We start from the raw sequence: 228,588 nt of genomic DNA, 5'->3' as shown, positions 1-228,588 counted from the left end.
GCTGCCAGCCCTCATAGGGGCTGAGCGCGAACTGGAAGATGGTGACGGGAAGGTTGGCCATCGGCGCGTTCAGGTCGGTCGACCAGAACTGGTTGTTGAGTGCGGTGAACAGCAGGGGGGCCGTCTCCCCGCTGATGCGGGCAAAGGCCAGCAGCGCGCCGGTGATCAGGCCCGACCGCGCAGCGCGGTAGCCAACCAGGGTGATGATCTTCCAGCGCGGCGCGCCCAGGGCGGCGGCGGCTTCCCGTAGACTGTCGGGCACCAGGCGCAGCATATCCTCCGTCGTGCGCACCACGACGGGAACCACGATGACGGCCAGCGCGCAGGCCCCTGCCCAGGCGGAGAAATGCCCCATGCGCAGCACCAGCAATTCATAGATGAACAGGCCGATGATGATGCTGGGCGCGCTCAACAGCACGTCGTTGATGAAGCGGACCAGTTCGGCCAGGGGCCGCTGCCGGCCATATTCGGCCAGCCAGGTGCCCGCCAGCAGCCCCGTGGGCAGGCCGATGACCATGGCCAGCAGGCTGACGGCCAGGCTGCCGGCGATGGGGTTCAGCAAGCCGCCGCCATCGGTGCCGGGCGGTGGCGTCATGCTGGTGAACAGGGTCGGGGTCAGGGCAGCCGCCCCCTTCACCACCAGCATGCCCAGGATCAGCAGCAGCCAGAGCAGGCCGATGCCCGTGGCCAGCCAGGCCAGGGTCAGCATGAAGACGTTCAGCGCCTTGCGGCGGCGATAGATGCTTCTGTCCATGATGCTACCGGCCCCGATGCTGTTCCAGGCGCCGCAGCATGAGCTTGGCCAAGCTGAGCACGCTGAAAGTGATGATGAACAGGACCAGACCCAGCGCCACCAGCGAGGATGTGTAGAGATCGCCCGTCGCTTCGGTGAATTCATTGGCGATGGCGGCGGAAATCGTGGTGCCGGGGGCCAGCAGCGAGGGGGAGATGCGGTGGGCATTGCCAATGACGAAGGTCACGGCCATGGTTTCCCCCAGGGCGCGGCCCAGGCCCAGCATGACGCCACCCATCACGCCCGTCCGCGTATAGGGCAGCACCACGTTCCACACCACTTCCCAGGTGGTGCAGCCCAGCCCATAGGCGCTTTCCCGCAGCATGGCGGGCACCGTCTCGAACACGTCGCGGGTGACGGCCGTGATGAAGGGCAGGACCATGATGCCCAGGATCAGGCCCGCCGTCAGTACACCGATGCCATAGGGCGGCCCCTGGAACAGCGACCCGATCCCCGGCAGGGGCCCCAGCGTGTCGATCAGCGCCGGCTGCACATGTTTTTGCAGGAACGGCGCCAGCACGAACAGGCCCCAGATGCCATAGATGATGCTGGGGATGCCGGCCAGAAGCTCGATGGCGATGCCCAGCGGCCGTTTCAGGACGGCGGGACACAGTTCGGTCAGGAACAGGGCGATGCCCAGCCCCAGCGGCACCCCCACCAGCATGGCAAGGGCGGAAGTGACCAGCGTGCCGTAAATGGGGGCCAGCGCCCCGAACCGGTCGGTTACGGGGTTCCAGACTTCTGTTGTCAGGAAGCCGGGGCCGAAAGCGGCCAGGGCCGGCCAGGCGCCGCGGACGATGGACAGGATGATGCCGCCCAGCAGCAGCAGGACCAGCAGCGCAAAGGCCAGGGTCAAACCCTGGAAGGCCCGATCCCGCCAGCGGTAACGCGCGGACAGCCGATGTTCCGTTCCCGCGCCGGCAATCGCCGCGTCGGCCATGATGGATTTCCGTTCAAGGGGGGCAGGGACGAACAAGGCGAAGGCGCGGGTGGCGTCATCGGCCACCCGCGTCCGCATTTCCATGCGCTTACTTGGCGGTGTAGACGGTCTTGCCGTCGGCACCCTTGATACGGTCCGCCCAGGTCTTGCGGACCATGGCGGCCACGCTGTCCGGCATGGGCACATAATCCAGGGCTTCGGCTTCCTTCGCACCGGACTTGTAGGCCCAGTCGAAGAATTTCAGCGCTTCGGCAGCCGCCGCCGCATCCTGCGGCTGTTCGGGCATCAGGATGAAGCTGGCGCCCGTGATGGGCCAGCTATCGGTGCCCGGCTGGTTGGTCAGGATGACGGCATAGCCCGGCGTATGGGCCCAGTCGGCATTGGCGGCGGCGGCCTGGAAGCTTTTGCCTTCGGGCTGCACCTTCTTGCCGGCGGCGTTCAGCAGCGCCGCGTAGTTCATCTTGTTCTGCTTCACATAGGCATATTCGACATAGCCGATGGCGCCGGCCGTCTGCTTGACCATGCTGGCGACGCCTTCATTGCCCTTGGCGCCGATGCCGACGGGCCATTGCACGGATGCCGCCGACCCCACCTTGCCCTCGAAATCCTTGCTGACCTTGGACAGGTAGTTCGTGAACAGGAAATTCGTGCCCGACCCGTCGGAGCGGTAGACGACGGCGATGGCGGTGGAAGGCAGCTTCACCCCGGCATTCAGCTTGGCGATGGCCGGATCGTTCCAGGTCTTGATCTCACCCAGATAGATGCGGGCCAGCGTCGGGCCATCCAGGGTGATCTGGCCGGGCTGCACACCATCGACATTGATGGCCGGCACGGCCCCGCCCATGATCATCGGCCATTGCACCAGGCCGGCTTCCTTCAGTTCCTCTTCCTTTAGCGGGGCGTCGGAAGCACCGAAGGTGACCGTCTTGGCCTTGATCTGCTTGATCCCGCCGCCGGAGCCGATCGACTGGTAATTCAGGCCCGTGCCCGTGGCCTGCTTATAGCTGTCGGCCCATTTGGCATAGACGGGGTAGGGGAAGGTGGCGCCGGCGCCGCTGATATCCGCGGCCATGGCGCCGCCCACCATGCCGATGCCGACCATTGCCGCCAGCACAGGTGCGGCGACGAACCGAGACAGGAAACCCATCGGGTCTCTCCCTTTGCAATATGGAAATTCCGGGTAGCGGCACCCTAGTCCCCGGACATTGCACTTTTGTGCTGATTTCCTAAATTCGATTTAATGACAAGTTTAATGTTCAAGTCGCGACAGAAAATCCCGACAGAATGAAATAGGATTTCTGGCAATCTATTTCCTATGGTCTGGGTTGGGTGAGTTGATTTTTGTCAAGATGCGCCAGTTCTACTTTATGCGTTCTGGCCTATCCGGTTCGGCATAGGCTGGGTGCTTGGCCTGTTCAGCGCCAGGCGCCCACCAGTTCCACCTCTTCCCCGCCCATGCCGCGTTTGAAGCTGGTGAAGCCGGGGCCGGCATCGGGCAGCAGGCCGCCCAGGTCGAACCAGTGCCGGCCCTGGTCCTTCAGTTCCGCCACGGCCCGCCAGAGCAGCAGATTATGGGCCCCGGCCTTGCGCCCGGCAGGACCCGACCAGCCGATCTGATAGGTCGCTGCCTTGCCATGGCCCAGGACCAGGATGCCGGCCACAGGCTTCCCATCCTTCACGGCGCGCAGCACCAGGATGTCGCCATCCTTGTGCATGCCCGTGCGCATGCGGATGACCAGCTTGGCCGACGGGCCGCGATAGCCGCGTGCGGCCTTGTCCTTCTGGTACTCCTCCAGCAGCCAGGGCAGCAGGGTTTTGCCGTCGCGGTCGATTTCCACCATCAGGCCGGCTCGTTCGGACTGGTTCAGGTGGTTGCGCCATTTGCGGTCCAGGCCGGCGCGTAAGGTCGTCAGGTCGCGGCACAGATCCAGCCAGATGGTCTGGTATCCCGGCGCCTTGTCCCGCCGGAACCCGGCCCAGCGCATCATGGCGTTGCCTTCGTCGCCCGCTGGCCATTCGGGCACGACGGCGGTCCAGCGCAGGGGGCCGCTGGGATATTCCTTGCGGATCTGCTTCATCACCATGGCGAAAACGGCGGGCTTGCGCGCCTCCGGCCGCAGCAGGGGGCCGCGATGCAGGCGGGCGACGCGGATCAGCCTGAACAGCTGCCGCTCGCTCATCACCACCAGCCCGATGGGCTTGTCCGCCAGTTCGATGATGCCCAGCCGGGGGCGCCAGCCCTCCACCGTCAGCATGGCCTGATTGTAGCCGAAGCCCTGGGTCAGGCTGCTTTGCCCGCAATCGGCCAGCAGTTGAGCCCATTCGGACAGGCGGCCCACATCCCAGACGATGCGCAGCGGGGGCGGGTTGTCGAGATCGGTCATCGTCGGCGGTTGCAAGTCGGAACGGGGAAGGCGAGAGTGCCCCCGTTCCCCTTGGCCTGTCGAGTAATCATGCGCACCGCCCCCCTGTCCCCCGTCTGGTGGCACCCCGACCATTTCCAGAAGAAGCGCGCCCATCTGGCTGTGCGCCAGACGGTGATGCGCACATTGCGCCGCTGGTTCGAGGATCAGGGGTTTGATGAGGTGGAGACGCCGGCCCTGCAGGTCTCCCCGGGGTTGGAAGTGCATCTGATGGCGTTCGCCACCGATCTGGTGGGGCCACACCCCGATGATCGTCGCCGGCTTTACCTGCACACCAGCCCCGAATTCACCATGAAGAAGCTGCTGGCGGCGGGCGTGCCGAAGCTGTTCCAGCTGTCCCATGTCTATCGCAATGGGGAGCGGTCGGGCACGCATCATCCGGAATTCGCCATGCTGGAATGGTATCGCGCTGGGGCGGGATATCGCGATCTGATGGAGGATTGCGTGGCGCTGGTGCGGGCGGCCTGCGGGGCGGCAGGCCGGGACAAGCTGCGCTTTCGCGGCATCGAATGCGATCCGTTTGCCGACTGGCGGGTGCTGAGCGTGCAGGATGCCTTTCTGCACTATGCCGGCATCGATCTGCTGGCCACGGCGCCCGACCCGCTGCGTCCCGACCGCGATCTTCTGGCGGCGGAGGTTGCGCGCATCGGCATCCGGGTGGCCGACAGCGACACCTGGGAGGATCTGTTCTTCCGCGTCAGCCTGGACCGGATCGAACCGCATCTGGGCATGGATGTGCCCACCTTCCTGGCCGATTATCCCGTGTCCATGGCGGCCCTGGCCCGACCCAAGCCCGATGATCCGCGCGTGGCGGAACGGTTCGAGCTGTATGGCTGCGGCGTGGAACTGGCCAATGCCTTTGGCGAACTGACCGACCCCGTGCTGCAACGAAGCCGGTTCGAGGCCGACATGGCGGAGAAGGAACGGCTTTATGGCGAGCGCTACCCCATTGACGAGGAGTTCCTGGCAGCCTTGCCGCTGATGCCGGACAGTGCCGGCATCGCCCTGGGCTTTGACCGGCTGGCCATGATCGTGGCCGGGGCGGATAAGATCGATGATGTGCTGTGGGCGCCGGTGGCGACGGCTTAGAGTCTGTCCGGTTTACGTTGAAGCATTCCCAACCGTCATTCCCGCGAAGGCTGGAATCCAGCATGAGGCGCGGTCAGCGCCGATATGAGTCTTATCGCGGCAGACGTCGCTCTTTCTGGATCCCCGCATGCGCGAGGGTGACGGCGGAGTAAGCGCCACTGATTCTATTTAAACCAGACAAACTCTAGCGCGGTTTTACGGCGCAGCCCCACAAGCCGGTGGCCAGGCCGGGTTCGGGTTCGGCATCAGGTCAGACAGGAAAATCTCCCCGGAATTGGCGCCGTCGGCCTGGGCAAACAGCAATCGGCTACCGTCGGGAGACAGGGCGGGGCCGACCTGGAAAACATCGTCGCGCGCGGCGATCCGGCCGGCGGCCTGCCATTGGCCGTCCTTCAGGAGATAGCGATAAAGGTGGGAACGCCCCTCCCGCGCCGCCACGACGACCAGGGTGCGGCCGTCGCGCGATATATCCGCCTCATATTCCATCTGATCGCTGTTCACCGGGGCCGGCAGGCGCGTCACCTGCCACAGGCCCGGACGGTTCGTGATCGGCACGGCGGTGTAGATGTCGCCGCCGCCAGCACTGCGGGTGCGCGACGATCCGAAATAGAGCGTGCCCTTGTCGTCGGAACGGGGCAGCAATTCGGATGCCGGAGAATTGATGGGGGCCGGCAGGCGTTGTGGTGTTCCCCAGTCGCCGTTCCCGATACGCTCGACGAACCAGATGTCGAAATCCTCTCCACCTGGCGCGTGCCGGGTGGAGATGAAATAGAGCCGGCGCCCGTCCGGCGTGACAAACGGATCGGCATCCATGGCAGGTGGGGTGGCGGCGAAGGGAACCGGTACCGGAGAAGACCAGGAACCGTCGACGCAATGTGACTGCAAAATGGCATAGCGGCCGAAGCCCGGATCGGCACGCATGAAGTAAAGCGTCTTGCCATCGGGGCTGAAACTGGGTGTGCTTTCATAGTCTGGTGACTGCAACGCCGGTGGTGTCCAGCGCCGGGGCGTGTCCTGCCCGACCGCGGCAGTTGCGGTCAATGACAGTAATATCGCTGCTATACGTTGTCTGCGGCGCATTGCCTTATCCCAGCGACAGATAGCGTGCCGAATGCAGGTCCAGCGGATTGTCTGCCCAGCCTTTCAGCTTGGTGGAGATCAGCCGGCGGCTGGATTGGCGCATGACGGGGATCATGGGCATGTCGGCCATGGCGATTTTCTCCGCCGCGGCCAGTCGGGTGCGGAATTCATCCAGGGTCAGCGACTGGTCGACCGCGTCCATGGCCTGATCCAGGGCCGGGTTGATATAGCCGGGGCCGACAGTATTGGCGCGTGAGCGCAGCAGGTTCAGATATTCGGTCACCAGACCCACGGCCCAGGTGATGCGCACGATGTCCGGATAGGTGTGTTCCTTCATCCGGCTGACCACGATCTTGAATTCCTGGTTCGACAGCGTGGTCCGCACCCCCAGCACCTGTTGCCACATGGCGGCGACGGCCACGGCGACCTGCCGGTTCAACTCGTTCGTGTTGTAGAGCAGTTCGATCGACAGGCCGTTATTGGGGCCGTAGCCGGCCTTGGCAAACAACGCCCTGGCCTTGGCGATGCGGTCGGCATCGGTCCAGTCGGCCCAATCCGGTTTGGGCGGGGTGTACCCGGCCAGCCCTTCCGGCGTCATGGCAAAGGCCGTACGTTCGCCGCCCTTGGTGATCTTCTCCACAATGGTCTTGCGGTCGATGGCCATGGACAGGGCCACGCACAGGTCGGGATTGTCCTTCCAGGGGGCCTTGGTCAGGTTGGGGATCAGGAAGAAGGTGCTGGCGCGGTAGGCCAGATGCAGGCTGTCGGCCAGATTGGTGCGCGCCCAGTCCAACTGCGTGGGCGGCACCTCCTTGGTCACATGCAGTTCGCCGGCCCGGAACCGCTTCATCTCCGTCTGCAGATCTTCGGTGATGTGGTAATTCACGCCCGCAATGCCGATACCGGCAGCGCCGTGAAAATGCGGATTGACCGCCAGGGCGTAATGGCTTTGCGGCACGGCCGATGTCAGCACGAAGGGGCCGTTGCTGATCAGCTTGCCCGGCGCCACGAAGGCATCGCCATGCTGGGCCACCGACCCGCGATGCAGCGGCGACAGCACCCAATAGGCGGTATAGACGGTCAGGTCCGGCTTGGGATGTTCCAGCGTCACCAGCAGGGTGCGCGGGTCCAGCGCCTTTACGCCCAAACTTTCCGCCGGCTTGCCGTCCTGCAGGATGGGCAGGGCGTTCTTGATCGGCGCCACCCATTCCGGCAGGCCCAGGCGCGTGGCCGGCGTCACGGCGCGGCGCCAGGCGAAGACGAAATCATCGGCGACCACCGGGCTGCCGTCGGACCATTTGGCATCGGCGCGCAGGTGGAAGGTCCAGGTCAGGCCATCGGCACTCGTCTCCCACCTCTCCGCCACGCCGGGAATAATGGCGCCGTCGGCCCCGAAACTGGTCAGCCCCTCCCACAATTCGATGAACAGGGCGCCCGCGACGATGGTGGTGGACCGGTGCGGGTCCAGCGTATCCACCTCCGGCCCCATGCCGATATTCAGGACCGGTTTGGTCTGGGCAAGGACGCCCGCGGAGCCAAGCAGGGGCAGGACGGCACCGGCAGCCAGCACGGTCCGCCGGGTCAGGGGTACACGTTCATTGGCGCACATGATCAAGGACTTGCACCTTTTCTGTTCTGACGGGCACAGACTGAGCCCTTGCCGCATCGCTGTCGAGGGGCTATCGAAACGGCCCGTCCGAAACATGCCCCGGCGGTGCCGTGGCGCCGCCACAAAGCAGGACAAGGATCAGGCTGTCGCCGGGATCATTCGGGCGACGACAGGCAAGGAGCGGTGCCCCGGAACGAAACGGGCACCGATATGGGGAATGAAGCGCTGGTTGGCGGCCATGGCCGCGTTGGTGACGATGGGCACGGCCGCGGCCGCCCAGGCCGGTTCGGTCACCCTGTTCTCTGAACCGGGTTTCCGGGGCGACCGGATCACCATCCACGACGATATCGACAATCTGGCCAAGCTTCCGCCCTGGAACGAGCGCGCCCGGTCGCTGATCGTCAATTCCGGCACCTGGGAAGTCTGCAAGAACAAGCGGTACGAGTTCTGCCGCACACTGGCGCGCGGCGCACGGGTTGCCGAAACGCTGGAAGTAAAGAATCTGCGCGGTGGCATCAGTTCGCTGCGCCAGATCGATGACCGCAACGATCACAGGGACCGCGACCGCTGGGACAATGACCGCTGGGGCCGGGACCCGTGGGATCGCTGGGACCCGCCGCCCCCGCCGCCGCCCCGTTATCGCGATGATGACATCATCTGGAACGGTGGTGGCGGCGGCGGGGGTGGCCGGCAGGTGACGGGTCAGCCGCAGAACAGCTGCCAGTCGCAGGTTGAAAGCGCCTTCATCCAGCGCCATGGCTATCGCGGTCGGAGCGAATTCACCGGGGATGCCTTTGAAGGCACGATCTGGTGGGATGGGGAACCCTGGCGGTACCGCTGCAGCGGCGGCCAGATCAATATCTGGAAATGAAAAAGGGGGCGGTCCCGCGGGCCGCCCCCTTCTGCTTTGAGGCGTCGGATTACGGCTTGTACAGCGTTCCATCGGGCGTGATGCCGGTCGGCTGGCCCACCAGGATGGTGGTCAGCCTGGCCGGGTCCAGCAGGCGGGCGGCCACGCGTTTCACATCCGCCAGGGTGACGGCGTTCAACAGGTCGTTGCGCTTGTTCAGGTAATCGATGCCCAGATTGTCCCGCTGCACCTGCAACAGCAGGCCGGCAATGGCGCCATTGTTGGTGAATTGCAGGGGGAAGGAACCGGTCAGATAGGTCTGGGCGTCGCGCAGCTCCGCCTCCGTGATGCCGTTCTTCGCCACGTCGCCCCAGATCTGCTTGGAGACGCTGATGGCTTCGGCCGCCTTGTCATTGACGGTGGAGCCGCTGATGTTGATCAGGTTGGTATGTTCGTAGGAGACGAGGCTGGAGCCGATGCCATAGGTCAGGCCGCGCTTTTCCCGCACCTCGTCCATCAAGCGGGAGGAGAAGCCGCCGCCGCCCACGACATAGTTCAGGATGGTGGCCGCGTACCAGTCCGGATCGGACCGGTCCAGACCCGGCTGGGCCATCATGATGACCGTCTGCGGAATGGGACGGGGGACCAGCACCGTCTTGCCCGGGGCCGCCGGCACGATATTAGCGACGGGGCCCAGGTCGGCCTTGGCCGGCAGCGCGCCGAACAGGCTGTCCAGCAGCGGGGCCAGTTCGGCGCCCGTGATATCGCCCGACACGGCCACCTTCAGCCCTTCGCGGGCCAGCCGCGTGCGGGCGAAATTCACCAGATCATCGCGGGTGATGGCGGCCAGGGTCTGGGCCGTGCCGCGCTGCGGCCTGCCATAGGGATGGCCGGGGAACAAGGTCTCCCCGAACGCCATCTGTGCCCAGTAATTGGGGTCGGCCTGCGACCGCTTCAGGCTGGTCTGCAACTGCCCGCGGATACGCTCCACGGCGTCGGCGTCGAATCGCGGCTTGGTCAGGGCCAGACGCAGCAGGTCGAAGGCCGTGTCCTTGGTCTCACGCAGCGTCGTCACCTGACCGACGAAGGTGTCGCGGCCGGCGCTGAAGGACAGGGTGATGGAATTTTCGTCCAGCTTGCCCTGGAAGGCCTGGCTGTCCAGATCGCCCGCCCCTTCATCCAGGGTGCTGGCCGTCATGATGGCCAGGCCCAGCTTGCCGTCAGGGTCCCGCTCCACCCCGCCTTCAAAGGCGAATTGCAGGGCGATGATGGGGTTCTTGGCATCGCGCACCAGCCAGGCCTCCACCCCGCCGGGGCTGACCACCTTTTCGATATCGACGGCGGCGGCGGGCAGGGTGGTCAGCAGCAGGGCGGCGGCCGTAGCCACCAGGGTGCCGACAGTGCGGATCATCTTCATGGCGTTCATCACTTGGTCCCCCCGGCGGTCGGGGCAGGGGCGGCGGCGACAGCGGCCGGCAACAGGATGCCCGTGGCGTGGTTGCCCTGGCCCAGCACCAGCCGGGCGGCTTCATTCACCTGTTGGGTAGTCACGGCATTGATGCGGTCGGGCCATTCCTCCACATCCTGCACCGTCTGGCCCGTGGTCAGCGCCAAGCCGAAGGCGTAGGCCGGGCCCTGCAAACTGTCGCGGGCGAAGATGGCGTCGCGGCGCAGGCGGGTTTTGGCCGACGCCACCTCCGCGTCGGTCACGCCGCCGGACAGCAGCCGGGCGATCTCCGCGTCCACGGCCTTTTCCACGGCGGCCACGTCCTGACCGGGGGCAGGGGTGGCGGAGATGGACAGGGTGCCCAGATCCAGGGCCGCGGGGTTGTAGGACAGGTTGACCCCGGCCGCGATCTTCTGTTCCACGACCAGCGACTTGTACAGCCGGCTGGTGGCGCCGTCGGACAGGATATTCTCCAGCACTTCCAGCGCGTTGGCGTACTGCTTCTCCCCGGCATTATAGCTGGGGGCCTTCCACAGCCGGGTCCAGTTCGGCTGGCGCACCTGATCATCGGTCAGGGTGATGCGGCGTGCGCCTTCGGTCGGCGGCTCCGTCACGCGCACGCGCGGCGGGATGGTGGCGACGGGCTTCAGCTTGCCGAAGGTCTTTTCGGCCAAGGGCTTCAGTTCGGCGGCTGTGATGTCGCCGGCCACGACCAGGATGGCATTGTTGGGCGCGTAATGACGCTTGTAGAAATCCAGCGCGTCCTGGGTCGTCAGCTTTTCAATCTCATGCATCCAGCCGATGATCGGCGTGCCATAGGGATGATGGACGAACAGCAGGCTGTAGAGCTGTTCATAGAGGCGTGATGCCGGCTCATTCTCCGTCCGCTGGCGCCGTTCCTCCTGGATCACCTTGCGCTCCGGCAGGACGATATCGTCCGTCAGGCGCAGATTGACCATGCGGTCGGCCTCCATCCCCATGACCAGTTCCAGCCGGTCGCGGGCGATATTCTCGAAATAGGCCGTGTAGTCATAGGCGGTGAAGGCATTGTCGCGACCGCCATTGCGGGCAACGGTCCTGGAAAATTCCGACGGCTTCATCTTGGCCGTGCCCTTGAACATCAGATGTTCAAGATAATGGGCCAGACCGGATTTGCCCGGCTCCTCATCGGCGGAGCCCACCTTGTACCAGACCATCTGGCTGATGACGGGGGCGCGGGGATTGTTCACCACCACCACCTGCATGCCGTTCTTCAGCGTGAAGGTTTCCGGATCATAGACACGGGCGGCGGCCGGCTGGACCGCGGCGAAGGCCAAGGCCACGCCGGCGGCAAGATGCCGCCAGCGGCGCGCGGCGGCGGGGCGTGCAGAATGGGTCACGGGGATTTTTCCCTCCCGATTTGGCAACAGGCCCCCAATGTGGGACGGGGCGCATGGATTGCCAATGGAAATCGGGTGAAGGGAATTTAATGTAATCGCCTATGGCGCGTGTTCCCCCTCCGGCCGGAAGGCGCCGACACGGGCCGGATAGCGCGGACCCTGCGAACTGGCGGGCAGGGGGGCCAATTGTCCGAAGGGGGCAGCGTCGGGGGCGTCCAGGAAGGATGAGGCCAGCCCGGCCACATCATCGGGGAACAGGTCCAGGAAGCCATGGCCCCAGCCCGGCAGTTCCAGCCGACGGGCATTGAGGGTCAGCCCGTCGGCACGGCGGGTCTGCACATCCAGATCATCGCCCGTGGTCCAGATCAGCACAGGCTGGCGGACCTGCGGCAAACGCCCGGCCAGATCATGGGCAAAGGCCGCCTGATGGCCCCAGGCCGATTTCCGCCCGCCCAGCAGCGCGTCGGGGAACCGTTCCGATATCTCCTCCACATCCGCTTCGGGCCGGGCATGATGGTAATAGAAGCCCTGCCAGCGGGACAGGATGTGGCTGCCGTCGGGCAGGGCAGGCTTTTCCCGGTAGAAATCGCGAAACTGCTGACGTTCATCATCGGTAATGATGGGGGCCGCGATCATGATCAGCCGGCGGACGCGGTCGGGCGCGCGCAGCGCCATCTCCACCGCGATCATGGAGCCCGTGTGATAGCCCAGCAGGTCCACCGGCCCGTCGATCCCCGCGGACGTCAGCCCGGCCAGCAGGGCGTCGGCATAGTCACCGATCGATGGCACGGCCGACGGCGGGTCGGACAGGCCGAATCCCGGCGTGTCGAAGGCGATGGCCGTCCGGTCCTGTCCGGCATGGGCCAGGAAGGTTTCGAACACACGGCCGCTCATCGGGCTCATATGAATGCAGACCAGCGGGGGGCGGGTGTCCGACACCGGCCGGGCGATCCGCAGATGCATCTGGCCATGGGGCCCGTCGACATAGGCCCGTCGTACCGTCATCGTCATGGGTTATCCGATGTTATAAAGGTATATCATTAGATCTTATAACCAGGATCGGGCCAGAACGGCTCCCTGTCAATGGGGTCCCGACCCCGACTCGCCTTGCCGCGGTGCGGCGAAGTCCCGGCCGGCCCCGGGGCGGGCCCGGTCCTTCACTGTCCGGAGGGCAGGTGCCGTCAGGGATTCAGGGGCGTTCGGGCCTGCTCCATCATCTAAAATCACCGATATCCGCCCGGCGGCATTGAAGGGGGACGTGAAAACGGGTAACGATTCCGCCGCTGCGATGGTGGCGGGGCGGCGCTATGCTGTGGGCGGCCCCGGTGGCATTGTCGCCACGGAATTATTTAAGTCAGGGCGCAGGAGACGATCGGCATGACGCGGACCTTCATCTCGATGGCGAAGACGGGTGGGCAGGGCAAGACCCTGACGGCCCAGATGCTGGTGCTTCAGCACGAGCAGAAGGGCGTGCCGGTCAAGCTGGCGGCCGCGGACAGCGACAGCCTGAACCAGCGGTCCAAGTTCGGCCGCCTGTTCCATAATGTGAAGGAACTGGGCATCGGCGAGGACCTGACCAAGGTCAAGAGCTCCACCGACCCCAATCTGGCCATCAAGTACTGGGACGAATTCGGCCGTACCGTGCTGGAAGGCGGCTATATCATTGATGTCGGCGCCAATGTCGCGGCCGAACTGTTCGCCTGGGCTGAGGCGCGGAATGCCGGCTCCCTGCTGCGCCGCCGCAACTCCCCGCCCATCGATCTGGTGGTGACCACCAAGGCCGAAAGCCAGGCGATCGAGGATGCGCGCGGCCTGATCCAGTACAGCTTCGACAAGAATGAGTGGCTGCCCATCGGCCGTCGCTATGTCGTGCTGAACGAGGTGTCGGGCGGCTTCGGCGCCTATGAGAACGACCCGAACTTCAAGCGCCTCAAGGCCTATCAGAGCATGGGCGTGCATGTCGTCACCATGAAGCGCTGCGAAAGCGACATCTGGACCCTGCTGGAACGCGAACTGATCTCCGTCCGCGATGCGCTGAAGATGACCGAAGTCGATCTGGAGAAGCGCTTCGGCATCGATGTCTGGACGGGCCATGGCGGCCTGACTGACCTGAAGGCCTGGGCCGACGAGACGTTGACGGCGTTCGAAAAGGTGGGTCTGGTGCCGGTGCGCGACGGCGCCATGGGCGGCCTGGAAGGCGTGGGCGCCGGCTGTTCCTGAAAGGATCTGGTTCCGGAACCTGTGGAGGAAGAGGCACCCACACCTCCCCCACGCAAGGGCCGGAAGAAGAAGTAATGTCCGCCCCGGCAATGCCGGGGCGGATTTTCACTTTCAAGGGAGGATCAAAGCTTGGTCCGCTTCGAAAATGTCGGGTTGCGCTACGGCAACGGGCCGGAGGTTCTGCGCGATCTCAGCTTCGAACTGGCGCCCGGCTCCTTCCATTTTTTGACGGGGCCGACGGGTGCCGGCAAGTCCAGCCTGCTGAAGCTGCTGTACCTGTCCGAACGCCCGTCGCGCGGGCTGATCACCCTGTTTGGCGAGCCCTTGTCCAAGGTGTCGCGTGAGCGCTTGCCCGACCTGCGCCGGCGCATCGGCGTGGTCTTCCAGGATTTCCGCCTGCTGGACCATATGAGCGTTTTCGACAATGTGGCCCTGCCGCTGCGCATCGCGGGTCAGGGGGAAAAGCACATCAAGGAAGCAGTCACCGAACTGCTGGAATGGGTGGGGCTGGCCGACAAGATGGCGGCCCTGCCGGCCACGCTGTCGGGCGGCCAGAAGCAGCTTGTCGCCATTGCACGCGCCGTCATCACCAGCCCGCAATTGATTGTTGCGGACGAGCCCACGGGCAATATCGACCGCGACATGTCGATGAAAATCATGCGGCTGTTCATCGAACTGAACAAGCAGGGCACGACCTGCGTCGTCGCCACCCATGACTGGCCGCTGATCGACAAGATCAAGCGGCCCATGCTGGAACTGTTCGAAGGCAAGCTGGCCGAGGCGTCATGGTGGCTGAAACCCGGCGAGGAGCTGGAAGAGCCGCCGGGGGTGTGAGGCCAAGGGCCATTATGGATGGCCCTTGACTATACATGTGTTCCCTCAAACACCGGGCGCCGCCATCCGGCGGCCTGGCTCACGCGCACAGGGGTGCGCGGGCCGGCAGTCGGCAGCCTCCCAAGGGGCATGGAGATGACCCTTGGTGTGAATCCCTGGCGAGGTGCCTGTCACGCCGCATCCAGGGCCGCCAGGACCTGCACGCGCAGCTGGTCGCGCTGCACCTTGTTCATGGCGTTGCGCGGCAGGGATGGCAGCAGGACCAGCCGTTCCGGCCGCTTGAACACGGCCACATCGGCGCGTTTCAGCCAGTCCACCACATCCTGCAGGGTCGGTTCCGCCCCGTCGCGCGGCACCAGCGCCACGGCGATGCGCTCGCCCAGATCGGCATCGGGAATGCCGACCGTTGCCGCCTCCCGCGCCTGGGGCAGGCCGGTCAGCAGGTCATCCAGTTCGGCCGGCGAGATGTTGACGCCGCCGCGCACGATGATCTCCTTGCACCGTCCCACGAACCGGTAGAAGCGCGACAAGGGGCCGGGGCCAGCGATTTCGAACAGGTCGCCCGTGCGGAACCAGCCATCTTCGTCGAAGGCCGCCGCAGTCAGGTCCGGCGACTGCCAATAGCCGCTGAAGGTGGCGGCCCCCGTGATGCGCAGCTCACCGGGCCGCCCCGGCTCCGTGATCTCCACCCCGCTGTCGGGATCGACCAGACGGGTACGGACGACTCGGTGGATGATGCCGGTGAAATCCTGCCCGGCTGCGCCGAAGCGCGGGAAATAGCGGGCGCGTTCCGTGGGATCGGGCACGTCGGCCGCGCTGGAGAACAGGGAGGCGCCTTCGTTGGAGCCGAAGATGTTGCAGATCTGGATATTGTGCTGGTCCAGCCAGCCCTGGATCAGCCAGGGCGACAGGGGTGCCGACCCCGACCCGATGGCGCGCAGCGAGGACAGGTCGGTGTGGCGCACCAGTTCCGGCTGTTTCAGCAGGGCCGTCAGGATGGCGGGCGGGGCGATGGTGTAGGTCACCCGTTCTTCCGCGATCTGGGTCAGGAACAGGGCCAGGTCGAACGGATGGTGCAGCACCATGCGACCGCGCAGCAGCAGCCAGGGCATGACCTGCCCGCCGATGGACCCGATATTGACCAGCGGGAACGGGTTCAGCAGCACATCGCCATCGCGCATGCCGCCGGCCTCTGCCACGATGCGGGCATTCAGGACCCAGTGATTATGGTCGCGCGGCACGCCCTTGGGCCGGCTTTCGGTGCCCGAGGTCCAGCAGATGGTCAGCACCTCTCCCCCCGCCGTGGGGTGGGCGGCGATGTGGGGGGCGACGATGGACGGGTCGGCTGCGGCGGCGGCCGCGCGCAGGTCGGTGGCCTGTGGCGCCGGGCCCATGGTCAGCAGCCGCAGGCCCGGCCGTGTGGCTGCCAGCCCGGCGCCCATGGCGGCATGGTCGTGGCGGTGGAATGTTGGTATCGTAATGAAAGCAACAGCACCCGTGCGGTCCAGGATGTGCGACAGCTCATGTTCACGATATTGCATGACCACGGGACTGACGATCAGGCCAAGCCGGGCCGCCGCCAGGAACAGGATCACCGCGTCGGCCGTGTTGGGCAGCTGCACACAGACGATATCGTCCTTGCGCAGGCCCTGGACCAGCAGGGTCGCGGCCAGCCGTTCCACCCGGTCACGGATATCGGCCCAGCTCAGCCGTTCCGGCGCCTGCCCGTCCAGGTGCGCCCGGTTGGATGGATCGATCAGGGCCAGGTCGTGCGGGGCCTGTGCGGCCGTGCGCTGGAACAGGTCATCGACGCTGATGCCCTCCCACCATCCGCGTGCCTCGTAATCTTCTATGCGCGCCGCATCGGTCCGGAACATGTCTCGCCTCCCCTGGATTGGCCTTGTCATCGGCCGCATTATGTGACTTTCATAACAATACCAACGGCAGCGATCAAGCCGGTAGCCAACCAAAATGTTCGCGCCGAGAAATTCATCGAAGTGGGGTGTGTTCCATGGTCCGTGTCAATGCGGCGGCAAGCGCCGATGAAGGGGCTGCGGCATGAAGGCCTTTATCCATGATGCGGTGCGGACCCCGCGCGGCCGGGCGCATGCCACCGAAGGCGGGCTGGCGCGGTTCAGTCCCGGTGACTTGCTGGGATTGTTGACCGGGGCGCTGTCGGACCGGGGGCATGATGCGCGGGACCGGGCAGACCTGATGATCGTTGGTTGCGTGGGGCAGGTCGGCGCGCAGGGTGGGCACATCGCCATGGTGGCGAAGATGCGGGGCGCCGTGCGCGACGACATGCCGGTCCATAGCATCAATAATTTCTGCGCGTCGGGCCTGTCGGCCATCGGGCTGGCGGCGGCGCAGGTGGCTTCCGGGCAGGCGCGGTCGGTGTTGGCCGGCGGGGTGGAGATGCTGTCGCATGTGGCTTTCATGGCCGACAATGCCGATTATTACACGGCCAGCGACCTGCCCCCCGTCCGCCGCTATATCCCCGTGGCGCTGGCGGCCGACCTTCTGGCCATGAAGCTGGGCGTGACGCGGGCGGAAATGGATGAAGTCGCCCTGATGTCGCAGGAACGGTCGGCGGCGGCCGAAATGCGGCCGGCCTTGTGCGCGTCGCGCATCACCATCGGGGATCTGTCGCGGGAGGAATTGCCGCGCCCGACGACCGCCGACAGCCTGTCCGGTCTGCGCCCCGTCTTCTCCCGGCTGGCGGGGCAATATCGCGCGGCGCTGGACGGGGTGGAGATTGACCATCGCCATACGGTCGCCCATGCCCCGCCCATGGCGGACGGTGCCGCGCTGGCCGTGATCGGCGGGCCCGAGGGCGATCGGCCGCCGCGCGCCCGCATCCTGGCCTGGGCAGAGGCTGGCGGCGACCCGCGCGACAGCCTGACCGCCGGCTTCACGGCCATGGACAGGGCCCTGGACCGCGCCGGACTGAAACTGGCCGATATGGACCGGGTGGAGTTCATGGAGGCCTTCGCCGTCACCATCGCCGCCTTCCTACGCGACCGCGATATCGACCGGTCCCGTGTCAATGTCGCGGGTGGCCATCTGGCCAAGGGGCACCCGATGGGGGCCACGGGTGCCATCCTGCTGTCCACACTGCTGGACGCGCTGGACGAGGGCGGCGGCACGCTGGGGCTGGTGGTGGCAACGGGCGCGCAGGGCGTGGGTGTGGCCATGGTGGTGGAGCGGCTGTCATGACCATGTCTCGCCGGACCTTGCCGGGCCTGTCCCTGCCCGTGATGGTGGCGCCCATGTTCCTGGTGTCGGGCGTCGATCTGGTGGTGGCTGCCTGCCGTGCCGGCATGGTGGGTGCCCTGCCGGCCCATAATTGCCGCACGACGGCGGAGCTGGACCAGTGGCTGGGCACCATTGCCGGCAGCCTGCGGCCGGGCGTGGATGGACCCTGGGCCGTCAATCTGGTCACCCATGCCAGCAACAGCCGGCTGGCGGACGATCTGGCGGTGCTGCACCGGCACCGGCCGCCCATCGTCATCACGGCGCTGGGCAGTCCTAAGCCGGTGATGGAGGCGGTGCATGCCTATGGCGGGCTGGTCCTGGCCGATGTCATCAGCATGGGGCTGGCGGCCAAGGCGGTGGCGGCGGGCGTGGATGGCCTGGTCTGTGTGTCGGCCGGGGCCGGCGGGCATACGGGCTTCCTGTCGCCCTTTGCCTTCATCGCGGCGGCCCGGGCCCTGACCGATGGCATCCTGTGCGTGGGCGGCGGCATTGGCGACGGGGCGGGGGTGGCAGGGGCCATTGCCGCCGGGGCCGACCTGGCGCTGCTGGGCACGCGCTTCATCGCAGCGACCGAAAGCCTGGCCGTACCTGACTATAAGCGCATGGTGGTGGAGGCCGGGATCGATGATCTGGTGGTCAGTGCCGCCATCACGGGCACGCCGGCCTCCTGGCTGAAACCATCCCTGCTGGCCAATGGCTACGACCTTGCCGATCTGGATAAGCCGGCCAAGCGCGACTATGGCGGCGACGCGGTCAGACGCTGGAAGGATCTGTGGGCGGCGGGGCAGGGGGTGGGCGGCATCCGCGCCGTGGAACCCGTGGCCGCCATTGCCGGAGACTTGCGCCGCGACTATGCGGCGGCTGTGGGCCGGCTGGGGGCAGGTGCTTAGGGGGTTCCCACGGCGGGGCTTTGGCGCTAAGGCTTTGGCCCTTCGCCGACCGGTCCAATCCAGGGAATTCCGCCATGCGCCTTGTCCGCCTGATCGCCAATCTGGGCTATGGCAGCCAGCGCGACGTGAAGATGCTGCTGAAGGAAGGGCGGGTGACGCGGGCCGATGGCACCGTGCTGTCCGATGGCGACAAGGCCGACCATGCCGATATCCGCATCGATGGGGAGGCGTTGGACCCGCCGCAGGGCAGCGTGCTGATGCTGCACAAGCCGGCGGGCTATACCTGTTCCACCAGCGACCCCGGCCGTATCGTCTATGAATTGCTGCCGGAGCGGTTTGAATATCGCAACCCGATCATCGCGCCTGTCGGCCGGCTGGACCGGGACACGACGGGCCTGCTGCTGCTGACCGATGATGGCCAGCTGCTTCACCGCATCATCTCGCCCAAGGCCCATGTACCCAAGGTGTATGAGGCGGAACTGGCCCGGCCGTTGACGGGGGAGGAAGGAGCGGTATTCGCCACCGGCACCCTGATGCTGAAGGGGGAGAAGACGCCGCTGCTGCCAGCAAAGCTGGAGGTGCTGGGCGAGACGCGTGCGCGCCTGACCATCCATGAAGGCCGCTATCACCAGATCCGCCGCATGTTCGCGGCCGTGGGCAACCATGTGGAAACGCTGTACCGCGTGTCCATAGGCGCCCTGACGCTGGGCGATCTGGCAGAAGGCGAATGGCGCCTGCTGGATGCAGGCGAGGTGATGAAGGTCTTCGCCCCGCCTGCCTGAGTTGGATGACCGGTGCGCTTACTTCTTGGCGCCGTCGGCGCTCTTCTCGATGGCCTTGCCGGCGCTCTTGATATCCTTGCCCACGCCTTCCACCGTGTTGCAGGCCGACAGGGACAGGGATGCTATGGCCAGGGATGCGATGATCAGGGCGTGTTTCATTGGCGTGTCCATTGTTTAGTGACTATCAATTCCGAATAATCCCTTATCGCAAAATCAGGCGCCGATGTCCAAGCCACCGAAAGTGAAGGAAGCGAAGGTACGGGTCGATCAGGCCCTGGTCGACCGTGGCCTAGCCGAGAGCCGGTCAAAGGCCCAGGCCCTGATCCTGGCAGGCCTGGTCTATGCCGACACCCGCCGCATCGATAAAGCCGGCGACATGGTGCCGGAAAGCCAGCAGCTGAACGTCAAGGGGCAGGACCATCCCTGGGTCAGCCGTGGCGGGCTGAAACTGGTCAAGGGACTGGATCAGTTCGGTATTGACCCCACCGGCTTCATCGGCATCGATGTTGGCGCATCCACTGGTGGTTTCACCGACGTGCTGCTGACGCGCGGGGCGGCCAAGGTCTATGCCGTGGATGTCGGCCATGGGCAATTGGCCTGGAAGCTGCGGGAAGACCCGCGCGTCGTGGTTCTGGAAAAGACCAATGCCCGGCATCTGACCACGGAGATCATCCCCGATCCCGCCGATATCGTCGTCTGCGATGCCAGCTTCATCGGCCTGGAAACCGTGCTGCCGGCCGCCATGGCATTGACCAAGCCGGGCGCCTATCTGGTTGCCCTGATCAAGCCGCAGTTCGAGGTGGGCAAGGGCCGCGTCGGCAAGGGCGGCGTCGTGCGCGAACCGGAACTGCATCAGGAAGTGTGCGACCGTATCCAGGCCTGGCTGGCGGGGCAGGCGGGCTGGACCGTGCTGGGCATCGCCGAAAGCCCGATCACGGGGCCGGAAGGCAACAAGGAATTCCTGATCGGTGGGCGGCGGGATCATTGATCCCACCAATGGTCCGACGCGATCACCACCGGGACAGGCACCATCCGGCATGTGCAGCGCGGAGGTGCGCCGCCGCGCCATCGTCACGAATGATGACCGATGGGCCGGGTCCTGCAATTTTATGGGCAAAACCCGATTTGTTTTTCTGGAAATAGACAGAATAAAGTTACGGAGAATTAAGTTTACTTTTATATAATCTTCGGGTGATTCTTGGTTTAATTGTTGATGTTCGATAAATTTATTTTGGAACCACTCAAATAATACAATCGTATTTAAATATTAAATACAATGAATCTTAACGAAATATTTGATAAAAATCCCTGGGGTGACGCCCGGCGGATACCAATCCGATATCATGGATTGAGGGGGCGGCGGTGACAGCTGGCCGCTGCCCTGGAAGGGGACGTGAAATGGCGGTTCTGACGGGCACCTCCGGCGTTGATCAGATTTTGGGGACCGCAGACGCGGACACGATCAAAGGCCTTGGCGGCGCCGATTGGCTGGATGGCAGCGGTGGCGGAGATTCCATCGATGGCGGTGACGGGCCCGATTATAATTTGGGCGGTGCCGGGAACGACACCCTGATTGGCGGTGCTGACAATGATACGCTGAGTGGTGGCGCCGGCGATGATGACCTGTCCGGCGGCGCGGGCGATGACCGGCTTGAGGATAATTCAGGGCTCAACCGCTTTGACGGTGGTTCCGGCGACGACCGGATTGTCGTAGCAGCCACGGGCGGCACCATTCTGGGCGGCAGCGGTCGGGACACCATCGCCTTGTCCAGCCTGTCCGGTGGCGGTGTCGTGCTGGTTGAGGATTTCACACCGGGGACCGGCGGCGACAATATCGATCTGACACTCCCGGGCCTGTTCGATAGCGTCTATACCGGCGGCAACCTGTTCGGCACCTATCTGCGATTGACCCAGGTCGGCAACGATACGCTGGTGGAGGTCAATCGTTCCGGCTCGACGACTGCGTCCTTTGCACCGGTGCTGCGCCTGACCGGTGTCCGCAGCAGCACGCTGACGGCCGATAATTTCAGCCGGATGGACCCATCCGGCGCGGCTATGGCCGGAGAGACGGTCCGGGGCAGTTCCGCGGCCGACACGCTGTCGGGTGGGGCTGGCAATGACAGCCTGGCCGGCCTTGGGGGCACCGACATGATCGACGGTGCCGCGGGCCGCGATTCGATTGATGGGGGCGACGGCAATGACAACCTCATCGGCGGCCTTGGCGAGGATACGCTGCTGGGCGGCACCGGCGATGACACCCTGGCGGGCGGGGAGCAGGCCGACCGGTTGGAGGGGGGCGCCGGCAACGACTGGCTTTATGATACCAGTGCCGGGAATATCCTGGATGGCGGCTCCGGCGACGACCTGTTCAGCCTTTACTCCCGGTCAAGTACGATCACGGGGGGAACGGGCGTCGACACCATCCAGATTTTGATCCGGTCGCCGCTTGCCGTCAGCTTGGTCACCGACTTTGTCGCCGGTGCCGGCGGCGATATCATCGACATGACCGAACCGACGCTGTTCTATGGCTATCTGGGGGGGAACCCTTTCGGATCCTATCTGCGCCTGACGCAGAGTGGGGCGGATACGCTGGTGGAACTGGATGGTGACGGCCCCGGTGCCGCCATCGGGTTCATTCCCGCCCTTCGATTGGCCAGCGTGCAGGCCGATACATTGACGGCCTACAATTTCAAGGGCTTCGACCCCAAGGGCACGGCCGCCGCTGATCAATCCCTGACCGGCGGTGCTGGCAATGACACGCTGTCGGGCAATGTGGGTAACGACACGATCCGGGGCCTGGCCGGCAATGACAGCCTGCATGGACAGGCCGGCAATGACAGCGTGGAGGGGGGAGACGGTGACGATTATGTCTATGGCGATGCCGGGTCCGACACGCTGTGGGGCGGAGCGGGCAACGACTTCGTGGCCGGATATGCCGATGATGACAGTCTTTATGGTGGCGATGGCAATGACGACCTTTACGATGAAAGCGGTCACAATTATCTGGATGCTGGCGCTGGCAACGACCTGATAGAGTTATATGGTAACGGCAATACAATAGTTGGAGGCAGCGGTCGCGATCTTTACCAGTTCTTCGATTTTGACGGTTCGGTTGATATTATCAAGGATTTCACCCCTGGCGACAATGGGGATAATTTCGACTTTTCTGTAAGCTGGCTGTTCAGCAATTACACGGGCGGGAACCTGTTCAACGGCTTCGTGCGTCTGGTGCAGAATGGCGCCGACGCGATCCTGCAAGTGGACGATGATGGGCCGACCAGTCCAGGCCGCTTCTTTTCCGTCGTCCGTCTGAGCGGGGTTGAGGTTTCGACCCTGACGGCTGCCAATTTCAGCGGGATGGATCCCGCTGCCGCCGCGACGCAACCGCAATATATCAGCGGCACCACGGGCAATGACGCCCTGGTCGGACAGAGCGGTAACGATACGCTGATCGGGTTCGGGGGTGATGACACACTGCGCGGTGGTGCCGGCAACGATAGTCTGGAGGGCGATGGCGGCGACGATCGGCTTTATGGTGGTGCCGGCAACGACACATTGTGGGGCGGTTCCGGCAAGGACATCTTTTTCCTGGAGCGCACGGGTGCCACCAGCAACAGCGAGATCATCGACTTCGAGACCTGGAACGACAAGCTGGACGTTTCCAGCCTGGGGGTGGTCAGTCTTGGCACATTGATGCGGCTATCGGGCGAAGTCCCCCTGATCATCGGGTCGGGGACGCTGATCAGCAGCAGCTATGACGGGGTCACCATCAAGCTGCTGTTGCCGATCAGTTCTACGCAGTTGAGCGCCGACAATGTCATCTTCTCCACCGACAGCCAGTCCCGCGCCTTGTCCGGCACCGCCAACGACGATGATGTCATTGGCGGCGTGGCGGCGGACCTGTTGTCTGGTGGTGTGGGGAACGACCGGCTGTTTGGCGATGCGGGGAACGATACGCTGACCGGCGGGATCGGCAATGATACGCTGTATGGCGATGCCGGCCGCGACCTCTTCGTGCTGGACCGGCTTGGCACTGATTTCATCGGCGACTTGGTTCCGGGTGAGGACAGGATCGACGTCTCGGCCTTCGGCATCGGCAGCTTCGCGGTGCTGAAGAGCGTGCTGGGCCTGGTTGATAATGTAGGCTTCGCCGACTATCGGCGAACCCTGACGGTCATGTCGGCCGGCGAGACGCTGCAAGCGGTGATTAAAAGCAACACATCCACGCTGAATGAGTCCGATTTCATCTATGCGGTCGCCAAGGGGCCGATCACCCAAGGCGGCAGCGGTCTGGCCGATGACATGTTTGGTAGCCAGTTCAATGATTCCCTGGCCGGGGACGGCGGCAATGACCGCGTGTTCGGCGATGCCGGCGACGACACCCTGTCGGGCGGGGCGGGGCTGGACACCCTGATCGGCGGCGGCGGCAACGACCTGTTCGTTCTGCGCCCGACCAGTCAATATGGCAGCGATTACGAGATCATCCGCGATTTCGAACCGGGCCGCGACAAGGTCGACCTGTCCAATCTGGGCATTGCCAGCTTCGAAAGCTTCAAGGCGACGGCATTGTCGGGGATGCGGCCGGGGCTGGAACTGACGCGGACGGATATACATGTCCGCGTTGCCGGCGGGCAGTCGCTCACTCTCCAGATCGAATTGCCGCTGGCCAATCTGGGGGCGGGCGATTTCGTCTATGCCGTTAAGACGTCGCCCCTGAACCTGACGGGCACGACGGGCTCGGAACATCTGTTTGGTGGGCAGGCCAATGACACCCTGGCCGGGGGGTATGGGGAGGATATTGTCCTGGGTGACGCGGGGGATGATAGGTTGTCCGGTGGGCCCGGTGGCGATGTGCTGTGGGGTGGGGCCGGCAATGACATCTTCGTCGTCGCCGACCGGCTCAACCGGAACAGCGGCCAGGACTGGAATTATGAGTCTGACAATATTGTCGACTTCTCCCAGGGGCAGGATCGGATTGACGTTGCCGGTCTGGGCATCAGCAGCCTGGATACGCTGTTGGCCCTGACATTGAGCCTGTCATCCAAGGGAAGCCCTTATTCCATGCTCAGTACCCGTCTGGATGGCCTGTACAGCACAGTGCAGATCGGGATCGACAAGAATGCTCTGCGCTCATCCGACTTTATCTTCGCCACCAATGGCAAGGCCCAGTCGATCAGCGGCAGAACTGCCCACGACGATCTTTTCGGCAGCCTTGGCAACGATACGCTGACCGGGGGCGAGGGCAATGATCGGCTTTTCGGCGACGGGGGGGATGATCGGCTGAGCGGTGGCTATGGCGATGACACGCTGTATGGCGGGGCCGGCGCCGATATCTTTGTCATCGAGCATCAACTCGTCAGCTTTTCGCCCGTGGGCGACAGGATCGCCGACTTCGCGCCGGGGCAGGATCGTGTCGACCTGTCCGGCCTGGGGATCGCCAGCTTCGAGACCTTCTTGGCTCTGGCCCAGGACGGATCGGAGGCGGATAGCCCCCTGGTCACCATGACCCTGTATCGCAGTGGCATCGGCGCGGAACTTCGCTTCGGCGGCACGCTGTCGCAACTGACCGCCCGCGACTTCATCTTTGCGCAAAGCGATTTTTCCGTGAACATGGTGACCGGATCGGGCAATGACGATCTCACCGGCAACCGCCTTGGCGATTATCTCAATGGCGGCGCCGGCAATGACCGGCTGTTCGGTGAGGCGGGGAACGACACCCTGACGGGCGGGGCTGGCAATGATCTGCTGTTCGGCGGCGCCGGAAAGGACATGGCCACATATTCCGGCCGCTATGCCGACTATACGATGACCTGCGACGCGATGGGGCGGACGATCATCACCAGCCGGTCGGGCGCGGAAGGCACCGACATTCTCAGCGGTGTCGAACTGGTGAAGTTTGCGGATATGACGTTGTCCGCGGCGATCCATCCCGCCTTTTCCTTGTCATCCTATCGTGCGATGAATCCCGATCTGCTCGCGGTGTTCGGCAATGATGATGCGGCCTATGTCCGCCATTATGTGACCAACGGCAAGGCCGAGGGACGGGTCGGTGCCGGGTTTGACCCGGAAGCCTATGCCGCGCTGAACCCCGACCTGTTTGCGGCTTTCGGGCTGAGCACCGATGCCCTTGCCCGTCACTACCAGAGCAATGGGCGCGCCGAAGGGCGGGCGGCGATTGGCTTCAACGCTGAGGCCTATGCGGCGCTGAACCCGGATCTGTTTGCCGCCTTCGGCCTCGATCATACGCTGCTGATCAATCACTATATCCAGAATGGCCGAGCAGAGGGACGGCTGGCGGACGGGTTTGATGCCGAAGCCTATGCGGCGCTGAACCCGGATCTGTTTGCCGCCTTCGGCGTCGATCATACCCAGCTGATCAACCACTATATCAGGGACGGTCAGGCGGAAGGCCGGACGACCGTCGGTTTCGATGTGGCGGCCTATGCGGCCTTCAATCCCGACCTGTTGTCAGCCTTTGGATTGGATCATGCTGCCCTTATCAACCACTATATCCAGAATGGCAAGGCAGAGGGGCGGCTGGCCTTCACGGACGCACCGGCAAATGGCTTGTCGGTCCTGGGCATGGTCGCGACCCCCGAGATGGATATTTAGCGCGGCTTAGTCCGGAAGCCGTTGGCCGCCGGACAAATCCGCGCCGCCCTGAAGCGGCGCGGTCAGGCAACGCCGTTCCCCTTACTGGAACGCCGCTTCGGCAAAGCTGCGCAGTTTGCGGCTGTGCAGCCGTTCCAGGCCGTAATCGCGCATGATCTCCATGGCCCGCATGCCGATGGCCAGATGCTGATCCACGCGTGCGCGGTAGAAATGGTTGGCCATGCCGGGCAGCTTGATCTCCCCGTGCAGCGGCTTGTCCGATACGCATAGCAAGGTGCCGTAAGGCACACGGAAGCGGAAGCCATTGGCGGCCACCGTTGCCGATTCCATGTCCAGCGCGATGGCGCGGGACTGGCTGAAGCGCTGGACCGGCTCGCTATGGTCGCGCAGTTCCCAGTTGCGGTTGTCGATGGTGGCGACGGTGCCCGTGCGCATGATCGACTTCAGTTCCCAGCCGGACAGACCGGTCACTTTCTCCACCGCGTCCTCCAGCGCCACCTGCACCTCGGCCAGGGCCGGGATGGGCACCCAGGTCGGCAGGTCGGCGTCCAGAACCTTGTCCTCGCGCACATACCCATGCGCCAGCGCGTAATCACCCAGGCGCTGCGTGTCGCGCAGGCCGGCGCAATGGCCCAGCATCAGCCAGACATGCGGGCGCAGGACCGCGATATGGTCGCTGATCGTCTTGGCATTGGACGGGCCGACGCCGATATTGACGATGCTGATGCCATTGCCGTCGGCGCGCTTCAGGTGATAGGCGGGCATTTGCGGCAGGCGGGCCACCTTCTGCCCCTCCGGCGCCCGGCCGGGATGCACTTCCTGGTTCCAGGTGACGTGATCGCCCGGTTCGATGAAGGCCTCATACTGCCGGCGATAGGCCTGGGTGGCCGGATCGTCCGACGGTTCCATCATCTCCAGCCCGCGGCGCACGAACTCGTCAATGTAAAACTGATAGTTCGTGAACAGGACATAGTTCTGGAAATGGTCGGGCTTGGTCGCCGTGTAATGCTTCAGCCGATGCAGGCTGTAATCCACACGCGGGGCCGTGAACAGGGCCAGCGGCCGCGGCGCCCCCGGCGGGGTGATGTGCGTGCCGTTGACGATGCTGTCATCCATATAGACCAGATCGGGCAGGTCGAAATAATCGCGAAGCTGGTCAAGCCGCTCCGGCGTCAGGTCGCCTTCGACATGCATGCCCTCCGGGTACGCGAACTGGATGGGGATGGGCGTGTCGCTGACGCCCACTTCCAGCGGCACGCCATGGTTCTTCACCAGCAAGGTCAACTGGTGGTGAAGATAATGGTCGAAAAGGTCGGGGCGGGTGACGGTGGTGCGGAACGTGCCCATGCCATGGACGAAACCATAGGCCAGGCGACTGTCGACGCGCGGTTCGCTGGTCATGCGGACCTGGATGAAGGGGTAGCAGGCGCGAACACGCCCCCCCAGATCATCACCACGGGCAAAGGCGGAAAACCGGTCACGCAGATATTCAACGGCCTGATCATACAGCGCCCGGACACGGGCATAAGCGCCATCAGCGTCGGCAAAAGTCTGCACCGACGGGTCAGTAACCGAATTTTTGGAGGAAATCACTGTGCAAGCTCCTTCGAGTTTGCACTTCCTTATGCGCCAACCTGGGGGGGCTTGGGAAGAGGAGATTTTGTGACGGTCAGGGCAATCGGGTGAAGGGCTATAGTCATGCAAAGGGTTCTCCGTCATCCCGGCGAAGGCCGGGATCCAGATAGAGCCGCGTCAGCGGCGACATGACTCAAACAGCGCGCCGACGCGCGCGCTGGATCCCGGCCTTCGCCGGGATGACGGTGCTCCAATTTCGGGATGGTTCTCCTGTTCATCCGATTGCCCTGTTGTGACGGTGTCCCGGTCAGACCCGTGCCGTCAGCATCCAGCAATTGGCGCGCAGCGCATCCTTGCGCCGATGCAGATAGCGGCGGTTCAGGCTGTCGGGGCTGTACAGTTCGACCTGACGGAAGCCCAGGGCCAGGACACGGGTGCGCAGATCATCGGGATCGAAGGCGGACAGGAAGGGCTCCCCTTCCGCAGCGACCCGCTGGGCCACCAGCTTGCCGACGGCGCGTTCAATTGGATTCTGCAAATCCGGTGACAGGCGGAAATCGAAGGTAATGCTGGTCCCGGCGGGACGGCCCGCCACAAAGCGCAAATTGTCCATGATGGCGTCGTCGGTCAGGTACATGGTGACGCCCAGCCAGGAGAAACAGGCGGGCTGCGTGTCGTTGAATCCGGCCGCCGCCAACCCCTGCGCCAGACCGGTCTGTTCGAAATCCACCGGGGCGAAGGTCAGGGTTTGCGGAACCGGAATACCGGCATCGGCCAGCATCTGCCGCTTCCAGGCCTGGGTGCCGGGATGGTCCATCTCGAACACGCGCAGGCTCGCATACGGGTTGCGGTAGGCGAAAGTGTCCAGGCCGGCCCCCAGCACGACATATTGGCGGACGCCATCGGCCACGGCGTCGGCCAGCACGTCCTCGGCCAGACGGCTGCGCACCACAAGCCCGGCGCGCAAACCCCGGGGCAGCGGGTCATTGTGCGGGAACGGGTCGTCGCGCAAGGCCGCCTCGGCTGCCGGGCCCAGGATGGGTAGGGCGACGGGGTCATCCAGTACGATCGGCTCGTCCAGCAGGGAATGGACGGCGCGCAGGGTGGCAACCCGGAGCGCGGTGCGGCTGGGCTGTCCCGCCCGGACAATGCTGTCAGCCGCCATATCGCCGTTTCCCTGTCTGTGGTGGGTTACTCCAGCCCGACCAGGGCCCTGGTAAAGCCCCGAGCCTCGAACGGGCGCAGGTCATAGACGCCTTCGCCGACGCCGATGGCGTGGACCGGCAGCTTGAACCGTTCGGCCAGCGCCACCAGCACGCCGCCGCGCGCCGACCCGTCCAGTTTGGTCAGGATCAGGCCGTTGATGGCGACCATGTCCTTGAACACCTCGATCTGGCTATGCGCGTTCTGGCCCGTAGTGGCGTCCAGCGTCAGCAGGGTCGTATGCGGCGCCTCGGGGGTCAGCTTTTTGATGACGCGCACGATCTTGCGCAGTTCTTCCATCAGCCCGGCCTTGTTCTGCAACCGGCCGGCCGTGTCGATCAGCAGCACGTCGGCCCCGGCGGCCGTCGCCTGCTGGACCGCGTCATAGGCCAGACCGGCGGCATCGGCCCCGGTTTCGCGCGACACGACGGGGCATTCCGTCCGCTCGCCCCAAATCTTCAACTGCGCCACGGCGGCGGCGCGGAACGTGTCGCCCGCGGCCAGCCACACCGTTTTGCCCTCGTCTCGGAACTGGCGGGCCAGCTTGCCGATGGTGGTGGTCTTGCCGGTGCCGTTGACGCCGACCAGCAGGATGATGTGCGGCTTTTTCGACGGGTCGATGACCAGCGGCTGGGCCACCGGCTCCACGATCTTCTGCAATTCGGTGGCGAGGTAATCCTTCACCTCTTCGGCCGACACTTCCTTGCCAAAGCGCGTCTTGGCCAGACCGGCGGTCAGGCGGGCCGCCGTCACGGGACCCAGATCGGCCCGGATCAACAATTCCTCCAGCTCCTCCAGCGCCTCATCATCCAACTTCTTCTTGGTGAAGATGCCGGTGATGCCTTCGGTCAGGCGGCTGGTGGATTTGGACAGGCCGTCCTTCAGCCGGGCGAACCAGCTTTTCTTTTCCGGGCGGTCCTCCAGCTCCGGCAGGGCGGTGGACACAGGCTCCGTCACGGTCGGCGGCGCGACCTCGGGCACCGGGGCGGCCACCGCCTGCACCGTTTCGACCTCTGCCGTCACCGGCGCCGGCGTGACCACGCTTTCCACCACGGGGGCGGGTACCGGGGCCGCTGGCGGGACGCTGGGTTGCGGGGCCGGCTTCTTCTTGAACCAGTTCAGCATCAGTCGAGGACTCGCGCGGTCAGTTGTGTGCCGGCCACGCCGGTGATGGTGCAGCGGATAATCGTTCCGGGTTGATAATGATCGGGCACGATGACTTCGGCAAAGCCTTCATTGCGGCCCAGGCCCGGCCGTTCAATCAATGCGTTGGCGGAACGACCCACCTGTTCCGCCAGATAGCGGGCCACCTGCGCCTCCCCCGCAGCGCGCAGGCGGGCGGCGCGTTCCTTGCGGATGGGGCCGGGCACCTGGGGCATCTTGGCGGCGGGGGTGCCGGGGCGGGGGCTGTAGGGGAAGACATGCAGCCAGGTCAGGCCGCATTGTGCCACGATGTCCAGGCTGTTCTGGAACATCTCTTCCGTCTCTGTCGGGAATCCCGCGATGATATCGGCGCCGAACACCATGTCGGGGCGCAGGGCGCGGGCCTTTTCGGCAAAGGCGATGGCGTCGGCGCGCAGATGGCGGCGCTTCATCCGCTTCAGGATCATGTCATCGCCGGCCTGCAGCGACAAGTGCAGATGCGGCATCAGGCGCGGTTCTTCGGCCACCAGACGCCACAGATCCTCGTCCATCTCCACGGCGTCGAGCGAGGACAGGCGCAGGCGGGGCAGGTCGGGGACCAGCGCCAGCAGCCGGCGCACCATCTGGCCCAGGCTGGGCTTGCCCGGCAGGTCGGCGCCATAGGAGGTGACGTCCACCCCGGTCAGCACCACCTCGTTATAGCCGGCGGTCACCAGGGCGCGGACCTGTTCCACGATCTCCCCCATCGGGACCGACCGGGAATTGCCGCGACCATAGGGGATGATGCAGAAGGTGCAGCGATGGTCGCAGCCATTCTGCACCTGCACGAAGGCGCGGGCGCGCCCCTCCATCCCCTGGATCAGATGGCCGGCGGTTTCCTTCACGCTCATGATGTCGTTGATGACCACACGCTCGGCCGTGCCGCCGCCGAAATCCACCCAGGGGGCGGGGGTCAGCTTGGCATCATTGCCCAGCACATGGTCGACCTCACCCATGGCGGCGAATTTTTCCGGGCTGACCTGGGCGGCACAGCCGGTGACGATGATCTTGGCGTCCGGCCGTTCGCGGCGCAGGCGGCGGATGGTCTGCCGCGCCTGCCGTTCTGCCTCCGCCGTCACGGCGCAGGTATTGATGATGACGACATCATCCAGCCCGGCATCACGCGCGTGGTTGCGCATCACCTCGGACTCATAGGCATTCAGGCGGCAGCCGAAGGTGACCAGCGTCGGTTCCCCGGCGCCGCCCGTCACTTCCGGTGGGCCGCCTTCGCCGCTCTCATGCACATGCTCGGCCTCGGCCAGGCTGGTATCGACGCTCACAGCGCCTCTCCGCCCAGCAGATCGGCGCCCAGCGTGCCGGCGAAGGAGATGGCGACGGGGCCGGTCATCAGCACATGGCCGTCGTCACGCCATTCGATGGTCAGGGTGCCGCCATCCAGGGCGACGGTGACGCGGCGACCCTGCACCAGCCCGCGGCGGATGGCGGCCACGCCCACGGCACAGGCGCCCGACCCGCAGGCCTGGGTGATGCCGGCCCCGCGTTCCCAGACGCGCATGCGCACCGAGGACGGCCCGGTGACGCTCGCCACCTCGATATTGGCGCGGTCGGGGAAGAAGGGGTGGCGTTCCAACTGCGGCCCCCACTGGGGCAGGTCGACGGCTTCCGCATCCGGCACGAAATGCACGGCATGTGGGTTGCCCATATTGACGCCCACCCCGTCAGCCAGCGGTCCGGCGGACGCGGGCAGATGCAGCGTGTCGCATGCCTGCGCCACCGGGATCTGCTGCCAGTCCAGCCGCGCCGGCCCCATATCCACGGTGACCGTGCCATCTTCATGCAGCCAGCAGTGCAGCAGGCCGGAAATGGTCTGGATCACCAGTTGGTCACGCCCCAGCCCCTTGCCCACCAGGGAGGCGACGCAGCGCGTGGCATTGCCACAGGCGCCGGCCTGGCTGCCATCGGGGTTCAGGATGCGCATGAAGATGTCGGCGCCCGCATCCTGCGGCGGTTCGATCAGGATCAACTGGTCAAACCCCACCCCCCGCCGCCGGTCACCGATGGCGCGCGTCTGCGTCTCCGTCAGGGGGACGGGGCGGGTGCGGGCGTCGATGACCACGAAGTCATTGCCAAGCCCGTGCATCTTCAAAAACGGTATCGTCATGCGGCCTTATATAAGCCCCGGACGGCAAGGCGTAAACGGCGGTGCGGACGGGGCGGGGATGCAAGGGCGACGGGGGCAGCGGGGGGCCATTGGGATGGCTGATGGCGGCAACCTGCCGTTCGCCCTGGCGCCGACCGTCGATAATCCGGGAAAGTTAGCGACAACCCCGTCCACAGGGTGGCTAGTCGTCTGGTTTGCCAAACATCCTCGCTAGCGGTTCCGGTGGTTCGCCGTAATGTTCCAAAATCTGCTCACGGGTTATCAGCCGGTCGGGGCGCTGTTGGATTGGGTAGGACGCATCAACGAAATCAATGGCTGCACCGTTGGCGCGGCTGACGCCTTTGGCGGCCAGGGCGGCCAGAAACGGCGCGTCGTCCATTGGGTGGATGGCGAAATAAATCTGCCGATTATTCAGCGCCGCACGGGTTGCTGGGGCCAGTTCGCATCGGTTCAGCGCTGACAGCATCTCATTATCCCTTCCCCGGGATGTGATCATCAGATACCGGTCCTCCCCCCTTGGCTCAGCCACAGTGCGCCGGGCGAGCGCAGTACAAAAGTCCTCCGGGTCTTCAGGGTCATAGGTCACATTCGGCACGGATGCGAACCGGTAGGCGTCTGTGACCCGCCAGGCCAATTCAAGGCCGTAGAGCTGCCAGCGGTCATTTGGTTGCCTCGTCAGGTCGGTATTGACCCGCACTATTTCACCGGCGATCTCACCGGCGCGCACGATCGCGGCATCGCTGACCTTGCGAGTTACGTCGGCCCAGGTTTCTGGGTCTGGCATCAGGATTGCTCCATCCGCCAGTCTGGCATAGATGCGCACGGTTCCATGGTCCCAGTCCCGCAAGTCGGGCGACGGAAAGTTGGGATTCAGCGAAAGGCCCCCGGGGATCAACAGGTCGATGCGGACTCTACCTTCGTCTGGCTCCAGCGACAGTCCGCTTTGCCAATCCCGCGATTCCCATTGCGTCGGCAGCACCTCGCGATACCAGAGGGGAAGGAAGTCCGACAGGCGGTGCCCGCGGGCACCCCCCTGATCGTCATAGATGACAAGCGCCCTATCGCCGTTGCCGGAGATGTACCAGTCATCGGCCGTCACCAGATGTCGGCCGTCATTGGTGACCAGCACGTTACGCGGTGCCAGATTGTTGCGTAGGCGTACGGCCCAGGCGACCTGCCAGCGCCCCGTTTTGTCCATGCGCTCCACCACCGCTGTTGCGGTCGTCGCATTGGCGTGCCCATCGGTCAGGAATTTAGCGTAGGCCGCGGGCATTTTCACGTCCTGCGGCCAGACATGCACACGGGTCTGTCCATTCGCCGATAGATGGACCGAGTGTACTGGCGGCGGGATGTAGTCGCCGCGGGCGACAGGTGCCATCAGCAGGCAACAGAGCAACAACAACCCGGATATGAAGCGGACCGCGATCATCACGGCTTGCCAACGGGTTGGCTTTCCGGACAAGGGTTGCAGTCTCATCCACACGCCGTTTCTCCAACGACTACATTGGGTCAGAGCTTATCGCTGCCATCAACGGAAGGCAACGCGCCGACCCTGCGCCAGCTAGACGGCCTGACCGGCGCTACTGCGGATGGCATCGATGAACGCCCGCAGGGCCGGCGCCATCTGGCGCTGGCGCGGATAGCAGAGGAAATGGCCTGGGAAAGGGGCCGACCATTCCGTCAGCAGCGGCACCAGCGTGCCGTCGCGAAGGGGGGCTGCCACCCGATCCTCCACCACGAAATCGATGCCGACCCCAGCGATGGCCACCCGCACGCCTGCCGCCTTGTCATTCACGATCAGCGGGCCGTTGACGGCAACGGAGAACCAATGGCCGTTCTCGCAGAATTCCCAGGCATAGGGCTGGGCCTGGCCTGGCCAGCGCCACCGGATGCAGCGGTGCCGTAACAGGTCGCGCGGATGCTCCGGCTGGCCGAACCGCGCCAAGTAGGCGGGTGACGCCACGGCGATCTGGCGCAATTCGGGTCCGAGCCGGACGGCAACCATATCCTGCTCAATCACCTCGCCAATGCGGATCGCGGCGTCGAAGCCGTTGGCGACAAAATCAATGACGGCGTCATCGACGGCAATATCCAGCACCACATGGGGAAAGCGGTCGACGAAGTCAGCCAGGATCGGATCAATGTACCGTTGGGCAGCGGCGCGGAAGGCATGGATGCGCACCGTACCGGACGGTCGTTCCTGATAGCGGCGGACCTGCCCCATGGCGTCGGCCAATTCGGCAACCGCCGGCTGCACCCGCAGCAGCAGGTTCTTTCCCGCTTCCGTCAGGGTGACGGACCGCGTGGTGCGGTTGAGCAGCCGCACGCCGACCCGTTCCTCTAACCCGCGGATCAACTGGCTCAACGCGGAGCCGGAGACCCCCATGTTTGCCGCCGCACGGCTGAAGCTCAGGCTTTCGGCGACGGCGATGAAGGCACGGAGATGGTTATAGTCGCTGCCGGAGGGGGGAAGGTCCATGGGATCGACCATTATTAAGACAGGCTAATCAACCATATCATAAGGGACTACATTCTGAACCGAACCTTTGGACGCTATCTCTGTTGCTCGAAAGGAGACCGGTCATGAAGACATGGTTCATCACAGGTGTTTCGCGCGGCCTTGGCCGTTCATTGGCCCAGGCGGCGCTGACGCGCGGCGACCGGGTCGTCGGCACAGTCCGACAGGGTGTGCCCGAGCTGCCGGCGGCATCCGGTCAGTTGCTGGTCCTGCCCCTGGACGTTGCCGAGGCGGGTGCTATTGAGCCGGCCCTGCAGGCGGCTTTTGATTGGGCCGGGCGGATCGACGTCCTGGTCAACAATGCCGGCTACGGCCTGCTGGGTGCGGTGGAACATGCCACCGACGCCGAGGTAGAAAGGCTTTTCGCCGTCGACGTTTTCGGGCCCTTGCGGCTGATCCGGGCCGCCTTGCCGCGTCTGCGTGCGCAGAACGGGGGGCATATCATCAATGTCACCTCTATCGCTGGTCGCGCTCCCGGCCAGGGCTCTGCCCTCTATGCGGCCGCCAAATATGCGATGGAAGGGCTGTCTGCGGCGCTGGCGCGAGAGGTGGAGCCAATGGGTCTGAAGGTGACGGCGGTCGCCCCCGGTGCCTTTCGCACCGATTTCCTGACTGACCATTCCATCCGGATCACCCGGCAGGCCGATGACGCCTATGCCGCCAGCGTGGGGACCGGGCTGTCCCGGCTGAAGGCGATGGCGGGCCGGCAGATCGGCGATCCCGACCGCGCAGCTCTGGCCATGCTGGCGCTGGCTGATGCAGACACGCCGCCCGTGCATCTGCTCCTGGGCAGTGACGCCTGGCAGCGCGCGCATGCCAAACTGGCCGGGATGCAAGCGGAAATGCAGGAATGGGAGCGCGTAACGCTGGGAACTGACTTTCCGGACTAGATGGCTGCCGCCGCATGCCATCAGGCAACGGGAGATTACCGCAGCGTCGCAGGGGGCGCGAAGGTCAGCGCCGTGTGATGGGCGGTATTGCGCAGTGGCCGGTGATTTCCGGCCGCTGCCGCCGGGCGGTAAGGGTATTACCGCTTCCCCTCAATCACCTTGAACCCATCCGCCTCCGCCACCGTGCGGCGGGATTTGAAATGCTGGTCGAAAACGGCCTCATAGGGCAGGTGTTTGTTGGCGACCAGCAGCAGGGTGCCGCCTGACGCCAGCCCTTCGGCGGCCCGCGCGATGAACTGACTGCCCAAGGTCACGTCGGTGGCCTTGCCGGCATGGAAGGGTGGGTTGGTGACGATCACGTCGAAGCGGCCGCGCGGCAGGCCCGCCGTCACATCAGCCCAATGGTATTTCAGCACCGTCGCCCCGCCCGACAAGGGGGCCAGATTGGCCTCTGCCGCGGCCAGGGAACCGGCGTCCGCTTCAAACAGGTCCAGGCCCGCCACCTTGGCGCCGGAGCGCAACAGGGCGGCGGACAGATAGCCCCAGCCGGCGCCCAGATCGGCGACACGGCCGCGGATGGAGCCGGGGAACTGTGCCGCCAGCAGGCGGGAGCCGACATCGACCTTGTTCCAGCCATGCATGCCGGGTCCGGCGATGAAGCCGGTGGCTTCCACCAGCCGCGCCTGACCATCGGCCTGCCAGCGGGCCAGCACGTCGGGGACCGGCCCGTCCCCCTTGGTCAGCCAGAAGACGCGGGCATGATACTTGGACAGGCTTTCGATCTCGCCCAGATGATCCTTCACCGCCTTCATCAGGCTGGCCACGCCCGTGTCATTGTCGCCGCAGCAGACCAGCCGCCCGCCCACGGGCAGGGCGGTCCAGGCCTGGGCAATGGCGGCCAGGCTTTGCGCCTTGTGCTTGGTCAGCAGACAGAGGCCGGTCTGGTAATCGCCGGGGGGCAGGGCCTTTTCCACGCGGAAGCCGGCGGCGGACAGGGCGTCATGGGCAGGCTTGAACCCCGTCACGGCGACCAGCCCGCGCAAGGCCGGCGGCAGGGCGCTGTCGGCCTCCGCATTCAGGATGAAACCGGCGCCTTGCGGCGGCAAAGGCAGCGCGCCGGTGGCGAAAGGGTGGTGGATGGCTTTGGCGATCGACATGGGGCAACGCCTATCCTATCAGGGCCGCGCTGTCGAGGGCGTGACCCGCGCGCGGAAAGGGTGTAGGCATGCGGCACCCCGCCACAGACGACATTCACGCCATGAGCAACCAGGTCCCGCGTCAGTTCATGACCTTCGCCCTGATCGGGGTTGGGGGCCTTCTGGTCGACATGGCGTCGCTGTTCATCGCCCAGCATCTGCTGATGCTGGATCTCTATAGCGGGCGTGTCTTCTCCTATTTGATGGCGGCGACCTTCACCTGGTACATGAACCGCCGCTTCACCTTCGTGGGTGTCAGCCGGCGGGCGGCGCTGAAGCAATGGGCGCGGTTCATCGCCGCCAATGCCATTGGCGCGGTGGTGAATTACAGCGTCTATGTGCTGGTCCTGCGCATCGGGCCGTCCGTCATCGACATGATCGGCCTGTGGCCGCAGGCGCTGGGTGCGCTGCTGCCCTATGCCGGGGTGGCGGCGGGCAGCGTCTCGGGCCTGGTTTTCAACTTTGTCTTGTCGAAGAAACTGGTGTTCCGCCAAGCCTGATGTAGTACCGCCTGTCCGTTCGACAGAGGGGGTAGCAGCCCCATGGCGAAGGCTTGGGGCGCATGCTATGGATGCCTTAATTACAAGAGGTTGGGGGAGCGCAACACGGCATGCCGTCGGCACGGTTCTATCGCTGGATGGCCTGGGGCATGACCCTGGGACTGGCGGCCGTCGCCGGTGCCGCCGTGTGGCAGGAGGCGCAGACCTCCCGCTTCCAGGCGGAGGTGCTGGCGCGCTATGGTCGCGACCTGACCTGGGTTGTTGAGCCCGGCCCTAACCCCGATATCCGCTTTCCCGGTCCCGGCCCCTATGACCAGCGGCTGGGCTATGCCAGCCTGCCCAGCTATGTCGAGCGGCTGACCGCCGCCGATTACCGCGTGGACCTGCAGGCGCGGCCCAGTGCGGCGCTGCGCGATTACATCGAATTCGGCGGCTTCGCGCCCTATCCGGAGAAGACATCGGGCGGCATTTCCATCCGCGACCAGATGGGCAACCCGCTTTATGACAGCCGTTACCCGGAACGCACCTATGCCGGCTTCAACGAGGTGCCGAAGCTGGTCGCCAATACCCTGCTGTTCATCGAGAACCGGGAACTGCTGGACCAGACCTTTCCGTTCCGCAACCCGGCCGTGGAATGGGACCGTTTCGCGCTGGCCGTCATCAATATCCCGCTGAAGCTGATCGATCCCGACAATCCGCGCGCTGGTGGATCGACGCTGGCCACCCAGATCGAGAAGTACCGCCATTCACCCGAAGGGCGCACGGCCAGCGGCATCGAGAAGCTGCGCCAGATGATGTCGGCCTCTGTCCGAGCCTATAAGGCCGGGCCGGACACGACGCGCGTGCGCCACCAGATCCTGGTCGATTACCTGAACTCCACGCCCTTGTCGGCCCGGCCGGGGGTGGGGGAGGTGAACGGGTTGGGTGATGGGCTATGGGCCTGGTACGGCACGGATTTCGAGCTGGCGAACCGCATCCTGCGCGGCCAGCCCCGCACGGAGGAACAGCTTCAGGCCCAGGCCATCGTCTATAAGCAGGTGTTGAGCCTGCTGCTGGCGCAGCGCCGCCCGTCCGCCTATCTGGGCCCCAATGGCCGCGCCGCCCTGAACGATCTGGCCAATACGCATCTGAGCGTGCTGGAAAAGGCCGGAATCATCGGGGCCCCGCTGGCCGATGCCGCCCGCTTCTTCCCCCTGCGCTTCCGGGAAGAACCGCCTTCCATCCCGGAGCCCAGCTTTGTCGAGCAGAAAGCGACAAATGCCATCCGCGCCCGGTTGCTGGGCATGCTGGGCGTGCCCAGCCTTTACGCGCTGGACCGGCTGGACCTGGCGGTGGAAACCACGCTGGACCAGCCGACCCAGGCGCGGGTGACGGAGACGCTGAAGAAGCTGGCCGACCCGGTACAGGCTGCAGCACTGGGCCTGGTCGGCGACCGGCTGTTGAACGATGCCGACCCGGCCCGCATCGTCTATTCCGTCACCCTGTTCGAACGCACGGCAGAGGCCAATCTGGTGCGGGTACAGGTCGACACGCTGCCCCAGCCGCTGGACCTGAACGAAGGGGCCAAGCTGGACCTGGGGTCCACCGCCAAGCTGCGCACTCTGGCGACATATCTGGAAATCGTGGCCAAGCTGCATGAGCGCTATATCACCCGCGAACCGCATGAACTGGAGGCGGCGGCGATGGAGGCGCCGGACCGGCTCAGCCAGTGGGTGTTGCGCACCATGGCGGCCCAGCCCGGCATCGGCATCGCCGACATCCTGGACCAAGCCATGCTGCGCGACTATTCGGCCAGCCCGGCGGAACGGTTCTTCACCGGCGGCGGCCTGCACAGCTTCGGCAATTTCGATGACCATGATGATGGCAAGGTGATGCCGCTGGCCGAGGCGTTCCGCCATTCGGTCAATCTGGTCTTCATCCGGCTGATGCGCGACATCGTCAACCATTACATCGCCGAGGGGCCGGACCGCCGCGACGACCTGATGGATGATCCGCGCCATCCCGCCCGCCGCACCTATCTGGCGCAGTTCGCGGATATCGAGGGCAGCGCCTACCTGAACAAATTCTGGGCCGATTACCAGGGGCTGGCGCCCGACGCGGCGCTGGACAAGCTGGCCAAGCGGGTGCGCCCCACGCCCGACCGGTTGACGGTGATTTTCCGCTCGGCCCTGCCCAATGCCCCGATCGAGGAACTGGCCAAGTTCCTGGACCGGCACATGCCGGCCGGCGGCCCGCCTGCGGCGCAGTTGAAGGCGCTGTATGACCGCTACGCTGCCGATGACTGGTCGCTGAACGATCGCGGCTATATGGCGGGCGTGCATCCGTTGGAACTGTGGCTGGTGGCCTATTTGCAGGACAGTCCCAAGCCGCAGCGCCGCGACATGCTGAAGGAAAGCAGCGCCCCCCGGCAGGAAAGCTATAAATGGCTGTTCTCTTCCCGGTCCAAACAGGCGCAGGACAGCCGCATCGGCATCGTGCTGGAGGAGGAGGCGTTCAACCGCATCCATGAGGAATGGACGCGGCTGGGCTATCCGTTCGGCAGCCTGATCCCCAGCTATGCCACCAGCATCGGCAGCTCCGCCGACCGGCCGGGGGCGCTGGCCGAGTTGATGGGCGTCATCCTGAATGACGGGGTGCGCCTGCCCACCCTGCGCATCAGCCGCCTGCATTTCGCGTCAGGTACGCCGTATGAGACCAGCTTCGTGCCGTCCAAGCTGCTGAACGGGGCGGAGCAGGTGATGGCGCCGGAAGTGGCGCGTGTGCTGCGCCGGCATCTGCGCGACATTGTCGACAATGGCACGGCGCGGCGCGTCCATGGCGCCTTCATCGGCGCCGACGGGCAGGAAATCCCCGTGGGCGGCAAGACCGGCACGGGCGACCACCGCTTCGAACGCTATGGCCCCGGCGGCATCGTGCTGGAAAGCCGCGTTGTCAACCGCACGGCCACCTTCGTCTTCTATGTCGGTGACCGTTTCTTCGGCGTCATCACCGCCCATGTGCATGGGCCGGAAGCGGCGGAATACCGCTTTACCTCTGCGCTGGCCTCCCAGTTGCTGAAAATCCTGGCGCCGGCCCTGCACCCGTTGCTGACTGCCAATATGCAGACGGCGGAGCGGGGGCGTTAGGCGGCTACCCCCCCCGATATATTCACCATCAGCGTGCAGTATCGGCGGGCATTATCAGAAAACCAGGCGTGATATCGCAACCAGAGGGCGTTCTTCCGGTGGCGACAGGCGTCTTGCGGCAGTGCACCGGCAGCCAGCCTTTAGCACCCGGCGGCTTGGCTCACGCGCACATGGGCGCGCGGGCGCTCGTACCGCAACCTGGTATTACGTATAGGTCAGGCCGATCGCTTTGTTTCTAAATCACCGGTCAAGACAACGCGCATAATTTTCCGTCGCCATTTCCTTATTTTGTTGCGCAGTCCAAGAGTATAGGTGGTGAGAATTGACGGATATTGACGCGGAAAACTGCGGTACATCAGTCCCGATGGGTCTTCTCCTCCAGAAGACTCAGACACAAAAGACGGCCCTGCGATGGGGGATGTCAGGTGGACGGCAAATTGAGGGGAAACGCGATGAAATCCACAAGAATGGTGCTGGTCCTGTCTTCATTGGCGGCCTTGTCCGCGGCACCGGCCCTGGCCGACGGCCCGGCGCCGCACTGGGCCTATGCGGGCCATGGCGGACCTTCGGAATGGGGGCACCTGTCGCCGGACTTCGCCGCCTGCGAGGTCGGCAAGGCCCAATCGCCCATCGACATCACGGACGCCATTCCGGCCAAGCTGGGTCCTGTGGCTGTCACCTACAAGGCGCTGGGCGTCAGTGTCATCAATAACGGTCATACGATTCAGGCCAATGCCCAGGCTGGCAATTACATCGAACTGGAAGGCAAGCGGTTCGACCTTCTGCAGTTCCATTTCCATCATCCCAGCGAACATTCCATCAATGGCAAGGCGGCCCCGATGGAGGTGCATCTGGTCCACAAGAATGCCCAGACGGGCGAACTGGCGGTGTTGGGGGTGATGATGATGCCGGGGGCCGCGAATGCCGCCGTCACCGCCGTGTGGAACGTCATGCCCTCGACCGAAGGAGAGGCGAAGCCGGCGCAACCGGTCGTCCTGGATACGACAGCCCTTCTGCCGTCGTCGCGTGACTATTATCGATACGAGGGATCGCTGACCACGCCGCCCTGCGCCGAAGTGGTGCATTGGGTGGAACTGAAGCAGCCGATCACCGTCACCCAGGCGGATATCGACAAGTTCGCCGCCCTGTTTGCCAACAACGCCCGGCCTTTGCAGCCGGCCAATCGTCGGTTCGTGCTGGATTCGGCCGGCAAGTAGGTCGCGGCCCGGCGGGGAGGGAGGGCTTCTTTTCCCGCCGGGTTTCACGGGGATGGTCGCGGGGTTCAGTGGTGCGCGTCCTCTGCAACCGGGGGGATACGCCCTTTCGACCACCCCCGTTATCCACAATCCATCCACAGGCGTTGGGGCTTCCCCCCGCCGTCCATTGTGCTAGGCTACGGCATCCACCCCCTATATCTAGTGTTGGTGACATGTCCCTGCTGACGCCGAACCCGGTTTACAAGCCTTTCCGCTATCCCTGGGCCTACGAGGCCTGGCTGACCCAGCAGCGAATCCACTGGCTGCCGGAGGAAGTGCCGCTGGCCGATGACGTCAAGGACTGGCGCAACAACCTGACGGATGGCGAGCGGAACCTGCTGACGCAGATTTTCCGCTTCTTCACGCAGGCCGACGTGGAAGTGAACAATTGCTACATGCGGCATTACAGCCGCGTGTTCCAGCCAACCGAGGTCTGCATGATGCTGGCCGCCTTCTCCGCCATGGAGACGGTGCATATCGCGGCCTACAGCCATCTGCTGGACACGATCGGCATGCCGGAGGTGGAGTATTCCGCGTTCCTTCATTACAAGGCGATGAAGGACAAGTACGACTACATGCATGAATTCAATGTCGACAGCAAAAAGGACATTGCCAAGACGCTGGCCGTGTTCGGCGCCTTTACCGAGGGGCTGCAGCTGTTCGCCAGCTTCGCCATCCTGATGAACTTCCCCCGCTTCGGGAAGATGAAGGGCATGGGCCAGATCGTCACCTGGTCTGTGCGCGATGAAAGCCTGCACACGCAGTCGATCATCCAGCTGTTCAAGACCTTCATCTCCGAAAACCCCGAAGTCTGGGATGAGGAGTTCCAGCGCGAGCTGTATGTGGCATGCGAGACCATCGTGCATCACGAGGATGCCTTCATCGACCTGGCCTTTGAAATGGGTGCGGTGAAGGGTCTGGATGGCGAGGATGTGAAGAAATACATCCGCTATATCGCCGACCGCCGTCTGGCCCAGCTGGGCTTACAGCCGATCTACAAGACCGACAAGAACCCGCTGCCCTGGATGGATGCCATCCTGAACGGCGTGGAGCACACCAACTTCTTCGAAAACCGCGCCACGGAATATTCCAAGGCGGCGACGAAGGGATCGTGGGAAGACGCGTTCGCGGATTGATCACGCGAACACCCGTAAAAAGGCAAAGGCCGCGCGTCCCATCGGGTGCGCGGCCTTTGCCTTTTCGGGCCCGTCACTTCTTCGGCAGTTTCGCCGTCAGCTTGATCTCCGTGATGCCCGTGTCGGGGACCAGACGGGTGATGCCGATGGCGGTCCAGGCGGGGTAGGGTGCCTTGATATAGTTCTTCTTCACGGCCACGAAAGCATCCAGCTGCCCCGGCACGTCGGTGTGGAAGGTGGTCATGTCCACCACATCGTCCCAGGTCAGGCCGGCGCGGGTCAGGATGGTGGTCAGCCTTTCCATGGCGCGGGTATAGGCGACCTTCAAGTCCGTCTCCCCCGGCCGCAGCCCGGCCACCACGCCCGACAGATAGGCTGTGTCGCCGGTGATGACAGCGTCGGCAAAGCCCCATTCGTTGAAAACGGCCAATGCGCGCGGATCTTCAGGCATCAGCACTGTCGCTTCCTGCCGCGCCCCGGCCAGGGCAGGGGCAGACAGGGCGAGCAGGGATGCTGCGAACAGAGCGGAGCGGAACATGAAAAATCCTTCGGCATGGTTAACGCCGAAGGATTAGCAGAAGCATCATTGCCTGACTGTTTCAGCCTGTAACGGGCCGGTTTCATACCAATCTCCCTTGCTCGTGACCGACCAAGGGAGATTTCGTGTTCCCTCAGGTGCCGGGCGCCGCCATCCGGCGGCTTGGCTTGCGGCGCACGGGCGCCGGCCTCCAAGGATCATGGACAATGACCCTTGGTTTAGCCGACCTTGCCGCCCCATTCCGTCAGGAAGGCGCGGATCTTGGCCACGTCATGGCCCTTGCCCTTGTCGGCGGGCAGCTCCAGCGCGCCGGTATCCTGGCTGTGCAGCAGCTTGCCATCCGCATCCAGCACGAACAGATGCGGATAGCCTGCCACGGCCGGGTATTGCGACAGGAACGCCTTGTTCTGGTTCACCTTCGTGTCGTAATGCACCTTCAGCGTCACGAAGGCGGCATCGCGCTGCGCGGCCAGATCGGCATTGCTGGCGAAGGTGCCGTCCAGCAGCTTGCACCAGATGCACCAATCGCCGCCGACATCGATCAGCACGCGCTTGCCCGACGCCTTGGCCTCAGCCAGTGCGTCCTTCAGGTCGGCGGCCGGATCGCGGGCCGGGTCGAATTTTTCGGACCAGACGGCGCCCGTGGCGGCGACAGCCTGCATGACGGGGGCGGACAGAAGGCCGGCGGCGACGGGCAGGGCCAGCAGGGTGCGGCGCAGAAGGCGGATGCGCATCGGGCGCTCCATGGTTCGGGGCGTTGGGGGTCAGGACAGGCCGACGGTCAGATCACAGGCGGTGGACCCGATGCCGCGGTTGAAGAAGCGGATGACCATGCCGCCGGCATCCCGCACGACCAGCACCTGCGTCTGGCCGGGGCCCAGCGACATCTGCCGGCCTGTGGCGGCCAGCGTGCTTTCCGTGATGGAATATTCCAGCACGCAGCGCTTGTTGCCCTTGTTCTCAAAGGTTACATCGCCGGGGCCGGGGATCTTGAACTCAAAGCTCTTGCCCACGGTGAAATCGACACGGCCCTGGCAGGGATTGTCCTTCTGCACCTCGCAGCCATACTCGCCCTGCGGCGGGCGGGGGCCGGCCTGCTGGGCCGTCGCGGCGGCGACGCCGGCAAGGCCGGACAGCAGGAGAAGGGCGGACAGGGTCAGGCTGCGGGACATGGGTGGGGCAACTCCTGCATCGGGTCTGGGAATCAATAGACCCGCCGGCACTGGCGCGGCAAGGCCCATCCCTTCACGGCTGTTACCCCACGCGGCTGGCGCCGCCCCTCAAACGCCGGCGCCAACATCCGTTGGCTTGGCTCACGCGGCACGGGCCGCGCGGCGGCGGTCGCCGCCGATCCACCGGCCATCCGGGATGACCGGTGGTATCACCCCACGCAACTGGCGCGGAACAGGGTGGAGGGGCGCACCAGCTCCTCCTGCGCGGCGATGATCTGCAATTCGCGCTGGCCGCTGTCGCGCGTGGCGCGGAACACGGCATAGATGGCCGACGCCGCATGCGACAGGGCCGACGCCCCGTCACCGGTTTCCAGGAATTTGGCCAGGAACAGGGCCGCCACGCAGTCGCCGGCCCCATTGGGCAAGGGCGACAGGTCCAGGCGCGGCGTGTCCACCAGGAAGGCGCCCTCCGGCCCGTCCAGCAGCATTTCGATGCGGTCGCCGGCGGCGTCCGCGCGCGTCAGACTGGTCACCATCACCCAGCGCGGCCCCAGCCGGCGGGCCAGCCGCGTGGCCGCCAGGGCAGAAGCCAGGTCGGTGACCGTCATTCCGGTCAGATATTCCAGCTCGAACTGGTTGGGGGTGATGATGTCGGCCTGCGGCACGGCGCGGTCGCGGAAGAATTCCGGGATGCCGGGGCGCACGAAGAAGCCGCGGCCGACATCGCCCATCACCGGATCGCAGCAATAAAGCGCGTCCACCTTGCCCCGCTTCACCCGCTCCACCGCGGACAGGACGACGTCGCCCAGGGTTGCATCGCCCATATAACCGGTCAGCACGGCGTGCACGCCATCCATGGCGCCGCGCGCCTCCACCCCCTTCAGGACGTCGGCAATATGGTCCGGCGGCAGCACCATGCCGGTCCAGGCGCCATAGCCTGTGTGGTTGGAAAACTGTACAGTGTTGACGGCAATGGCATCGAAGCCCAGCCTTTCCAGGGGGAAAACGGCGGCACGATTGCCGACATGCCCGAAGGCGACGTGGGACTGGATGGTCAGAATGGTCCGCATCGGCATCACCGTTTACTTGTCCTTCCCCTTTGCTACGCCCACCATCGACCTACCTTCAATGCCCAATGCGTCACCCGGACACTGTGCGGTGCATCACTGCCATTGACGACGGTTTGCGCGCCACCATTGCTACAGCCATCTTCCCCCAAATGGGGTAATCCAATCGTCTGAGGATATGACATCCATGACCAGCCTTCGCGATGCCAAGATCAAGACCCGCGTCCTGATCGGCTTTGGTGTGTTGCTGGCCCTGCTGGTCATCCTGACCGGCATCGGCATGCAGAAGGTCAGCCTGATCGAACACAGCCTGACCCAGATCAACGAGGTCAATGGCGTCAAGCAGCGCTACGCCATCAATTTCCGCGGCAGCGTGCATGACCGCGCCATTGCGCTGCGCGATGTGGTGCTGGTGGATGATCCCAAGATCATGGACCAGATCGTGGGCGATATCCGCAAGCTGGAAGCCGCCTATGCGGAGTCGGCCAAGAAGCTGGACGCCATGTTCGCCGCCCGCACCGACATCCTGCCGGAGGAACGCCAGATCCTGACCTCCATCAAGGAGATCGAGGCCAAGACCCTGCCCGGCATCGAGAAGGTGATCGAGCTGCACCGGGCCGGCAAGACACCGGAAGCGCGCGAGCTGCTGCTGTCGACGGTGCGCCTGGATCTGGTCGAATGGCTGGCCCGCATCAATCGCTTCATCGACAAGCAGGAACGCGACAACACCATCATCGGTGACGCCACCCGCAGCCAGGCGCGCGGCTTTTCCCAGCTGATGCTGATCGTCTGCGGCTTCTGTCTGCTGGTGGGCGGCGGCTTCGGCTGGTGGACTGTCGGTTCCATCCTGCCACTGCGCCGCCTGACCGACAGCATGCTGCGTCTGGCCGAAGGCGATCTGTCCACGGAAATCCCGGAATCCCGTTCCCAGAACGAGGTGGGCGACATCACGTCGGCCGTGCAGGTGTTCAAGCGCAACGCCCTGGAGGCGCGCAACCTGCGTGACGAGCAGACCGCCGCGGAGGCGCGGGCCAAGCAGGCGCGCCAGGCTGAGATGGCCGCCCTGGCCCAGCGGTTTGAGGATGATGTGAAGGCGGTGGTGACGGCGGTCGGCACCTCTTCGGCCCATATCCGGGAATCGGCCGAGATGCTGAAGACAACGGCCGGCAATACGGGCGAACGCGTGGACACGGTGGAGAGTTCCGCCACCCAGGCGACCGAGAATGTGCAGTCGGTGGCCAGTGCCGCCGGCCAATTGGCCAATTCCATCCAGGAGATCGCCCGCCAGATTGAGGATACCGCCGCCCGGACCCAGCGGGCAGCCGAACAGGCTGCTGTCACCAACGAGATCGTGGATGGCCTGTCGACCAAGGCGGAACGCATCGGCGACGTGCTGGGCCTGATCAGCGACATTGCCAGCCAGACCAACCTGCTGGCGCTCAACGCCACCATCGAGGCGGCGCGGGCGGGAGAGGCCGGCAAGGGCTTTGCCGTCGTGGCGTCGGAGGTGAAGATACTGGCCAGCCAGACGGCACGCGCCACGGATGATATTGCCCAGCATATCAACGAAATCCAGTCGGCCACGGGCGAGGCGGTGCGCGCCATCAAGGAGATCGCGACCACCGTCGGTCAGGTCAACCAGATATCCTCTGCCATCGCGGCAGCCGTGGAGGAACAGAACGCCGCCACCAACGAGATCGCCCGAAGCGCCCGCGATGCCTCACGCGGGGTGGAAACCGTGACCATGGCGGTGGTCGATGTGCGCGAAGGCACCAACCAGACCGATGCCGAATCGCGTCAGTTGCTGACGGCATCGGCGGAGCTGTCCGGCCATGCCGAGGCGTTGAAGACCCAGGTCGACCGTTTCCTGACGTCCGTGCGGTCGGGGACCTGACGGCGGGTTGCCGCCCTGGGGGTGGTCGGTTAGGGTGGGGCCGTTCGACAGACCGGGATACCGCCATGACCCTCCGCCCCCGCCGTTCCGCCCTGTACATGCCCGGTGCCAATGCCCGCGCCCTGGACAAGGCCCGTACGCTTGCCGCCGACGTCCTGATCCTGGATCTGGAGGATTCGGTCGCGCCCGACGCCAAGGACATGGCCCGCGCCCAGGTGATGGAGGCCGTGCACCAGGGTGGCTATGGCAGCCGGGAGTTGGTGATCCGGGTCAATGGCATTGACACCCCCTGGGGCCACGCTGACCTGACGGCCGCCGCCCTGTCGGGTGCCGATGCCGTGCTGGTGCCCAAGGTGGACAGTGCCGAAGGCGTACGTCTGGCCGATCGTGTGCTGCGGGCCGCCGGTGCGCCGGACAATCTGCGCCTGTGGGTGATGATGGAGACGCCGCGTGCCATGCTGGCGGCTGCTGAGATTGCGGGCGCCTGTCCGCGGCTGGAATGCCTGGTCATGGGCACATCGGACCTGACCAAGGACCTGAACGCGCTGGTCACGCGCGACCGCCTGCCCATGGTGACCGGTCTGGGCCTGTGCATGCTGGCCGCCCGCGCCCATGGGCTGACGGCGCTGGACGGTGTGCATGTCGATCTGGACGATGCCGAAGGCTTCGCCGCCGCCTGCCGCCAGGGCCGCGAGCTGGGCTTCGACGGCAAGACCCTGATCCATCCCAAGCAGTTGGACGCCGCCAACGCGGCCTTCGCGCCGACGGCCGAGGAAGTGGCCCGGGCCCGGCGCATCATCGCCGCCCATGCGGAGGCCGCCGCCGCCGGCAAGGGCATCACCGTCGTCGACGGCAAGCTGGTCGAGGCGCTGCATGTGGAAACGGCCCGGCGCACGGTGGCGCTGGGCGAGGTGGTTGGGGTCGGTTGACGGCAATCCCCCGGTCCCGGCGGGGGTGTCTGGCCCCCGCCGGGAAGGTGACTTAATTCACCACGCTGACGGCGCGGCGGTTCTGCTGCCAGACATCGGCGCCGGAACCGGCCACGGCCGGGCGTTCCTTGCCGAAGCTGATGGTCTGAAGGCGGTTGCCATCGACACCGGCCGCAGCCAGATAGCGGCGCACGCTGTCGGCGCGCTTCTGACCCAGGGCCAGATTGTATTCGCGCGTCCCGCGCTCGTCGCAATGGCCTTCGATGGTCAGGGTCACGGCCGGATTGGCGCGCAGGAACGCTGCCTGCTTGTCCAGCGTGGCGGCCCCTTCCGGTGACACTTCGAACTGGTCCAGGGAAAAGAAGACCCGGTCGCCGATCTGCGCCAGCTGCTGCTGGGGCGAGAGGTTGGACAGGTCCTGTCGCTCCACGCCGCCAGTGCCGGTGCCTGTGCTGCCGGGGAACGGCGTGCTGTAGCCGGTGCCGGTGGTGCTGGCGCTCTGTTCACTGTCGCGGACAGAGGAGCAGGCCGCCAGCAGCATCATCGGCGCCAGCAGCAGGATATTCTTCAGCTTCATTTCTTGATCTCTCATTCCCAGATGTTTTCCGCCGGCAATGCCGACAGCCCCACATCATCCAAGCCTGCGATTGCGGCGGGACTTGGACCAAAGCCGGGCCTGTGTTGGGCATGCAGACGGCCGATCCGCAGAGGCCAGGGAAGATGGCACGGATCGACCATTCAGTGGCGGCCGGATCAGGCGTGGCCGATATCCCCGGAAAGCATAGACAGGTTGATACCCAGCGTCGCCAGCGCACGCTCCCACTTATGGTCCAGGTCCGGGTCGAACAGGATCGCATCGTTGGCCGGGGCGTGCAGCCAGCCATTCTGCTGCATCTCCTGGTCCAGCTGGCCGGGGCCCCAGCCGGCATAGCCCAGGGCCAGGATGGCGCGTTCCGGTCCCCGCCCGTCGGCCACGGCGCGCAGGATGTCGACGGTGGCGGTCAGCACTGCCTGGTCATTCACCTGCATGCTGCCTTCGCGGTTGTAATCCGGGGAATGCAGCACGAAACCCCGGCCTGATTCGACCGGCCCGCCGAAATGGACCCGCAATTCGCGCGCGGGCTTGGACACGTCGATATCCAGCTGGCGGAGAAGGTGGGCGAAATCGATGCCGTCGAACGGCTTGTTGACCACCAGCCCCATGGCCCCGTCGGCATTGTGCGCACAGATGAAGATCACGGATTTTTCAAACCGTGGATCGGGCATCTGCGGCATGGCGATCAGAAGCTGGCCGGTAAGCGACGTCAGGGATTTCTTGGCGGATTTCGGCATGGGCGTGGGCCGGGCTGTCGATATCGGCGTTGATCATAGCAGTGCCAGCGGCTGATGGGCGGAAAATCGCCTTTCCCCTTTCCCTTGTCCTGCCCCCGCCGGTGGCCTAGAACCATTCCATCCGTTGTCATCAACATTCCCCCCAAGGAGGATCACCAGATGAGCGTTAAGGTTGGCGACCGCGTCCCGTCGGTTACCCTGAAGCACCTGACCGAATCCGGCATGCAGGAAGTCAGCACCGACGACCTGTTCAAGGGCAAGAAGGTCGTGCTGTTCTCCGTGCCCGGCGCCTTCACGCCGACCTGCTCTGCCAAGCATCTGCCGGGCTTTGTGGAGAATGCGGAAGCCATCAAGGCCAAGGGCGTGGAAGACATCGTCTGCCTGGCCGTGAACGATCCGTTCGTCATGCAGGCCTGGGGCAAGGTCAACAATGTCGCCGGCAAGGTCACCATGCTGCCCGACGGCAATGGCGCCCTGACCAAGGCCCTGGGCCTGGAGATGGACGGTACGGCCTATAATCTGGGCCATCGCGGCCAGCGTTTCGCCCTGGTGGCCGAAGACGGCGTCATCACCAAGCTGGAAGTGGAAAAGCCCGGCGCCTTCGAGGTGTCGAGCGCCGAGCATGTGCTGAAGCAGCTCTGATCCGCGTCGGCCAGGCGGGGTTCCGCTTCTGGTTGATCATGGAAAGCCGGGCCGGTGGCGTTGATGCCCCGGCCCGGTTTGCGTTTGTGGGGCTTCCGCTCAAGCCTCCCGGCGGTGGAAGGCCAGAATGAAGGCGCGGATGGCCGCCGCCAGGGACCGTCCGGGACCGGCGCGGCGGGCGACCATCTCCACCAGATGCGCGGTCATCACGCCTTCATCCTGGGCGATGCCGTCCAGGACCAGCCACAGGTCTGTCGGCAGGCGGACCGGCGTCAGGTCGCCATCGACCAGGAACCGGCGTTCGTGCCCGCCGATCGCCCGCTCCACGCGATCCAGGGCGTAGGCCAGCGCCTCGCTGTGCCCGTCGTTGCCATCGTTTGCGGCCACCAGATGGGGTTTGCGGGTCATCATGCGGCCTTTCGCGTGGGTTGGCGGATCTGAAACTGCACATGCAGGCCGTCTTCCGGCGGGCCCAGCGTCACGCCGCCATGGGGCCGCAGCTCTTCCAGCGTCCCCGACAGGGGATGCATCTCGAAGGTGAGAACCAGCGCGACGGCGATGGCCATCAGCTCCGCCATGGCCAGATGCATGCCGATGCAGGTGCGCGCGCCGGCACCGAAGGGGATATAGGCGAACTTGTCATGGGCCGGCCGGCCCATGAACCGCTCCGGCTTCAGGGTCAGCGGGTCCGGCCACAGGTCTGGCTGTCGATGCAGGGCCCAGGGGCAGAGCAGGATGGTGGCGCCGGCCGGCACTGTGACGCCGTCGATCCTGTCGGGTCCCATGGCGGTGCGGGCATACCACCAGGCCGACGGGTACAGCCGCAGCAATTCCGACACCAGGGCCTTGGTGCGTGGCAGGTCACGCAGACGGGACACGGGAATGTCACCGGACGACGGGTCGACAGCCGCCTCCGCCTCCGCCCGCACCCAGCGGGCAAGGTCGGGCCGTGCGGCCAGCGTATAGGTCAGCCAGCCCGCCAGGCTGGCCGTCGTCTCGAATCCGGCGACCATCATGGTCACCGCCTCGTCCAGCAAGGCCTGCCGTCCGTAACGATCCGCCAGCGCCCCCATCCCGGCCAGGACACCGCCTCCGCCCTGAGAAATCTCCTCCACCACGCCGACAATGTCGGTGATGGCCCGGCGGAAACGGCGGTTGGCGGGTGTGGGCAGGATGGCGTCCAGGTCGATCAGGCGCCACATCGTCTCTGAAATGCGCTGATGTGCGACGGTGCAGGCCCGGTAGACGGTTTCGGCCTGCGCGTGGGTCATTTCCGCCTGGAACAGCGCAGCCACGGCCATGCGCATGGCAATACGGCCCATGGTTTCGTGCAGGGACACAGGGTATCCGGCCATGCGTGTCAGGGTGACGATCTCCCGCGACAGCACGCCCATGGCCATTTCCAGGCCGCGGTTCAGGGCGGTGGGGGTGAAGGCGGGTTTGGCGGCTTCGCGGGCATGGGCCCAGCGATCGCCACCCGCCGCCGTCACCATGCTTTCCCCGAACAGGGGACGCAGGCGCCCGGCTTCCCGCCCCTTGCTGTAATTGTCGCGATTGTCCAGCAGCACCTGGCGGACGGCCGACGGCCGGGCCAGGAACAGGGTGGGGCGATGGGCGAACCGCGCCTTCAGCGGCGTGTCCCGCCCGATCAGGGTGCGTTCGGCAAAGCCCAGGGGGTCGCCGGCGAAATCCGGCAGGTCGCCCAGAAGCAGGCGGGAAGTATCGGCCAGCATGGTGATTTCCCTTCAAGCGGCAGTGCGGTCGGACAGCGGCGCCTGGCTGCTGTTCGCGATCCGCAGGGCGGGTTCGATCAGGGCGCTGATCAGCACGGCACGGACATCGCCATGGCTGGACTGCCCGACGATGACGGGCCCCAGATCACGCGTGACGGTCACTCCGCATTGGCGCAGGAACCGTTCGAACGGCGGTTCGGTCAGGGCGATCAGGCGGGAGGCACCCAGCAGCGCCCCCTGGGTCATACCGGCGCGGACCAGGGCACGGGCCATGACCAGATGGTCGGGATGATCGGGATCCGCGGCGAAGCGGCTCACCTCCCACACCTCGGTTGATCGCGGCATGCCGTCGGGCAGCAGATGCGCGAAGCTGCGTTCCAGCAGATAGGGACCGGTTGTCGGCAGCATCCGCAGATAGGCGACGACGCGGCCCCGGTCGGTGGCGGCCAGATGCACGGCCAGCCGGTCCAGGGGGTCGATCTCCAGCAGGTCGATCGATGCCACTTCCCAGCCCAGTTTCTCCCGGAACACGCGGTGGCGCAGACGCCACGCCTGGGCCATCAGTTCCGGTGCGTCACCCGCCCTGTAACATTCGATTTTCCTCAGCATCCCATGTCTCCCCTCTGTCCGGGGGGAGTAGGCCAAAGTTCAGACCCGCATATCACTGTCTGTTCAGACAGGGGCGGATGTGATTATCATGACAACTCCAACGATTAACTGCCTGCTAGAATGCTCACGCTTGATGAGGCCCTAGGCGAGATACAGGCATGCGACGACCTCGACCGCCTGGAGACCACTTTTCTGGCCATTTCCCGCCGGCTGGGCTTTGATAGCTTCAGCTATATCGACGTCCGTCGGATGCACGAGACGGACGCCATGCCGTTTTTCCAGACGAATGTGCGTGACGATTTCGCACGCCTTTACCGGGATGAAGGCTTCTTCGTGCATGACCCCGTCGCCACCCGCGCCGCCACCTCGAACACGCCTTTCCGATGGGCCGATATCGCGGAATTCAGCAACCCCGTGACCAAGCGCGGTGTGAAGTCGAAGTCACGCAAGGTGCTGGAGGTGGCGTTCGATCATGGGCTGACGGAAGGCTATGTACTACCCGTGCATGCCATGGACGCCCATGGGCGCCCGGCCTCCTCGCTGATCTCCCTGTTCTGGACGGACCGGGCGGAGGCCATGGTCCTGGGGCAGGCCATCCCCAACTGGTTCCGGCTGGTGGCCCTGTCCTATCATGAACGCGTGCTGGCCCTGCGCGGGGCCCGCGACGGCGTGACGGAGCCGCCTCCGCCCCTGACGGACCGGGAGCGCGACTGCCTGCTGTGGGCCTGCCGGGGCAAGACCAATGCCGAGACGGGGATCATCCTCAACATCTCGGAACGCACCGTGAAATTCCATATGGAAAACGCCATGCAGAAGCTGGGCGTCCATAACAAGTTCCACGCCATCGCCATGGCGATCCATCTGGGGATCATCGCGCCTTAGGGGCGGCGGGGTAGTGGGGTCAGCCCCGTCCGGCCAGCAGGCTTTCGGCGGCGGCGCGGGCGGCCTGCGTGATTTCGGCACCCGACAGCATGCGGGCCACCTCTTCCAGCCGTTCCTGTGGCGACAGGGTAATGACCTCCGTCGCGGTACGGCCGGCGGTGACCTTCTTGCGCACGTTCCAGTGATGGGCGCCGCGGGCCGCCACCTGCGGGCTGTGGGTGACGACCAGGACCTGCAGGTCGTGCTGCCCCAGCCGTGCCAGACGTTCGCCGATGGCGTCAGCCACGGCCCCGCCCACACCGGTATCCACTTCGTCGAAGACCAGGGTCGGGACGGTGCCGACCTGGGCCAGGACCACCTTCAGCGCCAGCATGAAGCGCGCCAGCTCGCCACCCGACGCGATCTTGGCCAGCGGGCCCGGCGGCGTGCCGGGATTGGTGGCAACCTGGAAGGCGATGTCATCAATGCCGGCCGCACTCCACCCTTCCTCGCCCACCGGCTCCACCTTGGTGGCAAAACGGGCTTTCTCCAGGCGCAGGGGCTTCAGTTCGGCCGCGACAGCCTGATCCAGCTTGGCGGCGGCCTTGGACCGGGTAGCGGACAGCGCGCGGGCTGCCTCCAGATAACTGGCCTTGGCGCTTTCCGCCTGGGCGGCCAGTCTGGCCAGAAGGTCGCCCTGGTCTTCGATCAGGTTCAGCTTGGCCGCCATGGCTGCGCGCAGGGTCACCAGACCATCGACATCGGTGCCATGCTTGCGGGCGGCAGCGCGCAGGGCGAACAGCCGCTCCTCGATCTTGTCCAGGTTGCCGCCATCGCCATCCATGTCGGCCGCGAAGCCCTGAATGGCGCGCGACGCCTCTCCGACCTCGTTGGCGGCCTCATCCAGCACGGCGATCACCGGGTCCAGCCGTCCACCGGCCTTGTCGGCGATGCGCGACAGGGTGCGCAGCGCCGACGCCAGCGCCCGTTCCGCCCCACGCTCGCCCGACAGTTCCGTCGACGCCTGGGTCAGGCTTTCGATCAGCTTCTCCCGATGCTGAAGCACGACGCGCTGTTCGGCCAGTTGCGTCTCCTCACCTTCCTGCGGGGAAAGCTGGTCCAGCTCCTCCACCGCGTGGCGCAGGTAATCCTCCTCGGCACGGGCGCGGGATGCGTCGGCGGCGGCCGTCAGCCGGGCCTGTTCCACCTGCCGCCAGGCGCGCCAGGATGCCGCCACCTTCTGCCCCTGACCGGAAAGCTGGGCATAGTCGTCCAGCAGGTCGCGGTGCGTGCGCGGGTCCAGCAGGCCGTGCGTGTCGAACTGGCCATGCACCTCCACCAGCGTTTCGCCCAGGCGGCGCAGCAGGGTCACGCCCACCGGCTGGTCATTCACGAAGCAGCGGGAGCGGCCGTCATTGGTGAGTGTGCGGCGGATGACCAGCGTGTCCTCCACCTCCAGCTCCTGCTCACGCAGGATGGCGAAGGCGGGGTGGTCGCCGCGGCGGCCCAGATCGAATTCTGCGGTGACGCTGGCCTGTTCGCTGCCATGGCGGACCAGGGAACTGTCACCGCGGGCACCCAGCGCCAGACCCAGCGCATCCAGCAGGATGGATTTGCCGGCGCCCGTTTCACCGGTCAGCACGCACAGGCCAGGTTGGAACGCCAGCGTCAGGCGTTCGATCAGGACGACGTCGCGGATCGAGATTGTGACGAGCATGCTGGCGCCAGGATCAAGGGAAGGGGATCAGAACATCCAGTCGATCGCCCGGCTCAGCAGCGACGGCTTCTCGCCGCTGTCCGCACGATTGATCAGGGCATAGGTGTCCTGGTACCAGACCGAACCGGGATAATTATGACCCAGCAGGGCGGCATTCACCTGGGCTTCCTCGCGGATGCCCAACGCCAGATAGGCTTCCACCAGACGGTGCAGTGCCTCCGGTGCGTGGCTGGTACCCTGATATTCGTCGACCACCCGGCGGAAGCGCTTGATGGCGGCCATGTATTCGCCGGTGTTCAGATAGAAACGGCCGACCTCCATGTCCTTGCCGGCCAGATGATCGTTGGTCAGGTCGATCTTCAGGCGCGCATCACGGGCATAGGGGCTGGCCGGGAAGCGGCGGACCACCTCCTGCAGATTCTTCAGCGCCTCATACGTCGTACTCTGGTCGCGACGGACGTCGGAGATGCGTTCGTAATTGCACAGTGCCTTCAGATAGAAGGCATAGGCGGCATTGCGGTTGCCCGGATGCAGGGCGATGAAGCGATCCAGCGTGGTGATCGCATCATCGTACTTCAGCGCCTGATAGTGCGAATAGGCCGCCATCAGCTGCGCCCGCACAGCCCACTGGCTGTAGGGGTGCTGGCGTTCGACCTCGTCGAACAGCAGGGCCGCCTTGGTGTAATTGTGATTGTCGATGGCGTTGCCCGCCTCGGCGTAGATCTGCTCCACCGGGCGTTCGACATAGGGCAACTCGTCCTTCTTGCCGGCGCAGGCCGTAAGAAGCAGGAAGGCCGCCGGCGCCAACAGGCGGGTGACGGAGCGGAGGCGGGGCGAACGTTCGGTGCGAAGCATCGGCAAGGACAACCAAGCAGCAAGCATGAATGCGGGATGCCTTATAGCACGCACGGGATGGCATGCGCCAAGCGGCAAACATCGTCTCCCGGCGCGCATCGGCGCTTTTCCCAGAACATGATGGCAAATCAGGGCGGAAGCATGGCAGTTCGGGGCCAGCCTTTCAGATGCGCTCAGTTCTCTGCGCGGTGGCTGGCGACTTCCGGCTGGGACTCCGGCATCAGCTGTTGCAGTGCCTGGTTGAAGCGCCGGCGCAGATCCTCGCCCACAGGGCCAGGGCGGAAACAGACATGCAGGCTCTTGTTCTCCAGCGCCCGCACATTGAAACGCAGCGTGCCCGCGAAGCCGGCCAGTTCCGGCGTGGTCTTCAGCAGATATGAAAGGACATTGCTGTCGATGACCACCATGTCCAGGCGACCGGCAGCCAGTTTGCGCAGATTTGTCACATCATCGACGGCGGGTTCGACCGTCAGGCGCCCCTCTGCCGCCGCCCGATCGAAGGCGTCGGTATTGACATAGCCCCGCACGGTGCCGATGCGCCGCGTGGCCAGATCCTTCAGATCCCGCCAGGGGATGGGATTGTCCACCTGTTCGGCGAACCCCAGCGGGCTGCTGCCAATGGCATGCGACAGCAGGCAGCGGCCGGACTCAATGGCCGACGTCCGGTATTCAGGAAAGTAGCCGGCAAAGGTTTCATCCCCCAGGCCGGCGGCAACGGCACGCTGCCATGGCAGGAATTCAACCTCCACCCGGAACCCGGCCAAGGCCAGGGCACTGGTGACGATTGCGGTGGAAAGACCCTTGCCATCCAGGTTGGGACCACTGAATGGCGGCCAGTTGGCGGTTGCCAGGCGGACGGGGGGCTGTGTCGTCTGCTGGGCGCGCGCCATCGGGCTGTACAACAACGACAGACACACGCACAGCATCGTCATCGCAGCACCCCGGTGCGGGGCGGCATGCGGTCTGTGCGCCGGCCGTCGCGTCATCGATCCCCCATTTCGTCGGATCGATAATGCGCCGCAGCATAGTTCCGTCCAGTTAAGATCCTGTGAAAGACAAAGGGGAGAAAGCGGCGTTGGCCACTTTCTCCCCTTTGCCGGGATACCTTGGTCGTGTCGTGCCGGGGGAGGCCCCGCCGTCAAGCGACGGCGGCGCGGTCCGTCCAGACCGGCGCATCCTCTCGCCGCCATGCCGTCTCGTCGGCGAACATGGCGCGCAGCAGGGCATTGTTCATGGCATGGCCCGGCCGCGTGCCCTGGAAATGGCCCAGGATCTGACCGCCGGCCAGATACAGGTCACCCACCGCGTCCAGCAGCTTGTGCCGGATGAATTCATCCGCGTGGCGCAGGCCGCCGGGGTTCAGCACCCGGTCACCCTCGATCACGATGGCATTGTCCAACGACCCGCCCAGACCCAGGCCGGCCTTGCGCATGGCCTCGACCTCATGCGCGAAGCCGAAGGTGCGGCTGTCGGCGACTTCCGTCTTGAACGAACCGTCGGCCAGCCGCAGGAAGCCTTCCTGCCGGCGGATCAGGGCCGTATTGTCATAGATGATCTCCGCCCGGAAGGTGGAGACAGGCGACGGTGACAGGCTGACGGCCTTGTCGCCATCCTGCACGCGCACGTCCTTCAGCACGCGGATCAGGCGGCGCGGCTGGTCCTGCACCTTGATGCCGGCACATTCGACCAGGAAAACGAACGGGGCTGAGCTGCCATCCATGATGGGCAGTTCGGCGGCGTCCACCTCCACAATGGCATTGTCGATGCCGCAGCCCCGCAAAGCCGCCATCAGATGTTCCACGGTGCCGACCGCGGCACCCTGGTCATTGGTCAGCAATGTGCAAAGGCGGGTGTCGGAAACCAAATCCCAACGTGCCGGAATGACGGCGCGGGCCAGCGGAAGATCGGAGCGGACAAACACGATGCCGTGATCGACCGGTGCCGGACGCAGGATCATACGGACACGACGGCCCGTATGAAGGCCGACGCCGGAGCAGTGGATATTGGTGTTCAGCGTCTGTTGCCAGGACATGGGATTGTCCCTTTCTCGATGCGTCAGTATGCGCCCCCTGACACGAAGAGTCACGCCATGGACGCTACCCTTTCGGGCTGCAACGTCATCCCACCTACGTTGCAATGCGATATCGCGTTATCTCCGCAGCCTCACAATGGCCCCGTTGAGAGCAAGATACAAATCACTCTTTATTACGAATTGTTACGACACTCAACGGCAAGTCTCTGATTTGTCGTCACAATTCTGACCAAATTTCGCCTGGAAAACAACAAAGGGGCCGGTCCCCGCCGGACCGGCCCCTTGTTTGCAGTGCGATAAACCCCTGATATTGAACGAAGTTCATCGCTATTCGGCCGGACCGGGAGGCCGGGTCGCCAGACCCCGTCCCCCGGCTGCCATCCGGTCAGTTGGCCTGGCGACGCAGGAAGGCCGGGATGTCCAGCATTTCCTCTTCGCTCTGTGCGGTCTTCGCCCGCGGAGCCTGTTCGGCGGTCGGGGCCGTGGGCTGCGGGGCCGGACGGGCCGTGGCGGCCTGATTGTGGAACTGCGGGGCCGGTGCGGTCGGCATCGGCGCCGGCTGGCGCGGTGCCGGCTGCGGGGACGGGCTGCCACCGCCGAACAGCTTGGCAAACAGGCCACGCTTCTCCGGCTGCGGGGCCGGCGGGACGAAGCGTTCGGGGGCGGCCGGCTGGCTGCTGCGCGGTGCGCCTTCGGCCGGCCGCGGCGGGATGAAGGCGTCGTCGCGGCGGGCCGGGGCGGCCGGGCGGACCACCATGTCCACCGGGCGCAGTTCATGCTGCGGATGCTGCGGGGCCGGCGCCTCGGTGACCGGCTGTTCCATGGCCGGGGCCTCGGCAACGGCGGCAGCCGGGGCCGCCACCGGCATCGGGGCCGGCTGCATGGGGGCGAAACCGCCAGCCGGGACGCCGGGGATGGCGGCCGGCTGCAGCGTCGGACGGGCCGGGATCGGGTTGACCGGTGTCGTGGCGGCCGGGGCGATCGCGGGGCTGGGGGCCGGGGCCGGCGCGACGCGGCGGCCGGTGACCACCTGAAGCTGCGGCTGGGCGACCGGCGGACGCTGCTGCACGGCATTGTCGATGCCGGTGGCGACGACGGACACCCGCATCTTGCCGGACATGTTCTCGTCGAAGGTGGAACCGAAGATGATGTTGGCTTCGGGGTCGACCTCGTCGCGGATGCGGTTGGCGGCCTCGTCCACCTCGAACAGGGTCATGTCATGACCGCCCGTGATGTTGATAAGCACGCCGCGCGCACCCTTCATGCTGATATCGTCCAGCAGCGGGTTGTTGATGGCGGCCTCGGCGGCGTCGATGGCGCGGCGGTCGCTCTCGGACTCGCCTGTGCCCATCATGGCCTTGCCCATCTCGCTCATGACCGTGCGGATGTCGGCGAAGTCCAGGTTGATCAGGCCGGGCATGACCATCAGGTCGGTCACGCCGCGCACGCCGGCATGCAGCACGTCGTCGGCCATCTTGAAGGCGTCGGCAAACGTCGTCTTCTCGTTGGCGATGCGGAACAGGTTCTGGTTGGGGATGATCAGCAGCGTGTCCACATACTGGGCCAACTCGCTGATGCCGCTTTCGGCGGTGCGCATGCGGTGTGCGCCTTCGAAATTGAAGGGCTTGGTCACGACGCCGACGGTCAGGATGCCCTGTTCACGCGCAGCGCGCGCGATGACGGGGGCCGCACCCGTGCCGGTGCCGCCGCCCATGCCGGCGGTGATGAAGCACATGTTGGTGCCCGACAGATGGCCCAGGATCTCTTCCAGCTGCTCCTCGGCGGCGGCGCGGCCCACGTCGGGGCGCGAACCGGCACCCAGGCCGCGGGTGATGGTGGAGCCAAGCTGGACCCGCTTGGAGGCCAGGTTGCCCTGCAGCGCCTGCGCGTCGGTGTTGGCCACCACGAACTCGACCCCTTCCAGATTGGAACGGATCATGTTGTTGACGGCGTTGCCACCGGCGCCACCGACACCGAAGACGGTGATGCGGGGCTTGGTCTGTACTTCGACGCTGGGGATACCGAGTTTGATGCTCATCTGGCGGAACTCCTCTGGCGGGGGAGGTTATTGCTTCGGCGGGAAGCAGGCGGGAAGGGCGGAGGACAGGCGGCGGGTCATCAGAGATTCTCCCGCAGCCAGCCATTGACGCGGCCCCACAGCCCGGACGGCTTGTCCGGATTGGAGGCCAGCACCGGCAATTCGTGGTTCTGCTGCATGGCATAGGCCAGCAGCCCGGCGGCCGACGCGAAGGCCGGGCCGGAAACATTGGTGGCCAGCCCGCCGATGCGCAGCGGTCGGCCCAGGCGGACCTGCTTGTCCAGCACATTGGCGGCCAGTTCGCGCGCGCCTGACAGCTGGCTGGCGCCACCCGTCAGCACGACGCGGCGGCCGGCGGCCTTGGCAAAGCCGGAATGGTCCAGGCGGCCATGCACCAGTTCGAAAATCTCTTCCATGCGCGGCTGGATGATGCCGACCAGAAGCGATTTCGGCACATGGTTGGTCTGGCCGCGCTCCTCTTCCCCCACCTGGGGGACGTCGATCATCTCCCGCTCGTCCGACACGGCGGAGACGGCACTGCCATAAAGGGTCTTCAAGCGTTCGGCCTGGGCCACGGGCGTGGTCAGGCCACGGGCGATATCGTTGGTGACATGCACGCCGCCCAGCGGGATGCTGTCGCACCAGACCATCTTGCCATCATTGAACACGGCCATGCTGGTCGTGCCGCCGCCCATGTCGATGACGGTGACGCCCAGTTCCATCTCATCCTCGACCAGGCAGGACAGGCCGGCGGCATAGGGGCTGGTGACAAAGCTTTCCACGCCCAGATGGCAGCGGCCAACGCAGGTCGACAGGTTGCGCACCGGGCCGGCGGCGGCCGTGACCACATTCATGCGCACGCCCAGCCGTTCGCCGACCATGCCGCGCGGGTCACGGATGCCCTTGGTCCCGTCAATGGCATAGCCCACGGGGATGGAATGGATCAGTTCCGCATCGGGCGACACGTCCAGCTTGCGCGCCTCCGCCAGGGCGCGGCGCACATCGGCATCGCCGATCTCCGCCCCGCTGACCGCCGTCTCCGCCGTCAGGGTCTGGCTCTCCGGCTGGCCGCCGGACAGGCTGACCAGCACCTCGCGGATCTGCTCACCCGCCATGGTTTCGGCCGCATGCACGGTCGTGCCGATGGCCGTCTCCGCCGCTTCCATGTCGACAATGCCGCCGGAACGCACACCGCGGCTGACCTGATGGCCGATGCCGATGACGCGGATGCTGCCCGGATCATCGACCTTGGCGATGAAGCAGACAACCTTGGTCGAGCCGACGTCGAGCGCGGCGATGGTGCCGCCGCGCGGGACCTTGCGGGACTTGGTTCGGGTGTTGAGGGCGCCGGGAAATGCCATTTCGCTGCCGTCCTCAGGTCTTCTGTTTCTTTTCGGGGGGCTTGCGGCGCGCATCGGCGGCCGCGGCGGAAGTCTGGATCGACAGCCGGTCGGGAATGCGCAGATCCACGGCGACGACGTCGCGGTCCAGCACCCCGTTGGTCTGCTGCACCATGGCCAGCTGGTTCAGGGCCTGGGCCACGTCATGTTCGGGCAGGCGCACATCCACGCCGTTCTTCAGGCGCAGATCCCAGCGCCGTCCACCGACCAGCACGGCGGCTTCCACCATCGATCCGATGGTCGGTTCCTTGGCCAGCAGCTTCAGCAGCGCCGGGCCGCGCTTGGGCGCATCGACACCCACCAGCAGCGGCAGGTTGGGCCATTTGGACAGGTCGCTGGCGGTCAGCACCACGCCGTCGGCATCGATCAGCCGCATCTGGCGTTCCTGCTGCCACAGCGCCATGGGCTCCCGCTCCACGATGGCGACGGCGATGGTGTTGGGCAGGCGGCGTTCAACCCGCGCCTCCCGCACCCAGGGGATCTGTTCCAGTGAGGCGCGCGCGACATGCGGGTCGAAGGCCAGGATGGGCGTGCCGCGCTGTACCGCCAGTGCATTCAGGATGTCGGCCGGGGCGGCCTTTTCACGCCCCACCACCTGAACGTCCTGCACCGACAGGCCGGCATTGATGCTGGCCGACAGGAAACTGTCGGTGGCCACCGCGACCGCCATGGGCAGATAGCCCGACATCCAGCCCCAGCCGCCGATAGCCGCCATCAACGCCAGCGGCGCGACGCGGCGTGCCACCTTCATGGCCGGTTCGGCCCAGCGGGGCAGGGCGCGGCGGCGGTTGGCCTCCTGCGCGGCGCGCAGGGTGGCGCGCTTCGACGTTTCCGCATAGCGGACGCGGGGATTGTCGGGTTGCTGCTGGCTGCTGGTCGTCGTCACGCGTGGCATCGGGCATGCTCCACTATCCAGGCGCACAGATCGGCGTAGCTGATGCCCACGGACGCGGCCTGTTCGGGCAGCAGCGAGGTCGGCGTGAAGCCGGGCTGGGTGTTGGTTTCCAGGAAGCACAGGCCGCTGGTGCCCGGCTTGCTGTCATCCCAGCGGAAGTCGGAACGCGAGATGCCGGAACAGCCCAGCGTATGGTGCGCCAGCAGCGCCAGACGCTTGGCCTCATTGGCCACCGTGTCGGGGATCTGCGCCGGGCAGACATGGACGGAGCCGCCATCGGCATATTTGGCCGTATAGTCATAGAAGCCCTGGGTCGGCACGATCTCCGTCACGGCAAGGGCATGGTCGCCCATGACCCCCACGGTCAGTTCGCGGCCGGGGATGAATTTCTCCACCAGCACGCGGCGGCCATAGACCCAGCTGTCTTCTTCCAGGATGGTGAAATTGTCGTTTTCGCGCACGATGCGCACGCCGACGCTGGAGCCCTCATCCACGGGCTTCACGACATAGGGCGGGGCAATGACATGGCCCGACAGGACCTGTTCCTTGCTGGCGATGATACCTTCGGCCACCGGCATGCCCACGGCGGCCAGGATGCGCTTGGTCATCACCTTGTCCATGGCGATGGCCGAGGTCATGACGCCGGAATGGGTATAGGGCACGCCCAGATATTCCAGCACGCCCTGGATCAGTCCGTCTTCCCCACCCTTGCCATGCAGGGCGTTGAAGACGACGTCGGGGCGCGGGGTCAGGGCCGCCAGCAACCCGTCAAGGTCCCGCTGCACGTCAATGGCGGTAACGGTGTAGCCCTTGCTTTCCAGGGCCTCCACAATACCAGCGCCGGAGACCAGGGACACTTCCCGCTCGGCAGACCAGCCGCCCAGCAGGACGGCTACATGCTTCGACCGGTTATCCCCCATCACACCAGACTCCCCCTTGGCTGCCGCGCGCCCACGCGCCAGCCCCCCGGCCGGTCCCTCCGGCCACTTCCGCGATATCGCAAGATTTGGTGTGGTATGACCCCGGCCACCCCACAACATCCGGTGTAAGGGACGAGTCTCGCCCCCGCAAGCGACAAAATCGAGCGGATCCAAAAAAGCGATTCCCGCCCCCGCAACCTGTTGCAAGGGAGACTCACATTTGAATGCCGGGGTGTCATTCATGACAGCCCCCCCTTCGAAGGAGATAGCCCGATCCGACGTATTTCCCAGCGCAACTCTATGCCGCTATTGGCTTTTACGCGCCGCCGGACTTCCTCACCCAGCGATTCGATGTCGTGCGCCGTGGCCTCGCCCAGGTTCAGCAGGAAGTTGCAATGCTTCTCGCTGATCTGGGCGCCGCCGATGGTCAGGCCGCGACAACCGGCCGCATCGATCAGCTGCCAGGCCTTGTGTCCGTCGGGGTTGGCGAAGGTCGATCCGCCGGTGCGGGCACGCACGGGCTGGCTGTCGGCACGGGCCTGCTGGATGGCGTCGATGCGGGCCTTTACCGCGTCGGCATCGTCGGGCCGGCCCTGGAAGGTGGCGCGTGTGAAGATCACATCCTCTGCCACCCCGCAATGGCGGTAGGTCAGGTGCAGATCGTCGCGTGTCCAGGTCCGCCGGCTGCCCTGGCGGTCAATGCCGTCGGCCGACAGGATGACATCCACCACTTCCCCGCCATAGGCGCCGCCATTCATGCGGACGGCACCACCGATGGTGCCGGGAATGCCCGACAGGAATTCCAGCCCGGCCAGCCCCGCCTGTTGCGCCGTTAGCGCCACGTTCAGGTCCAGCGCACCGGCGCCGGCCACGACCTGGTCACCGACCACCGCGACCTCGCCGAAGGGGCCGCCCAGGCGGATGACCACGCCCGGCACGCCGCCATCACGGACCAGCAGATTGCTGGCGACACCAATGACCGTGACCGGCACATCGGCGGGGCAGTGCCCCAGGAAATAGGCCAGATCATCTTCGTCGGCCGGACGGAACAGCGCCTCGGCATTGCCGCCGACGCGGAACCAGGTGCTGGGGCCCAGGGGCGCGTCCGGGGTCAGCCGTCCACGCAGATCAGGTGCGGCGGAGCGCAGCCGGTCGATCAGTGCCTGTCCATCCAGCACCCGGTCAGCGCTCATTCAATCATCCCCTCCGGCCTTCTGCAGGCCATGCAGCTTGTCCAGTTCGGCGGGCAGCGAATTCGCCCATTGGGTGATGGTGCCGGCGCCTAAGCAGACCACCATGTCGCCGGGCCTGGCCATGTCGCGGATCAGCGGAGCCAGGGCGGCCGGGCTGGCCAGGGCGGTGACATTGCGGTGGCCACGGACGCGCAGCCCTTCCACCAGATCGTCACGCGACGCCCCCTCAATTGGCTGTTCGCCCGCCGCATAGACATCGGCCACCACGACGGCGTCGGCATCGTTGAAGCAGGTGCAGAACTCCCCGAACAGGCTTTGCAGGCGGGTATAGCGGTGCGGCTGCACCACGGCGATGGTGCGGCCCGTGCCGGCCATGCGCGCGGCCTTCAGCACGGCGGCGATTTCCACGGGATGGTGGCCGTAATCGTCGATGATGGTGACGCCGTTGCTTTCGCCCGTCTTGGTGAAGCGGCGCTTCACGCCGCTGAACTTGGCGAAGGAGCTGCGGATATTGTCGTCCGAAATGCCCAGGCTGATGGCGACCGCGATGGCCGCCAGGCTGTTCTGGACATTGTGCAGCCCGTACATGGGCAGGTGCAGGCCGGTGATGGTGCGGGCTTCCGGGGTCGCCCGGTCGGACAGTTCAACGTCATAGAAGCAGCCGGCCGTATTGGTCTGCACATTGACGGCGCGGACATCGGCCTGGGGGCTGAAGCCATAGGTGACGACGCGGCGGTCGACACGGCCCAGCATGGCCTGCACTTCCGGATGGTCGATGCACAGGGCCGCGAAACCATAGAAGGGCAGGTTCTCCACGAACCGGTCGAAGGCCTTCCGCTCCTCCTCGAACGTGCCGTAATGGTCCAGATGTTCCGGGTCCATGTTGGTCACGATGCCGATGGTGGCCGGCAGCTTGGTGAAGGTGCCGTCGCTTTCGTCGGCTTCCACCACCATCCATTCGCCATCACCCAGCTTGGCGTTGGTGCCCAGCGAGTTGATGATGCCGCCATTGATGATGGTCGGGTCCATGTTGCCGCCTTCCAGCAGGGCCGCGACCATGCTGGTGGTGGTGGTCTTGCCATGGGTGCCGGCGACCGCGATGGACCATTTCAGGCGCATCAGTTCGGCCAGCATCTCCGCCCGGCGGACAACGGGGATCATGCCGGCCCGTGCCGCCACGACCTCTGGATTGTCCTTCTTCACGGCGGAAGAGATGACCAGCACGGCGGCATCGCCCAGGTTCTCCCCGCGATGCCCGATCTCCACCTTGATGCCCAGCTTGCGCAGCCGCTGGACATTATAATTGTCGGACATGTCGCTGCCCTGCACGGCATAGCCCAGATTGTGCAGCACCTCGGCGATGCCGGACATGCCGATGCCGCCGATACCGACGAAATGCAGGGTTCCGATGTTCAGCGGCAAGGCCCGCATGGGTCAAACTCCAGGGCGACGGGTCAGGGTGTAGAGCGGATTACGGCGCAGCGCCGCCCGGGCTTCGGTCAGTTCCCGGTCGGACAGCGCGCCGGCATAGGCACCGTGAGTGGCGAAATTGCGGCGGCCGTCGGCGCAGCCCAGCAGGTGGGGGAACGCGGCTTCCAACTCGGCCATGGTCGGTTCCGGCTTCTGCATCTTCATCATGGCGCCTCTCCTTTCACCAGACCCTCGACGGCGTCGGCCAGACGGTCGGCCGCGTCCGGGATGGCCCAGGCGGCGGCGGCCTTGGCGGCCCCCGTCAGTTGCGACGGATCGGCCAGGAAGGCCCGCAGCTTTTCCGCCACGGTCACAGGGGTGAATTCCGGTTGCGGCAGGATCCAGGCCCCGCCCGCCTCGGCCAGCGACCGGGCGTTGGCGGTCTGGTGATCATCCATGGCGTATTGATAGGGGACCAGCAGCGACGGACGGCCCACGACCGACAGTTCCGCCACGGTGCCGGCGCCCGACCGGGCGATCATCATGTGACAGGCGGCCAGCCGTGCCGGCATGTCGCGGAAGAAGGTCGCCAGTTCCGCCTCCACCCCCATCTGGGCATAGGCGGTGCGGGCGGCCTCGATATTCTCCTCCCGCGCCTGCTGCACGATCTTCAGCCGGTAGCGCAGGTCTTCGGGCAGCATCTCCACCGCGCGCGGCAGGACCTCCCCGAAGATGGCCGCCCCCTGGCTGCCGCCGGTAACCAGCAGGTTGAAAGAGCCGCCGGGGATGGGCGTGGGGAAGGGCGCATCGCGCAGGGCCAGGATGTCCGGCCGCACAGGATTGCCGGTGCGCAGGATGCGGCGCCCATCGATGGCGGGCAGGCCGGCCACCTGCGGGAAACTGGTGCAGATCATCCGCGCCTTGCCGGCCAGCAGGCGGTTGGCGCGGCCCAGCACGGCATTCTGTTCATGCAGCAGGGTGGGGATGCCGGCCGACTGCGCCGCGAAAACCGTGGGCAGGGACGGGTACCCGCCGAAGCCCACGACCAGCGCCGGCTTCAGATCGCGCAGCAGCGACCGGGCCTGGGCCGTGCCCAGCACCAGTTCCACAACCATGCGCAGCTTGGCCAGGATGCCGGGCGCGGCCGTGGCGGCGCGGATACGCTCCACCTGCACATCTGGCAGATTGTTGCCAAAGGCCTTGCCCCGCCGGTCGGTGACCAGAATGACGCGATGCCCGCGCGCGTTCAGCGTGCGGGCGAGCGCTTCTGCCGGGAACATGTGGCCGCCGGTGCCGCCGGCAGCGAGGATGATGGGGCCGTCCGCCATCAGATATTCTCCCCCGGTCCGAAGCGCTTGCGCGTCAGGGCCAGCACCATGCCCATGCCGATCCCCAAGGCGATCAGCGAGGAACCGCCATAGGAGATGAAGGGCAGGGTCATGCCCTTGGTCGGCATCAGGTGCAGGGCGGAACCCATATTGATCAGCGCCTGCAGGCCGAACTGCATGGTCAGGCCGCTGGCGGCCAGCATGACGAACAGGCTCTGGTCATTGGACGCGCGGGCGAAGCTGCGCATGACCACGAAGCCGAACAGGCAGATGATCAGCAGGCAGGAGATCATGCCCAGTTCCTCTCCGGCGACGGAGAAGATGAAGTCGGCATGGGCGTCGGGGATGGACATCTTCACGGTGCCCTGGCCGGGGCCAGTGCCCCAGACGCCGCCATGTTCGAATGCCTCCATCGAGCGGGCGACCTGATAATTGTCACCGGCGGCCGGGTCCAGGAAGCGGTCGATACGGCTCTGGACATGCGGGAACAGGAAGTAGGCGCTGACCAGACCGCCAATGCCCATGACGACGCAGGAGGCGACGAAGACGATGGGCAGGCCGGCCAGGAAGAACTGGCCGAAGAAGATGCAGGTGGTGACGAAGGTCTGGCCCAGATCGGGCTGGCTCATCAGCAGCAGCACGATCACGGCGTAAAGGCCGATGACAATCGGGATGCCGGGGAAATTCTCCTGATTGCGGTGCAGGGAGAACAGCCAGGCGGCCACTACGGCGAAACCGGGCTTCAGGAATTCCGACGGCTGCACGGACAGGCCGGGCAATTGCAGCCAGCGGGTGGCGCCCTTGATCTCCATCCCGATGAACAGGGTCAGGAACACGCCGAAGGCGGCCAGGATGAACATGCCCAGCCCCAGGCGCCGGACGCCGCGCGGCGACAGCAGCGACACGCCGAACATCAGCGCCAGCGACGGCACCAGCACCACCAGATGCTTTTCAATGAAATGGAAGCTGTCGGTGCCGATGCGGGTGGCCACGGCCGGGCTGGCGGCCTGGATCAGCACGACGCCGATGGTGGCGATGACGATGACGGCTGCCAGGGTCCAGCGGTCGACGGTCCACCACCAGCGGCCCAGCACGGAATGGTCGGTACGGGAGAAGGAGACCATGATCAGACACTCCCGCCGCTGGCAAGGCGCTTCACCTGATTGGTGAAATCATCGCCCCGCACCTCGAAATTCGGATATTGGTCGAAGCTGGCGCAGGCCGGCGACAGCAGGACGGTGGCGTGTGGCTTGGCGTCTTCCCTCGCCTTGGCGAAGGCGGCATCCACAGCCTTGTCCATGGTGCCGCAGCGCGTGTGCGGCACATTGCGGGCCGACAGCCAGGCGGCAAACGCTTCCGTCGCCTCCCCGATCAGGAAGGCATGCGCCACGGACGGCATGAATACGTCCAGCCCGTCCAGCCCCGTCTCCTTCGGCTTGCCGCCCAGGATCCAGTAGATCGGGTCGTAGCAGGCCAACGCCTTGGCGGCCGCATCGGCGTTCGTGGCCTTGCTGTCATTGACGAAGCGGATGCCGTCGACGGTGCCGGCCAGGCTCTGCCGGTGGGCGAGACCGGGGAAGGTCCGCAAACCATCCAGGATGTCGGCATGGTTAATGCCGACAGAACGCGCCAGCACATAGGCCGCGGCGACGTTCTGCCAGTTGTGCTTGCCCGGCAGGGTGGTCAGGCGCCGCAGGTCGGTGACCGTGTGGTGGTCATGGTGACGGTCGTCGATCAGCACGCCGTTTTCCACGCCGATGCCGCCGGGCACCAGCCGCTCAGCAGAGATGCGCACGACCTTGCCGGGGAATTCCTGGTCCAGTTCATCGGCCATGCGGGCGCAATGGGCATCGTCCACGCCGATCACCGCCACCTGCCTGCCCGTCGCCATGCCCTTCTGGAAGATGCGCTTCTTGGCGGCGATATAGCCGACCATGCCGCCATGGCGGTCCAGATGGTCGGGCGTGATGTTCAGCAGCACGGCCGCATCGAAGCCCAGCGAGGGGGTCAGTTCCAGCTGGTAGCTGGACATTTCCAGCACATAGACGCCGTCGGTCCCCAGCTTTTTGAAGGACAGGGCCGGCGTGCCCAGATTGCCGCCGACCTCTGTCGGGCGGCCCGTGCCGGCGATGATATGGGCCGTCAGGGCCGTCGTCGTCGACTTGCCGTTGGTGCCGGTGATGCCGACATAGGTTGCCTTAGGCGCTGCCTGACGCAGCAGTTCCACATCGCCGATGATGGGAATGCATGCTGCCTTGGCGCGGCGGGCCACGGGGTGCGGCTTGGGATGGGTGTGAGGAATGCCGGGCGACAGGACCAGGGCGCTGACGCCGGTCAGGTCGGCCTCGTGCAGGTTGGTCAGCGCGATGCCGGCGTCCGTGGCGGCCTTCTGGCCCGCTTCCCCGTCATCCCAGGCCAGCAGATCGACCCCGGCGGCCACCAGGGCGCGGGCCGCGGTCAGCCCCGACCGCGCCAGCCCCATCACCGCAACCTTTTGCCCCTTCAGGTGGCCCAGATCGATCATTTACGCCCTCAACGCAGCTTCAGGGTGGACAGGCCGATCAGGGCCAGGATGACGGCGATGATCCAGAAGCGGATCACCACGGTCGGTTCCGACCAGCCCTTCTTTTCAAAGTGATGATGGATTGGGGCCATGCGAAACACCCGCTTGCCCGTCAGCTTGAAGGACGCCACCTGGATCATCACCGACAGCGCTTCCAGCACGAACAGCCCGCCGACAATGGCCAGCACCAGTTCATGCTTGGTGATGACCGACACGGCACCCAGGGCACCGCCCACGGACAGCGAGCCCGTGTCGCCCATGAACACCATGGCCGGCGGCGCGTTGAACCACAGGAAGCCCAGCCCGGCCCCGACCAGCGCGCCGCAGAACACGGCCAGTTCGCCCGTACCCGGCACATGGTGAATGCCCAGATAGTTGGAGAAGATGGCGTTGCCCGACAGGTACGCGATCAGGCCGAAGCAGGAGGCCGCGATCATGATCGGCACGGTCGCCAGCCCGTCCAGCCCGTCCGTCAGGTTCACGGCATGGGAGGAGCCGATGATGACGATGATGGCGAAGGGCACATAGAACCAGCCCAGATGGATCAGCAGATCCTTGAAGAAGGGCAGGGCCAGACCCGTCGCCATCTCGTAATCGGGGGTGGCGTAGATGTACCAGCCGGTGGCCACGGCCGCCACGACCAGGGTGGCGACCAGCTTCAGCCGGGATGACAGGCCCTTGGTGTTACGCTTGGTCAGCTTCAGATAATCGTCGCCGAACCCGACCATGCCGAAGCCGACCGTCACCAGCAGCACGATCCAGATATAGCTATTGGTCAGGTCCACCCACAGAAGGGTGGAGACGATGACGGCGATCATGATCATCAGGCCGCCCATGGTGGGCGTGCCCTTCTTCTTCAGATGCGTTTCCGGCCCGTCGGTGCGGATGGGCTGGCCTTCGCCCTGCTTGGACTTCAGCCAGCGGATGACCCGCGGCCCGATGACGAAGCTGATGATCAGCGCGGTCATCACGGCCCCGCCCGTCCGGAACGTGATGTACCGGAACAGGTTGAAGATCTGGAACTCGTCTGCCAGGGGATAGAGCAGGTTGTACAGCATCTCAGTCTCTCGGTTGCGCCGCCGTGGTACCGGCGGTCATCCCCTGGGGGGTATTGTTCTGTTGGGTGCGGTCCAGCGATTTCAGCGCATCGACGACCAGCGCCATGCGGCTGCCTGCTGACCCCTTGATCATGACGGCGTCACCGGCGCGGACCGCATCGGCCACGATGGGGGCCAGCGCGGCGCTGTCGGGCGCGTGGGCCCCACGCAGCGCCGGCGGCAGCCGGTCGAACAGATGGCGCATATTGGGGCCGCAGCAGAAGACCAGATCGGTTCCGGCGGCCACGAAGGGTTCGGCCAGACCGGCATGCAGGGCGGGCGCATGGTCGCCCAGTTCGCGCATGTCGCCCAGCACGGCGATGCGGCGGCCCATCTCACCGATGGCGGCCTGACCCAGCACACCGGCTGCGGCGGCGACCGATACGGGGCTGGCATTGTAGCTTTCGTCGATCAAGGTGAAGGCACCGCCCTCCACCTCCACCTGCCGGCGCTGGCCGCGGCCCTTGATGGGCGCCAGTCCGGCCAGGGCGTTCGCCGCCACCGCGACATCCCCGCCCACGGCCTTCACGGCCAGCAGCACGGCCAGGGAATTGACGGCATGGTGCCGCCCGGGCAGGGGGATGGTGTAGGTGACCTCCACCCCGTCGATGCGGGCCGTGACCATGCCATGATCGGGGTGCGGCTCGTATTTCAGCAGGCGGCCATCGGCCCCTTCATGCTGGCCGAAGGACAGGACGCGCGTCAGCCCCTGGGTGCGGGCATGGGCCAGCAGGCGGGCGTAGTGCGGATTGTCACGCGGCAGGATGGCCGTACCGGACGGGTCCATGCCTTCGAAGATTTCGGCCTTGGCGTCGGCGATCTGTTCGACACCGGCGAAGAACTCGATATGGACCGCCTCCACATTGGTGATGATGGCCACGTCCGGGCGCACCATGCGCGACAGGGGACCGATCTCACCCGCATGGTTCATGCCCAGTTCGAACACGCCGAACCGGCTGTCGGCCGGGAAGCGGGCCAGCGACAGCGGCACGCCCCAATGATTGTTCAAGCTGCCGACAGTGGCAAAGGTCTTGCCTTGGCTGTCCAGCGCCACCTTCAGCGCTTCCTTGGTGCCGGTCTTGCCGACCGACCCGGTGACGGCCAGCACCTTGCCGCCCGCCCGCACCCGGCCCATGCGGCCCAGGTCCTGCAAGGCCAGCATGGTGTCGTCCACCTTGATCAGGCGGCCATCGTTTTCCAGACCGGCGGGGATGTCGGCAACGATGGCGCCAGCGGCCCCCTGGGCCAGGGCCTGGGCCACGAAGGCGTGGCCGTCGAAATTCGGTCCCTTCAGCGGAATGAACAGGTCGCCCGGCGCGATGGTGCGGCTGTCGATGGACACGCCGGTGACGGTCCAGGCGGCATCATTCAGCGCCTTGCCATTGCAGGCGGCTGCCACCTCGTTGCCCGTCCACAGGATGTCGACCATCCCACACCCACCCTTCAAAACCACGCAAAACTAATAATTTACAGACCCGCCACAACCTGGCGGGCCACGCTGGCATCGTCGAAGGGACGCACTTCCGTCCCCACGATCTGCCCCTGTTCATGCCCCTTGCCGGCGATGATCAGCACGTCGCCGGAGCCCAGTTCGCCGATGGCGACCTGGATGGCCCGGGCCCGGTCATCCACTTCCGTGGCCCCGGGGCAGGCTTCCATGATCGCGGCGCGGATCGTGGCCGGCACCTCGCTGCGCGGGTTGTCGTCTGTGACGATGACCCGATCGGCCAGACGCGCCGCGATGGCGCCCATCATGGGCCGCTTGCCCTTGTCGCGGTCACCGCCACAGCCGAACACGACCGACAGCTTGCCCGTCGTATGCGGCCTTGCGGCCCGCAGCACCGTCTCCAACCCGTCCGGTGTATGGGCGTAATCCACATAGACCGCCGCGCCATTCTTGAGGGTTGCAACCATCTCAAGCCGGCCGCGCACGCCGGCCAGCGTTGCAAGCTGGTCTGCTGCGCGTTCCGGGTCCTCGCCCGTGCCGATGGCCAGCCCCAGGGCGCACAGGGCGTTCCAGACCTGGAAGCGGCCGACCAGCGGCATTTCCACGACGCGGCTCTTGCCGAAGATCTCCAGTTCCAGCCGCTGACCATGGGGCAGGGGCGTCACGTCGATGACACGCAGTTCCTTGCCCGCTTCGCCAAAGCCGATCACCGTCTGCTTGCGGGCATGGGCCGTGGCTGCGATCTGGTCGAATTCCGGGATGTCGGCATTGATGACGGCCGCAGCACCCTTGGGCATGACGCGGTCGAACAGCATCAGCTTGGCCTTCAGATAGGCCTCCATGGTGCCGTGATAATCCAGATGGTCGCGCGTCAGGTTGGTGAAGCCGGCAGCCGACACCAGCACCCCGTCCAGGCGGAACTGGTCCAGCCCGTGGCTGGATGCCTCCATGGCCAGATGGGTGACGCCGGCCTTGGCCACATCGGCCAGGGTGGCGTGCAGGGCGACGGGGTCCGGCGTGGTCAGGCTGGGCGTTTCCGGGAAGCCGTCGGCCACCAGACCCAGCGTGCCCATGGCACCCGCCTTGTGGCCCAGGCCGGCCCAGATCTGGCGTGTGAACTGCGCCGTGCTGGTCTTGCCGTTGGTGCCGGTGACGGCGGCGATCTTTTCGGGTTGCGCACCATGGAAGCTGGCGGCCAGCAGGGCCAGACGGCGGCGGGGATTGGCATCCTCGATCAGGGTCACATGCCCGGCATTGGCCGGCAGCGCGGTACCCTTCGGCGCCAGGATGGCAACGGCGCCGGCCGCGATGGCCTGCGGAATAAAGTCACGCCCATCACGCAGCGTGCCCGGCAACGCGGCGAACAGCGTTCCGGGCACGACCTTGCGGCTATCCGCCGTCAGGTTGGTGATGGGTGGGTCCCGTTCCAATGCCAGGGCCGAGACCGCCAGTTCTGTGCGTGATGCCATGATCTCCGACAATCTTTTCATCAGTCCTCGCCGCCCCCGGTCTGCAGGGCGGCGGGAATGGCAGCCACCTGGGCGCCGCTGCCGCCCGGCACCATCGGGTGGACCGACATGGCCTGGATGATTTCGGGCGCGTTGTTATCCACCGGCTTCACCCCCAGCAAGGGACCGATCTGGGCGATGATGGCGCCGGCCGTCGGCGCGCCGACCCAGCCGCCGGTAGCAAAGCCGAAGGTCTTCTTCGTGCCCTTGGGCTCGTCCACCAGGACATAGACGGCATAGCGCGGGTCATTGGCCGGGAAGATGCCGGCGAAGCTGGAGATGCGGGCATTCCCGGCATAGGAATGGCCCTTCACCTTGTCCGACGTGCCGGTCTTGCCGCCGACCAGATAGCCAGGCACATCGGCCTTGGTCGCCGTGCCTTCGGTCACCACCAGACGCATCAGCTTGCGCATCGTCTCCGACGTCTTTTCGCTGATGATGCGGGTGCCCGGCACCTCATTCGGGTTCTCCCGCTTCAGCAGGGTGGCCGGGTGCATGATGCCGCCATTGACCACGCCACCGACCGCCTGCACCAGATGAACAGGGCTGACCGACATGCCATGGCCGAAGGAAATGGTCATCATGTTCACTTCCCGCCACGGGTTCGGGATCATGGGCCAGCCGCGTTCCGGGATTTCGATGCCGGACTGCTTCAACAGGCCCAGCTTGGTCATGAATTCCTTCTGGGCGGCCGGGCCCACTTCTTCCGCCATCTTCACCGAACCGATGTTGGACGATTCCTTGAAGATGTCGGGCACATCCATCCAGTGATTGACCGGGTGGTAATCCTTGATGGTAAAGCGGCCGACGCGGATCGGCCGCGTCGTGTCGAAACTGTCGAACAGCCGCACCTTGCCGCTTTCCAGCGACATGGCGGTATTCAGGATCTTGAAGGTGGAACCCATTTCATACACGCCCAGCGTCGTGCGGTTGAAACGGGGGTCGGTATCCTGTTCCTGCTGCGGTGCCGGCGGGGCGTGTGGGTCGAAGTCGGGCACGCTGACCATGGCCAGGATCTCGCCCGTACGCACATCCATCACCAGACCGGCAGCACCGATGGCGTTGAAATCATCCACCGCCTGCAGCAGTTCCTTGCGCACGACATGCTGCAAACGCACGTCGATGGACAATTGCAGCGGCTGGTCGCTTTCCTTCAGGCGGGTGTCGAAGGACTGTTCGATGCCCATCAGGCCGTTATTGTCGATGCCGCTGAAGCCGACGACATGGGCCGCCAGCGCACCCTGCGGGTACAGCCGGCGCTCTTCGGTCTGGAAGGACAGGCCGGGGATACCCAGACGGAATACTTCCTGCTGCTGGCGCGGGCTCAGATTGCGGCGGAGCCAGACGAAACGCTTGTCCGACGACAGCAGCGTGCGCACTTCCTGCTGGTCCAGGTCGGGCAACACGGTCGCCAGTTGCTGGGCCGCCTCCCGTGCGTCCAGGATCAGCTTGGGATCGGCATAGAGCGAAGCGGTGCGCAGCGAGGTCGCCAGCAGCACGCCGTTGCGGTCCACGATGTCGGCGCGGCTGTTGTGCGGCGTGCGGCTGGCGGCCCGGCTCAGACCCGGCTCTTCCTGCCCGCCGAAGCTGACGGTCGCGTCCACCAGCTTGGCGCCGACGGCGCCGAAGCCAAGCGTGAAGGCCGACATCAGCACCATCAGGCGCGACTTGCCCATGGACAGCGCGCTGGAAGCCCGGGAATTGACCCGGATGCGCGGTTCGGTGCGTCCGCCCTGGCCATGCCGGTCCCCGCCGGCCAGATCGAATCCCGTCAGGCTGTAATTGATGTCGGTCATCGTGTGGCTCCGTATTTCGCCAGGATCACCGGGCCGTCAGGCCGGCGGGACGGGGCGGAGGGGACGGGGGCGGTTTTCGGCGCGTCGACATGCGGCAGCGCTTCGGGACGGGGGCTGCCGGGCTTGCGACCGGGGATGGGGGAATAGGGCGGCGCTTCCGGCATCTTGGCCGGAATGTCGGCCAGGGTGACGATCTGCGCCGCCTTGGTCGGCTGCAGCATCAGATGTTCGGCCGACAGCCGTTCCAGCCGCGCCGGATCGTTCAGATAGGCCCATTCGGCCTTCAGCACCTGGATGGCATCCTGTTCGGCCAGAATGGCACGGTTCAGGCGCGCCAGCTCGCGCTCCTGCTCCTGGGCCTTGTAGCTGGTCTGGTAAAGCACGCCGCTGGCCACGCAGGAGACGGCGATCCAGACAATGGTGGACTTCCCGATCATGCGGCTACTCCCTCTACCCAGGCCGGGGCCTCGGTACGGATGGCGGTGCGCAGCCGGGCGGACCGGGCGCGCGGGTTGCGGGCCTGCTCTTCGTCGGACGGCGCGGTGCCGGACTTGGACAGCAGGCGGAAGGTGGGGGCGGGGCCATTGTCGGTCTTGCCCGGCAGATGACGCGACGGGCCCGGCATATTGCCCGACCGTTCCCGCATGAATTCCTTGACCAGCCGGTCTTCCAGCGAATGGAAGGTGACGACGCACAGCCGCCCGCCCGGCACCAGCAGCCTTTCGGCAGCGGCCAGCGCGCGTTCCAACTCGCCCAATTCATCATTCACATGTATGCGCAGGCCCTGGAAGCTGCGGGTGGCGGGATCGATCCCGTCCTTGGACTTGGGCACGCAGGACCGGATGACGTCAGCCAGATCGGCCGTCCGCTCAAACTTCTTCTCCGCCCGGCGCAGGACGATGGCGCGGGCCACGCGGCGGGACAGGCGCTCTTCCCCGTAACGGTAGAAGATGTTGGCCAGGTCTTCCTCGTCGGTGCTGTTTACCACATCGGCGGCGGTCGGGCCGGTATTGCCCATGCGCATGTCCAGAGGACCATCGAAGCGGAAGCTGAAGCCACGTTCCGGATTGTCGATCTGGGGCGACGACACGCCGATATCCAGAACAATGGCGTCCACTTGCGTGACACCACGGGCGGCCAGCAGTGCCGCCATGTCGCCGAAGCAGCCTTCCAGCAGGGACAGGCGTGGGGCATAGGCGGCCATGATCGGCTTTGCACGCTCATGCGCGGCGGGGTCGCGGTCGATGGCGTACAGGTGGATGGCGGCGCTGTCCAGCAGGGCGCGGCTATAGCCGCCGGCGCCGAACGTGCCGTCGACCGCCACCTGGCCATCACGCATGGCCATGGCGCGCACCACTTCATCCAGCAGGACGGGGATGTGAACCGGCGCATCCATCATCATGCCCCCTTTGCGCCCGCACGGGCGACCAGGGTGGGGATGGAAATGTTGGATTGGCGCGCAGCCTCGCGAGCGGCGCGTTCATGATCGGCCAGTGCCGAGGGTTCCCACAGCTGGAAGGTCTTGCGCTTGCCGAAGAAGGAGATGTTCTCCGTGATGCCGGCATATTCCAGCAGATGGTCTGGAAGGATGATGCGGCCTTCCGGATCGAGCGTGCACTGGACGAGGCGGCCAAACACGGCGGTCTCCAGCAGCTCGCGCTGCACTTCATCAGTTTCGGGGTCGTCCAGCGACTTGGACAACTGGGCGATATAGCTGGGCGTGCAGGCTTCCAGCGACGGCGTGTACAGCGACGGGAAGATGATGACTTCGGTCTGGGTGCCCGACTGGTCCTTGGCCAAGGTCGAGCGGAAGGGTGCCGGGACTGACACCCGACCCTTCTTGTCAACCTTGTTGACGTATGTGGACGTAAAAATGTCCATCACGCCCCGCCCCAGTTCGGCGCCACCCCGGCGCCCGAAGGTCCCACCGATCCCACCATTGCCTTCCCGCCGCCCCGTTCGATCCGGTCGTGGACGGGATCGTATGGGCGGAATAGGGGCAATGGGTCCCTGTCGTTGGGTTTTTATGGGATATCATGGGCAAAACTGGGCGGTCAATGGGTCAGAGTAATGCGAGAGCCGATTCGAACATTTCTTCTGCGGTCGCGACTCGGGGGACTCCGCTTAAGGGTGCAATCATGGAATTCAAATCGACGTGGCAAGTTTTTCCGGCTATTTCTGGCTCGGTTGCGATTCATGCTTTCTTGCTGATTGCGTCATACGCCTGAAAGGGTAATGGTTTTATTTGCAATTATCCGAAAGATGCAAATATTGCCTTTGTCATGCGCTCGTCATGGAGCTGACGGTTTTGAAAGATATGCGTAGAAAGTCGTTATATTTAAATTTCTGCAGCCAAGCAGGCCCTAGATATTGTGTTTAAAATTGGTTAATTGGCCCAAAATATGGGGTGCCGGTCACGGTTATCCGGGCTGGCGAAACGGTTGTGGCTGTGATGCTGGTCACAGCCACGTTTAGGCACATAAACAGCCAAGCCAGGGCCCGTAAATAGATTCATGCGGCATTGCAAAATAAAGGGCCAGACGGTCTGTAAGCCGGGTTCTGTCCACCGGACCATATCCCACTGGTGGATGGTCTCCGGGGGATGGTCATTCCTCTGGGACGCCCATTGCTGGACGCCTCACGCAACCCACCCGGACGACAGCGCGGAAGTGCGCCTGGATCTTGCGATCCGTGCCGTCCCTATTCGGTTTTGCTCCCGGTGGGGTTTACCATGCCGCCCCTGTCGCCAGGCGCGCGGTGCGCTCTTACCGCACCCTTTCACCCTTACCGAAACCCTGTAATCCCAAAGGCTTACAGCGCGTCGGCGGTCTGCTCTCTGTGGCACTTTCCCTGGGGTCGCCCCCGCCGGGCGTTACCCGGCACCGTACTTCCGTGGAGCCCGGACTTTCCTCCCCCATGCGGGTTTCCCCATTGCATGAGAGCGACCATCCGACCGTCTGGCCGGCGGGTTGTAGGCGCTCGAGCGGCGGAAAGCAACCGGCATTCAGCCCGAGTCTCTGGCCAGTGCGCGCAGGGCCGCCACACTGTCGCGGTCGATCCCGCGCCCCAGACTGGTCGGAACCCAGTGCCGCTGGAACGCAATCAGGGCCGCGCGGGTGGTTTCGTCCCACGTTTTCCCATGGGCACGGTGTTCGGCCCATCCGATCCCATCGGCATTGACCTGGTAGCCGATTTTGGCCAGCAGATGGGCGATTTCGTCCCCGTCCCATGCCATCCCGTCCGCGGGACGGGGGTCTGGCCATGTGCCGATGCCCGCCATGGCCAGACCCAGCCAGTCGAACAGCTCACCCGGATCCTCCTTGCGCAGGGGCGCCACGTCGGAATGGGCCAGCACATGGTGGGCCGGGATGGGATAGCGGGCCAGCAGATCGGTACACAGATCGGCCAGGGCGCGCATCTGCGCCTCGGGGAAGGGGCGGTAGCCCCATTCATGACCGGGATTGACCAGTTCGATCCCAATGGAACGGCTGTTGATATCGCGATCCCCGGCCCAGAAGGACAGGCCCGCATGCCAGGCCCGGCATTCGTCGGGCACCAGTTGGAAGACGCGGCCATCCTCTTCCACCATATAATGGGCGCTGACCTGGGCGGCCGGGTCGCACATGCGGGCCAATGCCTCTTCCCCCGTCTTCATGCCGGTATAATGCAGGATCAGCATGTCGGGTGGCCCGTCCCACCGGCGGGTGCCATGGTTGGGGCTGGGGGCTTGGATGATGGACAGGGTCATGGGCTTCTTCGTCATTTGGCGGCCGGAGCGGCACTCTGCTTACACCGTATTGCGCGCCACCACGATCTTGGGCCGCCGGATCAGGATGATGCCCACGCCGCTGATGACCAGCAATCCGCCGATGATCAGCGCCCCGCTCATCGCCTCGCCCAGCCACAGCACGCCCGAGGCCACGCCGAACACCGGCACCAGCATCAGGAAGGGCACGGTCTGGTTCACGTCATATTGCCGGACCAGCGGCTGCCAGATGGCATAGGCGATGATGGTCGACGCGATGACCATATAGGCAAGCCCGGCCCAGGCCCCCCAACTGGCGTTGCGGATCTGCTCCATCTGCCCCTGTTCCAGCAGCAGCGAATAGAACAGCAACTGGGGCACGGCCAGCAGCGCCATATAGGCGTTCAACTGGTAGGGATCGATGGCCCCCATCCATTTCACCTGGATGTTGGAGAAGCTGAAGGCAAAGGCGGCCAGCACGATCAGACCCAGATGGAACGGATCACTGTCGCCCCCGCCACCCCGGCTGGCGATCAGCGCCACGCCGATGAAGGCGATGCTCATCCCCACACCCCGGCGCCAGCCCAGCTTGTCCTTGAAGAAATAGGCAGCCAGCAGGCTGGCAAACGGTACCTGCAACTGGATGACAATGCTGGCTGTCGATGCCTCCGCCCCCAGCATGCCATGCAGCATCAGCGGGAAATGCACCCCACCCAGCACCAGCGAATAGAGCAGGACCTGGCGGAACTGGCCGCGCGGGAACTTCACGAAGGGCAGCAGGATGGCGGCCACGGTGGCAAAGCGCAGGGCCATCATGATCATGGGCGAGAATTCGCGCAGCGCGAAGCGCGACACGGCGAAATTCGTCCCCCACAGCATCATCACCAACAGGGCGCCCAGCATATGCACGGGTTTCATCCGCCGCGTTCCTTAACAAGTTGGCCGCCAAAACTATCGTTCAAGCCGGTTGCAAGGCGAACGCGCAGCCTGCCACCCTGCAATGCGTGGCCGGGATACACCCTTCAGCCAGTGACTTGTCACAGAACCAGCCGAAAGAGCCATTGTCCCGGCCCATCACCATCCTTTCCAATGTGAAAGGGAAGGAGACGCACCATGGCCGAGTTCGACGCCTACGAGCTTTACATGCTGACGCTGATCAACCGGGCCCGGCAGGATCCGGTGGGTACGGCTGCTTCCTATGGCATCGACCTCAATCAGGGGCTGAACCCCGGCACCATCTCCGCCGCGGCCAAGCCGCCGCTGGCACCCAACAACCTGCTGGCCGCGTCGGCAGAGGCACACAGCGACTGGATGCTGGTCACCGACACCTTTTCCCATACCGGGGTCAATGGCACCGATCCGGGTGATCGCATGGCGGCGGCCGGCTATCCCTTCGTCGCCCCCTATAGCTGGGGCGAGAACATCTCCGTCAGCGGGACCACGGGGCCGCTGCTGACCTCGCAACTGGCCACCTATATCGAACAGCAGCATCGCAGCCTGTTTCTCAGTCCCGGCCACCGGGTCAATATCCTGGGCGATGGCTTCCGGGAGATCGGCATCAGCCAGCAGCTGGGGGAGTATAGTGGCTATAATTCCTCCATGATCACCCAGAACTTCGCCTCCACGGGCCAGTCACGCTTTGCCACCGGGGTGGTGTTCAACGATCTGAACGGCGATGGCTATTACAATCCCGGCGAGGGGGTTGGCGGTGCCTCGATCACCGTTAACGGGTCGGTCGTGGGGCAGACCAGTGCAGCCGGCGGCTATGCCATCGCCATGACCAACGGCACCTGGACGCTGGGCTTCAGTGGTGCCGGGATGAACGGTGCCTATTACCAGACCGTCAGCATGAACGGCCTGAATGTCGGTGTGGATGCCAGGGCGGCACAGTTCGCACCCGTCACCTTTCAGGCTTGGCATGCGGCCGCCAACAGCTTTGTCCCGGTCACGCCCACAGCCTATAGCGGTCCCGTCACCCATCTGGACTGGCAGATGCTGGGCAGCGAGGCGGGCGACAATGTGGCCGGCAGCGACCTGGATGATTTCATGAATCTGCTGGCCGGCAATGACGCTGCCAATGGCGGGGCCGGCAATGATGTGCTGGATGGGGGGACCGGCTCCAACTTCCTGATGGGTGGGGCGGGGCAGGATGTCTTCTTCGCTGACGGGCGCGGCGGGCAGGTGGCCTGGACCACCATCACTGATTTCCAGGCAGGGGAGCAGGCGGTGATCTGGGGCTGGCGTCCCGGCACCAGCCGTTTCACCTGGGTCGCCGATGACGGCACCGCCGGGTACAAGGGCGCCACCCTGCATGCCGATCTGGACGCGGACGGCCGCATCGACATTTCCGTCACCTTCGCGGGGCTGGCCCTGGCGGCGCTGGGGGTGCCGCAGGAACAGGACGGCCTGCTGCTGATGGTCTGAACCGCCTTCGCAAAAAGACAACCCTGGCCCCCCATCCCTGGTAGCTTCCCAATCATCCAAGCATGTGTATAGTGCGGCGAACCTTTTGATCTGGGACACAGAACCGGCTTGCGGCCTTGGGCGTCGTGGGCGGGGTCGGTGTCCCATAACCCGTATCTTGCGGCCCGCCTGCCGCACATGGGAGAGCCAGGTTCATGACCAGCGCCGATCGTTTCCGCGAAGCCCTGACCTTTGACGATGTCCTGCTGGTGCCGGCAGAATCGTCGGTGATGCCGGCCGAGGTCGATACCAAGACCTGGCTGACCAAGTCGATCCAGCTGGGCATTCCGCTCTTGTCGGCCGCCATGGATACGGTGACGGAATCGGCGCTGGCCATCGCCATGGCCCAGTCGGGCGGCATCGGCGTCATCCACCGCAACATGGATATCAGCCGTCAGGCGGACGAAGTGCGGGCCGTCAAGCGCTTTGAATCGGGCATGGTGGTCAATCCCTATACGCTGCGCCCCGACAATACGCTGGCCGATGCCCAGGAATTGCAGCGCCGCTACCGCTTCTCCGGCTTCCCGGTGACGGATGAGGGCGGAACGCTGCTGGGCATCCTGACCCACCGCGACGTGCGCTTTGCCAACAACCCGAACCAGCCGGTCAGCGAACTGATGACCAAGGACGGCCTGGTGACGGTGAAGCCCGGCGTGTCGAAGGAAGAGGCCAAGCGCCTGCTGCACCAGAATCGCATCGAAAAGCTGCTGGTCGTCGATGATGCCTATCGCTGCATCGGCATGATCACCGTGAAGGATATCGAAAAGGCGCAGAACCATCCGGCTGCTGCCAAGGATGCGGCTGGCCGGCTGCGCGCCGCCGCCGCCACCGGGACGGGGCCGGATGGTCTGGAACGCGCCGCCGCCCTGTTCGATGCCGGCGTCGACGTGCTGGTCATCGACACGGCCCACGGCCATTCCAGGAAGGTGGCCGAGCAGGTCCGCGCGGCCCGCGACCTGAAGAACTACACCCAGATCATCGCCGGCAATGTCGCCACGGCGGAGGCGGCGCTGGCCCTGATCGATGCCGGTGCGGATGCCATCAAGGTCGGTATCGGCCCCGGTTCCATCTGCACCACCCGCATTGTCGCCGGTGTGGGCGTGCCGCAGCTGACGGCCGTGCTGGATGTGGTGGAAGCCTGCTCCAAGCACGGCATCCCCGTCATCGCCGATGGCGGCATCAAATATTCCGGCGATCTGGCCAAGGCCATCGCCGCCGGTGCTTCCTGTGTCATGATGGGCGGCCTGTTCGCCGGCACCGATGAAAGCCCGGGTGAGGTCATCCTGTTCCAGGGCCGCTCCTACAAGGCCTATCGCGGCATGGGCTCTGTCGGCGCCATGGCCCGCGGTTCCGCCGACCGTTACTTCCAGGCCGAAGTGTCCAACACGCTGAAGCTGGTCCCGGAAGGGGTCGAGGGCCGCGTCCCCTACAAGGGCCCGATCGCCGCCGTGGTGCATCAGCTGATCGGCGGCCTGCGCGCCTCCATGGGCTATACCGGCTGCGCCACCATTGATGAGATGCGCACCAAGCCGAAATTCGTGCGCATCACCAACGCGGGCCTGCGCGAAAGCCACGTCCACGACATCACCATCACCAACGAAGCCCCGAATTATCGGCAGGGGTAACAGGGTCTGTCGGTCGGGGTGAGCGGAAGCGAACCCCGACTGTCATTCGGGACCGCCGTCCGTCGGGGTTCGCGGTTGCTCACCCCGACCTACGCAGGCATTTCATGCACCACATCGACAGCCCCCAGAACCCGCAATTCAAGTCCTGGTCCGGGCTGCTGGAAAGCCGTGGCATCCGTAAACAGGGGCAGTTCCTGCTGGCCGGGCTGAAGACCGTGCCGGAGGCGCTGACGCGCTGGCCGCAACACTTCACCCGCATCCTGATCCGTCATCCGGAATGGATCGCGGACTGGCCGCTGCCCGACCATATTCAGCCCGTGGTGCTGGCCGGTCCCCTGTTCCGGGAACTGGATGTGTCGGGCACGGATTATCCGATCCTGGTCGGCAACCTGCCCAATATCGGCCAGGCCGACCTGTCCGCCGCGCCCAAGGGCCTGGAACTGGTCTGTGCGCTGGGCGACCCCGCCAATCTGGGGGCCTTGCTGCGCAGTGCGGCGGCCTTTGGTGTGTCGAAGGTGATCCTGCTGGAAGAAGCGGCGCATCCCTTTCACCCGAAATGCCTGCGCGCGGCCAGCAACGCCGTGTTCACGCTGGATATCGTGCGCGGGGGACGCTGGGCGGCGCTGGATCAGGCGGCGGGACCGCTGCTGGCCCTGGATGCCGGCGGCGATGATCTGGCCACCTTCCCCTGGCCCGAGGATGCCCGCCTGATCCTGGGCGAGGAAGGGCAGGGCGTGCCGGCATCGGTGCCGGCCCGGCGCCTGACCATCGGCAATACCGGCAATGTCGAAAGCCTGAACGCCACGGTCGCCGCCTCCATCGCCCTGTTCACCTATTACGCAGGCGGGCAATGACCGGCGAGGCGCCAGCGCCCGATCTGGCCGCCATCGCAGCCGACCTGACAGACAGCATCAAAGCCCTGTCCACGGCCAGCGCGCTCGGCCTGCCCGACCTGCTGGCCCGTATCGATGCGCTGAAGGCCCGCATTGATGCGCTGGAAGCGCAGGTGCGGGCCGAAATCGGGCAGGATGAGTCGGCGGCGGGTTGACCGCACGGCCGCTGCCCGGAGCTTGCGCCGACATCATCCAGTATGGAAACCCGCGGCAACCGCATGTCTCACCTGCGCCCGGCTGGACAGGTTCTCCCATCAAACCATCCGGACCTTAAGCCGCTCTTCATTATTTTTCCGATACTATGCATAGTTGCAGGGCCAAACCGCGCCCTTTTGTGCCATGATGGTTAACAGGGTGAAGTGCTTGCGATGGGTGTCATGATGACGATCCAGGACCTGAATGATCTCCGCCGCGACATCCTGTCGAAGGCGGATGAAATGCAGGCCGAGGCGGCGGGCCTGGAAGCGACCCGCCCGGACGAAGCGGCCAATCTGCGCCGCATCGCCGATCGTCTGGTCATCTATATGCGCGATTATCTGGATGTATCGGGCGTTAACTGGCTGCCCGCACCGGATGGCGCCGACCATGCCCAACAGGCTTGATCGCTGATATTTCTCACCCTTCGGGCTGATTTCGCATCCAGTCGGCCAACGGCGCCAGTGCCGCCAGAATGGCCGCGCGCGCCTGGCTGTTGGTGACCGTGTCCGTCAGGGCCCGGTCCATGCACAGCATCCAGGCATCCCGTTCCGCCGCACCAATACTGAATCCCAGATGCCGTGCCCGCAGGCGCGGATGGCCGCGTTCAGCGGAATAATCGGCCGGGCCGCCCAGCCATTGCCGCAGATACAGCTTCAGCACGCGGCGGGTTTCCGTCAGGTCGGGCGCATGGATGGCGCGCAGATCGCGGGCTTCCGGGTCGGCCTCCATATGGTCGTAGAAGCTGTCCACCAGCCGATCGATGGTGGCGGCACCGCCGATGACGTCATGGATGGATGCGCTCTGCGTGGATGGGCTCGACATGCATGTTCTCCCTGCGCCGCCCAGGTCCGGGCGTTTCGCAGGCGATATCGCAGCCCCCCGGATCTGTCCAGGGCCCCATTGCCGCATCAGGCGCTGACCGCACGCAATGGCGAATGGCCGGCCCTGATCGTCCCCGGGGCCGGCCGTTCGGGGAAGGGTGCGGTGCCCGGTCAGCTTTTGTCGGTCAGGACCTGACCGCTGCTGCTGTCGATGCGGATGGTCCGCGATCTCTGAGCGGCTATCATGCAGGGGCGCGGGGCCCGTGCGCTGCTGGAGTTGCCGCTGGACCGCGATCTCTGAGCGGCTATCATCACCGGCGGATCATCAAGGCCGGGGCCGGGGTTGCCGCTGGACCGCGATCTCTGAGCGGCTATCATGCTGGCCGGGTTGGGGCTGTACTTCCTTCCGTTGCCGCTGGACCGCGATCTCTGAGCGGCTATCATATGCGCAGCGCAATAGGCGTCGATGGCGGTGTTGCCGCTGGACCGCGATCTCTGAGCGGCTATCATCAAGCCCCGGCTCTATGGGGCCTACATGCTGTTGCCGCTGGACCGCGATCTCTGAGCGGCTATCATGGAAAGACGGCGCTTGGGCTTGGCCCATTTGTTGCCGCTGGACCGCGATCTCTGAGCGGCTATCATATCCGCATCCGGTTCAAGATCGTCGACAAGGTTGCCGCTGGACCGCGATCTCTGAGCGGCTATCATGCTGCCCCGGCTGGACAGCGCGACGCTGCTGTTGCCGCTGGACCGCGATCTCTGAGCGGCTATCATTAACCGGGCCCGGGCTCACGAACGTTCAGCGTTGCCGCTGGACCGCGATCTCTGAGCGGCTATCATGGGGGAGGCGCTGGCCCTTGCTGGCCTGTCGTTGCCGCTGGACCGCGATCTCTGAGCGGCTATCATGACTGCCACGATTACGGGGCCGGGTATCCGGTTGCCGCTGGACCGCGATCTCTGAGCGGCTATCATGAAGCTGCTTTCAATCCACGCCATCGCCACGTTGCCGCTGGACCGCGATCTCTGAGCGGCTATCATCGTGACCGGCGACAGGCTGCGCATACGGCAGTTGCCGCTGGACCGCGATCTCTGAGCGGCTATCATTCAATTTCGGCCTGTTCGCGCGCATCGATCCGTTGCCGCTGGACCGCGATCTCTGAGCGGCTATCATCTGCGCGTCGAAAACCAGGCCGTCTATAACGTTGCCGCTGGACCGCGATCTCTGAGCGGCTATCATCCGCAGATAGAGCGCCTGGATCATGATGTCGTTGCCGCTGGACCGCGATCTCTGAGCGGCTATCATGCCATGACCTGTGAAGAATGCGGCGGCTCCGTTGCCGCTGGACCGCGATCTCTGAGCGGCTATCATAATGACCTGCATCGGCTGGCACCTGTCCTGGTTGCCGCTGGACCGCGATCTCTGAGCGGCTATCATCTCCGCGCTGGCCTGATGCTGTTTCTTCATGTTGCCGCTGGACCGCGATCTCTGAGCGGCTATCATCGCAATAAGGCAAAGGCAATTGCCTTCCGGTTGCCGCTGGACCGCGATCTCTGAGCGGCTATCATCTGACCAGCGGCTGCGTAGCCACGGAGGGTGTTGCCGCTGGACCGCGATCTCTGAGCGGCTATCATAATGGACGTGATGTCGCCGGCATGCGGGCAGTTGCCGCTGGACCGCGATCTCTGAGCGGCTATCATATATAGGTGACCCGCAATGACAGAGCCCTTGTTGCCGCTGGACCGCGATCTCTGAGCGGCTATCATCTATGAGCCATCATGCCCTTGATATCAAAGGGCATGATGGCTTTTCTGTGCCCGGAAACCTGACTGTATCCGTCAAAAAAGAGCCAGCTGGTCGGGGTTTTTCTTCGGTTTGCGACGGCGTTGGCTGGAAAAACGCACGATATTCTCGTATTGCCGGTCGGTAAAAGTAAGCACATGCACCTCTCCTTGAGCTGGAAGATTGCCCTCGATTCGCCGCATATAAGCTTCGAACTGCTCTTTACCGCTGCAAAAGCGAGCATAGACCGAGAATTGGCTCTTCTCGAATCCCTCGTCCAGCAGGAATTGCCGGAACTTTGTGGCGGCGCGAGATTGGGCCTTCGAGGCAACGGGCAGGTCGAACATCACGAAGATCCACATGAGCCGATACCCGCTGAGTTGTGTGGCGGTCATGGCACCAACCTGCCCAGATCGGCCAGCGCCGCTGGCTGCGGTGGCAGCGGCAGTTCCAGCAGATCGGCCCGGCCCAGCGTGAAGGCATTCGCCAAGCTCTGCGCCGCGCGGGTGGCCGCGACCGCCACAGTGGTGACGCCGCCCGATCCCGGCAGGTCGAACGCGATAAGGCCTGCATAGGCACGCTTGGCAACCGGATCGACCGCGACCACGCCCTTGTCCAGAAGCCGCACTGTCAAAGCATCCACCAGGGGGCGGAACGGTTCCACCAGATCGTCCGCCAGGGCAAAGGCATTGCCGCGGTTGGCGTGGTGGATGCCGATGGACGGATGCAGTCCTGCTGCAACCGCAGCGCGGGCGCAGAGCGACCGCATGACCGTATAGCCATAGTTCAGCATGGCGTTGGCATCGGCGGCCTGCCGGTCGCGCCGAAAATCCTCTCCCATCAGCAGGGGCCAGTAACGGCGGGCGGCTTGCGCCTCGACATTGCCAGTGTCACCCGACGTCACTTTACGCGCCAGAAGGTCGAAGGCGTCGGCCGGCCGGCCATTGGCCTCCAACACGGCGCGCTGCCATTCGATCTTGGCGACCACCACTCGCCGCCATAGCTGTTTCACCAGGGGCCGTCCCGCCTCCCATTGCGCGCGCAGGCGCGCATTCTGGGCATGATGCCCGTCGACAGGCAGGCAAAGCGCCACCGGTGCATGATTGGAACCGCACAGCACCATGATGGCGCCACGTTCCGCCAGGGCCACCAGCAAACTGGTCGTCCAGGTGACGCCATGGGCGTGGACAATGACGGCTGCCACGTCGTCAAGCGGGACACGCCCCACCTCCTCCCTGCCTTCGCTGACCAGCATGAAACCACGATGGGCCGACAGGTGGCGGCCATCGGTGGCGATGTCAACGATCCGTTCCTGGCCCATGGTCCACCGCCCCGTCAGCTTTCCGGCTTAGGTTTTGTCCGGCGGCGAGCCTTGCGGGCAGGAAAGCCGGGATCCTGGACGCGGCCCAGCTCATCCACGCGCACCTGCCGCGCCTTCAGCCGTTTCAGCCCGCCTGCCGTCGGCATGAAATAGCCAAAGGGATCGTCCTCCGACTTGTTGCGCTTGTTCAGGTCGCCGGCCTCGTGCGGTTCCACCAAGGTGACCTGACCGTTGGACCAGATCTGTGCCACCACCATCACGGTACGCACGCCTTCATCCCGTTCGATGGCGATCATGTCCCGCTTGTGCAGGCTCAGCACCTTGCGGGCTGTGGGGCAGGCGGCCCGGATCGCCGAGGTCCGGCCCGGCTGATGCGCCTGAAACATGGAGGTCACTTCCGGCTTCCAGGAGCCGTCGGGCAATTCCCAGACATCGCAGCGGAAATTCTCGCCCCCCAGATAGCCCTTGTAGGGTACACCCTCCGGCCCCTTGATGGGGATCACGGCCAGCGGCTGGATCAGGCGGATGCGGCGGATACCCCGGAAATGCAGAGGTCCCAGCCGGGTGAAGCGCTCCAGGGACTGGAGAAATCCCTTGCCCTCCGTCCCTCGGGTGAAATGGGCCAATGCCTTGCGCAGGTCGCGGTCACGCACCCCCTTGGTGATGGGCACGTCGTCAGGCACTGGCTCGATATCGGCAGGTTTCAGGGACATGAGCGGCTTGCGGCTGACCACCAGATCATTGCCCTTGGTATCCTGCCGGCCGGTCAGGCCGTAGGCGGTGTCATTATGCAATTTGCCGGCTGTCTGGTCGCGGCCCTTGGCCAGCCCGGCCTTGGAGGCCGTGCCATGGTCCGGCCGGTGCCAGACGGTGATGGCGTTGAGGGTGGTGCGCAACGCCTCCCGGAAGCCTTCCCACGGCTCCGGCACGATCACCCGCTCCCGCCCCTCTTCCCCTTCCAGGGCGGACGCGCGTGAGATCCCCTGCAAAAGCGAGCGGTCGGTGACAGCGACGACGAAGGCATCGATCGTGTGGTGGCGATGGTCCAGCCGGTTCTTGACGCCGGAGAAATTATGGTCGGGCAGTAACTCGTTCAGCCCCAGCTTGCGCCGGATCAGTTCGGTCAGCCGGCCGGGCGACACCCAGACATGGCCGCTGCCCTCGCCCTTCTCAGGATAGAGCGCCTCCAGGTACTCGCGCGCCAGCCGTGACATGTACTGGGTATCCACCAGATGCCGGGCGATGAACCTGTCCTCTGCGGTGAAGCGCTGCATCGCGTCGGGCTCGAACCGCCACCGCTTCTCCTTTGGCAAGCGGGAGGCACGGGCGGCGATGTCCGGCCAGACGTCGGTGTGGCCCCAGGCGGCATAGGGCGATTGCTTGCGCTTGCGGCGGTTCCATTCGCGCAGGCACAGGATGCGGTTGTTGTTGCTGTCATCCAGGGTGGCGTCGAAGGGCAGGATATGGTCCACCTCCACCGCATCGGAGAACAGCATGGTGATGGAGATCTGCTGACCGCTATAGATGCAGCGACGATCCAGTGCATTCTCCCGGTTCAACTCCTCCCACAGTTTGAGCCGGGCGCGATTGGCACCATTATCGGCCTGTCCCAGTTCGGCCAGCTTTTTCGATCGCGCCTCTGCATCGGCGCGATTGCGGTTATTCTCCCGCGACAGACGCTGCTTCTCCTCATCGGTCAGCTTCAACTCACGCCCCAGTTCGATGGCGATCTGTTCCGGTCGGCCATAGGTCCTGATCAGGCGGTTGACGATGCGGCGCAGGCGGTTCAGCGCAATATGGACTGTGGGGTTAGTCAGCCGGCCGATGCGCATCTCCGGCGGATCGGTCATTTCGCCGGTTCCAGGCAGCAGGTGACGTTCCAAAGTCATGCCGTAATAGGGCAGTTCGGCCAGCACCTCGCCCGTGCGCATATCGCTGTGATGGCCCAGGCCGGCGGCAATGACCGCCTCGCTGTAGACAATCACGTCGGCCTGCAACGCCGCGATCAGCCGCCGCGTTGCGGTTTCACCGAACCGGCCATAGCCGGACGGCAGGCGAGTTGCGGCCACTGCCTTGGCCTGCTCTGCGTCCAGCCCATGTTCGCTGCGCAGCCAGGCGTCAAGACGCGCCCCGTCCTCCTCCTCGATCAGGCGGGACAGGATCGACCATTGCTTTTCATCGGTGAAATGTGCCCAGGCCTTGCCAAAGCGGGTCTTGGTGGACATCTGGGCGAAGACCTCGTCGCCCGCCAGTTCCGTGCGGTTCTCACTTTCTTTGTTGAAGCGGGCCTCGGGTTCTAGCTTCAGCACCTTGCTGCGCAGGGTCTCGAAGCTGACCTTGGCCTTGTCCTTCAGCTTCAACATCAACAGGTCGCGCTGCTCGCGTGTCAGCTTCGTGGCGAGTTCCCCCGGCCGCACCACGCGCAGCGCGTTCACCTCCTCCAGCAGCCGTCTGCGCTGGAACAGCGGATGTGTCTTGGGCAGGCGCGGCTCGCTGTTCAGCAGGGTGCATTTGCCGATCTTCGGGGCCTTCAAGGGGCGCTGGTAAAAAATGGCCTCATGCAGCAGTGCCCGGTTCTCCGGTGTCAGCAGGGTGGGATGGTGCGGGGCCTGCGCATCCCAGATGGCTTCGAACTCCTCCTCCACCAGTTCGCGCCCAGGATAGAAATCATAGCCGTCACCCTTCGCCTCCTCCCCGGTTTCCGGGCGCAGGCGGGTGCGGACGCTGGGGATTTGGTTTATATCCGGTGCCGATTGCCGGCGTTTATGCAGAAACTCCCCCATGGTCCGGGCATCGGCCAGATCAATGGCGGAGCGTAGCCGGTCTATACCGATGGCGATCTTGCCCGCATCATCATCACCGCCCCTGTCCGTCTTGCGGTTGGACTTGAAGCCCCTGCGCTGGTTCAGGTGGAAGAAGGCGCGTCCCAGATGGTGGGGCGGCAGCACCTCATCCAGGGCGCGGGCACGCAGAGCATAGGGGTCCAGCAGTTCCAATGCCTTGGCCCTGGTGGGGTCGGCGGGGAAAAGCCCGGCCAGGGTCAGCCGCGCCAGCAGCTTGGCCTGCCGTCCCAGAAACCGGTCGCGCCGTCGCCGCATGGCCCGCGCCGCACGCCGCTCAACGCCCAAAGGGTTTCCCTGCTGGTCCCCCCGTGACGGTGCCCTTCCATCGCCGAAAATGTGGCTGCCGGCGGCGAGGATACCGGTTGGAGAATCCTGCTCATTCAACCGGACAGCACACCATCCCAGCGACCCTGCACCCATATCCAGGCCCAACCGCCAGCGCATATTCATGCCCCATAGCCAGTGATTGCAAGGTAGGTATATTATCGCTAATAAGGCGATGCATGCGCTCCTTATTTGATGAGTCTTTTTTTGAATTCTCTATTATAGACGATGGTCGCGGCTGCTCGGTTTTCTAGAATGCCTATTGTGCTCATTCTTCGCACATGGCATGCTCTCTGGATCAGAGATCGCGGTCTGGCTGTTAACAAGCAGTCATCTGCACCAGATAAGGGCGGCGCTCCGGCGCCGCCTTTTTTGCTTTCTCACTTTGCCCAGTCCCGGGGCTGAGGCGTGGCCCGTGCCTTTGCAGCCCATGCTCAGGTCATCATCGTTCGCCCTGGGTCCCGCTCTTAAAGGGGGAGGGCGAAGGGGGCAGACTAAACCTGACAGGCCCCAACTGATTGCAAGCACATACAGCCTTGCGATTCAATATGTCGACTAAACACAAATAATTGTCGATCTATTAATCTCAAATTATTGGGTAATCTCTGATATGTATTTGCCTTAAAATATTTCAAAATTATTGAGGGCGGCGTGCTCCTTCGCATTCTTGTTAAAGTAAGAATTTGTTGATGCCGCCCTTGTGAACTGGATGTGGGGGTGTCGGCTTTCATAGGCCGTCGATCGCCCCGTCTTCGATCACACCGGTTCCATCGGGGCCTTTCAGGATGGAGAACGCCGCGAAGGAAATGTCCTCATATCCATTTCGGTCAGCATGGCGGCCGGCCCCTTCCTCCGACGACCGCACCAGCTGCGCCAAATATTCCTCACCGGCACCCGCCTCATACAGCCCGTCAATGGCCTGGACCAGCTCGTCCAGGCGGTTATGGCTCCAGTTGACCAGCCAATTCTTGATGAAGGCACCGATAATGCCGACACCCGTCAGGATGCCGGGCAGATGGCGAAAGAATTCCGCATGGGTCCGGCGGTCAATGACGGCAGCGGCGTTGAAATAGGCCTCCGCGGGGGACGGTTGCCCGGATCCGGAACAACTTCTTTTCACCATCGATGTAAGCTGAATTGTTCATGCGGCGTTTCCCATATTCATTCCAGCGACGGTTGAAATGCGTGAATGGTCGAAAGATTGCTGATATCGCGTCCTTGGTTGCCTTAATTCGGGACGGCAATCTGTTAAAATCACTTATACCAGGTTGCGGTGGGTGGAACTCACCGCAACCTGGTTGGCGCGGTACGAGCGCCCGCGCGCCCATGCGCGCGTGAGCCAAGCCGCCGGATGGCGGCGCCCGGCGTATGAGGGCTGCATGGATCAGGACCGTAGGTTCTGATCCATGCAAATTATTAGAGACCTGAAAGTCGGCGCCACATAGAAGAATAAGAATGGCGCAAACAGAACAGGAACAGAAATCTGCACAAAGCCGACCTGCTGGCCGCCAACTGTCAAATGGAATGACGCTAACCGGGAAAACACGCCGGCCCCCGATTCGAGTCTGAACGGGCAAGACTAATCTGCTGCTCCCTATCCTCTTTTGGTTGCTATTGGACGGGGGTGATGCTCCATCCACAATTTTTCGGTACGATGCAAGCGCCGTTGCACGCCCTTTGGCACTTGCTGCATCATCGCTGCCCAACCAGCAGCCTCTGGTCTCTGCCGCCTTGACTGTTCCCCACTCCCCCAATTTCGCCTTCCTGGCTGTGCATTCGGCGCAGCTGGTGCGTTTGGGCGCGGTGGCGGAGCGGAACTTCGTGGAGGATCCTTCCACGACGCTGGTCAAGCTGCGACAGTTCGGCGAGCTGATGGCCCATCTGCTGGCCGCCCGCGCCCGCATCCTGGGCACGCCGGAGGAGCCGCAGCTGGAACGGTTGCGGCGGTTGCAGGATCGCGGTGTGCTGCCGCGCCCGGTGGCGGACCTGTTTCACCAGTTGCGTCGCGCCGGTAACGCCGCCGTTCATGCCCTGGATGGCGACCATCAGCAGGCGCTGGCTCATCTGAAGATCGCGCATCAACTGGCGGCCTGGTTCCACCGTTCCCTGGGCGATCGCACGTTCCAACCCGGCCCCTTCGTCCCGCCGGCCGACCCCCGCGCTGAAACCGCCGCCTTGCAGCGCGAATTGGAGCGGTTGCGGGCAGACGTGACGGCCAGCCGTAGTGCGGTGGAAAAGGCCCAAGCCGAGGCGGAGGCCGCCGCCCAGGCCCGGCTGAGTGCCGAGGAACGGGCCCAGGCGGCAGAGGCGGAGCGTGCGCAGCTGGCCGTCCTGGCAGCGGAACTGGAGGCCGGTCGACAGGCAGCATTGGAGCAGGCACAGGCGATGCAGGCGGCCCCGCCGCCCGCCGATGCCGTGCCCCTTGCCGAGGCGGCAGAGATGGCGGCCCGCGAATTGTCGCTGGACGAGTTCGAGACGCGCAAGCTGATCGATGCGCAATTGGCAGACGCGGGGTGGGAGGTGGACAGCGCCAGCCTGACCCATGCCGCCGGTGCCCGACCAGCGCGCGGCACCCATCGCGCCATCGCCGAATGGCCCACCCCGGACGGCCCCGCCGATTATGTGCTGTTCGCAGGATTGACGCCGCTGGCCGTGGTGGAGGCCAAGCGCCGCGCGTCCGACGTGCCCGGCGCCCTGGTCCAGGCCGCGCGCTACAGCGGCCATTTCCGGGTCCAGGGCGAGGAGGTGCCGGCCCCCGGCGGCCCCTGGGACGGGCACCATATCCCGTTCCTGTTCGCCACCAATGGCCGCTCCTATCTGCCACAGCTGCGCACGGCCAGCGGCATCTGGTTCCGTGATGTGCGGCGGGCGGAGAATGCGGCCCGCCCGCTGGAGGGCTGGTACAGCCCCGCTGGCCTGCTGGACCTGCTGTCCATGGATGTGGCGGCGGCACAGGATGATCTGGCGCGACAGGGCTTCACCTATAATTTCGGCCTGCGCGATTATCAGGTGCGGGCCATCCAGGCGGTGGAGCGCAACTTGGCGACGGGACGGCGCAGCCTGCTGGTCGCCATGGCCACCGGCACCGGCAAGACCAAGACCTGCATTGCCATGCTGTACCGGTTGCTGGCCGCCAACCGCTTCCGCCGCATCCTGTTCCTGGTGGACCGAACCGCCCTGGGGGAGCAGGCCGAAGGCGCCTTCCGCGATACCCGCATCGTGCAGATGCAGCCCTTCGCCGATATCTTTGAGGTCAAGGCCATCGGCGACACCGTGCCCGACGCCAGCACCAAGGTGCATATCGCCACCGTGCAGGCCATGGTGAAGCGGATCATGTTCGCCCCCGATGGCACCAGCCCGCCGCCTGTGGACCAGTATGACTGCATCATCGTCGATGAATGCCATCGCGGCTATCTGCTGGACCGGGAGGCGACGGCGGATGAACTGTCATTCCGCAACGAGAATGACTACCGCTCCAAATACAAGGCCGTTCTGGATCGTTTCGATGCCGTGCGCATCGGCCTGACGGCCACGCCGGCCCTGCACACCACGGAAATCTTCGGGGCGCCGGTCTTCCGCTATGGGCTGGAGGAGGCGGTGATCGACGGCTGGCTGGTTGACCATGCCCCACCGCAGCAGCTGCTGACCCAGTTGCGTGCCGGCGGCATCCATTGGCAGGCCGGGGAGATGATCCCCCTGTTCGACCGGGTGGCGGGCACCCTGACCGATCATGAACTGCCCGATGACCTGGATTTTGAGGTGGAGCAGTTCAACCGCCAGGTCATCACCCGGCCCTATAACGCCGCCGTGGCGGAGGGCATTGCCGAGCATATCGACCCGGCCCTGCCCGGCAAGACGCTGGTCTTTGCGGTGACGGACCAGCATGCCGACATCCTGGTCGATGAAATCCGCATCGCGATGCGCGCCCGTTATGGCGCGCTGGAGGAAGCGGCGGTGGAGAAGATCACGGGGGCCGTGGACCGGCCCAGCCAGCGTATCCGCGCCTTCAAGAATGAACGGCTGCCCAGCATTGTGGTGACGGTCGACCTGCTGACCACGGGCATCGACGTGCCGGAGATTGTGAATCTGGTCTTTGTGCGCCGCGTGTCCAGCCGCATCCTCTATGAACAGATGATCGGTCGCGCCACGCGGCTATGCCCGGAGATTGGCAAGATCGAATACCGCATCTTCGATGCCGTCGGCATCTATGCCCAGATGCAGGCGGTCAGCGCGGTCAGGCCCGTGGTGGCCAACCCGGCCATCCGATTCGGGCAGTTGCTGGAGGAACTGACCGAAACCGTGGGCCTGGCCCCGCCCGCAACCCCGGAACAGGGGGGCATGGCGGAAGAAGCCGATGGCTATGATAGCGGTCCGCCGTCCGGCCCCACCTCCGGCGACAGCGCCGATCCGGCTGCGGACCCCGACGCCGCCCACCGGGCGGAAAAGGCCCGCTATCTGCTGGACCAGATCGTGGCCAAGATGCAGCGCCACCGCCACCGTTATCAGCGCGACGATGCGCGGGCCGAACGGTTCAGCCATCTGGCCGGCGGTCTGTCCCCCACCGATCTGGTCACCCGCCTGCGCCATGCCACCCCGGTGGAGGCGGCGGGCATGCTCACCAACCTGACCCCATTGATTGACTGGCTGGACCGGGCGGGGGAGATGGGGCCCGTGCGCCTGCCCGTATCGGACCATGCCGACACCTATCTGGGCACGGCCCAGGGCTATGGCCCCGGCTTCACCCGGCCGGAGGATTACCTGTCGGCCTTTGAGACTTTCCTGAAGAACCAGATCAACACCATCCCCGCCCTTACCATCATCGCCCAACGCCCGCGCGACCTGACCCGCGCGCAGTTGCGGGAGATCAGGCTGCTGCTGGAAGAAAAGGGCTTCAAGGAAGCTGACCTGCGCGCCGCCTTCCGCGACGCCCGCCATGTCGATGTTGCCGCCGGCATCATCGGCTATATCCGCCAGGCAGCCCTGGGCGACCCGCTGATCCCCTATGAGGCGCGCGTGGACCGGGCCTTGGCGGCGATCCTGTCGGAGCGGGCGTGGACACCGGTACAGCGGCAATGGCTGGAACGGATAGCGCTTCAAATGAAGCGGGAAGTGGTGGTAGACCGCGACAGCCTGGACAGCGGACAGTTCAAGGCCACCGGGGGCGGCTTTGCGCGGCTGGATCGAGTGTTCGGGGGAGAGTTGGAGCGCACGATGCAATCATTCACTGACCGCATTTGGACTCAGGCGTCATGACCACCCTCGACATCGTCTCCAAGCTCTGGAACCTGTGCAATGTCCTGCGTGACGACGGCATCACCTATCACCAATATGTGACCGAACTCACCTATCTGCTGTTCCTGAAAATGGCGGAGGAGACGGGGGCGGAGGAGGGCAAGCACGCGCCCAACCTTCCGCCCGGCCTACGCTGGGCGGACCTGAAGCGGCAGACGGGGACGGAGCAACTGACCTTCTACCGCCAGATGCTGATCCGCCTGGGCGCGGAGGGCAGCGAGCGGGTGCAGGAGATTTATGCCAATGCCCAGACCTTCCTGAAACGCCCGACCAACCTGAAAACGCTGGTCGATCATCTGGACGGGCTGGACTGGTATTCCGCCCGCACAGAGGGGCTGGGTGATCTGTATGAAGGGTTGTTGCAGAAGAACGCAGAGGAGAAGAAGTCCGGGGCCGGGCAGTATTTCACCCCGCGTTGCCTGATCGACAGCATGGTGGCCCTGATGCGGCCACAGCCGGGGGAGGTGGTGCAGGACCCCGCCGCCGGTACCGGCGGCTTCCTGATCGCCGCCGACCGTTACATCAAGGGGCAGACGGAGGATTTGTTCACCCTGCCCGAATCCATGCAGTATTTTCAGCGGGTGCGCGCCTTTCAGGGGTTGGAACTGGTGCAGGATGCACAGCGCCTGGGCCTGATGAACCTGATCCTGCATGGGATTGAGGGGCCGGTGCATGTGGGCGATGCCCTGTCGCCCGATGGATCGGCGCTGGAAAAGGCCGACCTGATCCTGACCAACCCGCCCTTTGGCACCAAGAAGGGCGGGGGCCTGCCCAGCCGTGACGACCTGACCTTCCCCACCAGCAACAAGCAGCTATGCTTTCTACAGCATATTTATCGCGGGCTGAAACCGGGGGGCCGCGCCGCCGTGGTCCTGCCCGATAATGTCCTGTTTGAGGATGGGGTGGGCCGCGATGTGCGCCGCGACCTGATGGAAAAATGCGACCTGCACACCATCCTGCGCCTGCCCACGGGCATTTTCTATGCCCAGGGGGTGAAGACCAACGTGCTGTTCTTCACCCGTGGCCGCAGCGACCGGAGCAATACCGTCACCACCTGGATCCATGACATGCGCACGGGTCAGCCGCCGTTCGGCAAGACCCGCCCCCTGGCCCGCAGCCATTTCGCCGATTTCGAAGCCGCCTATGGCCCCGACCCGCACGGCCGATCCCCCCGCCAGGACCAGGGGGAGGGCGGCCGCTTCCGCCCCTTCACCCGCGACCAGATCGCGGCCCGCGGCGACAATCTGGACATCACCTGGCTGCGCGACGAAGGCAGCAGCAGCGAAGACCTGCCCCCACCCGAAACCCTGGCCGCCGAGATCATCGACCAACTGCGCACCGCGTTGGAGGAGATGGAAGAACTGGCGGCTTTGCTGGAGCCGGAGAGCGTGGGGGCGGGGGCATGAGTTGGGAATTGCCGCCGGGGTGGGGTGAGGCGACGGTTGAGGACATCAAGGCACCAGAGCCGTATTCACTTGCGATTGGTCCTTTCGGCAGTAACCTGACAGTAAAGGACTACATGGCGGCTGGGGTTCCTCTTGTTTTTGTTCGTGATATTCGACGGGAGACCTATGGGTCGGCTGATACAAAATATATTTCCGAGGAGAAGGCTTTTTCTCTAAGCCAGCATTATGTCAATCCGGGTGAAGTTCTTGTTACAAAAATGGGCGATCCACCGGGTGACGTTTCCATTTACCCCAGCGACAGGCCAAGGGCGGTAATCACATCAGATTGTATTAAGATTAAACCTGACGAATCGCTGATTTCGTCCAATTTTTTGGCTTTGGCTTTGCGAAGCCGTAGCGCTCAGGATCAGATACTTGAGCGCTCAAAGGGCGTTGCTCAGCAAAAAGTCAGTCTGGAACGTTTCAGATCGGTCCGCGTCCCCCTCCCACCGCTGCCCGAACAACATCGGATCGTGGAGCGGATAGAGGCGCTGTTGGCCAAGGGTGCCAAAGCCAAGGCCGCCTTGGACACTCTGCCCGCCCTGCTCGACCGCTACCGCCAATCCCTCCTCGCCGCCGCGTTTCGCGGGGATTTGACGGCGGATTGGCGACTGAAGAATGCTCAAGTTACTTCTGCGGAAGACACCGTGAAGTGTACTCCGGTCCCACCGCAACCAAGAGGCGGTAGGGAGGCAACGACGTCTGTCGTTCCTGGGCGGGCAGCTCTATCTGTGAACCATCCTGGAACAGAACTCCCTAAGGGCTGGGCGTGGGTTCCCCTTCTTCGGATTGCTCGACAGGAAACCGGACATACGCCGACCCGAGCCAAGTCAGAATACTGGGATGGAGATATCCCTTGGATTGGAATCCGCGACGCTGGGGCACACCATGGAAAGCTCATCGCTGACACTCTTCAGCATGTGACGGATGAGGGCTTGGCGAACTCGTCCGCCAGATTGTTGCCAGCAGGTACAGTCTGCCTGTCGCGCACGGCGTCCGTAGGCTATGTGACGATCATGGGACGGGATATGGCAACAAGCCAGGATTTTGCCACATGGACGTGTACGTCAGCGCTGCTGCCAGAATATCTGATGTATGCCCTGATGGCGGAAGGGGAAGATATTCGGAAGTTTGGCGAGGGTACGACCCATACAACCATCTATTTTCCGGAGATCAGAGCGCTCCACATCGGTCTTGCACCGTTGGCGGAGCAGTCCGAAATCATCAGACTGGTAAAGGCTGGACTGCGACGGGTTGATCAACTGGCATCCACGATTGCGGCCGTTAACTCCCAACACACCACCCTAACCCAATCCATCCTCGCCAAAGCCTTCCGGGGTGAACTGGTGCCGCAGGACCCGACGGATGAACCGGCGTCGGTGCTGTTGGAGCGTATTCGGGCTGATAAGTCCGCGTCTGCTGTAAAGAGGAAAGGCCGCAACCATGTCACTTGAAACATCCCCCGAAGATATTAGCTCCCGTGTCAGCACTCTAGAGGAGGAGAATGCTCGACTTAAGAGAGAATTAGAATTGAGTAAAGGACGCTGGAAGAATGCGTCGAATTTTGTCCTTTCCGCTATGACTTCATTTTGCAGGCTAAGCACTGTCAAAGGTGCGGTTGAGGATCTTTTCAATAGCTGCACGTTGCAAAATCCTCTGCCGCGTGAGCCGCTTGTCAAACTTTCTGTTGCCATCATCCATCGATTAACACTGCCTGCCATTCTTGCGACTCTGGTCAGTGCAGTTGGAGTTGCTTTGACATTCTACCAAGTGTCCCTTATGAGGGACAATAATCTTCTTCTTCTTGACCAAATAAATTCTCAGAACATTGTTAGTGAGCAGAATCTTCGTACGCAGTATGCGCAGATTCTCACTGAGAAGGAGTGCGAGAATGGGAAGTGCGCGCCGAAGTACTCACCCTTTTTGCGAGAGCAAGCATTTCAATCATATCTTCGGCTGGGATTTAACAGTGCAATGGTTCCAAAAGATGAATCGAAGAGCACAATTGTGCAGTTCGCTGATGTATTGATGGGAGGCACTGACATTCAGCTTGATTTAAAGGAAAATCAACACATGGCTATATTTGATTCTGATTTTCAAAAATCAAAGCACTTTTATGTCGCCGTGCGTAATATAACTATAGAAAACACCACATTTAACCAGTCTGATTTCCAGAATGTTACACTGCTCTCGTGCGACGCTAAGAATGTTGATTTTGGAGGATCTGTTTTTAAATATTCAAATTTTGAAGGATGTAGAATGAATAAATCTTCCTTTGCCGGTGGTATCCATTTGAATTCAAACTTTAATATGTCAACATTCGACCATGTCTCATTTGAAAAATCTATATTACTTTCATCAAGTTTTAGGAATACCTTATTTGGCAATGGAATTAACAATGAAAATGATCTAGACGGTGAGTCATTATTTTCTGGCGCGCTACTAGTATGTTCTGATTTTGAGAATTCAACGTTCAATCAAGGTAATTTTTCTAATTCATATATATATGAAAGCAGATTTAAAGAGGCAAAATTACCAGAAAATGCGCTGGATAATGCATGTTTGTTTGGCAATAATGAGTTCCCGCCCGGCGTCAATTCAGGTCGCCCAAATCCAGTTCACTGCAGTTATGACGAATTTCTTTCCCGGTATAGAGATGCAACAAGTAAACTGGCTGGTGGAACTCCAGCCGGTCTTTGTGTTCCCAAAGGATATCGCGAGTTCATACAAGGAACCGGCGCGCCAAAATGACCGACCTGAAACTCTTCCGCCTCTCCCCCACCGGCCCCGCCGAACTGTCCGCCCGGGCGGCGCAGGTGGAGAAATCCTTGCAGGTGCTGTTCGAGGCGAACCTGGAGGGTTTGCTTGGGGTGCGGTTTCTGGCGTCGGAATACAGCACGGGCAAGGTGCATGGCGGGCGGATCGACACGCTGGGCCTGGATGAAAATGGCTGCCCGGTGATCATCGAGTATAAGCGGGCGCTGAACGAGAATGTCATCAACCAGGGCCTGTTCTATCTCGACTGGCTGTTGGACCACCGCAAGGAGTTCCAGTGGCTGGTGATGGAGAAGCTGGGGGCCGACGCCGCCAAGGCCGTGGACTGGTCGGCCCCGCGCCTGCTGTGCATTGCCGGTGACTTCACCCGCTATGATGAACATGCGGTGAAGCAGATCAACCGCAGCATCGAACTGATCCGCTATCGCCATTATGGCGACGACCTGCTGCTGCTGGAACTGGTGAACGCCACGCAGGCGACGCCAGCCACGGCCCCCGCCACCCGCCCGCCGGAACCCGCCGCATCGGCGGCACCACCGGCAGAGGCGGGAACGGTGAAGGGTATCGCCTACCGCATCGCCAGATTGTCGCCGCCCGCCGCTGATCTGTATGAGGCGGCGCGGGCGCATCTGCTGGCGCTGGGTGATGATGTACAGGTGAAGGAGCTGATGCATTACATCGCCTTCAAACGCCTGCGGAATTTCTGCTGTCTGGAGGCGTTTCCCAGTCACGGCACGACAGTGCTGTACCTGAAGCTGAACCCCGACAGCGTGGCGCTGGAACCCGGCTTCACCCGCGACATGCGCGGCACCGGCCATTATGGCACCGGCGATGTGGAGGTGATGCTGTCCAGCCTGGATGATTTGCGCAAGGCCGAACCCCTGATCCAGCGCGCTTACGAGGGCGGCTGAGCGGCGTCCTGGAACAGATGTGCGTCCAGCACCTGCCGGATGCGGTCCGTGAAGGCGCCGTCTGCCCCCGGTACGGCCCCGATGGCTGATATGCCGTCGCCGAAGCGACGGTCGGGGCCGGGATAAAGGATGGCGGCATGGCGGACGGCCCGGCTGCCATCGGCATGGATGATGGCGTCGCGATAGGCGTGCATCTTGTCGATATCCGCCTTCTGCGGGCCGGTGCCGGGGCCATCCTCCAGCTTGTATTTCGGATCGAAGATCAGCAGCCGGGGCCGCCCGCCCGGCACCGCCATCTCCACCACCAGATCCGGCCGCTGGGTGAAGCTGACGCTGCGCACGGCGCCAAGGGGACCAAAGCTGCGCTGTGCTGTCACCGTCATCCGCCGTCCATCGGCATGGGACAGTTCCAGCACGCCTTCCTCACCCGATGGCAGCGCCACCAGCAGGCTGCCGGGCACCGGGCGGACCAGCGTCTGACGGACGACGTGAAAGCCCCGCTCCACCGTGGTTGCGACCACCACCGCCATGACCGACAGGCTGCCCCACAGCTCATAAAGCGCGGGCACGCTGTCCATGCCGGTCGTCATCGACGCGTCGTCCAGCCGGACGGTCAGCCCCTCCGTCAATTGCCGCCACAGCGACAGAACCCGTGCATAATCCGGCCGGTGGATCATCACCTGGCTGGGCTGGGTGGGCGGGTGGGGCAGGGGTCCCACCTCGTCCAGGAACCGCGCCGTCTGTCGGGCCGCTTTCAGGCGCGCCATCACCTGCGCGCATCGGCCATTTCCATCATCGCGCAGGATCAGGGCTAGACAGGCCAGTCGCCGCCCGACCATGTCATGCAGATGCCGCAGCAGGCGGTTTTCCGGCACATCACAGGTGGGCTCCACCCGCCGGTCGCGGATGCGCAGGGGAACCCCGTCATCATCGACATGCCGGTCGCGATACAGCGCCTCGCGCAATTGTCGCGGGCCGATCCGCCGCGCCCTCGCCGTAGGCACATCCCACAGCACCTCCTGCAACCGGCGGTGCGGATCACGGGCGATGCGGCGCAACAGGGCGGCAAGGCCCCGGTCGCCGTCCGCGATGGCGCACAGCCGCTCCAGCTCCGCCTCTGCACCGGTCGGGTTTGATGGCTGCTGCCCATGCAACCCCGCCAGGGCGCCACCCTGTCGCAGGCTGGCCACCAGCGCGTGGGGCAGGCGCTGATCCAGATCGGTCAGCAGGGCCGACAGTTCCGCCGTTGACAGCTTGGCCGGCGGCACGAACAGCCGGTGCGTCACCGTACCTTGGCTCAAGCCGGTGACGATGATCTGATAGGTGCCGGCGGCACTGGGCGGCCAGTCGCACACCACAGAACTGATCTGGCCGAAGCGGCGAAGCTGCGCCGGCCGCTCCATCCCGTTTACCGTCAGGCTGACACGGTGCCAGTCATCCGAGGCACAGGGCAGGCGCAGCAATAGGCGTGTCCATTCCTCTACGCCCCGTTGCTGGCCCTTCAGGTCCAGGAATGACAGGTCAGAAGAAGGAGACGGCACCATCGCGCAGCCCCTTCTTCATCTGCTCGATCTTGGCGTGGCTCAACGGGAACATGTGTTGTGTCAGGGCCGACAGCTTCTGCAACACCTCCCCCAGGTCGGGATCGAAGCCCCGGATGCGGGGCAGCAGCTTTTGCAGCATGGCCTCGTCAAACGCCTCATCCCACCCCGCGCCCAGGGCCGTGGCCCCCTCCATATAGGCCGCGATATCATCGGCGGTGCGCATGGCAAACGGTGCGACAGAACCCAGCGCATCCCACAGGTCCAGCAGGATATCGGCATAGGCCCGCCCGGCGACATGGGCGGCCAATGTCGGCCGGTCCAGCGTCACCTCGATGACCTGGGCGCGGTCATAGATTTTGTGGGCGAAGCCGTGGGTCGTCTCGTCCATGTTCACGGTGCCGATGAAGACCAGATTGCGGAACAGGCCGACCGGGGTCTCACCCAGTGTAAGGCTGGCCTGACCATGCCGGTTGCGCAGTTCCAGCACCGACAGGAAATCGGCAAAGTAATGTTCTGCCCGCGCCAGATTCATCTCGTCCAGGATGACATGGAAGGGGCGGGCGGATGTCTTGTCCTCGGCCTGATCATGCGCCCGGGCCGCCCGGATCAGGAAGCGGCTGAAATCGGTATGCTGATACTCCCCGCTGGTCGGGCTGACATAGCCCAGCAGATCCTCCCGGCTGGTCCAGTTGGGGGCCACCGGCACCACCAGATATTCCGCCGCCACCGCCTGGGCATAGGCTTGGGCCAGCCAGGTCTTGCCCGTTCCCGACACGCCGGCCAGGATGACGAAGCCCCGCGTCTTCAGCGCCACATGATAGCGGCGCAGCAACCGTTCCGGCAGTTTCAGGCCACGGGCGGTGATGGCAGATACCGTGTCGGGGAAGGGCGGCTCCAGGTAGAAATCCCCGGCCAGCTCCGGCTCTGTGCCGTCAATATCGTCCGGCAGGATAAGCACATCCGGGATGGGGCGTTCGCCCAGGATGGCGGTATAGATGGCCCGGTCGACGGGACAGATGGCACAGTTCATCCAGATGGAACGCACGCCAGGCGGCAGCTTGTCCCGGACATCGCGGCCATAGGCCGGGTTCCAGCGCACGGCCACGGTATGCTGATATTCCGGTCGCGTGGGGTCGAAACTGTATCCCGGCTCCACCACCTCCCCCATGGCCAGGATCTCGCTGGCACCACGGGTGGCCAGGATGATGTCGCCGGGTTGCAGGTTCCGGAACAGCCAAAGTTCCTTGGCCTTTTTGGTGCCGGTGGCCAGCTTGGCGGGGGCGCCCGTGTACTGATCCGGATAGGCCTCGCGCAGGGCCTGCTTCAGGTCGGCCTCGCCATCGGCGGCATAGGCGCGCAGGTCGCCGACCTTATCCCAGCCGATGCAGATATAGCCCTTCTCCCGGCATTCCAGCCAGAAACGGGCTTCCCGTCCCGGCGCGATCTTGAAGATGCGACGTTCGGATTGCGGGTCGGTGGCGTCGTCGAAGGCGTCTATCGGCGCCTCCTGATAGGTGCCCGACGCCGCCACCCAGATGAAGCTCTGGACATCGATCATGTCCTGCGGCTGCCATCCCCAACCCTTTAGACAGGTTTGGATGCCCGTGGCCAGGCGCAGGCAGGCCTCGTAATCACCGGCATTCAGATGCTCACCGCTCAGGGGCCGCGGGCATCCCAACTGGTGGGCGACGTCGTTGAACAGGGTGGTCCGTACGAAAATCTCGCGCACCGGATCGGCCAGCATCAGCAGCAGGGTGGGCAGGCTGCGGCTGGCGCTCTGGGTGCCGGATTTCATGTGGCGGTGCAGGATGGCGACATAGACGCTGTTGAACCGCTCCACCCGGCTCGGGCTGTCCCCGTCACCGGTCAACAGTTCCTTGAACAGAAGGGCGGCCTCCAGCGCCTCTGCCCCGCGCAGTCGTCCCAGATGCTCTGTATACCGCCAGGACAACAGGTTCTGAATGGCCGGTGGGGTCCCCACCTTGCGCTTGGTCAGCAGCGCGTGAAGGGTGCCGATCGCGGCCTCAGCCTGTGCTGCATCCTCCAGCGGCCCGGTCAGCAGGGGCAGCACTTCTGTCTGAAACAGGCGGGCCAATTCCACCTTGTAGGCCCGTTCATGCTGGAGATAGGTGCCACCCGTGTCGGCGAAGGTGAAAAAGCCTGTCATGTGCGACAGGAACGTCTCCCGCAGTGCCTGAAGGGCGTCATCGGCGAACAGCAGGCCCGGATGCCCTTTGTTCTCGTCCATGACCCAGCGATCATAGGCGACGATCAGGGTGTCGATCAGGCGGTTCCAGGTTTCGTCATCCGGCAGGGTATCCGCCGGAAACGCCGCCCAGGCGATGGTCCGGTCCTTCAGGTCCAAGGCCGCATGGCCATCATCAAGCCCCAGATTGATCTCCCCATCCAGTCGGAACCCGATCGAGGCCAGGTCGCCGATCAGTTCCCGTGCCCTTTTGGTGCGCATGCGCCAAAGGGTACGCGCGTCCTTGCGTCCTCTCTCCGCCAGATCGCGGTATGCACCCTGGTTCAGGCTGAGCGTGACGCCGCCCATGTCCTGACGGAAATTCAGGCTGATCGCCACGCCCTGCTGCGCGGACTGGGTCTCTTTCGGATGAAGAATGACCAGCCACGGCGCCTTCGCCCAGATCCCGACACCGAAGCCGGCCCGGACCAGCAACTCCGGCCGTGCCGTGACCGCCGGCAGGGTGTTGATCGCCCCTTCCAGTGCATCAAACCGGCGTCTGAAATCACCGGGGAAAGGGGTATTTTGCCGGGCAGGGAGATAGTCTGCAAGGATCGCTGCCAACTGATCGCGGATCATGCCTGTCATGCTCGCCCTCACGCCATCCGGGGATCATGACAACTTTTACGCAGTATGGTGAGGGGGATTCAAGCGAACGAAGAGGGGGCATCCTCTTCCCGACAGCACCCGCGCGGCGTCGTCAACCAAGGGGGCGGACGGCCAGCGGCTGATCAAGCAATAGCTTGACTCCCACGCCTGATCCATCCCCGGCGCAAATACAAAAACCCCCGGTCCGACAGTGTCGAACCGGGGGTTTTAATGGTCGGAGTGAGAGGATTCGAACCTCCGGCCTCTGCCTCCCGAAAGCAGCGCTCTACCAGGCTGAGCTACACTCCGTCACATGTTCCGCAGCGTTTCGCCGGGGGCGTCGTCTGCGTGGGCGGCTGTATAGCGTCATCGTTCGGGGGTTGCAAGCACTAGATGCTGTTTTTTGACCCTTTGGTGACCGCATGGCAGCCGCGCACACCGGACGGTAAGGTTCAGACAGGCAGACCCACTGCGCGCGCTGCCTGCAGGTAGGAGCGGCTGACCGGAACCTCCAGGCCGTTGATCAGGATCAGGAACTGCTTATCGCCCACCTTTCGGGTCCCGCACACGGCGGCCAGCGCCACCCACCAGGACCGGTGCACCCGCAGGCCCGGTACGCCCGCCAGGGCCTGCTCTGCTTCCCCCAGACGGCACAGGATCAGATCGCTGCCAAGTATCGTATGGATGCGCAGATAGTGATCCTCCGCCGACAGGGCCACCAGGTCGCGGCCCAGCCGGGCCGGAATGCGGTCCAGGAAAGGGCTGGCGGGCGGGGCCGGTGGCAGCGATGCCTTTTCCGGCAAGGGCGGCAGCGATCGGTCTGGCACCGGTTCCGGCGCGGATGCCGGGTGCAGCGCCAGCCCGCCGATCCGGTCCAGCGGCAGCGTCAGGGCCAGGGAAAACAGGCAGACATCGCCATAGGTCTTCAGCAGCGACCAGGGGGTGAGCGCCCCGCCAACGCGGGCTACGCCTTCGGCCCAGGCCACCTCGAACAGCGTCGGGACAGCCCCCGCCAGGGCGGCCAGCGCAGGGGCCAGCGGCCAGCCCAGCCTGGAGCCCCAGGCACCCTGGCGCAACCACTGCAGCGCCAGGGCCGTCTGCACCCACATCAATGGGGTCAGCAGACCCCAATAAAGGTAACGCACCAGCGGTGACAGGTCGGAGAAGGTGCCCACGGGCCCGACCCGGCCCAGCAGCAGCCCGATCAGCAGCACCAGCAGCAAGTTGCGCAGGGGCAGGCCCCAACCTGCTGATTTTGGGCGAATTATCGCGTGAACGACATTCACGAACGGTGGCTGACGGTCGCGTAACAAGGCTTTCCCCGAAGGCTGGACGGTCGCCATGGTGCCGCCACATCCGCTTTCATGCCAAGAGGTTCCCCGATCATGACAATGTTTTCGCGCACCCTGCCGGTCCTTCTGATCCTTGCCACCCTGTCGGCCGGGGGCGCCCTGGCGCAGGACATCCGGACGACCACCACCATAAAGGCTTCAGCGGGCCTGTCGGTGTCGCCAGCCGATCAGGCGGCCCTGCTGGCCGTTGCGGAGCGTTCCGATCAGGTCTGGAACGACAAGGATACGGACGGGATGGCCACCATCTATGCCCAGGATGGGATGTTGCGCCTGGGAGGAGACGCACCGCTGGTCGGGCGGGCCGCCATGCGGGATTATTTCGCCCAGGCCTTTGCCCGGCGTCCGCCGGGTTTCCGGCATGTCACCCACATCACGCATTTCCAGGCGCTGACGCCCGATCTGGTGCTGACCGACGGCGACGTCTCGGTGGACCAGCAGCAGGCGGATGGAAGCTGGACCAGCATGCGCCGATTCCGCACCAACTCCGTGGCTGTGCGCCGTGGCGGCGGCTGGGAACTTGTCGCGGTGCGGGCCATCCCGCTGACACCCGCTCTGCCCGCGCGTCCGCAGGGTTGAGGGGGGCACAAACAAAAGGGCCGGGATGGCAGCCCCATCCCGGCCCTGTTCATATCTGCCCGTAGAGGCGGCGATCAATAATCGCGGTCGACCACGAATTCCAGCACGTCCAGCAGGGCGCGCTTGATCGGGCTGGCCGGGAACAGGCCCAGCGCATCGCGGGCGACCGACGCATAGTGGCGGGCCCGTTCCACGCTGTCGCGCAGGGCATTGTGCTTGTTCATCAGGGCGATGGCCTTTTCCAGGTCGGCGTCGCCCTGGTCCAGATCCTCCATGGTCCGGCGCCAGAAGGCCCGTTCCTCGTCATCGCCGCGGCGGAAGGCCAGCACGATCGGCAGCGTGATCTTGCCTTCGCGGAAATCGTCGCCGATGGTCTTGCCCAGCCGCGCCTGGGCGGCCGAATAATCCAGCACATCATCGACCAGCTGGAAGGCAATGCCCAGGTTCATGCCGTAGGAGCGCAGGGCGTCTTCCTCCGCCGTTGGTCGGCCGGCCACGACGGCGCCGATGCGGCAGGCGGCGGCGAACAGTTCGGCCGTCTTGGACTTGATGACTTCCAGATAGGCTTCCTCGCTTGTCTCCGTGTCGTTGGAGGTGGTGAGCTGAAGCACTTCGCCTTCGGAAATCACGGCCGAGGCATTGGCCAGGATGCGCAGCACGTCCAGCGACCCTGCCTCGACCATCACCTGAAAGGCGCGGGAGAACAGGAAGTCGCCGACCAGGACGGAGGATTTGTTGCCGAACACGGCGTTGGCGCTGGCCTGGCCGCGGCGCAGGTCGCTTTCGTCAACCACGTCATCATGCAGCAGGGTGGCAGTGTGGATGAATTCCACGCAGGCCGCCAGCGGCTTGTGAAGCTCCCCCTGATAGCCGCACATCTGCGCGGCGGCCAGGGTCAGCACGGGCCGCAACCGCTTGCCGCCGCTGGCGATCAGATATCCCGCCAGCTGCGGGATCAGCGCCACCGGCGAATGCATCCGCTCGATAATGATCTGGTTGACGTCTTCCAGATCCTTGGCGACCAGCGCCACAAGATTGTCCAACGCGTTCGCACCCGGCTTCCGCCGCTTCGGATCAAGACTGGTCACGGTGGCCACGGGTCGAGGCTCCATAGCGAAAGACAGGTATATGCAAGCCCGGTTGACGAGCCCTGGATTGCGGGGGAGCATAGCGGGGAAGGACGCGGGGTCAAGGCCCGCGCGCGTCCATATGCGGCATGTCCGCCTTGAAACTCTGGCCTGTCAGGACTTTGGATGTCGCCGCCGATCTGCAGTATCGACCCCGTGGAACGGGTTTAGTGATGGTGATGCCGTGATGCAGCCGGGGGTGGACGCGGCGGTGGAGCGGACGGCCCTGCTGGGGGGGCGCGTCACTTTGTTCCAGCCGGTCCAGGGTTATCGGGCCGCCATCGACCCGGTGCTGCTGGCTGCGGCGGTGCCGGCGGTGGCGGGACAGGCCGTGCTGGAACTGGGCTGCGGCACCGGGGCGGCGCTGCTGTGCCTGGCCGCGCGGGTGCCGGGCCTGGCTGTCACGGGCCTGGAAATCCAGCCCTTTGCCGCCGGTCTGGCGCGACAGGGGGCGATGGCCAGCGGTGTGGCCGACCGGGTCCGGGTACTGGATGGCGATGTGGCGGCTCCGCCGCCTGAACTGATTCCCAACAGTTTCGACCATGTCCTGTCGAACCCGCCCTTCTGGCCGGCCGGCCGGCATACCCCGTCGCCCAGCGGGCACAAGGCCGCCAGCCATGGGGAAGGGGCGGGAGACCTCGCGGGGTTCATCCAGGCCGCGTTGCGCCTGCTGAAAAGCCGCGGGCGGCTGACCCTGATCTATCCCGCCGAACGGCTGGATGATCTTTTGTCGCTGCTGCGCGGCCGTTTCGGCGATGTCCGAATCCTGCCGCTCTGGCCGCGCGCCGGTGTACCGGCCCGGCGCGTCATCGTCACGGCGCGGCGGGATTCGCGCGGGGGCCTGTCACTGCTGCCCGGTCTGGTGCTACATGGGCCGGGGCAGCCTTACCGTGCGGGGGTGGAGGCCATTCTGCGCGATGCCGCCCCCCTGGACCTGATTCAATAGGCCAGTTCGTACCGGGCCAGGATGCGGTCGGCTGTGCCATCGTCGCGCAGGGCCGACAAGGCGGCGGCCAGACGGGCGGCCAGGACCGGGTCGCAGTCGCGTGAACAGCCCAGGAAGATCTGGTCGGTCTTGATGGCGTTCCCCAGCACCAGCGGGCGTCCGTTGCCTTCCCGCTGCCAGCGCCAGCGCATCTGCAGGCTGCCGCTGAACCAGCCATCGGCCCGGCCCATGGCCAGCATTTCCGCCTCCCGCGTGCCAAGCGGCGTCGTCACGACCAGATCGGGCGGATAGCCGAAATCGCGCAGTTCCTGGTCCGGCGCGCTGCCGGCACCGACCACCAGCCGCCGGCGGGCATCCCGCGCCTGTTCCAGGCTGTCAATGCGGGGCCCCAAGGTGGCAATGGTCCGGTCCAGCCGGCAGAGGGGAGCGATCCAGGTATATTTGTCCTGGCGGGCGGTCAGATAGGTGAGGGGGGTGATCAGGATGTCCTTGCCGGTCGCCGCCATCTCCTGCGCGCGGCGCCAGGGAAGGAAGGTGACATGCGGCTTATAGCCAGCCTGTTCAGCCGCCATCAGCACTAGTTCCAGGACGCCGCCCTTTTCGGCCGGATCGTCCATGGACATGGGTGCCGTCTGCACCGCCATCAACTCGACCGGAATCGGTCCGACTGTCGCCGCCGGCTGCGCCAGGGCATGGCCCGCCACCGCCCATGCGGTGCCAAGGAAGCAGAAAAGGGCCAGAGCCAGAAGGGTGGGGCGACGCAGGTTCATCAAGGCAGGGTGCCTCTACCTTTTGGGTAGGTCAAACCTTGTTCGAGTTCTTTTGGTATGGGGTGGGACTGGCGTATGCAGCCGGTCGTGCCCACTTCTATATCTGGTTGACCTTTGACCAAGGGAAGGATGCGGCACCGCCCATGTTCCGACGCCTGAAGAAATTTGCCGGCCTGCCCGTTCCTCCCGCCGTCCGGGTTCTGCGCCTGTCGGGCGGAATCGGGACCGGCCGGCGTGGCCTGTCGCTGGAAACGCTGGCTGGCGACATTGAACGCGCCTTCGCGCCCGACGGGCTGGCGGCCGTTGCCCTGTCGATCAATTCGCCGGGCGGGTCGCCGGTGCAATCCTCCCTGATCGCATCGCGCATTCGGGCCTTGTCGGCGGAGAAATCGGTGCCCGTCCTGGCCTTCGTCCAGGATGTGGCGGCCAGCGGCGGCTATTGGCTGGCGGCGGCGGCGGATGAGATCGTGGCCGATCCCTGTTCCATCGTCGGGTCCATTGGCGTGGTGTCGGCCGGATTCGGCTTCACCGGCCTGCTGGACAAGCTGGGCATCGACCGGCGTGTGTACACGGCCGGCACCTCCAAGGCCATGCTGGACCCGTTCCAGGAAGAGAAGCCCGAGGATGTGGCCCATCTGAAAAGCCTGCAGGCCGACATGCATGATCAGTTCAAGCATTGGGTGCGCGACCGCCGGGCCGGCCGGTTGAAAGCGGGCGAGGAGGAACTGTTCAACGGTGCCTTCTGGACCGGCCGGCGGGCGCTGGAACTGGGGCTGGTCGACCGGCTGGGCGATCTGCGCACGGTCTTGCGCGACCGGTTCGGGGAAAAGGTCGATATCCGTGTGGTCAACCCCGCCCGTTCGCGTGGCCTGGGCCGGCTGATCGGACTGGACGCGGGTGACTTGGCCGACGGCATCGCCGATGCGGCGATCGAACGCGCTGCCTTCGCCCGTTTCGGGCTGTGATTTTTCTTGCCGGCCGGCCGGCTTCACCCTTTTATGGCGTCCATGCTGTCATTGACCAAAATCATCACCCTGGTCGGCATCCTGACCATCGTCTGGTTCGGTTTCCGCCTGCTGGGCAAGATCCAGCGGCAGCGGCAGGATGCCCTGCGCCGCCATGGCGGCAAGCCGGAGCCTGCGGCCCGCAAACCGGGCAAGGCGCCCGTCGCGGATACGCAGGACATGGCCAAATGCCCCGTCTGCGGCGTCTATGTCGCGGCCGATGCCAAGCGCTGCGGCACGCCCGGCTGCCCACGCTGACGGCAGCGTTAACTGTTTCGCGCAACAAACCGTGCTTCAGCCCTGCGTTCCCCGCACGGAACGTAACCGGGCGGCTGCCTTGATTTGGTCCTTCCCGCCCTCTAAGGTGCGGTCCAATACAAACTTTCTTGTGAAGTTCCGGGACCATGGCGTTGACGGCATCGGGCAAGCAGCCCCTCTCCTTCCAGGGTGTCATCCTGACCTTGCAGAATTTCTGGGCGGCCCAAGGCTGCCTGGTTTTGCAGCCCTATGACATGGAAGTGGGTGCCGGCACGTTCCACCCCGCCACGACGCTGCGCGCGCTGGGCCCTGACAACTGGAACGCGGCTTACGTCCAGCCCTCGCGCCGTCCCAAGGATGGCCGCTATGGCGAGAATCCCAACCGGCTGCAGCATTATTACCAGTTCCAGGTGATCATGAAGCCGTCGCCGGCCAACATCCAGGACCTGTATCTGCAGTCGCTGGTGGCGCTGGGCGTCGATCCGGCCCTGCATGATATCCGCTTTGTCGAGGATGACTGGGAAAGCCCGACGCTGGGTGCCTGGGGCCTGGGCTGGGAGGTCTGGTGCGACGGCATGGAAGTGTCGCAGTTCACCTATTTCCAGCAGGTGGGCGGCATCCCGTGCGAAAAGGTGGCGTCGGAACTGACCTATGGTCTGGAACGTCTGGCCATGTATATCCAGGGCGTGGAAAACGTCTATGACCTGCGCTTCAACGACCCCGTGGGCGACCGCCCGGCCGTGAAATATGGCGAGGTGTTCCACCGGGCCGAGCAGGAATATTCCGCCCATAATTTCGAATTCGCCAATACGGAGATGCTGTTGCAGCATTTCCAGAACGCGGAAAAGGAATGCGCGGCCCTGCTGGCCCATGGTCTGGCCCTGCCGGCCTATGATCAGTGCATCAAGGCCAGCCATCTGTTCAACCTGCTGGATGCGCGCGGCGTCATTTCGGTGGTGGAACGACAGAGCTATATCCTGCGCGTGCGCACGCTGGCCAAGGCCTGCTGCGAGGCGTGGCTGGAAGATGGCTACCGCAAGGGCAAGGCTGCCTGAGCGTTAATATAACGATACCGAAACGAATTTCTCCGGACGCTTGTGACCAAAATGGCCGAACTGCTGATCGAACTGTTCATGGAAGAAATCCCGGCGCGGATGCAGGTCCGCGCGGGCGACGATTTCAAGCGTCTGGTGACGGAGAAGCTGTCCACGGCCGGTATCCATTTCGCGCGCGCCGAGGCCCATTCCACGCCCCGCCGCCTGACCCTGGTGGTCGAAGGCGTGCCCACGGCCCAGGCCGATGTGCGGGAAGAAAAGAAGGGCCCGCGCGTCGGTTCGCCCGAACAGGCGCTGGCCGGTTTCCTGAAATCCGCCGGCCTGTCCAGCATCGATCAGGCTGAACAGCGCGACACCGGCAAGGGTGTGTTCTATTTCGCGGTGATCGAAAAGAAGGGCGGCGCCACGGTCAATGCGCTGCCCGGTATCATCGATGCCGCCATCCGCGAACTGCCCTGGCCCAAGTCGATGCGCTGGGGTGCGAATGATTTCATGTGGGTCCGCCCGCTTCATTCCATCTTGGCTTTGTTCGACGGCGCCGTGGTGCCGGGTTCGCTGAACCTGGGTGGGAAGACCATCGCCTATGGCGACCAGACAGAAGGCCATCGCTTCCTGTCGCCCGGCGCCTTCGCCGTCACCAGCTTTGCCGATTACAAGGACAAGCTGATGCAGGCGCATGTCGTGCTGGACCGCGACCAGCGCAAGCGCCTGATCCTGAACGACGCGGTGAAGGCGGCGACGGCGGAAGGGTATGTCCTGAAGGATGATCCGGGCTTGGCTGAAGAGGTGGCGGGGCTGGTGGAATGGCCTGTCGTGCTGACCGGCGCCATCGATGATCAGTTCATGGACGTGCCGGCGGAGGTGCTGACCACCTCCATGCGCACGCATCAGCGTTACTTCGCCCTGGAAACCGCCGAGGGCAAGCTGGCCCCGCGCTTCGTCGTGGTTGCCAACCGCACCACGCTGGATGGCGGCAAGGCCGTGGTGGCGGGCAACGAACGCGTGCTGCGCGCCCGCCTGTCGGACGCCAAGTTCTTCTGGGATCAGGATCTGAAGGTGAAGCTGGAAAGCCGCCTGCCCGGCCTGAAGGACATCACCTTCCATGCCAAGCTGGGCAGCCTGTATCAGCGCGTGGAGCGGATGGCCGCCCTGTCCAAGGCCATCGCCCAGGCCCTGAACTATGACGCCTCGGAGACGGAGCAGGCGGAAATCGCCGCTTGGCTGTCCAAGGCCGACCTGACCACGGGTGTGGTGGGCGAATTCCCGGAAGTGCAGGGCATCATGGGCCGCTATGTGGCCTATCGCGAGGGGCTGCCCGCCCCGGTGGCGGAGGCCATTGCCGACCATTACAAGCCCCTGGGGCCAAGCGACCGCGTGCCGACCGACAAGGTTTCGGTGGCCGTGGCCCTGGCCGAGAAGATCGATACGCTGGTGGCGTTCTTCGGCATTGGAGAGCCCCCGACGGGATCGCGTGACCCGTTCGCGCTGCGCCGTGCGGCCCTGGGTGTCATCCGTCTGATCGTCGAAAATGGCTTGCGGGTGGAGTTGGGCAATATTGTCCAAGAATCCATGATGGCGCATATGACCCAAGAGGCTCAGCGCCTGGTTCAATCTCATCTCAATCAGGCATCTATTGCTGCTGTTTTGCTTGGAGATTCATGGAACGAGATCGTCGGCAAATTGCAGCACAGTGAGATTAAGAAGGAATCAATTGAGAGCTTGTTAGTTCGATTTGAGAACGTACTGCCTCAACTTTTCTCCTTCTTCCACGACCGCCTGAAGGTCAGCTTGAAGGAAAAGGGCGTCCGTCACGACCTGATCGATGCCGTGCTGGCGCTGGGCGGGGAGGACGATTTCGTCCGGCTGCTGGCCCGTGTCGAGGCGCTCTCCGGCTTCCTGGCCACCGATGACGGTGCCAACTTGCTGGCCGCGTCCAAGCGCGCCAGCAACATCCTGCGCATCGAGGAGAAGAAGGACGGCCCGCATGATGGTGCGGTCGATCCGGAACTGCTGACGCTGGACGAGGAAAAGGCCCTGTTCATGGCCCTGACGGCCGCCACGGCCACCGCCGCCCCGCGCATTGAGGCGGAGGATTTCACGGGCGTGATGGCCGCCTTCGCCGTGCTGCGCGCGCCCGTCGATGCCTTCTTCGAGAAGGTTACCGTGAACGCGCCGGAAGCGCCCGTCCGCGCCAACCGACTGCGCCTGTTGAGCCAGATCCGCGCCACCCTGGCGTTGGTTGCCGACTTCTCGAAGATCGAAGGCTGACCCCATGAACCTGCATCGCGCCCCCCGCCGCCGCCGACCGCGGCCGGGGTGTGGCGGTGCAGGTAGTGGAATTACGATTTCCATGTTGCGGTGCGGTAGTTTGGTAGTGGCGAGGGCCGATGGTGCCCAGCCGACCGTCCGCGGCAGCGCCTCCCCCCCAGCAACGGGGACACGATCCAAACGCGCAGCCACCCTCCGTCATCCCGGCGAAAGCCGGGACCCAGGGGGCAGGCGCCCGACCTTTCCACCGGCGTCGATCAACGCAGCGGTGACCTTTCCCCTGTGGCCCCTGGGTCCCGGCTTTCGCCGGGATGACGGAAGAAGTGTCGCGGGACCTCGACAGAATTCCCCCATCGGGTCCGTCACCCGGCCCGTATTTGCGTGCAACAACACCCCCAAGAGTGTTGCGCGTTATCACGTCGCGTCACCACCAGACCAACCCCATAATCAAACGGGACCAAGATCATGACGAAGTGGGTCTACAGCTTCGGTGAAGGCAAGGCCGAAGGCCGTGCGGAGATGAAGAATCTGCTGGGCGGCAAGGGCGCCAACCTGGCAGAGATGAGCAATCTCGGCCTGCCGGTGCCTCCTGGCTTTACAGTCACGACGGAGGTCTGCACCTACTTTTACGCCAATGGTCGGAAGTATCCGGACACGCTGCAGGCCGAGGTCGGTGCAGCACTGGCGGAGATCGAGCGCATTGTCGGCATGAAGTTCGGTGACGCGGAAAACCCGCTGTTGGTTTCCGTGCGCTCCGGCGCCCGCGCGTCGATGCCGGGCATGATGGACACGGTGCTGAACCTGGGTCTGAATGACGTGACGGTGCAGGGTCTGGCCCGCCGGTCCGGCGACGCCCGCTTTGCCTATGACAGCTATCGCCGCTTCATCCAGATGTTCGGCAATGTCGTGCTGGACGTGGACCACCATCATTTCGAAGAAGTGCTGGAAGACCACAAGCGCGACAGCGGCCTGAACCTGGATACCGAACTGACGGCCGAAGACTGGCAGACGGTCATCAAGGGCTATAAGGAAGTGGTGCAGCAGGAGCTGGGCAAGCCCTTTCCGCAGGACCCGCAGGAACAGCTGTGGGGCGCCATCGGCGCCGTGTTCGGGTCCTGGATGAATGCCCGCGCCATCACCTATCGCAAGCTGCACGACATCCCGGCCGAATGGGGCACGGCGGTGAACGTCCAGGCCATGGTGTTCGGCAATATGGGCGAGGATTGCGCCACGGGCGTCGCCTTCACCCGCAACCCTTCCACGGGTGAGAACGCCTTCTATGGCGAATATCTGATCAACGCCCAGGGCGAAGACGTGGTGGCGGGCATCCGCACGCCGCAGCACCTGACCATCGCCGGCAAGATCGCCAACGGCTCCGACCTGCCGGCCATGGAAGAAAGCATGCCGGAAGTGTTCTCCCAGCTGAACGCCGTGCGGCTGAAGCTGGAACGCCATTACCGCGACATGCAGGACATCGAATTCACGGTCCAGCAGTCCAAGCTGTATATGCTGCAGACCCGGTCGGGCAAGCGCACGGCCCCCGCGGCCCTGAAGATCGCTGTGGACATGGTCCGCGAAGACCTGATCAGCCAGAAGGAAGGCATCCTGCGTATCGAGCCGAAGTCGCTCGACCAGTTGCTGCACCCGACGCTGGACCCCAAGGCCACCAAGAAGATCATCGCCAAGGGCCTGCCGGCCAGCCCCGGTGCCGCCAGCGGCAAGGTGGTGTTCACGGCCGAAGAGGCGGAGAAGCTGGCCGGTATCGGCGAAAGCGTCATCCTCTGCCGCGTGGAAACCAGCCCGGAAGACATTCACGGCATGCACGCCGCCAAGGGCATTCTGACCACCCGCGGCGGCATGACCAGCCACGCGGCGGTCGTGGCCCGCGGCATGGGCCGATCCTGTGTGGCCGGTGCCGGTGAGTTGCGCATCGATTACAAGCGCGGCGTCATCTCCGTGCGCGGGGTGGAGGTGAAGGCCGGCGACATCATCACCATCGACGGGTCGACCGGTGAGGTGATGCTGGGCGAAGTGCCGACCATCCAGCCGGAACTGTCCGGCGATTTCGCCGAACTGATGGGCTGGGCCGACACGCATCGCCGCATGAAGGTCCGCACCAATGCCGAAACCCCGCTGGACGCCCGCACGGCCCGTAAGTTCGGCGCCGAGGGCATCGGCCTGTGCCGGACCGAGCATATGTTCTTCGATGCCGACCGCATCATCGCCGTGCGTGAGATGATCCTGGCCGACAGCGAGGCCGGCCGCCGCGCCGCCCTGGCCAAGATCGCCCCGATGCAGCGTCAGGACTTTGTCGAGCTGTTCAAGATCATGAAGGGCCTGCCCGTCACGATCCGCCTGCTGGACCCGCCGCTGCATGAATTCCTGCCCAATACCGAGGCGGAGATGGCGGAGGTGGCGAAGGCCGCCGGCACCGACCTGCAGAAGGTGCAGCACCGCGCCCTGCAACTGCACGAAGCCAACCCGATGCTGGGTCATCGCGGCTGCCGTCTCGGCATCTCCTATCCGGAGATCTATGAGATGCAGGCCCGCGCCATCTTCGAGGCAGCCGTGGTCGTGTTCAAGGAAACGGGCGAGACCGTGATCCCGGAGATCATGATCCCGCTGGTCGGCACCAAGAAGGAACTGGACATCCTGAAGGAGGTCATCGACCGCGTCGGGGCGGAGGTCATCGCGGCTTCCGGCCACAAGGTCGATTATCTGGTCGGCACCATGATCGAGCTGCCGCGCGCCGCCCTGCAGGCGGCCAAGATCGCCGAGACGGCCCAGTTCTTCAGCTTTGGCACCAACGACCTGACCCAGACCACGTTCGGCATCAGCCGCGACGATGCCGGTTCCTTCCTGCCCGATTATCAGCGCGCGGGCATCCTGGAGCATGACCCGTTCGTGACGCTGGATACCGACGGTGTCGGTGAACTGGTCGGTATCGCCGCCGAACGCGGCCGCAAGACCCGCCCCGACATCAAGCTGGGCATCTGCGGCGAACATGGTGGCGACCCGTCATCGGTCTATTTCTGCGAAAAGGTGGGCCTGGACTATGTGTCCTGCTCCCCCTACCGCGTGCCGATCGCCCGCCTGGCCGCAGCGCAAGCCGCCATCGAAGGCGAGAAGCGGGCCAGCGAGGCGTAAGGCTTCGGGTGCAGGTTGTGGAATGAAGAAGGGGGAGGGGCCGAACGGCCTCTCCCCCTTTTGCTTTTGGGGCGGGTGGTCGGCAAGCAAGGCGTTTGCCGTCCCAATCCCGTCACCCCGGCGTAAGCCGGGGCCCAGTGTAGCGGCGTCTGCCGCGATATGAGTCATATCGGCGCTGACCGCGCCTCGACACTGGGTCCCGGCTTTCGCCGGGATGACGGAAAATGGGTGATTCAATCTGAATCAGGTCGACTCTTGTCGCCCTTACCCCTCCAACTCCTCCCGCAGCGCCTCCAACTCCAGCCAGCGTTCTTCCGCCGCCGACAGGTCGGCCTGGGCCTTGGACAGGTCATCGCCGGCCTTGGCGAAGCCCTTGGGGTCTTTGCCATAGAAGGCGGGGTCGGCCATCTTGGCGTTCAGCTGAGCGATCTTCTTTTCCAGCGTGTCGATCTTGCCCGGCAGCTCTTCCAGCTCCCGGTTTTCCTTGAAGGACAGTTTCTTCTTGGCCTTCGGTGCCGCCGGGGCGGTCGCGGCGGCCTTGGGGGCGGGGCGGGATTCTTCTTCCTTCGCCTTGCGCTGGGTCAGGTAATCGCTGTAGCCGCCGGGATATTCCGACACGTCGCCATCGCCTTCCACGGCGATGGTGCTGGTCACCAGCCGGTCCAGAAAGTCGCGGTCGTGGCTGACCAGCAGCAGGGTGCCGTCATAATCGGCCAGCACTTCCTCCAGCAGGTCCAGCGTATCCATGTCCAGATCGTTGGTCGGCTCGTCCAGCACCATCAGGTTGCTGGGCTGGGCGAACAGCTTGGCCAGCAGCAGCCGGTTGCGCTCACCGCCCGAAAGCGCCCGCACGGGCTGTTCCATCATCGACGGATCGAACAGGAAATCCTTCAGATAGCTGGAGATATGGCGCGGCTTGCCGCCCACCCAGATATTGTCGCCGCCTTCGGGCAGCAGCACCTGCTTCAGCGTGTCATTGGGGTTCAGCTGCGCGCGGCGCTGGTCGAAGATGATGGTTTGCAGGTTCGTGCCCAGGCGGATCTTGCCGCTGTCGGGGGCCAGATCGCCGGTCAGCATCTTCAGGATGGTGGATTTGCCGGCCCCGTTCGGCCCGATCAGGCCGACCTTGTCGCCCCGCAGGATGCGGGTGGAAAAGTCGCGGCAGATCACCCGCTCCCCTTCCGCGCCCTGGAAGCTCTTGGCGATATTCTCGGCCTCCACCACCAGCTTGCCGGAATTGTCCCCCTCGGCCACGGCGAAATTGACCTGGCGGGATTTGATGCGGTCGGCGCGTTCCTGGCGCATGCCCTGCAGGCGGCGGACACGGCCCATATTGCGGGTGCGGCGACCGGAAATACCGCCCTCCCACATCCATTTCAGCTCTGCCTGGATCTTGCGATCGAGCTTGTGATAGGTGGCCTCCTCCTCCTTGAACACCTCGTCGCGCCAGGTCTCGAACTCCGAGAAGGGTCGTTCGGTGGTGCGCAGCACGCCGCGATCCAGCCACAGGATGCGCGTGGACAGGTTCTGCAAGAAGGCCCGGTCGTGGGAGATCAGGAGAAGCGCGCCCCGGAACTGCTGCAATTCCTTTTCCAGCCAGAGGATGGTGGGGATGTCCAGATGGTTCGTCGGCTCGTCCAGCAGCAGCACGTCCGGTTCGTCCACCAGGGCGCGGGCCAGCGCGGCGCGGCGCGATTCCCCGCCCGACAGGGTGGCGCAGGCACGGTCGCCCGGCAGGTCGAGTGCCTCCAGCACGGCGTCGATCCGGTACTGCGCATGTTCATTCTGCCCGCCGGCCACGAAATCGGCGACGGTGGGGAAGCCTGAAAAGTCCGGCTCCTGCGCCAGGTAGGCCACGCGGGCGCCGGGCTGCACGAACCGTTCACCCTTGTCGATGTCAATCTCCCCGGCCAGGCATTTCAGCAGGGTGGACTTGCCCGACCCGTTGCGGCCGACCAGGGCGATCTTCTCCCCCCGCGCCACGGCCACGTCGATATTCTCGAACAGGGTGGTGGCGCCCAGATGGACGGAGGCACCGGCAAGGGCGACAAGGGCGGGATTGTTCGGGGCCATGATCGTAGCGCTTTGACAAAGAGGAAGGGGCCTGATGGGGCCTTCTACCCTCTTTCGCGGTGTGTGCGCTCGATCTTTTCGTAAGCCGCGTTCAGGGCGGCCATCTTTTCCTGCGCCAGATCGATGAATTCCTGCGGCAGGCCCTGGGCAATCAGTGTGTCGGGGTGATTCTCACGCACCAGCTTGCGGTACGCCGCCTTCACGGTCGCGAAGTCCGCGTCGCGTGGCACGCCCAGCACGGCATGGGGATCGGCCTCGGGATCGTCGGCCCCCTCGATCCTGGTGCCATGCTGGCGCCAGACCCGCTCGAACTCATCCGCCGGGAAGCCGAAAATATCGGCGACCTGACGCAGGAAGGTCAGTTCCGCCTTGTGCACCACCCCGTCGGCCACGGCGATGTGGAACAGCCCGGCCAGCAATTCCTCCAGCACGGCCGGTCGGTCCTGGAACATCTGGGCCAGCTGCCTTGCGTAGGATTCGAAGCCGGCGCTATCACGCTTGGCCGCGTCGAACAGGCGGCCGACATTGCGCAATTCATTATCGGGCACGCGGAAGATGCGCTTGAAGGCGTCGATCTCCACCCGCTGCACCACCCCGTCGGCCTTGGCCATCTTGGCCGACAGGACGATGACGCCGATGGTGAAGCCGATGGTCTGGGTCTGGTCGGGGCGGCCCTGCTCGTCGGTGCCACGCGGGGTCTGCTCGCGATATTCATCGACGGCATGCCCGGCCAATGCGCCCAGCAACGCGCCCAGCGGGCCGCCCGCCGCGAATCCCGCCGCACCCCCGATCACTTTGCCCCAGATGCTCAACACTGCCCCCGATATCCATGGCCGATCATACCGCCAAAGCATAATGGCAAGGGCCGGCGATGCAATCCTGTTGGTGGACGTGCCAATGGCACTTTCATTGCCCCACAAACGCCGGTCATGAAATATTCATCCCCGATATTTCGGCATGGCTGCCCATGGCTTCACAGGTCGGGTTGTCAGGATTATATTGCGCTGCACAAGATAAATTCCGCACTGCGAAGACGGAAGGTTCAGGGAAGGGGCGCTGGAAAGCGGGCGTTTGGGGTGTCAATCCGCCGTCACCGTATCCCTGGGGTTCTGTCGATGACCGTGTTCCGTCCGCTGCTGCCCGCCGAAGCCGGCCGCTATGCTGCCCATCTGCTGCGCCTGTCCGCGCGCGATCGTCGCGCGCGCTTCATGGGCGGTCTGTGCGACGCGTCAGTCACCCGGCATGTGGACCAGATTGACTGGACCCGCGCCATTCTCCTGGTGGCCCTGTGCGACGGGGACGTGCGCGGGGCCGTGGAACTGCGCTTCGGCCCTGGCGGGGCGGAACTGGCCATTTCCATCGAGGAAGGCTGGCAGAATCAGGGCCTGGGCGGTGTGATGGTGCGCCGGGCCATGACCATGGCCCGCAATCGCGGCATCCGTGCCATCGACCTGCATTGCATGGGCGACAATCATCGCATGCTGCGCATCGCCGGCCGTCTGTCGGCGCGGGTCGAGTTCGATTGCGGTGATGTGCGATGTGAGTTCCAGCTGCCGCCGGCCGACGCCTTCTCCCTGGCCGCCGAAGCCATGGACCAGGGGGGCAGTGCGCTCAGCATGCTGCTGGAACCGTCGGCCCTGCCGCGCGCGGCCTGATCCTCAATCCTGCCAAGGGGCAGTGGACAGCCAGCACCGGGCATCGACAGCACTGGTGAAGGCGGCGTGGCGCGTGCCTTCGAATTGGGTGGAAAGAACGCGGACCACGGCATCCCACAGCCCGTCGCGCACGATATAGGCTGCGCGCATGCGCCGGGTGGCCGCCGCGCCCCAGCAGGGCAGATCCAGGATCTGACGCAGAATGCGCCATTCGATGCTGCCGGCATAGAGTGTCAGATCGAACAGCATGCGGCTGTCCGGCGCCAGCCAACCGCGTGCCTGCGCGGCCAGCATGGCGCCGACAACATCATCCGATAGAACCTCGCCCGTCAAAGCGAACCGGATGATGTCGTGGTCCCGTCGAACCTGGACCTGCATGGTCGGGGGGCCGATCACGATCGCTTCCCCATCCGTCGTCTGGGGGTCAGTTCCATGCATGTGACACTCCACCGAAACGGTGCCAAGGATTAGCAAGGCGCGGTGCCTGTGGTCAAATCCGGTATGGTTAACGGGCTGCCGATTTCACGGTTCGCGAAACCGTTCCACGAAGCGGCGACCTGGTTCGCGAAGAGTGGCTTTACGGCGGGCATGGGGCGCAACAGACAGGGGGAATGGCGTCAGCGCACGCCGATCCCATGTCATCCCCTGTATCGAAGGTCCATCCCATCATGAAGATGAAGACGCTTGTCTTTGCCTTTGCCGTGCCTTTCGCTTCCCTGCTGTCGGTCCCTGCCTGGGGCGCCGATGTCACCCTGGTCATCAAGGGGGCCGATGCCGGGGGCGCCAATGTCATGGCGTCGATCTGCACCCAGGCGGAATTTCTGAAGCGCTGCGAGCTGCGCCAGAAAATGTCGGCGACGGAAAAGACCGTCACCCTGCTGTTCAAGGATGTGCCGCCGGGCACCTATGCCGCGTCCGCCTTTCAAGACATCAATGATGATGCCAGGCTGGGGCGCGGCGCGTTTGGCGCCCCCAACGAACCCTGGGCCGTCAGCAACAACGCCAAGGGGATGATGGGGCCGCCTGCCTTCGACGATGCGAAGTTCGAGGTGGGGGAAAAGCCCCTGACCCTGCAACTGAGCCTTGATTGATGCCCGAAATCCCCGTCGCAAGGCGACACCCCTGACCGTCTGGCCGCCGACGGGGCGCGGGGATCTGGGGGGCAGGGCTGAAGCCCCGGGCACACCCCCTGTCCATCTTGTCCGTCAGTCCTGTTCGTCCCGGTCCCCGTCTTCATCATCGCCGGTCGCCGCCTCTTTCTCGGCCCGCTTGATGAAATCCAGCGCGCCCTGCAGGATGTAGGCGGCGGCCATCTTGTCCACCACCTCGTCCCGCCGCTTCCGGGTCATGTCCCATTCGATCATCATCCGGTCGACGGCGCTGGTGGACAGCCGTTCGTCCCAGAACGCGATCTCCGGCTCCACATTGCCGAACAATTGCGGGCGCATCAGGATCTGGCGCGCGAATTCCCGCACAGAATCGCAGCGCGGCCCTTCCGTTCCGTCCATATTGACCGGCAGGCCGATGACCAGGCCGCGCACATCACGGTCCTTCATGGCGCGGGCCAGTTCCTGGGCATCCTGGGTGAATTTCGTGCGCCGGATGGTGCCGATGGGCGAGGCGACGGAAAAACCGGGGTCGCACACCGACATGCCGATGGTTTTCTCGCCAATATCGAGCCCGATCAGGCGTGCGTGACGCGGCATGACCGCTTTCAGTTCCACAAGGTTGCGGATGGACATGATGGGATGCTAGCTTCCTGACCGCTTTCGCGCCCGCGTCTTCCATATCGGCGGACGGCCGGGGCGACAGCCCGCAGCAAGGATGAGATTTAGACCATGTCGCAGGACAAGGCCACCCTGGACGCCAAGACCGTGGCGAAGATCGCCCATCTGGCCCGCATCAAGGTCCCCGCCGAGGAGCAGGAGCATCTGGCGGGCGAGTTGAACAAGTTGCTCGACTGGGTCGAGCAATTGGGGGAGGTCGATACTGACGGGGTCGAGCCGATGACCTCGGTCGCAGCCCAGACGCTGCGCCGCCGGCCGGACGTCGTCACCGATGGCGGTTATCCCGACAAGGTGGTTTCCAATGCCACTGACGCCGCCGAACATTTCTTCTCCGTGCCCAAGGTCGTCGAATAATGACCAATCTGACCCATCTCTCCATGTCCGAGGCCCTGGCCGGCCTGAAGAACAAGGATTTTACGGCGCTGGAACTGACCAACGCCTATATCGCCGCCGTCGAGGCTGCGCGTCCGCTGAACGCCTTCATCACGGAGACGCCGGACATCGCGCTGGCCCAGGCCAAGGCGTCGGACGAGCGCTATGCCAAGGGTGAGGCGCGGCCGCTGGACGGCATGCCGCTGGGCATCAAGGACCTGTTCTGCACCAAGGGGGTGCTGACCACGGCCGCCAGCCACATCCTGGACGGTTTCAAGCCGGAATATGAAAGCACGATCACGGAAAACCTGTTCCGCGATGGCGCCGTCATGCTGGGCAAGCTGAACCTGGACGAATTCGCCATGGGTTCGGCCAACATCACGTCCTATTACGGCCCCGTGCTGAACCCCTGGACCGCCCAAGACCCGGCCGCGGCCGAACGCAAGCTGGTGCCCGGCGGGTCGTCGGGCGGTTCGGCCGCGTCGGTTTCCGGCCGCTTCGCCATCGCCGCCACGGGCACCGACACGGGCGGTTCCATCCGTCAGCCGGCCAGCTTCACCGGCATTGTCGGGTTCAAGCCCACCTATGGCCGTTGCTCCCGCTGGGGCACCATTGCCTTTGCCAGCTCGCTGGACCAGGCGGGCCCCATGACCCGCACTGTGCGCGACGCCGCCATCATGCTGCAGAGCATGGCCGGCTTCGACCCGAAGGACAGCACGTCCGTCGATATGAAGATGCCGGACCTGGCCGCCGCCCTGACCGGTGACATTCGCGGCCTGCGCGTCGGCATTCCCAAGGAATATCGCGTCGACGGCATGCCGGCGGAGATCGAGCGTGTCTGGCAGCAGGGCATTGAGTGGCTGAAGGCGGCCGGCGCTGTGCCGGTTGAGGTCAGCCTGCCTCACACCAAGTACGCCCTGGCCACCTATTACGTGGTGGCGCCTGCCGAATGCTCCTCCAACCTGGCCCGTTATGACGGCGTGCGCTTCGGCCTGCGCGTCGAGGGCAAGGACCTGAAGGAGATGTATGAGAATACCCGTGGCGAGGGCTTCGGCAAGGAAGTGCGCCGCCGTATCCTGATCGGCACCTATGTGCTGTCGGCCGGCTATTACGACGCCTATTACCTGAAGGCCCAGAAGGTCCGCGCCCGCATCGCAGAGGATTTCGCCAAGGCGTTCGAAAACTGCGACATCCTGCTGACCCCGACGGCCCCCAGCACCGCCTTTGCCATTGGCGAGAAGCAGGACGATCCCATCGCCATGTACCTGAACGACGTGTTCACGGTGCCGGCCAGCCTGGCCGGTCTGCCGGGCATGTCGGTGCCAGCCGGTCTGGCGTCCGACGGTCTGCCGCTGGGCCTGCAGCTCATCGGCCGTCCGTTCGACGAGGAGACGATGCTGCGCGTGGCCGAGGTGATCGAAAAGGCCGCCGGCCCGCAGCCGTTGCCGCCCTATTGCCGCTGACCAGCGTCAGAGCCGTACAGGAAAAGGCCCCGTCGGAGCGATCCGGCGGGGCCTTCTTCATGGCGGCAGTGGCTTTGGATCAGCCCCAGTAGCCGGTATCCAGCAAGGGCGGCAGACCCAGGGTGGTCATTGCGTCATGCGTGCTGCCTGTCGCCGCGTCGGTCATCGTCGTTTGCCCGCTGTCCGGCGTGTCGTTCGGGCGCAGGATGATGACCATGTCGATCTGCCCGTCATCATCAGTGTCCAGCGGGATCTCCATGCCGCCCGACGCTGACAGATCGCCCCCAGCAACCTTGTCGCCGCCGCCGGCAATCGACGGCGGTGCCAGCCCCTCATTACCCGAGCCGTTGGACAGGCCGGTCCCGCTGGCACGCCCGGTTTCGTCCGCGCCGCCGCCCGTGCCCCGATCATTGCCGCCAGCGCCGGGTGGCAGCAGCGCCTGGTCGTTGTCATCCAGCTTATGACTGGTGTCCGGCGCCTTGCCATTGTCCACGGTCTTTGGCGGGGTCGTATCGACCAGATGAACGGTCACCAGCCATTTGCGCACGGCGAAGGACAGATGGTCGCCATCGGCAAAACGGAAGTCGGTGATGTTGCGGGATATTTCGATGGGCGTGCCCTGGCTTTTCAGTTCGACCCAGCGTGTCAGCAAACTGTCGGTGACGACGAAATGATCGGCCCCGCGGCCGCCGGTGGCGATATCCTGCGCATCCACGGCCAGGGTATCATTGCCGTCGCCGCCACGCAGCGTGTCGTGACCAAGGCCGCCGACCAGCGTATCGTCGCCGGCCCCGCCCTCCAGCAGGTCATTGCCAGCACCACCCAGCAGCAGGTCGTCACCTTGGCCACCGCGCAGCGTGTCGTTGCCGGCAGCCCCCACCAATGTTTCCGCCGCGTCCGTGCCGGTGATGGTCAAATCAGCGATCGGGGCAGGAGCCGCCGTTGCGGTTGCGTGGGGCTGTATGGCCGGGATGTCGGTATCACCCGCCGCCGCTGCTTGGCGGGCGAGAGCCAGTTGGCCATCGGTCAGGATCAGCATGCTCTCCCCGACCACCGGCACGGCCGACCAGGCGGTATGCACGGCGCTGCGGTCGGATGCGGATTTGCTGCTGTCGCCGGCCGCGATGGCCGGCAAATCGTCCATGAGGGCGATCATGGCCATGGGGGCCAGATTGGTGGTCATCGTGAGATCGTCGCCTGCATCCATGGCCGCCGCCGGCTCGGTATGCAGGAAGAAATCGACCACCAGCGCCAGGGACGCCAGCACGACGACATTGTTCAGATTGGCCTGCGTGAATTCTTCCAGCCCACCCTGGCCGGCGGCGCGGTTGACCAGACGGCGCAGATCGTCACCTTCGATCAGAAGGTCACCAGACAGGTCATGGACGACAAAACGCCCGCCGATGCGGGCAACATGCACCAGGACATCGCCAGTGGCGGCGGAATAGACGATGAACCACGGGTCCCCCGTGTCGGAAAGGCCGCTGGCGGTCTCAATACCCGCATCCTGGTCAGCCAGTTCCTGCGTCAGGCGGAACAGCTCCGCCTTCTCCTGGTTCGTCCAGTAGCCTGTCTGCGTTACGGCCCGAATGAACCGCAGCACGTCGCCCAACGCCCCCTCCCTGATCAAGCGGTCCGAACCGTCCCATACGGCTCGGGCGCTAGTCCTTACTCCGCATCCGGAAATAACAGGCGGTAAATCTCCGGTTCGTAGAAGCCCAGGAGTTTCTTGGTGAATTCCTGTGGGGCCACCCCGATGGCCTGGGCCCACAGCTCGAAATGCTCCGCCGGCACACGACCATGCCCGCCTTCAACCTGGGAAACGAAGGTGTAATAGCGATACCCGACATGTTCGGCAACCTGGGCCTGGGTCATGCCGGCCTGCTCTCGCCTGCCGCTCAGCCACCGGCCCGCCTCCCGGCGCATCTGTCGGGTCAGGCGGGTCTTTTCACTTTCCTCACCGCGCGGCTGCTTGGCGCGCGGGGTCGCAACGGCGGCCATCATCATTCTCCACACTTCATGGATAGGAAAGTGGCACGGGCTGCCACGGACGGCAAGTCACAAAACCTCAATGTCGCTCGTTATGAAATCGCTTGACATAAAGATGATGTTTCGGGATTACTGTACATCGTTCGGGCCGGCGGTGGAAACGCCCCAGAAACCGGCCGTCCCGAACACAAGGCCGGGTGACATCCCTGTCACGCGGTGCTGGACATGATACCGTCGCGGTTGGCCCCATCCTGCCGCGTCGGCGAAAGGCACCAGTGGTCGGATCCCCATCCGCCGCTGGATGGCGGGCCGAACGGAAACCTAATCGCCCCTTGGCTTCCGTTCGACCCGCCATCGCCTGTCCACCTGCTGGCCAATGCTGCTATGCACAAATGACATTAGAGCGAAATTTTCCTCCTGGAATTGGGGGATCGACGGCATTTTCGACGGAATTTGCGGCATGAAACGGCAATGTTTCATCTGAAACCGCTCGTGCGCTATGCGCAACTGCGGAAATTGCCCAGAATTTGGGCATGCGCAATCTTATTACCATGGGCCTGTCATTAAACTTCCAAATCCCTTCAAAGAGTTAACCGTGGAGCGGTGAAGGGCACACATTTTGCTGGGTTGGAAACATGTGTGCCTAACAAAAAGGGTCGCCCCTCATGGATAACAGCCTGATCGATCTCACCCGCAATGTGCTGGATGTGGCGAGCCAGAAGGTATCCGCCATCGAGGACATCAATCGCACCACGAAAATGTTGGCCTTCAACGCGCTGATTGAGGCGGGGCGGGCGGGTGATGCCGGGCGCGGCTTCGCCGTCGTCGCCAATGAAGTGAACTCGATCTCCCGGCAGGTCAGCATCGTCGCCAGTGAACTTCGCTCAGAAATTGGGCAGCTCGTCGATCGCATGGCAACGGTGGGCGAGGATCTGATGGTCCGATTCCGGGGACAGAGGCTGGCGGATCTGGCGCTCAACATGATCGAGATCATCGATCGCAATCTTTATGAACGGTCCTGTGACGTGCGCTGGTGGGCGACGGACAAGGCCGTGGTCGATTGTGTGGCGCAGCCGTCGGCCGACGCGACCGCCTTTGCCTCCTCGCGCCTGGGCGTCATCCTGGACAGCTACACGGTCTATCTCGATCTCTGGGTGGCGGATCGGCAGGGGCTGGTGATTGCCACGGGCCGTCCGCGCCGCTTCCCCAATGCCATCGGTACGAATGTCGCCAACGAGCCCTGGTTCCGTCAGGCGTTGAACACCAAGGACGGGTCCGACTTCGCTGTGGTCGACGTGACGGCCAACCCGGTGCTGGATGGGCGGACGGTGGCGACCTATTCCACCGCCGTGCGGCGCGACGGCGCCGTGGATGGCGAGGTGATCGGCGCCATGGGCATCTTCTTCGACTGGGAACCGCAGGCGCGCGCCGTGACGACCGGTGTGCGTCTGGACCGCAGCGAGGAAAGCCATACACGCTGTCTGCTGGTTGATGCGACGGGTCGGGTCATTGCCTCTTCCGACGGGCGTGGCCAACTGACGGAAATGTTCCCACTGGAAACCCAGGGCCGGTCCATGGGCCATTATGTCGATCGGTTCGGGCGTCTGGTCGGATTCGCCCTGACGCCGGGTTATGAGACCTATCGGGGTCTGGGTTGGTATGGCGTCATCGTGCAGACGGCGGGCGAAACGGCGCACTGATCCCGTCCACATCCAGGCTTCAACGCGTCCATGAAGGGGGCGCCGGCATCATGTCGGCGCCCCCTGACTTATTTTGGGCCGATGCGCCTTGCCGGTGCCTGTACTTAAGTTACATATCCACAAAGGGCATGCGCCCTGAGCATGGCCTTCGCGGATTAATCTTCAGTCATGCTGATGATTTCCTGGGCATACGATCTGATCCGATCGATATATTGCAGCGCAGCACGCCCCCTACTTTCGTATGGCCTGCGGAATCCCTTGCAAATGCTGAACGGGGTCAGGGATTTCCTGCATATCCACCCCGATATTTTGCACTTGCACAATGGGTCGGCTGCGCGCATAGTCTGTCTTGCGACACGGCCTTGGCCCTCTGTCGTAACGCACTTCTTGGGCGTTTCCTCCCTAAACTCAGGCCGTGGCAATGCCACGGCCTTTTTTCTGTCCGCGTATGTAGTGAAATTACATGAATAGCGGTTCAGGAGAGAACGTTTCTAACATAGCCATGCGCTGGTATCGGGCGGCTCCTTGCTGCTGGCCGATCGCCGGGTGAAATGCGCCTCAGGTTGCGACCCGCGGATATTTCACGCCGCAGCCATAGGGGCGGGTGCTGGAGACGCTGACGGGCTTGCCGGTCCGGATTTCGGCCAGGGCCTCGCGCACATGGTTGCGTGCCCCAGGGATATCCTGGATTTCAGCGGTCGGCCGATCGTCAATAGCCCCGTCATACAGCAGCGAGCCGTCCGGGCCGATGATGAACATGTGCGGTGTGGTCTTGGCGCCATAGGCGCGGCCGATGGTCCCGGTCGGATCGAGCAGCAAGGTGCTGGCGGCCCATTTTTCGGCTGCCATGCGGGTCTTGGCATCGGCGGGACTGACATGGCCCTGCTCACCGGGGGCTGAACTGACCACCGTCAGCCAGACGGTGCCATTGGCCGTCGCTTCACCCTGCAGACGCTGCATATTGCCGGAATCGTAATGCTTGCGGACGAACGGACAGCCATGATTCGTCCATTCCAGAACCACCAGCCGGCCCTTCAGGTCGGACAGGCTGACGTTTTTGCCATTGATGTCGGTGCCGGTGAAAGCAGGGGCGGCGCGACCGACGGTGGCCTGTGCGCTGCCGACCTGGGCCCAGGCCATGGGGGATATGGCGGCCCCGGCCCCCAACAGGCCGCCGGTGGTCAGGATCAGGCGGCGGGAGATCATCTTGGACATGGCTGGACCTCAGCGCTGAAGGAGTGAGGCCAGAATCTGGGATCGTTTGTCCGGAAAATCAAACGGCCTTCCCCGGATTATTTCGGGGAAGGCCGCCAGGAAAGACGCGTGACGGGCGGGGCGATCAGATCACGCGGCGCAGGGCCACCAGGAAGGCATCCATCTCTGCACCCAGCAGGCTGGATTCCTTGGCCAGATGCTCGGCAGAGCCCAGAACCTGGCTGGAGGCGGCCCCGGTTTCGGAGGCGGCGCGCGTCACCAGGGTGATACGTTCAGACACGTTGCGCGTGCCCACGGCCGCCTGTTCGACATTGCGGGCGATCTCCGACGTGGCCGCCCCCTGTTGTTCGACGGCCGCTGCAATATTCACCGTGGTGCCGTTCACATCGGCGATCACCTGGGTGATCTCGCTGATGCTGTCCACGGCAGACTGGGTGGCGGCCTGGATATCGGCCACCTGGGTCTGGATGTCCTCCGTGGCGCGTGCCGTCTGACCGGCCAGGTTCTTCACCTCGGACGCCACCACCGCAAAGCCCTTGCCGGCCTCGCCGGCGCGGGCCGCCTCAATCGTGGCATTCAACGCCAGCAGGTTGGTCTGGGCGGCGATCTCCTGGATCAGACCCACCACCTCCCCGATGCGGATGGCTGCGGCCGACAAGGTGGCGACGCGGTCATTGGCGGCGCGCGCGCGGCCCACCGCCGCATTGGTGATGCTGCGCGACCGTTCCACCTGTTCCGTGATGGAACGGATTGCGGCACTCAGCTCCTCGGCGGCGGCGGCAACCGTCTGGACATTGCCGCTGGCCTGCTCGGCGGCAGCGGCGACCGCCATGCTTTCGTCATTGGTGCCTTCCGCGGCATGGGCCATGGTCGAGGAGGCGTCCTTCATGTCGCGCGCGGCGGCTGACAGGTTGTCGGCCACGCCTTTGACCTTGCGCTCGAACTCGTCGGCGATCTGGCGGAAATGCAGGACCTTGTCGGCCATGGCCAGATTGGCGGCATTGATGGCGCGGCTGCCAGCCAGGAAAGTGCCGACCATGCCCTTTTCAATGACGCGGCGGTGATAGTTCTGGTTGGTGATGGCCTGCAGCGATGCCGTCGCCTCGCGCACAAAGGCATCGGCGCGGTCGGTCACATCGTTGATCCGGTGCAGCAACTCCCCCAGCGGGCCCATTTCGTGGATATGGGTGATGCGGGCTTCATAGTCACCCTTGACCAGTCGGCCCAGCACGTCACCCGCACGGTTCAGCACCTTGTCGACGCGCGCCAGATAGAAGAAGGATCCCAGCGCCGCCAACAGGGTGATGACGCCGCCCACCGCTGCAACGAAATGCATGCCCAGGGCATTGCCGCCCAGGTCGATGAGAGATCCGATCAGAACGGCAATGCCGGCCAGACGAGCCTTAAAGAGAGAAGATGAGTTGCTCATAGCTAACCCCCTTGTCGCGCAGCAAACCCATCAACATCGCCTCGCTGGCCGCAATGCCTTCGCGGACGCGGCTGTGCTTGGCCTCTTCCGTCAGCAATGCCTTATAGAGCGGCGTGATGACGTCCGTCACGATGCGCTGGTCGGCGGTGCGCCGGCTTGAATGAAAGCCGATGATATTGCCGCCGGTATCGCGGGAGGGCGTCACATGCGCGAACACCCAGTAGTGGTCGCCATTCACGGCCCGGTTCAGCACATAGGCGAAGATTTCCTTGCCCGCGCCCAGCGTGTCCCACAGCAGCTTGAACACGACGCGGGGCATGTCAGGGTGGCGGATCAGATTGTGCGGCTTGCCCAGCGCCGCTTCCTCCGTCAGGGCGGCGACGCGCAGGAAGGTGCGGTTTGCGTAGGTGATGCGCCCCCCCGTGTCCGTCTTGGTGACGATCAACTCGTCATCATGGAAGGCTCGCTCAATGCCGGTCAGGAAAGGCCTGGCCTTGCCTGTGGCGGTATCGGCAGGGGTCATGGAGTTTCCACCCTTTCCAAAGAAGGATCAATTGTCAACGTATCTGCGTGAATGGTTGAGTCGCCGCATTGATCCATGTCATGCTGTTTATTGCACTGTCCCCGAAACGTTCTTTCTCGGCGGGCAAGAAATGATGATGCCTTAAGAAACATTACAACGATTTTGATTATAACCCGTTAACGGGCTTTGGCGTACCCTGGAATGGAATTCTGGAGGTCATGGCCATGCGCAATCTTGTGGCTTCTCTCCTGTCGGTCTTCCTGGGCGAGGCCGAGGCAGAACAGGCGCCCGCCCCGGGCCGGTCTCCGTCCCGCTTTCGGCTGACGCGCCGGTCGCCGCCGGCCGTATCGGCGCCGGCTGCCGTTGACGGGGGTAGTCCCGACCTGCCGGCGGCCCTTCGCCGCATCTTTGCGCAACGCGACCCCACCCAGGCGGGATCGATCCATCTTCTGGGGCTTGAAAGCCTGCATGAGCGGCTGGGGACGCATTGGCCGCAATTGGCGGAACGCGTACATCTGTTGACGCAGAAGCTGCTGTCGCAGCACCTGTCCCCCCAGGATGCCTGGTTTCGGCATGGGGAGGAGGCCTATGTCGTCGTCTTCGCCCAGCTTGGCGCCGAGCAGGCGCGACTGATCTGCGCCAAGGTGGTGGAGGAGCTGCAGGTCCTGCTGCTGGGCAGCGCCGACACAGCCAGCATCACCGTGCACAGCGCCATGCACCAGTTGGGATCCGATATGGTGCTGGTGCCCGCCAATCTGAAGCAGATGCTGGACGGGGCGGTTACAAGCCCCGCAGCGGAGCCCGCACCCGCCACACCGATGTCGGCGCCCGCGGCGCATAATCGGGGGTTCCATTACACCGCGGTGGAATCGCTGGGACCGCCAGAGGTGCGATATCGCCCGGTATGGGACGTGACCCAGCAGATCCTGTCACTTTACATGGCACGCTGCTGCCGCAGCCGGCCCGGCCGGTCTCCCCTCTGGGGGTATGATTGCCTGGACGGCTCCGCTACGCCGGCGGCCATCCTGGCCTTGGATATGCGTGTTGCGCGTGAGGCGGTGGGTACCGCGCTGGAGCTGTATGACAATCGCTTCCGCTTCATCCTGTCGCTGCCCATTCATTTCGAAAGCCTGGCCGCCACCCAGCGGCGGCAGGAACTCATCACCGTTTTGCGTGAAATACCCAAGCATCTGTCCCCGTTCGTGGCCTACCATCTTTATGGTGTTCCCAAGGGCGCGCCGGCGGGCAGACTGGCCGAACTGGTCTCCACACTGCGTCCCTTGGGGCGGACGGTGATGATCGAGGTGGAGCAGGCCAATGCCGACCTGTCAGCCATTGGCGGGTCCGGGGCCCGCGTCGTCAATCTGACATTGCCCCCGTCAGCCGCGGCCGATCGCTGGCGTCAGGACATCACCCGATTCGCGGCCAATGCCACCCGGCTCCAGCTTCTGTCCGCCGTGGAAGGGGTGCGTGACCTGGCGATGGAGGATGTGTGCGAGGAGGCGGGTGTCCGCTTCCTGTCGGGTGACCTTATCGGCGGCTGGATTGATGTGCCGGAACATGTCGTGCGCAAGTCACGCACCGATTTCGAGCGGAGCCGGCCGTCGCTGGGAACCGGCAAAGGGCCCGGCGCCTGAGGCAATCAGGCCCGCTTGTCGTTGGTCGCTGTTGGCGCTGCGTCCACAACGCGTCGCCGCAGCCGCTCCAGGGCGGCAAGCCCGGCAGTCCCCGCCGCCGCAGCCAGCTCCGGCAATCCCGCAAGCAGTTGGGAAACAGCGGCCCCGTCCCCGTCGCTGGCGGCGTTGGTGATCTGGCGCGCCCGCACCGACAATGGCGTGAAGCCCAGATTGCCGGCTGTCGATACCAGGGCGTGGGCCTCGCGTTCGATACGATGCAGGTCTGATCCGGCATGTCGGATCAGCTCGACCCGATTGCGAAAGGACGGGATGGCGTCGCTCAGCAAGGTGATGCCGATTTCGTCCCCGGTGACCAGCAGCAGGTTCTCCAGTACGTCTTGATCCAACGCCTCTTCCAGCCCTCCCGCAGCAGGGCGCATGGCCCGCGCATCGGTGCCTTCAAGGGCGGAGAAGCGTAGGCCGGCCAGTTCGACAATGGCGGTCTTCAAGCCCTGCGGCGTTACGGGTTTGGCAAGATGCCCGTTCATCCCGGCTTCCAGGCAGGCTTCCCGCTCCTCCCGCAGCACATTCGCCGTCAGGGCCAGAATAGGCAGGGTGGCGCCCAGCTGACGGATCCGGCGCGTCGCCTCCATACCGTCCATCTTCGGCATCTGCACATCCATCAGCACCAGATCGAAGGCCTGCGGGGAGATGGTCAGGGCGTCGACCGCCTCTTCCCCGTTCTCTACCACCGTCACCCGGTGGCCCGCACGCTCCAGGATGGTGCGAACCAGCATCTGGTTGGCAAAGACGTCCTCCGCTAGCAGGATCGACAGGGGACGATAGGAGGGCAGGGGCGCATTGCCCTCCGGATCGGACAGGGCGGGAACCGGCGCCTGCGTTTCGGGCAAGGGAAGAAACACGCGGAAAATGCTGCCCTGGCCGGGCTGGCTTTCCACCTCGATCCTGCCGCCCATGGCATCCACCAGCCTTTTGGTAATGGCCAGACCCAGGCCGGTACCACCGAAACGCCGGGTCACCGACGCGTCCAACTGGCTGAAAGGCATGAACAGATGCCGCCGTCGATCGACGGGTATGCCCATGCCCGTATCAGTGACGGTGAACCGCAGATCGTTCGCGATGCGCGCCACCTCCAGCTCGACACGGCCCTTGCTGGTGAATTTCACGGCGTTGGACAACAGGTTGAGCAGAATCTGGCGCAGGCGCGTGGCATCGCCCAGCACCCAGTCCGGCAGGCCCGGCAGCAGCGTCGCACCGATGGCCAGGCCCTTGTCGCGGGCCCGGGGCGTCAGCAGGGCAACGCAGTTTTCAGCCAAAGCCGATGGACCCAGCGGTGCCAGTTCCAGCTCCAGCCGCCCCGCCTCGAACTTGGACAGATCCAGGACGTCATCGACGACGGCGATCAGGGCACGCGCCGCCTCCATCTGCAACCCCAGCCATTTCTCCCGCTCGGCCGTGGGGGCCGTCGTATCGCGCAGCAGATCGGCAAAGCCGATGACGGCGTTCAGCGGCGTCCGGATCTCGTGGCTCATATTGGCCAGGAACGCACCCTTGGCGCGTTCGGCCGCCTCCGCCTGCTGTTTTGCGGATGAAAGCGCATCCACCTTGCCCGCGATGTCGGCATAAAGAGCCTGCAACTGTTCGGCCATGCTGTTGACCGCCGTGGACAGGGTCGCAAACTCGTCCTTGCCGCGGACCTGCAGGCGATGCGCCAGGTCGCCGCGCCCGATCGCCTCCATCCCCCCACCGATCCGGCGCAGGCCATTGATGACCCGGTGGCTGGCGGCGGTGGCGGCCACCACCATGACCGCCAGCAGCAGAAGCGGCAGCAATTGCAGGGTCAGCAGCAGCCGGCCATACCGGTTCACCCGGGCATTGGCATTGGCCGCCAGCCGGTCGGCATCGGATGCCATCACGTTGAACCGCAGAAGCAGGGCGTTCAGGGCGATATTCCCCGCCTCCGGATTGGTCTGTGACTGTGCAAACCGCTCCAGAGCGGGCTGGGCCATGGCATTGTCACTCCGCAGCCGCCGCAGCAGGGCCTGGTCCGCCTCGTCCAGGGCCGTCTCCATCAGGCGTGACAATTCGCTGTCCAGCCGCGCGTGAGCCCGCTGCCACTGGAACAGGGCCCGTTCGCTGCCGTTGCTGGCAAATTCCTGGCTCAACAGGCTGAGTTCGAACACCGACCGAACCAGCGCATGCGTCTCCGATACGCGCGTCGTCATCCGCCCCATCAAGCCCCAGGCCCAGACGGCGGATGCTACCGACACCAGGACGGCGATCGCGGAGCAAACCAGGGTGGCGATGATGCGGGAGCGGATGGTCATGCGCGGGGCTGGTCCCTAATCCAGGACGGTGACGCGGCTGGCATCGGCCAGCTTCAGCAGATCCATCTGCAGGAATTCCAGCATCTCCGGTCCGGGGCTGCCCCCGGCATTGCGGATATGGCCTTCCAGCGACAGCAGCAGCGCCTGATCCAGACGCAAGGTGAATCCGTAATTCTCCCAATGCCGCCGGACAAGGTTGGGCTCGATCCCCGTCGCCTTTGCCACGATGGGAATGGCGTGTTCGCGGTCATGCAGGATGACCTGCTCGGCCGCCAGCAGGGCCTTCATGAAACGCTCCAGCGCCTCGCGCTGCCCCTCGACAACGTCCTTGCGGGACGAAAGGACCCAGCTCTCCGTATAGAGGCCGGGCATGGACAGTGTATCGAGCCCTTGGGGAAACAGGTTTGTGCCGTTGATGCGCAATGTCGTCCAGGCGGAAGCCGCGTCCACCTTGCCCTCCGCCAGGGCCTGCATGATGGCGTCGCTTTCGAACGGCACACATTCAACCTGATCGGCCATTCCCGTTTGACGCAGGATCAAGGTGAGGAAATGTTCCGAATTGGTGCCGGGGACAAAGCCGACGCGCTTGCCCGCCAGCATGTCGGCCCGGTCAAGCCCGTGCCCCGATGGCGAAACGACGACCACATCGCGGTCCGATGTTTCGACCGTCGCCAGGATGCGCACGGGCTGCTGCATGGCGACGGCGTTGGCCGCGGGCACATCCGACGACAGGGCCAGATCGGCCTGTCCGTTCAGCATGGCCGTCATGGCCTCGCGGCCATTGGGAACGGCGCGGAAAGTCACATCCAACCCCGCCTGCTCGAACAGTCCGTCGGCCTGGGCCACGAAAAGCAGGGCCGACATCATCTGCCGGCTTTCAACGACGACCAGGCTGTGCCGGCCGGAGAAACGTGGACTGGTTTGTATTGCCCAGGCCGCGACCACGGCAGCCACCACCAGCAGGATGGCAAACAAGGTACGCCGCGACCGCATGAATGTTCCTCAGCCCGTTCTTTCGCGCCGGATCGCGCGTTTCCAAACCGAACTTATAACATCACGCCATGCTGTTGGCCGGCTTTAGACGAGAACCTATCCCTTTGCACAGGGTGGCTGGCCTGGTCGGAAAAGCCGAAGGGCCGGCCACCTTTCGGTGCCGGCCCTTCGGCTTGTTCGGCGGATGGTGGGCGCGACAGGGATTGAACCTGTGACCCCTACCATGTCAAGGTAGTGCTCTCCCGCTGAGCTACGCGCCCATCCGTCCGTATCGCCCCTTCGCCTTTGCCGTTGTCGCCGCCGTTTCCGTCGTCGTCGTCGGCATCGCCGTCGGGGTGGGCGGGCTTATAGCAACCTGCTTCGGGCATTGCAACACCCTGTTTTCAGATTTTCGTCTCTTTTTTTTACAGCCCGCTTCGGGCGGGTGGTCTTGCACGTCGCAATCCGATACATCTTCGCCATGACCCGCTCGACCCACGCCCCCGTCAGTTCCGCTCCCGGCAGCCGCTCCGCGGCCATTGAGGACGTGCCTGGCGTGTATCGGATCACCCGGCCGGCGGCGCAGACGCTGCCCGTCGTGCTGGCCTCTCCGCATAGCGGCCGTGATTATCCTGCGGCCTTCGTGCAGCGGTCGCGGCTGGATGCCAGCACCTTGCGCCGGTCAGAGGATTGCTTCGTCGACGAGATATTCGCGGCCTGCATCGACCTGGGCGCGCCGCTGCTGGCGGCGCTGTTCCCGCGGGCCTATCTTGATCCCAACCGGGAACCGTTCGAATTCGACCCCGTGATGTTCGACGGGGCCTTGCCCAGCTACGTCAATACGCGCAGCCCGCGCGTGGCGGCGGGCCTGGGCACCATCCCGCGCGTCGTGGCGGGGGGCGAGGATATCTATCGCCATCGGCTGCGCTTTTCCGAAGCGGTGGAGCGGGTGGACCGCTGCTACTATCCCTATCATGCCGCCCTGCGCGGGCTGGTAGAGGAGACGCGGGCCAGCTTCGGCTATTGCATCCTGATCGATTGCCACTCCATGCCGTCCATCGGCCTTCCGCCGGAAGTGGCGGACAGCGGGGGCATGGACATGGTGCTGGGTGATTGTTTCGGCAGTTCCTGTCATGCCGGCCTGGTTGCCGCGGCGGAGGAGGTCCTGACCGGCCTGGGCTATGTCGTGGGACGCAATGCCCCCTATGCGGGCGGCTATACCACGCGGCATTATGGCCGCCCGGGCGAGGGCATCCACGCCCTGCAGATCGAATTGAACCGTGCCCTTTACATGGATGAGGTCGCCTTGTCCCGCCAGCCCTATCTGGACATCCTGTCCGGCCATATGCGCCTTCTGGTCTCCCGTCTGGCCCATGTGGCGGGCGACAGCCTGCGCCCGCGCACGCGCTGAACCGGGGGCCGTTCCATGCTGCTGCGTCCCGCCACTGCGGCCGATGCCGATGCCATCGCCACCATCTATGCCCCGCATGTGCTGGAAGGCACGGCGTCGTACGAGACCGCCCCGCCCGATGGGGCGGAAATGGCGCGCCGCATGGAGGCCATCCAGGTGCAGGGCTATCCCTATCTGGTGGCCGAACAAGGGGGGCGGGTGCTGGGCTACGCCTATGGCAGCGCCTTCCGGTCGCGCCCCGGCTATCGCTTCACGGTGGAGAATTCCATCTATGTGGCCCCCGATGCGCAAGGCATGGGCGTGGGGCGCGCGCTGCTGAAGGCGCTGATCGATCAATGTACCCGCGCCGGGTTCCGCCGCATGGTGGCTGTCATCGGCGACGGCAGCAATGAAGGCTCACTGGGCCTGCACCGGGCGCTGGGCTTCACCCTGGCCGGCACGGTGCCGGGCCTGGGGGTGAAGCATGGCCGCTGGCTGGATTGGGTGCTGATGATGCGGCCGCTGGGCGATCCGGATGCCCCGCCACCGGGACCGGATGATCAGCCGGGCCTGCCGCGCCTGGATTGATCATCCAGCAGGGTTTGCACCCGCGCCGCCAGCTGCGCCGTATCGTCCATGGGGGCGTAGGTCCAGTGATCCAGCCGGCCTGTGAAGGGCCGTGTGATTCCATCGGCGCGCAGCATGTCGTGGAAGCGCTGGAATTTCGGTGCATTGCCGGGCAGATCGATGACATGCACGGGCTTGCCCGTGCTGGCCGCCTCCGACACCATGGCGACGCTGTCCGATGTGACGATCAGGGCGTCGGCCAGGGCCAGCATGCCGAAATAGGGGTTGGGGCCCGTTCCATCCCACAGGAAGACCGGCAGCCCCGCCAGCCTTTCGCGCAGGATGACCTCGTTCTCCGCCCCCGTGCGCCGCGATGTCGTGATCATCAGGCCCACCCCCTGGTCGCGGACCAGGGCCGCCAGCTGATCGGCGACACCGGTCATCAGGGCCGGCGTCAGGGTGCAGAACCGGTTCGATCCGCCGACCATGACAGCAACCAGCGGCCGTGCCAGCGGCACCGCGAGAGGGGCGAAATCGACCGCCGCCTGTGCCAGCTTCGCCGGCGTCACCCGGTGGATGGCGCCGCGGCTTTCCACCAGATTGACGCCATGCTTGCCGTCATGGCGGGGCAGGCTGACCAGATCGAACCGGTCGAAGGGCACGCCCGGATTCTGGATATGCACCCGCACTGTGCGGGGCGATCGCCGGCCGACAGCCATTGACAGGGCCACGGCCTGACGTCCCGAACTGATCAGCAGATCGGGCCAGGGCGGGTCCAGCCGGTCGCTTTCGGGGGCCAGGGCCGCCTTGATGCCAGGCAGGGGCAGATAGGGTGTCGTCTGTCGCCAGGGGCTGCGCAGGCGCACCCGCTTGATCAGCGGCGTCAGCCCCAGTGCCTCCGCCAGCCCCAGGCAGGGATTCTCGATTCCTGCACGTCCATCCGAAATCACCCAGCAGGTCACGGAATTGTTGTTCGCATACGTATGCGGCGACTTGTCCCCAGGAAATTTTGTGTCGCAATCCGCCTCGCTCTTGCGGGCGGGAGCATCCCGTGTAATATCATTGCTCAAATCAAGAACTCCTGGAGTTAAAAAATCACCATGCGGCGGGTAAAACTCGACCGAATTGATCGGCGCATCCTGCGTGACCTGCAGGCGGACGGCCGGATGACCAATGTCGAACTGGCGCGTCGCGCTGGCATTTCGGCGCCTCCCTGCCTGCGGCGTGTCCGCGCGCTGGAGGAAGCGGGCTACATCCGCGGCTACCACGCCGACATCAATCCCGAATCCATGGGTTTCCATGTCACGGTTTTCGCACAGGTCGGCTTGTCGTCCCAGGCGGAAAGCGATCTGAAGCGTTTCGAATCGCTCGTCAACTCCTGGCCGGAAGTGCGGGAGTGCAACATGCTGGCCGGCGAGACGGACTTCCTGCTGAAGGTCGTCGCCGTCGACTGGGACAGCTATCAGCGCTTCCTGACCACCAAGCTGACGGCGGCCCCCAATGTCAGCCATGTGAAGTCGGCGCTGGCCATCCGTCAGTCCAAATATGCGCCCGGCGTGCCCATCGATGTCGATGTCGGCCCCGAAAGCAAGGATGACGAGGAAGATTTCGACGACGAGGGTTGAATCCTGTCAGCCCCGGTGACGGACCACCGGGGCTGACAGGCATGATCGGCGTTTGAACGCGGGGCCCGGCAGATCGCTGTCGGGCCCCGTTTTGCTTAGGATCAGATTTCCAGAAAAGCGGTGCGCAGGCCCGCCGATTCCGCTTCCAACCGGATCGGGCCGCTGCCCCTGGCTTGCAGGATGGCCGCGCACAGACCGTTGAAGGCTTGGCGCCGGTCGGCATGATCGGGTTCCAGGCTGCGCGGATCGCCATTGCCCACGCCCAGCAGGCGCGCATTGCCGGCCAGCCGGAAGCGGACCAGATTGTCGGCCGTCGGTACCTCCCGCCCGGCCTGATCCAGGATCGCCGCCCGCACCACGGCCACCTGTCCCGCCGCCAGCCGCCGCCGGTCGCTGGAAAGCGCGATGGCGGCCGGCTTTCCCGCCGTCTCGCGCCGCTGGATCAGGATCTGCCGGCCTGCGGCATCAAAGCCGCGTGCCTCGATCCAGCCGGGTACGTAGGGCACATTCCATTGCAGGTGGCGGTTCCGCTGCACCGGTTGCCGGCCCAGGCTGCTGCCATTCACCAGCAGTTCCACCGTATGGCAATTGGCATGGACCCAGACTTCAACGGCCTGCCCCTCCCGGCCACCCCAGGTCCAGTGCGGGAACAGGTGCAACATCGGCTCATCCCGCCACCAGGCGCGGTAGTACCAGTAATTGTCTTTCGGGAAGCCGCAGCTATCCATCACCCCGAAATAGGATGTGTGCTGCGGCCAGCGTTCGAACGGGGTCGGCTCTCCGCGATAATCGAAGCCCGTCCAGACAAAGCCGCCGGCCAGGAACGGGCGTTCGTCATAGAAGCTCCACCAGCGTTCGGCCGTGCTGGCCCAGCGCGGGAATTCGCGGTCATAGGCGGGCAGGATGCCGGCCTGGTCATCGCGGGCATAGGCCCCGCGCGTCATCACGGTGCTGGCCGTCTCCGTCCCGATCATGGGCACGCTGGGATGGGCGGCGTGGAAGGCGTCGATCTCGTCCAGGTAATAGTTACAGCCCATCACATCCAGCACCCGGCTGGCCCCCTGGCCCAGCTTGCCGTTGAAGGCCTCTGTTACCGGGCGGGTGCCGTCCAGGGCATGGACGCGCCGCTTCATGGTTTCGGCAATGCGGGCACCGGTTTCGGTGCCGCGGTGGATCTCCTCATTACCGATGCTCCACAGGAAGATGCTGGCATGGTTGCGGCCACGGCGGACCATGCGTTCCAGCTGGCCCATGCCTTCGGGGTTGCTGGACATCTGCCGGGTTTCTTCCAGCACCAGCATGCCCAGCCGGTCGCAGGCCTCCAGCACGGCCGGCGGGGCCGGGTGGTGGGTGGAACGATAGGCGTTGGAGCCCATGGCCTTCAGCTGTTCGATGCGCCAGACATGCAGGCTGTCGGGCACGGCAAAGCCCACCCCGGCATGGTCCTGATGGTTGCAGGTTCCCTTCACCTTCACGGGCTTGCCGTTCAGGAACAGGCCGCGATCGGCATCAAAGCGGAAGGTGCGGATGCCGAACGGCGTCTCTACCCGGTCGATGACCCGTTCCCCGTCCAGCACCTCGCTGACCAGCCGGTAGAGCGAGGGTTGTTCCAGGGACCAGAGCGACGGGCGGTCCAGCCGCACAGTCTGGGTCAGGTCGTGCCCACCCCAGTCCGGCAGGGTGACGGGATCGGACCGCAGCTCTGCCACCGCCTTGCCCTGCGGGTCCAGCAGGGTGGAGCGCAGGCGGACGGGCAGGGCAGGGCCGTCATTGTCGATTTCGGTACTGATGGCGATGGTCGCGGCATCGCCTGCCGCCTCTCCCTCCACGGTGCAGCGGACGGCGGTGCCCCAGTGGCGGATATGGGCGGGCGCGCAGTTGACCAGCCGCACCTGCCGATACAGCCCCGCCCCCTCGTAGGACCAGGCCTCGCCCAGGCTGACATCACAGCGCACCAGCAGGATGTTGCGCTCCCCCGGCCGGGCGAAATCGGTGATGTCCAGGCGGAAGGGGACGTAGCCGCTCTCGCTGCTGCCCACGACGAAGCCGTTCAGGACCACCAGGCAATCCCGGCCCACCCCGTCGAAATCCAGGAACAGGCGCCGCCCGGCATCGGTGGCGGCAATGGGCAGGTCGCGCCGGTACCAGCCGACGGAGGTGGCGGGAAAGCGGCGGCCCAGCGGTTTGAAGCCCTGATAGGCGCCGATCTTGTCCGCCTCGCTGCCGGGCCCGCCAAAGGGGGTGAAGGGCAGGTCGACGGCCCAGTCATGGGGCAGGTCCACCGCCTGCCAGGCTCTGTCATCGTACCCGGCTTCCTGGATCGGGGTGCCTATATCGCCCGACTTGGCATAGGTATCGTGGGAGGCGCCGAAGCCGAAATCCTGCGCCGGGTCGGCGGCATGCCCCAGATGGAAGCGCCAGCCATTGTCCAGGGGCGTCACCATCCGGGGCAATGGCGCCGCCGTCGCCTGTGCCGCCACGGGCGGCACCGCTCCAAGGGCGGCCAGGGCACCACCCACCTGCAAGAACCCCCGGCGCGACAGATTTTCCATGCGACTCCCCCATTAAAGAATAAAGTATACGTTTAGGGGATGTGGTCGCGTCAAGTCCTGCGGTCGTGTGGGCCTTGTCCTATGCCAGCAGCATCCGGCCCAGCCCGGCAGCGGCCCCGGCCAGCACCAGCCAATGCACCGGCAGGTTCCAGCGTAGCAGGGCCAGCAGCCCGCCGGCGGCCAGCGCCCAGGCGAACAGATCCGGCCGGCCCGGCCACAGCACCTGCACCCCCAGCCAGACGGCCAGATTCAGGATGACGCCGACCACGGCGGCGCTGACGGCGGCCAGGGCGCCCGCTGCCGGCCGGTGATGGATCAGCCATTCCACATAGGGCGCGCCGGCGAAGATGAAGAAGAAGCAGGGCAGGAAGGTGACATAGGTGGTCAGCAGCCCGCCCAGGATGCCGGCGGCCAGCGGCGGCAGTGCGCCCGGATGGTTCCAGCCGGCGAAGAAGCCGACATATTGGGTGACCAGGATCAGCGGCCCTGGCGTGCTTTCCGCCAGCGCCAGCCCGTTCAGCATGTCGGCCGGGGTCAGCCAGTGATAGGTCTCCACCGCCCGTTCGGCGATGAAGGGCAGCACGGCATAGGCCCCGCCAAAGGTGACGAAGGCCGCCGTCGTGAACAGGTTGGCGATGTCGGTCCAGGGCTTGGCCCCCATCAGCATCAGCAGCAGCCCTACCGGCACGGTCAGCAGCAGCACGAACAAAAGGGCCAGCCGCAGCAGGCGGCCGACGCTGCGGTCGGCCGGACCTTCATCGGCGATGTAATCATCATCCGTGACCCCATGTCCGGTGCGCGCAAACAGGGTCAGGCCGGCCTTGGCCGTGGCATAGCCGATCAAGGCCGCGGCGGCGATGATGGCGGGGAAGGGCAGGTGACCAAGGAACAGCCCCAGAAAGGCGACGATGGCCAGCACCAGTGCCGCGGGGCCCTTCAAGGTGCGCCGACCCAGCCGCCAGACCGACGCGGCGATGATGGCGATGACCACGGGCTTCACCCCGTCGAACAGGGCGGCGACCCAGGCCAGGTCTCCATGTTCGGCCGCCAGCCAGGAGAGCACCAGCAGCACCATCGCGCCGGGCAGCACGAAAAGCCCGCCCGCCGCCAACCCGCCGGCCACCCCATGCAGGCGCCAGCCGATATAGGTGGCCAGCTGCTGCGCCTCCGGCCCCGGCAGCAGCATGGCGAAATTCAGCCCGTGCAGGAAACGGGTGCCATCGATCCAGCGCCGCTTGTCGACCAGTTCCTGCTGCATCAGCGCGATCTGGCCCGCCGGCCCGCCAAAGCTGACACAGCCCAGCCAGAACCAGAAACGCAGGGCTTGCCTGAAGCCGGGCATGACAACTCCGCTTGCCGAAAAGGTCCCGGATGCTGAGGGGCCGGGCGTCGGGATGCAAGTTTGTCATTATGACAAGTCGGTGAATGCCCGCCCGCCCGGTTTCAGGCAGGAATATCAGACCAACCTGCCCAGGATGATCCCCCATGTACATGCCCGCCCATTTCACGCTGGAACAGGAACAGGCCTTGGCCCTGGTCGAACGCCGGCCTTTCGCGACGCTGGTCAGCCTGGGCGGCGGCGGATTGCTGTCCACGCCCCTGCCGCTGCTGCTGGACCGGGCCGATGGGGGATTGCGGCTGATCGGGCATGTCGCACGGGCCAATCCGCACTGGAAGCGGTTTGACCCGGCCGTGTCGTCGCTGGCGATCTTTCAGGATGGCGATGCCTATGTCAGCCCCTCCTGGTATCCGGGCAAGGCGGAACACCATAAGGTCGTCCCCACCTGGAACTACAATACCGTGCATATCCATGGCCGTCTGACAGCGGTGGAGGCGGCGGAGCCCCTGCTGGACATCGTCACCCGCCTGACCGACCGGTTCGAAGCGGGGCGGGTGGCACCCTGGAAAGTGTCCGATGCCCCGCCTGACTATATCGCGGCCATGTTGCGCGGCATTGTCGGGCTGGTGCTGACGGTGGAACGGGTGGAAGGCAAGGCCAAGCTGAGCCAGAACAAGGACGAGGCCGACCGGGCCGCCATCCGCGCCGGGCTGGCGGGGGTGCTGGATATTCCCTGACGGTGGAGAATGCAGCAATTTGAACCAGACAGGCGCCAAAACAAAAAGGCCGGCAGGTTGCCCCGCCGGCCTTTTTTTAAATCGCGCCTGGACCCGCTTACGTATCCAGGAAGCTGCGCAGCTTGCGGCTCCGCGAGGGGTGCTTCAGCTTGCGGAGCGCCTTGGCCTCGATCTGGCGGATACGTTCGCGCGTCACGCTGAACTGCTGACCCACCTCTTCCAGGGTGTGGTCGGTGTTCATGCCGATGCCGAAGCGCATACGCAGCACGCGTTCTTCGCGCGCCGTCAGCGTGGCCAGTATACGCGTCGTCGTCTCGCGCAGGTTCGCCTGGATGGCGGCATCGAGGGGGAGCACCGCGCTCTTGTCCTCGATGAAATCGCCCAGATGCGAATCTTCCTCGTCGCCGATCGGCGTTTCCAGCGAGATCGGCTCCTTGGCGATCTTCAGGACCTTGCGGACCTTTTCCAGCGGCATCATCAACCGCTCGGCCAGTTCCTCCGGCGTCGGCTCGCGCCCGATCTCGTGCAGCATCTGACGGCTGGTGCGAACCAGCTTGTTGATCGTTTCGATCATGTGCACGGGAATGCGGATGGTGCGGGCCTGGTCGGCGATCGAACGCGTGATCGCCTGCCGAATCCACCAGGTGGCGTAGGTGGAGAACTTGTAGCCGCGCCGATACTCGAACTTATCCACGGCCTTCATCAGGCCGATATTGCCTTCCTGGATCAGATCCAGGAACTGCAGGCCGCGGTTCGTGTACTTCTTGGCGATGGAGATCACGAGGCGCAGGTTGGCCTCCACCATCTCCTTCTTGGCGCGGCTGGCCTCCTTCTCGCCCTTCTGAACCGTGGAGACGATGCGACGGAATTCGCCGATGGGCAGACGGGCCTGGCTGGACACTTCCGCGATGCTCTCGCGGACGCGGCCCACCTCGTAGGAGGAACGCTCGGCGAACTTGGCCCAGGCCTTGGACAGGGACTTGCAGCGGTCCAGCCAGTTCGGGTCCAGTTCCGAACCGTAGTAATGCTGCAGGAAATCCTCACGCTTCACGCGGCAATCCGTGGCCAGACGCAGCAGACGGCCTTCGAAGCCCAGCAGCTTACGGTTCAGGGCGTAAAGCTGTTCGACCAACTGCTCGATGCGGCCATTGTTCAGGCGTACGGAATTGACCAGTTCGGTCAGTTCCGCCTTCACCTTCTCGTACTTCTTGTCCGCACCCTTGACCAGTTCCTCGCCCCGCTGCAGCGAGGCCAGGCGAAGCTCCTGGATCTTATGCAGGCGATCGTAGGCTTCCTCGATCTTGCCGAAGGTTTCCAGCACCTTGGGCTTCAGCTCGGCTTCCATGGCGGAAAGGGAGACATTGCCTTCCTCCTCGCCTTCGCCCTCGCTGGCAGGACCGCCTTCACCCTCGGCCCGTTCGCCTTCCTCCTCCTCGCGCTCGGCGGCGGGGCCGTCGAGTGCTTCAGGCGGCAGCTCACCGGTTTCCGGGTCGCCATAGGAGGCATCCAGGTCGATGATGTCGCGCAGCAGCATCTTGCCGTCCTGCAGCGACTGGTGCCATTCGATGATGGCCTGGATGGTCAGCGGCGATTCGCAGATCGCGCCGATCATCATCTCGCGGCCGGCCTCGATGCGCTTGGCGATGGCGATTTCGCCCTCGCGGCTCAGCAGCTCGACCGACCCCATCTCACGCAGATACATGCGCACCGGGTCGTCGGTGCGGCCGATATCGTCATCGTCCAGGTTGCCGGACTGACGGCCTTCGCCCTCGCCGGCCTCACCCGCGCCGTCTTCCTGTTCCTCACCCTCGACGACATTGATGCCCATTTCGGACAGCAAGGCCATCGTATCCTCGATCTGCTCGGAGGACGAGCTGTCGGGGGGAAGGGCGGCATTCAACTCATCATAGGTGACGTATCCGCGCTCTTTACCCCGCGCGATCATCTTCTTGACGGCAATTGCCATGCCGTCCATCAGAGGGCCATTGGCTTCCTCTTCCCGCTGCTCCGACACTTCCGCTGTCTGCGCCGCTTTCGTCGCCATTCGTTCGCTGCCCCCGCACTCTCAAGGCTGCCACCGGTAAACGCAAATGGACGACTCGGGCAAGGGCCCGGTCATCCGACGAAACTTCTCTTGGCTATAACGTTCGTGACTGGATCGAAACTGTGTCCGCCAAGACACAGTTTTCGCAGACAAATGCGTAGCCATACGTCCGAAAGCCCGGCCGTCCGCTCATCATCCGTCCAACTCCGTCAGATTGTCGGTGTGACCCCGTAGAATCAGCAGCTCCCTCTGCAGCGCGCGTAATCGTGCCAGATCATCCTCACTGAATGTCTCGGCAAACCGTCTTTCGGCATCGCGCAGCTCACGTTGGAGCAACCCATCCTCGGAACTTAACCAGACCTCCTGCCAGCCACTCTTTGCAGATTCCATGGACGCTCCTGGTTGCGCGAATTTCGGCGCGTCCGCACTCAGCAGACTATCCAGCGTCTCTTGGAAACCACGGGTAGACAGGTGGCGTCTCAAACCCTCCGCGTCAAGTGCTGATTCGGTCGTCAGGCATGCGACCAGCGCTTGTCGAAGGGCTTCCATCTCGCCATCACTGAATTCGGCGCCGGCCAGCGTCTCCCCGATATCCTGAAAAAGCTCGGGATGATGGATGACGGTCAGCAGCAGGTAACGCTCGCGCCGCCGCGGTTCGGTGCGCAGTGTGGCGGAGCGGAAGCGGCTGTCCCACAGGCGGCTGACGGGTACGTCGCCCGGCATCTGCCGGCGCGGACGCCCCCCGCCGCCGCCTGTGCCGCCGAAGCCGCCACCGCCCGCGCGGATGGCGGCGCGCAGCTTTTCGCGCAGGACGGAGCGGTAGCTGTACTGCACCGACTTGTCGGTGACCTTCTCCATCATCTGGTTGATGCCGGTCTCGATGCGCAGCCTTCCATCGGCCGTCTTCGCATCCTCTCCCTGGCGCACCAGTTCCCAGATGAAATCCTCCAGCGACAGGGCCCGGTCCAGCACCCCCTGAAAGGCGTCACGCCCGCCCGACCGGATCAGGCTGTCGGGGTCTTCCTTGTCCGGCATGAACGCGATGCGGACGGTGGCTTCCGGCGTCAGGATGGGCAGCACGCGCTCCACCGCACGCATGGCCGCCCGGCGGCCGGCATTGTCACCGTCAAAGCACAGGATGGGGTTGCGCTGTCCTTCCGGTGCCAGCTTCCACAGCACCTGGATCTGCGTCTCCGTCATGGCCGTGCCCAGCGGCGCCACCGCCCCTTCGAACCCGGCCAGAACGCAGGAGATGACGTCCATATAGCCTTCGGTGACGATCAGCTTCTGTCCGTCGGATGCCGCCTGTCGCGCCCGCGACATGCCGTAGAGCAGGTTCCCCTTGTGGAACAGCGGGTTCTCGGCGGAGTTGATATATTTTGGCCCGTCCCCTTCCAGCACGCGGCCACCAAAGGCCACCACCTGCCCCCGGCGGTCGGTGACGGGGAACATGACGCGGTTCCAGAAGAAATTGCGGATGGCGCGCCCGGCCTCCGGCCGCTTGAACAGCCCGACCTCCACCATGTCGGACTCGCTGTAGCCAGCTTCGGACAGGATGGCGCGTAAGGGCGCCCCATCCTGCGGGGCATAGCCCAGGCGGAAGCGGGCAATGGCTTCGTCATTCAGGCCGCGCCGGCGCAGATAATCCAGCGCCGCCCGCCCGCCGGGCGTGTACAGCTCGTGCTCGTAATAACGGGTCGCCTGCTCGACCAGATCATAGAGCGACTTCTGCCGCTCATATTGCTGGCGCTCCTGCGGGGTCGCCTGCGGCACCTGCATCCCGGCCTCGGCCGCCAGATGCTCCACGGCCTCCATGAAGGACAGGTTGTCGTGGCGCATGACGAACCCGATCTGGTCGCCATGGGCCCCACAGCCGAAACAATGAAAGAAGTTCTTCTGGTCGTTGACGTAGAAGCTGGGGGTCTTTTCGTTGTGGAAGGGGCAGGGGGCCTTGAACTCCCGGCCGGCGCGCTGCAGGCGCATGCGCTTCATCACCACTTCCGACACGGAAAGGCGGGATCGCAACTCTTCCAGGAACTGCGGCGGCAAGGCCATCAGGGATGCATCTTCAAAAATGTCGGGCCGGGATCAGCCGGGCAGCATAGACCAGCCCCGCCCCGGATTGCCATGCATGCCCACACTTATCCCCAGGTTGCCCATCTATCCACAGGCTGTGGATGGTTCGGGAATGGTTCGAATTTCATGGGTACGGAGATTGCTTGCCTTGCGACACAAAACGTCTCGCCAGAAAGGGCATGCGCCATGAACATCTCCTCCCTGTCGCCATCCTCGATCCTGTCCCGATTAACGATGAAGGCGCCGGCCGCCTCCGGCACGCCGGCACCCGCCGCCAAGACCGATACCAAACCCGCCGATCCCGCGGCCCAGCAGAAGGAGGAAATGGCGGGGCTGAAGAAGGAGCGGGACGCCTATGATGCGCAGCGGCAGGCCGAAATCCGCAAGCGGCAGTTCGAGTTTGAACAGACCCATGGTCGCAAATACGGGCAGGATGGTGACCCGCCGCTGGCCTTCCAGATGGCCCTGCCGGCGAACGAACGCGGCTATCTGCCCTTCGTCGATGCCGGCCAGCAGAAAAAGATCGATGCCATCACCGACAAATATCTCTACCGGGAAAATCTTGCCCCCATGTGGGAAGAATTGACCTCAATGGGGCTCAGTCCGGACCAGTTGGCCAAGTCGGCCAAATATTTCGTCGCCCCGGATGGCCGCATCGCCACGCGGGAGGAAGCGACGAAGGGTGTGGATATCAAGGTGTGAAGATGTCGCCCTAACCGAACAAAACGATCCCGTAATCGCCGATGATGCGGAAGCCCAGGGAAAGATAGGCGCGGCGGGCAGGCTCGTTCTCCTTGCCGGTAAACAGCACGGCCGTGCGGGCACCGTCCGCGCGCGCGGCCAGCAAGGCGCCGGCCACGGCGGCGCGCGCGTAGCCACGGCCCCGCCAGGCGGGCGGGGTCCAGACGCCGCCGATCTGCACCGTGTCGGGGATGCGGGCGTTGTGGGTGGCCATGGACAGGGGCGTGCCATCCGCATCGGTCAGCACGAAGATGTCGCCATGGCTGTGCCAGGCGGCGATATCGTCGGCGGCGCGGTTGGCCAGGGCCGCGTCATCCCGCTCCCCAAGTGCCTCCACGGCATAGGCGCGGCGCCAGTTGGTCAGCATATCCAGATCGGCCGGCAGCGACCGTCGCCAGCCTACCGTGCCGTCGGTCAGGGCCGATGGCACGCTCAAACCCGCTAGGTCCAGGTCGAAAAGATCCTCGGCCGTGTCCTTGGTCGAGACCAGATCTGGAAAGGCGGCCTGCACAGTGCGGACTGCCGGCAGCGGGCCGATGGCACCGCGTACCGGGCGATCGCCCTTGCCTGCAAGCCAGAGTGCGATCTCGGCGGCCATATCCGGCGGCGCCTGGATCAGCAGATTGCCGTTCCAGGCATGGGCGACGACACCCTGTATGGCCCCGTCCCCATCCAGGCAGGCGCCATAGCGCCCCCCGAATCGCTTGCCGTCATCGGCCAGCCCGGCCCGCCGCAGGTTGGAGCGCAGGAACAGGGACGTGGCCGGGTGAAGGGCCAGGAACGCATCCAGCGCCGCCTCATCCCCCGGCGCCAGCAGCGTGAACCGGTCCATGGGAAGGATCAGTTCGCCAGCTTCTCGCGCACGATGGCGCTGGCCTTGGTGAAATCCATCTGGCCGGCGAAGCGGCCGCGCAGTTCGGCCATCACCTTGCCCATGTCCTTGACGCCCGTGGCGCCCAACTCCGTGATCAGGGCGGCGATGGCCTCCCGCGTTTCCGCCTCGTCGAACTGCTTGGGCAGGAAGGCCTCGATGACCTCGATCTCCTCCCGCTCCTGCTGGGCCAGCTCGGCGCGGCCGCCCTGTTCGTACATGGTGATGCTTTCGCGGCGCTGCTTCACCATGGTCTGCAGCATGGACAGGATGGCGGCATCATCGATGCCGTCCTGGTTGCCGGTGCCGCGGGCCGCGATGTCGCGGTCCTTCAACGCCGCCATGATCAGCCGGACGGTGGCGACGGCGCGGCTGTTCTTGGCGCGCATCGCGTCCTTCAGGGCTTCGGTGAGCGTCTGGCGCAGCATGGGATACCTCTATGGGTGGTCTGTAAATCAGCCGGGAACATTAGCCAAGATGACGCCCCTGTGCCAGTGATTAGGAACGGGTCGCAATTTCCGGCCCTCCGGGGGACGGTGCCCACCGTTCGCGCGTGGCAGGGCCGCGCCCACGTTGGTTGACCCCGGGCGCCCGAATGGCTAATTCAGCAGCAGAACCGTACCGGCCCTGGCCGGCGCGCGGCATCGGCGCGGACATGTTCCGCGACGCGACTGCGGGCAGGCCGCCCCGCCCTTGGGCGGGAAGGCACGGCCATTCCAATGGCGCTCCGGCGCCGATCCGCAGACCACAAAGGTGCCCGCAATGTCCGACACCCCGCCGATGGGTTCCCCCAGCCGCGCGCCCGCTCCGAAGGGAGCCACGGGCGTTCTCGTCCTTGCCGATGGTTCGGTGTTCTGGGGACGAGGGGTCGGTGCCGTCGGCCACTCGGTGGGCGAGGTCTGCTTCAACACCTCCATGACCGGCTATCAGGAAATCCTGACCGACCCGTCCTATGCCGGCCAGATCATCACCTTCACCTTCCCGCATATCGGCAACACCGGCACCAACCCGGAAGATATCGAAACCGTGACGCCCGTGGCGCGCGGCATGATCATCAAGGCCGATATCACGGAACCCGCCAACTGGCGTGCGACCCAGCATCTGGATGCCTGGCTGAAGAGCCATAATCTGGTCGGCCTGTCGGGCATCGACACCCGCCGCCTGACCCGCATCATCCGCGACAGCGGCGCGCCCAACGGCGTCGTCGCCCATGCGCCGGACGGGGTGTTCGACATCGACGCCCTGATCAAGATCGCCCAGGAATGGCCCGGCCTGGAAGGCATGGATCTGGCCAAGGAAGTCACGACCCGCCAGAGCTACAGCTGGGACGAGACGATCTGGTCGCTGAAGGAAGGCTATGGCAAGCAGACCGAGCCGAAATACCATGTCGTTGCCATGGATTTCGGCGCCAAGCGCAATATCCTGCGCTGCCTGGCCTCTTCGGGCTGCAAGGTGACGGTGGTTCCGGCCACCACGACGGCCGAAGAGATCCTGGCCCTCAACCCCGACGGCATCTTCCTGTCCAACGGTCCTGGTGATCCGGCGGCCACCGGCAGCTACGCCGTGCCGACCATCGCGCGGCTGGTGGACAGCGGCAAGGCCGTGTTCGGTATCTGCCTGGGTCACCAGATGCTGGCGCTGGCGCTGGGCGGACGCACCGTGAAGATGGACAAGGGCCATCGCGGCGCCAACCATCCGGTCAAGGACCTGGCGTCGGGCGTGGTGGAGATCACCAGCCAGAATCACGGCTTCGTCGTGCTGCGCGAAAGCCTGCCGGAGGATGTGGAAGTGACCCACGTCTCCCTGTTCGACGGCAGCAACGAGGGCATCCGCCTTGCCGGCCGTCCCGTCTTCTCCGTGCAGTATCACCCGGAGGCCAGCCCCGGCCCCGAGGACAGCCATTACCTGTTCGACCGGTTCATCGACGCCATCGAAGGGCGGTATTGAGGTGACGACTGATATCGGCCTGGCCCGCCTGGGCGCATGGGACCGGCCGTCGCGCATGCCGGAGGGGCTGGCAGGTCTGGTCGCGGGGTGGCCCGTGATCAACCGCTCGCCCGCCGGCGAGGCTTTCCTGGACGAAACGGGTCTTATCCGGGTCAGTGACGTCTGGAATCTTCCCGGTGGGGAGTTCACGACCGACCGGCCCGTCGACATCCATGGCGGCTGGGCCGTGGCCCGACGGGTCGATCAGGTGTGGAAGCTGATTGAAATTGCACCCGCCCAGTCCCGCGATGCCGGCCGCGCCCTGCTGCGCGACCGGGCCGAACGGCTGCTGAATGGTCGCCGCTGGACCGGTGGCGATCTGGAAGCGCTGGACAATCTGCTGCAATCGGCCCCGGTGGGTCGTGATGGCTGGCTGTCGGCCGATGCGGGCCGTGAGCGGGCGCTGAAATCGCTGCTGGCGACGCGTCTGGTCCGGCTGGCGGAAGGTCCTGCCCCGGCCCTGCCGGCCGCTGTGGCGGAGAAGCTGGCGGAGGCACCCGTCCTGTGGATGGACGAGGACGCGCGCGAGGTGGCCGAACAGGTCATGGCGCACAGTCGCCGCCGCATGGAAGTGTCGGCCAAGCGTACGGCCCGTGATGATCGTCAGCGGGGCGCCGACCTGAAGGACAGCATCGCCGAGGCTGTGAAGGCCGTCTTCCCCGGCATGCCGGAGGATGTGTCCCTGTCGGTCGCTGCCCGGCTGACACCGGCGGCGATCAAGCTGGGCCGCCGTCCCGGTACGCAGGCGATCGTCGATTGCACCGCGGAAATCCGGCTGGACCGTTGGCGTCAGGTCATCATCGGTGACCCCCGCGTCGCGGCCCGGCTGGCGGCCATGCAGGCCAAGGGCGACAATAACCGGGCCCGCAAACGCTACCGCGATCAGCGCGCCCTGGAACAGGTGGCCGAGGAAGTCGCCCGCTGGCGCGGCGGCCTGGAGCCTGTCACCTCACGCTGGCTGGGCGACGCCGTCTGACGTCGCCCCATGATGCCGTCATTCGTAGACGGCATAGTATTTCTTGGCCGGCTGCACCACTTCCCACACGCCGGTGAAGCCCGCCGGCATGATGAAGGCGTCGCCCGGATGGAAGGTGCGGACCGATCCATCATCGCCGCGCACGGTGACGATGCCCTCCAGCAACTGGCAGAACTCGTTCTCGGTGAAGGTCACCCGCCAGGACCCGATCTGTCCGGTCCAGATTCCGCATTGGAATCGGCCATCGGCGCTGCTGAACCGGTTGCTGACCGTCTGGTCGGGATCGCCGGACAGGATCTTGTATTCCTCCGGCCGATAGCTTTCCGCAGCCGGACCGGCATCGCCCAGGACGACAATGGCGGGGACGTTCTTGGCTAAGGCGTCGGTCATCCAATCCTCTTTCGTCTATGGCCGTTCATCGGCGGTCTGCCGCCGGTCCCGGAAGAAATCCCGCAGCAGGGACGCTGCCCGCTTCTCCCCAAACCCACCAAAGGCTTCCGGCGCATGGTGGCAGGTCGGCTGCTGGAAGAAACGGGGCCCATGGTCGATGGCCCCGCCCTTTGGATCATACGCCCCGAAATAGACGCGGCGAAGCCGGGCGAAGCTGATTGCCGCCGCGCACATGGCGCAGGGCTCCAGCGTTACATAGAGATCCAGTCCCGGCAGGCGCGGGCTGCCCCGGGCCGCGCCTGCGGCGCGGATGGCCAGTACCTCCGCATGGGCGGTGGGGTCGGACAGTTCCTCCGTCCTGTTGCCGGCGGCGGCCAGGATGGCGCCCGTGACCGGATCGACAATGACGGCGCCCACCGGCACCTCGCCACGGGCGGCGGCCTTCTCCGCTTCGATGAAGGCGGCATCCATGGGGGATGGGGAAATGATCGGGTCGGACATGATGTGCGCAAGGCTGCATGGTACGGTCGCGCCCGTCAAGGCGGGGGTCTGCTTGCGACAACATGGCCTTTGCGCGTAAAGTCCGACCCCATGTCCCAGAACAGCTATGACCCCTTGCATCAGGTGGCCGTCGAAGACGCCGCCGACGATGCCGAACTTGATGGCGCCACCGACCTGCCCGGCGGGGAGCGCATTGCCAAGCGGCTTGCCCGCGCCGGGGTCTGCTCCCGGCGTGATGCCGAACGCTGGATCACCGAGGGGCGGGTGCGTGTCAATGGCCATGTCCTGGACACGGCGGCCTTCCTGGTCCGCGATGGTGACCGTATCCAGGTCGACGGCCAGACCGTCGGGGAACCGGAACCGACGCGCCTGTGGCGCTATCATAAGCCCGACGGGCTGGTGACGACGGCGCGGGACGAGAAGGGGCGGGCCACCGTCTTCGATCATCTGCCCGCCACCATGCCGCGTGTCATCTCCGTCGGCCGGTTGGACCTGGCGTCGGAAGGGCTGCTGCTGCTGACCAATGACGGGGCGCTGGCGCGCCATCTGGAATTGCCGGCCACGGGCTGGCTGCGCCGCTACCGCATCCGCGTCCATGGTGTGCCGACGCCGGAGACAATGAGGAAGCTGGCCGATGGCGTGGTTGTCGATGGTGTGGCCTATGGCCCCATTGAGACCATCATCGACCGCACGGTCGGCTATAATTCCTGGCTGACCGTGGGTCTGCGCGAAGGCAAGAATCGCGAGGTCCGTCGTGTCTTCGAATGGCTGGGCCTGCCGGTCAGCCGTCTGATCCGCGTCGCCTATGGCCCGTTCCAGCTGGGCAAGCTGGAACGTGGCGCTGTGGAGGAAGTGCCGCGCCGCGTGCTGCGCGACCAGCTTCCGGGCTTCTTCCCGGAGGAGGAGGCACCGGCGGAAGCACAGGATAAGACTGCTGCGGGCACCACCGCCCCGCGCATGCGGTACGATCGCCTGCCCAAAGCCATGGCGGCATCCGCGCCGTCGGCCGCGACCAAGGGTGCCAAGGCCCGCCCGTCGGCCGCCAAGGCGCGCGACAGTGTGGAACGGCTGGTCGGGGGCCGGCCGAAGCCCGCGCAGTCCAAGCGGCCCGCCGCCCCGCGGGAGGAGATGCCGGCCCCCGCCGCAGCCAAGCGGGGCCCGGCCGCGCAGTTGAGCGAGAGCGCGCGCCGCGCAGTCGCCAAGGTGGATCGCGCGCTGGCGGGTGGCGACATTCCCGATGATGCGGCCCCCACCCGCCGCGCGGCCAAAGGCAAGCCGGCACCGGCAAAGCCCGCTGCCGCCAAGCCTGTGGCCGCCAAGGGTGCGCCGGCCAGGCCGGCCGCCAGCAAGCCCACCAGCCCGAAGGGGGCGCCGCGTGCGGATCGTCGCCGGTAAGCATCGCGGACGGCGGCTGGATGCCCCCGGCGGCCGCGATGTCCGCCCGACCAGTGACCGTACCCGTCAGTCCCTGTTCAACATCCTGTCGCATGGCGACTGGACGGGGGATGGGCGCGACGTGCTGGACGGGGCCGATGTCCTGGACGCGTTCTGTGGCACCGGCGCCCTGGCGCTGGAAGCGCTGTCGCGTGGTGCTGCGCGTGCGGCCTTTCTGGACAAATCCCGCGCCTCGCTTGATCTGGCCCGCCGCAACGCGGATGCCTTGGGAGAGACGGCAAATTGCCGGTTCGTGCTGGGTGACGCGGCGCGGCCACCCGCACCCCCCTTCGCCGCGACCTTGGCCTTTCTGGACCCGCCCTATGCCCAGGACCTGGCCCCCCCGGCCCTTTCCGGCCTGGCCGCCGCGGGCTGGCTGGCGCCAGGGGCGCTGGTGTGTGTGGAAGTCGGGGCGGGCGATGTGTTCATCGCACCACCGCGGTTCGAGGTGCTGGACGAGCGCGACTACAGCCAGGCCCGCATCCACTTTCTGCTTTGCGCCGGCTGATCCCGCCCCTGGCGACCGCCCTGGTCACCGGGACCTGGCATGATGCTTATGCGGCGACAGCCGGGCGGCTGATCTCCACCCTGTTGCGGCCATTATTCTTGGCCTGGTACAGCGCCTCGTCCGCCAGATCCAGCAGGTGACCCACGGACAGGCAGTTGTGTCGGCCGGCGGTGCAGGCCACGCCGACGGATACGGTCACATGCGCGTGGGGACTGCCGACATGCCGGATGCCCAGGGCTCCGACCATGGTGCGAACCCGCTCGGCCACGGCATAGGCCCCCTCCTGGTCGGTATCCGTCAGCAGAACGGCGAATTCCTCACCGCCGATGCGCGCAGCCAGATCGCCGCCCCGCGTCACCGCGCGTGCAATGGCCTGTGCCACCGATCGCAGGGTGGCATCACCCGCACCGTGGCCATAGGTATCGTTGAACGACTTGAACAGATCGATATCGATCATCAGCACGGCGGTATCGTGCGGCATGCGCGTTGATCGCGCCTCTTCCCGATGCAGCATTTCATCAAACACGCGCCGGTTGGCGATGCCGGTCAGCGGATCGGTGGTGGCGATGCGTTCCAACTGCACATTGGCTTCAGCCAGCGCCGCCTGCATCCGCGCGCGGCGTGACCCTTCGCGATGGACGATCAAGATCATGGCGATAATGCCGAAGGTCAGAACCGTCGCCGTGATACCGATGATAAACGCCTTGGTCTGCCAGTAATGGAAGATCACCCGATGGGGCTGGGACAGGTGGATGCGCAGAGGCCAATGGCTGATCGCCGTGGAGGTTACCAGGTGGTCACCGCGGATAGTATCCCGTTCATCATAGCTGGAAGACGGCGTTTTCGCCGCGGCCTGCAGGTAGGTATTCTGCCGCTGGTCGCGCCCGATCACTTCCGGATCGAAAGGCTTGCGGGCCAGGATGACACCATTGTCCAGGTACAGGGTCAGCTCTGATCCGGGTTCCAGAAATATGTTATCGAAAAGTTCATCGAAATAGGACAGCAGCATCGATGCCACGACGACACCGCGGAAGCTGCCGTCCGGATTGTCCAGCCGCATGGACAATACCACCACCGGGTCGCCCGTCGTGGCGGAGGAATAAGGACCGCTGATCAACATCTGCCGGTCGTTATTCAGCCGATGGAATTGGAAGTAGGGGCGCCAACCCCGGCTCTGCCCCCGGATTTCATTCCGGCTGGATTCGGAAACGATCGTGCCCTCGGCATCGGTGATGAACAATACGCCCGTCTCCTTCGGCACGGCCGTATGGGCGAACAGGATCATGTCGCGAAGGTCCGTCGGTACGCTGCGCAACCCCTCTGACATCTCCGTGTCGCGCAGGGATGTCAGCACGTAACTGTACAGATTGACGTTGCGCTCAATCTCGCGGGCGATGGCGTTCGTCAGATTGGTGGCGGCCGCTTCTGCCTGGATGCGCGCACTTTGCCGATCCTGGTACAGTTCAATGAAGATGATGACGGCCAGGGCCAAAGCCATGATCATGCCCAGAAACGCAACCGACCAGCCGGGACCGCCGCGTCGCAGCAGCGAGCGGGTACGGGAGGCGCCGGCCTGCGGCGTATCGAACAGATCGTCCATGCAGCCAGCATAAGGTCCGCTGCCGGATAGGGAAGGGGCAGGGCGTACTGCGCTCGGATAGGTTCGGGGGCAAAATCAGAACAGGCTGGCCTGCGATCCGGCTGCCGGCCGGCGTGTCGGCTTTGGTTGCTTCGGGGCCGGGGTGGGCGGTGTTGCCGTGCCCGGTCCGCCGATGGTCGCTGCCCGGCTGTCATCCTGAAAGGCGATTGTCACCTGCTGCCCGTCGGTCAACCCGGCCGCCTTCGTTACCGGCTGACCGTCGGCATCGGTGACCAGGGCGAAGCCGCGCGACAGCACCCCGCGATAGGAGACACTGTCCAGCAGCCGTCCCAACTGCGACAGCCGGTCGGCCTGCGCCGTCAGACCCGCCCTGTGGGCGCGGTCCAGGCGGACGGGAAGCTCGGCCAGCCGGGTTGCCCCATCGGCCAGGGACCGGCGCAGCGCCCGGTCCGACAGCCGGTCGGCGATACGGTGATAACGGCCTTCCGACAGGCGGATGGAGGTTTCAAGCCCGCTGCGCAGGGCCCGTGACACCCCGTCCAGCCGCATGGCGGCCAGACGCAGCACCTCGCGCGGGTGGCGCAGCTTCAGGCCCAGTTGCCGCACGGCTGTGGACCGGCGGTCGAAACCCGCGCGCATCGATAGGATCAGGCGCTCGCCGCGGTCATCCAGCCGCTGCGTCAGCCCTTCCAGCAGGCTTTGCGGATCGCCCAGGCCACGGGCCAGCCCCTGCACAACAGTGCGGCGCTGATCCAGGGCGCGGGTCATGGCCCGGTGCAGCCGGCGTTCATCATCCAGCACCTGGCCCAGCAGTTCAGCCCGCACCGGCACGGCCATTTCCGCCGCCGCCGTGGGGGTGGGGGCCCGGCGGTCGGAGGCGAAATCGATCAGGGTCGTGTCCGTCTCGTGCCCCACGGCGGAGATCAGGGGGATGCGGCTGTCGGCGGCCGCCCGCACCACGATCTCCTCGTTGAAGGCCATCAGGTCTTCCAGGCTGCCGCCGCCACGCGCCACGATGATCAGATCCGGGCGGGGAACGCGCCCGCCGGGGGGCAGGCTGTTGAAGCCCTGGATGGCGCGGGCCACCTGTTGGGCGGCCCCGTCGCCCTGCACCGCCACGGGCCAGAGCAGGACATGGCGCGGGAAGCGGTCGGCCAGCCGGTGCAGGATGTCGCGGATCACCGCCCCCGTGGGGCTGGTGACAACGCCGATGACGCGTGGCAGGAAGGGCAGCGGCTTCTTGCGTTCCGGTGCGAACAGCCCTTCGGCGGCCAGCCGGCGTTTGCGTTCCTCCAGCATCTTCAGCAGGGCGCCCTCGCCGGCCAGCTCCATGCTGTCGATGACAAGCTGGTACTGGGAACGGCCGGGATATGTCGTCAGCTTGCCTGTGCAGACGACCTCCATCCCCTCCTCCGGCCGCACCGACAGGCGAGCCACGGTGCCCTTCCAGCACACGGCCTCAATCACGGCCGCATCATCCTTCAGGCGCAGATAGAGATGGCCGGACGAATGGCGCTTCGGCTGGCTGATCTCACCCCGCACACGGACATAGCCGAACGCATCCTCCACCGTGCGCTTCACGGCACGGGCAAGGTCGCTGACACTCTGTTCGGGCAGGTTGGTGCCGGGACGGGCGGGGACGGGATCGGGGAGAAGGTCGGTCATGGTGGCGGCATGATAGACGGGCGCCGTCCCGTGCGGCAATGCGCAAGCGATACAGGCTGGGACATCCCGGCCCGGAGCGTCTACAAGGGCATCCTCAAGTGCCGACCTCGGGTAACATGTTGATTGCAGTGCTGACCGATCCTGCCCTCTGGGGCCTGTTCGGCCTGTCGATGGCGGCGGCCACCTTGCTGCCCGGCGGGTCGGAGGCGGCGCTGGTTGCCCTGCTGGTGGAGGGCGGCCGGCCTGTCTGGCTGCTGATCCTGGTGGCGACGGCGGGCAATGTGCTGGGCGCTGTGATCAACTGGGCCCTGGGGCGGGGCCTGCGCCAGTTCGTGGGCCACCGCTGGTTCCCCGTGACGGCGGTGCAGTTGGCGCGGGCGGAAGCGCTGTTCACCCGCTATGGCGTCTGGACCCTGCTGTTTTCCTGGGCACTCGTGATCGGTGACCCGCTGACCGTGGCCGCGGGCAGTCTGGGCGTGCGGCTGGGTCTGTTTACTGCCTTGGTGACGCTGGGCAAGGCTGCGCGCTATGCCATGGTCGCCTGGGCGACCCAGGGGGTGGTGGGCGCATAGAAACGGGGCCACGCGGACCGACCGGTTGAAGGCCGGTCCGCGTGGCCTGCCCCAGGGGGGCGGGGCTCAGGTCCGTCCTTACTCCGCCATCAGCTTTTCAACCTGGTCCATGGTCTGGTCCATGCGCCGCACAAGTGCCTGATAGGGGGCGGGGGTCGCCATGTCCAGGCCCGCCTTTTTCAGCAGCGGATAGGGATATTCCGATCCGCCGGCCTTCAGCACCGACAGGTAATTGTCCCGCGCCTTGGCGCCACCCTTGACGATCTGTTCGGCGAAATAGGTGCCGGCGGAAATCGAGGTGGCATACTGATAGACATAGAAGGGCCGGTAGAAGTGCGGGATGAAGGCCCATTCGGCGCAATAGGCCTCGTCGATCTTCATCACCCCTTCGGCGTCGCCGTGATACTTTTTCAGCAGGCCGCAATAGATGTCCTTCATCTTGGCCCCGGTCAGCGCCTCGCCGCGTTCAACGGCATCATGGGTGGCCAGTTCGAATTCGGCGAACATGGTCTGACGGAAGAAGGTGCCGCGCAGGTTTTCCAGCGACTGGCCCAGATAGAACAGCTTTTCCTGCTTGCTTTTGGCCTTGGCGACCAGATGGTCGGTCAGCAGCATCTCGTTCGTGGTCGAGGCGATTTCGGCCAGGAACAGGGAATATCCCGCCAGTTCATAGGGCTGTGCATGGGCCGACAGGTCGGAATGCATGCTATGGCCCCATTCATGGGCGAAGGTGGACAGGGAATTGTAATCGTCCTGGTGGTTCAGGAAGACATAAGGGTCCACGTCGTAGACGCCATACTGATAGGCGCCGCTGTCCTTCCCGTCGGCCGGCATGGCATGCATCGTCCGCTTGGCCGTCAGTACGCCCAGACGGTCGGTGTAATCCTTGCCCAGCGGCCTGGTCGCGGCCAGCGTGATGGTGCGCGACTCCTCCAGCGTGAATTTCTTGTCGAGCGCCACGACCGACGGATAAATGTCGTAATAATGCAGGTCCGGCAGCTTCAGCAGCTTCTGCCGCAGCTTGAAATAACGATGCAGCGTGGGCAGGCCCTTGTTCGCTTCCGCCACCAGGGTGCGATAGACGCTTTCCGGGATGTCGTTCACCGAAAGCGAGGCGGCGACCGCCGTGGGATATCCCCGCAACTTGGCGTCGATCGTGTCGGCCTGCACCTGGGTGCCCAGCGTGTTGCCCATGGTCGTGGCATATTGGCCGAACTTGCCCCAGAAACTGTCGAAGACCTGCTTACGTACGGCACGGTCGGCATGCTGACGCAGGGCCTGGTATCCGGCCTGGTTCAGCTTCTTCTTCGTCCCGTCGGGCAGGGTGATTTCCGGCCAGTCGATATCGGCATTGGCCAGGGCGGAATAGGTGTTGCTGGCCGCGCCCAGCACGGGGCCATAGGCGGCCAGCGCCGCTTCCGTCTCCGGCGTCAGCGTATGGGCCTTCAGCCGCAGGAAGTCATGCAGACGGAAGGCATGTTTGGCCAGACCCGGATCGGCCTTGATGAACCCGTCGATCTTGTCCGCCCCGATGGCCTGCACCTCCGGCGCCAGCCAGGCGGTGGCGGCCTGCGCCTGCGACGCCAATGCCTGCGACAGGTTCAGCCGCTCCTGGAAGCCTTCATTGCGGGTGTCGGTGGAATATTGCAGATAGGCGTAGACGGCCACCTTCTCCACATTCCGTCCCACCGCCGACAGCCGGTCCAGGGCGGCGCGCAGGCCGCCTGCATCCTTGCCCAAGGTACCTTTCAGCGCCTCCAGCGAGGGCAGGTCGGCCAGCGCCTGCTTGCGCGCCGTGTCCCAGGCGGCCTGATCGGCGAAGATGGGCGTCAGGTCCCAGACATACCTTTCATCCGCCTTGGCCGGCGCGGTGGCGGCGGCGGTCGGTGCGGTCTGCGCCGACGCACCCAGTGGCGACAGCAGGGCGACCAGGGCCAGGGCAGAGGCGCCCAGCAGCGGGCGGAGGGATTTCGGGCGGCGGTGCGGCTTGTTCATGCTGTCCCTGTTTCTTGGCTTTTATGTGCGGGCGCCGCCTTCATTCCGGCAACGCCCCGGATTGCGGGCAGAAGAGTACAGGACCGTTTCCGACCGGCATGGGAAAAATTGTAACGGGGTGGTTTCAGCGGGGTGCAACCGCTATGCTGGGGCCATCAAGGGAACAACCCGTTGGAATCGCCTGTCCATGACCGTCATCCGCGCCGTCGCCGCCGCCAAGCTGAACCTGTACCTGCATGTGCTGGGGCGGCGTGAGGATGGCTATCACCTGCTGGACAGTCTGGTGACCTTCGCCACTGCCCATGACCTGGTGGAGGTAGAAAGCACTCCCTATTTCAGCCTCTCGCTGCACGGTCCCTATTCCATGGGGCTGCTGATGGAGGATACGGACAGCAATCTGGTGACCAAGGCCGTGAAGGGCCTGGCCGCTGCCTTGGGCCGCAAGCCGCATGTGACGGTGAAGCTGACCAAGAACCTGCCGCTGGCATCCGGCATCGGCGGCGGGTCGGCCGATGCCGGTGCGGCCCTGCGCGCGCTCTGCGCCCTGTGGGATGTGCCGGTCGATGCCCCCGTGGTGACCGAACTGGCGGCCCGGTTGGGGGCGGATGTGCCCGCCTGCCTGGATTGTCGCACCGCCTATTTCGGCGGCACGGGCACGGAACTGTCGCCAGCCCCGGATCTGCCCGATGATTGCTGGATCGTGCTGGTCAATCCCAACGTCGCCGTACCCACACCCGCCGTGTTCAAGGCGCGCAGCGGCGATTTCTCCGCCCCCGCCCGGCTGCCCGGCCCCGTGGCCGATGTGCGCGAACTGGCGTTGGCGCTGAAGGACGGGCGGCAGAACGACCTGTCCGCCCCGGCGGAAGCCGTGGCCCCCATCATCACCCAGGTGCTGGCGGCGCTGGATTCCACCACGGGCTGCCTGCTGTCGCGCATGTCGGGCAGCGGGGCCACCTGTTTCGGGCTTTATACCGATGCCGACCGCGCCGTCGCCGCCGCCGCCATCCTGCACCGCATGCGGCCGGGCTGGTGGGTGCAGCCGGCCGCCCTGTTGAACGACCTGTCGGGGCTGGAGGTGGAGGAAGGCGCCACCCTGCTGGATTGGCCCTGAGGAGTATTGCGCGGCGGTCGGAACCGATCGCCGGACCTGTCGGACGTGAGGAGTTGAAAGATCATGGCCCGTATCGATGAAAGCCGCCGTTTCCTGCCCGTGAACATCGCCGTGCTGACCGTGTCGGACACGCGTGGCCTGGATGATGACAAGTCGGGCGACACACTGGTCGAACGGCTGACCAGCGACGGCCACCATCTGGCCGCCCGCGCCATCGTGCGCGACGATGTCCGCGCCATTGTCGATCAGGTGCGGCAATGGATCGACGATCCGGCCGTGGATGTCGTCATCTCCACCGGCGGCACCGGCCTGACCGGCCGCGACGTGACGCCGGAAGCGTTCGAGAGCCTGTTTGAAAAGACCATCGCCGGCTTTGGCGAGATGTTCCGCATGCTCTCGTACCAGAAGATCGGCACCTCGGCCCTGCAATCCCGCGCCACGGGCGGGCTTGCCCGCGGCACCTACCTGTTCGCCCTGCCGGGTAGCCCCAGCGCCTGCCGCGACGGCTGGGATCTGATCCTGAAATACCAGCTCGACAACCGCCACCGCCCCTGCAACCTCGTCGAACTGATGCCGCGCTTGCAGGAACGGTGAGGGGGCGGGTTACCAGACCCGTTGGACCAGCCCGTCGAAAACCCCATCGGCGGAAAGGCAATGGGGGGATCAAGCGGCAGGGCGACCCCGCCCTGTTCCACCAGCAGGTCGGGCAGGGTAGCGGCATGGGCCGCCATCTCCGGCCATTTGCCCAGCCGTACCTTCTGCGAAATTTCAAAGAAGCTGACGGCACTGACACAGACGCTGCTGGCCTGTGCGATGGCGGTCAATGCCGCCTTGCTCAGCCTTCCATCCCCCGTCAGGCTCCAGGCCCGTCCAACAGGATGGCCGTCAAACGCCACCTTCCCACCGCTCAATCTCGTCGGCGTCCATCGGTTCCAGGAAATCCGGGGTTTGGCCCAGCTTGTCCTTCAGGATACCGATCTTGAAACCGCCTTGAGTGATAGAGATAAGTCGCATAGGGAGGCTCGTTTCTTATTAGAGTCGCTTAAGTTATTCTTCTTAATTCAGTATTTAGGTGCAGATTTACTAAGAATTTGATCTATAATTTACTGGCCATTATTATGGAGTACGCGTATATTATGCATCTTGTCTTCTCCATATCTCTTTCAATCTCGGTTAGCGACCTTTTGTTTTCCATCGCATCTCCATGAGCGATGCTGTGTCTAGTTGTTAGTATTTGTGATATAAACGCCTCAGAAAGTGATTCTGAATTTTTTGGGAGAGCGGCTTTTTCATCTAGAGATGTTGTGTTTAATTCGAATTTATATGGATAGTGCTGAGCGCCATTATTAGCAATTTTGCACAATTTATTGCCAATTTCCTTTATTTCATCTACGCTGTCTGTGGAGAATATGCCATCCACAAAAGAATCGGCAATATAGAGAAACGCATCGTCAATCCCAAATAAATTGGCGAGTGACCGCAGAAAATTTGGTGTTGGATTTTTGTTTTTGTTTGAGAACAGATCCAGCTCTACCTTTGGGTTGGCTTTATCAAGTAGGTTGATTAATTTGGTGATAATTGAGTTTATTTGCTTTTCATCAATCTTATCAGAGCTAATGAATTGCGCACAGTACTCTCGTTTAATTTTCATTGGCATCTTAGAGAATTCTGTAAACTTGTTCAAGTCCGATATTATTGCACGGGATAGTGATTTGCACAGACCTTCCATGTGGCTGACGAGCATAACGCATGATGACCTGCAGATGGCATCGTAAGCCCTCCCATCCTTTCCAAATTTTTCATGTGCAACAGCGAGAAGACTGTATATCTCCGACAGTCTTGCTTCTACCTCTGAAAAAAATTCAGAAAGAAATGTGTTGGTCATATCATGCACTGACTTAGTATATTTTTGAATGCGTTGATGCGATGGCGCACCTTATTCGAGTCATTTGTTGTGCCAGAGACCGACTGATAGAAGTCCTTGTCTTGAAATAGAAGCATAGTCCTCTCGCGGCACAACCCCCTATTGATATTGCGTGAAGAGTTTTTAAGGTCGTAAATTCCAACTGCAATCGCGTCATATACTGATGCGTTGAATTTTGATGTAACTTTACTCCTGTTGCCCTCAAATTTATATTTGGTAAAGGCAGAGGCTCCGAATATGTCCAAACACACGTCCATTGTCCGATGGAAATTGGACGTCATTTCTTTGATCTCATCAACCGAAAGCGCAGAGAAGGATTTCATCTTAAAAGTGAGAAACTGCATGAATCCCTTCTTGTAATCTAAGTATCCGCCATTACAGAATGAAAATAAACGAAGCACTAACTCTGCGTCTCCCATCGTCTTCACGCGATTATTGGCTTCAGGATTGCTCTGATCTACATTAATTAATGTCCGGAAATTGCTAGATCTGGCAAGCTCTTTTAGGCGGTCGTTGAATATTCCTCCAAAAATAGCATTCCGCAATTCCTGGGGTTCTAGTTGAATTGATCCTGAGTTAAGTCTCTCAAAAATATCGAACTTAACCTGTGAGTCCGCTGTGGAATCGATGCGAAGGCACTTTATAGTGCGTTCCTCGAGCCTTCGAATTAAGAATGGCGGTAAATTTTCATATTTATACCCGTTTAATTCCTCAAGCATTTCTAGTCCGGTCAAAGTCAAGTTATTTTCCATGAATCTCTTTATGCTGGATAACCTTTGTTGGCCGTCGATAACAGTATATCTGGCCGTATCCTCTCCTTCGGTGTCCACGTCTATATCCTGAGATATGTATATAGTGGGAACTGGTATGTTTAAGATCAGGCTTTCAATGAGTCTTGATGACATCTCATCCGACCAACGATGATTTCTCTGATATTCTGGATTTAATTTTATGGTGTTGCCCTTTATTTTCTTAACTATTGTTTCCAGATCATACTCTATATTTTGAGTTTTAACCGTCCTTTCTCTGGCTTTTGTTTGAAGTATGCGTAGATTGTCATCATTGATACTTATCATTTTCTTCTCTTCGCTTTATGGGTTTGAAATCCATGATCGGTTGTGTCGTGCCTGACTGATGCAGGTAAAATTAGAAATAGCCCTCATCGATGCCGTAAAGCAGTTCTTCCACGGCCCGCGCGCCGGGTTCGGTGTCCAGCAGGTCCATGGGGGTTTCGCCGCCTAGGCTGCGCTTGGGCGCGGTCAGCCAGGATAGCGCCCGATCCCGGTCGCCCATGACGCTTTCCGTCAGGGCCAGGATGCTGGCGACGCGATAGGCGCGCTCGCTTTCCCCCTGTGTCAGGGGCTCCTGGCGTTGCCGGCGATGTTCAAGGGTGCGGCGGGGAATGACCCGGTGCAGCACGCCCATGTCGATCCCGGCCCGGTCCAGGCGGGCAATCACGTCGGGCTGGAACCGCTTGCGTACCAGACGGACGGCATCCAGGTCGGACGAGGGTTGCTCGGCCAAACCCAGCAGGGTGCCGACAATTTCCCACTGACGATCCTGAAGTGTCAGGTCGGTCATGGTAATCCTCTCGCAAGTTGCGCCCATCAATATGGCATCTTGCGATAGGGCGGGCAAGGCGGTGCAGGCGAAGGCGGGGGCGGCTGGAAACCTAATTGCCGCCCCGCCCCCCCTCAAACCACCGCAGGCCGCACCGGGCTGTCCACCGTCAGCGGGGCTGTGGCGAAGCCGGTGACGTGTTCCATGCTGACGGGGCGCAGCGGCTGGTCGCTCCAGGCGGCGGGGTCCTTGACGATGACGGCGACGACGCCGGCATAGCGGCCGGCGGCGGCAGAGGCGTGGTCGCCTTCCATGAAGGCGCTGGCAACCTTCTGGTTGAAGATCGGCTTGAACAGGAAGGCGGTCAGCCGGACCAGAAGGCGGGCCAGGGGGGACCGATAATGGCGCACCCGCTCCATATCCGCTTCCATCAGCACGGCCAGGGCCCGGCGCATGCGCTGCAAAGACAGGATCGGCTCGGCATAGACCTGATAGCCGCGTTCGCGCAGATAATTGAAGCTCTTGGTGTCGAAGTAATGGATATGGCCGTGCAGCTCTTCCCGCTTCACGGCGTCGGCCACCTGCTCCGGCGTTTCATGCGGCACGGTGATGATGACCGCCTTCTTGGCCACGCGCAGCAATTCATCAATGGCGCGGGTGTGATCGAACACATGTTCGATGGTCTCGCTGGCCAGGACGACGTCATAGCTTTCGTCGGCGAATTGCAGCTTGTGCAGGTCGATCTGCGCCGTCTTGATCTGATACAGATCCTGGGCGCGGTTGCACGCCTCCTGCGACAGGTCGCAAGAGGTGACGTCGGCGCCGAACACATCCTTCACCAGCGCCGCCTTGTACCCTTCCGCCCCGCCGGCATCCAGGAAGGAAGCGAACCTCAGATGGGCCAGCTTGCGGATGATGGCGTAGGAGATGATATAGCGATCATGCCAGTTCGGTTCCGAATGGCCCTTGCGGAAGCCATAGACGGGCTGGTGACCATAATACCAGCCATCCACGAAGCCGGCGCGGCTGAACCGCTTGTCCAGCCAGACCTTCAGTTCCTGGATATAGTCGGAAACGACGCGCGTGGTCAGCGGCTTCAGCACCGCCTTGCCACCGGGCAGCAGCTTGCCCTGGCCGTCCACAACCTCAATGGTCAGCGTTTCCGGACCCAGGGGAAGGTTGGTTTTCAGTTCAAAGTCAATATGGCTGCCCTGGTCACGAACGGTATGGTATTCGTGCGAACCCGCCAATAAATCGACAGAAAATTTGGGCTGTCCGTTGACCATGACAGTGATGGAATTATCTGTCAGATCGGACCTGGCGATACGGCCACTTATGATATCGTGACTGATCAGGCCCACGACAGATGCAACACCACTCACGAAAACCTCCAGAATACGGCATGCCCCGGGGCGCGAGAATAATCATGCCCGTTCGTGGGTGCAAGCGTGCCAGCGGTAGACGGGGGATGTGCTGAGCGCCCGACAAGTGGGTAATCCTGTCGGGCGCTTTTTTCCGGTTGGGGGCGGGGTGGCGGGCGTCAGGCCGCGGTCACCGCCGCCCGGTCGGCCGCGTCGGGGTCATAGTTCAGGTTGGGCGCCAGCCAGCGTTCCATCTCCGACAGGCTCATGCCCTTGCGCGCGGCATAGTCGGCCACCTGATCGCGTTCGATCTTGGCGACGCCGAAATATTTTGCATCCGGGTGGGCGAAGTACCAGCCCGACACGGCGGCCGTCGGCACCATGGCGAAGCTTTCCGTCAGGGTGATGCCGGCCACGCGCGTGGCATCCAGCAGGCGGAACAGGGTGGCCTTTTCCGTGTGGTCGGGGCAGGCGGGATAACCGGGTGCGGGGCGGATGCCGCGATATTCCTCGGCGATCAGCTGTTCGTTGCTCAGGCTCTCGCCCGCGGCATAGCCCCACAATTCGGTGCGCACGCGTTCATGCAGGCGTTCGGCGAAGGCCTCCGCCAGACGGTCGCCCAGCGCCTTCAGCAGGATGGCGCTGTAATCATCATGCGCGGCCTCGAACGCCTTGGCCCGTTCCTCCAGCCCGATGCCGGCTGTGCAGGCGAAGCCACCCACCCAGTCGGCCACCCCGCTGCCCTTGGGCGCGACATAGTCGGCCAGCGACAGGTGCGCGCGGTCGCGGCCGGGGTCACGGGCCATCTGCTGGCGCAACATATGCAGCCGGTCCAGCACGGCCGTGCGGGTCTCGTCGGTATAAAGCTCGATATCGTCGCCGACACTGTTGGCGGGCCAAAGGGCGACAACGGCATTGGCCGACAGCCACTTCTCGCCCACGATCCGCTGCAACATGACCTGGGCATCGGCCCACAGCGCGCGCGCACTCTCGCCCACCTTCGCATCCTCCAGGATGGCGGGGAAATTGCCGTGCAGTTCCCAGGCCTGGAAGAAGGGCTTCCAGTCGATGCGGCTGACCAGCTCGGCCAGATCATAATCCTCGAATACCGTCACGCCGGGCTTCAGCGGCTGCGGCGCCTGATAGGCGGCCCAGTCCAGCTTCAACGCGTTGGCCTGGGCCTGGGTGAAGGGCAGGCGGGCGCGGGCCAGCTGATTGCGGGCATGGGCCTCGCGCATCTGGGCGTAGTCGGCCTTGATGGTGGCCTTGTAGAGCGGGCCGTTATCGGCGTTCAGCAGGCTCTGCGCCACGCCGACAGCCCGGCTGGCGTCCAGCACATGCACGACGGGGCCGTCATAATTGGGGTCGATCTTGACGGCTGTATGCACCTTGGACGTGGTGGCCCCGCCGATCAGCAGCGGCATTTTCATGCCCGTGCGCTGCATCTCCTTGGCGACAAACACCATCTCGTCCAGGGACGGGGTGATCAGGCCGGACAGGCCGATGATGTTGCAGTTATGGGCCTTGGCTTCCTCCAGGATGCGGGCACACGGCACCATCACACCCAGATCCACCACCTCGAAATTATTGCACTGAAGCACCACGCCCACGATGTTCTTGCCGATATCGTGTACGTCACCCTTCACGGTTGCCATCAGCACGCGGCCCGCCGGTTCCGACTTGGCCCCGTCCTTTTCCGCCTCGATATAGGGCAGCAGCCAGGCCACGGCCTTCTTCATGACGCGGGCCGACTTCACCACCTGCGGCAGGAACATCTTGCCGGCACCGAACAGGTCGCCGACGATGTTCATGCCATCCATCAGCGGGCCTTCGATGACATGCAGGGGACGAACGGCCGCCAGCCGCGCCTCCTCCACATCAATGTCGATGAATTCGTCGATGCCATGGACCAGGGCATGGGCCAGGCGCTCGGTGACGGGGCGGGTGCGCCAGGCCAGATCGGCGGCCTTCTTCTTCTCCCCGCCCTTGTACTTGTCGGCCACTTCCAACAGGCGGTCGGTGGCATCCTCGCGCCGGTTCAGGATCACATCCTCCACCCGCTCGCGCAGTTCCTCCGGAATATCGTCATAGACGGGCAATTCGCCGGCATTGACGATGCCCATGTCCATACCGGCCGGGATGGCGTGATACAGGAAGACGCTGTGCATGGCCGCGCGCACGGTGTTGTTGCCGCGGAAGCTGAACGACACGTTGGACAGGCCGCCGGAGATGTGGGCGCCGGGGCAGGCGCGGCGGATATCGCGCGCCGCCTCGATGAAATCGACGGCGTAGTTGTTATGCTCCTCAATGCCCGTGGCAACGGCGAAGACATTGGGGTCGAAGATGATGTCTTCGGCCGGGAACCGGACCTTGTTCACCAGAACATCATAGGACCGCTTGCAGATTTCCAGCTTGCGGGTGCGCGTGTCGGCCTGGCCCTTCTCGTCAAAGGCCATGACGACCACGGCCGCACCATAGCGGCGGATCTTCTTGGCCTGGGCGACGAACAGGTCCTCGCCTTCCTTCAGGCTGATGGAATTGACGATGGCCTTGCCCTGGACATTCTTCAGCCCCGCCTCGATCACGCTCCATTTGGAACTGTCGATCATCACGGGCACGCGGGCGATGTCCGGTTCCGACGCGATCAGGCGCAGGAAGCGGACCATCGCCGCCTCGCTGTCCAGCATCGCCTCGTCCATGTTCACGTCGATGATCTGGGCGCCGTTGGCCACCTGTTCCCGCGCGACGTCCAGCGCCGCCTCGTAATTGCCGTCCAGGATCAGCTTCTTGAACTTGGCCGAACCGGTGACGTTCGTGCGCTCGCCGACATTGATGAAGCTGGCAGTGCGGGGGGCGGTGGTCATGATCGGTCTCGGGGGCTTTGGCGGGGGGGGGGAGGACTTGGGAGGCGGGGGCAGGCGTGCTATATCACGGATGGGGTCGACCGGGAGGTGGCGATGGGTCATGTAGGCATACTGACAACGAAGCTGGATGCAGATACGCTGAAGCGACTGATGGCCCGTGCGCAGCAGCACGGACGCTCGCTGGATGACGAGGTGCAGGCCATTCTTGTCGACGTGGCGAGTACCGTGCAGGACGACGTGCTGCCACCGAAACCCGACCGCCAGCCCGGCATAGGGACGCGGATATCGGCCCTGTTCGCCGGCTCTGGATATGGATTCCGGGACGGGGAGATAGAGGAACTGCGGGGCAGCAACTGGCAGGTACCGGACTATTCAACGTGATCGTCCTGGACACAAACGTCATTTCCGCCGTCACTGCGGAAGTGGCGGATCCCGCAATCATACGCTGGTTGGATGCGCAACGAGTTGATGAACTGGTGACAACGACAATCACCATTTTTGAATTGTGGATGGGCGTGGAACGGCTCGATGCGGGCCGGCGGCGCGACGAACTGGCCAAAAGAACCAGAGTTCTGTTGTCAGAGATGCTGATCCAGCCAGTATTGACCTTATCGGAAGAAGCGGCACGGCGGGCAGCGGTCCTGCAGGGCAACCGCAAGCGTGCAGGGGTCGTGGTGGACCATCGGGATGCCATGATCGCCGGCATCTGCCTCGCCCATGGCGCGACGCTGGCAACCCGCAACATCCGCCACTTCGCCGATGCGGGCGTTAACCTGATTGATCCCTGGGCGACAGCAGCGGGCACCTGATCCTTCCCCGCCTTAAAAGGCTGGCATGGTGAAGGGTTCGAGACCCGACAGGCGCATGGCCGGTTCCGGATGGGCCGGCTCGCGCGGCGGCAGCCCCTTCACGCTTTCGGCAATGGCGCGGATATGGTCGGGCGTGGACCCACAGCAGCCGCCGACAATATTCACCAGCCCATCCTTGGCCCAGCCCTGAAGGTCGGCGGCCATATGTTCGGGCTTCTCGTCATACTGGCCGAACTCGTTGGGCAGGCCGGCATTGGGATAGGCCGAGACATAGACATCGGCGATACGCGACAGTTCCTGGATATAGGGGCGCATCAGATCCGCACCCAGCGCGCAGTTCAGCCCGACGCTGAACGGCTTCACATGGCGCAGGCTGTTCCAGAAGGCTTCCGTCGTCTGGCCCGACAGGGTGCGGCCCGACCGGTCGGTGATGGTGCCGGAAATCAGGACGGGCAGGTCCAGGCCCTTTTCCTCCATCACCTCGTCGATCGCGAACAGGGCCGCCTTGGCGTTCAGCGTGTCGAAGATGGTTTCCACCATCAGCAGATCGGCCCCGCCATCGATCAGGCCGGCCGTCTGTTCCTTGTAGGCCAGACGCAGCTCGTCGAAATCGACATTGCGGAAGCCGGGGTCGGTGACCACGGGGCTGATGCTGGCCGTGCGGTTGGTGGGGCCCAGCGCGCCGGCGACATAACGGGGGCGGGTCGGATCGGCGGCTTCGGCCGCATCGGCTGCCTGGCGGGCCAGCTTCGCGCCTTCGAAATTCAGCTCATAGGCCAGTTCCTCCATGCCGTAATCGGCCAGGGAGATGCTGGTGGAATTAAAGGTGTTGGTCTCGATGATGTCCGCGCCGGCATCCAGGTACTGGGCATGGATGTCATAGATGATCTTGGGCTGGGTGATGGACAGCAGATCGTTATTGCCCTTCACGTCGCGGTTCCAGTCCTTGAACCGCACCCCCCGGTAATCTTCCTCTTGCAGATTGTGGCGCTGGATCATGGTGCCCATGGCCCCGTCGATCACCAGGATACGCTGGCGCGCAATGTCCCGCAGCCGCGACAACCGTTCCGATCTGGTCATGACACACCCCCCTTCAACACCGGTTCCGGGCGTGAAAGCCCGTTCACCGGTTCTAACCCGGCGTCCCTACGCATGCAAACATAAAGATATCTTTATGTGATGATGGCAGGCATGCCGTCGCCGTTGGCTGCGGCTTCCGTATCCACGGCATTACGGGGTTGGGGGGCCGGGGCATCGCCGCTGCTGGCGGGGGTGCAGGGAAGGCGGATGATGGCGCAGGTGCCGCCATCGGGCCGGTCCAGCAACTCGACGGTGCCGCCCAGCGGCCCATGGACCAGCGTGTAGACCATGTGCAGGCCCAGACCCGTCCGTCCCTCAGCCCTTCCGGTGGTGGCGAACGGTTCGAACAGGCGGGGGCGGATGTCGGGATCGATGCCGATACCATCATCTTCCACCACCAGTTCCAGCCAGCCGTCGGGGGTCAGCCAGCCGGCGACACGAATGATGCCGGCTCTTTTGTCCGGAAAGGCATGGTCCATGCAGTTGGACAGAAGCTGTCCGATCACCTGGCCCAGCACCCCGGCATTGGTTTCCAGCACCAGCCCCGGTCGGGTTTCGATCTTCAACGTCACATGCGGCGCGTCGGTTCGCACCTCCAGCGCGGGGCGGATTTCCGTCAGCAGGTCATGCGCGTCCAGGCGACGGCGCCCTTCATCCGTGCGTTCGATGGCCACCTGCTTGAAGCTCTGCACGACGGCGGCCGTGCGTTCGACGGTGGAGGTCAACAGGCTCGCCGCCTCCTTCACCTCGGTCAGGAAATCGGCCAGCTGCCGGCGGGTCAGGGTGCCGTTGGCCATGGCCTTTTCCGCAGCGTCAACCTGTTGCGACAGGTGCGTGGCCGTGGTCAGGGCGGTGCCGACGGGGGTATTCACCTCATGTGCGACGCCGGCCACCAGACGCCCAAGGCTGGCCAGCTTTTCGGATTGCACCAGCCGGGCCTGGGCATGCTGCAACCGGTCCACGGTTTCCGACAGATGGCGCGTGCGGTCGGCCACCTGACCCTCCAACGCGCCGTTCAGTGCGGCCAGCCGCGCGTTGGACTGCGTTGCCTGATCCAGCAGATGGCGCAGACGGTCGATCAGCAGCACGGCCTGCAGGAACAGCATGAAGCAATATCCGGCTTCCATGATGCCCGTGAACCCGACGCGATGGACCAGGGCCAGATTGGCAAAACCCAGCACAGTCCAGGCCAGCGCCATGGGCAGGGCCAGATGCTGGCGTTGTGCCCCGGCAGCCAGGGTGGTGCCCAGCAGGGTCATCATCGCCAGGATCAGGCCGATCGTTGCCGTCCAGGTCAACAGCCAGGGAAATTCCAGCGTCCACAGGCTGGCGACAGGGACAGCGACGATGAAGGCGATCGATGGCCAAGCCATTCCCCGCCGCATCGCGCCCGGAAACAGCAGGGCGGCACTGGCCAGGCAGGACAGCCAGACGAAGGGGAACATCACATTGTTCAGAAAGGCCAGCAGCTTGCCGGGCATGGTGTACAGCACTTCGCTGCCCAGCGGCGTATTGGATGTCAGCTGCACCAGGGCAATGGCCACCGACATCACAGCGAAGACCAGACACTCCCGGTCGCGCGGGCGCAGGACATAGAGGATCAGATACAAAAGGCCGATGGACAGGCAGACCGACAGGAAGGCCGTGCGGAACGCCAGTTCCTGCTGCCAGTCACCATACATGCGGTCCGCATCGCCCAGCAGCAGGGCGCGGGGGATGCCGCCATAGCCACCGAATGCCGCCACCTGCACCGTGATGTCCAGCACGCCGTCGACGGGGGAGACGGCGGCGATGGCCTTCTGCCCCACGCTGCTGGTGGAACGGTCATCAAGGCCGACCTTGCCGGCGAAAAGGGCCGGCTGGCCATTGACCAGGACGTTCCAGGCCACGAAACGCTGATTGTGGCGCATGACCAGCGGCGGTGCGTTGGGTGGCAGCAGCACCCGCAAATGGTAGGTGCCGATGCCTTCGGCGGTCAGCGGCACATCGCCGACCTTCTGATTGGTCCAGCGACCGGGCACGGCCAGCAGCGCCGGTGACGGAGTGGCGCCATTGATGATGTCCGCCGGCTGCACCAGCCGGTCGCGCCAGAACTGCCAGTCCCCTTCCAGATCGACCAGACCGTCGCGCGCAAAGTCCCAGTTCCGCAGGTCCAGAACGCCATCCTGGGCCAAGGGACGCCGGGCCAAGGCGGACGACAGACCAACCCACAGCGCGGACAGGATAAGCGTCGCGACCAGCGGCGCCCAAAACCAGCGGACCATACCGGAGCGGTCCAGAAAACGCTGTAAGGCCATTATCCCCGCGCGATCCCGATCTATGTCTTGCCTTGGTTGGCCGGGGCCCGAGCCGTCGTTAACCACCGGTTCACCAGTTCCCTTCTGATTAGCAGTTTGGTCCGTGTTTGTCTTGGTCGCTCTTTTCCTCAGCCGGCGTTGACGATTGCCTGTTGGCAGATGGGCGGGGGCACCTTATCTCTTTATCCATGAGCAATAGCCCTTCCGGGCGGGTTTACCGCCTTTCGCTTCGGTGTCCGGCCTTGGTACTGGCCGTGGCCCTGCTTTCCGCGGGAAGCGCCCTTGCCGCGTGTACCGACCCGGCCGCACCCAATGTCAACTGGCGCCGCTGCTATCTCGACGGGCGGGATATGAAGGGCGTGGTGCTGGATGGCGCCATGCTGCGTGAGGCCACGTTCCAGCGCAGCGACCTGTCCCAGGCGCGCCTGACCGATGCTGATGCCTATCGCGCCAAGTTTCTGTCTGCACGCCTGGATGGCGCCGTTCTGGACGGTGCCCGCCTGATCGAGGCCGACATGACCCGCGCCGAGATGGTCGGGACCAGCCTGAAGGGTGCGGACCTGCGCAATGCCAAGCTGGTTGGGGCCGTGATGAAGGGCGCCGACCTGACCGGGGCCCGGCTGGATGGGGCGGATCTGCGTAACGCCGATCTGTCGAAGGCGGTGTGGAGCGATGGCCGGATCTGCGGTGACGGTTCTGTCGGGCAGTGCCATTGATCGGGTATTCGCGTTACGGCGACCGTGACCCGTGCCTGTTCCCCTGATAGGGGAGTTAACGCGTTTATTGACATTTTCGTATACTAAATTTAAATCACCCCGCCTTTCGGTTTGAGCGGATTGAAGAAGCCTATGTTTACGGTCGGGCATCGGACGGGACACATATCCGTTTCTTTCAGCGGAGGCCTGATCGTCGTCGATATTTCGGGCGAGGCCCCGACTTCTGATTTGGTGACGGCGGTGGAGATTTGCCATCAACAGGGCTGGTTGGGCGAGAATGACCGCTTTCTCGTGGATATGCGTAACTTCACCGGCACGATCGATTGGGCCTGCATCCGTCAATTGCCGCTCTATATTCCGGCCCTGATGGGCAGGCGGCGCACGATCGCCTGTGCTCATCTGCTGCGTCCGGGATATGAGGCCATTCCCTCCATCCTGCGTGGATTGTTGCCGGGGCTGGATATCGTGCCCTTTGCCGATGGGGAGGCGGCGGCCGGCTGGCTGGCTGATTGGGGCAGGGTCCAAAGCGGCATGGCCCGCCCGGCGGCTTTGAGGGTGGCGGACGCCGTGTGACCTGGGTAAAAGGCGTGCAGCCTTTTTTGCAATTCCGTCCGGAACCTGACCGATGGCCCTGATCGCCCCCCGCACGCCTGCCGGCACCATGGAACTGCTGCCGCGCCGGCAGATCGCCTTCCAGCGCATGCTGGACACCATCCGCCGCAATTACGAACGGTTCGGCTTCATCCCCGTGGAAACGCCGGTGTTCGAAGTGGCGGACGTGTTGTTGTCCAAGTCGGGCGGGGAGACGGAAAAGCAGGTCTATTTCGTGCAGTCGACGGGCGCCATCGAACAGGGGCACAAGCCCGATCTGGCCCTGCGTTTCGACCTGACCGTACCGACGGCCCGTTATGTGGCGCAATATGAGCGCGACCTGGCCTTCCCCTTCCGCCGTTATCAGATGCAGCGTGTCTATCGCGGCGAACGGGCGCAGAAGGGCCGGTACCGCGAATTCTACCAGTGCGACATCGATGTGATCGGCAAGGACAGCCTGCCCGTCGCCTATGATGCGGAAATGCCGGCCGTCATCTATTCCGTGTTCACGGAACTGAATGTCGGTAACTTCAAGATCAACATTTCCAATAGAAAGATCCTCCTTGGCTATATGGAGGCGATGGGAGAGGCCGGTTCGGAAAGGGGAGCCTTGATTCTCCGTGAAATCGATAAGCTGGATAAAATTGGTATTGACGAAGTTAAGAGAAGGCTCCTTTCCGACGAAATTGGGCTATCGGAGGATAAAGCGAAGGGACTTTTAACTCTGGTGTCACTTACCGGGTCACCCGAGGAGATGCTTAAAAATGCTAGAATTTTACGAATCGGAGGGGGCAATGCTACTCTTGATTCCGGTATCTTGGAATTGGAAGAGGTAGTCAGCTGCTTGAAAGCGATGGGCGTTCCTGACACGAATTTTGGAATTAACTTCGCTATCACCCGTGGCCTGGATTACTACACGGGCACGGTCTATGAGACGTTTCTGACCGATCACCCCTCGCTGGGCTCCGTCTGCTCCGGTGGGCGGTATGAGAATCTGGCTGGGCTCTACACCAAGTCCAAGCTGCCGGGCGTGGGCATCTCCATCGGCCTGACGCGCCTGTTCTATGCGCTGGAACAGGCCGGCATCGTCAAGGATGGCGACAGCTGCGTGCAGGTGCTGGTCACCCAGTTCGACCCCGCCCTGCTGACGGACTACCTGTCGATCGGTGCGGAGTTGCGCGCGGCTGGCATCAACACGGAAATCTACCTGTCGCCCGACAAGCCGGCCAAGCAGTTCAAATATGCCGACAAGGCCGGCATCCGTTACGCCATCATCATGGGTGCGGATGAGAAGGCGAAGGGTGGGGTCCTGGTCAAGGACATGGTCACCGGTGGGCAGGTGTCAGCGGATCGCGCTGGGTTGGTGCAGGCGCTGAAGGGGATCATGACCGACGAGGACCAAGAGGCTTAATCCGACCTGCGTAAAACAAATCGGGCGGGGTGCTCTGCCCCGCCCGATCCGTCCCCCGATCCCCCCCCGGATCAGCGGCGCCAGGACCCGTAATCCTCGCCAAAGGCGCGGGCATAGCGGTCATAGCGGGCCGTGGGACGATTGCTCAGGATCAGCGCCGCAACGAAATAAGCGATGATCGTCGGGCCGGAGAGGAAGATCAGGCCCAGCACGGCGGCGATACGCACCGCCAGTGCCTTGACCCCTAGCCATTCGGCCACCCCGGCACAGACGCCGAAGATGATGCCGTTGACGCTGTTCTTGTACAGCTTGCCGCCCTGGAAGCGCTGGGCGAAGCGGTCGAAATGGCGGTTATAGCGGCTCACGTTTCTCTCCATCGTTCCTATGGTGTCGTCAATCCTGTCGCCAATCCCCGGGCGCCAGGGGTACTTCTCGGTTGTCAGTTCGCGGCTCCGCCACGGTTTTTCAGTTCGCGGCTCCGCCGCGGTCGGCCATGCGCTTCTTCAGCGCGGCCAGTTCGTCATCCAGGCGACCCCGGTTTTCCAGGTCCGCGAATTCATCCTTCAGGGTGCGCGGCCGGCCCATGGACAAGGCGTCGCCGGCGGCTTCCACATGGTCGATCTCGCGTTCCAGCTCGCGGCTGCGGGCCAGCGCCTCGTCCAGGCGGCCATCGTACAGGGTGGTGCGGGCCCGCAGCCGGTCGACAGCCCCGCGATAGCGGGCGGCCAGGCCCCGGCGCCGTGCATGCGCCTCGGCCAGCTTGTCCTCCAGGGCGCGGGCATCTTCCGTCATGCGGACGATGGCGGCCTCCAGGGCCTTGATCTCGGCCTCTGCCGGGGCGGCAGCCCGGCGGATTTCATCCTTGGCGCCCAGTGCGGCGCGGGCCAGGTCCTCGCGGTTATGGGCCAGCGCGATTTCCGCCTTGCGTTCCCATTCCAGCATCTCGAACTCGGCAGCGCGCCAGTTGGCGGCCAGTTCCTTCTTTTCCGCAATCATGCGCACGGTGCCGCAGCGCACTTCGGACAACGTGTCCTCCATCTCCCGGATCGCCTGGTTGAGCGTCTGCTCCGGGTCGGCCGAGCGGTCCAGCAGGCTGGACAGGTTGGCATTGATGACATCACCGAGGCGGTCGATCAGGCCCATTTCGGGGCTCCTTCTGACGGGGAAAACAGAGGGGGTTGGAAGGGTGTCGCGCCGGATCAGACCAGGGTGTTCAGGGCGACGACGCAGACCAGGGCGGCCAGCAGGACCGGCAGCATCTCGGTCAGGCTGGACAGGTCGACATTGCCGGTCAGCTTGGCGTTGCGGGCGGCGCGGTTGGCGAAGAAGGTCATCGTGGTCATTGTCGTCTCCATCGGGTTCGAATTTCGGTGGCCGGTGCGGCCATGCCTCTCTTACAGCAAGGGGCGTGCCAAGTGCTTTCTGGGAGTCTGGAATGGCGGATTTCTGCCATTTCTCCCGGTGTCCGTTGTGGGGGCGGCGTGGGGCTTTGGTTGGTTTGGCGATGAAGTGGTGGAATTCGCCAATTCGCAATCCGGGGCGGCCACCGCGCGCGATTTCATCTTGCCCATGGTGCGGCGTCTGGGCGATTGACCGGGGCGGCGGAACCGGCTACCCATCGGCCATGGCCGTCTATACCGAAGTCTCCGACGAGGATGTCCGCGCGTTCGTCGCCCAGTATGATCTGGGCGCTGTGATGTCCTGCAAGGGCATCGCCGAGGGTGTGGAGAATTCCAACTTCCTGCTGGTGACCGATCGCGGTCCCTTCATCCTGACGCTTTATGAAAAGCGGGTGGACCCGGCCGACCTGCCCTTCTTTCTGGGTCTGATGGATCATCTGGCCGCCCGCGGCCTGACCTGTCCGCAGCCCGTGGCGGGCCGGGATGGGGAGGCACTGCGCAACTTGTGCGGTCGCCCCGCCGTCATTGTCACCTTCCTGAAGGGCATGTGGCCACGCCGCATCACGGCCGACCATTGCGCCGGCCTGGGTGAAGGGCTGGCAAGGCTGCATCTGGCGGGCGACGGTTTCGGCCTGTCGCGCCGCAATTCCCTGTCGGTGGCCGGTTGGCGGCCGCTGTTCGACGCGTCGCGCGCCCGCGCGGACGAGGTGAAGCCCGGCCTGGCCGATGTGCTGTCGGGTGAGTTGGACTATCTGGAAGCCAACTGGCCTGCCGATCTGCCGGCCGGCATCATCCATGCCGACCTGTTTCCCGACAATGTCTTCTTCAGCGATGGCAAGCTGTCGGGCCTGATCGATTTCTATTTCGCCTGCAATGACCTGCTGGCCTACGACATCGCCATCTGCCTGAATGCCTGGTGTTTCGAGGCGGACGGATCGTTCAACGTCACCAAGGCGCGGCTGTTGCTGGCCAATTATGAGCGGGTGCGGCCGTTGAGCGCTGCCGAGCGCGAGGCGCTGCCCCTGCTGGCGCGCGGAAGTGCCATCCGGTTTCTGCTGACCCGGCTTTACGATTGGCTGAATACGCCCGCGGGCGCCATGGTCAAGCGCAAGGATCCGCTGGAATATCTGCACAAGCTGCGCTTCCACCAACAGATCCGCCATTTCGCCGATTACGGGCTGGACCGGCCGTGAGCGACGTGGAACCGGGCGACAAGTTTGTCGACGCCTATACCGACGGGGCCTGTTCGGGCAATCCCGGTCCCGGCGGCTGGGGTGTGCTGCTGCGCTGGAACGGCGTCGAAAAGGAACTGAAGGGCGGAGAACCCGACACGACCAATAACCGCATGGAACTGATGGCCGCCATCAGCGCGCTGGAATCCCTGAAGCGGTCGGTGCCCATCCGGCTGCATACCGACAGCCAGTATGTGAAGAACGGCATCACCACCTGGATCCATGGCTGGAAGAAGAATGGCTGGCGCACGGCGTCCAAGGACCCTGTGAAGAACGAGGATCTGTGGCGCCGGCTGGACGATCTGGTGGCCCGCCATCAGGTGGAATTCCATTGGGTCAAGGGCCATGCCGGCCACCCGGAGAATGAACGCGCCGACCAGTTGGCGCGCGATGGCCTGAAAGAGGCCCGCAACGGCGGCTGACCCGGTTCTATGACCTGCGGCCAATTGGTTAATGTATACGAAAAGCCGATCTTGCCTTTGCCATTAACGTTGTTCGGCTGTATGATTGCGTGGTCGGGCAACCATTGGCATGGTCGCGTCCCTTGCAACATTTGATGCGCATTCTGGATCAGCTGTCCTACCGGCTGGAACGGCGGGTATTCATGGTCGACGGCCGTGAATTGTCCGCATGCGTCAGTGAGGAATGCTGGGACGCGCTGGCCGACATCTGTCAGCGTGAAGGTGTGGTGCTGGAGGATCTGGTGGCCAAGGTGGCGCGCCGCATGGGCCGTCGCAACCTTTCGCTGGAACTGGACCTGTTCGCCCTGGCTTATTTCCAGGGGGCCGCCACACCCGACACTCTGCGCGACATGGAACCGGCAAACCTGTTGCCGTGCTGATGCCATCATCAGATCGCCGACGGCGGTTGCCTGCCTGTTCACGCTCTCGTAAAACGGCATTCGCCGTCCCTTCGCCAGAGAGCCTTCGCAGATGCCGTCCCCCCATCACCTGACCGCCATCGATGATCTGTCGCTGGAACAGGCCAGTGCCGAGCATGAAGCCCTGGTGGCGGAAATCCGGCATCACCGCGAGCTTTATTACAACAAGGCCGCACCCGCCTTGTCGGACGCGGACTATGACAAGCTGGAACAACGTCTGGCCGCGCTGGAGGCGCGGTTTCCCGAACTGATCACGGAGGACAGCCCCACCCAGACGGTGGGGGCGGCCCCCGGTGCCGGCTTCGGCAAGGTCAAGCATGCCGTGCCCATGCTGTCGCTGGCCAACGCATTCGAGGATGCGGACGTCACCGACTTTGTCGGCCGCATCCGCCGCTTCCTGAACCTGGCCGACGATGCGCCCGTGACCTTCGTGGCGGAGCCCAAGATCGACGGGCTGTCGCTGTCCCTGCGCTATGAAAAGGGCGTGCTGGCCCAGGCGGCCACGCGCGGCGACGGGGCGGAGGGGGAGGATGTGACGGCCAGTGTCCGCACCATCCGTGATATCCCGCACCGGCTGAACGGTGCCGCGCCCGATCTGGTTGAAGTGCGGGGCGAGGTCTATATGACCCGCGCCGACTTCCTGACCCTGAATCAGACCCAGGCGGACAAAGGCGACAAGATTTTCGCCAATCCGCGCAACGCCGCTGCCGGCAGCCTGCGCCAGCTGGACAGCAGCGTCACGGCCGCCCGTCCGCTCCGTTTCTTCGCCTATGCCTGGGGGGCCTTGTCCGAACCGCTGGGCCCGACGCAGTGGGACAGCCGGCAGCGGCTGGAAGATTTCGGCTTCACCCTGTCCACCCCGTCGCGCCGCTGCATCGACGCAGGCGAATTGCTGGATTATTATCGGGAGATCGGCCAGAAGCGGCCGGACCTGCCGTTTGACATCGACGGTGTGGTCTACAAGGTGGACAGCCTCGCCCTGCAGGAACGGCTGGGCTTCATCTCCCGTTCCCCGCGCTGGGCGACGGCGCATAAATACCCGGCCGAACAGGCGACGACGCGCCTGAACGCCATCAGCATCCAGGTCGGCCGCACCGGCGCCCTGACGCCTGTGGCGGAACTGGAACCGGTGAATGTCGGCGGCGTGGTCGTCAGCCGCGCCACCCTGCATAACAAGGACGAGATCGAGCGCAAGGATATCCGCGTCGGCGATATGGTCATCGTGCAGCGCGCTGGCGACGTCATCCCGCAGATCGTGGGCTTTGTGCCCGACAAGCGGCCGGATACGGCCGTGCCCTTCGCCTTCCCCGACCATTGCCCCGAATGCGGCTCCATCGCCGTGCGGGAGGAGGGGGAGGTCATCACCCGTTGCACCGGCGGCCTGATCTGCCCGGCCCAGGCCGTGGAGCGCCTGCGCCATTTCGTGTCGCGCAATGCCTTCGACATTGAAGGGCTGGGCATGGAGCGTATCCAGCTTTTCTTCGAGCAGGGGCGCATCAAGCAGCCGGCCGATATCTTCACCCTGGAAGCGCGGGAGGAACAGCGCATCGACCGGCTGATCAGCATGACCGGCTTCGGCAAGAAGTCGGTGGAAAAGCTGTTCGCCGCCATCGCGGCGCGCCGCACCATCGCGCTGGACCGCTTCATCTTCGCACTCGGCATCCGTCAGATCGGGGAGGCGACGGCCAAGCTGCTGGCCCGCGCCTACCGCAATGTGGAAACCTGGCAGGCCCGCATGGTGCAGGCGGCGGCCGAGCGTGCAGGGAAGCGTGAGGAGAAGAAGCCCGAACTGGTGGGCGAGGCCTATGCCGAACTGTGCGCGATCGAACAGATCGGCATGGGCGTGGCCGACGACCTGATCGATTTCTTCCTGGAACAGCATAATCTGGATGCGCTGGCGGCCCTGCTGGTGCAGGTGAAGCCGGAGGAATATGTGCCGCCGGCCGCCGCTGCGACCTCGCCTGTGGCGGGCAAGACCGTGGTCTTCACCGGCACCCTGGTCACCATGGGCCGGTCAGAAGCCAAGGCCAAGGCGGAGGCGCTGGGCGCCAAGGTCGCCGGCTCGGTCAGTGCCAAGACCGACTATGTCATTGTCGGCGCCGATGCCGGATCCAAGGCCGCCAAGGCCCAGGAACTGGGCGTGACCATCCTGTCGGAAGAAGAATGGGCGGCGCTGATCGCCGGATGACGGGTGGCGGGATCGGCCATTGCATAATCGCCGATCCCGCCACTTCATCGCCGTTTCTGCCAGGGCGTCAAGGATGCCCCCTTGGAAATCCGCGCTTTCCCGTCTTGGCACGGTGGTTGCTGTAACAGGGGCAACCATACCGAGCCCACGGGGAGCCCGACAAATGAAGCTGAACGCCATCCTGTTCGCCACCGCCCTGACCCTGACCGCGCTGCCGGCGCTGGCCTTCGGTCCGCAGGATTTCAACGCGCGGGAGGTCTCCGTCGAGGGGCTGGTCGGGCGCCTGGAGGTCAAGGTCGACGCCAGCGCATCCAAGGTGACCGCCAGCGTCAGCGGCCCGTCGCGCTGGCTGGACACGGTCACCGTCAAACTGGACGGTGACGATCTGCGCATCGTGCAGAAAGATCACCCGCGGGAACGCTTCTGGCGCGACCAGGATGACTGGGTGACGGTGCAACTGACCGTTCCCGCCGGCACGAAGCTGGATATCGACGATTTCTCCGGTGAGGGCACGGTGGGCGATCTGCGCGGTGCCCTGTCCGTCGATGGCATGTCGTCGGGCAAGCTGAATGTGGGGCGTGTCACCACGGCTGTCATCAGCATCGACGGATCCGGTGATGTCACCCTGGGTGATGTCGACCGCGACGTGAATTTCGAGATCAATGGCAGCGGCTCGGTCAAGTCCGGGCGCACCGCCGGCAAGGCGGAGTTCGAAATCAACGGATCGGGCGAGATCGATGTCGCCCATGCCAATGGCGCCGTCAATGCCGAGATCAACGGGTCCGGCGACATCAGCATCCATGGCGGTGTGGCCGATCCGCTGGCCGTGGAAATCAACGGTTCGGGTTCTGTGCTGATGGATGGTGTGGCCAAGAACCAGAGCATCGAACAATCCGGCTCCGGCAAGGTCCGCATCACCGGCAAGGCCGGCTGAGCAATCCCTTTCCCCCTGTATCTGGCGGCTTGATCGGTTGAACGCGGTTCCCCGCCTGTGCGGCGGGGAAGACGCCCCCGGCTTGCCTGCCTGGACCCTTGCTTCAGAGGCATCCCATGCATAAATCCCTGCTGTTGTCCGGTGCCATCCTGGCCTTTGCCCTGGCCACCCCGGTCTTTGCCGAAACCAGCGGCCCGCAGCATTTCAACGCATCGAAGCTGACCATCCATGATGTCATCGGCGAGGTGAAGGTCAGCGTCGACCCGTCCGCCAAGGATATCGCCGTCACCATCGATGCCACCGACCGGGAATTCCCGCTGCTGTCGGCCAAGGTCCAGGATGGCGGGGTGCTGGTCGCCCGCGCCAAGCCGGCGGAAAAGGAAAAGCGCGACTGGAAGCTGAAGGACAATGACGTCGTCATCACCATCGTGCTGCCCAAGGGCACACCCGTCCATATTGATGACATGATCGGGAAGTTCGATGCGGGCGATCTGGATGCGCCGCTGACGGCGAAGATCAAGGCGGCGGTCGATCTGCATACGGGTCAACTGCACAGTGCCGATATCGATGTGGCCGGTGCCGCCGATATCGAAACCGGTGACATTGCCGGCAGTTTGAAGCTTGCCATTGCCGGGGCCGGCAATGTGGATATCGGAACCGTGCGACAGGGGGCCGATATCCGCATCACCGGCTTTGGTGACGTGGACGTCGCCGGCGTTCGTGGACCCGTCTCGGTGCGGGTCAGCGGTGTCGGCGACGTTTCCCTGAAAGGCGGCGATGCTGATCGGCTGGATGTCAGCGTGTCGGGCATGGGTGCCGTCAGCTTCGAAGGCGAGGCCAGGGAACGCCATATTGACAGTTCCGGCCTGGCCAGTGTGAAGATCAACGGCAAGAAGGTGTGACGGGGCAGGCTGGTTGCCCAGCGCCGTTGATCACTCGGCGGCGCGGGCGGCGGCCTGGAGGGGCGGGTCCTTGCGGAAGGCGATGGTGACGGTCGCCAGATGCACCCCGAACTTGGACATGGTGGCCCGGTTCAACAGCACCCCGTCCGGCATCAGGAACATCCAGTCGTCGAACCGCACCTTCAGCCGGCTGTCATCCATCTTCAAATTGAAATCATAGACCATGTTATAGGCATTGCCGAACAGCCGGCCCTTGGCCGTGCCGATGGCGTCCGCCGTGGTGCCTTCCCAGTCATTGGGGCCCTGACGGGTCAGGTGCCAGATGCGCTGTTCCACCTCCCCGTCGTTCCAGAGGAAATCCTCGGTCAGGGTCAGGACCTTGCCGTCCCAGTCCCCCTTGATATCGACGGTGAAGCGGCGCTTCACATTGCCGAACCGGTCTTCCACCAGCCCATAGGCGCGGGTATGTCCCTGGAAATAATCCTCCAGGGCCAGGGCGGGCTGTTGATTGGCGAATTGTTCGGGTTTCATGTTGCTGCACCCGGCAAGGGCCAGGCAAAAGCCGGCCAGAAGGAAAAGACGACGGAACATTCCGGTCTCCACGACAGGGGGAGGGGGTGGGCAGTCAGGCGCGGGACCGGCGCCCTTCGATGCGTTCGCGCAGGGCCGCCTGCCGCTCCACCGTCAATGGCCAGTGCCAGAGCAAGCCGACGGCAACCAGCTTCAGCACCACCGGCGCGCCCGCATAGAGCAGCAGAAGTGCTGTCTGCCCCTGTTCCGTGCCGCCCGTGACGGGGTCGAAACCGAACAGGCCCGCCAGCGTCAGGCCCAGGGCCGCCAAGGCTGTCGCCAGCTTTGTCGCCAATCCCCAGAAGGCGAAGAACAGACCGGCCCGCGATCGGCCTGTGCGGGCCGTATCCAGATCCACGACGTCGGCCTGCATGGAAGAAGGCAGGATCAGGTCCGCACCCAGCGACAAACCTGTCATCACGCAGACCAACAGGAACCAGTCTGCATCGCCGGGTCCCAGCAGGGGCACGGGCAGAAACCAGGCGATGTTCCACACCATCGCCCAGCGCCAGACGACATGCTTGCCGTATTTCGCGCTTAATCCCAACCACAGCGGCACCGCCACCAGACCTGATGTGAAATAGCAGAGCAGCAGCAGTCCGGCCTGTTCCCCCGCCTGCAATCGATGCTGGGCGAAGAAGAGGAACAGTTGCGCCGGCAGGCCGTTCGCCATGCCATTGATGACATAGGCCAGGATCAGTTTCCGGAAAGCCCCGTTTGCCAAAATGATCCGCAGCCCGCGGCGTCCGGACAGGGGACGCGCGGTGATCGGTGCCGACGGTTCCGGCACCAGCCAAAGCGCCGACACTGTGAAAAGGGGCAAGACCACCAGGATCGCCAGCGCCAGCAGGCGCAGGGCACCCGCCTCCTGGCCCGCGGCCCCCAACCCGGCCGCAAAGGGCAGGGTCAGGGCCAGGACGGTGCCGACAACTCCCGCCGCCTCTCGATAGCTGGCGATGCGTGTGCGTTCATGATAATCGCCCGACAATTCGGCGCCCCAGGCCGTCAGCGGCACGATCATCATGGTCCAGCCCAGGAACAGGGCGAAACTCCAGACCAGCAGATGCGTTGCCGTCGCCGTCGAGCCCGGCACCAGCAGGAACCACAGCGACAGAAGCGTCAGGGGCAGGCCGGCGGCAATCCAGGGCTTGCGTCGGCCGAAACGGCTGCGCGTGCGGTCGGACAGCATCCCCACCAGCGGATCCGTCACCCCGTCCCACAGCCGGGACAGCAGCAGGACCAGCCCGATGGAAGCCAGGGGAACCCCGGCCTGGGCATAGACGGACGGCATATAGATGTAGGTGGGCAGCAGCAGCATGGCCAGCGGCAGGGCCGGCAGCCCATAGGCCAGAAGCTGTCGCCTCAGTAACGGCATGGGATGTTACCCACGCGAAATGCCCACATGCACCACGTCGATGGTGCCGACGCTGAACCCCGCCTGGCAGTACCAGAGATATTGTTCCCACATGCGTTTGAACCGCGTGTCGAACCCCTGGCTTTGCAGCTCCGGCCAGGCCGCCTGGAACCGTTCCTGCCATTCCGCCAGGGTGCGGGCGTAGTGCAGGCCATAGCTGTCGGTGCTGTCGAAACGCAGGCCTGCGCCTTCCACTTCCGCCTTCAGGCGCGTCGGGCTAGGCAGCATGCCGCCGGGGAAGATGTAGCGCTGGATATAGTCGGCGCCCTTGCGATAGCCCTCGAAATGGTCCTCGCCGATGGTGATGATCTGCAAGGTAGCCTTGGCGCCCGGCTTCAGCCGGTCGCGCACGGCATTGAAGAAGGTGGGCCAATAGCGTTCGCCCACCGCCTCGAACATCTCGATGCTGGCGACGGCGTCGAACTGTTCGCGGATGTCGCGGTAATCCTGCAAGCGGATATCCACCCGGTCCGACAGGCCGGCGCGCGCCATGCGGGCGACGGCGTAGTCATGTTGGGCCCGGCTGATGGTCACGCCCGTGACGCGGGCACCCACCACCTTGGCCGCATATTCGGCAAACCCGCCCCAGCCGCAGCCGATTTCCAGCACATGCTGGCCCGGCTTCAGGTCCAGGCGACGGGCGATGGCCTCGTATTTCCGCATCTGTGCCGCTGTCAGGTCTTCCGGCTGCGCCAGATCGGCATAGACGGCCGAGGAATAGGTCATGCTGGGGTCCAGCCAGCGGTCGTAGAAGCTGTTCCCCAGATCATAATGATAGGCGATGTTGCGCTTCGACCCGCCCTTGGTGTTGGGCTTGGCCGCGTGCAGCAGGAAATTCAGCGCCCTGACCCAGGCCTTGCCGTTCATAGCACGGTCCAGCTCCGCCTCGTTGCGCAGGGCCATTTCGAACAGGGCGGGGACATCGGGGCTGGTCCAGTCCCCTTCCAGATAGCTTTCGCAGAAGCCCAGCTTGCCGCCCAGCAGCATACGCCGGGCCAGCCGGTCGTTGCGCACATATAGCACGCCATGCGGTCCAGTTTCCGATCCGTCGAAACGGTGGCTGCGCCCATCGGGCAGCACGATGGTGACGGAGCCGATCCGGATGGACGGGGCTAGCGACAGCAGCAGGCGCATCATGCGCGACGGCCGGTAGCGGGTGGCGTCCTGGCTGAGGCCGAGGAGATGGCTTTCGGTCTGTTCGGTCATGGCTCCACCATTGTCTGGGCGGTGGTTGAGATGGATCGGGGCGTCGTTTCGGCAAGCGGGTTCCGCCGCACGGGCGGATCGGGCCGGCGATGAAACCGGGCGCCCTTGCGCCACAGCTTCAGCGCCTCCCAATGGATGCCGGCGATCACCTTCAGGGTGACCAGCGGATGGCGGGCGATAGCGGACATCAGGGAGCGTGTGGTCAGGGCCACGCGCCGGCCCGTCTGCGTGGCGACCAGCAGGTCGCCGTCGGCATCGCCATAGCGGATATCGATTGCGATGCTGTCACCGGGCGGCGACAGTCGGAAACGATAGGCGCCGTCGATGGCGAAGAAGGGGGAGACGTGGAATTCCTTGGCATGGCCATGCAGAACTTCCCCCGTTGCCGAAAGCCCCTCCGGCGTGGGCACGACATAGCAATGCTGGTCACCGAAGGTGTTCTTCACCTCGTAAATGATGGCGCGCAGCGCCCGATCGGGCCCTTGACAGAAATAGATCGACAGCGGGTTGAAGGCGTAGCCCAGCACGCGGGGAAAGCAGAACAGGCGGATGGCGCCCCCGTCCAGATGCACGCCCTTTTCTGCCAGCACCCCCTCCACCCAGGGGCGCAGGGCGCTGCCATCGCGCCGTCCATGGTCCCGGTCCTGCACGGACAGCAGGCCCGGCCGATTATGCGTCAATGGCCATGGCAACCGGTCCAGCCGGTCCAGGTCCAGCAGCAGCGAGTAGACGCCATAGCTGAACTGGTGCCGAAAGGGCCGGAAGCGCGCATGGAAGACCCGGCAGAGGTAAAGCGCGTGACCTGTACCGGCATCGTCCATGTCCATGACGGTCACTCCGCGGCCGCCTTGAAGGGCTTCAGTGGCTTGGCATTGCGTCCGGCGGGGGAGGCGTCGGTGACGCTCCACGGACGCTTGGCGCCCAGCGCCTCTGCCACGGCCAGCCCGGCGGACAGCCCATCCTCATGGAAGCCATAGCCCAGATAGGCGCCGCAGAACCAGGTGCGGCGCACACCCTGGATGCGCCCGACCTCGCCCTGGGCGCGGATGGCGGCGGCGTCGAACATCGGGTGATCGTAGATGAATTCCTTGATCCGGTATTCCGGGCGCGGCGGTTGGATGGGGTTCAGGGTCACGAACAGCGGGTTCGACGGATCGATGCCCTGCAGCTCGTTCATCCAATAGGTGACGGCCACCTTGGCATTGCGGTCGCGGGTGCTGTGGGCCAGATAGTTCCAGGCTGACCAGGCCTTGGGCCGCTTGGGCATCAGGGCCGGATCGCGGTGCAGGTGGGCGCGGTTCAACTGATAGCGGAAGGCGCCCAGGATGCGCTTTTCCTCCTCGTCAGCGTCGGTCAGCATGGTCAGGGCCTGATCGGCATGGGCGCCGATGATGACCTGGTCGAAGGTCAGTTCCGCCCCTTCCGTATCGCGCAGGATGACGCCGGTGGGCGTCCGGCGCAGGGCAATGATGGCGCGGTCGGTATGGAAGCGCCCGGCCAGCGTTTCGGCCAGCACCCGGACATAGGTGCGGCTGCCACCCTTGACGCTGTACCATTGCGGGCGGTTCTTGATCTTCATCAGGCCATGGTTCTGGAAGAAGCGGATGAAGCTGTGCGCCGGGAAGGACAGCATCTCTGAAATGGTCGATGACCAGATGGCCGCCCCCATGGGCAGCAGATGGTCATAGATGAAGCGGTGGCCATAGCGCCCGGCATCCAGATATTCGCCCAACGTCATGCCGATGGCCGATGGGTCGCGCAGTAGCTTCGGCGCCTCGCGATAGAAGCGGACGATGTCGCGCAGCATCAGGTGATAGGTGGGCGACAGGATGTTGCGCTTCTGCGCGAACATGCCGGCCAGGTTGCTGCCCGAATATTCCAGCTTGCCGCGGTCCAGCGACACGGCAAAGCTCATGGTGCAGGGCATGGCCGGCACGCCCAGATGGGCGAACAGGGCCAGCAGGTTGGGATATGTGGCCTGGTTGAAGACGATGAAGCCCGTATCGACGGGCGTCATCTTCCCATCGGGGCCGGGCACATCCACCGTGTTGGAATGGCCGCCCAGATAGTCATTCTGTTCGAACAAGGTGACATCATGGCCGTGCCGGTTCAACAGCCAGGCGGCGCTGAGACCGGAGATGCCGGCACCGATGACCGCGATTTTCATCCCAGAACGTCCTTCCTTCAATTCGGTTCAGCCGCCGCGCGCATGGCGGCGAACGCGTCCAATGCGCGCTGGCGGCCCAGCGCATTGTCGATGATGGGGGCGGGATAGGTGCTGCCCAGCACCACCCCGGCACCCCGCAGCACCAGGGGCGGCGCCGTCCAGGGTGCATGGATATATTTGTCCGGCAACTGTTTCAGTTCAGGTACCCAGTGCCGGACATAGCGCCCGTCGGGGTCGAATTTCTCCCCCTGGGTCATGGGATTGAAAACCCGGAAATAGGGGGCGGCATCGGCCCCACAGCCGCCGATCCATTGCCAGCCGGCGGCATTGTTGGCCAGATCGGCATCGACCAGCGTGTCCCAGAACCAGTCCTGCCCGGCCTGCCAGGGCAGCAACAGATGCTTGACCAGCAGGGACCCGACGATCATGCGTACGCGATTATGCATCCAGCCCGTGGCCCACAGCTGCCGCATGCCGGCATCGACGATGGGATAGCCGGTGCGGCCGCGTTGCCAAGCCGACAGGGCGGCGGGATCGCTACCCCAGGGGAAGGTTTCGAAGGCCGGGTTCAACGGCTGTTCGGGCAGGGTTGGGAAATGGTAGAGTAGGGAATAGCAGAATTCCCGCCAGCCGATTTCCCGCAGGAAGCTGTCGATCTGGGCCTTGAACCCCTCCGGTCCTGCTGCCGCCGCCATCCGGGCCGCGTGCCAGACCTGCCGGGGGGAGATTTCTCCGAAATGCAGATGCGGCGACAGGCGGGAGGTGCCGTCGATGCCGGGCACATCGCGGCCGGCGGCATAGTTGGCGGCCCCGCTGGACAGGAAGGTTGTCAGGCGGGCGGCAGCTGCGACCTCTCCCACACGCGCACCATCGGCCCAGGCCGCGCGGAACGGACCAGCCCAATCCGGCCGCGTCGGCAGCAGACCCCAATCCGCCAGGTCATCGCCGGCCGGCCGGTCCGCGCAGGGGCGCAGGCTGCTGGGCGCGGGCAGGGGCTGGGGCGGGGCCGTCACGGCCAGGGCCGCCCGCCAATAGGGGGTGAAAACCTTATAGGGCGAGCCTTGTCCGGTCAGTACCTGCCATGGCTCGTTCAGCAGGGAGCCATTGAAGCTGGCCACCTCCACGCGACCCTTCACGGCTACCTTCAGGCGCGATTCGCACTGGACGGCGAACGGCTCGTAACAGCGGTTCCAGACAATCTCGGCCGCGCCGGTCCGGGTCGCCAGATCGGCCAGGACCACGTCCGCCGGGCCACGCAGCAGCAACAGGGGGCAGCCCAGCCGGGTCAGATCGGCCGACAGGTGCGCCAGGCTGTGATGCAGCCACCAGCGGCTGGCGCCACCGCCTTTCCACGCGCCGGGCGTGACATCGTCCAGCACAAAGACGGGCAGCACGGGTCGGCCGGACGCGACCGCGCGGGCCAGGGCCGGATTGTCGGCTAGGCGCAAATCCTGACGGAACCAGACGATGATCGGTGCTTGGTCTTGCATCGGCGGCGATATGTGCGGGTTGTCTAAGGGGCGATCTGATGATGATACGCGCAGGCGGCCGGGTTGGATCACCGCACACGCTATCCCGATGCGGATATATTTCAGATGTTTGACGCTTGACGGTCCGGCCGCACGGTCCAGGCCGGGTTGACGGGTGGCCGCCAGATCAGCCGCGCAGAGCCATGTCGCGTCGCGTAGCGGCATCGGCCGCCAGCCGCGTGGACGGCAGGGGGAACAGCCGGCCTGTGCCCAGCATCCAGACCTGGAATGGATTGCGCAGCAGCCCTGCAACGGCCGGCGCCAGCACGTTCAATCCTCCCGCATAGGCGCCGAAGGCTGGCAGGATCAACCTTTGCCCGTCGCCTGCGAAGCAGCGGGCGCTAATGCGCTTGCCGCGCACAATGGCCGCCGCCTTCGGATGGTAATGCCCTGACAATTCACCGGCGGCCTGGGCCGGGTTCTTTACGGCTTCGTGCCGGAGGACCAGCGGACCTTCCCGCAACTCCTCGCTCACCACCGTCCCCCCCCAGCCGGGCGGCGGGGCCGGGTCATGGTTGCCGGCAATCCAGATCCAGTCATGGTCCCGCGTCAGCGCCGCGATGCGCCTGCCGTCGCTGTCCGATACGCGCGACGCGGCATCGCGGTCATGGAAACTGTCGCCCAGGCAGATTACGCGGGCCGGCCGCCATTGTGCGCACAGGGACTCCACCCGTGCCAGGGTGGCGGCCGTATCATAAGGGGGCAGGAATTGTCCGTGCCGGGCAAAGGCCGACCCTTTTTCCAGATGCAGGTCGGCCAGCATCAGCCAGCCGCGTGTGGGCCAGAACAGGGCGCCCGATGCGTCGGCGCGCAGGGCGGCGCCGTTCAAGAGGATGTCCATGCCCGGATCTCAATCCAGTGTCAGGCCGCCATCCTCGGCCAGCGGCCAGGACGGGTTGTGGGCGATTTCCCAGTAATGCCCGTCGGGGTCGGCGAACAGGCCACTATAGCCGCCCCAGAACTGTTCCGCCGGTGCGCGCACCAGCCGCCCGCCCTGGGTCAGTGCGAAGGAGACAAGTCGATCGACGTCGGCCCGGCTGCGTACATTATGGGCCAGCATGGTCGGGCCGGGCGGCACCTTTCCGGCATCCGCTGCCACTTCCCGGTCCCATCCGGCCGCATCCAGCAGGGCCAGCGCCATCCCACCCGCCTGGAAGACGGCGAAACCGGGCTGGCTGGCACTGCCGGCCTGCCAGCCCAGCCCTTCATAGAAGGCGCGCGAACGGGCGACATCCGCCACCCGCAATGTGACCAGGGAGATGCGCTGTTCCATGTCGACCATCCCGGCAAAAGGAGAGAACCATTGGCCCATAATGCGCTGCAAAGGGCAAGTGCGACCCGTCCTGTTGCGTCGCGGCATTGGCCCTGTGCTCTCGCGAATACAAGACCTATGGTCGTCTGGCACTATTTTCCACAAGCATTAGCGCATTCGCTCGGGATCACTGAATTGGCACCGCCCCGGGCAAACAATTTCTGCCGCTTATATTGCCCTCTTTCACATGTTTGAAAACTTCACTACAATATTAAGCTGTTAATTTTCCCCGGGGCCCCAGGTGCTGACCAATATCATCGCGCTGGTCCAATTTGCTGTGGTCACGTTCCTCGCGGCGGTCGGGGTGAATCTGGTTGTCTCTATCGGGTCCCATATCATTTCCAAGGTCATGCGCGTCCAGGCGGGTGAGGACATGTTGCGGACCCGTCTGGCCCGCTATGCGCGTATCGTCACCGGGCTGTCAAACCGGGTGGAAGCCCGCAAGAACCTTGCTGCCGGGGCCGCGTCGCAGTTGTTCGGCGCGGAACGGCAGGAAAAGATGTTGAAGGCCCGCGTGCGGGAGCTGGAGAACTGCCCCCATCGCTTCGTGCGCATGATCGGGGCGGAGCAATTCCCCAACAAGCCCTATGAATTCCTGGTGCTGAACACATCGGTGTCGCATCAGGTCAAGCGTGGGGAAAAGCACCCGTTCTTTGACAGCAGCTGGGCTCAGCCCTGTCCCGTGCATGTCTGGGCCCGCGGTCCGGAGGAAGCCCGGGCGGAGTTCGAAAGGGTCTATCCCAAGGCATCCGGCTTCAAGGCCGTCTTTGCCCAACCCCTGACCGGTGTTGCCGCGCCCAAGGGGGAAGAAGGCGAAGGGGCGGACGCGGGCGCTGCGGCACATGCCCCAGCGGAGATGGAGGCGGTATGAGCATATTCTCCATGGCCCTGGGGGTAATGATCGTCTTTCTGTCGGTGAAGCCGACGGTGCTGAAGGCCAACCGCACGATCAAGGAAACCAAACGGGCGATGATCGAGCTGCGGCGGCGCCAGTTTGCGCTCAGCCAGAAAATACGGGCCCTGGCGCGGGAAAGCCTAGGGCAGCGCCTGACAGCCGGCCAGGACGATATGGAAGCCCAGGCCATGTCACATCGCGTCGGTCATCTTCAGCGCATGATCGAGCAGTTGGAGTCGGAGGATCGCCGTGTCCTGGTGATGGATGAACGGCGCGGCCTGTCAGAGACGGGCTGGATCATCTGTGTCCGGCGCCGGCCGGAGGCGGCATCGACGCTGGAGCCGTCCAACATCACGCGGCTGTGGGACGAAGGGCGTTATGTTTTCTTCTTCGCGTCCGATCAGGCCAGGGCCCGCCGCAAGGTGCAGACCCGATTCTCGGAAGAACATGGCTATACGATCGTTGACGTGAAGCCGCATGAGGGCGATCTGTCCGATCCGCCGGCCATCGGCGTGCATAATCCCAACAAGCAGAAGCAGACCGCGTAATCGCGAATCTGTGACGTGCTATCATGCCCTCAATCGCCGGCGCCAACATCGGTTGGCTTGGGCTTACGCCGCACGCGCGGCGCGGCGGCAGTAGCCGCCATACCAAGTTGCGATAAGCTCTACTCATCACAACTTGGTGTCAGCGCAGGCGTCAGACGCGGACATCCAGCAGATAGCCGCGCAGCACCGTGGGCTGGATCGGGTCCAGCGTGACGGGCGGCACGGGTGGCAGGCTTTTGTCCGGCAGCTTGGGAGCCGGGGCCGGCTGCGGCGGCGGTGGGGCTGGCGCAGGTGCTGCCGACTGCTTGCCCGGCGATCCCTCCGGTGGGGGAGGGGCCGGGGCAGTGTAGGAGCCGGTGCGGCCGTTGCTGATTCCATTCATCGCCATGGGTGCAGCTTAACTGTGCAGGGGGCGCCAAGGAAATGGGCAAAGACACATGCCTTCCCGGTTGGGCCTGCGCCTGCCACATGATCAAAAAAAACGGCCGGAAAACCATAGGGTTTCCGGCCGAGTTGAACAGGGAGGCTTCACGTCTGGGAGACGCTGGGTCAAGGACCCAACCCCGACCGGGTAAATCGGGGTGAAACATCGCTGCTGCGTCGCAGCAGCGATGGCCTAAGATTTATGCATCTCGGCTGATTATACCAGGGGTGAAGCCAAAGCTGAGTTATGCGTTCTGCGCATGGCTCGCGGGGAAGGTCTCGGCGACCTTCTTGACCAGGAAATCGCGGAACACGGCGATACGCTTCGAGTGGCGCAGCTCCTCCGCATAGACGAAATAGGCGTCGATGCGGGGACCGGACACTTCCGGCAGGACGCGGACGATGTCCGACTGGCCGTCGACGACGTAGTCGGGCAGCGACGCGATGCCCAGGCCGGACTGCACGGCGCGGAACATGGCGTACAGGCTGTTGACGCGCAGGGCCGTGTGGCGTTCGCCACCCGGCGGGTCGCCGACATGCAGGGCCCAGTTGATGTTGGAAACCGGCGCCCGCGCCTCGTTCGGGTAGGCGATCAGGTCGTGCTGGTCCAGTTCGGCCACCGTCTGGGGGGTGCCGCGCTTTTCCAGGTAGGACTTGTGGGCATAAAGATGGACGCGCACCGTCATCAGGTGGCGCTGGATCAGGTCGGGCTGACGCGGGGCCGACAGGCGGATGGCGATATCCGCCTCACGCATCGACAGGTCCAGCTCATTATCGTCCAGCAGCAGGGTCAGCTGCACGTCCGGGTACAGGGTCAGGAAGTCCTTCACCCGCGGGGTCAGCCAGGTGGACCCCAGTGCGATGGTGGTGGTGACCTTCAGCGGGCCCTTCGGATGTTCCTTCGATTCGGAGAGCATGGCCTCCGTCATCGAGAGCTTGGCGAAAACTTCACGCGCTGTGCGATAAAGCAACTCGCCCTGTTCCGTCAGAATCAGCCCGCGCGCATGGCGATGGAACAGCGGCACATGGAGGCTTTCCTCCAGCGCGCTGATCTGCCGGCTGACCGCCGACTGGCTGAGGTTCAGGGTTTCCCCCGCATGCGTGAAGCTGCCCGCCTCCGCCACAGCGTGAAAGACGCGAAGCTTGTCCCAGTCCATGGACCCGTCCCTAGATAGTGGCGCAACTGCCGAACGCCGGAAGACGTCCCTGGCGCCCCGTCTGTTGGTCGAACACGGAATGCGCTCGACGCATGGATGATATACAGGCCCCGCTGCCAAAGCTAGGGCTTGTCACCAAATTGTCGATTTACCGCAAGCTATCGTATTGTTCTTGCAACAGTTCGGGGAGGGAAGCCGTCGATTTCGGCCAGGTTAAGGTTGTCAGCAGGGCTGGGAACCGCCGACTCCGGTCCCCATCCCTGCTGTTTTGATCGCCAATCCTTGCTGGATTGTCGAATCAATGTCCCGCCAGGAACTTTTCCACTTCAAGGGCAGCCATGCAGCCCATGCCTGCGGCGGTGACCGCCTGGCGGTAGATCTTGTCCTTGACGTCGCCGGCCGCGAACACGCCGGGAATGTCGGTGCGGGTGCTGTCCGGGTCGGTGACGATATAGCCTTCGTCATCCATACGGACCTTGCCCTTGAACACCTTGGTGGCGGGGTCGTGGCCGATGGCGACGAACACGCCGTCCAGGGCCAGGTCGGAAACCGCGTCGGACTTTACATTGCGCAGCCGCACGCCCGTGACGGCGCGCGGGTCGGTGAAGCTGCTGCCGCCCTTGCCCAGGATTTCCTCCACCACGCTGTCCCAGACCACCTGAATCTTGGGGTGGGTGGCCACGCGTTCCTGCAGGATGCGTTCGCCACGGAAGCTGTCGCGGCGATGGATCAGGGTCACCTTGGCTGCGTGGTGGGTCAGGTACAGCGCCTCTTCCAGGGCGGTATTGCCGCCGCCGATCACGGCCACTTCCTTGCCGCGGAAGAAGAAGCCGTCGCAGGTGGCGCAGGCCGACACGCCGGCGCCCTGGAACTGCTGCTCGCCCTCCACCCCCAGCCAGCGGGCCTGGGCGCCCGTCGCGATGATCACGGCGTCGGCCACGAATTCATCGCCGCTGTCGGCCTTGCAGACAAAGGGCCGCTGCGTGAAATCGACATCGGTGATGATGTCGTAAAACATTTTGGTACCGTAACGTTCGGCCTGGGCCCGCATCTGTTCCATCAGATGGGGGCCTTCCACCGGCTCGGCGAAGCCGGGGTAGTTTTCCACGTCCTTGGTGATGGTCAACTGGCCGCCCGGCGTCATGCCCTGAACCAGCACCGGTTCCAGGCTGGCGCGGGCGGCGTAGATGGCGGCGGTATAGCCGGCCGGGCCGGCGCCGATGATCAGGACCTTGGAACGGTGGGTGGCCATGGGTGCTTCCTTCAAGGGGGCGGTGCCGGCCGGGGGACGGCGCATTTCTGGTTCAGGTACCGAAGATGGGGCCACCCGCGTCGGTCCGGCAAGTTGCCGGCGGCGCGGGGCGGGGTTGCGACCGTACCCGCACCGCGTGATCCGGGCAATATCGGTGCGCAATCGCGACGCGGCCGAAATGCCGACTGGCCGTGGCACGGATGGCGCACTACATATCGGGGCTGTTGCCGCCCGAGAACATGGTTTCGAAATGAAGATTCTGGGTCTGTCCGTGCTGTCCGTCCTGCTGCTGGCCGCGATTTCCGGCGCAGGGGCCGCGCCCGTGCGCAGCAATATCGTGCAGACCGAGAATGTGGAGACCTATCTCACGCTGGAAAGTGCCGGCGTGGCGCCGGGCCAGACCGTCTGGGCCGCCCTGACCCAGAATATCCGGCCGCACTGGCATACCTACTGGATCAATCCCGGCGACAGCGGCATCCCGACAGAGATTGCCTGGACGCTGCCGGCCGGGTGGAAGGCCGACGCCATCACCTGGCCCGCGCCCAAGCGCTTTCCCATCGGGCCGCTGGTCAATTTCGGTTACGAGGATCAGGTGCATCTGCTGGTGCCCCTGACGGTACCGGCCGACGCCCCCGTCGGCAGCCGTGTCCGGCTGACGGCCAAGGCCGACTGGCTGGTCTGCGAGGATATCTGTATTCCCGAATCGGGCGACTTGGCCCTGGATGTGCCGATCGTGGCAGCCGCGGCACCGGCGGCGGAAGCGGCCCCGCTGTTCGCCGCCGCCCGCGCCAGCCTTCCCGTGCCCAGCCCCTATACGGTCCGGCTGGTCGCGGGGGAGAAGGCGCACAGGCTGCTGCTGGAGGCGCCGGGCCTGGATAAGGGCAGCATCCGCGATGCCTTCTTCTTCCCCCATGATTACAAGGTCGCGTCCAGCAATGCCGAACAGCCCCTGCTGTTGGATGCCAAGGGGCTGAGCCTGACCCTGACACCGGGCGGCGCCCTGCCGGCCGGGCCGGTCACAGGGGTCCTGACCTTCACGGAAATGCTGGACGGCAAGCCTGTACACCATGCCTTCGCGGTGGAGGCGGCCGCGGCATCGGGGACGGCCATGCCGGCCGATGGCGGCGCGTCGAAGACGGGACTGCTGTCGGCTCTGCTGCTGGCCCTGCTGGGCGGGGCCATCCTGAACCTGATGCCCTGCGTCTTCCCCGTCCTGTCCATGAAGGCGCTGGCTCTGATGAAGCATGGTCCGAGGCATGCGCGTCGGCATGGCTTGGCCTATACGGCCGGCGTTCTGCTGTGCTTTGCCGCCGTCGCCGGGTCGCTGATCGCGCTGCGGGCCGGCGGGGCGGCCATCGGCTGGGGGTTCCAGCTTCAGGACCCGGTCGTCGTTTCCATCCTGGCCTATGTCATGCTGCTGCTGGGCCTGTCGCTGTCGGGCGTGTTCACCCTGGGCGACAGCGTCATGGGCGTGGGCCAGGGCCTCGCCGGGCGCGACGGGCTTGCCGGCAGCTTCTTCACCGGTGTACTGGCGACCGTGGTCGCCACGCCCTGCACGGCGCCCTTCATGGGGACCGCGCTTGGCTATGCCATCACCCAGCCCTGGCCTGTGGCGATCAGCGTGTTTCTGGCTCTGGGGTTGGGCATGGCGCTGCCGTTCCTGGCGCTGTCCTTCTCACCGGTGCTGCTGCGCCGTCTGCCGCGTCCGGGCGTGTGGATGGAGCGGGTGAAGCAGGCTTTGGCCTTCCCGCTTTACGCATCCGCCGCCTGGCTGGTCTGGGTGCTGTCGATCCAGGCGGGCCCGGCTACGCTGGCAACCGTGCTGGCCGGCATGGTGGCTCTGGCCCTGGCCGCCTGGATTTACGGACTGACCCGGCTGTCGCGGGGAACGGGGCGCTTGCTGGGCACGCTGGTGGCACTGCTGGCCCTGGCTGGTGCAGTGGGCGGGGTCCTGAACGCCGCGCCCCTGGCGGCCCCGGCGACGGGCACCGCCAAGGCGGAGGCCGCTGTGGGCTACGAAACCTGGACGGCGGAAAAGCAGGCGGCCTTGACGGGGGCGGGCAAGCCCGTCTTCGTGAATTTCACCGCTGCCTGGTGCGTGACCTGTCTGGTGAACGAGCGGACATCCCTGTCCACCACCGCCGTAAAGGCGGCCATGGCGGACAAGGGCATTGCCTATCTGAAAGGCGACTGGACCAATCGCGATTCCACCATCGCCCGCGTGTTGGAAAGCCACGGGCGCAGTGGCGTGCCGCTCTACCTGCTTTATCTGCCCGGTCAGGCCGAGCCCGTTGTCCTGCCACAGATACTGACCGAAGGGATCGTGCTGGACGCCCTGGCCGCGATCGGGACGGGCACCCCCAAAGGGTGAGGGAGCAAACCCGGCCATGCGGTGTTTTCTGAGCTGGAGCATTGTCCGGCGTGCCGGGCCGCTATGTCCTTGCGGATATGACCCCTGGCCGTCTTGCGGGGACCGCTCCCACGCCTTATCTTAGAATTATTCTAAGATGGGAGGCGTGCCCCCGGTTACCGGGTGTGGGTCGCCCAGGGAGACAGACAATGGCCAGTTTCAGCGAGAGTCCCGAGCTTCTTCGGACCTTTACCGCCCAGGCCAACCGCTATCCGATGCTGCTGCCTGAACAGGAGGCGCAGCTGGCCCGCGACTGGGCTGACAAACATGACCGCCGTGCATTCGACCAGCTGGTGAAAAGCCACATGCGTCTGGCGGTAAAAGTGGCCGGGCGTTACGCGCGATCCGGCCTGCCCATCGCCGATCTGGTGTCGGAAGCCAATATCGGCCTGGTGAAGGCTGTGCAGCGTTTCGATCCTGGCCGTGGATTCCGGCTGGCGACCTATGCCCTCTGGTGGATCCGGGCCGAGGTGCAGTCCTTCGTGCTGCACAACTGGTCCCTGATCAAGGGCGGCAACACCGCCACCCTGAAGCGCCTGTTCTTCAACCTGCGCCAGACCCAGCGGCGGCTGGGCATCCATGACCGTATCATGAACGATGCCGAGGCGGTGCGTGTCGCGGAGGAACTGGGGGCCAGTCTGGAGGATGTGCGCGAGATGGAGCATCGCTTCGCCACGCCCGTCAGCTCGCTGAACGTCAGCGTGGGGGAGGAGGGCGACAGCGAGGCGATCGACCTGCTGGCCGACGAAAGCGAAAGCGTCGAGGATATGCTGGTGGAGCAGGGCGAGCTGTCGGCCAGGCGTGCCCTGATGCGCGATGCGTTGACCCAGCTGGGCGAGCGGGAACGGCACATCTTCACGGCCCGTAACCTGTCCGAGCAGCCGGTGACGCTGGAGACCCTGGCCCGGCAGTACGGCGTCAGCAAGGAGCGAATCCGCCAGATCGAAAGCGGGGCCTACAAGAAGGTGGTGCGCCGCGTGCGCGATCAGGCGCAGACGCCGTCGCCCATGCCTCCGCCCATGGCGCTGGGCCGGCGCACCGGCGTCATGGCCATGGCCTGACTCCGCGCCCCTGATTTACCTCGCCCCGCAACTGGTGTAGGGGTTGCGCCGCAGCGCAACAAAAGAAACAGCGCGGGAGGGGGAAACCATGAGTGCGACCACCCAGATCAAGCGGATCAGCGTACCGGACATCGCCGCCCGTAAGGGCCGTGACCCGGTGGTGGTGCTGACCGCCTACAGCGTTTCGATGGCCCGGCTGCTGGACCCGCATTGCGATTGCCTGCTGGTCGGCGACAGCCTGGGCATGGTGCTGTACGGGCTGGACAGCACGCTGCCCGTCACGCTGGACATGATGATCAACCATGGTGCGGCTGTCGTGCGTGGCTCACAGCGGGCCTGCGTCATTGTCGACCTGCCCTGGGCCAGCTATCAGGAAAGCCCGGCCCAGGCCTTCCGCAACGCCGCCCGCGTGCTGGCGGAGACGGGTGCGCAGGCGGTGAAGCTGGAAGGCGGGGAGGAAATGGCGGAGACCATTGATTTCCTGGTCCGGCGTGGCATCCCCGTGATGGGGCATGTCGGCCTGACCCCGCAGGCGGTCAATGCCCTGGGCGGTTACCGCGCGCGTGGCCGGTCGGATGCCGAACAGCAGAAGATACTTGGGGATGCGCGGGCCGTGGCCGAAGCCGGCGCCTTTGCCCTGGTGGTGGAAGGGGTGGTGGAACCGCTGGCCCGTCAGATTGCCGAGCAGGTGCCCGTCACCACCATCGGCATCGGTGCCAGTGCTGCCTGTGACGGACAGGTTCTGGTGTCGGATGACATGCTGGGCCTGTTCGGCGGCTTCACGCCCAAATTCGTGAAGCGCTATGCTGAATTGGGCGAGGCCGTGACGGCGGCGGCGGCCGACTACGCGGCGGAGGTGCGGTCGCGGGCCTTCCCGGCCGCCGCGCATGTTTTCACCCCCCGCAAGGGATGAGCGGCTCAGGGCTGCACGGCACCCGCATCGGCCGTGACAACGCCGGTGATGCGGCCAAAGGCGCGGGCCGTGTCACGGGCGTGCAGCGACAGGCCGGCGCGGTGCGCCACCAGATCGCGGATATGCATCAGGGGGATCATGGGCAGATCATTTTCAAGAATGGTCGTCGCCCGTGCCGACAGGGTGGGGATATCGCGCGGGTCGACCCCGCGCGCCCGATGCAGCAGGTCCAGCAGCGCATCGTTGCGATAGGCGCTGGGGTTCGTGGTGCTGTCCTTCTCTGTCGGGCCCGCGACGGCCACATAACCCTCCGTGGCCGATCCCGCCGTCAGCCCCAGGCCTGAAAACATCATCTGGAAATCGCCGGCCGCCACCTTCGGGCGCACCTCGGTGGCCGATATGGCGGTGACTGACAGTTCAATGCCAATGGCGCGCAGCATGCCGGCCAGTGCATCAGCCACCCGGGGCCGGTCGGTGATGCGGGTGACGGGCATCAGCAGGTTCAGGCGCAGGCCGGAACCATACCCGGCAGTCGCCAACAGTTCGCGGGCCGTTTCGGGCTGCGCCACCATCCGGTGCGGCCGGTCTGGCAGATATCCTTCCATGCCCGGCTGGGCCAGTTGCCAGGCAGGGCCGGCGAAACCCTCCAGCCCGCGTTCGACCAGCAGATGCCGGTCGATGACCATGGCGATGGCGCGCCGTACGCGGATATCGGACAAGGGGTTGCGGGTGCCATCGACCAGGTCGGGCCGCAGATTGAAGGTCAGCAGCAATGTGCGGTCGGTTGGCAGCTCCGTCAGCCGCACCCCCTTGACGGAGGAAAGGTAGGGAAGCTGGGCCGGGGCCACATCCTCCATGATGTCGGCAGCCCCGGTGACCAGCACCCGCAGCCGGTCGCGCGCATCCGGCAGGGTCCACAGGACCAGCCTTTGCCAGACCGGACATTCCGACCAGCAATGGGGGGAGGGTACCAGCACCGCCTGACCCGGCGCCGGCGTCTCTGCTGCGGCCACATAGGGGCCGCTGCCCGGCAGCAGGCTGGTCTTGGTCACCGGCTTCACGCGTTCCGGATCGCAGCCCAGCGGTCCGCCACCGGCATCGTCGGGGGCGGCCACAATGAACAGCAGCGACAAGGCAGCGGGCAACAGCCGGTATGGCTCATCCAGGGTCAGGGTCACCTGCCCCTTCGCTTGCGAGATCTGGCTCAGCCCCAGCAGATCGCGGCCGGCGGCGCGAGCCAGCGTCTGGTGGCGGCAAAGGCTGTAAGCCACGTCTGCCGTGGTAACAGGACGCCCCGTCGCGAAGGTGGCATTGGGGGCCAAGGAGAAGGACCAGCTTCGGTAGTCGGCGCTGCCCGTCCAACTGGTCGCCAGCCGCGGCGCGATATTGAAACCGTCGCGCGTCACCAGCGTATCGTACAGATGCTCGAAATACTGGAAATCGGCGCCTGTGCGGGCATGATGCGGGTCGGCTGTGGTCGCCCCGCCGGACAATGCCACGACAAGCCGATCGCCCGCCCTTGCCGACGCGGGGGACGATATCACCAGCAGCACCAGCAGCAGCCGCTGCAAAAGGGGGCGCCAGATCGCCGCCACACCACCATCCCGTTCCGACGCCAGTTTGCGATCGCACCATGCCCGCTGTGCGGGGGCACGGCAAGCGCGCATTACCGTCGGTCGCAAGCGGGCGGGAGGCGGGCCGATCAGTTCACCATCGGCTTGGCAGTGGCAGCCGCGCGCTTGGCCGGAGCCGGCAGCTCGACATTCACTTCCAGCATGGAACAGCCGCTTTCGCGCTCCAGCTTCACCGCCACCTTGTCGTCATCAATATTGACATACTTCTTGATGACGGCCAGCAGTTCCTGCTGCAAGGCGGGCAGGAAGTCGGGGCTGTCACGGCCGGACCGTTCGTGCGCCAGCACGATCTGCAGCCGCTCCTTGGCCTGGGCCGCCACCGTGGGCGGCTTGGACTTGCGGAAAATATCCAGCAGGCTCATGCGGTCCTCCGCAGCAGGCGGTCCAGGAAGCCCTTCTTTTCGGGCTTGACGAAGCGATGCTCGATCTTCTCGCCCAGGAAACGGCCGACGGCGTCGGCATAGGCGAGGCCGGCATTCGACTTGTCGTCAAGAACGACGGGCATGCCGACATTCGATGCCTTCAGGACGGCGGGGCTTTCCGGAATGATGCCCAGCAGCGGAATGGCCAGGATGTCCAGCACATCCTCCACCTTCAGCATCTCGCCCTTTTCCACGCGCTCCGGATCGTAGCGGGTGACCAGCAGATGCTCCTGCACCGGCTCCAGCCCCATTTCCGCCCGGCGCGACTTGGCCTGGATCACGCCCAGGATGCGGTCGCTGTCGCGGACGGAAGAAACTTCGGGGTTGGTGACGATGATGGCGTGGTCGGCATAATAGAGCGCCATCAGGGCGCCCTTTTCGATGCCGGCCGGGCTGTCGCACAGGATGTAGTCGAATTCCTTCTTCAACTCATCCAGGATCTTGCCAACCCCTTCCTGGGTCAGCGCATCCTTGTCCCGCGTCTGGCTGGTCGGCAGGATATACAGGTTTTCCACCCGCTTATCCTTGATCAGTGCCTGGCTGAGACGTGCTTCCCCGTTGATCACGTTGATGAAGTCGAACACCACGCGGCGTTCGCATCCCATGATCAGGTCCAGATTGCGCAGACCGACATCGAAATCGATGATGCAGGTCTTGAAACCGCGCAGGGCCAGACCGGTGCCAAAGGCGGCGCTCGAAGTGGTCTTGCCCACGCCGCCCTTGCCGGAGGTCATCGTAATGATCTTGGCCAAGAGGCGTCTCCCAAGGTCAAAGGTTGATCACAAATTCCGTCACGTCCCGGAGGACGCAAGCGGATCGATATGGAGATAGCCATTGTTCAGGTAGATTTGAACCTGACGACGGCGGATATCCTGGCCGATGTCTTCCGACACGCGGTAAAGTCCGGCGATGGACACCAGTTCGGCGTCCAGGCTCTGACAGAAGATACGGGCCGACTGGTCACCGCTGACCCCGGCCAGCGCCCGTCCGCGCAGCGACCCATAGACATGGATCGACCCGTCGGCCAGCAGCTCGGCACCCGGACTGACGGAACCGATCACCACCAGATCACCGCCAGGGGCGTAAATCTGCCGGCCCGACCGGATATTCTCCGCAATCACCATGGTGCTGCGCTGGGGGGCCGGCGGCTCCGGCATGGCGACGGGCGCCGGTGTCGGGGCGGCAGGTGCCTGTGGCTGTATCTGCACATTGGCCAGACCCTGCGCGGGGCTGCGGCCCGTGCCGGCCAGCGGATCGAAGGTCTCGACCTTGCCGCGGGGGGCAGCCAGCAGCGCCATGCCGCGCGCAAGGGCGGCGTCCTGCTGTTCCTTGCTGCCACCCTGCAGGCCCACAGCCATCAGACCCAGATTCTTCAGCAGTTTGCAGAAGGCATCCATGTCGAACGGAGCGCCGGCGGGCAGGTCGTCCAGGTCCAGCACCACGCCCGCATGGCGGAAGAAGTTCGGCGCCTGCGCGATCTTGCCCGACAGAACGGGGAAGAAGTTGGGATTGTGGGGGTCGCTGACCTTCAGCACCATCATGGTGAAGGTGCTGCCGCGCAACTGGAATGGCGCGTCCCTATAGGCGACCTGCATGCTCATGTCCGGTTCAGACCCCACCTGTCCCCTGAACGCAAAAAACGGAACCGGTCGCAACCATTGCGCCCGTGGCCCCGCCGCGTTCTGCCTGATGACGTCGTTCAAGCCCTAAAGCTGACCCGCCGTCAAGGATTTCATTGGCCACATCTTGCGACAAGGTTGCAAGGTTACACAATATCTATTCCGAGGAGGGACGGATGTGCGGCCCGCCATCGGCTGCGTGCTGTGCGATACCTTCCGCCATACCGTTGATATCGCTGGAAACGACCCGTCAGGACAGCGACGCTGGGCCTTTGGAGACGTATTTCCAGGGTGCCCGGGCGGGTGGCGATCCGCTGTTCGCACCCGCAAAAGGCGACTCGGAATGCTTGCGCAAAAGATGTATGCCGCCAGATATTGTGTGAAGCTTTCGTTTCGCCCGCAAAGGCTAGTGACGCCTACGATATTATGGGGTATCGTGGCCCCGTCGACCCAAATCAGGGGATGGATCGGATAGTGTCAGCGGCATATTGCCTTGCAGCATTCTCCATCAGCGCCGCGGCAGCAGGCCGTCCGGCGCCGCATGATCCGCCCCCCGCAGGATCGACCACCAGGCCGGATCGTCACCAACCGCACCACTCAGACCGAGGGTGCGGTTTTTTGTTGCCCGGTCTTTGCCTGCCGCGTTCCCGCTTCACCAGGACTTTTTCCGTCCCTAGCCGATAGTGAGGAGATGCCAGATGGCCAAGCGCCAGTCCAAACCCGCGTCCAGCAGCAGCGACAGCAAGGTCCACCCGCTCTTCCCCCGCCAGTCCACGGGCTGGGACCCGCTGGGCGGGAACGAGGAGCGGCGCGACCAGTCCTATGTCCGCACCGTCAAGCCGATGAGCGCGGGGCAGGGCCTGCTGATGCAGGCCATCAAGGAACACAACCTGACGCTGGCACTCGGCCCCGCGGGTACGGGCAAGACCTATCTGGCCATTTCCTCTGCCGTGGCGGCGTTGGACAAGGGGGAGGTCGACCGCATCATACTGTCCCGCCCCGCCATTGAGGCCGGGGAGAGCATCGGCTACCTGCCCGGTGATATGAACGAGAAGATGGCCCCGTTCCTGCGGCCGCTCTATGACGCGCTGTCCGACCGGCTGGGGGCCAAGCGGTTGAAGGCCATGATGGCCGATGGATCGATCGAGATTGCACCCGTTGGCTATATGCGGGGCCGGACGCTGAACAACGCCTTCGTTGTCATCGACGAGGCGCAGAACTGCACCTATGCCCAGATTAAGATGCTGCTGACCCGCCTGGGCTGGCATTCCACCATGGTCCTGACGGGTGATCCGGACCAGTCGGACCTGCTGGATGGCCTGTCCGGCCTGTCGGAGATTGCCCGGCGGCTGGAAGTGGTGGACGGCATTGCCGTCGTCCGTCTTGCCGATGCCGACATTGTCCGCCACCCACTGGTGGCCAGCATGCTGACCGTGCTGTGATACCAGGGGCACGAAATCATGACCGATGGTCACGCTTTCGTGCCCCTCAATCGCCGGCGTCGCCATCCGGCGACGGCCCGTCAGTTCGACGCGGCCCCATCCTGACGCAGGTTTTCCATGTAACGTTCTGCCACCTTCTCCCGGTCGATCCGCTGCAGCCCGCGCATCAGGCTTACCCGCGCGCGTCGTCCGCGGTCACTGCCATTGAAGCAGACATGCAGCGGTTCCGGCGGCCCGATGGGCAGCGCGCTCAGCGACAGCGGGGAAAAGCCCCTACCCTTGATGTTGCGCTCCAGCTCTGGCTTCAGGAAGGCAAACTGCGAGACTTCCACGACGGCCGCATCGATACGGCCGGCCTGCAGCTTGCGCAGGTTGGCGATATCGGACGCGGCCACATCCACCTGCAATGTGCCCTTGCCGCGCAGCCCATCGATGATGGGGCCGTTATCATAGCCATCCACGATGCCGATCAGCAGATTCTGCAGGTCGGCCGGATGCCCCCATCTGATCGGGTTGGTCTGACGTTCGGCCAGGGCGTAACGGAAACGGCCGATGGGCAATTCGGACAATATGCCGCCGGCTGCCGCGCATTCGGTCGCCGTGGCCGTGAAGAAGCCGACATGGCCGTTATCCGGCTGCATCGCCGTCGACACTGCCCGCTTCCACGGCAGGATGGTGATGGTCAATCTGTCGCCCTGGGTGGCGAAGGCTGCGCGCAGGACGGTGGTCATCGCCCCGCCGTCCGGCAGGCTGCCGGAGAAAGGCGGCCATTCCAGGGTGGTGAAGGACCACTCCTCGGCTCCGGCCGGCAGCGGCGCCAACAGCATTCCCAACAGGAACGCCAATGAACGCAGCCGCATGCCCACCTCCACCTCGAATTTGATTGTCGTTAACCTAGGGTGACAGCGTTGGCAGGGCAACCGGGCTTCGCATAACCTTTTGCGCCACCGGTGCGCGGGGCCGGTCAACCGGCCCGGACCCGCGCAATGAAGCTATCGACCTGCTGGCGCAGGTTGTCAGCACTGTGCGACAGACCGCCGGCCGCCTTTGCCAGGTCCGCCGCACTGATGCTGGTGCTTTCCACGGCCCGGCTGACCCCGCTGATATTGCCGGCGATCTCCTGCGTGCCCAGGGCCGCCTGCTGCACATTGCGCGCGATCTCCCGCGTGGCGGCATCCTGTTCCTCCACGGCAGCCGCGATGGTCGTGGATATCTCGTTGATCTCCGTGATCGTGCGTGTGATCTCCACGGTGGCGGTCACGGCATGGCCCGTCGCCTCCTGGATGCTGGCAATGCGGTGGGAAATGTCCTCGGTGGCCTTGGCGGTCTGGCTGGCCAGGTTCTTCACCTCCGACGCCACCACCGCGAAGCCCTTGCCGGCCTCACCCGCACGCGCGGCCTCGATCGTGGCGTTCAGTGCCAGCAGGTTGGTCTGGCTGGCGATTTCTGCGATCAGCTTGACCACGGCGCCGATGGCGTCGGCCTCCGCCGCCAGACTCTGGATGGTGCTGTTGGTGGCATCGGCGCGGTCGGCGGCGTTGCGGGCAATCCCGGCAGAGGTGCCGACCTGCCGCGTGATTTCCCCGATGGCGCCGGTCATCTGCTCCGCCGACGCGGCAACGGTCTGCACATTGGCGCTGGTCTGTTCCGTGGCGGCCGACACCACCCCGGTCTGGCCCTGTGCCTGTTCGGCCGTCTGCGACAGGGTGCGGGCATTGGCGTTCAATTCGGTTGCGGCGCGGGCCACCTGCTCCACAATGCCCAGCACCCCGGCTTCGAAACTGTCGGCCAGCGCCAACATCCCCTGGCGCCGTTCGGCCGCCGCCCGGGCTTCCGCCTGCTTCACCTCGTCAGACAGCCGCTGCGCCGCCACGGCGTTCGCCTTGAAGGTCTCCAGCGCACCGGCCAGACGTCCGATCTCGTCATGCCGGCCCAGGCCGGGAACGGTGACAGCCAGATCGCCCCCCGCCACCTGCGCCATGGCGGCCGTCACGGCCTCCACCGGCCGGGCGATGGTGTAGGTGGAGATGTAGAAGGCCAGTCCGCCCAGGACGGCGATACCGACGGTCATGACCGCCAGGACCAGATTGCGCGACAGGATGGCGTCGGCGGATGCATCCGCCGATTCCTTCTTCATCGCGTCGCGCAGATCATCCGACAGCTTCAACGCCTTGTCGCGGACCCCATCCATGATCGGATCAAACCTGGTCTGAACCAGCACCAGCGCCTCGTCGGTGCGCTGGGCGGTGACCAGGGGGGCGATGTCCGCGAATACGGCCTGACTGGCGGTCAAGTCCTGCTGCAGGTCGCGGATGCGGTCGGCATATTGCGGCGCCGCTTTCATAACGTTATCGAAATGACCGGCGGTCTGCCCGAAATTGCGGACGCCCCGTTCATGCGCATCCTTGATCGGCTTCTCCCCCTTCAGGGCCAGCAGCTTATAGCTCTGCCGGCTGACCGCCGTCATTTCGCGCACGGCCCGGATCACCTCCATCCCGGCCGCCGACTGGCCCGTGATCAGCGCTGAATATTGGCGTTCGGTGGTGACAAGGCGGGTAGAGGCGAAGACGCCCACGCCGATTGTCAGGGCGCTCAGCAATGCAATGATCGCCAAGATACGGGTGGAAATATTGAAGCGGCTGATATTCATGAAGACGGTCCGGTCCCTTGGCCTGATGCCGGGCAAGATAACCGGCCGCTACCGTCCACGCCAGCCGCCTTCAGCGCTTCGTTGCGGATAACCCTGTCCGGCCCAGGAAGTCGTCGATGGCGGCCAGCACCCGGTCACGGATGCTGTCGGCTTCCATCAGCAGTTCATGGCGGGCGCCGGGGAAGGGGACCAGGGTGCAATCGGGCAGGAGACGCGCCGCCAGATCGTGCCGATCGTGCCGCACGATGCCGTCCGCCCGCGCCGACAGCAGCAGGATCGGCAGCCGCACCGTTTCCAGCCGATCATGGGTGAACAGGTGGTGGATGGACGTCAGAGCCGCATCCAGCCAGCCCCAACTGGCCCCACCCAGGGCGATGGACGGGTCCGCCACGCACAGGGCGTGGCCGCGCGCGAAACGCACGGGATCGGAGGTCAATTTGTTGCTGGCGAAGTCGGGCGCGGGATCGGCCGCCCACGGCTCCTGACCCAGGGCATAACGGTGTCCCCGTCCCCACGCCACGGCCCGTCGTGCCAGCCATCGGGCGCCCGCCTCCGGCAGCGGGAACGTCTGCACGCCCAGCATCGGGGCCGACAGGATGGCTGCGGCAAAGGGGTGGGGCCGTTCGGCCAGGAAGCGCAGCAGGATATGCCCGCCCATGGAATGGCCCAGCGCCACAATCGGTCCCGTCACCCCGTCCATCAGGCGGGGCAGGCAGGCTGCCAGGTCATCCAGGAACTGATCGAACCGATCGACATGGCCGATCCCGGCATCGGCCAGCGGCCGGCTTGATCCACCCTGGCCGCGCCAGTCCAGGCACAGCACATGCAGGCCGCGCCGGGTCAGGTCACCCGCCAGTTCGGCATATTTCTCCACGAATTCGGCTCTGCCGGGCAGAATCAGGATGGTCGGTGCCCCTGGCGCGGGCCGGGCATCCTCTGCGGGGCGCCAGCGGGAGAGGCGCAGCCGGGTGCCGTCAGGGCGCATCAGCGCTTCATGCGACCAACCGCCATCTGCCGATACGGCACCAACCATGACACTATCCATTGCTGTTCCAATCCTTCTCACCGGTTTGACCCGCCGGCCGCACCGGCCTATGGTGCGGCACAGCAACAATAGGTGGCCCAAGCCGTGCCGCCAAGCGTGGGAGTATCTATCACGATGGATAACGTTGCCCGCCGTTCCGGCCTGGACCCTGCCGACCTGACCGGCTTCTATTTTGAAGATCTGTATGTCGGCATGAAGGGTGTCTATGCCCGGACCATTACGGAAACCGACATCGTCATGTTCGCCGGCATCTCCGGCGATACCAATCCCATGCACCTGAACGAAGAATATGCAAAGGCGACGCCGTTCGGCGGACGCATCGCGCATGGCATGCTGTCGGCCTGTTTCATTACCACGGTCCTGGGTACGCGACTGCCGGGGCCGGGATGCATCTACATGTCCCAGAATCTGCGGTTCCGTTCGCCCGTGCGCATCGGCGAGACGGTGACCACAACGGTGACCGTTTCCAGCCTGGTCCCCGAAAAGCGCCGGGCCATGCTGTCGACCATCTGCACGGTCGGTGACCGCGTCGTTATCGACGGTGACGCCATGGTCATGGTGCCTGCCCGTGCCATTGCGCCCCTGACCGCGGCGGAGTGATCGGCCAATTTTGCTGACACGCGAGAATGGACGGCGGCCCGGGGTCTGATCGGCAATGCGCCCCAGGCTCTGGACCGCCGCTGCTTTTCCCGACTATATGCATGGCGGTTCCCGCCTTTCCGGTTCGAATGCCCCCATGCTGATCTATCGCCACACCACTGACCTTCCGGCCGCCATCCGCGGCTGTGCCGTGGCGCTGGGCAATTTCGACGGGGTCCATCTGGGTCACCGCACCGTGATCGAAACGGCACGTCAGGCGGCCCGTGCCCTGGATGTGCCGGCGGCCGTGCTGACCTTCGAGCCGCATCCGCGCAGCCTGTTCCGTCCTGACGACCCGCCCTTCCGCCTGACGCCCTGGCGGATCAAGGCGCGCCTGATCGAGGCGCTGGGCGTGGATGCGCTGTTCGACGTGCATTTCGACGAGGCCTTCTCCCGCCTGACGGCGGAGGAATTCGTGCAGCAGGTGCTGGTCGACGGGCTGGCGGCGCGCCATGTCGTTGCCGGCTACGATTTCGTCTTCGGGAACAAGCGCGGCGGCGACATGCGCTTTCTGGCCGAAGCCGGGCAACGCCACGGTTTCGCGGTGACAGAGGTGCGGCCCGTCCTCGGGCCCGACCAGGCCGTCTACTCCTCCACCCGCGTGCGCCAGCATCTGGAGGCCGGCGATGTCGAGCAGGCGGCCGCCATCCTGGGCCATGACTGGGAGATCGAGGGGCGGGTCGAGCATGGCGACAAGCGCGGCCGCACCATCGGCTTCCCCACCGCCAATGTCGAACTGGGCCCCTATCAGCGGCCGCGCCTGGGCGTCTATGCCGTGCTGGCCGGGGTGGATGATGGCGGGGCCACGGTCTGGCACAAGGGGGTGGCCAATATCGGCCGCCGCCCCACCGTGGGTGGGGTGACGGAACGGCTGGAAGCGCACCTGTTTGATTTCGACGGCGACCTGTATGGCCGGCATCTGCGCATCCGTCTGCGGCACTTCATCCGCCCGGAGATGAAGTTCGACAGTTTCCAGGCCTTGAAGGACCAGATCGTCACCGACAGCGACAAGGCCCGCGTGTTGCTGGGATAGGGGGCGCTTACGGTGCCGTCCCTTCCGCCTTCACCGTTTCCAGCCCGTTCTTCAGCTTGGCCTGCGCTGACTTGCGCAAGCCGTCATTGTCGGCCTGCTGGGCGGCGCGGGTCCATTGGAAGCGCGCCTCGTCCCGGCGGCCCACGGCCCAGTAGGCGTCGCCCAGATGGTCGTTGATCGACGGGTCGGCCGGTTCCAGTTCCAGGGCCTTTTCCAGCAGGTCGACGGCGGCATCCATCTTGCCCAGCTTGAACTGGGCCCAGCCCAGGCTGTCGGTGATGAACCCGTCATGCGGCCGGGCGGCCAGCGCCCTTTCGATCAGGGCCTTGCCCTCTTCCATGCGGGTGCCGCGGTCGACATAGGAATAGCCCAGGTAATTCAGCACGCTGGGCTGATCCGGCTGCAGGGACAGCGCCTGTTTCAGCGCCGTTTCCGCCGCCGGCCAGTCGCCTTTGGCGTCCAGCGTCATGGCGCGGGCATAATGAAGGGCCCAGTCGCCGGGGCCGGGGGTCTTCACGCGCGCCAGCGCCCGGTCATAGGCGGCGAGGGCCGCGTCATTGTGCTTGGCGATGCGGTGCATGTCGCCCAGCCGCAGCAGCGCGTCCGTCCGATCCGGCCGCTCCGCCGCCATCTTTTCCAGCAGGGCGGTGGCGTCCTCACTGCGCTTCAGTTCGCGCAGCACCTCTACCTGACGCAGACGGGCCGTCCATTGCATGGCCGGACTGGCGGCAACGCCGATGGTCCGGTACTCCGTCAACGCCGTCTCATCCCGGTCGCGGGCCGACAGGATGTCGCCCACCAGGATGCGGGCCAGTGGCTGGCTGCTGTTCAGAAGCAGGGAGACCCGCCCATACAGCAGCGCCATCTCCAGCGCGCCTTCCTGGTGCAGGGCGCTGGCCAGGGAGAAAAGGGCTTCGGCCAGGCCGCTGGCGGCCCCGTCCACCAGACGCGGCGTCGGGCCGCTGCGATCCAGCCGCGCCAGCGCCTCTTCCACCGGCATGTTGCCGGGATTGGCATTCAGGAAAGAACTGTACAGCTTTCGCGCCGCATCCTTGGCGCCGGCCCGTTCCTGGAAATTGCCGATCAGCAGGGTCAGGCGCAGCGGCGTGCCCTGGTTGGCGGCTTCCGCATAATGGCGAAAGGCGGCGTCACGGTTGTCGCGCAGATCCTCGATCAAGGCCAGCTGCTGGGTCCGGATCGCCTGGAACCCGTCATGGGCGGATAGGGGGTCCAGCGCCTTGATGGCCTTGTCGCTGTCCCCCTGCGCCACGGCGATCCAGGCCTGCAGCAGTGGGCCGATATAGGGGGCCATGCCGTCGGCCGGCAGCTTGCCCACGCGATCCGCAGCCTCCGTCAACCGCCCGGCGCGCAGCGCGTCGGCGACCAGCAGGGCGTGGGCCACAAAACTGCCTCCCTGTTCCGACGCGGCCATGCGACGCGCCAGCGCCAGCGCTTCTTCCTGCCGCCCCTCGCCCAGGGACAACAGGAAGGTCCGGCGCATCAGCGCAGGGTTTTCCGGGTCCTGACGCAATGCTGCACCCAGATTGGCCGTCGCCACGTCCCAGGCACCGGCATTCTGGGCGATGCGGCCGGTCAGGTAACGGGCCACCGCGCTTTCCGGAATCGACTTGACCGGTGGCGGATTGGATTGCGCCAGCGACGGGCCGGCCAGCACGAACGACAGGAGTACAGCATTAAAGGCCGTAAAGGACGACCGACCCCACCGAGCAGCCACGCGCGCGATCCTTGATGTCAAAATCCCAGGCGTCAGTTCGGGACAACCTAGCTCGTCTCCAGCCTAAGCCCGCTTCCGCCCTCTATTCAATAGCACGCAGGAACCGTGCCATCATGTTCGCATAAGGATGGGGAGCCCCCGGGTCGAATCAAGGTGCCGCCAGCCGTATCAGATGGCGGAATGCCGCCAATTTGGCCCGTTGCCGCGGGTGGGGTTCGTCTATGCATATTTTGCATTCTAGCTGCGCAAAACCCATACAGTGTCTTGCCTATTTTTTAACAAGCTCTGACGTAATAAAGGGCTTGCTGACGGCGAAGTCGTCAGCTGCTCGAACCCAGGGACCTTGCATGTATCCCGCAGTGGCTACCGGAGCCCTCAATCCGGCGAACGGCATGGTGGCTGCCGTGATGCCCACCAGTTTTGAGACCTCGGCGATCCAGACGCCGCCCCCTGCCAATGACGCCGCGTTCGACGGTGTCGAGGTCCTGGCCAACCAGATCCTCGCTGCTGTGGACCGGTGCCGCGCGCTGGGGCATCGCGATCCCCGGATCACCCTGACACGACCCACCGAGACGGTGGAAGGCGTGCGCAACCGGTTGCTGATGGCTGGTCTGTCGCCCGTGATCCGCGCATCCTCCGTGGCTGGTCAGTCCGTCCTCAGCCTTCGCTGCTGATCCGCTCCGACGGATTGTCAGTGACCGCCGGGCCCAATCCGGGCTTGCCGGACGAAGAAGATTTGTTCATGATCCGTACTCATGAGCATGATCTCTCCCTCGCCCGACGGGCCTGCGATGGCGGCCGGATCGGATGGCGCCACCGTGACGCCGCCGCTGCTGGCAGTGACTTTGCCGCGTCCCGCATCGGACGCGGCGGCCGCCATTACGCGTGGCGTGCGTCGTATGCTTGCCGAACGGGGTGTGCGCGGGCTGGTGGAATTTCCGCTGGCCAATGGTCGGCGTGCCGACATCCTGGCTCTGGCCGATGATGGTGAAGTGACCATCATTGAGGTGAAAAGCGGACCGGTTGATTTCAAGACCGACCAGAAATGGCCGGAATATCTGGAATTCTGCGACCGGTTCTATTTCGCGGTCGATGCCGAATTTCCCCAGGAACTGATCCCGGCCGAATGCGGCCTGATCATCGCCGATGCGTTCGGCGCAGAAATCCTGCGGGCATCGCCGCTGGCCAAGCTGGCGGCGGCACGGCGCAAGGTGCTGACCCTGCGCGTGGCCCAGACGGCCATGGCCCGGCTGCATCGGGTGGAGGATCCGGGGCAGGGACGGTGAGTCCGGACGGCGCCCCGTTCCTGTTCCCTGCCGGCTTTATTCCAGCATTGGCAGGCCGGTTTCGATCTCAAGCAGCGCGGCCAGGAAGGGCACGGCCAGATCCCGGCGCTGGCCTGTGCCGCGTTCGGCTTCCTGCAGCGCCGCCTGGAAGGCGCCGCGCCAGCGGCTGTCGTCAAACAGCAGCTTGTCGGCACGGGCCCGCTGGACCAGGGTGATGGGGGTGCGGGTGTCGGTCACCGTCTTGTCTAACCGGGCAGACAGGACATCGGCTTGCGGCCGGTCCTTCGCCTTCAGTGCCCCGTCGATCAGCTCGACATAGGTCTCAGCCTTCAGGTCATTATCCTGAAGCTGATCGGCATAGGTCAGGGTCAGGACCTTCTCGCCCCGGGCTTCCAGCTTTCCCAGCACCTGGGGAACGGTCCAGGGGCTTTCCTCCTGCACCGTGCGCAGCAGGCCGAGCGCCAGATTGGTATCGCCCAGGTCGCCGGCGGCCACCGCCAGTTCCGGTGGGCAGCAATTGCCGCGGCGGTCCTTGAACCGGCTGAACTGTTCCTCCACCGTATTCAGGAACAGGGTGCGGGCCCGCGCCTCCAGCCCGACGCGCAGCAGGGATTGCGCCACCAGACCCAGTTCCCAGGCGCAGCCCTGGGTGCGGGCGAATTCCGTCACCTCCTCGGCCACCTGCGTGGCGCGCGCCATGTCGCCGCGCCAGACCAGGGCCTCCGTAATGTCGGACAGGTTATAGACGCGGGTGGAGCAATCGGCGAATTCGCGCGTGATGGCCAATGCCCGATCCACCTCGCCCGTCAGCGCCAGGGTGCGGCTGACGAACAGATCCTGACTGACATCACCCTTGGCTCCGCCCGATCGCAGAGCCTGGACGAAAGGGGCCACGATGGGCCGCACGCGGTCCTTCGACCCGATATGGTAATGGGCCACGGCCAGCGACAGCCAATCCCAGCGCGGGGCCGCGATGGGATATTCGATCGGCGTCACCAGCGCTTCGATCCGGTGCAGCAGGCAGGCATTCGATTTCGGGTCGGTGCAGACCAGCCCGCGCAGCCGGTTCTTGAACTCGACATAGTCGAAATCGCCGATGAACTGGTTGGTCATCAGCTGGACGGCCAGCGTGCTTTCCGGCAGGCGGGTGATGATGTCGGCCAGCAGCGCGTCGGCCTGCTGCAACAGCTTGGCCTGTTCACCTTCATCATAGGACTGGTCGGCCTGGCGGATGGCCTGCATGGCCTGCACGAACTGACGGTTGGCCTGCGCGTTCTGGTCGCTGCTTTGCGCCCACGCGGCGACCGGCATCAGCATCAGCACCAGCGACAGGGTGGCCGAGAGCCAGAGCCCGGTCCAGATCGACGCGGGCTCAGTACGGGACTTCGACATGGCTTACCACCTGGCGAACCCGCGCGATGTCCCGCGCATGATTGCGGACCCGTTCCAGTTCCACTGACGACCGGCCCCGGCCCATCAGATAGATGACCTGATTGACGGTCTCGATCGTGTAATTGCGCGACGTGATCTCGGGATCGGTCAGCAGGGCCGTGCGCAGCTGCGCCGTGATCCACATGTCGGTCGCCTTGTCGGTCAGGCTGCTTTCGTCGCCGATGCCGATCTCGTTGATGACTTCGTTCACGCCCTGGACCTGCCATGCCAGGCGCACGGCCTGCACGCGTTCGTCGGGGTTGGCGGCGCGGCCCGCCAGCAGAGCCTTGCCGTCGCGCACCTCCACCCGCAGGCGGCTGTCCAGGTCACCGGCGGCATCCCATTTCTGTTCGATCGCCTGCCGGACGGCGTCGTCGTCAACCTTGGCGGCCGTCGCAGCCGCCGCAACCGGTCCCGGCTTGTTGCCACTGTCCGTAGCGCAGCCGGCTGTCAAGGCCAGCCCGGCCAGCAGCAGCAAACCCACGCCCGTCGGCGCCATCAGGCGCATCTGCCCCATCGTTCAATCTCCCGCAGCCGCACCATTCCTTCATGTCGTGTCGGCCGGATATTAGAGAGGAAATGTGGTGAGAACCGGGCCGGGGGATGCCGTTCTGTCTGTCCCGGCGGGGTGGGTCATGGGGCCTCAGGCGAAGGGTGCGGCGGTCATCACCGCGGAAAGCTCACGGGCCAGGATGCCGGCGATGTTCCGCCGTGCTGCCGCGTCGCGCAGCAGGCTCTCATCCTGGGGATTGGACAGAAAGCCGGTCTCGATCAGCACGGACGGAATGTCCGGCGCCTTCAGGACCGCGAAATTGGCTGAACGCATCGGGTTTTCCAGCAGCCGGATCTGCCTTCCGGCGCCCTGGATGATCGACTGTTTGGCGTGAAGTGCTGCCGTCACCGTGTGGCGCGCGGCCAGATCGACCAGGATGCCGGCCACCTTCTCATCCAGATTGGACACGTCCAGGCCCAGGCCACCGGCGACGTTTTCCTGCTGGGCGATGGCGGCCGCGAAATCGTCGCTGGCCGTGTCGGACAGCGTATAGGCCGACATGCCGCGTGCGCCCTTGTTGGGGGCGCTGTCGGCATGGATGGAGATGAACAGGTCGGCCTTGGCCGACTGGGCCAGACGCACCCGTTCCTTCAGATCGATGAAGCGATCGCCATCGCGGGTCAGTTCGACCTGCCAGCCGCGGGACTTGCCTACCTGGCGCGCCACTTCCTTGGCGATGTCCAGGACGACGTTCTTTTCATAGGTACCGCTGGCGCCGATGCAGCCGGGGTCATGACCGCCATGGCCGGGATCCAGCATGACCAGGCGCGGCGGGCGCGGTTTGCGGCCCGGGGCCTTGGACTTGGCTGCTTCCGCCGCTTCCGCGTGGGCGGTGGAAACAGGCAGCACCGTGACCGATGCCATCGGGACAGATGCCGACACACCCAAGGCGAAACGGAGCAAATCCCTGCGATTCATCGAAGCGGCCATCCACCGGGCCCAGGCGCGGACGGGCCCCCAGTCATTCGCCCATGTTTGGACCCGCCTGCGCCGGTGTGCAACAGAAACATGCGTGAATGTTGCGCGGATGCGGCATGGTGTGCCTGCAACGCTACAGGTCGCTCCGGGCGGTGAACGGTTCGGGGGGCAGGCGCAGGGTACGGCAGAACAGGGCGATCGTGCGGTAATAGCCAGCCAGCGCCAGCAATTCCACGATCTGCGCCGCCTCGAACCGTTCCGCCAACCGCTGCCATTCGCCATCGGTCAGGTCGCCGGCGGTATGCAGCGCATCGGCACTGTCCATCACGATCAAGTCGTCTTCGTCCCAGTCGGGACCCAGCGGGTTCTCCCGCCGGGTTGCCGCCACCTGATCCGCCGTCAGGTTTGCCGCAGAGGCGAACAGGGCCGCATGCACGCCCCATTCATAATCGGCTCCCGCCTGGGCGCAGATGCGCAGGATCATCAGTTCGCGGTGACGGGTGGAAAGGCTGCCCGCATCCAGCAAACCACCCGCGAACAGGCGGGAAAGCACGCGCGGATTATGGGCCAATGTGGTGAACAGGCGCAGCGGCGCCGCGCCCGGCGGCCGCATCCGGTCGATCGGGGCGGCGATGGTGGGATGGAAGGGCGCGGTGGCGGGGGCGAGACGCGCGGACATGACGATTCTCCAGCCATCAGGAGTGTGCTACATAATTCGTAGCGCATGATGGGGCGGTTTGCTACGGAAATCATAGCGCGCTGCAGGTGGAGGAGCATGACCTTGCCAGGGGGATCGAAAAGCGGGCGGCCCATCATGGTGCTGCTGGACCTGCTGGGCCGGCGCTGGGCGTTGCGCATCCTGTGGGAACTGCATCTGCATCCGGGGGTGAGCTTCCGTGCCTTGCGCGAACGCTGCGCCGATATCTCACCCTCCGTCCTCAACACGCGACTGACGGAACTGCGTGAGGCGCGGCTGATCGCGCTGGAGGACGGCTATGTCCTGACGCCGGAAGGGCGGGAACTGGGGGCCATGCTGGTGCCGCTCTACCACTGGGCAGAGGGGCATTTTTCATCTTCTGAAGGAGGGTATTGACAATATCACTTGATTGCGCGTTTGCGTGCTACTCAATGTTTGACTTTAGTGATTCAATCGCAGGGGCCACTGATTCAATCCAATTCTTCGCGGTTACGTCAAATTCATGGATAAACAAATTTGAGGCACCGCGCTCCAATAACCCGCGTCCAGATACAGATTTATGTATCAATGCAAGTGTCGGCAAATTAAGCATCAATGACATTGTGGCTTCAATCTGATTCCATTCAGTTGGAAGTATGTTCTTATTTAATAAATTTGTATCCTTTATTTTTCCAGAATCTATAAATATCTGGGGAAGTCCAAGTACGATTGTGCACTGACATTTGTTCATTAAATTTTTTACCTCATCAAACGGTGTCTTAAGGGGTGCGTGATTCTTGCCAATGGTATTTGCATTTAAGCCCATTGTTATTAAGAGAGTGTAGAAGCTCTCTAATCTTTTCTCTATAAAATTGGGGGCCCAATTTGGCCTGGAAACAAAAACCTCAATCATTTGGCGCATCTCCCGCATAGGTGGCTCAAGATCGTTTAAATACTCTATTGTTGAGCCGGCGTCGATACAATGTCTCGGGAGCGGAGTCTTGATGCTTTTCCCACGCCCAAGCCCAATTGATCCGTCGCCCAAGTTTTTTCCCCGTTGACAGAATTTAAACCATCCCGCATCACTTCCGATATCGGATGTATTGTGCGGCGCGAGAAGGCTCGTGCCGGAATCGGGGTGGAAAATGTTCGCCGCCATGTTGCGCGCCGGTATGCGCGCTGTGCGTATTGATGATCTGGACCGTCAGGACCGGGATTTCGCCTGGGAGGATCAGGAGCCGACTAAGGCCCTGTCGCCCAAGCCATTCTCCTTCATCTGGAGCCTGATCCGGGAGAAATTCGCCGGCCGTCTGACTCTGATGGTCCTGGCCGTGACCATCGGGCAGGGGATCGAGGCGTTCGAGCCCTATGCGCTGCGCGCCGTGGTCGACGCGCTCACGGCCTCGTCCACGGGTGGCGCGCCCGCGGCCGCCGCGCTGGGCCTGGGCGTGATGGAATGGTTCGGGCTGCTGCTGGCCATCTGGCTGTTCAGCATGGGCATGTATCGCGTCTATCAGATCACCGACATCTACACCTCGCCTTCCATCCGGGCGCTGGCGCAGAAGCGCATGTTCTCCTGGCTGCTGGGGCACAGCCCCCGCTATTTCCAGGATAATTTCGCCGGCAAGCTGGGCCAGAAGATCAAGCAGGGGGCCAATGCCATCCTGCATGTGATCGAAATCATGATGTGGGACGTCATCCGCGTCATCGTGCTGCTGTCGGTGGCTTTGGCGCTGCTGTGGACGGCCTCGCCCGTCTTCTCCGCGGTGCTGGCGGCGTGGATGGTGATCTATGTCGCCGTGTCCGGCTGGCTGGCCCGGCATTGCTTCACCTTGTCGGAGAAGATGAGTGCGGCCGTGTCCAGCTCGTCCGGCCGCATCATCGATGCCATCACCAATGCCGACCTGATCCGCGGCTTCGCCCGCACGGCGTTCGAGCGGACGTTCCTGGGCCATTATATCAACGAGGAACGTTACCGTTCCCGCCGGCTGCGCTGGTTCCTGGTGGCCATGCGCCTGTTCCAGATGCTGTCCATCGTGGGCCTGCTGGGTGCTTTGGTCTTCGTCGCCATCAGCCATACGCGCGAAGGCAAGATGAGCGTGGGTGAATTCACGCTGGTCTTCACGCTGGCCTTCCAGATTTCCAATACGGTCTGGCACCTGTCGGACCGGCTGCTCTCCTTCTTCGAGGAGTTGGGCACCCTGTCGGAAGCGCTGGATCTGGTCTCATCCCCGCATGAGATCACGGACACGGTCGGCGCCCCGCCGCTGCGGGTGCGGGCCGGCGGGATCGAATTGCGGGAGGTGCATTTCACCTTCGCCGACGGGACCAAGGTGTTTGACGGTCTGAACCTGGCCATCAAGCCCGGCGAGAAGGTGGGGCTGGTGGGCCGGTCCGGTGCGGGCAAGAGTACGCTGGTCAAGCTGATCCGCCGCCAGTACGACCCGCAATATGGGCGCGTGCTGGTCGACGGGCAGGACATCGCCCATGTCACCCTGGAAAGCCTGAATGCCAGCATCGCGGAGGTGCCGCAGCAGCCGGGCGTGTTCCACCGCACCGTGGGCGAGAACATCGCCTATGGCAAGCCGGGGGCGACGCTGGAGGAAATCCGGGCGGCGGCGGTCAAGGCCCATGCGGACGAGTTCATCATGAAACGTCCGTCCGGCTATGACACGATCGTCGGTGAGCAGGGGGTGAAGCTGTCGGGTGGTGAACGTCAGCGGGTGGCCATCGCCCGGGCCCTGCTGAAGGACAGCCGCATCCTGATCCTGGATGAGGCGACCAGCGCGCTGGACAGCGAGTCCGAGCATCTGATCCAGGAGGCGCTGTGGACCCTGATGGAAGGCCGCACGGTCATCGCCATCGCCCACCGCCTGTCCACCATCACCGAAATGGACCGCATCCTGTATCTGGAAGGCGGCAAGGTGGTGGAGGAAGGGTCGCATGCCGAACTGCTGGCCCTGGGGGGCCGCTATGCCCAACTCTGGCACCGACAGTCGGGCGGCTTCCTGGAAGCGGCGGAGTAAAAAAAGGCCCGTCGGTGCATCAGGCACCGACGGGCTTTCAGTTGGGGTTACACTACCAGAACCAAGCTTCCCTGACCGTTCCGCAACGGTCTGACGGGAAGCGGACGGCACGGGGCCGCCCAACCGCACCCCGCGGGGTGCGGATACCGGCGACGGACAGGATGCCGCCGGTATCTCGGGATTTCACTTGAACAGCAGGGGGGCGAAGGTCTCCAGATAGTCGCGCCAATTGATCCAGGTGTGGCCGCCACCACTTTCCACATAGGTATATTTGATCTTGTAATCGTCCAGGATCTGGCGGTAGGCGGGCGCCATCTTCATCACGAAATCGTCCTTGCCGATGGCGTAGAAGACCGGGCCGCCGCCCAGGGCGGCGCGGGCCTTCAGCGCGGCATCGTTGGCCTTGCGGTATTCGGCCGCCTGATCATCGCCCAGCATGCCGATGGAGAAGACGCCGATGGCGCCGAACACATCCGGCCGCGGCAGCCCGAACTGGATCGTATGGGCCCCGCCCATCGACAGGCCGGCCATGGCGCGGGTCTTCGCCCCCGGCAGGGTCCGGAAATGCGTGTCGATGAAGGGGATCAGGTCCTTGTGCAGGTCGGCGCCAAAATCGGTGTTGACCATGCCCTGCACACCCTCGCGCGGGGGCGTGTGGCCATAGGGCATGACCACGATCATCGGCTTGGCCTTTCCGGCCGCGATCAGGTTGTCCAGGATGTAGTGGGCGTTGCCCTTCTGGGTCCAGCTATCGTCATTGTCCGAATAGCCATGGACCAGATACAGCACCGGATAGCGCTCCTTGCCCCCGGCCTCATACCCTGGCGGGGTATAGACATGGGCGCGGCGCAGGATGCCCAGGCTGGCAGAGGGATATTCGACCAGCGACACCAGCCCGTGCGGCACTTCTGCCTTGTAGAACTGGTTGGCCTTGGCGGCACCGGGAATTTCCACGATCGACTGCACGCCGCCGAACGCTTCGCCAAACCGGGAACCGCGCGGGTCGGCCAGGCGCAGGCCATCAACTTTGAAGGTGTAGGTATAGACACCGGGATCAATGGCCGCCCCGGTGGTGGCCGACCAGTAGCCGTCGGCATCCTTGGCCATGGGCAGGCCCGGCGGTTTGCCATCCATGCCCGTGGGCACGCCGTTCATCTCCTGCGGCAGGACCGTGACATTGGTGGCGGTTTTGGCGCACAGGCGGAAGGTGACGCGGCCGTCGGGCAGAACCTCCACCGACTTATATTCCAGCGGCGGCTGGAAGAAGGTCCGCTCCTCGCAAGGCGCGGCGGCATAAGCGGGCAGAGTGCCCAGGAACAGGGCCGACAGGGCCGGTAGAACAAGCTTTCGCATGGATCGCTCCTGAACGCCCCGATGGGTTGTCCATCGGGGCTGTGACGCGGGACCGGTATGGGACAAGGTTGTCCCTAAAGTGTTGGAAAATCGGGACAACCTTGTCCCCGCGACATCAAAAAAATCAGAACTTGTACTTGGCCTGCACCCCGAAGCTGCGCTTTTCACGCAAGCCCACATTCAAGGTGGAATAGGTGAAGGAGGCGTTGGGCGCGAACAGGATATTGTCGTTGATGGAAGTATAGGCCTTCGACTGGAACAGGTTCGTGACGAACAGGTCCAGCGACACCGCACCCTTGGTGATGCCGGCACGGACATTGACCGTATGGGCGTCCTGGGTCTTGGCCACATTGGCCACATCCGACCAGACGCCGGACTTGTAGTTATAGTCGGCGCGGGCGAACCAGCTTCCATCCGTCCAGCCATCGATTTCGCCATTCAGCGTGACGCCGGCAGAGGCCGAATATTTCGACGTCACCGGCAGGGAATTGCCGCTGAAATCGGTGGTGCCGACCAGGAAGGTCACCAGCGGGGCATTGTAGGACTTGATCTTGCTGTCATTGATGGCACCGGCGGCGTTCAGCGTGATCATGTTGGTCAGGCGGTAGGTGCCGTCGAATTCCACGCCCTTCATGTCGGACGAACCGGCATTGATGGTGCCGAACACGCTGCCGAAACCGCCCGTGCTGGTCACGAAGGTCTGAATGACCTGGTTCAGCTGCTGACGCCATTGCGAGAAATAGGCGGCGAAGGTGTAGCGCAGGCGGCCGTCGATGGCGGTACCCTTGGTGCCGACCTCGTAGGTGGTGACCTTTTCCGGCTCCACGAACAGGTCGATGCCCAGCGTCTTGGCGATCGTGGCGCTCTGGCCGGTATAGGTGATGACGCCGGAATTCAGGCCGGCGGGATTGACACCCTTGGCCACCGACGCGTAGGTCATCAGGTCGTCGGTCCAGTCATACTGAGCGATCAGGCGCGGCAGGAAGTTCTTGTAGGTGCGTTCCGCCAGCTTCGATCCGGCCTTGTAGGTGCCGGCAGGCACAAAGGTGCTGTCCGTGACAACGATGTCCCTCAAGGGAGAAATATAGGCATAGAGCTTGTCGATCTGATAGCGCCCTTCGACGCTGGCCGTCAGCTTGTCAGTCAGGTCGTAGGTGACGCCGAAGAAGCCGCCCAGCGTCTTGTTTTCCGACTTGCCCGACGGGGTCACGCCGGTGGCCTGGGTGATATTGTCCAGCACGTCCACGGTGCGGCGGCCAGACGCCACCAGATAGGAGGCACCGGTCACAAAGCGCAGGGCACCCTGATCATCATAGCCAAGGCGCAGTTCCTGCGAAAAATCCTTGGAGATATTTTCCACCAGATAGGAGGAGCTGTAATAGGAGCGCAGCCCATTGGTGGCCGTGTAGTTCGGATTGGCGATGCCGGAGCTGTCATAATTGACGATGTCCGACAGCGAGCCCCACTGTTCGTGGTTGTAACCGGTCAGGGAACTGATGGTGACCCCCGTGTCCGGGATGTCATAGTCGGCGGCGATGTGGAAATGCTGATAATCGCGCACCAGGCCATAGCCATCAACGCTGTCGTCGGGGTCCAGCAGCCGGTTGGTCGTCACGGCCAGACGCGAGCGCACATAATCATCAACCGTCACATTTCCGGCCGGCATGCCGACGGGCAGGGACGGGGCCGTACCGCAGATGAACTTGTTGTAGCCGCCCAGGGTACAGTTCGACAGGGCCGGCAAAACGACATTGCCCTTGGCGTCCTTCACCTGATTGGCGCTCAACACGCCCATGGCCGCCGGGCCGTCATCATCATGCGACAACAGGCCGAACAGCTTGATGGTCAGGTTGTCGTTCGGCGTGGCGACGATCAGCAGATTGCCGCTGCTGGACTTCTGGTCGCCCAGCGTCTGATCCGGATTGGCAGCGTTGTGATAGGAACCGTCCTTGGTGTTGTAATCGCCAGCGATGCGGAAGGACAGCTTGTCCTCCACGATCGGGCTTTCCAGTTCGCCCTGCACGCGATAGGCGTTGCGCGATGCGGCGGAGGCGGTGATGCTGCCAGCCACCTTGTTGCCGGGTTCCTTGTTCACGACGTTCAGGGCACCGGCAAAGGTGTTGCGGCCGAAATAGGCCGATTGCGGACCGCGCAGCAATTCGATCCGTTCCGGATTCGATACGCTCATCACCGCCGTGGCCGATGAGACGGGCACGCCATCGATGAAGGTGGCGACGGGCGTGCTGTCGGTCGTGGCCGGGGTGAATCCGCGCAGGATCAACTGCTGGAACGACCGGTCGGCACGGCCGGAGCTGTTATTGTTGATGTTGAAGCCGGGCGTCTGGTCGGCCAGGGCGGACACGCTGCTGATGCCCCGCTGTTCGATTTCTTCCGACGTGACGGCCTTGACCGACACGGGCGTCTTCAGGATGTTCTCGGCCCGCTTACGGGCCGTGACGACGATCTCCTCCAGCTGGATCGTCTCTTCCTTGGCGTCCTTCTTTTCCTGGGCCTGGGCAGCAGGTGCCGCCCAGAGACCCGCCACCGACAGGGCGATCAGCGATACGCCCAAGGTGGGGAATGGCTTCAGTTTCTGCATCTTGTCTCCCATTTTCTCTTGAAGTCCCGCAAGTCGTGGGTGCTTGTTCTTCAAAGACACACGTCGTCCTTCGCAGTCCTGCACAAGGCTGCGTTCAGTTGTTTGACTGCGCTGTCAATAAATGGCCGTGTCCAGGCGCCGGGTTGGAAAATGGGCCCGGTAACCATTTATCAATGAAATGGTGCTTTTCAGGAAAAAGCGGTTCAAGCCGCTCGCCGGGGCTGTCCGACACGCGGTCAGACATTTGCTCACAAGCTGGGGCAGGATGGCGGGTCTGCCGTTTCCACGTCAATGCAAACGCTTGATATAAAAGGAATATTCGATTTGGCCCCTGCGTGGGGCGATATTTCCAGTATTTTTATGTGGAGAGGCTGATGGCGGTCCTCCCGCCCTTGGTGGTTTCCTTATTCGGGCTGCGCGGCTGCATCACTGTCCATATAGGCGGCCGGCGGGCGCTGGGGCTTGTAGTAATAGCCCGATTCCATGCGCTGATGCTCCTCA

General features: G+C 64.5%; 199 protein-coding genes, 2 tRNA genes, 1 other RNA gene and 1 CRISPR repeat array (2 of these 203 running past the window's edge). Of the genes, 77 read left to right on the top strand and 125 right to left on the bottom strand.

The annotated features are described in order from the left end of the window. From pstA to ACODTW_RS05085, 4 genes are all read right to left on the bottom strand, one after another. Positions 1-754: the 5' portion of a phosphate ABC transporter permease PstA gene (gene pstA / locus ACODTW_RS05100; protein ID WP_488944849.1), read on the bottom strand. It extends 98 nt beyond the left edge of the window; only the first 754 of its 852 coding nucleotides appear in the window; the start codon lies at positions 752-754; the stop codon falls past the left edge of the window. Between the two features lie 4 nt (positions 755-758). Continuing rightward, positions 759-1,817 (bottom strand): phosphate ABC transporter permease subunit PstC, encoded by a 1,059-nt coding sequence (pstC, locus tag ACODTW_RS05095; protein WP_488944847.1) that lies wholly within the window; start codon positions 1,815-1,817, stop codon positions 759-761. 4 nt (positions 1,818-1,821) lie between these two features. Next, positions 1,822-2,880 (bottom strand): phosphate ABC transporter substrate-binding protein PstS, encoded by a 1,059-nt coding sequence (gene pstS, locus ACODTW_RS05090; protein ID WP_488944846.1) that lies wholly within the window; start codon positions 2,878-2,880, stop codon positions 1,822-1,824. Positions 2,881-3,148: 268 nt separating this feature from the next. Next, on the bottom strand, positions 3,149-4,117 hold the full coding sequence (locus ACODTW_RS05085; RefSeq protein WP_488944845.1) for a lipid II:glycine glycyltransferase FemX: 969 nt from the start codon (positions 4,115-4,117) through the stop codon (positions 3,149-3,151). A 69-nt stretch (positions 4,118-4,186) separates the two neighbouring features. On the opposite strand from ACODTW_RS05085, the gene epmA reads away from it, so the two are divergent. Next, positions 4,187-5,245, top strand: a complete 1,059-nt coding sequence (epmA, locus tag ACODTW_RS05080) for an EF-P lysine aminoacylase EpmA (RefSeq protein ID WP_488944844.1) — start codon at positions 4,187-4,189, stop codon at positions 5,243-5,245. Between the two features lie 195 nt (positions 5,246-5,440). On the opposite strand, the gene ACODTW_RS05075 is transcribed toward epmA, so the two are convergent. Both ACODTW_RS05075 and ACODTW_RS05070 read right to left on the bottom strand, forming a co-directional pair. Beyond that, on the bottom strand, positions 5,441-6,286 hold the full coding sequence (locus ACODTW_RS05075) for a TolB family protein (protein ID WP_488944843.1): 846 nt from the start codon (positions 6,284-6,286) through the stop codon (positions 5,441-5,443). Between the two features lie 43 nt (positions 6,287-6,329). After that, positions 6,330-7,934 carry a peptide ABC transporter substrate-binding protein gene (locus ACODTW_RS05070; protein ID WP_488944896.1) on the bottom strand — a complete coding sequence of 535 codons (1,605 nt, stop codon included), beginning with the start codon at positions 7,932-7,934 and terminating at the stop codon, positions 6,330-6,332. A 217-nt stretch (positions 7,935-8,151) separates the two neighbouring features. Between ACODTW_RS05070 and ACODTW_RS05065 the strand changes: the two genes are divergently transcribed. Continuing rightward, positions 8,152-8,805 carry a beta/gamma crystallin-related protein gene (locus tag ACODTW_RS05065; RefSeq protein ID WP_488944842.1) on the top strand — a complete coding sequence of 218 codons (654 nt, stop codon included), beginning with the start codon at positions 8,152-8,154 and terminating at the stop codon, positions 8,803-8,805. 49 nt (positions 8,806-8,854) lie between these two features. Here the strand turns inward: ACODTW_RS05065 and ACODTW_RS05060 are convergent, their stop codons facing one another. From ACODTW_RS05060 to ACODTW_RS05050, 3 genes are all read right to left on the bottom strand, one after another. Then, the gene (locus ACODTW_RS05060) at positions 8,855-10,210 is read right to left on the bottom strand and encodes a M16 family metallopeptidase (RefSeq protein ID WP_488944841.1); all 1,356 of its coding nucleotides are present in this window, start codon (positions 10,208-10,210) and stop codon (positions 8,855-8,857) included. Then, positions 10,210-11,610 carry a M16 family metallopeptidase gene (locus ACODTW_RS05055; RefSeq protein ID WP_488944840.1) on the bottom strand — a complete coding sequence of 467 codons (1,401 nt, stop codon included), beginning with the start codon at positions 11,608-11,610 and terminating at the stop codon, positions 10,210-10,212. The genes ACODTW_RS05060 and ACODTW_RS05055 overlap by 1 nt, the downstream gene beginning before the upstream one ends. A 99-nt stretch (positions 11,611-11,709) precedes the next feature. Beyond that, the gene (locus ACODTW_RS05050; protein ID WP_488944839.1) at positions 11,710-12,621 is read right to left on the bottom strand and encodes an alpha/beta fold hydrolase; all 912 of its coding nucleotides are present in this window, start codon (positions 12,619-12,621) and stop codon (positions 11,710-11,712) included. 366 nt (positions 12,622-12,987) lie between these two features. Here ACODTW_RS05050 and ACODTW_RS05045 point away from each other — a divergent pair, with 366 nt between their 5' ends. Then, positions 12,988-13,830, top strand: coding sequence for a hypothetical protein (locus ACODTW_RS05045; RefSeq protein WP_488944838.1), 843 nt, complete (start codon positions 12,988-12,990; stop codon positions 13,828-13,830). Between the two features lie 129 nt (positions 13,831-13,959). Continuing rightward, positions 13,960-14,664, top strand: a complete 705-nt coding sequence (gene ftsE, locus ACODTW_RS05040) for a cell division ATP-binding protein FtsE (RefSeq protein ID WP_488944837.1) — start codon at positions 13,960-13,962, stop codon at positions 14,662-14,664. 170 nt (positions 14,665-14,834) lie between these two features. On the opposite strand, the gene ACODTW_RS05035 is transcribed toward ftsE, so the two are convergent. After that, entirely contained in the window at positions 14,835-16,541 is a 1,707-nt protein-coding gene (locus tag ACODTW_RS05035; RefSeq protein ID WP_488944836.1) for a class I adenylate-forming enzyme family protein, read from the bottom strand. A gap of 181 nt (positions 16,542-16,722) precedes the next feature. On the opposite strand from ACODTW_RS05035, the gene ACODTW_RS05030 reads away from it, so the two are divergent. The 3 genes from ACODTW_RS05030 (at position 16,723) to ACODTW_RS05020 (ending at position 19,591) form a co-directional block, all read left to right on the top strand. Beyond that, the gene (locus ACODTW_RS05030; RefSeq protein WP_488944835.1) at positions 16,723-17,880 is read left to right on the top strand and encodes a thiolase family protein; all 1,158 of its coding nucleotides are present in this window, start codon (positions 16,723-16,725) and stop codon (positions 17,878-17,880) included. Further along, positions 17,877-18,809, top strand: a complete 933-nt coding sequence (locus ACODTW_RS05025) for an NAD(P)H-dependent flavin oxidoreductase (protein WP_488944834.1) — start codon at positions 17,877-17,879, stop codon at positions 18,807-18,809. The genes ACODTW_RS05030 and ACODTW_RS05025 overlap by 4 nt, the downstream gene beginning before the upstream one ends. Before the next feature lie 74 nt (positions 18,810-18,883). Then, a complete protein-coding gene (locus tag ACODTW_RS05020) occupies positions 18,884-19,591 on the top strand; it encodes a pseudouridine synthase (protein ID WP_488944833.1) in 708 nt (235 codons plus the stop codon). A gap of 18 nt (positions 19,592-19,609) precedes the next feature. Here ACODTW_RS05020 and ACODTW_RS05015 read toward each other — a convergent pair whose 3' ends face one another. Beyond that, a complete protein-coding gene (locus ACODTW_RS05015) occupies positions 19,610-19,750 on the bottom strand; it encodes an entericidin A/B family lipoprotein (RefSeq protein WP_488944831.1) in 141 nt (46 codons plus the stop codon). A gap of 64 nt (positions 19,751-19,814) precedes the next feature. On the opposite strand from ACODTW_RS05015, the gene ACODTW_RS05010 reads away from it, so the two are divergent. Then, complete coding sequence (locus ACODTW_RS05010) at positions 19,815-20,579, top strand: TlyA family RNA methyltransferase (RefSeq protein WP_488944830.1); 765 nt, start codon at positions 19,815-19,817, stop codon at positions 20,577-20,579. Between the two features lie 410 nt (positions 20,580-20,989). After that, complete coding sequence (locus ACODTW_RS05005; protein WP_488944829.1) at positions 20,990-26,203, top strand: M10 family metallopeptidase C-terminal domain-containing protein; 5,214 nt, start codon at positions 20,990-20,992, stop codon at positions 26,201-26,203. Positions 26,204-26,284: 81 nt separating this feature from the next. Here ACODTW_RS05005 and ACODTW_RS05000 read toward each other — a convergent pair whose 3' ends face one another. The 7 genes from ACODTW_RS05000 to ACODTW_RS04970 form a co-directional block, all read right to left on the bottom strand. Next, the gene (locus ACODTW_RS05000) at positions 26,285-27,793 is read right to left on the bottom strand and encodes an AMP nucleosidase (RefSeq protein WP_488944895.1); all 1,509 of its coding nucleotides are present in this window, start codon (positions 27,791-27,793) and stop codon (positions 26,285-26,287) included. A gap of 292 nt (positions 27,794-28,085) precedes the next feature. After that, positions 28,086-28,943: a class I SAM-dependent methyltransferase gene (locus ACODTW_RS04995; protein WP_488944828.1), complete on the bottom strand. Its 858-nt coding sequence runs from the start codon at positions 28,941-28,943 to the stop codon at positions 28,086-28,088. Between the two features lie 26 nt (positions 28,944-28,969). After that, a complete protein-coding gene (gene ftsY / locus ACODTW_RS04990; RefSeq protein ID WP_488944827.1) occupies positions 28,970-30,106 on the bottom strand; it encodes a signal recognition particle-docking protein FtsY in 1,137 nt (378 codons plus the stop codon). Beyond that, entirely contained in the window at positions 30,106-31,302 is a 1,197-nt protein-coding gene (mtaB, locus tag ACODTW_RS04985) for a tRNA (N(6)-L-threonylcarbamoyladenosine(37)-C(2))-methylthiotransferase MtaB (protein WP_488944894.1), read from the bottom strand. The genes ftsY and mtaB overlap by 1 nt, the downstream gene beginning before the upstream one ends. A gap of 137 nt (positions 31,303-31,439) precedes the next feature. Continuing rightward, the gene (gene dapF, locus ACODTW_RS04980) at positions 31,440-32,285 is read right to left on the bottom strand and encodes a diaminopimelate epimerase (RefSeq protein ID WP_488944826.1); all 846 of its coding nucleotides are present in this window, start codon (positions 32,283-32,285) and stop codon (positions 31,440-31,442) included. A gap of 181 nt (positions 32,286-32,466) precedes the next feature. After that, positions 32,467-33,762: a hypothetical protein gene (locus ACODTW_RS04975; protein WP_488944825.1), complete on the bottom strand. Its 1,296-nt coding sequence runs from the start codon at positions 33,760-33,762 to the stop codon at positions 32,467-32,469. An 84-nt stretch (positions 33,763-33,846) separates the two neighbouring features. Then, positions 33,847-34,764 carry a LysR family transcriptional regulator gene (locus tag ACODTW_RS04970; protein WP_488944824.1) on the bottom strand — a complete coding sequence of 306 codons (918 nt, stop codon included), beginning with the start codon at positions 34,762-34,764 and terminating at the stop codon, positions 33,847-33,849. Positions 34,765-34,868: 104 nt separating this feature from the next. On the opposite strand from ACODTW_RS04970, the gene ACODTW_RS04965 reads away from it, so the two are divergent. After that, positions 34,869-35,693, top strand: a complete 825-nt coding sequence (locus tag ACODTW_RS04965) for an SDR family NAD(P)-dependent oxidoreductase (RefSeq protein ID WP_488944823.1) — start codon at positions 34,869-34,871, stop codon at positions 35,691-35,693. A 137-nt stretch (positions 35,694-35,830) separates the two neighbouring features. On the opposite strand, the gene ACODTW_RS04960 is transcribed toward ACODTW_RS04965, so the two are convergent. After that, positions 35,831-36,850, bottom strand: coding sequence for a class I SAM-dependent methyltransferase (locus tag ACODTW_RS04960; RefSeq protein ID WP_488944822.1), 1,020 nt, complete (start codon positions 36,848-36,850; stop codon positions 35,831-35,833). Between the two features lie 101 nt (positions 36,851-36,951). Here ACODTW_RS04960 and ACODTW_RS04955 point away from each other — a divergent pair, with 101 nt between their 5' ends. The 4 genes from ACODTW_RS04955 to ACODTW_RS04940 all read left to right on the top strand — a co-directional run bounded on the left by ACODTW_RS04955 (position 36,952) and on the right by ACODTW_RS04940 (position 42,906). Continuing rightward, on the top strand, positions 36,952-37,389 hold the full coding sequence (locus ACODTW_RS04955) for a GtrA family protein (protein WP_488944821.1): 438 nt from the start codon (positions 36,952-36,954) through the stop codon (positions 37,387-37,389). Between the two features lie 110 nt (positions 37,390-37,499). Beyond that, positions 37,500-40,514: a transglycosylase domain-containing protein gene (locus tag ACODTW_RS04950; RefSeq protein ID WP_488944819.1), complete on the top strand. Its 3,015-nt coding sequence runs from the start codon at positions 37,500-37,502 to the stop codon at positions 40,512-40,514. Positions 40,515-40,966: 452 nt separating this feature from the next. After that, positions 40,967-41,731 carry a carbonic anhydrase gene (locus tag ACODTW_RS04945; RefSeq protein ID WP_488944818.1) on the top strand — a complete coding sequence of 255 codons (765 nt, stop codon included), beginning with the start codon at positions 40,967-40,969 and terminating at the stop codon, positions 41,729-41,731. Positions 41,732-41,943: 212 nt separating this feature from the next. Continuing rightward, positions 41,944-42,906 (top strand): ribonucleotide-diphosphate reductase subunit beta, encoded by a 963-nt coding sequence (locus ACODTW_RS04940; RefSeq protein ID WP_488944817.1) that lies wholly within the window; start codon positions 41,944-41,946, stop codon positions 42,904-42,906. Between the two features lie 73 nt (positions 42,907-42,979). Here the strand turns inward: ACODTW_RS04940 and ACODTW_RS04935 are convergent, their stop codons facing one another. The 4 genes from ACODTW_RS04935 to pdxY form a co-directional block, all read right to left on the bottom strand. After that, the gene (locus ACODTW_RS04935; protein ID WP_488944816.1) at positions 42,980-43,444 is read right to left on the bottom strand and encodes a Rid family hydrolase; all 465 of its coding nucleotides are present in this window, start codon (positions 43,442-43,444) and stop codon (positions 42,980-42,982) included. A gap of 218 nt (positions 43,445-43,662) precedes the next feature. After that, positions 43,663-44,178 (bottom strand): thioredoxin family protein, encoded by a 516-nt coding sequence (locus ACODTW_RS04930; protein ID WP_488944815.1) that lies wholly within the window; start codon positions 44,176-44,178, stop codon positions 43,663-43,665. Between the two features lie 30 nt (positions 44,179-44,208). Further along, the gene (locus tag ACODTW_RS04925) at positions 44,209-44,616 is read right to left on the bottom strand and encodes a hypothetical protein (protein WP_488944814.1); all 408 of its coding nucleotides are present in this window, start codon (positions 44,614-44,616) and stop codon (positions 44,209-44,211) included. A 209-nt stretch (positions 44,617-44,825) separates the two neighbouring features. Then, positions 44,826-45,686 (bottom strand): pyridoxal kinase PdxY, encoded by an 861-nt coding sequence (pdxY, locus tag ACODTW_RS04920; RefSeq protein WP_488944812.1) that lies wholly within the window; start codon positions 45,684-45,686, stop codon positions 44,826-44,828. 184 nt (positions 45,687-45,870) lie between these two features. On the opposite strand from pdxY, the gene ACODTW_RS04915 reads away from it, so the two are divergent. Continuing rightward, positions 45,871-47,577: a methyl-accepting chemotaxis protein gene (locus ACODTW_RS04915; RefSeq protein ID WP_488944811.1), complete on the top strand. Its 1,707-nt coding sequence runs from the start codon at positions 45,871-45,873 to the stop codon at positions 47,575-47,577. A 65-nt stretch (positions 47,578-47,642) separates the two neighbouring features. Further along, positions 47,643-48,506 carry an HpcH/HpaI aldolase/citrate lyase family protein gene (locus ACODTW_RS04910; RefSeq protein WP_488944810.1) on the top strand — a complete coding sequence of 288 codons (864 nt, stop codon included), beginning with the start codon at positions 47,643-47,645 and terminating at the stop codon, positions 48,504-48,506. A gap of 52 nt (positions 48,507-48,558) precedes the next feature. Here the strand turns inward: ACODTW_RS04910 and pal are convergent, their stop codons facing one another. Together pal and ACODTW_RS04900 are read right to left on the bottom strand one after the other, a co-directional pair. Continuing rightward, positions 48,559-49,083, bottom strand: a complete 525-nt coding sequence (pal, locus tag ACODTW_RS04905; protein ID WP_488944809.1) for a peptidoglycan-associated lipoprotein Pal — start codon at positions 49,081-49,083, stop codon at positions 48,559-48,561. Positions 49,084-49,259: 176 nt separating this feature from the next. Next, entirely contained in the window at positions 49,260-49,838 is a 579-nt protein-coding gene (locus ACODTW_RS04900; protein WP_488944808.1) for a YqgE/AlgH family protein, read from the bottom strand. A gap of 159 nt (positions 49,839-49,997) precedes the next feature. Between ACODTW_RS04900 and ACODTW_RS04895 the strand changes: the two genes are divergently transcribed. Then, on the top strand, positions 49,998-50,480 hold the full coding sequence (locus tag ACODTW_RS04895) for a peroxiredoxin (RefSeq protein ID WP_488944807.1): 483 nt from the start codon (positions 49,998-50,000) through the stop codon (positions 50,478-50,480). Positions 50,481-50,579: 99 nt separating this feature from the next. Here the strand turns inward: ACODTW_RS04895 and ACODTW_RS04890 are convergent, their stop codons facing one another. From ACODTW_RS04890 to ACODTW_RS04880, 3 genes are read right to left on the bottom strand one after another with little or no spacing between them, the layout of a single operon-like run. Next, positions 50,580-50,891, bottom strand: coding sequence for a ribbon-helix-helix domain-containing protein (locus tag ACODTW_RS04890; protein ID WP_488944806.1), 312 nt, complete (start codon positions 50,889-50,891; stop codon positions 50,580-50,582). Continuing rightward, positions 50,888-52,213, bottom strand: coding sequence for a cytochrome P450 (locus ACODTW_RS04885; RefSeq protein ID WP_488944805.1), 1,326 nt, complete (start codon positions 52,211-52,213; stop codon positions 50,888-50,890). Before ACODTW_RS04885 ends, ACODTW_RS04890 begins: the two co-directional genes overlap by 4 nt. Before the next feature lie 12 nt (positions 52,214-52,225). After that, complete coding sequence (locus ACODTW_RS04880) at positions 52,226-52,822, bottom strand: acyl-homoserine-lactone synthase (protein WP_488944803.1); 597 nt, start codon at positions 52,820-52,822, stop codon at positions 52,226-52,228. Between the two features lie 120 nt (positions 52,823-52,942). On the opposite strand from ACODTW_RS04880, the gene ACODTW_RS04875 reads away from it, so the two are divergent. Further along, the gene (locus tag ACODTW_RS04875; protein ID WP_488944802.1) at positions 52,943-53,704 is read left to right on the top strand and encodes a LuxR C-terminal-related transcriptional regulator; all 762 of its coding nucleotides are present in this window, start codon (positions 52,943-52,945) and stop codon (positions 53,702-53,704) included. A gap of 19 nt (positions 53,705-53,723) precedes the next feature. Here the strand turns inward: ACODTW_RS04875 and recN are convergent, their stop codons facing one another. The 24 genes from recN to ACODTW_RS04755 all read right to left on the bottom strand — a co-directional run bounded on the left by recN (position 53,724) and on the right by ACODTW_RS04755 (position 80,545). Further along, a complete protein-coding gene (gene recN / locus ACODTW_RS04870; protein ID WP_488944801.1) occupies positions 53,724-55,400 on the bottom strand; it encodes a DNA repair protein RecN in 1,677 nt (558 codons plus the stop codon). Between the two features lie 27 nt (positions 55,401-55,427). Further along, entirely contained in the window at positions 55,428-56,255 is an 828-nt protein-coding gene (locus ACODTW_RS04865; RefSeq protein WP_488944800.1) for an outer membrane protein assembly factor BamD, read from the bottom strand. 173 nt (positions 56,256-56,428) lie between these two features. Next, positions 56,429-57,187: a substrate-binding periplasmic protein gene (locus ACODTW_RS04860; protein WP_488944799.1), complete on the bottom strand. Its 759-nt coding sequence runs from the start codon at positions 57,185-57,187 to the stop codon at positions 56,429-56,431. A gap of 206 nt (positions 57,188-57,393) precedes the next feature. Further along, entirely contained in the window at positions 57,394-58,287 is an 894-nt protein-coding gene (lpxC, locus tag ACODTW_RS04855; protein WP_488944798.1) for a UDP-3-O-acyl-N-acetylglucosamine deacetylase, read from the bottom strand. Positions 58,288-58,672: 385 nt separating this feature from the next. Beyond that, positions 58,673-60,325: a cell division protein FtsZ gene (ftsZ, locus tag ACODTW_RS04850; RefSeq protein WP_488944797.1), complete on the bottom strand. Its 1,653-nt coding sequence runs from the start codon at positions 60,323-60,325 to the stop codon at positions 58,673-58,675. Positions 60,326-60,405: 80 nt separating this feature from the next. Next, the gene (ftsA, locus tag ACODTW_RS04845) at positions 60,406-61,686 is read right to left on the bottom strand and encodes a cell division protein FtsA (protein WP_488944796.1); all 1,281 of its coding nucleotides are present in this window, start codon (positions 61,684-61,686) and stop codon (positions 60,406-60,408) included. Positions 61,687-61,699: 13 nt separating this feature from the next. Further along, positions 61,700-62,620 carry a cell division protein FtsQ/DivIB gene (locus ACODTW_RS04840; protein ID WP_488944795.1) on the bottom strand — a complete coding sequence of 307 codons (921 nt, stop codon included), beginning with the start codon at positions 62,618-62,620 and terminating at the stop codon, positions 61,700-61,702. Continuing rightward, positions 62,608-63,540: a D-alanine--D-alanine ligase gene (locus ACODTW_RS04835; RefSeq protein ID WP_488944893.1), complete on the bottom strand. Its 933-nt coding sequence runs from the start codon at positions 63,538-63,540 to the stop codon at positions 62,608-62,610. Before ACODTW_RS04835 ends, ACODTW_RS04840 begins: the two co-directional genes overlap by 13 nt. Positions 63,541-63,779: 239 nt before the next feature. Continuing rightward, entirely contained in the window at positions 63,780-64,733 is a 954-nt protein-coding gene (gene murB, locus ACODTW_RS04830) for a UDP-N-acetylmuramate dehydrogenase (protein WP_488944794.1), read from the bottom strand. Further along, positions 64,734-66,164 (bottom strand): UDP-N-acetylmuramate--L-alanine ligase, encoded by a 1,431-nt coding sequence (gene murC, locus ACODTW_RS04825; protein ID WP_488944793.1) that lies wholly within the window; start codon positions 66,162-66,164, stop codon positions 64,734-64,736. A 3-nt stretch (positions 66,165-66,167) separates the two neighbouring features. Next, positions 66,168-66,371, bottom strand: coding sequence for a hypothetical protein (locus tag ACODTW_RS04820; RefSeq protein ID WP_488944792.1), 204 nt, complete (start codon positions 66,369-66,371; stop codon positions 66,168-66,170). After that, positions 66,368-67,471, bottom strand: coding sequence for an undecaprenyldiphospho-muramoylpentapeptide beta-N-acetylglucosaminyltransferase (murG, locus tag ACODTW_RS04815; protein ID WP_488944791.1), 1,104 nt, complete (start codon positions 67,469-67,471; stop codon positions 66,368-66,370). Before murG ends, ACODTW_RS04820 begins: the two co-directional genes overlap by 4 nt. Beyond that, complete coding sequence (ftsW, locus tag ACODTW_RS04810; RefSeq protein ID WP_488944790.1) at positions 67,471-68,595, bottom strand: putative lipid II flippase FtsW; 1,125 nt, start codon at positions 68,593-68,595, stop codon at positions 67,471-67,473. The genes murG and ftsW overlap by 1 nt, the downstream gene beginning before the upstream one ends. A 2-nt stretch (positions 68,596-68,597) precedes the next feature. Next, positions 68,598-69,995, bottom strand: a complete 1,398-nt coding sequence (gene murD / locus ACODTW_RS04805; protein ID WP_488944788.1) for a UDP-N-acetylmuramoyl-L-alanine--D-glutamate ligase — start codon at positions 69,993-69,995, stop codon at positions 68,598-68,600. A gap of 8 nt (positions 69,996-70,003) precedes the next feature. Beyond that, the gene (gene mraY / locus ACODTW_RS04800; RefSeq protein WP_488944787.1) at positions 70,004-71,092 is read right to left on the bottom strand and encodes a phospho-N-acetylmuramoyl-pentapeptide-transferase; all 1,089 of its coding nucleotides are present in this window, start codon (positions 71,090-71,092) and stop codon (positions 70,004-70,006) included. Position 71,093: 1 nt separating this feature from the next. Then, positions 71,094-72,560: a UDP-N-acetylmuramoylalanyl-D-glutamyl-2,6-diaminopimelate--D-alanyl-D-alanine ligase gene (locus tag ACODTW_RS04795; RefSeq protein ID WP_488944786.1), complete on the bottom strand. Its 1,467-nt coding sequence runs from the start codon at positions 72,558-72,560 to the stop codon at positions 71,094-71,096. Between the two features lie 38 nt (positions 72,561-72,598). After that, entirely contained in the window at positions 72,599-74,047 is a 1,449-nt protein-coding gene (locus ACODTW_RS04790; RefSeq protein WP_488944785.1) for a UDP-N-acetylmuramoyl-L-alanyl-D-glutamate--2,6-diaminopimelate ligase, read from the bottom strand. A 20-nt stretch (positions 74,048-74,067) separates the two neighbouring features. Then, positions 74,068-75,882: a peptidoglycan D,D-transpeptidase FtsI family protein gene (locus tag ACODTW_RS04785; RefSeq protein WP_488944784.1), complete on the bottom strand. Its 1,815-nt coding sequence runs from the start codon at positions 75,880-75,882 to the stop codon at positions 74,068-74,070. Next, positions 75,879-76,319 carry a cell division protein FtsL gene (gene ftsL / locus ACODTW_RS04780; protein WP_488944783.1) on the bottom strand — a complete coding sequence of 147 codons (441 nt, stop codon included), beginning with the start codon at positions 76,317-76,319 and terminating at the stop codon, positions 75,879-75,881. Before ftsL ends, ACODTW_RS04785 begins: the two co-directional genes overlap by 4 nt. Further along, positions 76,316-77,278 carry a 16S rRNA (cytosine(1402)-N(4))-methyltransferase RsmH gene (gene rsmH, locus ACODTW_RS04775; protein WP_488944782.1) on the bottom strand — a complete coding sequence of 321 codons (963 nt, stop codon included), beginning with the start codon at positions 77,276-77,278 and terminating at the stop codon, positions 76,316-76,318. Before rsmH ends, ftsL begins: the two co-directional genes overlap by 4 nt. Positions 77,279-77,280: 2 nt before the next feature. Continuing rightward, complete coding sequence (locus ACODTW_RS04770) at positions 77,281-77,763, bottom strand: division/cell wall cluster transcriptional repressor MraZ (protein WP_488944780.1); 483 nt, start codon at positions 77,761-77,763, stop codon at positions 77,281-77,283. A 651-nt stretch (positions 77,764-78,414) separates the two neighbouring features. After that, positions 78,415-78,843, bottom strand: an RNA gene (gene rnpB / locus ACODTW_RS04765) — RNase P RNA component class A. Positions 78,844-78,886: 43 nt separating this feature from the next. After that, on the bottom strand, positions 78,887-79,630 hold the full coding sequence (locus tag ACODTW_RS04760; protein ID WP_488944779.1) for an N-acetylmuramoyl-L-alanine amidase: 744 nt from the start codon (positions 79,628-79,630) through the stop codon (positions 78,887-78,889). 39 nt (positions 79,631-79,669) lie between these two features. Beyond that, entirely contained in the window at positions 79,670-80,545 is an 876-nt protein-coding gene (locus tag ACODTW_RS04755) for a DMT family transporter (protein ID WP_488944778.1), read from the bottom strand. A 195-nt stretch (positions 80,546-80,740) separates the two neighbouring features. On the opposite strand from ACODTW_RS04755, the gene ACODTW_RS04750 reads away from it, so the two are divergent. From ACODTW_RS04750 to ACODTW_RS04730, 5 genes are all read left to right on the top strand, one after another. Further along, the gene (locus ACODTW_RS04750; protein WP_488944777.1) at positions 80,741-82,051 is read left to right on the top strand and encodes a CAP domain-containing protein; all 1,311 of its coding nucleotides are present in this window, start codon (positions 80,741-80,743) and stop codon (positions 82,049-82,051) included. A gap of 194 nt (positions 82,052-82,245) precedes the next feature. Then, positions 82,246-83,715 carry an IMP dehydrogenase gene (guaB, locus tag ACODTW_RS04745; protein WP_488944776.1) on the top strand — a complete coding sequence of 490 codons (1,470 nt, stop codon included), beginning with the start codon at positions 82,246-82,248 and terminating at the stop codon, positions 83,713-83,715. Between the two features lie 104 nt (positions 83,716-83,819). After that, complete coding sequence (locus ACODTW_RS04740; RefSeq protein WP_488944775.1) at positions 83,820-84,569, top strand: TrmH family RNA methyltransferase; 750 nt, start codon at positions 83,820-83,822, stop codon at positions 84,567-84,569. Continuing rightward, entirely contained in the window at positions 84,566-84,763 is a 198-nt protein-coding gene (locus tag ACODTW_RS04735; protein ID WP_488944773.1) for a hypothetical protein, read from the top strand. Before ACODTW_RS04740 ends, ACODTW_RS04735 begins: the two co-directional genes overlap by 4 nt. 213 nt (positions 84,764-84,976) lie before the next feature. Next, entirely contained in the window at positions 84,977-85,210 is a 234-nt protein-coding gene (locus ACODTW_RS04730; RefSeq protein ID WP_488944772.1) for a hypothetical protein, read from the top strand. Between the two features lie 13 nt (positions 85,211-85,223). Here the strand turns inward: ACODTW_RS04730 and ACODTW_RS04725 are convergent, their stop codons facing one another. The 5 genes from ACODTW_RS04725 to ACODTW_RS04705 all read right to left on the bottom strand — a co-directional run bounded on the left by ACODTW_RS04725 (position 85,224) and on the right by ACODTW_RS04705 (position 93,018). Continuing rightward, positions 85,224-85,628, bottom strand: a complete 405-nt coding sequence (locus ACODTW_RS04725) for a group II truncated hemoglobin (protein WP_488944771.1) — start codon at positions 85,626-85,628, stop codon at positions 85,224-85,226. 209 nt (positions 85,629-85,837) lie between these two features. Further along, positions 85,838-87,391: a CRISPR direct-repeat array (repeat unit 36 nt; unit sequence GTTGCCGCTGGACCGCGATCTCTGAGCGGCTATCAT). Positions 87,392-87,463: 72 nt separating this feature from the next. Next, a complete protein-coding gene (cas2, locus tag ACODTW_RS04720; protein WP_488944770.1) occupies positions 87,464-87,802 on the bottom strand; it encodes a CRISPR-associated endonuclease Cas2 in 339 nt (112 codons plus the stop codon). Further along, positions 87,799-88,728, bottom strand: a complete 930-nt coding sequence (gene cas1 / locus ACODTW_RS04715; protein WP_488944768.1) for a type II CRISPR-associated endonuclease Cas1 — start codon at positions 88,726-88,728, stop codon at positions 87,799-87,801. Before cas1 ends, cas2 begins: the two co-directional genes overlap by 4 nt. Before the next feature lie 14 nt (positions 88,729-88,742). Beyond that, complete coding sequence (gene cas9 / locus ACODTW_RS04710) at positions 88,743-92,015, bottom strand: type II CRISPR RNA-guided endonuclease Cas9 (RefSeq protein WP_488944892.1); 3,273 nt, start codon at positions 92,013-92,015, stop codon at positions 88,743-88,745. A 607-nt stretch (positions 92,016-92,622) separates the two neighbouring features. Next, positions 92,623-93,018 (bottom strand): hypothetical protein, encoded by a 396-nt coding sequence (locus ACODTW_RS04705; RefSeq protein ID WP_488944767.1) that lies wholly within the window; start codon positions 93,016-93,018, stop codon positions 92,623-92,625. A gap of 608 nt (positions 93,019-93,626) precedes the next feature. Between ACODTW_RS04705 and hsdR the strand changes: the two genes are divergently transcribed. The 5 genes from hsdR to ACODTW_RS04680 are packed head-to-tail and all read left to right on the top strand — an operon-like array spanning position 93,627 to position 102,318. Next, positions 93,627-97,148 (top strand): type I restriction-modification system endonuclease, encoded by a 3,522-nt coding sequence (hsdR, locus tag ACODTW_RS04700; protein WP_488944766.1) that lies wholly within the window; start codon positions 93,627-93,629, stop codon positions 97,146-97,148. Continuing rightward, positions 97,145-98,593, top strand: a complete 1,449-nt coding sequence (locus tag ACODTW_RS04695) for a class I SAM-dependent DNA methyltransferase (RefSeq protein WP_488944765.1) — start codon at positions 97,145-97,147, stop codon at positions 98,591-98,593. Before hsdR ends, ACODTW_RS04695 begins: the two co-directional genes overlap by 4 nt. Continuing rightward, positions 98,590-100,086, top strand: a complete 1,497-nt coding sequence (locus tag ACODTW_RS04690) for a restriction endonuclease subunit S (RefSeq protein WP_488944764.1) — start codon at positions 98,590-98,592, stop codon at positions 100,084-100,086. The genes ACODTW_RS04695 and ACODTW_RS04690 overlap by 4 nt, the downstream gene beginning before the upstream one ends. After that, positions 100,076-101,383: a pentapeptide repeat-containing protein gene (locus tag ACODTW_RS04685; RefSeq protein ID WP_488944763.1), complete on the top strand. Its 1,308-nt coding sequence runs from the start codon at positions 100,076-100,078 to the stop codon at positions 101,381-101,383. Before ACODTW_RS04690 ends, ACODTW_RS04685 begins: the two co-directional genes overlap by 11 nt. After that, complete coding sequence (locus ACODTW_RS04680; protein WP_488944761.1) at positions 101,380-102,318, top strand: DUF5655 domain-containing protein; 939 nt, start codon at positions 101,380-101,382, stop codon at positions 102,316-102,318. The genes ACODTW_RS04685 and ACODTW_RS04680 overlap by 4 nt, the downstream gene beginning before the upstream one ends. On the opposite strand, the gene ACODTW_RS04675 is transcribed toward ACODTW_RS04680, so the two are convergent. From ACODTW_RS04675 to ACODTW_RS04660, 4 genes are all read right to left on the bottom strand, one after another. Further along, positions 102,303-103,862, bottom strand: a complete 1,560-nt coding sequence (locus ACODTW_RS04675; RefSeq protein WP_488944760.1) for a DUF2357 domain-containing protein — start codon at positions 103,860-103,862, stop codon at positions 102,303-102,305. The two genes, ACODTW_RS04680 and ACODTW_RS04675, sit on opposite strands and share 16 nt — an antisense overlap. After that, positions 103,840-106,695 (bottom strand): MrcB family domain-containing protein, encoded by a 2,856-nt coding sequence (locus ACODTW_RS04670; protein ID WP_488944759.1) that lies wholly within the window; start codon positions 106,693-106,695, stop codon positions 103,840-103,842. Before ACODTW_RS04670 ends, ACODTW_RS04675 begins: the two co-directional genes overlap by 23 nt. A gap of 232 nt (positions 106,696-106,927) precedes the next feature. Next, positions 106,928-107,004: transfer RNA gene (locus ACODTW_RS04665), tRNA-Pro, on the bottom strand. Between the two features lie 143 nt (positions 107,005-107,147). Then, complete coding sequence (locus ACODTW_RS04660; protein WP_488944758.1) at positions 107,148-108,008, bottom strand: LytTR family DNA-binding domain-containing protein; 861 nt, start codon at positions 108,006-108,008, stop codon at positions 107,148-107,150. A 72-nt stretch (positions 108,009-108,080) separates the two neighbouring features. Here ACODTW_RS04660 and ACODTW_RS04655 point away from each other — a divergent pair, with 72 nt between their 5' ends. Beyond that, entirely contained in the window at positions 108,081-108,623 is a 543-nt protein-coding gene (locus ACODTW_RS04655) for a YybH family protein (protein ID WP_488944756.1), read from the top strand. A 74-nt stretch (positions 108,624-108,697) separates the two neighbouring features. On the opposite strand, the gene ACODTW_RS04650 is transcribed toward ACODTW_RS04655, so the two are convergent. After that, complete coding sequence (locus ACODTW_RS04650) at positions 108,698-109,720, bottom strand: polyprenyl synthetase family protein (protein WP_488944755.1); 1,023 nt, start codon at positions 109,718-109,720, stop codon at positions 108,698-108,700. 217 nt (positions 109,721-109,937) lie between these two features. Between ACODTW_RS04650 and ACODTW_RS04645 the strand changes: the two genes are divergently transcribed. Further along, on the top strand, positions 109,938-110,696 hold the full coding sequence (locus tag ACODTW_RS04645; RefSeq protein ID WP_488944754.1) for a tRNA1(Val) (adenine(37)-N6)-methyltransferase: 759 nt from the start codon (positions 109,938-109,940) through the stop codon (positions 110,694-110,696). Here ACODTW_RS04645 and ACODTW_RS04640 read toward each other — a convergent pair. Next, the gene (locus tag ACODTW_RS04640; protein WP_488944753.1) at positions 110,690-111,466 is read right to left on the bottom strand and encodes a substrate-binding periplasmic protein; all 777 of its coding nucleotides are present in this window, start codon (positions 111,464-111,466) and stop codon (positions 110,690-110,692) included. The genes ACODTW_RS04645 and ACODTW_RS04640 overlap by 7 nt on opposite strands. A gap of 143 nt (positions 111,467-111,609) precedes the next feature. Here ACODTW_RS04640 and ACODTW_RS04635 point away from each other — a divergent pair, with 143 nt between their 5' ends. From ACODTW_RS04635 to ppdK, 5 genes are all read left to right on the top strand, one after another. After that, positions 111,610-112,431: a S49 family peptidase gene (locus tag ACODTW_RS04635; protein ID WP_488944752.1), complete on the top strand. Its 822-nt coding sequence runs from the start codon at positions 111,610-111,612 to the stop codon at positions 112,429-112,431. 42 nt (positions 112,432-112,473) lie between these two features. Beyond that, positions 112,474-112,728 carry a hypothetical protein gene (locus tag ACODTW_RS04630; RefSeq protein ID WP_488944751.1) on the top strand — a complete coding sequence of 85 codons (255 nt, stop codon included), beginning with the start codon at positions 112,474-112,476 and terminating at the stop codon, positions 112,726-112,728. 146 nt (positions 112,729-112,874) lie between these two features. Next, positions 112,875-113,783, top strand: coding sequence for a glycine--tRNA ligase subunit alpha (locus ACODTW_RS04625; protein ID WP_488944750.1), 909 nt, complete (start codon positions 112,875-112,877; stop codon positions 113,781-113,783). Between the two features lie 51 nt (positions 113,784-113,834). After that, positions 113,835-116,051 carry a glycine--tRNA ligase subunit beta gene (gene glyS / locus ACODTW_RS04620; protein ID WP_488944749.1) on the top strand — a complete coding sequence of 739 codons (2,217 nt, stop codon included), beginning with the start codon at positions 113,835-113,837 and terminating at the stop codon, positions 116,049-116,051. A 465-nt stretch (positions 116,052-116,516) separates the two neighbouring features. Next, a complete protein-coding gene (ppdK, locus tag ACODTW_RS04615) occupies positions 116,517-119,198 on the top strand; it encodes a pyruvate, phosphate dikinase (RefSeq protein ID WP_488944748.1) in 2,682 nt (893 codons plus the stop codon). Positions 119,199-119,462: 264 nt separating this feature from the next. On the opposite strand, the gene ACODTW_RS04610 is transcribed toward ppdK, so the two are convergent. Both ACODTW_RS04610 and ACODTW_RS04605 read right to left on the bottom strand, forming a co-directional pair. Next, the gene (locus tag ACODTW_RS04610) at positions 119,463-121,271 is read right to left on the bottom strand and encodes an ABC-F family ATP-binding cassette domain-containing protein (protein ID WP_488944747.1); all 1,809 of its coding nucleotides are present in this window, start codon (positions 121,269-121,271) and stop codon (positions 119,463-119,465) included. A gap of 44 nt (positions 121,272-121,315) precedes the next feature. Next, positions 121,316-122,086, bottom strand: coding sequence for a TerB family tellurite resistance protein (locus ACODTW_RS04605; RefSeq protein ID WP_488944745.1), 771 nt, complete (start codon positions 122,084-122,086; stop codon positions 121,316-121,318). Positions 122,087-122,386: 300 nt separating this feature from the next. Between ACODTW_RS04605 and ACODTW_RS04600 the strand changes: the two genes are divergently transcribed. Further along, complete coding sequence (locus ACODTW_RS04600) at positions 122,387-122,926, top strand: GNAT family N-acetyltransferase (RefSeq protein ID WP_488944744.1); 540 nt, start codon at positions 122,387-122,389, stop codon at positions 122,924-122,926. Positions 122,927-122,929: 3 nt separating this feature from the next. Here the strand turns inward: ACODTW_RS04600 and ACODTW_RS04595 are convergent, their stop codons facing one another. After that, the gene (locus tag ACODTW_RS04595) at positions 122,930-123,364 is read right to left on the bottom strand and encodes a hypothetical protein (protein ID WP_488944743.1); all 435 of its coding nucleotides are present in this window, start codon (positions 123,362-123,364) and stop codon (positions 122,930-122,932) included. Between the two features lie 230 nt (positions 123,365-123,594). On the opposite strand from ACODTW_RS04595, the gene ACODTW_RS04590 reads away from it, so the two are divergent. Beyond that, a complete protein-coding gene (locus ACODTW_RS04590; protein WP_488944742.1) occupies positions 123,595-124,017 on the top strand; it encodes a DUF2141 domain-containing protein in 423 nt (140 codons plus the stop codon). 114 nt (positions 124,018-124,131) lie between these two features. On the opposite strand, the gene ruvX is transcribed toward ACODTW_RS04590, so the two are convergent. Beyond that, positions 124,132-124,668 (bottom strand): Holliday junction resolvase RuvX, encoded by a 537-nt coding sequence (ruvX, locus tag ACODTW_RS04585; protein ID WP_488944740.1) that lies wholly within the window; start codon positions 124,666-124,668, stop codon positions 124,132-124,134. Between the two features lie 96 nt (positions 124,669-124,764). On the opposite strand from ruvX, the gene gatC reads away from it, so the two are divergent. Next, a complete protein-coding gene (gene gatC, locus ACODTW_RS04580) occupies positions 124,765-125,067 on the top strand; it encodes an Asp-tRNA(Asn)/Glu-tRNA(Gln) amidotransferase subunit GatC (protein ID WP_488944739.1) in 303 nt (100 codons plus the stop codon). Further along, the gene (gene gatA / locus ACODTW_RS04575; RefSeq protein WP_488944738.1) at positions 125,067-126,548 is read left to right on the top strand and encodes an Asp-tRNA(Asn)/Glu-tRNA(Gln) amidotransferase subunit GatA; all 1,482 of its coding nucleotides are present in this window, start codon (positions 125,067-125,069) and stop codon (positions 126,546-126,548) included. Before gatC ends, gatA begins: the two co-directional genes overlap by 1 nt. Before the next feature lie 79 nt (positions 126,549-126,627). Here gatA and ACODTW_RS04570 read toward each other — a convergent pair whose 3' ends face one another. Further along, positions 126,628-128,151, bottom strand: coding sequence for a calcium-binding protein (locus ACODTW_RS04570; RefSeq protein WP_488944891.1), 1,524 nt, complete (start codon positions 128,149-128,151; stop codon positions 126,628-126,630). 65 nt (positions 128,152-128,216) lie between these two features. Beyond that, on the bottom strand, positions 128,217-128,555 hold the full coding sequence (locus tag ACODTW_RS04565) for a helix-turn-helix domain-containing protein (RefSeq protein WP_488944736.1): 339 nt from the start codon (positions 128,553-128,555) through the stop codon (positions 128,217-128,219). Positions 128,556-129,202: 647 nt separating this feature from the next. Between ACODTW_RS04565 and ACODTW_RS04560 the strand changes: the two genes are divergently transcribed. Next, complete coding sequence (locus ACODTW_RS04560; protein ID WP_488944735.1) at positions 129,203-130,237, top strand: cache domain-containing protein; 1,035 nt, start codon at positions 129,203-129,205, stop codon at positions 130,235-130,237. A 558-nt stretch (positions 130,238-130,795) separates the two neighbouring features. Here ACODTW_RS04560 and ACODTW_RS04555 read toward each other — a convergent pair. The 3 genes from ACODTW_RS04555 to ACODTW_RS04545 form a co-directional block, all read right to left on the bottom strand. Further along, the gene (locus tag ACODTW_RS04555; protein ID WP_488944734.1) at positions 130,796-131,452 is read right to left on the bottom strand and encodes a redoxin domain-containing protein; all 657 of its coding nucleotides are present in this window, start codon (positions 131,450-131,452) and stop codon (positions 130,796-130,798) included. 124 nt (positions 131,453-131,576) lie between these two features. After that, positions 131,577-132,881: a methyl-accepting chemotaxis protein gene (locus ACODTW_RS04550; RefSeq protein WP_488944733.1), complete on the bottom strand. Its 1,305-nt coding sequence runs from the start codon at positions 132,879-132,881 to the stop codon at positions 131,577-131,579. After that, positions 132,856-133,404 carry a PAS domain-containing protein gene (locus tag ACODTW_RS04545; RefSeq protein ID WP_488944732.1) on the bottom strand — a complete coding sequence of 183 codons (549 nt, stop codon included), beginning with the start codon at positions 133,402-133,404 and terminating at the stop codon, positions 132,856-132,858. Before ACODTW_RS04545 ends, ACODTW_RS04550 begins: the two co-directional genes overlap by 26 nt. 224 nt (positions 133,405-133,628) lie before the next feature. Between ACODTW_RS04545 and ACODTW_RS04540 the strand changes: the two genes are divergently transcribed. Beyond that, positions 133,629-135,041, top strand: a complete 1,413-nt coding sequence (locus ACODTW_RS04540; RefSeq protein WP_488944731.1) for a hypothetical protein — start codon at positions 133,629-133,631, stop codon at positions 135,039-135,041. Between the two features lie 5 nt (positions 135,042-135,046). Here the strand turns inward: ACODTW_RS04540 and ACODTW_RS04535 are convergent, their stop codons facing one another. The 3 genes from ACODTW_RS04535 to ACODTW_RS04525 all read right to left on the bottom strand — a co-directional run bounded on the left by ACODTW_RS04535 (position 135,047) and on the right by ACODTW_RS04525 (position 138,621). Beyond that, positions 135,047-137,368 carry an ATP-binding protein gene (locus ACODTW_RS04535; protein ID WP_488944730.1) on the bottom strand — a complete coding sequence of 774 codons (2,322 nt, stop codon included), beginning with the start codon at positions 137,366-137,368 and terminating at the stop codon, positions 135,047-135,049. Between the two features lie 15 nt (positions 137,369-137,383). Beyond that, on the bottom strand, positions 137,384-138,361 hold the full coding sequence (locus ACODTW_RS04530; RefSeq protein WP_488944729.1) for an ABC transporter substrate-binding protein: 978 nt from the start codon (positions 138,359-138,361) through the stop codon (positions 137,384-137,386). 185 nt (positions 138,362-138,546) lie between these two features. After that, positions 138,547-138,621: transfer RNA gene (locus ACODTW_RS04525), tRNA-Val, on the bottom strand. A 200-nt stretch (positions 138,622-138,821) separates the two neighbouring features. Between ACODTW_RS04525 and ACODTW_RS04520 the strand changes: the two genes are divergently transcribed. Continuing rightward, positions 138,822-139,751 (top strand): N-formylglutamate amidohydrolase, encoded by a 930-nt coding sequence (locus ACODTW_RS04520; protein WP_488944890.1) that lies wholly within the window; start codon positions 138,822-138,824, stop codon positions 139,749-139,751. A gap of 15 nt (positions 139,752-139,766) precedes the next feature. After that, positions 139,767-140,318: a GNAT family N-acetyltransferase gene (locus ACODTW_RS04515; protein ID WP_488944728.1), complete on the top strand. Its 552-nt coding sequence runs from the start codon at positions 139,767-139,769 to the stop codon at positions 140,316-140,318. Here the strand turns inward: ACODTW_RS04515 and ACODTW_RS04510 are convergent. Next, a complete protein-coding gene (locus tag ACODTW_RS04510) occupies positions 140,291-141,247 on the bottom strand; it encodes a mitochondrial fission ELM1 family protein (RefSeq protein ID WP_488944726.1) in 957 nt (318 codons plus the stop codon). The genes ACODTW_RS04515 and ACODTW_RS04510 overlap by 28 nt on opposite strands. 150 nt (positions 141,248-141,397) lie before the next feature. Here ACODTW_RS04510 and ACODTW_RS04505 point away from each other — a divergent pair, with 150 nt between their 5' ends. Continuing rightward, positions 141,398-141,922 (top strand): Lrp/AsnC family transcriptional regulator, encoded by a 525-nt coding sequence (locus tag ACODTW_RS04505; RefSeq protein WP_488944724.1) that lies wholly within the window; start codon positions 141,398-141,400, stop codon positions 141,920-141,922. Positions 141,923-142,023: 101 nt separating this feature from the next. Here the strand turns inward: ACODTW_RS04505 and galA are convergent, their stop codons facing one another. Both galA and chrA read right to left on the bottom strand, forming a co-directional pair. Beyond that, on the bottom strand, positions 142,024-144,474 hold the full coding sequence (galA, locus tag ACODTW_RS04500; protein ID WP_488944723.1) for a beta-galactosidase GalA: 2,451 nt from the start codon (positions 144,472-144,474) through the stop codon (positions 142,024-142,026). Positions 144,475-144,553: 79 nt separating this feature from the next. Next, entirely contained in the window at positions 144,554-145,816 is a 1,263-nt protein-coding gene (chrA, locus tag ACODTW_RS04495) for a chromate efflux transporter (RefSeq protein WP_488944721.1), read from the bottom strand. A 143-nt stretch (positions 145,817-145,959) separates the two neighbouring features. Between chrA and ACODTW_RS04490 the strand changes: the two genes are divergently transcribed. Continuing rightward, on the top strand, positions 145,960-146,550 hold the full coding sequence (locus ACODTW_RS04490) for an FMN-binding negative transcriptional regulator (protein ID WP_488944720.1): 591 nt from the start codon (positions 145,960-145,962) through the stop codon (positions 146,548-146,550). Positions 146,551-146,647: 97 nt separating this feature from the next. On the opposite strand, the gene rpoD is transcribed toward ACODTW_RS04490, so the two are convergent. Next, the gene (gene rpoD, locus ACODTW_RS04485) at positions 146,648-148,594 is read right to left on the bottom strand and encodes an RNA polymerase sigma factor RpoD (protein ID WP_488944719.1); all 1,947 of its coding nucleotides are present in this window, start codon (positions 148,592-148,594) and stop codon (positions 146,648-146,650) included. Positions 148,595-148,786: 192 nt separating this feature from the next. Next, positions 148,787-150,649 carry a DNA primase gene (gene dnaG / locus ACODTW_RS04480; protein WP_488944718.1) on the bottom strand — a complete coding sequence of 621 codons (1,863 nt, stop codon included), beginning with the start codon at positions 150,647-150,649 and terminating at the stop codon, positions 148,787-148,789. A gap of 207 nt (positions 150,650-150,856) precedes the next feature. On the opposite strand from dnaG, the gene ACODTW_RS04475 reads away from it, so the two are divergent. Then, positions 150,857-151,372, top strand: coding sequence for a hypothetical protein (locus ACODTW_RS04475; protein WP_488944717.1), 516 nt, complete (start codon positions 150,857-150,859; stop codon positions 151,370-151,372). Positions 151,373-151,382: 10 nt separating this feature from the next. On the opposite strand, the gene ACODTW_RS04470 is transcribed toward ACODTW_RS04475, so the two are convergent. Together ACODTW_RS04470 and ACODTW_RS04465 are read right to left on the bottom strand one after the other, a co-directional pair. Beyond that, on the bottom strand, positions 151,383-152,243 hold the full coding sequence (locus ACODTW_RS04470) for a GNAT family N-acetyltransferase (protein WP_488944716.1): 861 nt from the start codon (positions 152,241-152,243) through the stop codon (positions 151,383-151,385). A gap of 8 nt (positions 152,244-152,251) precedes the next feature. Next, a complete protein-coding gene (locus ACODTW_RS04465; RefSeq protein WP_488944714.1) occupies positions 152,252-152,710 on the bottom strand; it encodes a GatB/YqeY domain-containing protein in 459 nt (152 codons plus the stop codon). A gap of 334 nt (positions 152,711-153,044) precedes the next feature. Between ACODTW_RS04465 and carA the strand changes: the two genes are divergently transcribed. Together carA and ACODTW_RS04455 are read left to right on the top strand one after the other, a co-directional pair. Then, positions 153,045-154,229: a glutamine-hydrolyzing carbamoyl-phosphate synthase small subunit gene (gene carA / locus ACODTW_RS04460; protein ID WP_488944713.1), complete on the top strand. Its 1,185-nt coding sequence runs from the start codon at positions 153,045-153,047 to the stop codon at positions 154,227-154,229. A gap of 1 nt (position 154,230) precedes the next feature. Next, positions 154,231-155,244, top strand: a complete 1,014-nt coding sequence (locus ACODTW_RS04455; protein WP_488944712.1) for a hypothetical protein — start codon at positions 154,231-154,233, stop codon at positions 155,242-155,244. A gap of 18 nt (positions 155,245-155,262) precedes the next feature. On the opposite strand, the gene ACODTW_RS04450 is transcribed toward ACODTW_RS04455, so the two are convergent. Next, the gene (locus tag ACODTW_RS04450) at positions 155,263-155,634 is read right to left on the bottom strand and encodes a cupin domain-containing protein (RefSeq protein ID WP_488944711.1); all 372 of its coding nucleotides are present in this window, start codon (positions 155,632-155,634) and stop codon (positions 155,263-155,265) included. A 15-nt stretch (positions 155,635-155,649) separates the two neighbouring features. Further along, positions 155,650-156,105, bottom strand: coding sequence for a nucleoside deaminase (locus tag ACODTW_RS04445; RefSeq protein WP_488944889.1), 456 nt, complete (start codon positions 156,103-156,105; stop codon positions 155,650-155,652). A 120-nt stretch (positions 156,106-156,225) separates the two neighbouring features. Between ACODTW_RS04445 and ACODTW_RS04440 the strand changes: the two genes are divergently transcribed. Beyond that, a complete protein-coding gene (locus ACODTW_RS04440) occupies positions 156,226-157,530 on the top strand; it encodes a pseudouridine synthase (protein ID WP_488944710.1) in 1,305 nt (434 codons plus the stop codon). Then, positions 157,511-158,077: an RsmD family RNA methyltransferase gene (locus ACODTW_RS04435; protein WP_488944709.1), complete on the top strand. Its 567-nt coding sequence runs from the start codon at positions 157,511-157,513 to the stop codon at positions 158,075-158,077. Before ACODTW_RS04440 ends, ACODTW_RS04435 begins: the two co-directional genes overlap by 20 nt. Positions 158,078-158,123: 46 nt before the next feature. On the opposite strand, the gene ACODTW_RS04430 is transcribed toward ACODTW_RS04435, so the two are convergent. Both ACODTW_RS04430 and xseA read right to left on the bottom strand, forming a co-directional pair. Beyond that, the gene (locus ACODTW_RS04430) at positions 158,124-159,677 is read right to left on the bottom strand and encodes a sensor domain-containing diguanylate cyclase (protein ID WP_488944708.1); all 1,554 of its coding nucleotides are present in this window, start codon (positions 159,675-159,677) and stop codon (positions 158,124-158,126) included. A gap of 75 nt (positions 159,678-159,752) precedes the next feature. After that, entirely contained in the window at positions 159,753-161,342 is a 1,590-nt protein-coding gene (gene xseA / locus ACODTW_RS04425; protein ID WP_488944707.1) for an exodeoxyribonuclease VII large subunit, read from the bottom strand. Between the two features lie 98 nt (positions 161,343-161,440). Between xseA and ACODTW_RS04420 the strand changes: the two genes are divergently transcribed. Beyond that, entirely contained in the window at positions 161,441-161,914 is a 474-nt protein-coding gene (locus ACODTW_RS04420) for a YqaA family protein (protein ID WP_488944706.1), read from the top strand. A gap of 78 nt (positions 161,915-161,992) precedes the next feature. Here the strand turns inward: ACODTW_RS04420 and pepF are convergent, their stop codons facing one another. After that, positions 161,993-163,909: an oligoendopeptidase F gene (pepF, locus tag ACODTW_RS04415; protein WP_488944705.1), complete on the bottom strand. Its 1,917-nt coding sequence runs from the start codon at positions 163,907-163,909 to the stop codon at positions 161,993-161,995. Positions 163,910-164,096: 187 nt separating this feature from the next. Here pepF and ACODTW_RS04410 point away from each other — a divergent pair, with 187 nt between their 5' ends. Together ACODTW_RS04410 and moaB are read left to right on the top strand one after the other, a co-directional pair. After that, positions 164,097-165,020: a 4-(cytidine 5'-diphospho)-2-C-methyl-D-erythritol kinase gene (locus ACODTW_RS04410; protein ID WP_488944704.1), complete on the top strand. Its 924-nt coding sequence runs from the start codon at positions 164,097-164,099 to the stop codon at positions 165,018-165,020. A gap of 63 nt (positions 165,021-165,083) precedes the next feature. Next, positions 165,084-165,614, top strand: coding sequence for a molybdenum cofactor biosynthesis protein B (moaB, locus tag ACODTW_RS04405; RefSeq protein WP_488944702.1), 531 nt, complete (start codon positions 165,084-165,086; stop codon positions 165,612-165,614). 291 nt (positions 165,615-165,905) lie between these two features. Here moaB and ACODTW_RS04400 read toward each other — a convergent pair whose 3' ends face one another. The 6 genes from ACODTW_RS04400 to metH form a co-directional block, all read right to left on the bottom strand. Then, complete coding sequence (locus ACODTW_RS04400; RefSeq protein ID WP_488944701.1) at positions 165,906-166,034, bottom strand: hypothetical protein; 129 nt, start codon at positions 166,032-166,034, stop codon at positions 165,906-165,908. 82 nt (positions 166,035-166,116) lie between these two features. Beyond that, on the bottom strand, positions 166,117-166,905 hold the full coding sequence (locus tag ACODTW_RS04395) for an MAE_28990/MAE_18760 family HEPN-like nuclease (RefSeq protein WP_488944700.1): 789 nt from the start codon (positions 166,903-166,905) through the stop codon (positions 166,117-166,119). Further along, on the bottom strand, positions 166,902-168,020 hold the full coding sequence (locus ACODTW_RS04390) for a DUF262 domain-containing protein (RefSeq protein ID WP_488944699.1): 1,119 nt from the start codon (positions 168,018-168,020) through the stop codon (positions 166,902-166,904). The genes ACODTW_RS04395 and ACODTW_RS04390 overlap by 4 nt, the downstream gene beginning before the upstream one ends. A 70-nt stretch (positions 168,021-168,090) precedes the next feature. After that, the gene (locus ACODTW_RS04385) at positions 168,091-168,525 is read right to left on the bottom strand and encodes an Xre family toxin-antitoxin system antitoxin (protein ID WP_488944698.1); all 435 of its coding nucleotides are present in this window, start codon (positions 168,523-168,525) and stop codon (positions 168,091-168,093) included. A 113-nt stretch (positions 168,526-168,638) separates the two neighbouring features. Beyond that, complete coding sequence (locus ACODTW_RS04380) at positions 168,639-169,886, bottom strand: class I SAM-dependent methyltransferase (protein WP_488944697.1); 1,248 nt, start codon at positions 169,884-169,886, stop codon at positions 168,639-168,641. A 158-nt stretch (positions 169,887-170,044) separates the two neighbouring features. Continuing rightward, positions 170,045-172,729, bottom strand: coding sequence for a methionine synthase (gene metH / locus ACODTW_RS04375; protein WP_488944696.1), 2,685 nt, complete (start codon positions 172,727-172,729; stop codon positions 170,045-170,047). A 93-nt stretch (positions 172,730-172,822) separates the two neighbouring features. Here metH and ACODTW_RS04370 point away from each other — a divergent pair, with 93 nt between their 5' ends. After that, positions 172,823-173,110 carry a FitA-like ribbon-helix-helix domain-containing protein gene (locus ACODTW_RS04370; RefSeq protein ID WP_488944695.1) on the top strand — a complete coding sequence of 96 codons (288 nt, stop codon included), beginning with the start codon at positions 172,823-172,825 and terminating at the stop codon, positions 173,108-173,110. Then, the gene (locus tag ACODTW_RS04365) at positions 173,107-173,538 is read left to right on the top strand and encodes a type II toxin-antitoxin system VapC family toxin (RefSeq protein ID WP_488944694.1); all 432 of its coding nucleotides are present in this window, start codon (positions 173,107-173,109) and stop codon (positions 173,536-173,538) included. Before ACODTW_RS04370 ends, ACODTW_RS04365 begins: the two co-directional genes overlap by 4 nt. Positions 173,539-173,550: 12 nt before the next feature. Here ACODTW_RS04365 and ACODTW_RS04360 read toward each other — a convergent pair whose 3' ends face one another. Together ACODTW_RS04360 and ACODTW_RS04355 are read right to left on the bottom strand one after the other, a co-directional pair. Then, on the bottom strand, positions 173,551-174,618 hold the full coding sequence (locus ACODTW_RS04360; protein ID WP_488944693.1) for a homocysteine S-methyltransferase family protein: 1,068 nt from the start codon (positions 174,616-174,618) through the stop codon (positions 173,551-173,553). Positions 174,619-174,710: 92 nt separating this feature from the next. Further along, on the bottom strand, positions 174,711-176,882 hold the full coding sequence (locus ACODTW_RS04355) for an ATP-binding protein (RefSeq protein ID WP_488944692.1): 2,172 nt from the start codon (positions 176,880-176,882) through the stop codon (positions 174,711-174,713). Positions 176,883-177,169: 287 nt separating this feature from the next. Here ACODTW_RS04355 and ACODTW_RS04350 point away from each other — a divergent pair, with 287 nt between their 5' ends. From ACODTW_RS04350 to hisS, 3 genes are all read left to right on the top strand, one after another. After that, entirely contained in the window at positions 177,170-177,631 is a 462-nt protein-coding gene (locus tag ACODTW_RS04350; RefSeq protein ID WP_488944691.1) for a pentapeptide repeat-containing protein, read from the top strand. 111 nt (positions 177,632-177,742) lie between these two features. Then, on the top strand, positions 177,743-178,204 hold the full coding sequence (locus ACODTW_RS04345; protein ID WP_488944690.1) for a hypothetical protein: 462 nt from the start codon (positions 177,743-177,745) through the stop codon (positions 178,202-178,204). Between the two features lie 52 nt (positions 178,205-178,256). Then, on the top strand, positions 178,257-179,633 hold the full coding sequence (gene hisS, locus ACODTW_RS04340; protein WP_488944689.1) for a histidine--tRNA ligase: 1,377 nt from the start codon (positions 178,257-178,259) through the stop codon (positions 179,631-179,633). A gap of 71 nt (positions 179,634-179,704) precedes the next feature. On the opposite strand, the gene ACODTW_RS04335 is transcribed toward hisS, so the two are convergent. The 3 genes from ACODTW_RS04335 to ACODTW_RS04325 form a co-directional block, all read right to left on the bottom strand. Next, complete coding sequence (locus ACODTW_RS04335) at positions 179,705-179,998, bottom strand: PspC domain-containing protein (protein ID WP_488944688.1); 294 nt, start codon at positions 179,996-179,998, stop codon at positions 179,705-179,707. Between the two features lie 100 nt (positions 179,999-180,098). Then, entirely contained in the window at positions 180,099-180,776 is a 678-nt protein-coding gene (locus ACODTW_RS04330; RefSeq protein ID WP_488944687.1) for a PspA/IM30 family protein, read from the bottom strand. A 56-nt stretch (positions 180,777-180,832) separates the two neighbouring features. Beyond that, on the bottom strand, positions 180,833-180,976 hold the full coding sequence (locus ACODTW_RS04325; RefSeq protein ID WP_488944686.1) for a hypothetical protein: 144 nt from the start codon (positions 180,974-180,976) through the stop codon (positions 180,833-180,835). Here ACODTW_RS04325 and ACODTW_RS04320 point away from each other — a divergent pair. From ACODTW_RS04320 to ACODTW_RS04290, 7 genes are all read left to right on the top strand, one after another. Continuing rightward, positions 180,969-181,226, top strand: coding sequence for a hypothetical protein (locus ACODTW_RS04320; RefSeq protein ID WP_488944685.1), 258 nt, complete (start codon positions 180,969-180,971; stop codon positions 181,224-181,226). The genes ACODTW_RS04325 and ACODTW_RS04320 overlap by 8 nt on opposite strands. Before the next feature lie 31 nt (positions 181,227-181,257). Further along, complete coding sequence (locus ACODTW_RS04315; protein ID WP_488944684.1) at positions 181,258-182,226, top strand: homoserine kinase; 969 nt, start codon at positions 181,258-181,260, stop codon at positions 182,224-182,226. Next, positions 182,223-182,687 (top strand): ribonuclease HI, encoded by a 465-nt coding sequence (gene rnhA / locus ACODTW_RS04310; protein ID WP_488944683.1) that lies wholly within the window; start codon positions 182,223-182,225, stop codon positions 182,685-182,687. The genes ACODTW_RS04315 and rnhA overlap by 4 nt, the downstream gene beginning before the upstream one ends. Positions 182,688-182,821: 134 nt before the next feature. Further along, positions 182,822-183,106, top strand: a complete 285-nt coding sequence (locus ACODTW_RS04305; RefSeq protein ID WP_488944682.1) for a ribbon-helix-helix domain-containing protein — start codon at positions 182,822-182,824, stop codon at positions 183,104-183,106. Between the two features lie 91 nt (positions 183,107-183,197). Next, on the top strand, positions 183,198-185,333 hold the full coding sequence (ligA, locus tag ACODTW_RS04300; protein WP_488944680.1) for an NAD-dependent DNA ligase LigA: 2,136 nt from the start codon (positions 183,198-183,200) through the stop codon (positions 185,331-185,333). A 163-nt stretch (positions 185,334-185,496) separates the two neighbouring features. Continuing rightward, positions 185,497-186,267, top strand: coding sequence for a GIN domain-containing protein (locus ACODTW_RS04295; protein ID WP_488944679.1), 771 nt, complete (start codon positions 185,497-185,499; stop codon positions 186,265-186,267). A 116-nt stretch (positions 186,268-186,383) separates the two neighbouring features. Next, positions 186,384-187,169 (top strand): GIN domain-containing protein, encoded by a 786-nt coding sequence (locus ACODTW_RS04290; RefSeq protein ID WP_488944678.1) that lies wholly within the window; start codon positions 186,384-186,386, stop codon positions 187,167-187,169. Between the two features lie 30 nt (positions 187,170-187,199). Here the strand turns inward: ACODTW_RS04290 and ACODTW_RS04285 are convergent, their stop codons facing one another. From ACODTW_RS04285 to ACODTW_RS04250, 8 genes are all read right to left on the bottom strand, one after another. Further along, a complete protein-coding gene (locus tag ACODTW_RS04285; RefSeq protein WP_488944677.1) occupies positions 187,200-187,760 on the bottom strand; it encodes a DUF3833 domain-containing protein in 561 nt (186 codons plus the stop codon). Positions 187,761-187,794: 34 nt separating this feature from the next. Then, positions 187,795-189,114, bottom strand: a complete 1,320-nt coding sequence (locus tag ACODTW_RS04280) for an MFS transporter (protein WP_488944676.1) — start codon at positions 189,112-189,114, stop codon at positions 187,795-187,797. 6 nt (positions 189,115-189,120) lie between these two features. Further along, positions 189,121-190,359, bottom strand: coding sequence for a class I SAM-dependent methyltransferase (locus ACODTW_RS04275; RefSeq protein WP_488944675.1), 1,239 nt, complete (start codon positions 190,357-190,359; stop codon positions 189,121-189,123). Continuing rightward, complete coding sequence (locus tag ACODTW_RS04270; RefSeq protein WP_488944674.1) at positions 190,356-191,186, bottom strand: DUF1365 domain-containing protein; 831 nt, start codon at positions 191,184-191,186, stop codon at positions 190,356-190,358. Before ACODTW_RS04270 ends, ACODTW_RS04275 begins: the two co-directional genes overlap by 4 nt. 5 nt (positions 191,187-191,191) lie before the next feature. Beyond that, entirely contained in the window at positions 191,192-192,526 is a 1,335-nt protein-coding gene (locus tag ACODTW_RS04265) for an NAD(P)/FAD-dependent oxidoreductase (protein WP_488944673.1), read from the bottom strand. 17 nt (positions 192,527-192,543) lie between these two features. Continuing rightward, positions 192,544-194,016 (bottom strand): cryptochrome/photolyase family protein, encoded by a 1,473-nt coding sequence (locus tag ACODTW_RS04260; RefSeq protein WP_488944672.1) that lies wholly within the window; start codon positions 194,014-194,016, stop codon positions 192,544-192,546. Positions 194,017-194,182: 166 nt separating this feature from the next. Beyond that, complete coding sequence (pdeM, locus tag ACODTW_RS04255; RefSeq protein WP_488944671.1) at positions 194,183-194,896, bottom strand: ligase-associated DNA damage response endonuclease PdeM; 714 nt, start codon at positions 194,894-194,896, stop codon at positions 194,183-194,185. A gap of 9 nt (positions 194,897-194,905) precedes the next feature. Next, complete coding sequence (locus tag ACODTW_RS04250; RefSeq protein WP_488944670.1) at positions 194,906-195,328, bottom strand: VOC family protein; 423 nt, start codon at positions 195,326-195,328, stop codon at positions 194,906-194,908. A gap of 280 nt (positions 195,329-195,608) precedes the next feature. Here ACODTW_RS04250 and ACODTW_RS04245 point away from each other — a divergent pair, with 280 nt between their 5' ends. Beyond that, complete coding sequence (locus ACODTW_RS04245; protein WP_488944669.1) at positions 195,609-196,238, top strand: hypothetical protein; 630 nt, start codon at positions 195,609-195,611, stop codon at positions 196,236-196,238. Continuing rightward, positions 196,235-196,810 carry a hypothetical protein gene (locus ACODTW_RS04240; protein WP_488944668.1) on the top strand — a complete coding sequence of 192 codons (576 nt, stop codon included), beginning with the start codon at positions 196,235-196,237 and terminating at the stop codon, positions 196,808-196,810. Before ACODTW_RS04245 ends, ACODTW_RS04240 begins: the two co-directional genes overlap by 4 nt. Positions 196,811-196,961: 151 nt before the next feature. On the opposite strand, the gene ACODTW_RS04235 is transcribed toward ACODTW_RS04240, so the two are convergent. From ACODTW_RS04235 to trxB, 3 genes are all read right to left on the bottom strand, one after another. Next, positions 196,962-197,198 (bottom strand): hypothetical protein, encoded by a 237-nt coding sequence (locus tag ACODTW_RS04235; RefSeq protein WP_488944666.1) that lies wholly within the window; start codon positions 197,196-197,198, stop codon positions 196,962-196,964. A gap of 280 nt (positions 197,199-197,478) precedes the next feature. Further along, the gene (locus tag ACODTW_RS04230; protein ID WP_488944665.1) at positions 197,479-198,390 is read right to left on the bottom strand and encodes a LysR family transcriptional regulator; all 912 of its coding nucleotides are present in this window, start codon (positions 198,388-198,390) and stop codon (positions 197,479-197,481) included. A gap of 298 nt (positions 198,391-198,688) precedes the next feature. After that, entirely contained in the window at positions 198,689-199,642 is a 954-nt protein-coding gene (trxB, locus tag ACODTW_RS04225) for a thioredoxin-disulfide reductase (RefSeq protein ID WP_488944663.1), read from the bottom strand. Positions 199,643-199,892: 250 nt separating this feature from the next. Here trxB and ACODTW_RS04220 point away from each other — a divergent pair, with 250 nt between their 5' ends. The 3 genes from ACODTW_RS04220 to panB all read left to right on the top strand — a co-directional run bounded on the left by ACODTW_RS04220 (position 199,893) and on the right by panB (position 204,026). Then, positions 199,893-202,013, top strand: coding sequence for a protein-disulfide reductase DsbD family protein (locus tag ACODTW_RS04220; protein WP_488944662.1), 2,121 nt, complete (start codon positions 199,893-199,895; stop codon positions 202,011-202,013). A gap of 188 nt (positions 202,014-202,201) precedes the next feature. Further along, entirely contained in the window at positions 202,202-203,113 is a 912-nt protein-coding gene (locus ACODTW_RS04215; protein WP_488944661.1) for an RNA polymerase factor sigma-32, read from the top strand. A gap of 88 nt (positions 203,114-203,201) precedes the next feature. Next, a complete protein-coding gene (gene panB, locus ACODTW_RS04210; protein WP_488944660.1) occupies positions 203,202-204,026 on the top strand; it encodes a 3-methyl-2-oxobutanoate hydroxymethyltransferase in 825 nt (274 codons plus the stop codon). 5 nt (positions 204,027-204,031) lie between these two features. Here panB and ACODTW_RS04205 read toward each other — a convergent pair whose 3' ends face one another. From ACODTW_RS04205 to minC, 4 genes are all read right to left on the bottom strand, one after another. Beyond that, entirely contained in the window at positions 204,032-205,621 is a 1,590-nt protein-coding gene (locus ACODTW_RS04205) for an ABC transporter substrate-binding protein (RefSeq protein ID WP_488944659.1), read from the bottom strand. A 107-nt stretch (positions 205,622-205,728) separates the two neighbouring features. After that, complete coding sequence (gene minE, locus ACODTW_RS04200) at positions 205,729-206,022, bottom strand: cell division topological specificity factor MinE (RefSeq protein ID WP_488944658.1); 294 nt, start codon at positions 206,020-206,022, stop codon at positions 205,729-205,731. Further along, on the bottom strand, positions 206,019-206,834 hold the full coding sequence (gene minD, locus ACODTW_RS04195) for a septum site-determining protein MinD (protein ID WP_488944657.1): 816 nt from the start codon (positions 206,832-206,834) through the stop codon (positions 206,019-206,021). Before minD ends, minE begins: the two co-directional genes overlap by 4 nt. A gap of 39 nt (positions 206,835-206,873) precedes the next feature. Beyond that, positions 206,874-207,683 carry a septum site-determining protein MinC gene (gene minC / locus ACODTW_RS04190; RefSeq protein WP_488944656.1) on the bottom strand — a complete coding sequence of 270 codons (810 nt, stop codon included), beginning with the start codon at positions 207,681-207,683 and terminating at the stop codon, positions 206,874-206,876. Between the two features lie 716 nt (positions 207,684-208,399). On the opposite strand from minC, the gene ACODTW_RS04185 reads away from it, so the two are divergent. Beyond that, positions 208,400-209,143, top strand: coding sequence for a PhoH family protein (locus tag ACODTW_RS04185; RefSeq protein WP_488944655.1), 744 nt, complete (start codon positions 208,400-208,402; stop codon positions 209,141-209,143). A gap of 80 nt (positions 209,144-209,223) precedes the next feature. Here ACODTW_RS04185 and ACODTW_RS04180 read toward each other — a convergent pair whose 3' ends face one another. From ACODTW_RS04180 to ACODTW_RS04170, 3 genes are all read right to left on the bottom strand, one after another. Next, positions 209,224-210,003 (bottom strand): hypothetical protein, encoded by a 780-nt coding sequence (locus tag ACODTW_RS04180; protein WP_488944654.1) that lies wholly within the window; start codon positions 210,001-210,003, stop codon positions 209,224-209,226. A gap of 104 nt (positions 210,004-210,107) precedes the next feature. After that, a complete protein-coding gene (locus ACODTW_RS04175; RefSeq protein ID WP_488944653.1) occupies positions 210,108-211,793 on the bottom strand; it encodes a methyl-accepting chemotaxis protein in 1,686 nt (561 codons plus the stop codon). 70 nt (positions 211,794-211,863) lie between these two features. Continuing rightward, complete coding sequence (locus ACODTW_RS04170) at positions 211,864-212,838, bottom strand: alpha/beta fold hydrolase (protein ID WP_488944652.1); 975 nt, start codon at positions 212,836-212,838, stop codon at positions 211,864-211,866. A gap of 114 nt (positions 212,839-212,952) precedes the next feature. Between ACODTW_RS04170 and ACODTW_RS04165 the strand changes: the two genes are divergently transcribed. Together ACODTW_RS04165 and ACODTW_RS04160 are read left to right on the top strand one after the other, a co-directional pair. Further along, positions 212,953-213,438 (top strand): MaoC family dehydratase, encoded by a 486-nt coding sequence (locus tag ACODTW_RS04165; protein WP_488944651.1) that lies wholly within the window; start codon positions 212,953-212,955, stop codon positions 213,436-213,438. Between the two features lie 136 nt (positions 213,439-213,574). Continuing rightward, complete coding sequence (locus ACODTW_RS04160; RefSeq protein WP_488944888.1) at positions 213,575-214,510, top strand: bifunctional riboflavin kinase/FAD synthetase; 936 nt, start codon at positions 213,575-213,577, stop codon at positions 214,508-214,510. A gap of 7 nt (positions 214,511-214,517) precedes the next feature. On the opposite strand, the gene ACODTW_RS04155 is transcribed toward ACODTW_RS04160, so the two are convergent. Continuing rightward, complete coding sequence (locus tag ACODTW_RS04155; protein WP_488944650.1) at positions 214,518-216,245, bottom strand: tetratricopeptide repeat protein; 1,728 nt, start codon at positions 216,243-216,245, stop codon at positions 214,518-214,520. Positions 216,246-216,652: 407 nt separating this feature from the next. Here ACODTW_RS04155 and ACODTW_RS04150 point away from each other — a divergent pair, with 407 nt between their 5' ends. Continuing rightward, positions 216,653-216,919 carry a hypothetical protein gene (locus ACODTW_RS04150; protein ID WP_488944649.1) on the top strand — a complete coding sequence of 89 codons (267 nt, stop codon included), beginning with the start codon at positions 216,653-216,655 and terminating at the stop codon, positions 216,917-216,919. An 81-nt stretch (positions 216,920-217,000) separates the two neighbouring features. After that, positions 217,001-217,531 carry an MmcB family DNA repair protein gene (locus ACODTW_RS04145; RefSeq protein ID WP_488944648.1) on the top strand — a complete coding sequence of 177 codons (531 nt, stop codon included), beginning with the start codon at positions 217,001-217,003 and terminating at the stop codon, positions 217,529-217,531. Positions 217,532-217,567: 36 nt separating this feature from the next. Here ACODTW_RS04145 and ACODTW_RS04140 read toward each other — a convergent pair whose 3' ends face one another. From ACODTW_RS04140 to ACODTW_RS04125, 4 genes are all read right to left on the bottom strand, one after another. Further along, entirely contained in the window at positions 217,568-218,923 is a 1,356-nt protein-coding gene (locus ACODTW_RS04140; RefSeq protein ID WP_488944647.1) for a hypothetical protein, read from the bottom strand. Next, complete coding sequence (locus ACODTW_RS04135) at positions 218,904-219,479, bottom strand: BON domain-containing protein (RefSeq protein WP_488944646.1); 576 nt, start codon at positions 219,477-219,479, stop codon at positions 218,904-218,906. The genes ACODTW_RS04140 and ACODTW_RS04135 overlap by 20 nt, the downstream gene beginning before the upstream one ends. Positions 219,480-219,605: 126 nt before the next feature. Then, positions 219,606-220,379, bottom strand: a complete 774-nt coding sequence (locus tag ACODTW_RS04130; protein WP_488944645.1) for an N-acetylmuramoyl-L-alanine amidase family protein — start codon at positions 220,377-220,379, stop codon at positions 219,606-219,608. A 187-nt stretch (positions 220,380-220,566) separates the two neighbouring features. Then, entirely contained in the window at positions 220,567-221,112 is a 546-nt protein-coding gene (locus ACODTW_RS04125; RefSeq protein WP_488944644.1) for a carboxymuconolactone decarboxylase family protein, read from the bottom strand. A gap of 96 nt (positions 221,113-221,208) precedes the next feature. On the opposite strand from ACODTW_RS04125, the gene ACODTW_RS04120 reads away from it, so the two are divergent. Beyond that, on the top strand, positions 221,209-221,526 hold the full coding sequence (locus ACODTW_RS04120) for a winged helix-turn-helix transcriptional regulator (RefSeq protein ID WP_488944643.1): 318 nt from the start codon (positions 221,209-221,211) through the stop codon (positions 221,524-221,526). Between the two features lie 28 nt (positions 221,527-221,554). Here the strand turns inward: ACODTW_RS04120 and ACODTW_RS04115 are convergent, their stop codons facing one another. Further along, positions 221,555-222,268, bottom strand: a complete 714-nt coding sequence (locus ACODTW_RS04115; protein ID WP_488944642.1) for a hypothetical protein — start codon at positions 222,266-222,268, stop codon at positions 221,555-221,557. Here ACODTW_RS04115 and ACODTW_RS04110 point away from each other — a divergent pair. Next, positions 222,255-224,135: an ABC transporter ATP-binding protein gene (locus tag ACODTW_RS04110; RefSeq protein ID WP_488944641.1), complete on the top strand. Its 1,881-nt coding sequence runs from the start codon at positions 222,255-222,257 to the stop codon at positions 224,133-224,135. The genes ACODTW_RS04115 and ACODTW_RS04110 overlap by 14 nt on opposite strands. Positions 224,136-224,318: 183 nt before the next feature. On the opposite strand, the gene ACODTW_RS04105 is transcribed toward ACODTW_RS04110, so the two are convergent. From ACODTW_RS04105 to ACODTW_RS04095, 3 genes are all read right to left on the bottom strand, one after another. Next, positions 224,319-225,488 carry an alpha/beta hydrolase-fold protein gene (locus ACODTW_RS04105; protein ID WP_488944640.1) on the bottom strand — a complete coding sequence of 390 codons (1,170 nt, stop codon included), beginning with the start codon at positions 225,486-225,488 and terminating at the stop codon, positions 224,319-224,321. Between the two features lie 124 nt (positions 225,489-225,612). Continuing rightward, entirely contained in the window at positions 225,613-228,087 is a 2,475-nt protein-coding gene (locus ACODTW_RS04100; protein WP_488944639.1) for a TonB-dependent receptor, read from the bottom strand. Between the two features lie 404 nt (positions 228,088-228,491). Then, positions 228,492-228,588: the final stretch of a hypothetical protein gene (locus tag ACODTW_RS04095; protein ID WP_488944638.1), read on the bottom strand. The gene runs 119 nt beyond the window's last position; the window shows 97 of its 216 coding nt (coding positions 120-216); the start codon falls outside the window, past its right edge; its stop codon occupies positions 228,492-228,494.

The organism is Niveispirillum sp. FG148 (assembly GCF_057809655.1).
Note: the sequence above shows the minus strand (reverse complement) of the source record. Positions and strands in the feature narration are given on the sequence as shown.

Bases quoted from the DNA above. Each gene is read 5' to 3' on its own strand.
- pstC (WP_488944847.1), bottom strand. From the start codon at position 1,817: ATGGAAATGCGGACGCGGGTGGCCGATGACGCCACCCGCGCCTTCGCC.
- pstS (WP_488944846.1), bottom strand. From the start codon at position 2,880: ATGGGTTTCCTGTCTCGGTTCGTCGCCGCACCTGTGCTGGCGGCAATG.
- ACODTW_RS05085 (WP_488944845.1), bottom strand. From the start codon at position 4,117: ATGACCGATCTCGACAACCCGCCCCCGCTGCGCATCGTCTGGGATGTG.
- epmA (WP_488944844.1), top strand. From the start codon at position 4,187: ATGCGCACCGCCCCCCTGTCCCCCGTCTGGTGGCACCCCGACCATTTC.
- ACODTW_RS05070 (WP_488944896.1), bottom strand. From the start codon at position 7,934: ATGTGCGCCAATGAACGTGTACCCCTGACCCGGCGGACCGTGCTGGCT.
- ACODTW_RS05065 (WP_488944842.1), top strand. From the start codon at position 8,152: ATGAAGCGCTGGTTGGCGGCCATGGCCGCGTTGGTGACGATGGGCACG.
- ACODTW_RS05060 (WP_488944841.1), bottom strand. From the start codon at position 10,210: ATGAACGCCATGAAGATGATCCGCACTGTCGGCACCCTGGTGGCTACG.
- ACODTW_RS05050 (WP_488944839.1), bottom strand. From the start codon at position 12,621: ATGACGATGACGGTACGACGGGCCTATGTCGACGGGCCCCATGGCCAG.
- ACODTW_RS05045 (WP_488944838.1), top strand. From the start codon at position 12,988: ATGACGCGGACCTTCATCTCGATGGCGAAGACGGGTGGGCAGGGCAAG.
- ACODTW_RS05035 (WP_488944836.1), bottom strand. From the start codon at position 16,541: ATGTTCCGGACCGATGCGGCGCGCATAGAAGATTACGAGGCACGCGGA.
- ACODTW_RS05030 (WP_488944835.1), top strand. From the start codon at position 16,723: ATGAAGGCCTTTATCCATGATGCGGTGCGGACCCCGCGCGGCCGGGCG.
- ACODTW_RS05025 (WP_488944834.1), top strand. From the start codon at position 17,877: ATGACCATGTCTCGCCGGACCTTGCCGGGCCTGTCCCTGCCCGTGATG.
- ACODTW_RS05020 (WP_488944833.1), top strand. From the start codon at position 18,884: ATGCGCCTTGTCCGCCTGATCGCCAATCTGGGCTATGGCAGCCAGCGC.
- ACODTW_RS05015 (WP_488944831.1), bottom strand. From the start codon at position 19,750: ATGAAACACGCCCTGATCATCGCATCCCTGGCCATAGCATCCCTGTCC.
- ACODTW_RS05010 (WP_488944830.1), top strand. From the start codon at position 19,815: ATGTCCAAGCCACCGAAAGTGAAGGAAGCGAAGGTACGGGTCGATCAG.
- ACODTW_RS05005 (WP_488944829.1), top strand. From the start codon at position 20,990: ATGGCGGTTCTGACGGGCACCTCCGGCGTTGATCAGATTTTGGGGACC.
- ACODTW_RS04995 (WP_488944828.1), bottom strand. From the start codon at position 28,943: ATGGCGGCTGACAGCATTGTCCGGGCGGGACAGCCCAGCCGCACCGCG.
- ftsY (WP_488944827.1), bottom strand. From the start codon at position 30,106: ATGCTGAACTGGTTCAAGAAGAAGCCGGCCCCGCAACCCAGCGTCCCG.
- mtaB (WP_488944894.1), bottom strand. From the start codon at position 31,302: ATGCGCAACCACGCGCGTGATGCCGGGCTGGATGATGTCGTCATCATC.
- dapF (WP_488944826.1), bottom strand. From the start codon at position 32,285: ATGACGATACCGTTTTTGAAGATGCACGGGCTTGGCAATGACTTCGTG.
- ACODTW_RS04975 (WP_488944825.1), bottom strand. From the start codon at position 33,762: ATGAGACTGCAACCCTTGTCCGGAAAGCCAACCCGTTGGCAAGCCGTG.
- ACODTW_RS04970 (WP_488944824.1), bottom strand. From the start codon at position 34,764: ATGGACCTTCCCCCCTCCGGCAGCGACTATAACCATCTCCGTGCCTTC.
- ACODTW_RS04965 (WP_488944823.1), top strand. From the start codon at position 34,869: ATGAAGACATGGTTCATCACAGGTGTTTCGCGCGGCCTTGGCCGTTCA.
- ACODTW_RS04960 (WP_488944822.1), bottom strand. From the start codon at position 36,850: ATGTCGATCGCCAAAGCCATCCACCACCCTTTCGCCACCGGCGCGCTG.
- ACODTW_RS04955 (WP_488944821.1), top strand. From the start codon at position 36,952: ATGAGCAACCAGGTCCCGCGTCAGTTCATGACCTTCGCCCTGATCGGG.
- ACODTW_RS04950 (WP_488944819.1), top strand. From the start codon at position 37,500: ATGCCGTCGGCACGGTTCTATCGCTGGATGGCCTGGGGCATGACCCTG.
- ACODTW_RS04945 (WP_488944818.1), top strand. From the start codon at position 40,967: ATGAAATCCACAAGAATGGTGCTGGTCCTGTCTTCATTGGCGGCCTTG.
- ACODTW_RS04940 (WP_488944817.1), top strand. From the start codon at position 41,944: ATGTCCCTGCTGACGCCGAACCCGGTTTACAAGCCTTTCCGCTATCCC.
- ACODTW_RS04935 (WP_488944816.1), bottom strand. From the start codon at position 43,444: ATGTTCCGCTCCGCTCTGTTCGCAGCATCCCTGCTCGCCCTGTCTGCC.
- ACODTW_RS04930 (WP_488944815.1), bottom strand. From the start codon at position 44,178: ATGCGCATCCGCCTTCTGCGCCGCACCCTGCTGGCCCTGCCCGTCGCC.
- ACODTW_RS04925 (WP_488944814.1), bottom strand. From the start codon at position 44,616: ATGTCCCGCAGCCTGACCCTGTCCGCCCTTCTCCTGCTGTCCGGCCTT.
- pdxY (WP_488944812.1), bottom strand. From the start codon at position 45,686: ATGCGGACCATTCTGACCATCCAGTCCCACGTCGCCTTCGGGCATGTC.
- ACODTW_RS04915 (WP_488944811.1), top strand. From the start codon at position 45,871: ATGACCAGCCTTCGCGATGCCAAGATCAAGACCCGCGTCCTGATCGGC.
- ACODTW_RS04910 (WP_488944810.1), top strand. From the start codon at position 47,643: ATGACCCTCCGCCCCCGCCGTTCCGCCCTGTACATGCCCGGTGCCAAT.
- pal (WP_488944809.1), bottom strand. From the start codon at position 49,083: ATGAAGCTGAAGAATATCCTGCTGCTGGCGCCGATGATGCTGCTGGCG.
- ACODTW_RS04900 (WP_488944808.1), bottom strand. From the start codon at position 49,838: ATGCCGAAATCCGCCAAGAAATCCCTGACGTCGCTTACCGGCCAGCTT.
- ACODTW_RS04895 (WP_488944807.1), top strand. From the start codon at position 49,998: ATGAGCGTTAAGGTTGGCGACCGCGTCCCGTCGGTTACCCTGAAGCAC.
- ACODTW_RS04890 (WP_488944806.1), bottom strand. From the start codon at position 50,891: ATGATGACCCGCAAACCCCATCTGGTGGCCGCAAACGATGGCAACGAC.
- ACODTW_RS04885 (WP_488944805.1), bottom strand. From the start codon at position 52,213: ATGCTGGCCGATACTTCCCGCCTGCTTCTGGGCGACCTGCCGGATTTC.
- ACODTW_RS04880 (WP_488944803.1), bottom strand. From the start codon at position 52,822: ATGCTGAGGAAAATCGAATGTTACAGGGCGGGTGACGCACCGGAACTG.
- ACODTW_RS04875 (WP_488944802.1), top strand. From the start codon at position 52,943: ATGCTCACGCTTGATGAGGCCCTAGGCGAGATACAGGCATGCGACGAC.
- recN (WP_488944801.1), bottom strand. From the start codon at position 55,400: ATGCTCGTCACAATCTCGATCCGCGACGTCGTCCTGATCGAACGCCTG.
- ACODTW_RS04865 (WP_488944800.1), bottom strand. From the start codon at position 56,255: ATGCTTCGCACCGAACGTTCGCCCCGCCTCCGCTCCGTCACCCGCCTG.
- ACODTW_RS04860 (WP_488944799.1), bottom strand. From the start codon at position 57,187: ATGACGATGCTGTGCGTGTGTCTGTCGTTGTTGTACAGCCCGATGGCG.
- lpxC (WP_488944798.1), bottom strand. From the start codon at position 58,287: ATGTCCTGGCAACAGACGCTGAACACCAATATCCACTGCTCCGGCGTC.
- ftsZ (WP_488944797.1), bottom strand. From the start codon at position 60,325: ATGAGCATCAAACTCGGTATCCCCAGCGTCGAAGTACAGACCAAGCCC.
- ftsA (WP_488944796.1), bottom strand. From the start codon at position 61,686: ATGGCATTTCCCGGCGCCCTCAACACCCGAACCAAGTCCCGCAAGGTC.
- ACODTW_RS04840 (WP_488944795.1), bottom strand. From the start codon at position 62,620: ATGCCACGCGTGACGACGACCAGCAGCCAGCAGCAACCCGACAATCCC.
- ACODTW_RS04835 (WP_488944893.1), bottom strand. From the start codon at position 63,540: ATGGGGGATAACCGGTCGAAGCATGTAGCCGTCCTGCTGGGCGGCTGG.
- murB (WP_488944794.1), bottom strand. From the start codon at position 64,733: ATGAGCGCTGACCGGGTGCTGGATGGACAGGCACTGATCGACCGGCTG.
- murC (WP_488944793.1), bottom strand. From the start codon at position 66,164: ATGCGGGCCTTGCCGCTGAACATCGGAACCCTGCATTTCGTCGGTATC.
- ACODTW_RS04820 (WP_488944792.1), bottom strand. From the start codon at position 66,371: ATGATGAAGATGCAGAAGCCGGAACCGACCATGGCCGAGTTGGAAGCC.
- murG (WP_488944791.1), bottom strand. From the start codon at position 67,471: ATGGCGGACGGCCCCATCATCCTCGCTGCCGGCGGCACCGGCGGCCAC.
- ftsW (WP_488944790.1), bottom strand. From the start codon at position 68,595: ATGGTCTCCTTCTCCCGTACCGACCATTCCGTGCTGGGCCGCTGGTGG.
- murD (WP_488944788.1), bottom strand. From the start codon at position 69,995: ATGATCGATCTGGGCCACCTGAAGGGGCAAAAGGTTGCGGTGATGGGG.
- mraY (WP_488944787.1), bottom strand. From the start codon at position 71,092: ATGCTGTACAACCTGCTCTATCCCCTGGCAGACGAGTTCCAGATCTTC.
- ACODTW_RS04795 (WP_488944786.1), bottom strand. From the start codon at position 72,560: ATGGTCGACATCCTGTGGACGGGCAACGAGGTGGCAGCCGCCTGCAAT.
- ACODTW_RS04790 (WP_488944785.1), bottom strand. From the start codon at position 74,047: ATGGCATCACGCACAGAACTGGCGGTCTCGGCCCTGGCATTGGAACGG.
- ACODTW_RS04785 (WP_488944784.1), bottom strand. From the start codon at position 75,882: ATGACCGACATCAATTACAGCCTGACGGGATTCGATCTGGCCGGCGGG.
- ftsL (WP_488944783.1), bottom strand. From the start codon at position 76,319: ATGATCGGGAAGTCCACCATTGTCTGGATCGCCGTCTCCTGCGTGGCC.
- rsmH (WP_488944782.1), bottom strand. From the start codon at position 77,278: ATGGATGCGCCGGTTCACATCCCCGTCCTGCTGGATGAAGTGGTGCGC.
- ACODTW_RS04770 (WP_488944780.1), bottom strand. From the start codon at position 77,763: ATGGACATTTTTACGTCCACATACGTCAACAAGGTTGACAAGAAGGGT.
- ACODTW_RS04760 (WP_488944779.1), bottom strand. From the start codon at position 79,630: ATGACCCTGTCCATCATCCAAGCCCCCAGCCCCAACCATGGCACCCGC.
- ACODTW_RS04755 (WP_488944778.1), bottom strand. From the start codon at position 80,545: ATGAAACCCGTGCATATGCTGGGCGCCCTGTTGGTGATGATGCTGTGG.
- ACODTW_RS04750 (WP_488944777.1), top strand. From the start codon at position 80,741: ATGGCCGAGTTCGACGCCTACGAGCTTTACATGCTGACGCTGATCAAC.
- guaB (WP_488944776.1), top strand. From the start codon at position 82,246: ATGACCAGCGCCGATCGTTTCCGCGAAGCCCTGACCTTTGACGATGTC.
- ACODTW_RS04740 (WP_488944775.1), top strand. From the start codon at position 83,820: ATGCACCACATCGACAGCCCCCAGAACCCGCAATTCAAGTCCTGGTCC.
- ACODTW_RS04735 (WP_488944773.1), top strand. From the start codon at position 84,566: ATGACCGGCGAGGCGCCAGCGCCCGATCTGGCCGCCATCGCAGCCGAC.
- ACODTW_RS04730 (WP_488944772.1), top strand. From the start codon at position 84,977: ATGGGTGTCATGATGACGATCCAGGACCTGAATGATCTCCGCCGCGAC.
- ACODTW_RS04725 (WP_488944771.1), bottom strand. From the start codon at position 85,628: ATGTCGAGCCCATCCACGCAGAGCGCATCCATCCATGACGTCATCGGC.
- cas2 (WP_488944770.1), bottom strand. From the start codon at position 87,802: ATGACCGCCACACAACTCAGCGGGTATCGGCTCATGTGGATCTTCGTG.
- cas1 (WP_488944768.1), bottom strand. From the start codon at position 88,728: ATGGGCCAGGAACGGATCGTTGACATCGCCACCGATGGCCGCCACCTG.
- cas9 (WP_488944892.1), bottom strand. From the start codon at position 92,015: ATGCGCTGGCGGTTGGGCCTGGATATGGGTGCAGGGTCGCTGGGATGG.
- ACODTW_RS04705 (WP_488944767.1), bottom strand. From the start codon at position 93,018: ATGGTGAAAAGAAGTTGTTCCGGATCCGGGCAACCGTCCCCCGCGGAG.
- ACODTW_RS04695 (WP_488944765.1), top strand. From the start codon at position 97,145: ATGACCACCCTCGACATCGTCTCCAAGCTCTGGAACCTGTGCAATGTC.
- ACODTW_RS04690 (WP_488944764.1), top strand. From the start codon at position 98,590: ATGAGTTGGGAATTGCCGCCGGGGTGGGGTGAGGCGACGGTTGAGGAC.
- ACODTW_RS04685 (WP_488944763.1), top strand. From the start codon at position 100,076: ATGTCACTTGAAACATCCCCCGAAGATATTAGCTCCCGTGTCAGCACT.
- ACODTW_RS04680 (WP_488944761.1), top strand. From the start codon at position 101,380: ATGACCGACCTGAAACTCTTCCGCCTCTCCCCCACCGGCCCCGCCGAA.
- ACODTW_RS04675 (WP_488944760.1), bottom strand. From the start codon at position 103,862: ATGGTGCCGTCTCCTTCTTCTGACCTGTCATTCCTGGACCTGAAGGGC.
- ACODTW_RS04670 (WP_488944759.1), bottom strand. From the start codon at position 106,695: ATGACAGGCATGATCCGCGATCAGTTGGCAGCGATCCTTGCAGACTAT.
- ACODTW_RS04655 (WP_488944756.1), top strand. From the start codon at position 108,081: ATGACAATGTTTTCGCGCACCCTGCCGGTCCTTCTGATCCTTGCCACC.
- ACODTW_RS04645 (WP_488944754.1), top strand. From the start codon at position 109,938: ATGCAGCCGGGGGTGGACGCGGCGGTGGAGCGGACGGCCCTGCTGGGG.
- ACODTW_RS04640 (WP_488944753.1), bottom strand. From the start codon at position 111,466: ATGAACCTGCGTCGCCCCACCCTTCTGGCTCTGGCCCTTTTCTGCTTC.
- ACODTW_RS04635 (WP_488944752.1), top strand. From the start codon at position 111,610: ATGTTCCGACGCCTGAAGAAATTTGCCGGCCTGCCCGTTCCTCCCGCC.
- ACODTW_RS04630 (WP_488944751.1), top strand. From the start codon at position 112,474: ATGCTGTCATTGACCAAAATCATCACCCTGGTCGGCATCCTGACCATC.
- ACODTW_RS04625 (WP_488944750.1), top strand. From the start codon at position 112,875: ATGGCGTTGACGGCATCGGGCAAGCAGCCCCTCTCCTTCCAGGGTGTC.
- glyS (WP_488944749.1), top strand. From the start codon at position 113,835: ATGGCCGAACTGCTGATCGAACTGTTCATGGAAGAAATCCCGGCGCGG.
- ppdK (WP_488944748.1), top strand. From the start codon at position 116,517: ATGACGAAGTGGGTCTACAGCTTCGGTGAAGGCAAGGCCGAAGGCCGT.
- ACODTW_RS04610 (WP_488944747.1), bottom strand. From the start codon at position 121,271: ATGGCCCCGAACAATCCCGCCCTTGTCGCCCTTGCCGGTGCCTCCGTC.
- ACODTW_RS04600 (WP_488944744.1), top strand. From the start codon at position 122,387: ATGACCGTGTTCCGTCCGCTGCTGCCCGCCGAAGCCGGCCGCTATGCT.
- ACODTW_RS04595 (WP_488944743.1), bottom strand. From the start codon at position 123,364: ATGCATGGAACTGACCCCCAGACGACGGATGGGGAAGCGATCGTGATC.
- ACODTW_RS04590 (WP_488944742.1), top strand. From the start codon at position 123,595: ATGAAGATGAAGACGCTTGTCTTTGCCTTTGCCGTGCCTTTCGCTTCC.
- ruvX (WP_488944740.1), bottom strand. From the start codon at position 124,668: ATGTCCATCCGCAACCTTGTGGAACTGAAAGCGGTCATGCCGCGTCAC.
- gatC (WP_488944739.1), top strand. From the start codon at position 124,765: ATGTCGCAGGACAAGGCCACCCTGGACGCCAAGACCGTGGCGAAGATC.
- gatA (WP_488944738.1), top strand. From the start codon at position 125,067: ATGACCAATCTGACCCATCTCTCCATGTCCGAGGCCCTGGCCGGCCTG.
- ACODTW_RS04565 (WP_488944736.1), bottom strand. From the start codon at position 128,555: ATGATGATGGCCGCCGTTGCGACCCCGCGCGCCAAGCAGCCGCGCGGT.
- ACODTW_RS04560 (WP_488944735.1), top strand. From the start codon at position 129,203: ATGGATAACAGCCTGATCGATCTCACCCGCAATGTGCTGGATGTGGCG.
- ACODTW_RS04555 (WP_488944734.1), bottom strand. From the start codon at position 131,452: ATGTCCAAGATGATCTCCCGCCGCCTGATCCTGACCACCGGCGGCCTG.
- ACODTW_RS04550 (WP_488944733.1), bottom strand. From the start codon at position 132,881: ATGAGCAACTCATCTTCTCTCTTTAAGGCTCGTCTGGCCGGCATTGCC.
- ACODTW_RS04545 (WP_488944732.1), bottom strand. From the start codon at position 133,404: ATGACCCCTGCCGATACCGCCACAGGCAAGGCCAGGCCTTTCCTGACC.
- ACODTW_RS04540 (WP_488944731.1), top strand. From the start codon at position 133,629: ATGCGCAATCTTGTGGCTTCTCTCCTGTCGGTCTTCCTGGGCGAGGCC.
- ACODTW_RS04535 (WP_488944730.1), bottom strand. From the start codon at position 137,368: ATGACCATCCGCTCCCGCATCATCGCCACCCTGGTTTGCTCCGCGATC.
- ACODTW_RS04530 (WP_488944729.1), bottom strand. From the start codon at position 138,361: ATGCGGTCGCGGCGTACCTTGTTTGCCATCCTGCTGGTGGTGGCTGCC.
- ACODTW_RS04520 (WP_488944890.1), top strand. From the start codon at position 138,822: ATGACCCGCTCGACCCACGCCCCCGTCAGTTCCGCTCCCGGCAGCCGC.
- ACODTW_RS04515 (WP_488944728.1), top strand. From the start codon at position 139,767: ATGCTGCTGCGTCCCGCCACTGCGGCCGATGCCGATGCCATCGCCACC.
- ACODTW_RS04505 (WP_488944724.1), top strand. From the start codon at position 141,398: ATGCGGCGGGTAAAACTCGACCGAATTGATCGGCGCATCCTGCGTGAC.
- galA (WP_488944723.1), bottom strand. From the start codon at position 144,474: ATGGAAAATCTGTCGCGCCGGGGGTTCTTGCAGGTGGGTGGTGCCCTG.
- chrA (WP_488944721.1), bottom strand. From the start codon at position 145,816: ATGCCCGGCTTCAGGCAAGCCCTGCGTTTCTGGTTCTGGCTGGGCTGT.
- ACODTW_RS04490 (WP_488944720.1), top strand. From the start codon at position 145,960: ATGTACATGCCCGCCCATTTCACGCTGGAACAGGAACAGGCCTTGGCC.
- rpoD (WP_488944719.1), bottom strand. From the start codon at position 148,594: ATGGCGACGAAAGCGGCGCAGACAGCGGAAGTGTCGGAGCAGCGGGAA.
- dnaG (WP_488944718.1), bottom strand. From the start codon at position 150,649: ATGGCCTTGCCGCCGCAGTTCCTGGAAGAGTTGCGATCCCGCCTTTCC.
- ACODTW_RS04475 (WP_488944717.1), top strand. From the start codon at position 150,857: ATGAACATCTCCTCCCTGTCGCCATCCTCGATCCTGTCCCGATTAACG.
- ACODTW_RS04470 (WP_488944716.1), bottom strand. From the start codon at position 152,243: ATGGACCGGTTCACGCTGCTGGCGCCGGGGGATGAGGCGGCGCTGGAT.
- ACODTW_RS04465 (WP_488944714.1), bottom strand. From the start codon at position 152,710: ATGCTGCGCCAGACGCTCACCGAAGCCCTGAAGGACGCGATGCGCGCC.
- carA (WP_488944713.1), top strand. From the start codon at position 153,045: ATGTCCGACACCCCGCCGATGGGTTCCCCCAGCCGCGCGCCCGCTCCG.
- ACODTW_RS04450 (WP_488944711.1), bottom strand. From the start codon at position 155,634: ATGACCGACGCCTTAGCCAAGAACGTCCCCGCCATTGTCGTCCTGGGC.
- ACODTW_RS04445 (WP_488944889.1), bottom strand. From the start codon at position 156,105: ATGGATGCCGCCTTCATCGAAGCGGAGAAGGCCGCCGCCCGTGGCGAG.
- ACODTW_RS04440 (WP_488944710.1), top strand. From the start codon at position 156,226: ATGTCCCAGAACAGCTATGACCCCTTGCATCAGGTGGCCGTCGAAGAC.
- ACODTW_RS04430 (WP_488944708.1), bottom strand. From the start codon at position 159,677: ATGGACGATCTGTTCGATACGCCGCAGGCCGGCGCCTCCCGTACCCGC.
- xseA (WP_488944707.1), bottom strand. From the start codon at position 161,342: ATGACCGACCTTCTCCCCGATCCCGTCCCCGCCCGTCCCGGCACCAAC.
- pepF (WP_488944705.1), bottom strand. From the start codon at position 163,909: ATGAACAAGCCGCACCGCCGCCCGAAATCCCTCCGCCCGCTGCTGGGC.
- ACODTW_RS04410 (WP_488944704.1), top strand. From the start codon at position 164,097: ATGACCGTCATCCGCGCCGTCGCCGCCGCCAAGCTGAACCTGTACCTG.
- moaB (WP_488944702.1), top strand. From the start codon at position 165,084: ATGGCCCGTATCGATGAAAGCCGCCGTTTCCTGCCCGTGAACATCGCC.
- ACODTW_RS04400 (WP_488944701.1), bottom strand. From the start codon at position 166,034: ATGCGACTTATCTCTATCACTCAAGGCGGTTTCAAGATCGGTATCCTG.
- ACODTW_RS04395 (WP_488944700.1), bottom strand. From the start codon at position 166,905: ATGACCAACACATTTCTTTCTGAATTTTTTTCAGAGGTAGAAGCAAGA.
- ACODTW_RS04390 (WP_488944699.1), bottom strand. From the start codon at position 168,020: ATGATAAGTATCAATGATGACAATCTACGCATACTTCAAACAAAAGCC.
- ACODTW_RS04385 (WP_488944698.1), bottom strand. From the start codon at position 168,525: ATGACCGACCTGACACTTCAGGATCGTCAGTGGGAAATTGTCGGCACC.
- metH (WP_488944696.1), bottom strand. From the start codon at position 172,729: ATGACCACCGCCCCCCGCACTGCCAGCTTCATCAATGTCGGCGAGCGC.
- ACODTW_RS04370 (WP_488944695.1), top strand. From the start codon at position 172,823: ATGGGTCATGTAGGCATACTGACAACGAAGCTGGATGCAGATACGCTG.
- ACODTW_RS04360 (WP_488944693.1), bottom strand. From the start codon at position 174,618: ATGACCAGATCGGAACGGTTGTCGCGGCTGCGGGACATTGCGCGCCAG.
- ACODTW_RS04355 (WP_488944692.1), bottom strand. From the start codon at position 176,882: ATGGTCCGCTGGTTTTGGGCGCCGCTGGTCGCGACGCTTATCCTGTCC.
- hisS (WP_488944689.1), top strand. From the start codon at position 178,257: ATGGCCCTGATCGCCCCCCGCACGCCTGCCGGCACCATGGAACTGCTG.
- ACODTW_RS04330 (WP_488944687.1), bottom strand. From the start codon at position 180,776: ATGGGCCTGATCGACCGCCTCGGTGATGTCATCAATGCCAACCTGTCC.
- ACODTW_RS04325 (WP_488944686.1), bottom strand. From the start codon at position 180,976: ATGACCACGATGACCTTCTTCGCCAACCGCGCCGCCCGCAACGCCAAG.
- ACODTW_RS04315 (WP_488944684.1), top strand. From the start codon at position 181,258: ATGGCCGTCTATACCGAAGTCTCCGACGAGGATGTCCGCGCGTTCGTC.
- ACODTW_RS04305 (WP_488944682.1), top strand. From the start codon at position 182,822: ATGCGCATTCTGGATCAGCTGTCCTACCGGCTGGAACGGCGGGTATTC.
- ligA (WP_488944680.1), top strand. From the start codon at position 183,198: ATGCCGTCCCCCCATCACCTGACCGCCATCGATGATCTGTCGCTGGAA.
- ACODTW_RS04295 (WP_488944679.1), top strand. From the start codon at position 185,497: ATGAAGCTGAACGCCATCCTGTTCGCCACCGCCCTGACCCTGACCGCG.
- ACODTW_RS04290 (WP_488944678.1), top strand. From the start codon at position 186,384: ATGCATAAATCCCTGCTGTTGTCCGGTGCCATCCTGGCCTTTGCCCTG.
- ACODTW_RS04285 (WP_488944677.1), bottom strand. From the start codon at position 187,760: ATGTTCCGTCGTCTTTTCCTTCTGGCCGGCTTTTGCCTGGCCCTTGCC.
- ACODTW_RS04280 (WP_488944676.1), bottom strand. From the start codon at position 189,114: ATGCCGTTACTGAGGCGACAGCTTCTGGCCTATGGGCTGCCGGCCCTG.
- ACODTW_RS04275 (WP_488944675.1), bottom strand. From the start codon at position 190,359: ATGACCGAACAGACCGAAAGCCATCTCCTCGGCCTCAGCCAGGACGCC.
- ACODTW_RS04270 (WP_488944674.1), bottom strand. From the start codon at position 191,186: ATGGACATGGACGATGCCGGTACAGGTCACGCGCTTTACCTCTGCCGG.
- ACODTW_RS04265 (WP_488944673.1), bottom strand. From the start codon at position 192,526: ATGAAAATCGCGGTCATCGGTGCCGGCATCTCCGGTCTCAGCGCCGCC.
- ACODTW_RS04260 (WP_488944672.1), bottom strand. From the start codon at position 194,016: ATGCAAGACCAAGCACCGATCATCGTCTGGTTCCGTCAGGATTTGCGC.
- pdeM (WP_488944671.1), bottom strand. From the start codon at position 194,896: ATGGACATCCTCTTGAACGGCGCCGCCCTGCGCGCCGACGCATCGGGC.
- ACODTW_RS04250 (WP_488944670.1), bottom strand. From the start codon at position 195,328: ATGGAACAGCGCATCTCCCTGGTCACATTGCGGGTGGCGGATGTCGCC.
- ACODTW_RS04240 (WP_488944668.1), top strand. From the start codon at position 196,235: ATGAGCATATTCTCCATGGCCCTGGGGGTAATGATCGTCTTTCTGTCG.
- ACODTW_RS04235 (WP_488944666.1), bottom strand. From the start codon at position 197,198: ATGGCGATGAATGGAATCAGCAACGGCCGCACCGGCTCCTACACTGCC.
- ACODTW_RS04230 (WP_488944665.1), bottom strand. From the start codon at position 198,390: ATGGACTGGGACAAGCTTCGCGTCTTTCACGCTGTGGCGGAGGCGGGC.
- trxB (WP_488944663.1), bottom strand. From the start codon at position 199,642: ATGGCCACCCACCGTTCCAAGGTCCTGATCATCGGCGCCGGCCCGGCC.
- ACODTW_RS04220 (WP_488944662.1), top strand. From the start codon at position 199,893: ATGAAGATTCTGGGTCTGTCCGTGCTGTCCGTCCTGCTGCTGGCCGCG.
- ACODTW_RS04215 (WP_488944661.1), top strand. From the start codon at position 202,202: ATGGCCAGTTTCAGCGAGAGTCCCGAGCTTCTTCGGACCTTTACCGCC.
- panB (WP_488944660.1), top strand. From the start codon at position 203,202: ATGAGTGCGACCACCCAGATCAAGCGGATCAGCGTACCGGACATCGCC.
- minE (WP_488944658.1), bottom strand. From the start codon at position 206,022: ATGAGCCTGCTGGATATTTTCCGCAAGTCCAAGCCGCCCACGGTGGCG.
- minC (WP_488944656.1), bottom strand. From the start codon at position 207,683: ATGAGCATGCAGGTCGCCTATAGGGACGCGCCATTCCAGTTGCGCGGC.
- ACODTW_RS04185 (WP_488944655.1), top strand. From the start codon at position 208,400: ATGGCCAAGCGCCAGTCCAAACCCGCGTCCAGCAGCAGCGACAGCAAG.
- ACODTW_RS04180 (WP_488944654.1), bottom strand. From the start codon at position 210,003: ATGCGGCTGCGTTCATTGGCGTTCCTGTTGGGAATGCTGTTGGCGCCG.
- ACODTW_RS04175 (WP_488944653.1), bottom strand. From the start codon at position 211,793: ATGAATATCAGCCGCTTCAATATTTCCACCCGTATCTTGGCGATCATT.
- ACODTW_RS04170 (WP_488944652.1), bottom strand. From the start codon at position 212,838: ATGGATAGTGTCATGGTTGGTGCCGTATCGGCAGATGGCGGTTGGTCG.
- ACODTW_RS04165 (WP_488944651.1), top strand. From the start codon at position 212,953: ATGGATAACGTTGCCCGCCGTTCCGGCCTGGACCCTGCCGACCTGACC.
- ACODTW_RS04160 (WP_488944888.1), top strand. From the start codon at position 213,575: ATGCTGATCTATCGCCACACCACTGACCTTCCGGCCGCCATCCGCGGC.
- ACODTW_RS04150 (WP_488944649.1), top strand. From the start codon at position 216,653: ATGCCCACCAGTTTTGAGACCTCGGCGATCCAGACGCCGCCCCCTGCC.
- ACODTW_RS04145 (WP_488944648.1), top strand. From the start codon at position 217,001: ATGAGCATGATCTCTCCCTCGCCCGACGGGCCTGCGATGGCGGCCGGA.
- ACODTW_RS04140 (WP_488944647.1), bottom strand. From the start codon at position 218,923: ATGTCGAAGTCCCGTACTGAGCCCGCGTCGATCTGGACCGGGCTCTGG.
- ACODTW_RS04135 (WP_488944646.1), bottom strand. From the start codon at position 219,479: ATGGGGCAGATGCGCCTGATGGCGCCGACGGGCGTGGGTTTGCTGCTG.
- ACODTW_RS04130 (WP_488944645.1), bottom strand. From the start codon at position 220,379: ATGGCATCGGTCACGGTGCTGCCTGTTTCCACCGCCCACGCGGAAGCG.
- ACODTW_RS04125 (WP_488944644.1), bottom strand. From the start codon at position 221,112: ATGTCCGCGCGTCTCGCCCCCGCCACCGCGCCCTTCCATCCCACCATC.
- ACODTW_RS04120 (WP_488944643.1), top strand. From the start codon at position 221,209: ATGACCTTGCCAGGGGGATCGAAAAGCGGGCGGCCCATCATGGTGCTG.
- ACODTW_RS04110 (WP_488944641.1), top strand. From the start codon at position 222,255: ATGTTCGCCGCCATGTTGCGCGCCGGTATGCGCGCTGTGCGTATTGAT.
- ACODTW_RS04115 (WP_488944642.1), bottom strand. From the start codon at position 222,268: ATGGCGGCGAACATTTTCCACCCCGATTCCGGCACGAGCCTTCTCGCG.
- ACODTW_RS04105 (WP_488944640.1), bottom strand. From the start codon at position 225,488: ATGCGAAAGCTTGTTCTACCGGCCCTGTCGGCCCTGTTCCTGGGCACT.
- ACODTW_RS04100 (WP_488944639.1), bottom strand. From the start codon at position 228,087: ATGCAGAAACTGAAGCCATTCCCCACCTTGGGCGTATCGCTGATCGCC.